General features: G+C 62.0%; 219 protein-coding genes, 2 tRNA genes and 2 rRNA genes. 97 read left to right on the top strand and 126 right to left on the bottom strand.

All coding sequences use genetic code 11. The features are described 5' to 3' along the window. Window positions 1-55 precede the first annotated feature (55 nt). From JVX98_RS27330 to JVX98_RS27320, 3 genes are all read left to right on the top strand, one after another. Entirely contained in the window at window positions 56-355 is a 300-nt protein-coding gene (locus JVX98_RS27330; RefSeq protein WP_043623699.1) for a hypothetical protein, read from the top strand. Window positions 356-392: 37 nt separating this feature from the next. Next, the gene (locus JVX98_RS27325) at window positions 393-1,493 is read left to right on the top strand and encodes a DNA alkylation repair protein (RefSeq protein WP_205238089.1); all 1,101 of its coding nucleotides are present in this window, start codon (window positions 393-395) and stop codon (window positions 1,491-1,493) included. A gap of 294 nt (window positions 1,494-1,787) precedes the next feature. Beyond that, window positions 1,788-3,338: a DEAD/DEAH box helicase gene (locus JVX98_RS27320; protein ID WP_192446980.1), complete on the top strand. Its 1,551-nt coding sequence runs from the start codon at window positions 1,788-1,790 to the stop codon at window positions 3,336-3,338. 146 nt (window positions 3,339-3,484) lie between these two features. Here JVX98_RS27320 and JVX98_RS27315 read toward each other — a convergent pair whose 3' ends face one another. The 3 genes from JVX98_RS27315 to JVX98_RS27305 all read right to left on the bottom strand — a co-directional run bounded on the left by JVX98_RS27315 (window position 3,485) and on the right by JVX98_RS27305 (window position 5,945). Then, entirely contained in the window at window positions 3,485-4,360 is an 876-nt protein-coding gene (locus tag JVX98_RS27315; RefSeq protein ID WP_043623328.1) for a DMT family transporter, read from the bottom strand. A gap of 181 nt (window positions 4,361-4,541) precedes the next feature. Next, window positions 4,542-4,997, bottom strand: a complete 456-nt coding sequence (locus JVX98_RS27310) for a GyrI-like domain-containing protein (RefSeq protein WP_246764962.1) — start codon at window positions 4,995-4,997, stop codon at window positions 4,542-4,544. Between the two features lie 78 nt (window positions 4,998-5,075). Further along, on the bottom strand, window positions 5,076-5,945 hold the full coding sequence (locus JVX98_RS27305) for a LysR family transcriptional regulator (protein WP_205238088.1): 870 nt from the start codon (window positions 5,943-5,945) through the stop codon (window positions 5,076-5,078). 80 nt (window positions 5,946-6,025) lie between these two features. On the opposite strand from JVX98_RS27305, the gene JVX98_RS27300 reads away from it, so the two are divergent. The 4 genes from JVX98_RS27300 to JVX98_RS27285 all read left to right on the top strand — a co-directional run bounded on the left by JVX98_RS27300 (window position 6,026) and on the right by JVX98_RS27285 (window position 10,646). Next, the gene (locus JVX98_RS27300) at window positions 6,026-7,105 is read left to right on the top strand and encodes a YeiH family protein (RefSeq protein ID WP_205238087.1); all 1,080 of its coding nucleotides are present in this window, start codon (window positions 6,026-6,028) and stop codon (window positions 7,103-7,105) included. 234 nt (window positions 7,106-7,339) lie between these two features. Further along, complete coding sequence (locus JVX98_RS27295; RefSeq protein WP_034803477.1) at window positions 7,340-8,734, top strand: circularly permuted type 2 ATP-grasp protein; 1,395 nt, start codon at window positions 7,340-7,342, stop codon at window positions 8,732-8,734. Between the two features lie 3 nt (window positions 8,735-8,737). Continuing rightward, window positions 8,738-9,676 carry an alpha-E domain-containing protein gene (locus JVX98_RS27290; RefSeq protein ID WP_205238086.1) on the top strand — a complete coding sequence of 313 codons (939 nt, stop codon included), beginning with the start codon at window positions 8,738-8,740 and terminating at the stop codon, window positions 9,674-9,676. A 112-nt stretch (window positions 9,677-9,788) separates the two neighbouring features. Further along, window positions 9,789-10,646, top strand: a complete 858-nt coding sequence (locus JVX98_RS27285; protein ID WP_205238085.1) for a transglutaminase family protein — start codon at window positions 9,789-9,791, stop codon at window positions 10,644-10,646. A 52-nt stretch (window positions 10,647-10,698) separates the two neighbouring features. On the opposite strand, the gene JVX98_RS27280 is transcribed toward JVX98_RS27285, so the two are convergent. The 8 genes from JVX98_RS27280 to chvE form a co-directional block, all read right to left on the bottom strand. After that, window positions 10,699-11,367, bottom strand: coding sequence for a hypothetical protein (locus JVX98_RS27280; RefSeq protein ID WP_060518841.1), 669 nt, complete (start codon window positions 11,365-11,367; stop codon window positions 10,699-10,701). A gap of 256 nt (window positions 11,368-11,623) precedes the next feature. Further along, complete coding sequence (locus JVX98_RS27275; RefSeq protein ID WP_205238084.1) at window positions 11,624-12,004, bottom strand: hypothetical protein; 381 nt, start codon at window positions 12,002-12,004, stop codon at window positions 11,624-11,626. A gap of 401 nt (window positions 12,005-12,405) precedes the next feature. Continuing rightward, window positions 12,406-14,151: an L-arabinonate dehydratase gene (gene araD, locus JVX98_RS27270; RefSeq protein ID WP_205238083.1), complete on the bottom strand. Its 1,746-nt coding sequence runs from the start codon at window positions 14,149-14,151 to the stop codon at window positions 12,406-12,408. A gap of 54 nt (window positions 14,152-14,205) precedes the next feature. After that, window positions 14,206-15,639 carry an aldehyde dehydrogenase family protein gene (locus tag JVX98_RS27265; protein ID WP_205238082.1) on the bottom strand — a complete coding sequence of 478 codons (1,434 nt, stop codon included), beginning with the start codon at window positions 15,637-15,639 and terminating at the stop codon, window positions 14,206-14,208. A gap of 66 nt (window positions 15,640-15,705) precedes the next feature. Then, window positions 15,706-16,701, bottom strand: a complete 996-nt coding sequence (gene araD1, locus JVX98_RS27260) for an AraD1 family protein (RefSeq protein WP_205238081.1) — start codon at window positions 16,699-16,701, stop codon at window positions 15,706-15,708. A 168-nt stretch (window positions 16,702-16,869) separates the two neighbouring features. Next, window positions 16,870-18,078: a multiple monosaccharide ABC transporter permease gene (mmsB, locus tag JVX98_RS27255; RefSeq protein WP_205238080.1), complete on the bottom strand. Its 1,209-nt coding sequence runs from the start codon at window positions 18,076-18,078 to the stop codon at window positions 16,870-16,872. Continuing rightward, window positions 18,078-19,613 (bottom strand): multiple monosaccharide ABC transporter ATP-binding protein, encoded by a 1,536-nt coding sequence (gene mmsA / locus JVX98_RS27250; protein WP_192446992.1) that lies wholly within the window; start codon window positions 19,611-19,613, stop codon window positions 18,078-18,080. Before mmsA ends, mmsB begins: the two co-directional genes overlap by 1 nt. 97 nt (window positions 19,614-19,710) lie before the next feature. Continuing rightward, a complete protein-coding gene (gene chvE, locus JVX98_RS27245) occupies window positions 19,711-20,778 on the bottom strand; it encodes a multiple monosaccharide ABC transporter substrate-binding protein (RefSeq protein WP_034793892.1) in 1,068 nt (355 codons plus the stop codon). A 287-nt stretch (window positions 20,779-21,065) separates the two neighbouring features. Between chvE and JVX98_RS27240 the strand changes: the two genes are divergently transcribed. Together JVX98_RS27240 and JVX98_RS27235 are read left to right on the top strand one after the other, a co-directional pair. Next, on the top strand, window positions 21,066-22,037 hold the full coding sequence (locus tag JVX98_RS27240) for a LysR family transcriptional regulator (RefSeq protein ID WP_043611663.1): 972 nt from the start codon (window positions 21,066-21,068) through the stop codon (window positions 22,035-22,037). A gap of 75 nt (window positions 22,038-22,112) precedes the next feature. Further along, window positions 22,113-22,562: a hypothetical protein gene (locus tag JVX98_RS27235; protein WP_205238079.1), complete on the top strand. Its 450-nt coding sequence runs from the start codon at window positions 22,113-22,115 to the stop codon at window positions 22,560-22,562. Between the two features lie 3 nt (window positions 22,563-22,565). On the opposite strand, the gene JVX98_RS27230 is transcribed toward JVX98_RS27235, so the two are convergent. Then, a complete protein-coding gene (locus JVX98_RS27230) occupies window positions 22,566-22,820 on the bottom strand; it encodes a hypothetical protein (protein ID WP_192446995.1) in 255 nt (84 codons plus the stop codon). 336 nt (window positions 22,821-23,156) lie between these two features. On the opposite strand from JVX98_RS27230, the gene iolG reads away from it, so the two are divergent. Further along, a complete protein-coding gene (gene iolG, locus JVX98_RS27225; protein WP_192446996.1) occupies window positions 23,157-24,149 on the top strand; it encodes an inositol 2-dehydrogenase in 993 nt (330 codons plus the stop codon). An 87-nt stretch (window positions 24,150-24,236) separates the two neighbouring features. On the opposite strand, the gene JVX98_RS27220 is transcribed toward iolG, so the two are convergent. Both JVX98_RS27220 and JVX98_RS27215 read right to left on the bottom strand, forming a co-directional pair. Then, entirely contained in the window at window positions 24,237-26,597 is a 2,361-nt protein-coding gene (locus JVX98_RS27220; RefSeq protein ID WP_205238078.1) for an EAL domain-containing protein, read from the bottom strand. 117 nt (window positions 26,598-26,714) lie between these two features. Further along, window positions 26,715-27,941, bottom strand: a complete 1,227-nt coding sequence (locus tag JVX98_RS27215; protein WP_043611672.1) for an ROK family transcriptional regulator — start codon at window positions 27,939-27,941, stop codon at window positions 26,715-26,717. 346 nt (window positions 27,942-28,287) lie between these two features. Between JVX98_RS27215 and xylF the strand changes: the two genes are divergently transcribed. The 3 genes from xylF to JVX98_RS27200 all read left to right on the top strand — a co-directional run bounded on the left by xylF (window position 28,288) and on the right by JVX98_RS27200 (window position 31,676). Then, a complete protein-coding gene (xylF, locus tag JVX98_RS27210; protein WP_043611674.1) occupies window positions 28,288-29,325 on the top strand; it encodes a D-xylose ABC transporter substrate-binding protein in 1,038 nt (345 codons plus the stop codon). A gap of 227 nt (window positions 29,326-29,552) precedes the next feature. Then, entirely contained in the window at window positions 29,553-30,878 is a 1,326-nt protein-coding gene (locus JVX98_RS27205) for a sugar ABC transporter permease (RefSeq protein WP_205238077.1), read from the top strand. A 12-nt stretch (window positions 30,879-30,890) separates the two neighbouring features. Beyond that, a complete protein-coding gene (locus tag JVX98_RS27200) occupies window positions 30,891-31,676 on the top strand; it encodes an ATP-binding cassette domain-containing protein (protein WP_034793927.1) in 786 nt (261 codons plus the stop codon). A 69-nt stretch (window positions 31,677-31,745) separates the two neighbouring features. On the opposite strand, the gene JVX98_RS27195 is transcribed toward JVX98_RS27200, so the two are convergent. After that, window positions 31,746-32,189, bottom strand: coding sequence for a GtrA family protein (locus JVX98_RS27195; protein ID WP_205238076.1), 444 nt, complete (start codon window positions 32,187-32,189; stop codon window positions 31,746-31,748). A 190-nt stretch (window positions 32,190-32,379) separates the two neighbouring features. Between JVX98_RS27195 and JVX98_RS27190 the strand changes: the two genes are divergently transcribed. Genes JVX98_RS27190 through JVX98_RS27180 form a run of 3 tightly spaced genes read left to right on the top strand, consistent with a single transcriptional unit; the run spans window position 32,380 to window position 35,278 of the window. Beyond that, window positions 32,380-32,778 (top strand): hypothetical protein, encoded by a 399-nt coding sequence (locus tag JVX98_RS27190; protein ID WP_205238075.1) that lies wholly within the window; start codon window positions 32,380-32,382, stop codon window positions 32,776-32,778. Continuing rightward, window positions 32,741-34,213 carry a GMC family oxidoreductase N-terminal domain-containing protein gene (locus tag JVX98_RS27185; RefSeq protein ID WP_205238074.1) on the top strand — a complete coding sequence of 491 codons (1,473 nt, stop codon included), beginning with the start codon at window positions 32,741-32,743 and terminating at the stop codon, window positions 34,211-34,213. Before JVX98_RS27190 ends, JVX98_RS27185 begins: the two co-directional genes overlap by 38 nt. 36 nt (window positions 34,214-34,249) lie before the next feature. Continuing rightward, a complete protein-coding gene (locus tag JVX98_RS27180) occupies window positions 34,250-35,278 on the top strand; it encodes an NAD(P)-dependent oxidoreductase (protein ID WP_205238073.1) in 1,029 nt (342 codons plus the stop codon). Here JVX98_RS27180 and JVX98_RS27175 read toward each other — a convergent pair. The 3 genes from JVX98_RS27175 to JVX98_RS27165 are packed head-to-tail and all read right to left on the bottom strand — an operon-like array spanning window position 35,262 to window position 38,629. Then, window positions 35,262-36,005 (bottom strand): HAD family hydrolase, encoded by a 744-nt coding sequence (locus JVX98_RS27175; RefSeq protein ID WP_205238072.1) that lies wholly within the window; start codon window positions 36,003-36,005, stop codon window positions 35,262-35,264. The genes JVX98_RS27180 and JVX98_RS27175 overlap by 17 nt on opposite strands. 26 nt (window positions 36,006-36,031) lie before the next feature. After that, on the bottom strand, window positions 36,032-37,039 hold the full coding sequence (locus JVX98_RS27170; RefSeq protein WP_205238071.1) for a UbiA family prenyltransferase: 1,008 nt from the start codon (window positions 37,037-37,039) through the stop codon (window positions 36,032-36,034). 45 nt (window positions 37,040-37,084) lie between these two features. Then, window positions 37,085-38,629, bottom strand: a complete 1,545-nt coding sequence (locus JVX98_RS27165) for a glycosyltransferase family 39 protein (RefSeq protein ID WP_205238070.1) — start codon at window positions 38,627-38,629, stop codon at window positions 37,085-37,087. 367 nt (window positions 38,630-38,996) lie between these two features. Here JVX98_RS27165 and JVX98_RS27160 point away from each other — a divergent pair. The 7 genes from JVX98_RS27160 (at window position 38,997) to JVX98_RS27130 (ending at window position 45,806) form a co-directional block, all read left to right on the top strand. After that, a tRNA-Arg gene (locus JVX98_RS27160) sits at window positions 38,997-39,073 on the top strand. 279 nt (window positions 39,074-39,352) lie between these two features. Beyond that, entirely contained in the window at window positions 39,353-40,738 is a 1,386-nt protein-coding gene (locus JVX98_RS27155; RefSeq protein WP_205238069.1) for a tyrosine-type recombinase/integrase, read from the top strand. Between the two features lie 129 nt (window positions 40,739-40,867). Next, window positions 40,868-41,518, top strand: coding sequence for a hypothetical protein (locus JVX98_RS27150; RefSeq protein WP_205238068.1), 651 nt, complete (start codon window positions 40,868-40,870; stop codon window positions 41,516-41,518). Between the two features lie 337 nt (window positions 41,519-41,855). Continuing rightward, window positions 41,856-43,871: a flagellin gene (locus tag JVX98_RS27145; protein ID WP_205238067.1), complete on the top strand. Its 2,016-nt coding sequence runs from the start codon at window positions 41,856-41,858 to the stop codon at window positions 43,869-43,871. 50 nt (window positions 43,872-43,921) lie between these two features. After that, on the top strand, window positions 43,922-44,149 hold the full coding sequence (locus tag JVX98_RS27140) for a hypothetical protein (protein ID WP_205238066.1): 228 nt from the start codon (window positions 43,922-43,924) through the stop codon (window positions 44,147-44,149). Window positions 44,150-44,285: 136 nt separating this feature from the next. After that, complete coding sequence (locus JVX98_RS27135; RefSeq protein ID WP_205238065.1) at window positions 44,286-44,732, top strand: hypothetical protein; 447 nt, start codon at window positions 44,286-44,288, stop codon at window positions 44,730-44,732. 354 nt (window positions 44,733-45,086) lie between these two features. Beyond that, window positions 45,087-45,806 carry a DUF2958 domain-containing protein gene (locus JVX98_RS27130; protein WP_205238064.1) on the top strand — a complete coding sequence of 240 codons (720 nt, stop codon included), beginning with the start codon at window positions 45,087-45,089 and terminating at the stop codon, window positions 45,804-45,806. A 45-nt stretch (window positions 45,807-45,851) separates the two neighbouring features. On the opposite strand, the gene JVX98_RS27125 is transcribed toward JVX98_RS27130, so the two are convergent. Beyond that, window positions 45,852-47,186: a hypothetical protein gene (locus JVX98_RS27125; protein WP_205238063.1), complete on the bottom strand. Its 1,335-nt coding sequence runs from the start codon at window positions 47,184-47,186 to the stop codon at window positions 45,852-45,854. 97 nt (window positions 47,187-47,283) lie between these two features. On the opposite strand from JVX98_RS27125, the gene JVX98_RS32735 reads away from it, so the two are divergent. Further along, window positions 47,284-47,559, top strand: a complete 276-nt coding sequence (locus JVX98_RS32735; protein WP_371826538.1) for a DUF6626 family protein — start codon at window positions 47,284-47,286, stop codon at window positions 47,557-47,559. Between the two features lie 72 nt (window positions 47,560-47,631). Continuing rightward, entirely contained in the window at window positions 47,632-48,651 is a 1,020-nt protein-coding gene (locus JVX98_RS27120; protein WP_205238062.1) for an ABC transporter substrate-binding protein, read from the top strand. Window positions 48,652-48,693: 42 nt separating this feature from the next. Here JVX98_RS27120 and JVX98_RS27115 read toward each other — a convergent pair whose 3' ends face one another. Next, window positions 48,694-50,058: a hypothetical protein gene (locus JVX98_RS27115; protein WP_205238061.1), complete on the bottom strand. Its 1,365-nt coding sequence runs from the start codon at window positions 50,056-50,058 to the stop codon at window positions 48,694-48,696. Between the two features lie 100 nt (window positions 50,059-50,158). Here JVX98_RS27115 and JVX98_RS27110 point away from each other — a divergent pair, with 100 nt between their 5' ends. Both JVX98_RS27110 and JVX98_RS27105 read left to right on the top strand, forming a co-directional pair. Next, on the top strand, window positions 50,159-52,975 hold the full coding sequence (locus JVX98_RS27110) for a hypothetical protein (protein WP_205238060.1): 2,817 nt from the start codon (window positions 50,159-50,161) through the stop codon (window positions 52,973-52,975). A gap of 60 nt (window positions 52,976-53,035) precedes the next feature. Further along, a complete protein-coding gene (locus JVX98_RS27105) occupies window positions 53,036-53,647 on the top strand; it encodes an HNH endonuclease (protein WP_205238059.1) in 612 nt (203 codons plus the stop codon). Between the two features lie 45 nt (window positions 53,648-53,692). Here the strand turns inward: JVX98_RS27105 and JVX98_RS27100 are convergent, their stop codons facing one another. Beyond that, window positions 53,693-54,262, bottom strand: coding sequence for a site-specific integrase (locus tag JVX98_RS27100; RefSeq protein WP_205238058.1), 570 nt, complete (start codon window positions 54,260-54,262; stop codon window positions 53,693-53,695). A 186-nt stretch (window positions 54,263-54,448) separates the two neighbouring features. Further along, window positions 54,449-55,243 (bottom strand): ABC transporter permease, encoded by a 795-nt coding sequence (locus tag JVX98_RS27095; RefSeq protein WP_246764961.1) that lies wholly within the window; start codon window positions 55,241-55,243, stop codon window positions 54,449-54,451. A gap of 215 nt (window positions 55,244-55,458) precedes the next feature. Here JVX98_RS27095 and JVX98_RS27090 point away from each other — a divergent pair, with 215 nt between their 5' ends. Next, window positions 55,459-56,064: a hypothetical protein gene (locus tag JVX98_RS27090; protein ID WP_205238057.1), complete on the top strand. Its 606-nt coding sequence runs from the start codon at window positions 55,459-55,461 to the stop codon at window positions 56,062-56,064. A gap of 22 nt (window positions 56,065-56,086) precedes the next feature. Further along, window positions 56,087-56,953, top strand: coding sequence for a hypothetical protein (locus JVX98_RS27085; RefSeq protein ID WP_205238056.1), 867 nt, complete (start codon window positions 56,087-56,089; stop codon window positions 56,951-56,953). 274 nt (window positions 56,954-57,227) lie between these two features. On the opposite strand, the gene JVX98_RS27080 is transcribed toward JVX98_RS27085, so the two are convergent. Beyond that, window positions 57,228-58,154 (bottom strand): hypothetical protein, encoded by a 927-nt coding sequence (locus JVX98_RS27080; protein ID WP_205238055.1) that lies wholly within the window; start codon window positions 58,152-58,154, stop codon window positions 57,228-57,230. Between the two features lie 36 nt (window positions 58,155-58,190). Then, window positions 58,191-59,204: a hypothetical protein gene (locus JVX98_RS27075; protein ID WP_205238054.1), complete on the bottom strand. Its 1,014-nt coding sequence runs from the start codon at window positions 59,202-59,204 to the stop codon at window positions 58,191-58,193. A 67-nt stretch (window positions 59,205-59,271) separates the two neighbouring features. Between JVX98_RS27075 and JVX98_RS27070 the strand changes: the two genes are divergently transcribed. Both JVX98_RS27070 and JVX98_RS27065 read left to right on the top strand, forming a co-directional pair. Then, complete coding sequence (locus JVX98_RS27070) at window positions 59,272-60,306, top strand: DNA cytosine methyltransferase (protein WP_205238053.1); 1,035 nt, start codon at window positions 59,272-59,274, stop codon at window positions 60,304-60,306. Window positions 60,307-60,323: 17 nt separating this feature from the next. Continuing rightward, window positions 60,324-60,752, top strand: coding sequence for a very short patch repair endonuclease (locus JVX98_RS27065; RefSeq protein WP_256442665.1), 429 nt, complete (start codon window positions 60,324-60,326; stop codon window positions 60,750-60,752). A gap of 213 nt (window positions 60,753-60,965) precedes the next feature. Here JVX98_RS27065 and JVX98_RS27060 read toward each other — a convergent pair whose 3' ends face one another. The 5 genes from JVX98_RS27060 to rfbC form a co-directional block, all read right to left on the bottom strand. Next, window positions 60,966-61,502 carry an OmpA family protein gene (locus tag JVX98_RS27060; protein WP_205238052.1) on the bottom strand — a complete coding sequence of 179 codons (537 nt, stop codon included), beginning with the start codon at window positions 61,500-61,502 and terminating at the stop codon, window positions 60,966-60,968. 13 nt (window positions 61,503-61,515) lie between these two features. Beyond that, window positions 61,516-62,193: a L,D-transpeptidase gene (locus JVX98_RS27055; RefSeq protein WP_205238051.1), complete on the bottom strand. Its 678-nt coding sequence runs from the start codon at window positions 62,191-62,193 to the stop codon at window positions 61,516-61,518. 275 nt (window positions 62,194-62,468) lie between these two features. Further along, on the bottom strand, window positions 62,469-62,783 hold the full coding sequence (locus JVX98_RS27050; RefSeq protein ID WP_246764959.1) for a hypothetical protein: 315 nt from the start codon (window positions 62,781-62,783) through the stop codon (window positions 62,469-62,471). 228 nt (window positions 62,784-63,011) lie between these two features. Beyond that, window positions 63,012-63,482 (bottom strand): aminoacyl-tRNA deacylase, encoded by a 471-nt coding sequence (locus tag JVX98_RS27045; RefSeq protein WP_034794215.1) that lies wholly within the window; start codon window positions 63,480-63,482, stop codon window positions 63,012-63,014. Between the two features lie 64 nt (window positions 63,483-63,546). Beyond that, window positions 63,547-64,107 (bottom strand): dTDP-4-dehydrorhamnose 3,5-epimerase, encoded by a 561-nt coding sequence (rfbC, locus tag JVX98_RS27040; protein ID WP_192447010.1) that lies wholly within the window; start codon window positions 64,105-64,107, stop codon window positions 63,547-63,549. A gap of 188 nt (window positions 64,108-64,295) precedes the next feature. Between rfbC and JVX98_RS27035 the strand changes: the two genes are divergently transcribed. The 13 genes from JVX98_RS27035 (at window position 64,296) to JVX98_RS26975 (ending at window position 76,612) form a co-directional block, all read left to right on the top strand. After that, the gene (locus JVX98_RS27035) at window positions 64,296-65,048 is read left to right on the top strand and encodes a cephalosporin hydroxylase family protein (RefSeq protein ID WP_205238049.1); all 753 of its coding nucleotides are present in this window, start codon (window positions 64,296-64,298) and stop codon (window positions 65,046-65,048) included. A 56-nt stretch (window positions 65,049-65,104) separates the two neighbouring features. Beyond that, a complete protein-coding gene (locus JVX98_RS27030; RefSeq protein ID WP_205238048.1) occupies window positions 65,105-65,821 on the top strand; it encodes a WbqC family protein in 717 nt (238 codons plus the stop codon). Continuing rightward, on the top strand, window positions 65,818-66,543 hold the full coding sequence (locus JVX98_RS27025) for a bifunctional 2-polyprenyl-6-hydroxyphenol methylase/3-demethylubiquinol 3-O-methyltransferase UbiG (RefSeq protein ID WP_205238047.1): 726 nt from the start codon (window positions 65,818-65,820) through the stop codon (window positions 66,541-66,543). Before JVX98_RS27030 ends, JVX98_RS27025 begins: the two co-directional genes overlap by 4 nt. Next, a complete protein-coding gene (locus JVX98_RS27020; RefSeq protein WP_205238046.1) occupies window positions 66,540-67,415 on the top strand; it encodes an NAD(P)-dependent oxidoreductase in 876 nt (291 codons plus the stop codon). The genes JVX98_RS27025 and JVX98_RS27020 overlap by 4 nt, the downstream gene beginning before the upstream one ends. Beyond that, window positions 67,415-68,401, top strand: coding sequence for an ATP-grasp domain-containing protein (locus JVX98_RS27015; RefSeq protein WP_205238045.1), 987 nt, complete (start codon window positions 67,415-67,417; stop codon window positions 68,399-68,401). The genes JVX98_RS27020 and JVX98_RS27015 overlap by 1 nt, the downstream gene beginning before the upstream one ends. Then, the gene (locus JVX98_RS27010; RefSeq protein WP_192447015.1) at window positions 68,398-69,111 is read left to right on the top strand and encodes a metallophosphoesterase; all 714 of its coding nucleotides are present in this window, start codon (window positions 68,398-68,400) and stop codon (window positions 69,109-69,111) included. Before JVX98_RS27015 ends, JVX98_RS27010 begins: the two co-directional genes overlap by 4 nt. Window positions 69,112-69,288: 177 nt before the next feature. Beyond that, window positions 69,289-70,146: a phytanoyl-CoA dioxygenase family protein gene (locus tag JVX98_RS27005; RefSeq protein ID WP_192447016.1), complete on the top strand. Its 858-nt coding sequence runs from the start codon at window positions 69,289-69,291 to the stop codon at window positions 70,144-70,146. Next, window positions 70,143-71,294, top strand: coding sequence for a class I SAM-dependent methyltransferase (locus JVX98_RS27000; RefSeq protein WP_205238044.1), 1,152 nt, complete (start codon window positions 70,143-70,145; stop codon window positions 71,292-71,294). The genes JVX98_RS27005 and JVX98_RS27000 overlap by 4 nt, the downstream gene beginning before the upstream one ends. A gap of 107 nt (window positions 71,295-71,401) precedes the next feature. Further along, entirely contained in the window at window positions 71,402-72,511 is a 1,110-nt protein-coding gene (locus JVX98_RS26995; protein ID WP_192447018.1) for a DegT/DnrJ/EryC1/StrS aminotransferase family protein, read from the top strand. A gap of 99 nt (window positions 72,512-72,610) precedes the next feature. Further along, a complete protein-coding gene (rfbF, locus tag JVX98_RS26990) occupies window positions 72,611-73,378 on the top strand; it encodes a glucose-1-phosphate cytidylyltransferase (protein ID WP_192447019.1) in 768 nt (255 codons plus the stop codon). Next, window positions 73,375-74,442, top strand: a complete 1,068-nt coding sequence (gene rfbG, locus JVX98_RS26985; protein ID WP_205238043.1) for a CDP-glucose 4,6-dehydratase — start codon at window positions 73,375-73,377, stop codon at window positions 74,440-74,442. Before rfbF ends, rfbG begins: the two co-directional genes overlap by 4 nt. Window positions 74,443-74,450: 8 nt before the next feature. Continuing rightward, the gene (locus tag JVX98_RS26980; RefSeq protein ID WP_205238042.1) at window positions 74,451-75,683 is read left to right on the top strand and encodes a class I SAM-dependent methyltransferase; all 1,233 of its coding nucleotides are present in this window, start codon (window positions 74,451-74,453) and stop codon (window positions 75,681-75,683) included. 191 nt (window positions 75,684-75,874) lie between these two features. Continuing rightward, a complete protein-coding gene (locus JVX98_RS26975) occupies window positions 75,875-76,612 on the top strand; it encodes a hypothetical protein (RefSeq protein WP_246764958.1) in 738 nt (245 codons plus the stop codon). A 77-nt stretch (window positions 76,613-76,689) separates the two neighbouring features. Here the strand turns inward: JVX98_RS26975 and JVX98_RS26970 are convergent, their stop codons facing one another. From JVX98_RS26970 to JVX98_RS26945, 6 genes are read right to left on the bottom strand one after another with little or no spacing between them, the layout of a single operon-like run. Next, the gene (locus JVX98_RS26970; protein WP_192447022.1) at window positions 76,690-77,457 is read right to left on the bottom strand and encodes an ABC transporter ATP-binding protein; all 768 of its coding nucleotides are present in this window, start codon (window positions 77,455-77,457) and stop codon (window positions 76,690-76,692) included. After that, on the bottom strand, window positions 77,454-78,287 hold the full coding sequence (locus JVX98_RS26965) for an ABC transporter ATP-binding protein (protein ID WP_205238041.1): 834 nt from the start codon (window positions 78,285-78,287) through the stop codon (window positions 77,454-77,456). The genes JVX98_RS26970 and JVX98_RS26965 overlap by 4 nt, the downstream gene beginning before the upstream one ends. Beyond that, window positions 78,284-79,216 carry an ABC transporter permease gene (locus tag JVX98_RS26960; RefSeq protein WP_043611718.1) on the bottom strand — a complete coding sequence of 311 codons (933 nt, stop codon included), beginning with the start codon at window positions 79,214-79,216 and terminating at the stop codon, window positions 78,284-78,286. The genes JVX98_RS26965 and JVX98_RS26960 overlap by 4 nt, the downstream gene beginning before the upstream one ends. Next, entirely contained in the window at window positions 79,213-80,274 is a 1,062-nt protein-coding gene (locus JVX98_RS26955; protein ID WP_205238040.1) for an ABC transporter permease, read from the bottom strand. The genes JVX98_RS26960 and JVX98_RS26955 overlap by 4 nt, the downstream gene beginning before the upstream one ends. A gap of 42 nt (window positions 80,275-80,316) precedes the next feature. Further along, a complete protein-coding gene (locus JVX98_RS26950; protein WP_205238039.1) occupies window positions 80,317-81,957 on the bottom strand; it encodes an ABC transporter substrate-binding protein in 1,641 nt (546 codons plus the stop codon). A 48-nt stretch (window positions 81,958-82,005) separates the two neighbouring features. After that, a complete protein-coding gene (locus JVX98_RS26945) occupies window positions 82,006-83,061 on the bottom strand; it encodes a dipeptidase (RefSeq protein WP_043611724.1) in 1,056 nt (351 codons plus the stop codon). Between the two features lie 340 nt (window positions 83,062-83,401). On the opposite strand from JVX98_RS26945, the gene JVX98_RS26940 reads away from it, so the two are divergent. Next, window positions 83,402-84,676 carry an alpha/beta hydrolase gene (locus JVX98_RS26940; protein ID WP_246765067.1) on the top strand — a complete coding sequence of 425 codons (1,275 nt, stop codon included), beginning with the start codon at window positions 83,402-83,404 and terminating at the stop codon, window positions 84,674-84,676. A gap of 36 nt (window positions 84,677-84,712) precedes the next feature. On the opposite strand, the gene JVX98_RS26935 is transcribed toward JVX98_RS26940, so the two are convergent. The 6 genes from JVX98_RS26935 to JVX98_RS26910 all read right to left on the bottom strand — a co-directional run bounded on the left by JVX98_RS26935 (window position 84,713) and on the right by JVX98_RS26910 (window position 90,893). Next, window positions 84,713-85,756, bottom strand: coding sequence for a Gfo/Idh/MocA family protein (locus JVX98_RS26935; RefSeq protein WP_192447026.1), 1,044 nt, complete (start codon window positions 85,754-85,756; stop codon window positions 84,713-84,715). A gap of 5 nt (window positions 85,757-85,761) precedes the next feature. Continuing rightward, a complete protein-coding gene (locus tag JVX98_RS26930) occupies window positions 85,762-86,553 on the bottom strand; it encodes a ThuA domain-containing protein (RefSeq protein WP_192447027.1) in 792 nt (263 codons plus the stop codon). A 108-nt stretch (window positions 86,554-86,661) separates the two neighbouring features. Next, complete coding sequence (locus tag JVX98_RS26925) at window positions 86,662-87,690, bottom strand: ABC transporter ATP-binding protein (RefSeq protein ID WP_205238038.1); 1,029 nt, start codon at window positions 87,688-87,690, stop codon at window positions 86,662-86,664. 11 nt (window positions 87,691-87,701) lie between these two features. Then, window positions 87,702-88,532, bottom strand: coding sequence for a carbohydrate ABC transporter permease (locus tag JVX98_RS26920; RefSeq protein WP_205238037.1), 831 nt, complete (start codon window positions 88,530-88,532; stop codon window positions 87,702-87,704). After that, on the bottom strand, window positions 88,532-89,515 hold the full coding sequence (locus JVX98_RS26915) for a carbohydrate ABC transporter permease (protein WP_205238036.1): 984 nt from the start codon (window positions 89,513-89,515) through the stop codon (window positions 88,532-88,534). Before JVX98_RS26915 ends, JVX98_RS26920 begins: the two co-directional genes overlap by 1 nt. 115 nt (window positions 89,516-89,630) lie before the next feature. Further along, window positions 89,631-90,893, bottom strand: a complete 1,263-nt coding sequence (locus JVX98_RS26910; protein ID WP_043611732.1) for an ABC transporter substrate-binding protein — start codon at window positions 90,891-90,893, stop codon at window positions 89,631-89,633. Between the two features lie 362 nt (window positions 90,894-91,255). Here JVX98_RS26910 and JVX98_RS26905 point away from each other — a divergent pair, with 362 nt between their 5' ends. Continuing rightward, window positions 91,256-92,278, top strand: coding sequence for a substrate-binding domain-containing protein (locus tag JVX98_RS26905; protein ID WP_043611733.1), 1,023 nt, complete (start codon window positions 91,256-91,258; stop codon window positions 92,276-92,278). A 19-nt stretch (window positions 92,279-92,297) separates the two neighbouring features. Here the strand turns inward: JVX98_RS26905 and JVX98_RS26900 are convergent, their stop codons facing one another. Beyond that, window positions 92,298-92,639: an SMR family transporter gene (locus JVX98_RS26900; RefSeq protein ID WP_192447032.1), complete on the bottom strand. Its 342-nt coding sequence runs from the start codon at window positions 92,637-92,639 to the stop codon at window positions 92,298-92,300. A 120-nt stretch (window positions 92,640-92,759) separates the two neighbouring features. Further along, window positions 92,760-93,320, bottom strand: coding sequence for a TetR/AcrR family transcriptional regulator (locus JVX98_RS26895; protein ID WP_205238035.1), 561 nt, complete (start codon window positions 93,318-93,320; stop codon window positions 92,760-92,762). Between the two features lie 141 nt (window positions 93,321-93,461). Here JVX98_RS26895 and JVX98_RS26890 point away from each other — a divergent pair, with 141 nt between their 5' ends. Together JVX98_RS26890 and JVX98_RS26885 are read left to right on the top strand one after the other, a co-directional pair. Further along, entirely contained in the window at window positions 93,462-93,854 is a 393-nt protein-coding gene (locus tag JVX98_RS26890; RefSeq protein WP_192447034.1) for a globin, read from the top strand. 2 nt (window positions 93,855-93,856) lie between these two features. Continuing rightward, on the top strand, window positions 93,857-94,225 hold the full coding sequence (locus JVX98_RS26885) for a DUF423 domain-containing protein (protein WP_034794246.1): 369 nt from the start codon (window positions 93,857-93,859) through the stop codon (window positions 94,223-94,225). 88 nt (window positions 94,226-94,313) lie between these two features. Here JVX98_RS26885 and JVX98_RS26880 read toward each other — a convergent pair whose 3' ends face one another. The 5 genes from JVX98_RS26880 to JVX98_RS26860 form a co-directional block, all read right to left on the bottom strand. Beyond that, window positions 94,314-94,628 carry an antibiotic biosynthesis monooxygenase gene (locus tag JVX98_RS26880; RefSeq protein ID WP_205238034.1) on the bottom strand — a complete coding sequence of 105 codons (315 nt, stop codon included), beginning with the start codon at window positions 94,626-94,628 and terminating at the stop codon, window positions 94,314-94,316. A gap of 215 nt (window positions 94,629-94,843) precedes the next feature. Continuing rightward, the gene (locus JVX98_RS26875) at window positions 94,844-95,113 is read right to left on the bottom strand and encodes a hypothetical protein (protein WP_205238033.1); all 270 of its coding nucleotides are present in this window, start codon (window positions 95,111-95,113) and stop codon (window positions 94,844-94,846) included. A 28-nt stretch (window positions 95,114-95,141) separates the two neighbouring features. Continuing rightward, window positions 95,142-95,555 (bottom strand): DUF2325 domain-containing protein, encoded by a 414-nt coding sequence (locus JVX98_RS26870; RefSeq protein ID WP_043620688.1) that lies wholly within the window; start codon window positions 95,553-95,555, stop codon window positions 95,142-95,144. Between the two features lie 201 nt (window positions 95,556-95,756). Further along, window positions 95,757-96,662, bottom strand: a complete 906-nt coding sequence (locus tag JVX98_RS26865; protein ID WP_205238032.1) for an energy transducer TonB — start codon at window positions 96,660-96,662, stop codon at window positions 95,757-95,759. A 77-nt stretch (window positions 96,663-96,739) separates the two neighbouring features. Continuing rightward, a complete protein-coding gene (locus JVX98_RS26860; RefSeq protein WP_205239533.1) occupies window positions 96,740-97,177 on the bottom strand; it encodes a hypothetical protein in 438 nt (145 codons plus the stop codon). Window positions 97,178-97,386: 209 nt separating this feature from the next. On the opposite strand from JVX98_RS26860, the gene hemP reads away from it, so the two are divergent. From hemP to JVX98_RS26825, 7 genes are all read left to right on the top strand, one after another. Continuing rightward, the gene (gene hemP / locus JVX98_RS26855; RefSeq protein WP_246764956.1) at window positions 97,387-97,566 is read left to right on the top strand and encodes a hemin uptake protein HemP; all 180 of its coding nucleotides are present in this window, start codon (window positions 97,387-97,389) and stop codon (window positions 97,564-97,566) included. A 10-nt stretch (window positions 97,567-97,576) separates the two neighbouring features. Further along, window positions 97,577-98,638, top strand: a complete 1,062-nt coding sequence (locus JVX98_RS26850; protein WP_205238030.1) for a hemin-degrading factor — start codon at window positions 97,577-97,579, stop codon at window positions 98,636-98,638. Window positions 98,639-98,660: 22 nt separating this feature from the next. After that, window positions 98,661-99,611, top strand: a complete 951-nt coding sequence (locus tag JVX98_RS26845; protein WP_205238029.1) for a hemin ABC transporter substrate-binding protein — start codon at window positions 98,661-98,663, stop codon at window positions 99,609-99,611. Further along, a complete protein-coding gene (locus JVX98_RS26840) occupies window positions 99,598-100,716 on the top strand; it encodes an iron ABC transporter permease (protein WP_192447041.1) in 1,119 nt (372 codons plus the stop codon). Before JVX98_RS26845 ends, JVX98_RS26840 begins: the two co-directional genes overlap by 14 nt. 8 nt (window positions 100,717-100,724) lie before the next feature. Continuing rightward, the gene (locus JVX98_RS26835; RefSeq protein WP_205238028.1) at window positions 100,725-101,516 is read left to right on the top strand and encodes a heme ABC transporter ATP-binding protein; all 792 of its coding nucleotides are present in this window, start codon (window positions 100,725-100,727) and stop codon (window positions 101,514-101,516) included. A gap of 176 nt (window positions 101,517-101,692) precedes the next feature. Further along, window positions 101,693-102,061, top strand: coding sequence for a DUF883 family protein (locus JVX98_RS26830; protein ID WP_192447043.1), 369 nt, complete (start codon window positions 101,693-101,695; stop codon window positions 102,059-102,061). A gap of 76 nt (window positions 102,062-102,137) precedes the next feature. Next, window positions 102,138-102,569: a hypothetical protein gene (locus JVX98_RS26825; RefSeq protein ID WP_205238027.1), complete on the top strand. Its 432-nt coding sequence runs from the start codon at window positions 102,138-102,140 to the stop codon at window positions 102,567-102,569. 112 nt (window positions 102,570-102,681) lie between these two features. Here JVX98_RS26825 and JVX98_RS26820 read toward each other — a convergent pair whose 3' ends face one another. From JVX98_RS26820 to JVX98_RS26810, 3 genes are all read right to left on the bottom strand, one after another. Continuing rightward, a complete protein-coding gene (locus JVX98_RS26820; RefSeq protein WP_205238026.1) occupies window positions 102,682-104,184 on the bottom strand; it encodes a sensor histidine kinase in 1,503 nt (500 codons plus the stop codon). A gap of 198 nt (window positions 104,185-104,382) precedes the next feature. Then, window positions 104,383-104,937, bottom strand: a complete 555-nt coding sequence (locus tag JVX98_RS26815) for an RNA polymerase sigma factor (RefSeq protein WP_043620713.1) — start codon at window positions 104,935-104,937, stop codon at window positions 104,383-104,385. Window positions 104,938-104,945: 8 nt separating this feature from the next. Further along, window positions 104,946-105,140, bottom strand: coding sequence for a NepR family anti-sigma factor (locus JVX98_RS26810; RefSeq protein ID WP_034794063.1), 195 nt, complete (start codon window positions 105,138-105,140; stop codon window positions 104,946-104,948). Between the two features lie 154 nt (window positions 105,141-105,294). Here JVX98_RS26810 and JVX98_RS26805 point away from each other — a divergent pair, with 154 nt between their 5' ends. After that, window positions 105,295-106,089, top strand: a complete 795-nt coding sequence (locus JVX98_RS26805) for a response regulator (protein WP_043620716.1) — start codon at window positions 105,295-105,297, stop codon at window positions 106,087-106,089. Between the two features lie 456 nt (window positions 106,090-106,545). Here the strand turns inward: JVX98_RS26805 and JVX98_RS26800 are convergent, their stop codons facing one another. The 9 genes from JVX98_RS26800 to JVX98_RS26760 all read right to left on the bottom strand — a co-directional run bounded on the left by JVX98_RS26800 (window position 106,546) and on the right by JVX98_RS26760 (window position 116,595). After that, on the bottom strand, window positions 106,546-108,129 hold the full coding sequence (locus JVX98_RS26800; RefSeq protein ID WP_205238025.1) for an FGGY-family carbohydrate kinase: 1,584 nt from the start codon (window positions 108,127-108,129) through the stop codon (window positions 106,546-106,548). Between the two features lie 148 nt (window positions 108,130-108,277). Then, a complete protein-coding gene (locus JVX98_RS26795) occupies window positions 108,278-108,946 on the bottom strand; it encodes an HAD family phosphatase (RefSeq protein WP_205238024.1) in 669 nt (222 codons plus the stop codon). Between the two features lie 6 nt (window positions 108,947-108,952). After that, on the bottom strand, window positions 108,953-110,437 hold the full coding sequence (locus JVX98_RS26790) for a mannitol dehydrogenase family protein (protein WP_205238023.1): 1,485 nt from the start codon (window positions 110,435-110,437) through the stop codon (window positions 108,953-108,955). A 40-nt stretch (window positions 110,438-110,477) separates the two neighbouring features. After that, window positions 110,478-111,251 (bottom strand): L-iditol 2-dehydrogenase, encoded by a 774-nt coding sequence (locus JVX98_RS26785; RefSeq protein WP_205238022.1) that lies wholly within the window; start codon window positions 111,249-111,251, stop codon window positions 110,478-110,480. Further along, a complete protein-coding gene (locus JVX98_RS26780; RefSeq protein WP_034794095.1) occupies window positions 111,248-112,249 on the bottom strand; it encodes an ABC transporter ATP-binding protein in 1,002 nt (333 codons plus the stop codon). The genes JVX98_RS26785 and JVX98_RS26780 overlap by 4 nt, the downstream gene beginning before the upstream one ends. A gap of 11 nt (window positions 112,250-112,260) precedes the next feature. Beyond that, window positions 112,261-113,091: a carbohydrate ABC transporter permease gene (locus JVX98_RS26775; protein WP_205238021.1), complete on the bottom strand. Its 831-nt coding sequence runs from the start codon at window positions 113,089-113,091 to the stop codon at window positions 112,261-112,263. Window positions 113,092-113,096: 5 nt separating this feature from the next. Continuing rightward, entirely contained in the window at window positions 113,097-113,969 is an 873-nt protein-coding gene (locus tag JVX98_RS26770) for a carbohydrate ABC transporter permease (RefSeq protein WP_043620731.1), read from the bottom strand. A 162-nt stretch (window positions 113,970-114,131) separates the two neighbouring features. Further along, the gene (locus JVX98_RS26765; protein ID WP_205238020.1) at window positions 114,132-115,442 is read right to left on the bottom strand and encodes a sugar ABC transporter substrate-binding protein; all 1,311 of its coding nucleotides are present in this window, start codon (window positions 115,440-115,442) and stop codon (window positions 114,132-114,134) included. 199 nt (window positions 115,443-115,641) lie between these two features. Further along, on the bottom strand, window positions 115,642-116,595 hold the full coding sequence (locus JVX98_RS26760; RefSeq protein ID WP_192447050.1) for a sugar-binding transcriptional regulator: 954 nt from the start codon (window positions 116,593-116,595) through the stop codon (window positions 115,642-115,644). Between the two features lie 315 nt (window positions 116,596-116,910). On the opposite strand from JVX98_RS26760, the gene JVX98_RS26755 reads away from it, so the two are divergent. Together JVX98_RS26755 and preA are read left to right on the top strand one after the other, a co-directional pair. Next, the gene (locus JVX98_RS26755; protein ID WP_205238019.1) at window positions 116,911-118,272 is read left to right on the top strand and encodes an NAD(P)-dependent oxidoreductase; all 1,362 of its coding nucleotides are present in this window, start codon (window positions 116,911-116,913) and stop codon (window positions 118,270-118,272) included. Window positions 118,273-118,292: 20 nt separating this feature from the next. Next, window positions 118,293-119,606 (top strand): NAD-dependent dihydropyrimidine dehydrogenase subunit PreA, encoded by a 1,314-nt coding sequence (preA, locus tag JVX98_RS26750; RefSeq protein WP_104668042.1) that lies wholly within the window; start codon window positions 118,293-118,295, stop codon window positions 119,604-119,606. Between the two features lie 76 nt (window positions 119,607-119,682). On the opposite strand, the gene JVX98_RS26745 is transcribed toward preA, so the two are convergent. Further along, window positions 119,683-120,705: an NAD(P)-dependent alcohol dehydrogenase gene (locus tag JVX98_RS26745; RefSeq protein WP_205238018.1), complete on the bottom strand. Its 1,023-nt coding sequence runs from the start codon at window positions 120,703-120,705 to the stop codon at window positions 119,683-119,685. Window positions 120,706-120,811: 106 nt separating this feature from the next. On the opposite strand from JVX98_RS26745, the gene JVX98_RS26740 reads away from it, so the two are divergent. The 3 genes from JVX98_RS26740 (at window position 120,812) to JVX98_RS26730 (ending at window position 124,641) form a co-directional block, all read left to right on the top strand. Further along, complete coding sequence (locus tag JVX98_RS26740) at window positions 120,812-121,711, top strand: LysR family transcriptional regulator (RefSeq protein WP_205238017.1); 900 nt, start codon at window positions 120,812-120,814, stop codon at window positions 121,709-121,711. A gap of 260 nt (window positions 121,712-121,971) precedes the next feature. Further along, window positions 121,972-123,648 carry an adenylate/guanylate cyclase domain-containing protein gene (locus tag JVX98_RS26735; protein ID WP_205238016.1) on the top strand — a complete coding sequence of 559 codons (1,677 nt, stop codon included), beginning with the start codon at window positions 121,972-121,974 and terminating at the stop codon, window positions 123,646-123,648. Window positions 123,649-123,723: 75 nt separating this feature from the next. Continuing rightward, window positions 123,724-124,641, top strand: coding sequence for a DMT family transporter (locus JVX98_RS26730; RefSeq protein ID WP_246764955.1), 918 nt, complete (start codon window positions 123,724-123,726; stop codon window positions 124,639-124,641). 16 nt (window positions 124,642-124,657) lie between these two features. Here JVX98_RS26730 and JVX98_RS26725 read toward each other — a convergent pair whose 3' ends face one another. After that, window positions 124,658-125,311, bottom strand: a complete 654-nt coding sequence (locus JVX98_RS26725) for a TetR family transcriptional regulator C-terminal domain-containing protein (RefSeq protein WP_034794116.1) — start codon at window positions 125,309-125,311, stop codon at window positions 124,658-124,660. 282 nt (window positions 125,312-125,593) lie between these two features. Between JVX98_RS26725 and JVX98_RS26720 the strand changes: the two genes are divergently transcribed. Next, a complete protein-coding gene (locus JVX98_RS26720) occupies window positions 125,594-126,844 on the top strand; it encodes a Zn-dependent hydrolase (protein WP_205238015.1) in 1,251 nt (416 codons plus the stop codon). Between the two features lie 82 nt (window positions 126,845-126,926). Next, on the top strand, window positions 126,927-128,381 hold the full coding sequence (gene hydA, locus JVX98_RS26715) for a dihydropyrimidinase (RefSeq protein ID WP_205238014.1): 1,455 nt from the start codon (window positions 126,927-126,929) through the stop codon (window positions 128,379-128,381). A gap of 93 nt (window positions 128,382-128,474) precedes the next feature. On the opposite strand, the gene JVX98_RS26710 is transcribed toward hydA, so the two are convergent. Further along, entirely contained in the window at window positions 128,475-128,888 is a 414-nt protein-coding gene (locus JVX98_RS26710; RefSeq protein WP_205238013.1) for a cupin domain-containing protein, read from the bottom strand. A gap of 121 nt (window positions 128,889-129,009) precedes the next feature. Between JVX98_RS26710 and JVX98_RS26705 the strand changes: the two genes are divergently transcribed. From JVX98_RS26705 to JVX98_RS26665, 9 genes are all read left to right on the top strand, one after another. Beyond that, window positions 129,010-129,801, top strand: a complete 792-nt coding sequence (locus JVX98_RS26705; protein ID WP_205238012.1) for an ABC transporter ATP-binding protein — start codon at window positions 129,010-129,012, stop codon at window positions 129,799-129,801. Continuing rightward, a complete protein-coding gene (locus JVX98_RS26700; RefSeq protein ID WP_205238011.1) occupies window positions 129,791-130,255 on the top strand; it encodes a GNAT family N-acetyltransferase in 465 nt (154 codons plus the stop codon). The genes JVX98_RS26705 and JVX98_RS26700 overlap by 11 nt, the downstream gene beginning before the upstream one ends. Beyond that, window positions 130,252-130,587, top strand: a complete 336-nt coding sequence (locus JVX98_RS26695; protein WP_205238010.1) for a hypothetical protein — start codon at window positions 130,252-130,254, stop codon at window positions 130,585-130,587. The genes JVX98_RS26700 and JVX98_RS26695 overlap by 4 nt, the downstream gene beginning before the upstream one ends. A gap of 2 nt (window positions 130,588-130,589) precedes the next feature. Continuing rightward, window positions 130,590-131,474 (top strand): ABC transporter permease, encoded by an 885-nt coding sequence (locus JVX98_RS26690; RefSeq protein WP_205238009.1) that lies wholly within the window; start codon window positions 130,590-130,592, stop codon window positions 131,472-131,474. Continuing rightward, the gene (locus JVX98_RS26685; protein WP_192447062.1) at window positions 131,471-132,340 is read left to right on the top strand and encodes an ABC transporter permease; all 870 of its coding nucleotides are present in this window, start codon (window positions 131,471-131,473) and stop codon (window positions 132,338-132,340) included. The genes JVX98_RS26690 and JVX98_RS26685 overlap by 4 nt, the downstream gene beginning before the upstream one ends. A 51-nt stretch (window positions 132,341-132,391) precedes the next feature. Continuing rightward, on the top strand, window positions 132,392-133,384 hold the full coding sequence (locus JVX98_RS26680) for an ABC transporter substrate-binding protein (RefSeq protein WP_043620767.1): 993 nt from the start codon (window positions 132,392-132,394) through the stop codon (window positions 133,382-133,384). Window positions 133,385-133,910: 526 nt separating this feature from the next. Continuing rightward, window positions 133,911-135,098 carry an efflux RND transporter periplasmic adaptor subunit gene (locus tag JVX98_RS26675; protein ID WP_205238008.1) on the top strand — a complete coding sequence of 396 codons (1,188 nt, stop codon included), beginning with the start codon at window positions 133,911-133,913 and terminating at the stop codon, window positions 135,096-135,098. A 14-nt stretch (window positions 135,099-135,112) separates the two neighbouring features. After that, window positions 135,113-138,427 carry an efflux RND transporter permease subunit gene (locus tag JVX98_RS26670; RefSeq protein WP_205238007.1) on the top strand — a complete coding sequence of 1,105 codons (3,315 nt, stop codon included), beginning with the start codon at window positions 135,113-135,115 and terminating at the stop codon, window positions 138,425-138,427. A 159-nt stretch (window positions 138,428-138,586) separates the two neighbouring features. Then, window positions 138,587-139,267, top strand: a complete 681-nt coding sequence (locus JVX98_RS26665) for a Crp/Fnr family transcriptional regulator (protein ID WP_192447065.1) — start codon at window positions 138,587-138,589, stop codon at window positions 139,265-139,267. Window positions 139,268-139,312: 45 nt separating this feature from the next. Here the strand turns inward: JVX98_RS26665 and ureG are convergent, their stop codons facing one another. From ureG to JVX98_RS26595, 14 genes are all read right to left on the bottom strand, one after another. Continuing rightward, window positions 139,313-139,924 carry an urease accessory protein UreG gene (ureG, locus tag JVX98_RS26660; protein ID WP_034794155.1) on the bottom strand — a complete coding sequence of 204 codons (612 nt, stop codon included), beginning with the start codon at window positions 139,922-139,924 and terminating at the stop codon, window positions 139,313-139,315. A gap of 78 nt (window positions 139,925-140,002) precedes the next feature. Further along, window positions 140,003-140,674: an urease accessory protein UreF gene (locus tag JVX98_RS26655; RefSeq protein ID WP_205239531.1), complete on the bottom strand. Its 672-nt coding sequence runs from the start codon at window positions 140,672-140,674 to the stop codon at window positions 140,003-140,005. After that, complete coding sequence (gene ureE, locus JVX98_RS26650) at window positions 140,667-141,140, bottom strand: urease accessory protein UreE (protein ID WP_205238006.1); 474 nt, start codon at window positions 141,138-141,140, stop codon at window positions 140,667-140,669. The genes JVX98_RS26655 and ureE overlap by 8 nt, the downstream gene beginning before the upstream one ends. A 2-nt stretch (window positions 141,141-141,142) precedes the next feature. After that, window positions 141,143-141,439: a putative quinol monooxygenase gene (locus tag JVX98_RS26645; protein WP_192447067.1), complete on the bottom strand. Its 297-nt coding sequence runs from the start codon at window positions 141,437-141,439 to the stop codon at window positions 141,143-141,145. 170 nt (window positions 141,440-141,609) lie between these two features. Continuing rightward, window positions 141,610-142,149: a peroxiredoxin gene (locus tag JVX98_RS26640; protein ID WP_192447068.1), complete on the bottom strand. Its 540-nt coding sequence runs from the start codon at window positions 142,147-142,149 to the stop codon at window positions 141,610-141,612. Window positions 142,150-142,425: 276 nt separating this feature from the next. After that, the gene (locus JVX98_RS26635; RefSeq protein WP_205238005.1) at window positions 142,426-143,097 is read right to left on the bottom strand and encodes a TIGR02117 family protein; all 672 of its coding nucleotides are present in this window, start codon (window positions 143,095-143,097) and stop codon (window positions 142,426-142,428) included. Window positions 143,098-143,115: 18 nt separating this feature from the next. Beyond that, window positions 143,116-144,828, bottom strand: a complete 1,713-nt coding sequence (gene ureC, locus JVX98_RS26630) for an urease subunit alpha (RefSeq protein WP_205238004.1) — start codon at window positions 144,826-144,828, stop codon at window positions 143,116-143,118. 3 nt (window positions 144,829-144,831) lie between these two features. Continuing rightward, entirely contained in the window at window positions 144,832-145,476 is a 645-nt protein-coding gene (locus JVX98_RS26625) for a Urease operon accessory protein (protein ID WP_192447070.1), read from the bottom strand. A 3-nt stretch (window positions 145,477-145,479) separates the two neighbouring features. Then, window positions 145,480-145,890, bottom strand: a complete 411-nt coding sequence (locus JVX98_RS26620) for a lysozyme inhibitor LprI family protein (protein ID WP_205238003.1) — start codon at window positions 145,888-145,890, stop codon at window positions 145,480-145,482. Next, window positions 145,887-146,192, bottom strand: a complete 306-nt coding sequence (locus tag JVX98_RS26615) for an urease subunit beta (RefSeq protein WP_192447072.1) — start codon at window positions 146,190-146,192, stop codon at window positions 145,887-145,889. The genes JVX98_RS26620 and JVX98_RS26615 overlap by 4 nt, the downstream gene beginning before the upstream one ends. Window positions 146,193-146,290: 98 nt before the next feature. After that, window positions 146,291-146,593 carry an urease subunit gamma gene (locus JVX98_RS26610; protein WP_043627336.1) on the bottom strand — a complete coding sequence of 101 codons (303 nt, stop codon included), beginning with the start codon at window positions 146,591-146,593 and terminating at the stop codon, window positions 146,291-146,293. 124 nt (window positions 146,594-146,717) lie between these two features. After that, window positions 146,718-147,551, bottom strand: coding sequence for an urease accessory protein UreD (locus tag JVX98_RS26605; RefSeq protein WP_205238002.1), 834 nt, complete (start codon window positions 147,549-147,551; stop codon window positions 146,718-146,720). Between the two features lie 174 nt (window positions 147,552-147,725). Further along, window positions 147,726-148,700, bottom strand: a complete 975-nt coding sequence (locus tag JVX98_RS26600; RefSeq protein WP_205238001.1) for a D-glycerate dehydrogenase — start codon at window positions 148,698-148,700, stop codon at window positions 147,726-147,728. A gap of 142 nt (window positions 148,701-148,842) precedes the next feature. Continuing rightward, window positions 148,843-149,676, bottom strand: coding sequence for an alpha/beta fold hydrolase (locus tag JVX98_RS26595; RefSeq protein ID WP_371826581.1), 834 nt, complete (start codon window positions 149,674-149,676; stop codon window positions 148,843-148,845). 371 nt (window positions 149,677-150,047) lie between these two features. On the opposite strand from JVX98_RS26595, the gene JVX98_RS26590 reads away from it, so the two are divergent. Then, the gene (locus tag JVX98_RS26590; RefSeq protein ID WP_043626778.1) at window positions 150,048-150,500 is read left to right on the top strand and encodes a MarR family winged helix-turn-helix transcriptional regulator; all 453 of its coding nucleotides are present in this window, start codon (window positions 150,048-150,050) and stop codon (window positions 150,498-150,500) included. Window positions 150,501-150,591: 91 nt separating this feature from the next. Here the strand turns inward: JVX98_RS26590 and JVX98_RS26585 are convergent, their stop codons facing one another. The 11 genes from JVX98_RS26585 to JVX98_RS26535 form a co-directional block, all read right to left on the bottom strand. Next, complete coding sequence (locus tag JVX98_RS26585) at window positions 150,592-151,710, bottom strand: branched-chain amino acid ABC transporter substrate-binding protein (protein WP_043626781.1); 1,119 nt, start codon at window positions 151,708-151,710, stop codon at window positions 150,592-150,594. 114 nt (window positions 151,711-151,824) lie between these two features. After that, entirely contained in the window at window positions 151,825-152,169 is a 345-nt protein-coding gene (locus JVX98_RS26580; RefSeq protein ID WP_192447077.1) for a DUF6867 family protein, read from the bottom strand. 24 nt (window positions 152,170-152,193) lie between these two features. After that, window positions 152,194-152,919, bottom strand: coding sequence for an ABC transporter ATP-binding protein (locus tag JVX98_RS26575; RefSeq protein WP_043626786.1), 726 nt, complete (start codon window positions 152,917-152,919; stop codon window positions 152,194-152,196). After that, entirely contained in the window at window positions 152,919-153,803 is an 885-nt protein-coding gene (locus tag JVX98_RS26570) for an ABC transporter ATP-binding protein (RefSeq protein ID WP_043626789.1), read from the bottom strand. Before JVX98_RS26570 ends, JVX98_RS26575 begins: the two co-directional genes overlap by 1 nt. Then, window positions 153,803-155,188, bottom strand: a complete 1,386-nt coding sequence (livM, locus tag JVX98_RS26565) for a high-affinity branched-chain amino acid ABC transporter permease LivM (protein WP_205237999.1) — start codon at window positions 155,186-155,188, stop codon at window positions 153,803-153,805. Before livM ends, JVX98_RS26570 begins: the two co-directional genes overlap by 1 nt. Window positions 155,189-155,192: 4 nt before the next feature. Continuing rightward, a complete protein-coding gene (locus JVX98_RS26560; protein ID WP_043611301.1) occupies window positions 155,193-156,095 on the bottom strand; it encodes a branched-chain amino acid ABC transporter permease in 903 nt (300 codons plus the stop codon). 288 nt (window positions 156,096-156,383) lie between these two features. After that, window positions 156,384-158,810: an FAD-dependent oxidoreductase gene (locus JVX98_RS26555; protein WP_205237998.1), complete on the bottom strand. Its 2,427-nt coding sequence runs from the start codon at window positions 158,808-158,810 to the stop codon at window positions 156,384-156,386. Between the two features lie 253 nt (window positions 158,811-159,063). After that, window positions 159,064-159,618: a sarcosine oxidase subunit gamma gene (locus tag JVX98_RS26550; RefSeq protein WP_205237997.1), complete on the bottom strand. Its 555-nt coding sequence runs from the start codon at window positions 159,616-159,618 to the stop codon at window positions 159,064-159,066. A gap of 10 nt (window positions 159,619-159,628) precedes the next feature. Next, window positions 159,629-162,586 (bottom strand): sarcosine oxidase subunit alpha family protein, encoded by a 2,958-nt coding sequence (locus JVX98_RS26545; RefSeq protein WP_205237996.1) that lies wholly within the window; start codon window positions 162,584-162,586, stop codon window positions 159,629-159,631. Then, the gene (locus tag JVX98_RS26540; protein WP_205237995.1) at window positions 162,583-162,861 is read right to left on the bottom strand and encodes a sarcosine oxidase subunit delta; all 279 of its coding nucleotides are present in this window, start codon (window positions 162,859-162,861) and stop codon (window positions 162,583-162,585) included. Before JVX98_RS26540 ends, JVX98_RS26545 begins: the two co-directional genes overlap by 4 nt. A gap of 70 nt (window positions 162,862-162,931) precedes the next feature. Beyond that, a complete protein-coding gene (locus JVX98_RS26535; RefSeq protein ID WP_205237994.1) occupies window positions 162,932-164,182 on the bottom strand; it encodes a sarcosine oxidase subunit beta family protein in 1,251 nt (416 codons plus the stop codon). A 214-nt stretch (window positions 164,183-164,396) separates the two neighbouring features. Here JVX98_RS26535 and cysQ point away from each other — a divergent pair, with 214 nt between their 5' ends. Further along, the gene (gene cysQ / locus JVX98_RS26530; RefSeq protein ID WP_205237993.1) at window positions 164,397-165,173 is read left to right on the top strand and encodes a 3'(2'),5'-bisphosphate nucleotidase CysQ; all 777 of its coding nucleotides are present in this window, start codon (window positions 164,397-164,399) and stop codon (window positions 165,171-165,173) included. Window positions 165,174-165,186: 13 nt separating this feature from the next. Here cysQ and JVX98_RS26525 read toward each other — a convergent pair whose 3' ends face one another. Further along, entirely contained in the window at window positions 165,187-165,573 is a 387-nt protein-coding gene (locus tag JVX98_RS26525; RefSeq protein WP_192447217.1) for a response regulator, read from the bottom strand. Between the two features lie 270 nt (window positions 165,574-165,843). Between JVX98_RS26525 and JVX98_RS26520 the strand changes: the two genes are divergently transcribed. Beyond that, window positions 165,844-166,356, top strand: coding sequence for a Dps family protein (locus JVX98_RS26520; RefSeq protein ID WP_192447085.1), 513 nt, complete (start codon window positions 165,844-165,846; stop codon window positions 166,354-166,356). Window positions 166,357-166,419: 63 nt separating this feature from the next. Here the strand turns inward: JVX98_RS26520 and JVX98_RS26515 are convergent, their stop codons facing one another. Beyond that, window positions 166,420-167,175 carry a Crp/Fnr family transcriptional regulator gene (locus JVX98_RS26515; RefSeq protein WP_043611289.1) on the bottom strand — a complete coding sequence of 252 codons (756 nt, stop codon included), beginning with the start codon at window positions 167,173-167,175 and terminating at the stop codon, window positions 166,420-166,422. A 190-nt stretch (window positions 167,176-167,365) separates the two neighbouring features. Here JVX98_RS26515 and JVX98_RS26510 point away from each other — a divergent pair, with 190 nt between their 5' ends. Both JVX98_RS26510 and JVX98_RS26505 read left to right on the top strand, forming a co-directional pair. Continuing rightward, the gene (locus tag JVX98_RS26510; protein ID WP_192447086.1) at window positions 167,366-168,223 is read left to right on the top strand and encodes an SDR family NAD(P)-dependent oxidoreductase; all 858 of its coding nucleotides are present in this window, start codon (window positions 167,366-167,368) and stop codon (window positions 168,221-168,223) included. Window positions 168,224-168,316: 93 nt separating this feature from the next. After that, window positions 168,317-169,873 (top strand): VOC family protein, encoded by a 1,557-nt coding sequence (locus JVX98_RS26505; RefSeq protein ID WP_205237992.1) that lies wholly within the window; start codon window positions 168,317-168,319, stop codon window positions 169,871-169,873. 137 nt (window positions 169,874-170,010) lie between these two features. Here the strand turns inward: JVX98_RS26505 and JVX98_RS26500 are convergent, their stop codons facing one another. The 11 genes from JVX98_RS26500 to speB form a co-directional block, all read right to left on the bottom strand. Further along, window positions 170,011-170,574: an NADPH-dependent FMN reductase gene (locus JVX98_RS26500; RefSeq protein WP_205237991.1), complete on the bottom strand. Its 564-nt coding sequence runs from the start codon at window positions 170,572-170,574 to the stop codon at window positions 170,011-170,013. Between the two features lie 185 nt (window positions 170,575-170,759). Further along, entirely contained in the window at window positions 170,760-171,713 is a 954-nt protein-coding gene (locus JVX98_RS26495; protein WP_205237990.1) for a ring-cleaving dioxygenase, read from the bottom strand. A 159-nt stretch (window positions 171,714-171,872) separates the two neighbouring features. Then, the gene (locus JVX98_RS26490; RefSeq protein ID WP_205237989.1) at window positions 171,873-172,652 is read right to left on the bottom strand and encodes a carbon-nitrogen hydrolase family protein; all 780 of its coding nucleotides are present in this window, start codon (window positions 172,650-172,652) and stop codon (window positions 171,873-171,875) included. After that, a complete protein-coding gene (locus tag JVX98_RS26485; protein ID WP_043611279.1) occupies window positions 172,649-173,449 on the bottom strand; it encodes an ABC transporter permease in 801 nt (266 codons plus the stop codon). Before JVX98_RS26485 ends, JVX98_RS26490 begins: the two co-directional genes overlap by 4 nt. Then, on the bottom strand, window positions 173,446-174,300 hold the full coding sequence (locus JVX98_RS26480) for an ABC transporter permease (RefSeq protein WP_192447091.1): 855 nt from the start codon (window positions 174,298-174,300) through the stop codon (window positions 173,446-173,448). The genes JVX98_RS26485 and JVX98_RS26480 overlap by 4 nt, the downstream gene beginning before the upstream one ends. Further along, window positions 174,297-175,334, bottom strand: coding sequence for an ABC transporter ATP-binding protein (locus JVX98_RS26475; RefSeq protein ID WP_205237988.1), 1,038 nt, complete (start codon window positions 175,332-175,334; stop codon window positions 174,297-174,299). The genes JVX98_RS26480 and JVX98_RS26475 overlap by 4 nt, the downstream gene beginning before the upstream one ends. 118 nt (window positions 175,335-175,452) lie before the next feature. Next, complete coding sequence (locus tag JVX98_RS26470) at window positions 175,453-176,532, bottom strand: PotD/PotF family extracellular solute-binding protein (protein ID WP_205237987.1); 1,080 nt, start codon at window positions 176,530-176,532, stop codon at window positions 175,453-175,455. A 73-nt stretch (window positions 176,533-176,605) separates the two neighbouring features. Then, on the bottom strand, window positions 176,606-177,253 hold the full coding sequence (locus JVX98_RS26465; protein WP_192447094.1) for an amino acid ABC transporter permease: 648 nt from the start codon (window positions 177,251-177,253) through the stop codon (window positions 176,606-176,608). Further along, window positions 177,250-177,918: an amino acid ABC transporter permease gene (locus tag JVX98_RS26460; RefSeq protein WP_034798866.1), complete on the bottom strand. Its 669-nt coding sequence runs from the start codon at window positions 177,916-177,918 to the stop codon at window positions 177,250-177,252. The genes JVX98_RS26465 and JVX98_RS26460 overlap by 4 nt, the downstream gene beginning before the upstream one ends. A gap of 59 nt (window positions 177,919-177,977) precedes the next feature. Beyond that, window positions 177,978-178,772 carry a transporter substrate-binding domain-containing protein gene (locus JVX98_RS26455; protein ID WP_043611273.1) on the bottom strand — a complete coding sequence of 265 codons (795 nt, stop codon included), beginning with the start codon at window positions 178,770-178,772 and terminating at the stop codon, window positions 177,978-177,980. 91 nt (window positions 178,773-178,863) lie between these two features. Further along, window positions 178,864-179,925 carry an agmatinase gene (gene speB, locus JVX98_RS26450; RefSeq protein ID WP_192447096.1) on the bottom strand — a complete coding sequence of 354 codons (1,062 nt, stop codon included), beginning with the start codon at window positions 179,923-179,925 and terminating at the stop codon, window positions 178,864-178,866. A 223-nt stretch (window positions 179,926-180,148) separates the two neighbouring features. Between speB and JVX98_RS26445 the strand changes: the two genes are divergently transcribed. Next, window positions 180,149-181,195 (top strand): LysR substrate-binding domain-containing protein, encoded by a 1,047-nt coding sequence (locus tag JVX98_RS26445; protein ID WP_205237986.1) that lies wholly within the window; start codon window positions 180,149-180,151, stop codon window positions 181,193-181,195. A gap of 16 nt (window positions 181,196-181,211) precedes the next feature. Then, complete coding sequence (locus JVX98_RS26440; RefSeq protein WP_205237985.1) at window positions 181,212-182,390, top strand: aminotransferase; 1,179 nt, start codon at window positions 181,212-181,214, stop codon at window positions 182,388-182,390. 31 nt (window positions 182,391-182,421) lie between these two features. On the opposite strand, the gene JVX98_RS26435 is transcribed toward JVX98_RS26440, so the two are convergent. From JVX98_RS26435 to JVX98_RS26405, 7 genes are all read right to left on the bottom strand, one after another. Further along, the gene (locus JVX98_RS26435; protein WP_371826537.1) at window positions 182,422-183,312 is read right to left on the bottom strand and encodes a DMT family transporter; all 891 of its coding nucleotides are present in this window, start codon (window positions 183,310-183,312) and stop codon (window positions 182,422-182,424) included. Between the two features lie 142 nt (window positions 183,313-183,454). Next, window positions 183,455-184,888 (bottom strand): aldehyde dehydrogenase family protein, encoded by a 1,434-nt coding sequence (locus JVX98_RS26430; protein WP_205237984.1) that lies wholly within the window; start codon window positions 184,886-184,888, stop codon window positions 183,455-183,457. Between the two features lie 16 nt (window positions 184,889-184,904). Then, on the bottom strand, window positions 184,905-185,639 hold the full coding sequence (locus tag JVX98_RS26425; RefSeq protein ID WP_192447100.1) for an MBL fold metallo-hydrolase: 735 nt from the start codon (window positions 185,637-185,639) through the stop codon (window positions 184,905-184,907). Window positions 185,640-185,643: 4 nt separating this feature from the next. Beyond that, window positions 185,644-186,744, bottom strand: a complete 1,101-nt coding sequence (locus JVX98_RS26420) for an ABC transporter ATP-binding protein (protein ID WP_192447101.1) — start codon at window positions 186,742-186,744, stop codon at window positions 185,644-185,646. Beyond that, a complete protein-coding gene (locus JVX98_RS26415) occupies window positions 186,741-187,532 on the bottom strand; it encodes an ABC transporter permease (RefSeq protein WP_205237983.1) in 792 nt (263 codons plus the stop codon). Before JVX98_RS26415 ends, JVX98_RS26420 begins: the two co-directional genes overlap by 4 nt. Window positions 187,533-187,534: 2 nt before the next feature. Further along, on the bottom strand, window positions 187,535-188,416 hold the full coding sequence (locus JVX98_RS26410) for an ABC transporter permease (protein ID WP_205237982.1): 882 nt from the start codon (window positions 188,414-188,416) through the stop codon (window positions 187,535-187,537). A gap of 75 nt (window positions 188,417-188,491) precedes the next feature. Next, window positions 188,492-189,586 carry a PotD/PotF family extracellular solute-binding protein gene (locus JVX98_RS26405; RefSeq protein ID WP_371826580.1) on the bottom strand — a complete coding sequence of 365 codons (1,095 nt, stop codon included), beginning with the start codon at window positions 189,584-189,586 and terminating at the stop codon, window positions 188,492-188,494. Between the two features lie 118 nt (window positions 189,587-189,704). Here JVX98_RS26405 and JVX98_RS26400 point away from each other — a divergent pair, with 118 nt between their 5' ends. Then, entirely contained in the window at window positions 189,705-190,322 is a 618-nt protein-coding gene (locus JVX98_RS26400; protein ID WP_205237980.1) for a TetR/AcrR family transcriptional regulator, read from the top strand. 54 nt (window positions 190,323-190,376) lie between these two features. Beyond that, on the top strand, window positions 190,377-190,769 hold the full coding sequence (locus JVX98_RS26395; RefSeq protein ID WP_192447106.1) for a nuclear transport factor 2 family protein: 393 nt from the start codon (window positions 190,377-190,379) through the stop codon (window positions 190,767-190,769). A gap of 11 nt (window positions 190,770-190,780) precedes the next feature. Here JVX98_RS26395 and JVX98_RS26390 read toward each other — a convergent pair whose 3' ends face one another. The 4 genes from JVX98_RS26390 to JVX98_RS26375 all read right to left on the bottom strand — a co-directional run bounded on the left by JVX98_RS26390 (window position 190,781) and on the right by JVX98_RS26375 (window position 194,963). Further along, window positions 190,781-190,930 (bottom strand): hypothetical protein, encoded by a 150-nt coding sequence (locus JVX98_RS26390; protein ID WP_192447107.1) that lies wholly within the window; start codon window positions 190,928-190,930, stop codon window positions 190,781-190,783. Between the two features lie 139 nt (window positions 190,931-191,069). Continuing rightward, window positions 191,070-191,984 (bottom strand): transglutaminase family protein, encoded by a 915-nt coding sequence (locus JVX98_RS26385; protein WP_205237979.1) that lies wholly within the window; start codon window positions 191,982-191,984, stop codon window positions 191,070-191,072. A gap of 301 nt (window positions 191,985-192,285) precedes the next feature. Beyond that, window positions 192,286-193,599, bottom strand: coding sequence for an FAD-binding oxidoreductase (locus tag JVX98_RS26380; protein WP_210399302.1), 1,314 nt, complete (start codon window positions 193,597-193,599; stop codon window positions 192,286-192,288). After that, a complete protein-coding gene (locus tag JVX98_RS26375) occupies window positions 193,596-194,963 on the bottom strand; it encodes a glutamine synthetase family protein (RefSeq protein WP_192447109.1) in 1,368 nt (455 codons plus the stop codon). Before JVX98_RS26375 ends, JVX98_RS26380 begins: the two co-directional genes overlap by 4 nt. A gap of 189 nt (window positions 194,964-195,152) precedes the next feature. On the opposite strand from JVX98_RS26375, the gene JVX98_RS26370 reads away from it, so the two are divergent. Further along, window positions 195,153-195,845, top strand: coding sequence for a GntR family transcriptional regulator (locus JVX98_RS26370; protein ID WP_043611256.1), 693 nt, complete (start codon window positions 195,153-195,155; stop codon window positions 195,843-195,845). A gap of 317 nt (window positions 195,846-196,162) precedes the next feature. Next, window positions 196,163-197,266: a Xaa-Pro peptidase family protein gene (locus JVX98_RS26365; RefSeq protein WP_205237977.1), complete on the top strand. Its 1,104-nt coding sequence runs from the start codon at window positions 196,163-196,165 to the stop codon at window positions 197,264-197,266. Between the two features lie 59 nt (window positions 197,267-197,325). On the opposite strand, the gene JVX98_RS26360 is transcribed toward JVX98_RS26365, so the two are convergent. After that, window positions 197,326-197,577: a hypothetical protein gene (locus JVX98_RS26360; RefSeq protein WP_192447111.1), complete on the bottom strand. Its 252-nt coding sequence runs from the start codon at window positions 197,575-197,577 to the stop codon at window positions 197,326-197,328. Window positions 197,578-197,723: 146 nt separating this feature from the next. On the opposite strand from JVX98_RS26360, the gene JVX98_RS26355 reads away from it, so the two are divergent. The 12 genes from JVX98_RS26355 to JVX98_RS26300 all read left to right on the top strand — a co-directional run bounded on the left by JVX98_RS26355 (window position 197,724) and on the right by JVX98_RS26300 (window position 209,374). After that, complete coding sequence (locus JVX98_RS26355; RefSeq protein WP_205237976.1) at window positions 197,724-198,440, top strand: FadR/GntR family transcriptional regulator; 717 nt, start codon at window positions 197,724-197,726, stop codon at window positions 198,438-198,440. Further along, window positions 198,437-199,609 (top strand): PLP-dependent transferase, encoded by a 1,173-nt coding sequence (locus tag JVX98_RS26350; protein ID WP_205237975.1) that lies wholly within the window; start codon window positions 198,437-198,439, stop codon window positions 199,607-199,609. The genes JVX98_RS26355 and JVX98_RS26350 overlap by 4 nt, the downstream gene beginning before the upstream one ends. 70 nt (window positions 199,610-199,679) lie before the next feature. Continuing rightward, window positions 199,680-200,942, top strand: a complete 1,263-nt coding sequence (locus JVX98_RS26345; RefSeq protein ID WP_205237974.1) for a sugar ABC transporter substrate-binding protein — start codon at window positions 199,680-199,682, stop codon at window positions 200,940-200,942. A gap of 143 nt (window positions 200,943-201,085) precedes the next feature. Beyond that, entirely contained in the window at window positions 201,086-202,021 is a 936-nt protein-coding gene (locus JVX98_RS26340) for a carbohydrate ABC transporter permease (protein ID WP_192447115.1), read from the top strand. Window positions 202,022-202,025: 4 nt separating this feature from the next. Continuing rightward, entirely contained in the window at window positions 202,026-202,859 is an 834-nt protein-coding gene (locus tag JVX98_RS26335; protein ID WP_205237973.1) for a carbohydrate ABC transporter permease, read from the top strand. An 11-nt stretch (window positions 202,860-202,870) separates the two neighbouring features. After that, window positions 202,871-203,938: an ABC transporter ATP-binding protein gene (locus tag JVX98_RS26330; RefSeq protein ID WP_205237972.1), complete on the top strand. Its 1,068-nt coding sequence runs from the start codon at window positions 202,871-202,873 to the stop codon at window positions 203,936-203,938. A 205-nt stretch (window positions 203,939-204,143) separates the two neighbouring features. After that, the gene (locus JVX98_RS26325; protein WP_043611241.1) at window positions 204,144-204,530 is read left to right on the top strand and encodes a cytochrome c family protein; all 387 of its coding nucleotides are present in this window, start codon (window positions 204,144-204,146) and stop codon (window positions 204,528-204,530) included. Between the two features lie 243 nt (window positions 204,531-204,773). Continuing rightward, entirely contained in the window at window positions 204,774-205,622 is an 849-nt protein-coding gene (locus tag JVX98_RS26320) for a cytochrome c oxidase subunit II (protein ID WP_205237971.1), read from the top strand. 153 nt (window positions 205,623-205,775) lie between these two features. Further along, window positions 205,776-207,554 (top strand): cytochrome c oxidase subunit I, encoded by a 1,779-nt coding sequence (gene ctaD, locus JVX98_RS26315; RefSeq protein WP_205237970.1) that lies wholly within the window; start codon window positions 205,776-205,778, stop codon window positions 207,552-207,554. Further along, on the top strand, window positions 207,551-208,255 hold the full coding sequence (locus JVX98_RS26310; RefSeq protein WP_205237968.1) for a cytochrome c oxidase subunit 3: 705 nt from the start codon (window positions 207,551-207,553) through the stop codon (window positions 208,253-208,255). Before ctaD ends, JVX98_RS26310 begins: the two co-directional genes overlap by 4 nt. Window positions 208,256-208,267: 12 nt before the next feature. Continuing rightward, window positions 208,268-208,990 (top strand): heme-copper oxidase subunit III family protein, encoded by a 723-nt coding sequence (locus tag JVX98_RS26305; protein ID WP_043611232.1) that lies wholly within the window; start codon window positions 208,268-208,270, stop codon window positions 208,988-208,990. 9 nt (window positions 208,991-208,999) lie between these two features. Beyond that, window positions 209,000-209,374, top strand: a complete 375-nt coding sequence (locus JVX98_RS26300) for a cytochrome C oxidase subunit IV family protein (RefSeq protein WP_205237967.1) — start codon at window positions 209,000-209,002, stop codon at window positions 209,372-209,374. A 51-nt stretch (window positions 209,375-209,425) separates the two neighbouring features. Here the strand turns inward: JVX98_RS26300 and JVX98_RS26295 are convergent, their stop codons facing one another. From JVX98_RS26295 to JVX98_RS26265, 7 genes are all read right to left on the bottom strand, one after another. Next, window positions 209,426-210,184 (bottom strand): ATP-binding cassette domain-containing protein, encoded by a 759-nt coding sequence (locus JVX98_RS26295; RefSeq protein ID WP_104668541.1) that lies wholly within the window; start codon window positions 210,182-210,184, stop codon window positions 209,426-209,428. A gap of 11 nt (window positions 210,185-210,195) precedes the next feature. Next, complete coding sequence (locus JVX98_RS26290; RefSeq protein ID WP_205237966.1) at window positions 210,196-211,395, bottom strand: alanine racemase; 1,200 nt, start codon at window positions 211,393-211,395, stop codon at window positions 210,196-210,198. A gap of 11 nt (window positions 211,396-211,406) precedes the next feature. Continuing rightward, a complete protein-coding gene (locus JVX98_RS26285; protein ID WP_205237965.1) occupies window positions 211,407-212,384 on the bottom strand; it encodes an ABC transporter permease in 978 nt (325 codons plus the stop codon). Window positions 212,385-212,514: 130 nt separating this feature from the next. Continuing rightward, window positions 212,515-213,579 carry a substrate-binding domain-containing protein gene (locus JVX98_RS26280; RefSeq protein WP_205237964.1) on the bottom strand — a complete coding sequence of 355 codons (1,065 nt, stop codon included), beginning with the start codon at window positions 213,577-213,579 and terminating at the stop codon, window positions 212,515-212,517. A gap of 75 nt (window positions 213,580-213,654) precedes the next feature. Next, window positions 213,655-214,716, bottom strand: a complete 1,062-nt coding sequence (locus tag JVX98_RS26275; RefSeq protein WP_205237963.1) for a substrate-binding domain-containing protein — start codon at window positions 214,714-214,716, stop codon at window positions 213,655-213,657. A 26-nt stretch (window positions 214,717-214,742) separates the two neighbouring features. Continuing rightward, window positions 214,743-216,002, bottom strand: a complete 1,260-nt coding sequence (locus tag JVX98_RS26270) for a M20 family metallopeptidase (protein WP_192447126.1) — start codon at window positions 216,000-216,002, stop codon at window positions 214,743-214,745. Next, window positions 216,002-217,213: an ROK family transcriptional regulator gene (locus JVX98_RS26265; RefSeq protein ID WP_205237962.1), complete on the bottom strand. Its 1,212-nt coding sequence runs from the start codon at window positions 217,211-217,213 to the stop codon at window positions 216,002-216,004. Before JVX98_RS26265 ends, JVX98_RS26270 begins: the two co-directional genes overlap by 1 nt. A 359-nt stretch (window positions 217,214-217,572) precedes the next feature. On the opposite strand from JVX98_RS26265, the gene JVX98_RS26260 reads away from it, so the two are divergent. Next, window positions 217,573-220,134, top strand: a complete 2,562-nt coding sequence (locus JVX98_RS26260) for an FAD-dependent oxidoreductase (protein ID WP_205237960.1) — start codon at window positions 217,573-217,575, stop codon at window positions 220,132-220,134. Window positions 220,135-220,214: 80 nt separating this feature from the next. On the opposite strand, the gene JVX98_RS26255 is transcribed toward JVX98_RS26260, so the two are convergent. Both JVX98_RS26255 and JVX98_RS26250 read right to left on the bottom strand, forming a co-directional pair. Further along, window positions 220,215-221,144, bottom strand: coding sequence for an aldo/keto reductase family oxidoreductase (locus JVX98_RS26255; RefSeq protein WP_205237958.1), 930 nt, complete (start codon window positions 221,142-221,144; stop codon window positions 220,215-220,217). 241 nt (window positions 221,145-221,385) lie between these two features. Next, window positions 221,386-222,174 carry an SDR family oxidoreductase gene (locus JVX98_RS26250; RefSeq protein ID WP_205237957.1) on the bottom strand — a complete coding sequence of 263 codons (789 nt, stop codon included), beginning with the start codon at window positions 222,172-222,174 and terminating at the stop codon, window positions 221,386-221,388. A 96-nt stretch (window positions 222,175-222,270) separates the two neighbouring features. Between JVX98_RS26250 and JVX98_RS26245 the strand changes: the two genes are divergently transcribed. Then, window positions 222,271-222,864: a TetR/AcrR family transcriptional regulator gene (locus tag JVX98_RS26245; protein ID WP_205237956.1), complete on the top strand. Its 594-nt coding sequence runs from the start codon at window positions 222,271-222,273 to the stop codon at window positions 222,862-222,864. A gap of 285 nt (window positions 222,865-223,149) precedes the next feature. On the opposite strand, the gene JVX98_RS26240 is transcribed toward JVX98_RS26245, so the two are convergent. The 4 genes from JVX98_RS26240 to JVX98_RS26225 all read right to left on the bottom strand — a co-directional run bounded on the left by JVX98_RS26240 (window position 223,150) and on the right by JVX98_RS26225 (window position 227,764). Then, the gene (locus JVX98_RS26240) at window positions 223,150-223,869 is read right to left on the bottom strand and encodes a hypothetical protein (protein WP_205237955.1); all 720 of its coding nucleotides are present in this window, start codon (window positions 223,867-223,869) and stop codon (window positions 223,150-223,152) included. 543 nt (window positions 223,870-224,412) lie between these two features. Continuing rightward, window positions 224,413-224,489: transfer RNA gene (locus tag JVX98_RS26235), tRNA-Met, on the bottom strand. Window positions 224,490-224,705: 216 nt separating this feature from the next. Then, window positions 224,706-224,820 (bottom strand): 5S ribosomal RNA (rrf, locus tag JVX98_RS26230). Window positions 224,821-224,968: 148 nt separating this feature from the next. Then, window positions 224,969-227,764, bottom strand: a 23S ribosomal RNA gene (locus JVX98_RS26225). Window positions 227,765-228,152 lie beyond the last annotated feature (388 nt).

Raw genomic sequence — 228,152 nt, 5'->3', positions numbered from 1 at the left:
AAGGCTGTCAGTTGCCCTGTGTTAAATCAAGCGGCAACTCACAGGGAGCATCCTCATGACCAGCGATCACATCCTCGAACTTGCCGTCTGCATCGTCACCGACAGGCCGGCCGCGACGGCCACGCGCCAGCGCGCCATGCAGGCGGTTTCACGCTATCCGGGCTTCGTCTCCTGGCGCGCGGTCGATTCCTGCGAGACTTCGGGCATGTTCGCCGACCTCGTTGAATGGGAAACGCTGGAGGCTGCGAAATCGGCCGGCGAGCGCGTCCGGGTCGACCCTGAGTTCGCACCTTACGCAGCGACCATCAGCGCGGTAATGCTAGTCCAGCATTTTAGCGGCGGCCAGAGGATCTGACCGGCCCGGAACGAGACGAACAAAGGACTGCCGCGCGATGGCCGAACCACTGAAGAACCTGCTGCACCCCGGTGTCGTCGTCGCCATCGCCGATGCGCTCGGACATAATGCGGGAACCTTCGATCGCAGGAAGTTCATGGCGCTTGCGGGCGACGGCCTGGAGGCGCTGGAGCTGATGCAGCGCTCGCTGCAGATCCGCGACGCGCTCGCCGAGACGCTGCCGCAGGCATTTCCGGAGGCTGCCGCCATCCTCGACGCCTGCCTTCCCCGTGACGACGCCGAGGGCATCAGCGGCTGGTCGCTACTGCCCGTCAGCCAATACGTCGCCTTGCGCGGCCTCGACGAGTTCGACCTTTCGCTATCGCTGCTGCGCGCGCTGACGCCGCATTTCACAGCCGAGTTCGGCATCCGTGTCTTCATCGATCGCGACCAGGAGCGCGCCCTTGCGACGATCCGCGGCTGGACGAAGGACCCCAACCATCACGTCCGTCGATTGGCGAGCGAAGGCACCCGCCCGCGCCTGCCCTGGGCGATGCGGCTGCCGCAGCTCATTCGCGATCCGCAGCCGATCCTGCCGATCCTGACCGCCCTCCTCGACGACCCCGAGGACTATGTGCGCCGCTCGGTTGCCAACAGCCTCAACGACATCGCCAAGGACCATCCGGACCTGGTGGCCGCTTTCGTCGCCGAACATATCGGCGACGCATCGCCGGAGCGCCGCCAGCTTCTCCGCCACGCCTCACGCACGCTCTTGAAGCAGGGCCACGTGGACGCGCTCGGCAATTTCGGTTTTGCGCCCCCGGCCGGCATCAATGCCCGCTTTTCGCTCGATCGTTCGGACATCGTGCTCGGCGAAAGCCTCGGCCTGCGTCTGGCCGTCAGCCATGACGCCGAGACGAGCCAGAAAGTGATGATCGACTACGCCGTGCACCACCGCAAGGCAAACGGCGCAACCTCGCCGAAGGTGTTCAAGTGGACGTCGGCGACGCTTGCCCCCGGCGCCTCGATCGAGATCGAGAAACGCCATGCGATCCGGCCGATCACCACCCGCCGTTATTACCCCGGCACCCACCGGATCGTCATCCTCGTCAACGGCCAGGAAGCGGCGGAAGCGGGCTTCGATCTCGCGCTTGAGTAGATCTCATTTCGCACCTGCGAAAAGATGGACCTTGACTTTTTCGTCCAAACCAACGACATGGTGCCCAGCGTCACCTTCCGGCCGCCGCGTGAGCGCGCCCTCGGCAGACATAGAAAGCCGTGAAGAAGGATAGCGCACATATCACCGCAATAGGCGGCACAGCACAGGCGCTTGACGACTTAATTCAACCCACAAGTTCCCAATTCACGCGGGGTTCTTGACGCCGAACGACACCGGAACAGCAAGAACGCGGTTCCGGCGAATGCGTTTGGCGCCCCCAAAAGGTATATGCATTTGTCCACCTTTAAAGATCTCGGCCTCTCCGAGCACATTCTGGAAACCCTGTCTGCCAACGGCTTCGAAAAGCCGACCCCGATCCAGGCTCAGGCGATCCCGCTGGTGCTGAAGGGCAACGATCTCATCGGTCTCGCCCAGACCGGCACCGGCAAGACGGCCGCCTTCGGCCTGCCGATGATCGAGAAGCTCGTTGCCGAAGGCAAGCGCCCCGATCCGCGCAACATTCGCGCCCTGGTTCTGGCGCCGACCCGCGAACTGGTCAACCAGATCGCCGCCAACCTCAAGCTGTTCGTCAAGAAGTCGCCGCTGAAGATCGGCGTCGTCGTCGGCGGCGTCTCGATCAACAAGCAGACCGAACAACTCGCCCGCGGCGTCGACATCCTGGTCGCAACGCCGGGCCGCCTGCTCGACCTCGTCGCCCGCAAGGCGGTGACGCTGACGCAGGGCCGCTACCTGGTGCTCGACGAAGCCGACCAGATGCTCGACCTCGGCTTCATCCACGACCTGCGCAAGATCTCCAAGCTGGTGCCGAAGAACCGCCAGACGCTGCTCTTCTCGGCCACCATGCCGAAGCAGATCGCCGAGCTTGCTGGCGAGTACCTGACCAACCCGGTCAAGGTCGAAGTCACGCCTCCGGGCAAGGCTGCCGACAAGGTCGAACAATACGTTCACTTCGTTCCCGGCAAGGACCTGAAGACGACCATCCTCAAGAAGACGCTGACAGAGAACCCGGACGGCCTGTCGCTGATCTTCAGCCGCACCAAGCACGGCGCCGAGAAGCTGATGAAGCATCTCGACCACGTCGGCTTCAAGGCCGCCTCGATCCACGGCAACAAGAGCCAGGGCCAGCGCGAGCGCGCGCTCAAGGCCTTCCGTGACGGCGAGATCCGTGTGCTGGTCGCGACCGACGTCGCCGCCCGCGGCATCGATATCCCCGGCGTTACCCACGTTTACAACTACGACCTGCCGGAAGTGCCGGATGCCTATGTTCACCGCATCGGCCGCACCGCGCGCGCCGGCCGCGACGGCATCGCCATCGCCTTCTGCGCGCCGGACGAAATCCGCCTGCTGCGCGACATCGAGAAGCTGATGGGCATCAACATTGCCGTTGCCAGCGGCGAGGCTCCCGCCGACCAGGCGCGTCCGGCCAAGGGCCGCGGCGGCCGAGGCAACAACGGCGCCGGCCACCGCAAGGGCAATGGCGGCGGTCATCACCAGAACGGCGGCCGTCCGCCGCGTCGCGAGCGCCCGGCCGGCGAGCCGGTTGCAGCCACCAGCGGCTTTACCGGCGACGACCTTTTGCGCGACGAGCGCCGCCCGCAGCGCCAGGAGCGCCGCGATCACGGCCATCCGCAGACCGACGGCCGTGGCGAAGGCAACCGCAACCACGAAGGCAAGAAGCACCACGGACGTCCCGGCCAGAAGCAGGGCGACCGTCGTGACCGCAACCAGGGCGGCCGCAACGAAAACCGTGGCGGTGGCGAGCGTCGCGAAGGCGGCCAGGGCCAGCGTCGGGGCAATGGCGGCAATCGCGGCCACCAGGGCTGACCGAGGCGCGCCGCGCCGATCAGGCACGCAAAGCCATCGTAGTACTTAGCAATATGAACGGCGGGTCGCTTCGGCCCGCCGTTTTCGTTTTGGGCTGTTCGCCTGTCGCCATCGCAAAACCGCTGCACGCGCTCGCACGTCGTGCGTCACGCCTGCTTGCGGTTGGTCAGATAGACGCCGGCAACGGCAATGATGGTGCCGATGACCATCGGCAGCGTCAGCGCTTCGCCGAAGAAGAGCCACGCCTGCACGGCGGCGAGCGGCGGCACGAGATAGATCAGCGACGCTGCGCGCGACACCTGCCCGCGACGGATCAGATAAAGCAGCAGCGCGATCGCCCCCATCGAGAGCCCGAGAACCGACCAGGCAAGCGCCAGAACCACCTGGAGGTTCCAGGTCACGTGCAGGTCTTCCAGCATCAGCGCCAACGGGATCGTCACGATCAGCGCGCCGAGATATTGCAGCGCTGCGATGGTGCGGATGTCGCCGCTCTGCAGATGGCGCTTCTGGTAGAGCGTGCCATAGGTGACAGCGCCCATGCCGAGCACGTTGATGATCACAGGCAGAAAGTGTATCGGCGTCGCACCCGTGTCGATCGCCAGCACCTTCGGCAGGACGGCAAGAGCAATGCCGAAGAAGCCGAGCACCAGCCCAAGCTTCTGCTGCACGCTCAGCCGTTCGTCGATGACGAAGGCTGCGGCGACCGCGGTCATGAGCGGCTGAAGGCCGGCGATGATGCCGGAAATGCCGGCCGGCACGCCTTCGCCAATCGCCCACCAGACCGACCCGAGATAGAGCCCGTGAAGGAACATGCCGGACAGGATCGCATGACCGGCCATTTTCCAGGACTTCGGCCACTGCGCGCCGGTGACGACGCAGAAGAGGATGAAGAGCGCGATCGCCAGCGTGTAGCGCAACACGAGAAAGGTCAGCGGATCTGCGTAGACCGCAGCGTATTTCGCCACGACCCAGCCGGTGGACCAGAGCAGAACGAAGATGGCGGGAGCCAGACGGGCGAGCATGGTGAGCCTATCGGAATGACGGCGGCAGGCGGAAAGCATGAGCCGCCCTCGCTGAAGCGCGCCTGGCCGCCGTAACGCTTTGATCTGCCGCTGATTTCGCGCTCAAATCCTCTGATTTAAGCACTCATGCAAGTATCCGCGCCGGTATTGATGGTCAAAGCAATTTTTCTGATGGGAAGCATCAGCCAATCGGAACCATCAGCCTGAGCGAGGATAGCGACAGCGAGACGAAACCGGGATCGTACTCCTCGCGATAGTGCAGCAAGGCGGTATCGATCGCATGGCCTTCGGCCGCGATCCAGTCGAACATTCTCTGGTAATGGGCAAAGACGTCGCCGCTGTCAGGGTGATGCAGGGCCGTAACGAAGCGCATGGCCGGCAGGTCGACATGGCCGGGGTGCACGGTCGTCTCGGCCTTGTCGGAGACATAGCCGACGAGATAGCGAAAGCCATCCGGACGATCGTTCCAGGAGATGCCGACCAATGCCGTATGGTCGCCGGGATGAAGATGCTGGTGATGCCCCTGCATTTCGGCGATCAGCCGGCGCACGGCGCCATCGGCCGCCTCGACGAAGGTTCCCTCCCAGAACGACCCGGAAATGCGCTGTGCGGATCTCTCGACGATTTCGAACGCCATGGTCACCTCTTTGAACGGGCAATCCCGCAAACATTGGCAGGCTTTCGCCGCCATCGCAGGAGAGAAACGGACCTGCTCTCAAAGCAGTTCCACGAAGGCGCGTGCCGCGCGGCTGAACTGCCTCTCGCGATGGGTCAAAAGCTCGAAGCTGCGCTCGGCCAGTTCGAACGGCAGTTCCACCAGCCGGCCGCTATCGACGAAGGGTTGTGCGGCAAGCCGGGAAACGGCTGTGACGAACGGACCGCTTTCGACCGCCGTCAGCACCGCCTCGTTCGAGGGCAGCTCAAGCTCGATCCTGAGCCGATCGACGTCTGCTCCATGATCATTCATCGATTGCAGGAACATTGCCCGCGTGCCGGAGCCTTCCTCGCGCAGCACCCAGCGCGCAGACAGCAGCATTTCCAGATTGACCGCGGCACCGACGAACGCGTGGCCAGGCGCGGCATAGACGGCGATGCGATCGACGGCGACGCGGCGATGGTCGAGCTTGGCGCCATCCACGCGCCCCTCGACGAAGCCGAGCTGCGCCGTCCCCTCCTCCACCGCCTCGGCGACGACAGCCGTGTTGCGCACGGTGAGCTTCACGTCGACCTGGGGATAGTCGTGGGTGAAGCGGGCAAGCCGCGACGGCAGCCAATAGCTCGCAACCGTCTGGCTCGCCGCAATCGACAGTTCGCCACGGCGAAGCTCGGAGAGATCGCGAAGGCAGGCGGTGGCCGCGGCTGCCCGGGCAAGCACCGCTTTTGCCTCCGGCAGGAAGATCTTGCCGGCATCGGTCAGCGTCAGGCCGCGGCCAACGCGATCGAACAACCGGACATCGTGCTGGGTTTCAAGCGCTGCGATCGCCGCACTTGCGGCCGACTGCGTGACGTTCATCGCCTCGGCGGCTTTGGTCATGTGCAGCCGCTCGGCGACCGCGACGAAGATTTTAAGCTGATCGAGTGTCATGGTAGATCAATCTCAAAAATCGATCAGAATGACAAGAATAATCCGTTAGACTGATTCATGGATGAGCGTAGGTTGCGCCCATGTCCAGATCGCATCCCCCATTTCGCTCCCATTTTTCCTCAACCGCCTCCCGCCTGACGTGCATTCTCCCGGGCCTTTTCCTCAGCTGTCTCGTCGCCCTTGCGGCCATCGGCCTCGAATGGATCGAGCGGCGCTGGACCGGCCGCGCCTGGCTGGAAGCCCTCGTTCTCGCGATCCTTCTCGGCGCTATCGTCCGCACCCTCTGGACGCCCGGCGCGCGCTTCCTTTCCGGCATTCACTTCTCGGCGAAGATCCTGCTGGAGACGGCGATCGTGCTGATCGGCGCGATGCTGAGCTTCGACGCGATCGCCAAAAGCGGGCCGACCTTGCTCGTCACCATCGTCGTGATGGTCCTCCTGTCAATTTCCACCGGTTACGTGATCGCGCGATTGCTTGGCCTGCCGAAACGTCTGGCGACTTTGATTGCCTGTGGCAACGCCATCTGCGGCAACTCGGCGATCGCGGCCGTCGCACCGGCAATCGGCGCCCGCGGCGAGGAGGTCGCAGCCGCAATCTCCTTTACCGCCATCCTCGGCATCGCCGTCGTCCTGTCGCTGCCCTTCATCGGCGGCTGGCTCGGCATGACGCCCGAGGGCTACGGCGTCTTTGCCGGCATGACCGTCTATGCCGTGCCACAAGTCCTGGCCGCCGCCAGCCCCTTCAGCCCGCTCTCGGTCCAGGTCGGCACGCTCGTCAAGCTCGTGCGCGTGCTGATGCTCGGCCCCGTCGTCTTCTGCTTCTCGCTGATCGGCAGCCGCGATGAGGAGGCGGAATGCAAAGCGCCCGGACAACGGAAGTCGCGCCTCGCCACGATCCTCCACTTCGTTCCCTGGTTCATCCTGGGTTTCGTGGCTGTCGCCATCGCCCGCAACAGTGGCGCAATCTCCGACACGCTCGCGACCGACGCCGTGACGGTCTCCACCTGGCTGACCGTCATCGCCATGGCCGCCCTCGGCCTTGAGGTCGACATCCGCGCGCTTGCCCATTGCGGGCCGCGTGCAAGCGCTGCCGCCACGCTGTCGCTGCTGGTGCTCTGTGTTCTTGCGGTGCTCGCCATCGTCTGCCTGGGTCTCGGCTAGCTTCGGCGCCCGCGTCCAAATTTAGAGCACGTGCATATTTCTTGCCCACCCGGTCGCAACCGCTTTCGGCGACCGGATGCGGCTGCCTTGCCGTTGTGCAGATTTTCCCGCGAACGGGCGCTTCTGGCGGGGTCAACTTTCTTTTCGGGCGACTGAGCACGCTTCTTGCATTGCAACCAGCCTTGTACTCAAATGGTCAAAAATAAGGGGACCACGCCTTTGGCATTTGACGAAATGATGAATGCGGACAGCAGTCCGCGCCAGCCATATTCGACCTATCATGATTGGTATGCCAGCCAGGACAGAAATCGGCTCATAGCGAAATCCAAGGACGCCGAGAACATCTTCCGGAAAACCGGCATTACCTTCGCGGTTTACGGACACGCAGACAGCTCCGAAAAACTCATCCCCTTCGATCTCATCCCCCGCATCATCTCCGGCCGCGAATGGCGCAAGCTCGCGCAAGGCATCGAACAACGGGTCATCGCACTCAACGCCTTCCTCGACGACATCTACCACAAGCAGGAAATCATCCGCGCCGGCCGCATCCCGCGCGAACTGATCGAGAAGAACGAAGCCTTCCTGCCGCAGATGATCGGCTTCCGGCCGCCGGGCGGCGTCTACACCCACATCGTCGGCACCGACATCGTCAGAACCGGCGAAGACCAGTTCTACGTTCTCGAAGATAACGCGCGTACCCCGTCCGGCGTCAGCTACATGCTGGAAAACCGCGAAACGATGATGCAGATGTTCCCGGAACTCTTCCATCAGAACCGCGTGCGCCCGGTCGAGAACTACCCCTACCTGCTGCGGCAGAGCCTTTCGTCGCTCGCACCTCCCGGCTGCAGCGGCAAGCCGCGCGTCGCGGTGCTGACGCCCGGCATCTACAATTCGGCCTACTACGAACACGCGTTCCTCGCCGACCAGATGGGCGTCGAGCTCGTCGAAGGATCGGACCTGCGGGTGATCGACGGCAAGGTGAAGATGCGCACCACCCGCGGCTACGAGGCGATCGACGTGCTCTACCGCCGCGTCGATGACGACTTCCTCGACCCACTCACCTTCCGACCGGATTCCGCCCTCGGCATCCCCGGCATCATGGACGTCTACCGCGCCGGCAACATCACCATTGCCAACGCGCCCGGCACCGGAATTTCCGACGACAAAGCGATCTATTCCTACATGCCCGAGATCGTCGAGTTCTATACCGGCCGCAAGCCGCTCTTGGAAAACGTCCCGACCTGGCGCTGTTCCGAGCCGCAGAGCCTCAAATACGTGCTCGAGCATCTGGAAGAGCTGGTGGTCAAGGAGGTCCACGGCTCCGGCGGCTACGGCATGCTGGTAGGCCCGACGGCGACCAGGAAGGAACGCGCCGTCTTCGCCGAGAAGCTGAAAGCCCGCCCGACCAATTACATCGCCCAGCCGACGCTTTCCCTTTCCACCGTGCCGATCCTCGTCAACAAGGGCATCGCGCCCCGGCACGTCGACCTTCGCCCTTATGTCCTCGTCTCCGACAAGGTCCAGATCATCCCCGGCGGCCTGACGCGCGTGGCGCTGAAAGCCGGTTCGCTCGTCGTGAATTCCAGCCAGGGTGGCGGGACCAAGGACACCTGGGTGCTGGAGGACTGAGAGATGCTGGGAAGAACTGCAAACGGCCTCTACTGGATGTTCCGCTATATCGAACGCGCCGAAAACAGCGCCCGGCTGATCGATGCCGGCCTGCGCATGGCGCTGACCCGCAGCGAGGCAACGGAGGGCGACTGGGACGGAGTGCTGCAAAGTGCGGGCGTGCGCGAACTTTATGACGAGGTGCACGAGACGCTGACAAGCATCGACGCGATCGACTTCCTGCTGCGCGACCGGGCCAATCCCTCAAGCGTGATGTCCTGCATCGAGGCGGGCCGTCACAATGCCCGCATGGTGCGCACGGCGCTGACGCGCGAAACCTGGGAAGCCACCAACGAGTGCTATCTCGAGATGAGGGCAATGCTGTCGAAGAAGGCGCGCCCGACGGACATGCCGGAGATCATCGACATGATCAAGCGCCGCGCCGGCCTCATCCGTGGCGCCTTCCACGGCACCATGCTTCGAAACGAGATCTTCAATTTCTCGCGCATCGGCACCTTCATCGAACGGGCCGACAACACCGCCCGCATCCTTGACGTGAAGTACTACGTGCTTCTGCCGGCGGTCGCAGCCGTCGGCTCGTCGATGGACAATGTGCAATGGGAATCGATCCTGCGCTCGGTCTCGGCGCATCGCGCCTATGGCTGGGTCTATGACGCCGAACTTCGCCCCGCCAACATCGCCGACTTCCTGATTTCCAACGGCCGCATGCCGCGCTCGCTCGCCTATTGCTACGAGAAGATCGCCAGCAACCTCGGCTATCTCGAGCGGGAGTATGGCGAACGCCATGCCGCCCACGAGACGGCCGACCGGACGCTTGCGTCGCTGCGCAGCCAGTCGATCAAGGACATCATGGATCAGGGGCTGCATGAGTATCTCGAAGACTTCATCAGCCACAACAACCGCCTGGGACAGGAAATCTCCGACGGCTACCGATTCTACTAGAGCAGTTCCAGCGAAAGTGTGACGCCGTTTCGCGTTTGGAATGCGTAAAAACAAGGAAATAGAGCGCTTTCACAACTCCGTTGACCGGAAGCGTTCTAGATCGGAGGATGGCATGCACCTGAAAATCAGCCACACGACCGAATATCACTATGACGAGCCCGTGCAGTATGCCCTGCAGCGCCTGCGGCTGACGCCCCTGACACAGGTGGGCCAGACCGTGCTCGGCTGGGAGACCTTGGTCGATGGCGCTGCGATCGAAGTGAGCTACGACGACCACTTCGGCAACCGTGTGCACCTCGTCAGCGTCGACGGCGACCGCGATACGATCCGTATCACGGCCTCCGGCGAGGTCCACACGGAGGACCGCGCCGGCGTCTTCGGCCCGCACCAGTCCTATGTGCCGCTGTGGCTCTTTGCGCGCGAAACACCGCTTACCAAGGCCGGAAAGCTCATCCGAGAACTCGCAAAATCCGCCGAAGGTGACACCGACCTTGCCCGCATGCATGCGCTGATGGAGACGATCCACGAGGCGGTGACGTACAAACCCGGCGAGACCCATGCGGAAACAACGGCCGAGGATGCGCTGGAAAGCGGCCAGGGCGTCTGCCAGGACCATGCCCATATCCTGATCGCAGCGGCGCGCTCGCTCGATCTACCGGCGCGCTACATCTCGGGCTACCTGATGATGGAGGGGCACCCCGAGCAGACCGCCAGCCACGCCTGGGCCGAGGTGCATCTCAACGGGCTCGGCTGGGTCGGCTTCGATGCAGCCAACAAGATCTGCCCGGATGATCGTTATGTGCGCATCGCCTCCGGCCTCTGCTACCGCGACGCCGCCCCCATCTCCGGGCTGATCCACGGCGAGGCGAAGGAGACGCTGAAGGTGTCGGTCACGGTCGAACAGCAGCAGCAAAGCCAAAGCCAGAATCAAAGCCAGGCCCGGGGCCAGAGCCAAAATCAGAGTCAGTAGGGCCTGAGACGGGGCGGCGAGGACGCCCCGCCGAAGCTGCAGGATGTTGCGACTACCGCGAGGCGCTCGCCTGCAGGATGCGGCAGAGCGAAACCAGCCCGCTGTCATAACCGCCGCCAACGACATCGCGACAGCGTTTGATCAGCTTGACCCGCTCGCCGGCGGGCAGTGCATTGAACGCGGCCATCGAAGCACCCGGTGAAACCGAGCCTCCCGAACCGCCTCCGGTTCCACCGCCAACGCTGCCGCCACCCCCGGAGCTCCCGCCGCCGGATCCCGTTCCAACTCCCACGCCGAGCCCGAGCCCGACGCCGTTGCCGCCGCCTGCGTTGGCCTTGAGACCAGCAGTCAGGCCATTCCGTCCACCGACCGTGGCATTGACCGACGTGTTGAGCCCTTTTCCGCCGCCAAGGCCGACATCGGCATCTGCGTTGATGCCATTGGCGCCGCCGGCGCTCGCCTGCACATCGGCGTTGACGCCTTGCGCACCGCCGATCGAGGCGTTTGCGTTGGCATTGACGCCGTTTGCGCCGCCGAGCGATGCGTCGACATCGGCCTTAAGGCCGTTCGAGCCACCGAGGCCCACATTGGCGTTCAGCCCGCTCGGGCCACCGACGGACACGCCGACGCCAAGACCGTTCGCACTCTGTGAAAATGCCGGCTGGGACAGCGCCACCGTCGCAAGAAGACCGAGCGACAACGCAAATACATTCCTCCGCATGATCGTCCTCCTAACAAGGTCAGGGTCGGAATGGCCCCGACAATGGGGATACGTCGCAGGGTTGCTGCCGGTTGCAGCGGATCAGCCGAAAAGCGAGGGTTTTGCCCGGTGTGGATAACACAGGGCGAAGATGCGGCCGAAGGCGTGTCTTTTCGAAACGATGACTTATGACACGCACATAGGATCACCGCGCCGAAACCGATGCGGCGATCTTGTCTGAGGCTCCGCTCAATCGTAGCCGATCAAAGGAGGTCTATCAGACGCGCGACGCCGTCAGGCTGACCAGCGGCCCGAAAAAGCCGATGATGCGCGTAATGCGCGTCTGGCCGGGATCTAGGAATGCGATGTCCAGACCCTCGGGGAAAGATGATCCGTCGGGCATCACAAACCGCCAGGCGAAGCGTGCGATCCCATGATGAACATCCAGGTCGCTTGTCCGCGTAATGCGCGCTCCCGGATGCCTGGCCTGAATGCCGGCGATATGCGCGAGCAGTTCTTCTGCGCCGACGGCATGAACCGTTGGATCCGTATACGTTGCGCCATCGGCCCAGATCGGTACCAACCACGCCCGCCTCTGCTCGGCGTCCTCCGACGACCAGGCGGCGCAATAGGTATCGATGAGATCTGTCAGCGGCACGCTTCTTCACTCCTCTGGATCATAGGTTCCGGCGCGACGCTCGCTAAGACGACCAAGCCGAGGCGCATGCTCCTTCTCGCCGCAGAAGAGCTGGCGGCTGGGCGGCGGCTGCAAATTTGCTTCGATCGCCGCCGTTCAATGAGCACTGCCGCGGCCGCCCCGTCTGCAGGCACGTACCGTCGCGGGGACAAACTATGACGTCGACGCTGCGACGCCAATACGCACCCAGTGGTAAGTGCTTACCCAGAAGTAAGGAAAGAGGAACAGGCCTGCGGACAAAGGCGGATTGGGGCCGTCGCAGAGCAATAGCGGTGCGACGGTGACCTTTGTACGTCTGATTTGACGCAAACTGTGGCGCACGCAGAAGGACGAGCGAACCGTCCGTTCTTGCGCCGACAGCGTCAGTGGCTGTCGCGGTTCATCGGAATTTCCGCGCCCCGCGGACCGACGAGGAAGTCGAGATCCGCGCCCGTGTCGGCCTGCATCACGCTCTTGACGTAGAGGCCGGCATAACCACCCTTGAGCGGCATCACCGGAGAGACCCAGGCCGCACGACGGCGGGCCAATTCTTCGTCGGAGACGTCGAGATGGATGGTGCGGGCGGGTACGTCGACGGCGATCATGTCGCCGTTTTGAACCAGGGCCAGCGGCCCACCGTCGGCGGCTTCCGGCGCGGTATGCAGGATCACGGTGCCGTAGGCGGTACCGGACATGCGCGCATCCGAGATGCGGATCATGTCGGTAATGCCCTTCTTCAACACCTTCGGCGGCAGGCCCATATTGCCGACCTCGGCCATGCCCGGATAGCCCTTCGGGCCGCAATATTTCAGCACCATCACGCAGGTCTCGTCGATGTCGAGATCCTCGCTGTTGATGCGTGCGTGGTAGTCCTCGATGCTCTCGAACACGACCGCCCGGCCCTTGTGCTGCATCAGGTGCGGCGAAGCGGCGGACGGCTTCAACACGCAGCCCTTCGGCGCCAGGTTGCCGCGCAGCACGGCGATGCCACCTGACTTGGTCAGCGCCTTGTCGCGCGGCACGATCACGTCGTCGTTGTAGTTGACGACATCCTTGACGTCGTTCCAGATCGTGTCACCGGTGACGGTCACAGTATCCTTGTGAAGGAGGCCCATTTCGCCAACGGCCTTGATCACGACCGGCAGGCCGCCGGCATAATAGAACTCCTCCATCAGGTACTTGCCCGACGGCTGCAGGTTGACGATCGTCGGCACGTCGCGGCCGAGGCGATCCCAATCGTCGAGACTGAGGTCGACACCGACACGGCCGGCAAGCGCCAAGAGGTGCAGCACGGCGTTGGTCGAGCCGCCGACAGCGCCGTTGACGCGAATGGCGTTCTCGAAGGCCTGCTTCGTCAGGATATCCGAAGGCTTCAGATCCTCCTTGACCATGTCGACGATGCGGCGGCCGGAGAGCTGGGAGATCACCCGGCGGCGGGCATCGACGGCAGGGATCGCCGCATTGCCGGGCAGGGTCATGCCGAGCGCTTCGGCCATCGAGGCCATCGTCGAGGCCGTGCCCATGGTCATGCAGCTGCCGGCCGAGCGGGCCATGCCCTGCTCCGCGTCCATGAATTCGGCGAGCGACATCTCGCCGGACTTCACCATTTCCGAGAATTGCCAGATTGCCGTGCCGGAGCCGACGTCCTTGCCGCGCCACTTGCCATTCAGCATCGGGCCGCCGGAGACGAGGATAACCGGGATATCGACGCTGGCAGCGCCCATCAACAGGCTCGGCGTGGTCTTGTCGCAGCCGCCAAGCAGCACGACGCCATCGACCGGATTGCCGCGGATCGCTTCTTCGACGTCCATCGCCGCGAGGTTGCGGAACATCATCGCCGTCGGACGCAGCGTGCTTTCGCCGACGGAAAACACCGGAAACTCGACCGGGAAGCCGCCGGCCTCATAGACGCCACGCTTCACCCGCTCGGCAAGGTCACGCAGATGCGCGTTGCACGGCGTCAACTCCGACCAGGTGTTACAGATGCCGATGATCGGACGGCCATCGAAGGTGTCGGCGGGCAGGCCCTGGTTCTTCATCCAGGAGCGGTGCATGATGGCATTCTTGCCGGTGCCGCCGAACCAATCCTGCGAACGCAGCTTGCGCGGCCATTCAGCTTTCTTCTTCATCTCTTCCTTCCTTATGCGGCCCGCGCCGTTCACGCGGACCTGTGACGGCGCGCTTCAGGCGAGCGTGTAGGCCGTCTTGACGGTTGTGTAGAACTCGGCGGCGTAGCGTCCCTGCTCGCGCGATCCGTGCGACGAGCCCTTGCGGCCGCCAAACGGCACATGGAAGTCGACGCCCGCCGTCGGCAGGTTGACCATCACCATGCCCGCTTCCGCATTGCGCTTGAAATGGGTCGCGTGCTTGAGGCTGGTGGTGGCGATGCCCGACGACAGGCCGAAGGGTGTGTCGTTGGCGACAGAGAGCGCTTCGTCGTAGTCCCTGACCCGGATGACCGATGCGACCGGCCCGAAGATCTCTTCGCGGGAAATGCGCATGGCGTTTGTCGCCTCGGTAAACAGCGCCGGCTGCAGGTAGAAGCCGGGCGTGTCGCGTTTCAAGAGCTCGCCGCCGAAGGCAAGCTTGGCGCCTTCCTGCTTTCCGATGGCGATATAGTCGGTGTCCTGGTTGAGCTGGCTCTGGTCGACCACCGGACCGATCTGGGTGCCTGCCTTCAAGGCGTCGTCGATAACAAGCCCCTTCATCCGCTCGCCCATCGCGGCAACGAAACGATCATGAATGCCCTCGGTGACGATGAGGCGGGACGACGCGGTGCAGCGCTGGCCGGTGGAGAAGAAGGCGGAATTGACCGCTGCCTCGACCGCGACATTGAGATCGGCATCGTCGAGCACGACAAAGGGGTTCTTGCCGCCCATCTCCAGCTGGTATTTGCGATTGTGCTCGACCGAAGCCAGTGCGACGCATTTGCCGGTACCGGTCGAGCCGGTAAAGGTGATGGCGTGCACGTCGGGGCTGTCGAGCATCGCCTGGCCGACGACCGAGCCCTTGCCCATGACGAGGTTCAACACGCCCTTCGGCAGGCCGGCGCGGTGCAGGATATCGACGATCGCCCAGGAACTGCCGGGCACCAGCTCGGCCGGCTTGAAGACAACGGTGTTGCCGTAACAAAGCGCCGGCGCGATCTTCCAGGCAGGAATGGCGATCGGGAAATTCCAGGGCGTGATGATGCCGACGACGCCGACCGGTTCTCGGGTGATCTCGACGCCGATATTGGGCCTTGCCGACGGCAGCACTTCGCCCGCCAACCGCAGGCATTCGCCGGCGAAGAAGTCGAAGATCTGGCTGGCGCGCACCGTCTCGCCGATGCCTTCGGCCAATGTCTTGCCTTCCTCGCGCGACAACAGCCTGCCGAGCTCGTCCTTGCGGGCAAGGATCTCGTCGGCGGTTTTTCTCAGGATCGCATGGCGCTCGAGGATGCCGGAGCGCGACCAGGCCGGAAACGCCGCCTTCGCAGCGGCAATCGCCGCCCGCGCATCGTCCGCTGACGCGCGGGCATATTCGCCGACCACGTCGTTGGTGTCGGACGGGTTGATGTTGGCAACCCCGTCACCACCGACCCATTCGCCGGCAATCAGGTTTTGGTGCAATGTCATAGGCTTCGAGCCTCCGTCATGAACGCGAGCGACCGTCCCTCTCGAACGGTCGCGCCTGGAGATCTGTCAGAGCTGACGGATCGCGACTTCTTCGTCTGCCGCGATGGCAAGCGCGTTGCGAAGCGGCAGGCCGAAGCCCGAAGCCTCGATCTCGAACACGTCGCCTTCCTCGGTGCGGATGCCGTCACCGAAGGACAGCGTTGCCGTGCCGAACATGTGCACGTGCACGTCGCCCGGCTGGCGGAACAGGCCATACTTGAAATGGTGATGCTCAAGATTGGCGAAGCTGTGCGACATGTTGGCTTCGCCCGACAGGAACGGCTTTTCCCAGAGCACCTTTCCGCCGCGCAGGATGCGCGACATGCCACGGATATCCTCCGGCGCCACGCCGATGCGGATTTCCGGACCGAAGCTTGCCTGACGCAGCTTCGAATGCGCCAGCCAGAGGTAGTTGACCCGTTCGGTCTTGTGGTCGGAGAACTCGTTGGCAACGGCGAAACCGATACGGAACGGAACGCCCTTGTCAGAGATAACGTAGATGCCGGCCATTTCCGGCTCTTCGCCGCCGTCCTCGGCAAAAGCGGGCGAAACGAGCGCATCACCGGGCGCCACGGCGGACGTGCCGTTGCCCTTGTAGAACCATTCAGGCTGCACGCCGGTCTCGCCTGATTTCGGCTTGCCGCCTTCGAGGCCCATGCGGAACATCTTCATCGAGTCCGTCAACGTTTCCTCGGCTGCCTCGCTTGTCTTCTTGTGCATGGCGTCGCGGGTCGCAGCCGAGCCCAAGTGCGTGAGCCCCGTGCCGGTCAGATGCAAGTGCGCCGGATCCGGATGGGTGATCGGCGGCAGGAAGCGTCCCTCCGCATAGGCCTTGTCGAGGTCGACGGCGGCCCCGAGACCCTTGGCCTCGATCGTCTCCTTCAGGCTGCGCCCGGCATTGGCCGCTTCCATCGCCAGCGCATAGACGCTCGCCGCACCGTTCACCGCATGCGCCGCCTCACCGGGCTGCCGCACCGCCACCGTGATCGATCCGTCTTCGTTCCTGATCTGCGAAATCAGCACGATGCTATCCTTCCTATCGTCTCGGGTCGCTGTGTTCGCCTTCTCGAGGCAAAAGCGTTCCCGTGGGTGGCTCTCGCCACCCAATTCCGGCGGACCAATCCGCCGATCCTGGCAGCCGCGGCTGCCGGTGAATGTTACTGGTTTACGCCGGGTCTTATGGCTTTCCGCTCAACCCTTGTTCTTGTTGTAGACATCGAAGAACACCGCAGCGAGGAGCACGAGGCCCTTGATCAGTTGCTGGTAATCGATGCCGATGCCCATGATCGACATGCCGTTGTTCATCACGCCCATGATGAAGGCGCCGATGACAGCCCCGATGATCTTGCCGACGCCGCCCGACGCCGAGGCGCCGCCGATGAAGCAGGCCGCGATCACGTCGAGCTCGAAGCCGACACCCGCTTTCGGCGTGGCCGAGTTGAGCCGTGCGGTGATGATCATGCCGGCGAGTGCGGCAAGCACGCCCATGTTGACGAAGGTGTAGAAGGTCAGCCGTTCGGTATTGATGCCCGAAAGCTTTGTCGCCTTCACGTTGCCGCCCATCGCATAGATGCGCCGGCCGATCGTCGATCGGGTGGTGATGAAGGTGTAGAGCGCGATCAGCACGGCCATGGCGATCAGCACGTTCGGCAGGCCGCGATAGGTCGCGAGCTGGAAGCCGATGAACAGCGCCACGGCGGCGATGACCGCCATCTGCACGGCGAAGAAGATGAACGGCTCGTTTTCCGTGCCGTGCTGCTCGTTGATCTTGCGGTCGCGAATGCCCGCATAGATCGCGTAGCCGACCAGCGCGATGACGGCGACGAGCGCCACCATGTTCTGGATTGTCTCGGGCGCCGGGTTGAGGAAATAGAGGAAATCCGGAACGAAGCCCGTCGACAGCAGCTGGAATTCCTTCGGGAACGGACCGATCGGGCGGCCGCCGAGCACCACATAGGTGAGCCCGCGAAAAACCAGCATGCCGGCCAGTGTGACGATGAAGGACGGGATCTTCTGGTAGGCAACCCAATAGCCCTGCGCCGCCCCCATGATGCCGCCAACGATCAGACAGGCGGGGATGACGACGATGGCCGGCAGGCCCCATTTGACCAGCATGATCGCCGAAATCGCGCCGATGAAGGCGACGATCGAGCCGACCGACAGGTCGATATGCCCGGCGACGATGATCAGCAGCATGCCGAGCGCCATGATGACGATGAACGAGTTCTGCAGCACCAGGTTGGTGATGTTGACCGGCTTGAACAGGACGCCATTCGTGACGAACTGGAAGAACAGCATGATCACGACGAGCGCGACCAGCAGGCCGTATTCGCGGATGTTGTTCTTGAGGTAGTCCCCGATCGAGGGGTTGTTGTTTTGGGTGCTCGTATCGGCGACCATTAGTGTTTCTCCCCTGAACGCATGATGGCACGCATGATGGATTCCTGACTCGCTTCCGCCTTCGAAAGCTCCGCGACGATGCGGCCTTCGTTCATGACGTAGATGCGATCGCAGGTTCCAAGCAGCTCCGGCATTTCCGATGAGATCATCAGGATGCCCTTACCCTCGGCGGCAAGCTGGTTGATGATGGTGTAGATCTCATACTTCGCGCCGATATCGATGCCGCGTGTCGGCTCGTCGAGAATGAGAACTTCCGGATTGGTGAACAACCATTTGGACAAGACGACCTTCTGCTGGTTGCCGCCCGAAAGGTTGACCGTTTCCTGATAGATCGAGTGCGAGCGGATGCGCAGCTTCGAGCGATAGTCGGAAGCGACCTTCGCTTCCTTGCGATCGTCGATGACGCCGTTTGCGGCCACCGCCTTCAGGTTGGAGAGCGTCGTGTTCTCCTTGATGTTGTTGATCAGCACGAGACCGAGCTGCTTGCGGTCCTCGGTGACATAGGCAAGCCCCGCATCGATCGCCCGCGGAATGGTGCTGACGTCGACGGGCTTGCCGCGCATCTTCACGTCGCCGGTGATCTTGTGGCCCCAGGACTTGCCGAAGAGGCTCATCGCCGTTTCGGTGCGCCCTGCCCCCATCAACCCGGCGATGCCGACGACCTCGCCGGCGCGCACCGTGAAATTGACGTCGTGCAGGAACTGACGATCGCGGTGCTGCTGATGGAAGACGTTCCAGTTCTTAACTTCGAGCAGCGTCTCGCCAATCTTCGGTTCGCGCGGCGGATAGCGGTCTTCCATGGCGCGGCCGACCATACCCTTGATGATCCGGTCTTCGCCGATGTCTTCGCTGTGACAGTCGAGCGTCTCGACCGTGCCGCCATCGCGCAGGATGGTGATCTGGTCGGCGACCTTCCGGATCTCGTTCAGCTTGTGCGAGATGATGATCGAGGTCATGCCCTGCGTGCGAAACTCCATGAGCAGCTTCAAAAGCGCATCGGAGTCGGTTTCGTTGAGCGAGGCGGTCGGCTCGTCGAGGATCAACAGCCGCACCTTCTTCGATAGCGCCTTGGCGATCTCGACCAACTGCTGCTTGCCGACACCGATGTCGGTGATCAGCGTCGCCGGGCTCTCGCTGAGGCCCACCTTCTTCAAGAGTTCCTGGGTGCGGGCAAAGGTCTGCGGCCAGTGGATCACGCCGTTGCTGGCGATCTCGTTGCCGAGGAAGATGTTCTCGGCGATCGAAAGCAGCGGCACCAGCGCCAGTTCCTGGTGGATGATGATGATGCCGAGGTCTTCGCTGTCGGAAATCGTCGAGAAGCGACGGGCTTCGCCGCCATAGTGGATCTCGCCGTCATAGGTGCCGGCGGGATAGACGCCGCTCAGCACCTTCATCAGCGTCGACTTGCCGGCGCCGTTTTCGCCGACGAGTGCGTGGATCTCGCCTTCGCGGACCTTGAAGCTGACATTGTCCAGCGCCTTGACGCCCGGAAACGTCTTGGTGATGCCCCGCATTTCAAGAATGATATTGTCCATGTTCAGTCATTCCAGCGGCAGTCTTCGAGAGAGTACCGGCTCCGTCATCTGGATAGAAGGGCCCGCGCGCATGCACGGGCCCTCACGCTCAAAAAGATCAATTATTGATCTGGTCTTCGGTGTAGTAACCGGAGGAAACCAGCACGTCCTTGATGTTGGACTTGTCGACGGCAACCGGCTTCAAGAGGTAGGACGGAACCACCTTGACGCCGTTGTCATAGGTCTTGGTGTCGTTCACTTCCGGCTCCTTGCCTTCCATGATCGCGTTGACCATGCCGACGGTGACCTTGGCGAGTTCGCGCGTGTCCTTGAAGATCGACGAATACTGTTCGCCGGCAAGGATCGACTTGACCGACGGCAGCTCGGCGTCCTGACCGGTCACGGCAGGCATCGCCATGTCGCCCGAGCCGTAACCGACGCCCTTCAGCGCCGAGATGATGCCGATCGACAGGCCGTCATAAGGCGACAGAACGCCATCGACCTTGGCGTCGGTGTAGTTCGACGACAGCAGGTTTTCCATGCGGGCCTGGGCAACGGCACCGTCCCAACGCAGCGTGCCGACCTGGTCCATGCCCTTCTGGCCGGACTTGACCACGATCTTCTTGCTGTCGATCAGCGGCTGCAGGACCGACATCGCGCCATCGTAGAAGAAGAAGGCGTTGTTATCGTCAGGCGAACCGCCGAACAGTTCGATGTTCTTCGGCTCGGTTGCGCCGTCGAGCTTGAGGCCCTGGACGAGCGAGGTTGCCTGCTGCACGCCAACCTGGAAGTTGTCGAAGGTGGCGTAGTAGTCGACATTGCCCGAGTCGCGGATCAGGCGGTCATAGGCGATGACCTTGACGCCGGCGTCGTGCGCCTTCTGCAGGATGTCGGAGAGCGTCGTGCCGTCGATGGCGCCGATGACGAGAACCTTGGCACCCTTGGTCACCATGTTTTCGATCTGGGCAAGCTGGTTCGGGATGTCGTCGTCAGCGAACTGCAGGTCCGGCGTGTAGCCCGCTTCCTTGAACAGCTTCTCCATGGTCTCGCCGTCGGAAATCCAGCGGGTCGACGTCTTCGTCGGCATGGAAATGCCGACCGTGCCCTTGTCCTGCGCAAATGCCGGTGCAGCGAAGGACGCGATCGAAATCGCGGCGGCTGCGAGAAGCGAAGTCATCAATTTCATCAGTTCTCTCCCAAAAAAGTTGAAGCCGGCAGGCGAGAGCCTTTCCGTCTATGCGCAGCAATCCGCCGCCCGAGATCTTCGTCTCCGGCTGCGGTCAAGGTGAAGGAGAGGCCTCCCCGCCTCGCATGCTCCTACATGCGCTGGCACATAAGCAAAAACTGGAATGAAACCATATAACTGTCAAATACAATATTGCTTTGAATACATACCAAAAATGATATATCGAGCGCAAACAGTGTGATTTTTGAAAATCCCTGAAAACCAAATAAAAAAACGCAGAGGTTGAAATGCGCGATCAGAAACCGAGCACCGCCGGCGAACTCGTCGATTCGACGCTCTTCCGCTCGGGCCTGAAGATCAGCCACCTCCGCCTGATTCTCGCGATCGACGATCACCGCCGTATCAGCGCCGCCGCCGACGCCCTCGGCATCTCGCAACCGGCGGCATCGCGCATGCTCTCGGAAATCGAGACCATGCTGAAGGCGCCGGTGTGCGAACGCGTGGCGCGTGGCGTCCTGTTGACGCCCTATGGCGAAGCGCTGGCGCGGCGCGCGCGCAGTATATTTCTGGAGCTGCGGGAGGCATCGCGCGAGATCAACGAGCTGAAGACCGGCAGCGGCGGTTCGGTCTCGCTCGGCTCTGTCACGGGCCCGGCGCTCAACCTCGCTGTACCCGCCATCCGCCAGGTGATGACCGCCTATCCCGGCATCGAGATCAACGTCCAGATCGAAAACAGCAACGTGCTGGCCAGGGAACTGCTCGCCGCCCGACACGATTTCATCATCGGCCGCATCCCCGACGACCAGCCGCCGCGGCTCTTCAACATGGTGGAGATCGGCTACGAGGAAGTCTGCCTGATCGTGCGCGACGGCCATCCGCTGCTCGACAAGCCCATGGTCGTCGCCGAGGACCTGCCCTCCTATGACTGGGTATTCCAGCCGCCCGGCACGCTTCTGAGGCGCGCGGTCGAAGACAGTTTCGTCGCGGCAGGGGTGCGGTTGCCGGCGACCGTGATCAACACCTCGTCGATCATCCTGACGCTGTCGATCGTGCGCAACACAAACGCAATTGCACCAGTGGCGCTCGACGTCGCCAACCTGATTGCCGGCAACGGCACGCCGGCCGGGGAAATCCGCATCCTGAAGACCGAGATCCCGATCCGCATCAAACCCTATGGGCTGATCACCGCCGAGGGACGCGCGCTGCCGCCGAGCGCCAAGCTGCTCTACGACCTGATCCTCAAGCAAGGCCGCGCCTGACCAGCCCGGGCATGATCACGCTGATCAGCCCGGGATAATCTCCGCCTGCCATTTTGCACGGCGATCGGAGACGTCATGTTTGGAATGTCAGTCTTTCAGTCGGTGCTCGAGCGGCTGAAATCGGAAGAGGATATCGAACCGGAACCGGCCGAAGCGACGCGTGTCGCCACGCCCTATGCCCCGGCATTCGACAACACCTTTGCGGCCGAAAGCGCCCGCTCGGCTGCCTTCGGCGCCGTCGAGCGCGCCTATCTCGATGCGTCTTTCGTGGAGCCGCCGCCTCCACCGGTCATGCCGGATTATCTCAACCGTACGACGCTTGCAGACGTGGCCGAGGAACTGGCGCTTGTCGACGGCGAAACGCAGGTGACGCTCGCGGCAAAACGGCGGGCCTTCGCGGCCCTGAACCATCCGGACCGATTGCCGGCCGCTTTCCGCGCCAATGCCACCGTGCGCATGAAGATCGCCAACATGCTGATCGACGAAGCCGCAAAGCAGATGCGCGCCATCAACCCGGCGCCGTGAACCTCAGCCGGCAGCGTCGCTCCCGTCGCCCTTGCCTTGCCCCTCGTCCCCGGCCTTCTCGACGCCCCTCTCGCTCGGCTTGTAGAAAACCAGAAGCGCTGCCGAGGCATAGGCGGTGACCGCGAGGAAGATCATCCCCCACATCGTCTGCTCGCCCAGGAATTCGACCACTGTCCAGACGCCGCAGAAGCCCACGATCAGCAGGCGGATCCACAGTGGGCGGTAGAAGGGATGGTCCGGGTCGATGAACTTGAGCATTCTGTCCTCTGGTGGCCTTGTCGCGTGCATCCCATTTAGGGGAAAATCGTCGCGGACGGCAAGGCCATGGCCTCCGACTCCCCTTGACGGATACAATAAAAATGGAATAAAAATTCCGAAATAATCCACATCGGAGACTTCGTTCCAAATAAGGAAGTGACCGAGTGGAAACGGAGGCATCAAGGGAGAGGCGCTGGCGTAGCGTTCCAACGCGCGGTCTTTCGTGGCAATTCTCCAACCCATTCGCGGAAGCAGCGTTCCGCGGCGCCTTTGCGCGATGAGCGCCGATCATCACGCCCCTTCCCGGTCGCGAACCGGAATTCGAGAGAAACAGAGATGACAGTCAGATTTGGTCTTCTGGGCGCCGGCCGCATCGGCAAGGTTCACGCGAAAGCCGTCAGCGGCAATCCGGACGCTGTGCTTGTTGCCGTCGCCGATGCCTTCCCCGCCGCCGCCGATGCCATCGCCAAGCAGTATGGCTGCGAGGTCCGCACCATCGAAGCGATGGAAGCGGCCAAGGACATCGACGCCGTCGTCATCTGCACGCCGACCGATACCCATGCCGACCTGATCGAACGCTTCGCCCGCGCCGGCAAGGCAATCTTCTGCGAAAAGCCCGTCGATCTCGACGCCGAGCGCGTCAAGGCCTGCCTCAAGGTCGTGAGCGAGACCAAGGCCAAGCTGATGGTCGGCTTCAACCGCCGCTTCGACCCGCATTTCATGGCCGTGAAGAAGGCGATCGATGCCGGCAAGATCGGCGACGTCGAAATGGTGACGATCACCTCGCGCGATCCGGGCGCCCCGCCCGTCGACTACATCAAGCGTTCGGGCGGCATCTTCCGCGACATGACCATCCATGACTTCGACATGGCCCGCTTCCTGCTCGGCGAAGAGCCGGTCTCGGTCACGGCAACCGCTGCCGTTCTCGTCGACAAGGCGATCGGCGAAGCCGGCGACTATGACAGCGTCTCGGTCATCCTGCAGACGGCGTCCGGCAAGCAGGCGATCATCTCCAATTCCCGACGCGCCACCTACGGCTACGACCAGCGCATCGAAGTGCACGGCTCGAAGGGCGTGGCTTCGGCCGAGAACCAGCGCCCGGTCTCGATCGAGATCGCCAATGGCGACGGCTACACCCGCCCGCCACTGCACGACTTCTTCATGACCCGCTACACCGAAGCCTATGCCAACGAGATCGAGAGCTTTATCGCCGCGATCGAAAAGGGTGCGGAAATCACGCCGTCCGGCAAGGATGGTCTCGCGGCTCTCGCGCTTGCCGATGCGGCTGTAAAGTCCGTCGTCGAAAAGCGCCAGATCAGCGTCGCCTGAGCCTTCGACCGACGACCGATCAAGGAAAAAGGCCGGGCGCCATATGCCCGGCCTTTTTCGTATCCGCACTGCCCGGCCGCGGCCGTTTCAACCGTCGGCGCACGCCGGCACCTTCTCCCAGCGGGCGGTTTCCTGCCCGGTGCTGGGGGCGGCCCCCGGCCTGCCGGAGAGGAAGCCCTGTATCTGCAGGCAGCCCTCCTCCGCAAGGATCTGTCTTTGCCGTTCGGTTTCGACGCCCTCAGTCACGACCGCAAGCCTGAGGCTGTGGCCAAGCGCGATGATCGCCCGGACGATCGCCTGTGCCGACGGGTCCTTTTCCAGCGCCGCAGTGAAGCTGCAATCGATCTTCAGCTTGTCGAAGGGGAAGGTCTGCAGGTTGCTGAGCGACGAATGGCCGGTGCCGAAATCGTCCATGACGATCCGCACGCCAAGCACCCGCAGGCGCACCAGAACCGCCAGCACGTCCTCGCGATTGTGCATCAACGCCGCCTCGGTGATCTCGAGCTCGAGCCGCCAGGGATCAAGGCCGGTGCGGCGCAGGATGTTCGCAACCTGGTCAAAAAGATTGGGCAACAGGAATTGCACGGGCGAAATGTTGACGGAAATCGGCAGGGGTTCGTTCCACTTCGCCGCCTCCGTGCAGGCCTGCTCCAGCACCCATTCACCGATCTGGATGATCGAGCCGCTCTCCTCGGCGATGGGGATGAAAATATCCGGGCCAATCAGCCCGCGCTGCGGATGCTCCCAGCGCAGAAGCGCCTCATAGCCGATGGCCCTGTCGCTTTGGACCTCGACCAACGGCTGGTATTCGAGGAAGAACTGCCGGCGAAGCACCGCATGGCGCAGGTCGTTTTCGATCTGGCGGCGGGTGCGGACTGCCTCGTCCATCTCCCGGTCGAAGAAGCAGGCGATGCCCTTGCCGCTCTGCTTGGCGCGGTAAAGCGCCGTGTCGGCATTGTTGCGCAACTGATCCGCCGTCTGCCCGTCGGCCGGAAAGATCGCAGCCCCGATGCTGACGCCGACGGCTGTCGGGTCGCGATTGGTGTCCATTTCGGCGGCAAACAGCGCCAGGATCCGGTCCGTCAGCTGCCGCACCGCCTCCGGCTCCCTGCCGCCCACCTGGATGATCGCAAACTCGTCGCCGCCGAGCCGGGCGATCGTATCCTGCTCGCCGACGGCAGCCCGCAGGATGTCGGCGACCTTCATCAGGATGCGATCGCCCTCGCCATGGCCGAAGATATCGTTGACCGCCTTGAAGCGGTCGAGGTCGAGGCAGAGGATCGCCAGTTCCTCGTTTCTCGCAGCAGCCGCCGCCAGCGTCTGGCCCAGCCTGCGGTCGAAGAAGGCGCGGTTCGGCAGGTCCGTCAGCGCGTCATGATGGGCGAGATGTTCGATCGTGCGCTCGGCTTCCTTACGCGCCCGCAGGTCGCGCACGAAGATCACGTCGCATTCCCGGCCGCGATACTCGATCGTCCGGCACATGAACTCCACCGGAATGGTGCGGCCTTCGGCGTTCAGAAGATCGATTTCGCCCGGACCGTCGCCGTGCCTGTGGGCGTCCAATCCCTCTTCGCCAAAGACGAAGATGTCCGCCGGAGACCGCCCGGAGAGCTCCGACAGATTGCGGCCCGTCAGTGCTGCGAAGCGTTCGTTGGCGTCCACGATCACGCCGTCGAAGACGATCGCCATGCCTTCAAGCGATGCATTGGCGAGCCCGCGCAGATCCGTCAGGTGCCGGTCGAGAAAGAGCGCGCCGAAGGCGAGCACGATCAATGTGGTCGAAGCGGCGATGACGCCGCCCGCAAGCCAGGCTGGATGGATGGTCTGGGCAACGGCGACATCGGCCTCGGGCACCAGCGTGATGCCGCTCATCGAGGTGAAATGCAGCGCGCAGATGCCGACGACCAGAAGCAGCGACGCGACGACCATGCGCCGCACGCCACGTAAGAGCTGAAAGGCGTGGAGCGCGGCCCCGGCCAGCATCGTCCCGGCGAGCACGGCGGAGACCGTCGTTTCGGGATCGTAAGAAATATGCCCTTGGATCTCGATCGCCCGCATGCCGGTAAAGTGCATCGCCGCGATGCCGGCGCCGAGCAGCAGGCCGCCGCAGCTCATCGAAAGATGCGAGCGCCCGCCAAGACCGATCGCAAAGGCGAGCCAAGACGCTGCGATCGCCACGGCCACCGAGAGGAGCGTGCCCCAGGCGCCATAGGCGACGGGAACGCCGCCATCATAGGCGAGCATGGCGATGAAATGGGTGGACCAGACGCCGATACCGCAGGCAAAGCCGCTGGCCGCGATCCACAAACCGCGTTGGCTGCCTTCGCTTCGCTGAGCGCGCAACAGGAGCAGCATCGTCGCGACGCTGCCTGCCAGGCAGACGATCGCGGCAACCAGGATGAGGCGCCAGTCATGATCGTCGCGTATGCATGCAATCACTGAAAACATAATCGTCTCCCGCGTCAGGCTCACCTTGACAACGAGTCGCTAAATAACTGTAAATTGTATCGCTGCAATTGTTCACCTTCGACACAACCCCAAAAATGGTTGCGCCGAAAGTTCGTCTCAACCGTGCATCGCGGATGCGCCGACGCTGGCGGTGTCGCCATCGATCGCGCCGAGCGCCCGTGCCAGGTGCCCCTCGAAAACCAGGCGCTGCTCGTCGGCAACGACCGTGATTTCCGGCGCCCCCTGAAGCCGGATCTGCATCGATTGGGCCAGCCCCTCCTCGATCCCCGGCAGCATCAGATCGAAGTAGCGGAGGCCCGGTCCGGTGACATGGACGGGCATGCGCTCATAGAGGCTCAACATGCGCGAGATGCCGTTGCCGAGCGCGATGCCCGCCTGGCGAAAGGCGTAGCCGGCCATGCGGTGACCCTGCCGTGCGCTGGCTGCAATCTTGTCGAGTTCCGTTACCGGAACGAACTTGGCGGGAATGGTATCGGCCGGCACTTCGAAGGCCGCGCGCAGGATGCCGTAGAAGCCGGCCGCCGCCTCTATGCAGCCATAGGCGCCGCAGCGGCAAAGCCCCGCCGACGGCATGTGCAGCATATGGCCGAAATTCGGCGCGCTGACATCCATCTCGCCGCTCTGGCTCTTGCGCGCGACCCCGAGCCCTATGCTGTGCCCGAGCGAGATCGCCGCAAGCGCCCTGAAGCCGCTCTCCGGTTTGCGCTCGGCCTGCGCGGCAAGTGCCTGCGCGACCAGAAGGGTTTCGTTGCTGAGCATCACCTTCGCCCGCCAGTCCGGCGCGAGCAGCGCGGCGAAATCGAGCTCCTCCCGCCCGAACACCGGCGACCACAAGAGCCGCGCGGACGCGCCGTCGACCAGGCCCTTGCTGCTGATCGAGACGGCCAGCACCTGGCTGCGCTCCAGTCTCGACCGTTGCAACAGGCGCTCGAGCGCATCGACGAACGCCCGGGCGAAAGGGGCGGTACCGCGCTCGTCGTGGTTTCGGGTCTCGTCGAAGCGGTCGAGCAACGTGCCGCCGTAATCGACCAGCGAATATTGCACGATGTCGGACGAGATCCGGACGACGATCAGATGGCCGTGATCGCGGCGTGGCGTGAACAGCACCCGTGGACGCCCGCGCCCGCCCTGGACCTGCTGCTCGGCCTTGGCGAGCACGCCGGCCTTTTCCAGCTCCGCCGTGATCGCCGAAACGGTCGCCGAGGCAAGCCCGGTCTCGGAAGAGATCTCCGTATGGGAGAGATTGCCGGAGCGCCGGAGCGCCGCAAGGACCAACGCGCTGTTTTGCTGACGCACGAGCTCAGTGCTGGACTTGGTCAGCATGAGACGTCCCTGTCAGTGGCGGATCCTTCGAACACATGCCCCTCCCAAAGCATCTGTTGACCGGCAAGACAAGGCGCCGAACACCTTGTCGACAGCCTTGTGGCACCGATTTTCGGGACGGTCGAGAAACATCGGACACGACCGCTCGCGGAGCACCTTGTTGATGCCGCAACCGCCGCTTTCACGCCGTGTTGACAGCCTCAAAAATCCATGACATTCATTTTCTCGACTGTCGAGAAAATAATTCCGCACGGTGTAGCGGCACGATCTACGACAGCGTCTAAGGCTGGCAGAGGATGGTGCGGGAGGTTCGCACGCTCGGCCGGCCCTCACTCGGGAGGATGAAATGAAATCCGTTTTGAAGCTGATGGCAGGCGTTGCCGTCATCGTTTCCCTGCATTCCGTTGCCCAGGCAAAGGACCTGGTCGTCGGCGTTTCCTGGTCCAACTTCCAGGAAGAGCGCTGGAAAACCGACGAAGCCGCCATCAAGGCAGCCCTCGAAGCCTCGGGCGACAAGTACATCTCCGCTGACGCACAGTCGTCCGCCGCCAAGCAGCTGACCGACATCGAGTCGCTGATCGCCCAGGGCGCCAATGCACTGATCGTGCTTGCCCAGGACAGCGACGCCATCGGCCCGGCGATCGAAAAGGCCGCTGCCGAAGGCATTCCGGTCGTCGGCTACGACCGCCTGATCGAAAACCCGGCGGCCTTCTACATCACCTTCGACAACAAGGAAGTGGGCCGCATGCAGGCCCGTGAAGTGTTCAAGGTGAAACCGGAAGGCAACTACGTCTTCATCAAGGGCTCGTCTTCCGACCCGAACGCCGACTTCCTCTTCTCCGGACAGATGGAAGTGCTGAAGGAAGCCGTCGACGCCGGCAAGATCAAGAATGTCGGCGAAGCCTATACCGACGGCTGGAAGCCTGAAAACGCCCAGAAGAACATGGAGCAGTTCCTGACCGCCAACGACAACAAGGTCGATGCGGTCGTCGCCTCCAACGACGGCACCGCGGGCGGCGCAATCGCTGCCCTCGACGCTCAAGGGTTGGCTGGCTCCGTTCCGGTCTCCGGCCAGGACGCAGACAAGGCGGCCCTGAACCGCGTTGCGCTCGGCACGCAGACCGTTTCGGTCTGGAAGGACTCGCGCGAACTCGGCAAGCGCGCCGCAGAAGTCGCCGTCGAACTTGCCGGCGGCAAGAAGATGGAAGAAGTCTCTGGCGTCACCACCTTCAACGGCGGCCCGAAGGGCGTCGCCATGCAGTCGGTCTTCCTGGCTCCCCTGCCGATCACCAAGGACAACCTGAACGTCGTCATCGACGCGGGCTGGATCTCCAAGGCTGAGGCCTGCCAGGGCGTCAAGGGCGACGTCGCGGCCTGCAAATAAGCCGCACCAGCAGAACTGAGCGCTGACAAAAGACAAGCGCCGCAACGCAACCCGTTGCGGCGCTTGCGCAAGGTGCGGACGCGGCGGACAATACCGCTTCCGCGACCGCAATAATCAGCACGCAGGCTCGGTTTCTGCCGTCGCACCGGACTTGTCGCGTCCATTTCGGGCTCTTGGTGCCTCTGACGCGATGACATCAACAACATAAGTGGGGGGAAGGCACGTCCATGGCCGACATCACACAAGGCAACACAAAGGGCGCACAGACAAATCGCGCCCGTACAGCGGACGAGAACCCGGTAAAACGTTTCTTCCGCGCCACCGAGATCGACACCCGGCTGCTCGGCATGGTCGGCGCGCTCGTCATCATCTGGGTCGGCTTCCAGATCATGACCGGCGGGCTGTTCCTGACGCCACGCAACCTTTGGAACCTGACGGTTCAGACCTCCTCTGTCGCCGTGATGGCGACCGGCATGGTGCTGATAATCGTCACCCGCAACATCGACCTCTCCGTCGGCTCCGTGCTCGGCTTCTGCGGCATGGTCATGGGGGTCATGCAGGCAAAGTTCCTGCCGCAATATCTCGGCCTCGAACACCCGGCCATCTGGATCATCACCCTTCTGAGCGGCATCGCCGTCGGTGCCGCCATCGGCGCGCTGCAGGGCTCGATCGTCGCCTTCCTCAATGTGCCCGCCTTCATCGTCACGCTCGGCGGCCTGCTCGTCTGGCGCGGCGCGACCTGGTTCGTCACCAGCGGCCAGACGGTCGCACCGATGAACGCCACCTTCCGCCTGATGGGCGGCGGCACAGAGGGCTCGATCGGCGCAACGGCCAGCTGGATCGTCGGCATCCTCGCCTGCATCGCCATCGTTGCCGCCATCCTCAATTCGCGCAAGCAGCGCAAGCGCTTCCGCTTCCCGCTGCGACCGGTCTGGGCAGAGTACTTCCTGGCGATCCTCGGCTGCATCCTGGTGCTCGGCGCGATCGCGGTTGCCAACAGCTACTATTGGCCGACCAACATCGCCCGCAAATATGCCGACGCTAACGGCATCGCCTGGCCGGACGGCGGCCTTATGATCTCGCACGGCATCGCCATACCGGTGTTGATGGCGATCGCCGTCGGCATCGTCATGACCTTCATCGCCACCCGCCTGCGTTTCGGCCGCTATGTCTTTGCGCTCGGCGGCAACCCCGAGGCGGCCGAACTCGCTGGCATCAAGACCCGCTGGGTCACCGTCAAGATCTTCACGCTGATGGGCATCCTCTGCGCCATCGCCGCGGCAATCTCGACCGCCCGCCTCAATGCTGCGACCAACGCCCAGGGCGAACTCGACGAGCTCTATACGATCGCCGCAGCCGTCATCGGCGGCACATCGCTTGCCGGCGGCGTCGGCACGATCGCCGGTGCCATGATCGGTGCGCTCGTCATGCAATCCCTGCAGTCGGGCATGGTGCTCTTGGGGATCGACAGTCCGTTCCAGCGCATCGTCGTCGGCGTGGTCCTCGTCGTCGCCGTCTGGCTCGACACCGTCTACCGCGCCCGCGCCAAGTAAGGAGTACGATCCATGAAAGACCAACGCACTCCGCTTGTGGAAATGAAGAACATTTCCATCTCCTTCGGCGGCATCCACGCGGTGGACAACGCCTCCGTCGATCTCTACCCCGGCGAAGTCGTGGCCCTGCTCGGCCACAACGGCGCCGGCAAGTCGACCCTGATCAAGATCCTTTCGGGCGCCTACAAGCGCGATGCCGGCGAGATCCTGATCAATGGCGAGGCCGCCGACATCAACAACCCGCGCGACGCCAAGAAATACGGCATCGAGACGATCTACCAGACGCTCGCCGTCGCCGATAACGTCGACGCCGCCGCCAACCTCTATCTCGGCCGTGAACTGCGCACGCCGTGGGGCACGCTTGACGACGTGGCGATGGAGGCCAAGGCCCGCGAAGTCATGGGGCGCCTCAATCCTAACTTCCAGCGCTTCAAGGAACCGGTGAAGGCGCTTTCCGGCGGCCAGCGGCAGTCGGTGGCGATCGCCCGCGCGATCCTCTTCGACGCCCGCATCCTGATCATGGACGAGCCGACGGCAGCCCTTGGGCCGCAGGAGACCGCCCAGGTCGGCGATCTCATCAAGCAGCTGAAGCGCGAAGGCATCGGCATCTTCCTGATCAGCCACGACATCCACGACGTCTTCGACCTCGCCGACCGCGTGTCGGTCATGAAGAACGGCCAGGTCGTCGGCCAGGCCCGAACCGAGGACGTCACCAAGGACGAGGTGCTCGGCATGATCATCATGGGCAAGGTACCGCCCAAGGCGATCCCCGGCCCCGGCGCCATGCAGGTGGCGTAGGCCAAGCGGTCGGCTTCATCCCGCAAAACCACGCTCTCAACGACGCCGCGCCCCCGGGGCGCGGCGTTTCTATTTGCCCGATGAGGCTCGCCCCGCCGCACGGGCCGGCTCCGTGGCGCCCGCTTCGCCAGCGCTGCCAGTGCGAAAAATCAGCGTCCGGCTCAGCGCATAGTTCACCGAAAAGACCAGGAGCAGCGCCAGCGCCTGGGCAACGACATAGTGTATGACGGCCGATAGCAGCAGGAAGGCGACCGCGTTTATTCCGGCGCCGAAAGTCGACACCGCCAAGAACTTCGGCAACGCCTTGAGGTGCGGTGCGTCGGATCGGAAGGTGAAACGCCGCTGGAGGAAATAGTTGACGACGACGGCAAAGTAGAAGGCGATGGTGGACGCGAAGACCGGTTCGAGCCGCGCCGTCTCGACCAGGACGGCGAGCGTGGCCACCTGCAGGCTCGCCGCGATGCAGCCGCAGGCGAAATAGCGAACAAAGGTCATATCCAGAAGGCGTCTCATCCGGTGCCTTTCGCATCGAGCGACGTCCAGCGACTGGCACATAGGTGGTCGCCGCCTGGCCGAGAAACGTTTTAGTAGCTTTTGCTCATAAGAGCAGCTAGAAATACAGGCAGTAAAGAGCAGACAACCGTATTCATCAAAACAGCATCAGGCGCCTTTCGAGGCGGCTGCTTGATAACGGGGCTCGGGCATGCCGCATCATTTTCAGCAGGCCATCCTGGCGCTGGGCGAGACGATTGCCCATGAACGTGGCGCTACCGATGACAGCCGAGGCGCCCTGGGCGTCCGTGCGGCAGAGTTCCTGCTGAAAGTTCATCGTCAGATGCCCGACTATCTGCGCCCGCCCTTCCATAGTCTCGTGCTTCTTTTCAATGCCTGGCCGCTGCTGCGCAGAGGCAAGTTCTTTCATCAGCTTTCGCTCGACGATCGGCTGACCGAACTCGACAAATGGCGGCAATCCCGCCTCGAGTTCCGGCGGCGTTTCGTCGAGTTCCACATGTCATTGGCATTATTCTGTATTTACTCAGACCTTTACGGCCAGGACTACCAGCATGAACCTATCGCAACCGGAGCGCCGGCTGGCCCCTGAGAGGCTCGCCCCCGACATCATCGTCATCGGCTCCGGCCCGGGCGGCGCGGTGACCGCCACCCGCTGCGCGGAAGCGGGCAAGTCCGTGCTGATGATCGAAGAAGGCCCGCATCTGGCGCTTGAGTCTGCGCCGCATTTCTCCCGCGAGGAAATCCTTCAGAAGTACCGCAACGCCGGCATCAACATCGGCTTCGGCGCTACCAAGATCGCCTATGTCGAGGGCTGCTGTGTCGGCGGTGGCAGCGAGATCAACCGCGGCCTCTACCACCGCACGCCGCAGGCGGTGCTCGACCGCTGGAGCCGCGACTATCGGGTCGAGGCGCTGACACTCGAAGATCTCACTCCGCATTTCGACGCCTGCGAGGCGGTCGCCCGGGTCGAATACCTGCCTGGCCCTGCGCCGCAGCTGTCGACGCGGCTCGATGAGGGCGCGCAGCGGCTCGGCTGGTCCTCCCTCGAAGTGCCACGCCTCTATGCCTACACCGCCGCCGGGCTTGGCGGATCTCCGGGCCGCAAGCAATCCATGTCGGCAACTTTCGTGCCGCGCTTCCTCGACGCCGGCGGCATGCTGTTGGCCGATACCTGCGCGACAAAGCTTACCCATGCGAACGGGCAGTGGACCGTGCATGCGCGCAGCAAGGGGGCGGCGGGCACGCGCCAGATCGAGCTGAAGGCAAAAACCGTCATCGTTGCCGGCGGCGCGGTGCAGACCCCGTGGCTGCTGCGCCGCTCCGGCATCACCCGCCACGTCGGCGACAGCCTGCGCTTCCATCCGATGCTGAAGGTGGTGGCGGTCTTCCCCGACGAGCTCAACACCCCTGGCGAACTCGAGCCCGTCCACCAGATCAAGGAATTCGACCCCCGCTTCAGCATGGGCTGCTCGATGAGCAAGCGGCCGGCCCTGGCGCTCGCCATGGCGGCGCATCCGGAGATGATCGACGCGGTCGACCGGGACTGGCGGCGCATGGCGATCTACTACGTGCAGAGCACCGGCGGATCCGGCAAGGTAAGATCCCTGCCCGGTTTTCGCGATCCCCTGGTGCGGGTCGGCCTTCAGCCCTCGGACCTGAAGGAATTGGCCGTCGGCCTCGCACGCCTCGCGGAGGTTCTCTTTGCTGCCGGCGCCCTTGCTGTCTATCCGAGCATTCCGGGCTATCCCGTGCTGAAATCGCTGGCCGATATCGCCAAGCTTCCCGAAACGCTTCCTCCCAAGCAGGCAAACGCCACCGCACTTCACCTCTTCTCCTCCTGCCCGATGGGCGAGGATGCCGAAAAATGCGCGGCGAGTTCGTTCGGGCGCGTGCATGGCGCCAGCAATCTCTACATCGCCGACGCTTCGCTTCTGTGCGGGCCGACGGTCGTCAATCCGCAAGGAACGGTGATGGCCGTCGCGCATCGCAACATCACACGCGCGCTCGAGGATCGGGCGATCTGATCGAACAATTCCCGCAGACAGGGGCTGGAGGGACACATGCGACATCTCATTACCGGCGGATCGGGCTTCATCGGCAACCTCGCAGCACGACGGTTGCGCGAACACGGCGACGAGGTGCGGGTGCTCGACATCTGGGAGGATCGCTCCCGCCCGGCGGATATCGAGTTCGTCAGTTGCTCCGTGCTCGACCGCGACGGCGTGCGCGCCGCCATGCGCGACGTCGATGTCGTTCACCACAATGCGGCACTGGTGGCGCAGACGGACGCGGGGCGCGACTACTGGAACGTCAATGTCGAGGGGACCCGCATCGTCTGCGAGGAAGCCGCAAAAGCGGGCGTCCGATCGCTGATCCATGTCAGTTCGACCGCCGCCTACGGCATCCCGCCTTCCGGCCCGATTACCGCGGCGACCCCGCTTCGTCCGGTGGAGCCCTATGGCAAATCGAAGCGCGCCGGCGAAGAGGTAGCCGAGGCCATCTGCGCGGCCGCCGATATGACCCTGATCACCATCCGCCCCCGGGCGACCCTTGGCGGCGGTCGCCTCGGCATCTTCCAGATCCTCTTCGAGTGGATCAGCGAAAACCGCGCCGTCTATGTCATCGGCTCCGGCAACATCAAGTTCCAGTTCGTCCACGCCCATGATCTCATGGATTTCTACATGCTGGCGCTCAAGGCCGGCCGGAGCGGCACCTACAATGTCGGCACCGACCGCTTCGGCACGCTGCGTCACGACCTGGAAGCCCTGATCCGCTATGCCGGCAGCACTTCGAAGGTCCGGAGCCTGCCGACTGCCGCCACCATCAATACGCTCCGGGCGCTGCATTGGCTGAGGGTCTCGCCGCTGGTGCCCTGGCACTACCTGACCTACCACAAGGAATGCTACTTCGACGTCGAGCCTCTGCTTGCCATGGGCTGGCGGCCGAAATACTCCAACGAAGCCATGCTGCAGGAGAGCTACGACTGGTATCGGCAGAGCGCGAAGGTCGCCTCCGCCGTTACCGCAAAGAGCCCGCACCGCGCGCCCCTCAAACAGGGCGCGCTCTGGCTGCTCAAGATGATATCGTGAGCGAGCGGGGCGCTGGAGCCGGCGCGCCCATCGGCAGCGGCTCCGTCACCGGCCAGAAGATCTCGTCGTCATAACCGCGAAACGTATCGACGCCGGCGATCGGCCTTGCGCTGCGGATGAGGGCCCGCATGCCGTGGCTCTGCGCCACGGCCCAGTCGCGCTCCACCCGGTCGCCGATCATTATTGCCTGCTCCGCCGGCACCTGCGCACGATCAAGCACATGGGCGAGACCGGCCGGATGCGGCTTCAGAACGCCGACGTCGGGATCCATGGCGGAGACGACGATGCTGGCGCCAAGGCCAAGCGCCTTCAGTTTCTCCGATGCCGGATAATCGGACAAAACGGCAATCGTCTTTCCCTGGGCTGCAAGGCCGGCAAACACCCGTTCGACACCGTAGCACCGGCAAGCCGGAAGGAGTTCGAGCGGACGCCGTTCGATCCATTCCTCGACGGTATTCCTGACGGCCTCCGGCGACCGCCCGCACCGCTCCGCGGTCAGTTCGTATTGCCGCTCGGCCACATTGGTCGCCAACGCATCGCCCAATTCCTCCCGGCAGTCGCGAAAGGCGCGCAGGATGCGGATGGTGCCAAGGCTGCGCCTGCGCGCCGCATCCGCAACCAGCCGAAGCAGCATTAGCGCCCGCAGCCGCCGCTGGTCGTACAGCGTCCCGTCGAGATCGAACACCACGAGGCGCAACCGATCCCAATGCACGGCTCCGTTTGGCAAGGCTCCGTTCGGCAACGTCGAGCCGGTCATTGCAGCGACGATATCGGCACGAGGAACGAGGCGGCCATGAAGTCCAGCATCGGCACGTTGACGAAACTCGCAAACAGGAAGACGACGACGGTCAAGGTTAGCATGACGTCCAGCCGGCGCGAATGAAACAGCCGCTCCGGCCGCTGCACCACCGACCCCGGGCGGGTGGCAAGCCAGAGGTAAACGGCAAAGAGGCCGCTGATGAACGGAAAGACGAGGATGTATTCCACCCGGTATTTCACCAGAAAGACCCCCAGCAAAAACGCCGTCATCATCGCGTAGACGAAGCAGGAAACGGTCAGGCTCTCCTCCGTGTAGTACTCGAACGACCGCCGATACCTCTTCAGGACGGCAATGCCCGCATTGGCGGCGATGTCGCGATACTCACCGAGCCGCTTGGCCGCCATCAGGAAGGCGCCCGCCATCCAATAGGCGGCAAGCACGCTGATGGGGGGCAAGGTCACCTGGTCGACGATTGCCCAGCCGAGCAGGAAGCGGATCGGATTGTTGAGGCATTCCGTCAGCACATCGAGATAGGGCTTGTCCTTCGCCCGGATCGGCTCGACGTTGTAGACAATGCCCGAAATCAGGAAGAGCACCGATGTGACGAAGAACAGCTTGCCGATGACGGCGGCCAGCAGCAAGCCGCCAATGGCCAGAAGCAGATACTCGCCATAGACGATGCCCGGTCGCATCTCGACGACCACCGCCCGACGCTTCGACTTCGTCGGATGCGCCGCGTCCCGCTCCCGGTCGAGCCATTCGTTGATCACATAGTTCGAGGATGCGATGCACACGGCGCTCAAGAGCCCGACCGGGATATTGACGATCAGGCTTGAAAGATCCGGCTTGGTGAGCGCCAGAGCGAGGATCAGTCCGGGAAGGATGAAGACATGTTTGGTGACGTGGTCAAACCGGGCAAGCGACAGGTAGTCGCCCGCTTGTCCTTGCGGCTGACCACCGAGCGTGCCGACGCGTGTCGTGTTTTCCTGGTTTGCGGGCATGTCCCTCTCCTTGATTAGAGACCGCGCACTCCTGCTTCTGCGCGCCTATTGCGCGCTGATGTCCGACGCCTGATAGATACGGCCGTCCCTTTCGGAGCGGACAAGCTTCAGCTTGGCGAGCTTGACGAGCTCCTTCTCCGTAACCAGGTAAAACCGCCAGTCGATCGCGTCGACGAAGACGACATAGGCATTCTTCTGCGCCATATCCTCGCGAAACTGCTCAAGCTGCCGGTCGAGCGGACCGGCATCGCTTTCAAGGCCGGTGCGCCGTTCGCTATGGGAGGGTATCCAGTCCGTCGAGCGGCGCGTCAGGAAATTGAGCGGGTCGCAGGCATTGGTGAAGATGACCGCATCGGCCGGCAGCGCCCTGACGGCGCGCACGATCGGCGACGACTTCCAGGCCGTGCTCTGAAACCCCACCCCTTCGCGGAAGGCCTCCGCCGTCTGGGCGGTGCTGCGCAATCCGTGGATGGCCAGAAGGCAGAGCAGGATCAGCGCCAGCGAACGCCGGACGACCGGTGCGGCATCGACGCGACCGCAATAGTCGGCCGCTGCAATCACCAGAACGAAGATGATGGCGACATAGAAGGGAAGCGAGTAGCGGGTGTTGAGCTGCAGGTTCGCCTCCACATGTACGGCGAGCACGACGAACAGCAGATAGAAATATCCAAACAGGCCGAAGATGAGCGTCGTCAGATCGCGGTCGTCCGGCCGGCGGTCGGGCCAGTTTCGCTTGAGCGTCTGCACCAGGACAACCGTCGCCGCGACAAGCGCGAGAAGCAGCACCGGGATGCGGATCACCTGCGGCACCTGGCTCGGCAGGAGAAAGCTCGCCAGAAGCGACAGCCCGCCTAGCCAGCGATCGGCATCGGCATTGCCATAGAACCAGAGCGCGCGGCCGACCGACCGGCCGACAAGCAGCTTGCTGACGATCACCCAGGCGAGAAAGATACCAGCGCTGCCAACAAACAGGAGGACGACGTCGAGGAGCCTTTGGCGAAGGGACCGCGCCGAATTGTAGAAGAGCGCGATGGTGGCAAAAGCCGCCCCGACAGGCGGCGCCACGAAGCGAGCGAGCATGGCAAGCCCAACGCAGGCGGACGAGCCAAGCAAGGGGCTCCGTCCCTCGCCCCGCATATAGCGCATGAAGAAACGGATGCCGAGAAATGTCAGCGCCAAGAACAGGGCCTCCGACATCGCGATCGTGCTCGTCCAGAGGAACGTCGGATTGACGATGATCAAAAGCGTTCCGACGGTCACGAAGAACGGTTGATCCGGCAGCGCCGTCCTGAACAGCGAAAAGACGAGCCAGGTATTGAGAAGATAAAGCAGAAAGGCGATGCCGAGGGCGACATGCTCGAGCGCAAATCCAAGGGATCCCCCGGCACCCAGCATCCACGCGTAAAGCGGCGCGTCATAGGGCGTGCTGACGATCTGCATGTAACGCGTCGAATCCGGAAGGATGCCGATACCGTTCCAGGTGTTCAGCACGAAAAGCACGGCTGCGAGCGCAACCAGACACAACAATACGGGATCGGAGCGCAGCCTCTCCAACGCCGGTTCGCCGGTCGTGAGATATCGGTTGACCAAAATCTGCCCCCTCGCCTGAAGCAATTACGCGAGCACTGGGTACTGGAGCACTTGGTTACTGGAACACTTGCCTACTTGAGCACTGGTATCTTAATTTAGAATTATCTTTAATTTCGAATCTATAACGCGCCGCCCCTCGTCGCAAGGACGTTCGCCTGACCAATTCTAGCTACACCGGGTGGGTGATCCCGTCAGATGGATTGGCGATCCCCCGGGCGCCATTGCCCAAAGCGATGCGCCGCGACCACAACGCCAGCACAGGATGGCTGTTTCTACCACAATCTCTTGCAATGGCCATTGAAGCGACGCGCAAGCTAGGCTAAGAACCGCTCACAGCCTGCTTCGGCGGCCCTGCCGCCAAACGGATGCACCCGTAGCTCAGCTGGATAGAGTGTTGGATTCCGATTCCAAAGGTCACAGGTTCGAATCCTGTCGGGTGCGCCACTAACTACATTGAAATCATTGATTTTTCAGTCTTTGCTTGTCCTCGCGCGCGCTGGAAATAAGCTAGCTCAGTCCTAGCTCAGTAGCGCATGCACTTCGGAATTCCTCAATGATTTCAACGTAGCCTGCGAGGGCTCGGGCGCGCACCTAGCACACTTCCAACGCAGTGCGCCGACCAAAGCAACTCGAAAGGTGCCCCACGTTATGCTGCAATCCCCCGCTCCCACGAAAAAGACCCCGTTCACGCTTTTCCAGCGAGAAGGTACTCGAAACTGGTCGATGCGGTATTCGATCGGCGGCAAACAATACAAGAAAACCCTCGGCACCGCTGACGAAGAGCAGGCGCTGCAACGAGCCTATGAAATCTGGCACGAGCAGAGTTTCCGCAACAAACAGGGCTTATCGCTGGACAGCCATCCATTCTCGGAAGTGGCGGAAGAATTCATCGAGAAAGTCGTGGCCGAAGCCGAGCGGGACGAACGCAGCAAATATCATCCGATCTATTGGCCGCCGATCATTCGCCGTTTTCCTGTCGGCTATTTCGGCGACCGCCCCATCGAAACAATCACAACAGCGGACATCGAGCGTTATCTGGAATGGCGCAAGACCTACTGGACCACAGGTCCGGGCTTACAGGTTCAGAAAATTCGATGCGAGCGGGAAGACGGTCGTATTTTCATTCGGCCCGCACCCCGCAAGGTCGCCGCGCTGAGCACGATCAAGGGCGAGATGGTCATTATCCGCGAGATATTCGAGCAGGCAGCCAAATGGGGTTATTGCAAGCCGATCGTCATTCCGGCCGTCAAAGCAAGAAAGAAGCCTGATACGCGCCGACCGGGCTTCTCACCGGAAGAATATGAACGGCTCCTCAACAAGAGCCTTGAACGGATCAGCGAACCACAACAATCGGTGAAGCTGATCAAAGCGAAGGATGGACGTGTTTGGACCCAAAGCACCCTCACCGACCGCGTGCGTTCGGATCGTGTTCGCCTGCATGCCTACATCGAGTTCATGGCCAGTTCAGGTCTGCGCCCCACGGAAGCGAAGAACCTGAAGTGGGGCAACATTCTCCGTTATAGGGAAACGAAAGACCTGGCGTTGTTTAAGCAGGACGCGCGTCTGCAAGTGCATGGGAAAAGCAAGCACGGTGACGCTGTGCCTCTGCATGGGGCAATTCAAGCACTCCATATGCTGTGGAATGTTTTCGTCAGCGAGGTTGGCCGAGAGCCAAACGATGACGATCCCGTGTTTGCCGATGCGAAGGGAGAAGCCATATTGTCGTTCAAGCGCGGCTTGAGCGGGTTACTCAAGGCGGCAGACTTGGAGCGCGATCACAGAGGGGTCAAGCGCACTTCCTATTCGTTACGGCACTTCTACATCTCGCAGATGCTTGCGAACAATGTCTCCGTCCACCACATCGCACGAAACACCCGAACCTCGATCACGATGATCGACAAGCACTATGCTCAGGTGAATACCGAGCAGATCAAAGACTTTCTGCGCCCCGGCGAAGAGGATTTGCCGACCGAACCGATGCTGTTGGACGATGAGACTTATGGCGAAATCGCGCTGCTGGAAAAACGATTGGCCGAATTGAAGGCTGGCGAGACGAGTGAGCGGACAGCTGAGAAGTTGTCGCGGGCATATGGCGCACAGCGCAGATAGCATTTGAAACGGTGGCTCCAGATATGAAACGGTTGCCGTCGCCTCCAGCCTTGCCTAGAGCTAGAAGCTCTTACCCATCTGGCGATGTCAAGCGAACGCACCACATCCATATTCTTGAGGAGCTGGGACTTGAGCAACAAGCGCTTCGAAATGGAGAAACTGGCCCGTCAGTTTTTTCGGGATAACAAGAAAGTGATTGGTCTCATCGCGGATCGCGGCGCCGACACGGGGTTCGAGCCTGCGGTTCGCCGATTGTTTGGTGACAATCCCACGCGCGGAAAATCGATCAGAATCGGCAACCGCTGGTTCGTCTACACTGGGCTCAAGAAGAACCTTGTAAGCTTTCTGCCCATGCGATGGCACGAGGAACTAGACAAAGGGCGGGTCACCTGGCCCGGTTGCCAAAACTGGTGGGCGGGCTATCCGCTGATTGCCTGGGTTGAAGTACGGGCAAGCGACGACGGAAGCAACGGACACCTCAAGCTGAATGCCGAAGTTGGCCCGATCTCACATCATCGAGCGCGCAAGGGTATCATCGAGGTGATCGCGGCTGCAGCAGATGCGAAAGCACTGGAACGCGTCCATTTCCCGGTCGGCGCAGCCGACGAAGGACGCCTCTATTCGCGTTTCTTGCGAGGGAATTCCACCCCCGTGAACGACATCCGTGACACCGACGAAATCGAGGGGAAATTTGTTCGGCTCGTTGCCGACTTCGAGACCGAGTTCGAACTCATCGCGACCCTCATACCGCAGTTCGTGCGCTTCGACGATACGATGTAGCCGATGGCGGTATTGGACAGTTCGGCGGCACAGCTAGGATCCTCTACGCAGATGCCCAGGTGTTAAAGATTTGTTTCCGGGCGTCATCGCCGTTAACCTTTTGTTAACCTGACCTGTTGCAAAAACGTTAACGAAAGTGCTCGGCTTGATTGCGAATTGAGCGTCCCGCCGAACGACCCTGAGCCAGCGAGCAGTCTCGTCTTTCAGGGTGACGGTCTCGCCATGATGGCGGGCACCCCTGTGGTTAACCGTTAGAAGTGTTCCCATCATTGCTAGCCCTTTGCGCCGGACTGGCCTCGACGTCCGGTGGCTAGCCTGTGCTTACGGGCCTTTTGACATGACCAGCATTTTGACGAATACGGCGGCCGCGTTGCAAACCCTTCGCAGTGTCGGCAGCCAGCTTTCACAGACCCAGGACCAAATCAGTTCCGGCCTGCGGGTGCAGACGGCAGCGGACAACGCAGCCTATTGGTCCATCTCCACTACCATGCGCTCCGACAACCAGGCCATTTCCGCAGTTGCCGATGCCCTTGGCCTTGGAGCGGCGAAGGTTGATGTTACCTATGCCGGCATGCAGTCCGTCGTCGATGTCCTGTCTGAATTCAAGTCCAAGCTTGTCGCGGCCAAGGAACCGGGAGTCGACAAGTCCAAGATCCAGAAGGAGCTCGATCAACTGAAGCAACAGCTCGTGTCCGTAGCCACGTCTGCAAGCTTCAACGGCATCAACTGGCTCAAAACGGAATCACCGCAAAATCTCTTCGAAATATCATCGCTGCCTGCCGATATCGTCTCCTCCTTTGTCCGTTTTCCCGATGGCTCGATAAAAGTCGGCACGACGCAGGTCGAAATCGCCGATGTCAGCCTCTTCAACGCCGGTGGCGGCGGCGCATTACAGGGCGATCCGCGCGCACTGGGCGATATCGGCGGCTTCCGCCCAGCCTTGCTTGAGGATGTGGGGCTGCTGGGAGCTCAGACACGGCAGCTGACCGGTCTGCCGATCACACTCACGAGCGGCGATACAATAACGTTGGACATCAATGTCGATGGCGCAGTCTCCCGGACGCTCGTCATCAACAAGTCCCTCATCGATTCGGTACTCGGTGTCACCACCGGCTCAATCGGCAGTGCCTCCGACTATCGAGCCGTTCTGACGCAAGCCCTGGTCGCCGCCGGGATCGATAGCAACGTCACCGTCTCTACCGCTGGTTCCAATCTACAATTCCGCAGCGAGGAGACTTCCGGCAGCACGGAAGCCAGCGTTACGGTCGGGAGCGTTGCCCGTATCCCGAATGGAGCAACGGGATTTGTCTCCTCCACTACGCAGACATGGCAGACGACGGGTTTACCAGTCACTCTTGCCGCAGGCGAAGCCATCAGCCTTCGTATCGATGTGGATGGAGCGATTTCTCAGACACTGACGATCAGCGAAGCCTTGATCAACGCGGCGCTTGGAGTCTCCAACGGCACGATCAACAATGCGGCCGCCTATGCGACGGTCCTGACGCAGGCGTTTACCGCTGCCGGGATCAACGGGAACGTCGGTGTAACGCCAATCGGCTCCAGCCTGCGCTTTCAGACCTCTGGAGTATCGAGCGGGGCAAGCGTCGGGGTCAGCGGCGTCACCCGTTCACCGGCCGGGGCAACTGGACTTGCCAGCGCACCTACCACAACGGCAGGTGTCGCAAGTGCCAGCATCGGCGATTATGCCAAGACACAGTTTGCATTCACATCGCCTTTCAGAATCTACCGCGATGTCGCATTTGAGTTCGAGTTGAAGGTGAACAATACTGTCCAGCAGATTAGCATCGACCGCAGTCTGGTCGATGCCACGCTCGGCACCACGGATGGTCTCATCAACACTGCCTCACAGATGGCGCAGGTTCTCAACGCCGCAATGGCAAGCCGCGGGGTCAAAGTCACTGCCATTGCAGGCAATATTGTTCTGGATATCGACCCGAACATCCATCCCGAGAAAGGCACGCGATCGATCATTGCCATCAGCGATGTCAGCGACAACATCGGCCCTGTTGCCAATTTTGATGTTGTCGATGTCGATATCACCGACCCCGCCAGTAACCTCGATAACTATCTGACCGGCGTCGATATCATGCTGCAGAAGGTAATCTCCAATGCAAGCACGCTCGGATCGGTCAAGATGCGCATCGACATGCAGGAGGGTTTTGCTGAGACGCTTATGGATACCATCAGCAAGGGTGTAGGTCGTTTGGTCGATGCAGATATGAACGAAGCGTCAACACGGATCAAAGCCCTGCAAGCGCAACAACAGCTTGCAATTCAGTCTCTCCAGATCGCGAACGCAAATGCTGAAAATGTGTTGCAACTCTTCCGATGATCGTACTCCGGCCCGTTCACAATGGCGGATATTGTTGGTGAACTGAGGCCATGAGGCAAAGCGCAATTATCTTCGTACGAGCCATGATCGAGGCAGGTAGCAACATCCAGGCAATCGGTCAGAGCCACTACGTTCTGTCCGATCCGGTTAATCTGGAGGACGAGACCGCGCGGAAGCGCATCAATGAAATGGCCGAGCGATTTGGCCCACGAGACCATCTCAAAGCTCAGATCATCGAATATCTTCACGAACTCGGACGCGTGATCGAGGTCGAGTAAGCGCGAGCGGACCCCCTTGTCAGGAGCAACAAGTGTGCTTGTCCCCCGGATAGTGGGCCCAACTCTCTGCTCGCCCTTTTGGTAGACGGCTGTATTCGGGAAACAACGGCAACGATGTTTCGGAAAGGATCACAGCATGTCTCACCTCAAAGCTCTCAAGCTCACCTCCGCAGTTCCGGTTCGCGCAACCGTCGATCCGGTACAGCGGGCGCGGGAGAAGATGGTCGCGACGCTCGCCGAGCAAAAGCAAATGGCCGAGGCAAAGATCGCCGGTGAGCATTTCGCTCCCACCCATAGGGTTCGTCGCAAGAACGCAGACGGGCAGCATGTCGAGGTCGAGGCGCTGAAGCGCGTGCGCCAGGGCTGGTTCACCGATGGCAACGGCAAGGTGTTTTTCGCAATCCGTTATGCCGGCAAGCCCATCGAATTCGCCAAGGACAAGAACGCGATCGAGTCCGGCGAACTTTCTGCCCTGCCGAAGATCATCGACACGCTGATCGAGGCGGTGCGCGCCGGTGAGCTTGATGCGCAGTTGACGGCCGCTGCCGTCGAGCGCGGCAAAATGCTGCGCAAGTCCGCATAAACAGCGCAGTTTTTTCGCTGCAAGCATCCGAAGGGCATGGGATCATTGATCCCATGCCCTTCATGCATTCCGGCAAGACCGCAGCGCTATCAAAGAGCGCCACGGACGCGCGTTCGAATGCGCGCGCAGTGTGGCACTGTTTTCGATGCGGGTCGCTTTCCTTGATACTTCTATGCTTCTGGACGATGCATGCTGCTACCCGATACAAGCTCGGAATCCGACGCGCTATTACTACCCTGCTGCTGATATTTGAACTCGCCCTTTGCGCCATCTGGAACTTTGTTTCCGCAGAATTCAAGCGGGGACGAGATGCAGGCTTCTTTAAGTGACGAACACGGCGAGAGACCCACGCAGGTGCAAATCGATCTCGCCATGCTGTTCCTGACGGAGCTGCAGGTGGGATCCGAACGGCTCTATAAGATCAAACGCAAGGGCACATCGCTGAACTTGCGCTACGAGATCGACGGCGAGATACACCGGCGCAGCTACCTGTCGGGACTGTCATGGCGAGCGATTTTGCTGTTTGCCCTGACGGAGGGAAAGGCCGTAACTGTGCACGAGATGGACCAGCCGGGCCGATACCGAAAGCTGTTCCCGAACACCCTGCTTCGTCGACTTCATTGGTATGCAAGGCCCAATGCGAATTTCCCGCCGGTCGCACGGTTTTACGATCCGAATGGCAAAGCAGTCATGTTGCTGACCCGGAGCCGCGTTTGCGGCCATGCCGTCGATGCTCTACACAATTTGGCGCATAGTGGGCCGGTGTTTCAGCCACTATGGATTTCCGACATCATGGCACTACGGCCCATGCTCGGCCTCGATCTTGTGCGTGACGAGACATTCTCGGCCGCGATGCCGATAAGCGCATATCTGGAAGCCGCCGCGATGATGGGCCGCATTGTCGAAGAACCTGAGTTTCCCGGCTTGTCGCTGACCGGAAATCCCCGTCGGCTCGTGACCCCGCCGTCATCAAAGGCGGGCCGTAGCATCTTTGACCAAGCAAGCCGGGAAAATCCGGCACTGGAGAAACTGCGCGATCGCACGATCTATGCGGACTATTCGCTAACGATCTAGGATAGGAAAGTTCGTTGAGCGAACTTTTCAATGCGTCGCAGGAACTCAATGATCGCCACTGGCTCGATCCAAGACGCCAATGCTACGCAGACGCTCGGCAAGGCTGAGGACGTTTCCGGCGTATCTGGAAGACTTTGCGGCAGCTTTGGCGTCGTGCCCCAGGACTTCAAGAGTGGCTGGAAGCATCGGTCGCCATTTCGGAACATCCACAGTTATCCAGTTAGTATCCAGTAGTAGATTATTATACCTTACGCTACCTGACACACATTCAACACGAGCATTAATATCGAACAAAACATCAAGGCTCACATCGCATGAGTCATCTGCATTGACATCGCTCTCCGTTTCACTGCACTCATCTGAGACATTTTCATCGAACTGACTGCACAATGACCGATCAAACGAACTTTCAATGTCGTCGTCCTCTTGGTTGACTGCCAAGGCAATATCGGTCCCCGCATCCACGTCCTTTTTCCCTAGGACAAAGCGAAGCGACTGAAAACCAGATCGCTCCAGATACAACCACTCCACATAAGCCCGGATGTCGTCGGCAGGCCACCAGTCTCTCACTCCTGAAGGGTCTTTTTCTGCCGTGATGAAGTCCAGCGGATCAAGCTGTTGTGGGTCGTTTTCGATGCGGAATTTCAGCGAGTACCGCGTCACGTTCTGAAGGTTTTTTGCGGCCGATCGATACGTGTGGAACGGTCGCACATCAACCTGATAAGGGGCGTGGTGGCCATCATTGCGCAGGGCCTTCGCGATCTCTTTCTCAGTCAGGCGGCCCTTTTGTACGATCGCGTGCAGGTGTGGGAGCCACACGGTTTCGTCGTCTGCGCCGATCAATGGAAATTCCAAGCTGTTTAGCGCAAGCTTTGTTTTGCGACCGGCGCACTGAAAATCTCCGATAGTCGTGCGTCCCATTTCCCAGAAGCCGACGAACTGAAAGTCATCCCAGCGGCTATCGAGGCTCCGTTGACGAACGATAAAGTTGCGGAGACGCCGCTTCTCCTTCTCGATTACTCCATGCACATCAGCCAGGTCCGTGCGTGCCGGAAGTAGGATCGTCACGAAAGCGATATCATCGTTGTTTGCATCGAGAAAAGTTTCACGGATCGCTTGGCGCGTTTGCCTGCCTCTCTCGCGCATGAAGCAGCGCGGGCAAAGAGGGATGCCGCAGTAGAACATGTTGTTGTTGCTGCTGATTTCGCCGCAACGTATCATTCTCGCCATCAGGACATGATCCGGGCCGAGCGCGTTCATTACAACCTGCCGCTGCTCTTCATTCTTTGGAGAGAGCCAGCGAAGCTCCTTCCGTTGCCACCAGTTAAATTGCTTCGTGCGCATCATCGCCGCACGCAACTCCTCCATAGCCTTGGTCATGAGAATCTCCTTCTAAAATAACGTGCTATTTATTCAGCACTCATTTTAGCGCCGCACATCCTTGGAAATAAATATTTAAATCAAGGAGATAGGCAGAATGAAAATCAAAGACATATATGAGACGATGTGCGCCAGCGGACTTACCAAGTCACAAATGGAATTCTCGCGAATATGGCTTGGGCGCAGCCCTCGCTATTATTCGCATCTTGTCGCGGTCGACCGAGAGCCTGGACTCGCCACACTCTGCGGTATCGCGTGGCGGCTAGAACGAATGTCAGTCCGAGGCAACGCGCAACTGCTACAATTCAAGCAGAAGCTTGCCAGCGAGATTGAGCGCAGGACGATAACGGATATCCGCCGGCGTAGGCTTTAACGTTTAGCCAATGGCCACCAATTAAAAGTTCCTGAGTACAAGCTCTACAACTTTCCGTATCAGGAACTTTCAATGAACGCCCATTCCAACTCCGGCAACGCAGCGATGGTAGCTCTGGTGGCAATTACCGCAATCTCCGTTGCCTCCCCCGCCTACTCGCTAGATAAAGTCCGCTTCGGCACCGACTGGCTCGCCGAGGCAGATCATGGTGGCTTCTATCAGGCCGTCGCTGATGGCACCTATGCCCGCTATGGTCTAGATGTCGAAATTCTGCAGGGTGGGCCAGGAGCGCAGAACCGCGCTTTGCTGTTGACGAGCAGGCTCGACTTCTATCTGGGAACCCAACAGGAACAGCTTATCGGCATTGAACAGGGCATCCCCCTTGTCGATGTCGCAGCGTTCTATCAGAAGAACGCGCAGGTCATTTTGGCGCACCCCGACAGCGGCATTGAGAAGTTCGAGGACCTTGCCAAGCTCGAAACAATCTTCATGACACAAGGCGGCTTTGGCGCGTATTTCGAATGGATGAAGGCCAATTTCGACGGCTTCCGCGACGAGCAATTCCGGCCGTACAATTTCAGCCCGGCGCCGTTTCTCGCTAACAAACAATCAGCCCAGCAGGGGCTGATCACCTCGGAGCCCTATGAGGTTCAAAAGCAAGCCGGCACGGAGCCGAAGATTTTCCTTCTCGCCGACAGCGGCTACAAGCCCTACGCGACGACGATTACCGTCCAACAAAACCTCATCGACACGAACCCCGACCTCGTACAGCGGTTCGTAAATGCCTCGATCGAGGGCTGGTACAATTATCTGTACGGGGACAACGCGGCCGCCAACGCGTTGATCAAGACGACCAATCCCGAGATGACCGATGGCCAGATCGAATATGCCATCGCCAAGATGAAACAATACGGGATAGTGGATAGCGGCGATGCGCTGGACAAGGGTATCGGCTGCCTGACCGCCGAGCGCTACAAATGGCTTGTCGATGAACTGGTAAAGGTGAAGCTGCTCAAGGCCGATACCGACTACACCAAGGCCTTCGACACGCGCTTTTCCTGCAAGGGCGTTGGGTTGAACCTGAAAGGATGAGTTTTTAGCATGGTGCCGGATATACATCCGGCATCATCTCGCTCAGCCCCTCACCTCAGCGAAGACGTCCAGCAGAGGAGCACATTCTCGCAGCAAATCCCTTGCCGCAATCTCGTTTTGCGAAACAAGCTCCTCGAACATCGTCTCGATTGCGACCTTCGCCGCGCGCACATGCACCGGCACATCATCATCAAGCGGGTTCTCATCGAAGCTGCGATTGAGCGCTTCGAAGGCTTTCACGAAAACCTCGACGTTGTGATTCATCAAGACCCAGACACCGTCTGTTGTGACGCGCAATCGACCGTCCTGCATCTCGCAGATTTCGGAAACGGTCACCTTTGAACCGATGGCCGTCGCGACAGGGAGCGGCGTGAAGCTCAATGCGGGTGAACCGCTCCGCGCTATCGTGATGTTTTTGGCGACGTCGCGGGCCAATTCGTCGAGGGTGCGGCTATCATCGGCGCTCGCATGTTCCGCGAAGGATATTGGGCTGAGCGCGCAACCATGCTTGTCGAAGCGGAACGACGTGTACATGTTGAAATTCGCTGCCGCCAAAAACGGGCTCGACGTGTCGAAGGAAACGCCGATGTCGGGATTGATCCGGCGCAGGCCGCGAAGGATGGTTGTGAACAGGTAGGCCGGTTCAAGCGTCGAAATACCGAGAAAGTGTATCCATCTGGCCTTCTGCAACAGTCCGTCGTCGTACATGTCGAGCAGGCGGGCCATGCTCATGGAAAACGCGCTCTGATGCGTTCCGGCAAACGCCCAGCCTTCGAGCCCATAGCCCTTCACCGCATCGTACCAGACCTTGCTTTCACGCTCGGTGCGCCCCTGGATCACGTTGAGCAGGTTGGTGGCGCCGGGTCTGCGGTGCGTTGAGAAATAGTTTAGATTTATCAGAGACTGCTGGAGGCAGGCGTTGTAATCGACGGACAATCCATTGCCTGCCGCCATCGCTTGCAGATTGTGGCCCTGAGCAATCAGGCGGCTGGCATGTGCCGCGACGTTTCCGCTTCCGATGCCGCCGGTCGGAAAATCCAGGGTCATGGCAAAATCCGCATTCCCCTCAAGCCAGCGCAACATTCGCTCGCACGTCTCGTCTCCCGCAAACGCGATGGTGCCCTGCTGAATTTGAAAGCCGCCGCTGTCGCCGATAATAGTGGTTCTGTTGCGATCGCGCGCGCTGACCGAACTTGCCTGTTTCGCGGCGCTGTCGCTTTTGGCCGCCTGTCCCGCGCTGTAGAGCGCATAGGGGTAGTGGAAAAGGCCGCTTGCCGGATCGAGAAAATTCAGGTCGCTCTCTCGAAACGAGAAATCGCGTTTAAGATGCACCGAGTGCCCAAGCTTTGCAAAGTTCGCACTGATGGCGGGCATGTAGACGGCGTGCGCGGACTTCGTGGAAAGCATTGAATAACCTTAAGGACCCTGTCTGTCCGACCCGCTGTAATTTCTTAAGACCTGCACGGCTTGATTGCGGGACACTTGATGAAATCATTGCGAGCATCCAATGGGCAAAGCCGTTAAGAAAGAGCCAATCGTTTCCGCGCTTGAGCAGTATCGGAATGCGTTTGAGGATGTCGTTGCGAGTGCTGCCGCATTCGACAAGCACGAAAGCCAGGGCCAAAAGCTGCTCTTTACCGCCTTGGAGCGGATGTTTGCCTTCGGTGAGAACATCCGTCAGGATCGGCAGGCATTCGAGGCGTTTCTGGAACGTTATGGCAAGACCTTGAACAAGGTCACCAGGGCCAATCCCTACAATGCTCTGGTCGAGCTGGCCTTTTCCAAGAACCGCAGCAAGAGCTGGCGCAGCGAGCTTGCCAACGTGCTGCTCTACGCCTCGGAGACGATCGGCGCCGAACCGTTCATAGACTGGCTTGAACGGGATGGTGGCATCTCCGGGCGATATGCTGAGGCCGTAAAACATTTTGCGCGCCCTGCGGCTGGAAAAGCGGCGAGCTTGAAGTCGTCTCGGCTTGCGATGATCACCAGCGAACTGAAACAGTCGCGCGTCGTGGCGACGGCTTTGCCGGGGGTGATCCTTACGAGCGGCTTTCACCGCTCCCTGTTGTTTTCCGAAGGCGGCCAGACCTTTCTTGTCCATATCCGCGATGAGGACGACCAGAATACTATCGACAAATACCTGCTCGAACTCGCCAGCAACAGAAACCCCGATGAACATCCGCTTGCCAGCCGGCCGCTCTACCCGCTGTTCCGAGCCCTGGACATGATCGCCGGAACGTGCAAGCCATCCAGCAGCGGCGCACTCCAGTTTGTCGCGATCTGGAACGAAGCGGGCGATGAGACTCCGGTCACGAAACTGCGCTTCCTGTCGGACGCCTATAGCTTCACGAATGCCACCGTCACGCTTGCGTATGCCCTCCCGGAACTGGAAGGCAGAGGGCAATTTATCCTTGCGCTCTCCGATGCCGAAACCTTCCGGCAGCTTTTCCAGCATGATTGCCAATGGCGCGTATCGGCCGACGATCAGGGAATTTGCATTGTTGACGATGCGAAGTCGCAAATACAGCTCAAACTCCATCCGGTCGCGAACTATCTCGGTGCGAAGCTGCGACAAGGCAGGAAACTTGGTCGTAGAACCCGGCATTTCCTTGCGACCTGCGAGGGTATGAAGGCTTCGGCGAGTAACCTCGACATGGCGGCCGCCTTGTTCAAGAAGGCCAACCGCGCAGGGCTTACCGCCGATCCGGCGCCAAGACGTCTGCAGTGGCTATCGGAGGGGGTAACGCCAGAAGTCGGCTTCACCGGCGCACAAAGCTATTCCGGATTGGCCTATCCCTTTTTGACTTTCACCGCGCCGGCGGCCGCGATCGATCCGCAGATGGAGCTTTCGCTGGCCGACATTGCCGCGCTCTGGAAAACTGCATCCGCGTATGGAGAAGACCTGGCTGGATACATCGCTGACAGCGATGTCGCAGATGCGGCCTTTTGCATCGACCATACCTTTGACGGTGGCGATCACTTCGAATACGTCTCGCCGATGGTCCTTGGCGTTTCCATGGCTCGAACCCAAGTCTGTCAGGATTTCCGGGCAAATCCGCCCCCTGCGCCCCCATCATCCGCATCGCCTCCATCCGGTCCTCGGATTACCGGCTCAAGTGGAAGTGCGGCCAACACTCGAAAGCCCGACAAGAAAGCTGCAGTTTCAGCATCCACAAATATTCAGCCCGTCGACCCCGACGATGCCTGCCCCTCCCATTACAGCAAAACGTTGCAGGACAATTGGCGCAGCAAAAGGCTGAAAGGGGTCGCTTGGCCGGCGATCATATACAAAAGCGGCAATGTGTTCGGCGCTTACATCAACAGCTTTGTGCCGGACGATGCTGAGAAACGTCTGTGCCGCCACTACGATCTGGAATGGCAACTGCGCTGGTGGCGACGGATGACAGACATCCCGGTCACCGTGATTGCGTCGGGTTGGAGCGACGATGAAGTCGCCAGCCATGGCGAGCTAAACCGGATCGCGGAGAACGGTGGCCGGATCATTCGGGCTCCGGCGCGCGAGATTATCGACAATCGCCGCCATAGCCTTCAGGAATTCTACGATAGCGATCATGACTGGGGCATCATCATGGATGACGATGCCAGCCTGCACCATGGCGACAGTCACAACAGCGGAGCCTCGTTCTTTTCCGAGATGGCGGCAAATGATCCGGCAGCATATGAGACGATAGACGTGTTTTCGCCGTTCACAGGGAAAATGCCGTCGCATAACGTCGTCTGGCGCGAGAATCCCCAGCTCTTCAAGGAAAATCACGTCTTCGATCCCTATTACGACCTGAAAGGGAGCATGTACATTGTGCGCAACTTCCCCAAACTCGGTCGCCCGGAGATACTGCCGCCCGCTTCGTTCCGACTGCACGGCGAAGATACGCTGTTCGGGGTTGAAGCAATCAGCAAGGGCGCGTCGGTCTATCGCTGCAACAACATCGTCTTGCGTGAGCTGCGATCAGGCGGGACGCTATTTCCAAACCGTGCAGCCAACATGAAAATAGGCAACACCCGGATTGCGGAGATGTACGCCGACAAAGGCTTGAGCATGGCCGGCAAGCACTTGCTGGATCGGTCCGAGATGCTGCGCATGGCGGGACGAGCCGAAGACAAGCATCTCAGTCGCAAAGCCGCGCTAGAAAGTTCGCTGACCGAACTTTTACTATGCCGGAATGGGTGCGGTCAAAGCAGATCGACTGCCGCATTCATCTTCTCGTCGCGATCGGTGAAGCGTCGCGTTGTCGTCAGATTGCGGTGGCCGGTCAGCGCGCGGCCGATTGCGAACGGCAATTCAGGACACACAGCAGCGAGATAACTCATAGACATCGGATTCTCGATAAGTTTCGCGTTCCGCATAAGCAAATGGAGAGAACAAATGGCCGCTACGGCTGCGACTGTTGAAATGGCAATGAGAGAGCATGATAAGCTCGGTCTGCAGGGCTTTCTCGACAAATACGCAAGCGGTTTTCCGCCGCACAAGCTCTACCTTCGACATGGATCGCAGCTTTATCCTCTAAAGGCCTTGTGGGCCGCGTCCTGTCGCCCCCAGATTCACAGCGGCAACTTCAATCCTCAAACAGCATACTCCGGGTTCGAGGCCCTCGGCTTTACTGACTTCGTGAACACCGATGAGGATGAAGACGTCGCTCCCACGGTAGATTCGGCGGAAGAAGGTGAGCGTCACGTCCGTGAAATCAATGTCATTTGGCGAGACAAGGCGCTGGTTTCGAAGGCAAAAAAGTACCACGGCTATGTTTGTATGGGGTGCGGGTTTGATTTCGAAGCATTCTACGGCCCGCTCGGGCGCCAATACATCGAATGCCATCATATCGACCCGTTGTCTGGCCGTGACGGCAAGAATACGCCCACGACAATTGACGAACTGGCGATGCTTTGCTCCAACTGCCACCGTATGGTGCACCGGAAACAGCCGTGTCTGACGATAGCGGAACTGAAGTCCCAAATATCTGAAAACGGAAGAGGATGATTGGCGCCCAACGAGGGCTGACTTGCCGCCAACGGCATTGCAAGGTCAAAGCAGATCGACTGCCGCTTTCATCATCTCGTCATGAACGTCGATATAGCGTTGCGTGGTGGTCAAGTTGCGGTGCCCAGCCAGCGTCATGATAACCTTCGGGCTGACGCCGGAATGCGCAAGTCGGGTGATGAACCAGCGGCGACCGCTATGCGAGGTTGCACCATCAAGACCGGCGCTCCGGTAAAGCTCGCCCATCAACTGACAGAGGGTGTTCGCGGAAAACGCCGTGCGCTTCTGCGTCAATAGCAGCGGTGCATCGGCGACCCGGCTCTCGGGCCAGTCCGCTCGATGACGCTCGATCTCCCGCCGTAGCTTCTCATTCAGGAAGACCACTCGGGCATGACCGCCCTTCGTGATCTCGGCCCGTAGCCGCAGTTGCTCGCGCACCTTGCCCTCGCCGTCAATTACGTCGCGCATGGTCAGCGCAGCAATCTCACCGACGCGCAACCCTGCGAGATGCGAGAGCATCAGCGCCAGCCTATTGCGCCCTGCGTGCTTCATTTGCGCTACCACAGCCAGCAGCCGTTTGAATTCTGCATCGGTTAAAACGCGCGCTTGCTTCATCAGAACCTCACAAAAACCAGCATTTCCTTGCCGTTCGTTATGTTGCCGATGGGCAGGAAGGGCGAGCGCCAGCTTGAAGCGAGGAATTGCTCTGCGGAATCAAGGCGTCAGCGGCATCGAGAGCGAAAACCTTAGAAAATGTGCGTTTCGTTAGGTTTCTATCAGAGGCGCTGGATGCAGCGAATTTCAATGCCTACTGGTTGCCTCGCTCTCGTGCCAATGGCGAAGAGCAAGCCATGACAGAACGGAAGTCGCGGCGAAAACTACCGCTCCGAGGCAAGCGAGCAGAACCAATGTCGCGAAGACGCGCGGCGTGTTAAGTCGGCTTTGCGCCTCCAACAACCGGAAAGCCAGACCGGCATTGTTCCCGGCCTGCCCGACTGAAAACTCCCCGACAACGGCCCCGACAAGCGCAAGCCCCCCGCCGATTTTCAGGCCTGCCAAGAAGTGAGGCAGAGCAGACGGAATTCTCAGATAGCGGATGGTTTGCCATCGGGACGCGCCATAGGTGCGAAGCAGATCAAGGTGGTGGCGTTCAGCGCTTTTCAATCCTTGTAGCGTGTTCAGCATTACCGGGAAGAAGGCGACGACAAACGCGCATATCAATTGCGCGATAGTGGGTGTCGGCACGTATATCAGGATCAGCGGCGCAATCGCGATAATCGGCGTCACCTGAAGGGTCACAGTGACAGGATAGAAAATCGCCTCGATCCAGCGCGCCTGCGCCAGCAGTGTAGCAATGCCGCCGCCGCCGACTAGCGCGAGTAGAAGGGCAAGCAGTGTCGTCTTTGTCGTCAGCCAAAGCGCCGGCCCCAATATCGACCAATCGGTTACAAGAGTCGCGGCGACTGCATCCGGCCCCGGAAGGATGTACGGTGGAACCCCTGACAGTTCCACGTAAGCGGCCCAGCCCGTTATGATTGCAAAGCAGCCCACCATTGGAGCAACAATTCGAAGAGCCAACTCTGCCGGTAAAATCATGAAAGGACCCAATTTGGATGAGCGCCAATCACCCATCGCTGAACGCTGAATTTCACCGGAGAGTGGCACGGCCCGTTTCGCGCGACTCGCGATTCAAGATGGCCGTAGCACCCAAATGGCGCATCGCAAATAACGGAAAATCCGCAGTGATCACAATCACTTCTTAACGGCGCACGCATTAGGAATCTGCACCATATTGTTGTTTGGAGCACTTAATGACCTTAGAATTTCTTGGGAACCAGATTGCCTTTTTCGATCGACCTGTACCCCTTCTGACAAAGGAGCGCTTCTTTCCGGACCACTACGATTTAGAGACCGGAATATTCTTACGACCAGCTCCACCCGTCACTGCCGGAAATTACGACCACACTGGGAAGTATGTAGAAAAATTTGCCAGACAACTTCATTTCACAACGCTCGATCAATTCTCCAGCGGCGGCAGAGCTCTCATCGGCTTTGATGTGTGCGCTGACTTCACAAAACCAGAGCCAACGATATATCTGCGTCATGGAAATAATATTATTGGATCATATGAAGAAAAATTACTCTACATTATTGATGAATATAGGGGTATGCGCCTCAGTACGATCTTAGTTATCGCCAAAATGGCGGCGCGGAATGGCCCGGCTAATCCTGACCGGTCAGTTTCTCCGGACGGCGCGCGCGCTCTGACCAGTGCCTACAATTGGCTGGCTGCGCGCGGCTATATCGAGCATCCAGAGGAAACCCCAGCCGCCACAGCAAATTCGCCTGCGGATGAAGCAACGACTATGCAAAACAATTCTTGGCGTCAGAAATTGCGACGTTTGATTCAATTGTAAGCATCATAGAAATGAGCTTTGAATGGATACTAGCAGCGGAAACATCGTGTACGTTATCGGCGCTGGCTTTTCAGCGGGGTTAGGCTTTCCTACAATCAACAGTCTCTTACCAAATATATGGCCGAGACTACAGCGTGCAGGCACGGCCGCGGAACTTTGCGACATCATTCGCTTTCATCATCCAGATTTCGACCCTGATAAAGCCGACACGTTTGTCAATGTGGAACGCTTGCTCTCAGAAATGAAGGCTAACGAACAGTTGTTCGAATACAGCCGGCCAGCGTCAGGCGGCTTTACAAAAGAAGAACTCACTGCTCGCAGACAGCGGTTCTTGCTCGAGATGGCCAAATGGTTTCACGGACTAAAAGAAGATGCGATCCGGTCTCCTCCGATTTGGCTCACGGCACTCGCCGAACAAATCAAGCGTGAGAAGGCACAAATTATATCGTTCAATTGGGACCTCGTGCTGGACGAGCTTCTCTTTGGGTCCACCCTCGACCGTCGAGACTATGGATTTGGAGCCCGGAAGCCGGGGCCGCGTTTGATCAAGCCACATGGTTCGCTGAATTGGTTCGAGTATTCGACTGGGCGACACTTGAACGCCGACAAGAAAGTTCTGCTTACTGGCGAAGGTGAAAGGGCGATCTATGCTTTCAAACCTTATCGAGCACCACATTCGACCCGTCGCGAGTATATGCCGCTTATCATTCCGCCAGTTTTCAACAAGGAGTTTGCGGGGCGCCACTTTCAGACTCTTTGGAGGAAATCAGTCTCAATTTTGAGCAGCGCTTCAGACGTTCGCTTTCTCGGATATTCCCTTGCGGATGCTGATTTTCACGCACGATTCATCTTAAGATGTGGCTTTTACAATCAGGAGCACGGAGCCTAAAGAAAGGGAGGACGACGCCGTTCGCCTACGGGCAGGGCCAACGTAACAGTTGTTGACCCAAGCGACCAAGCTCATGCCAGAATTCAAAGCGCCATCGGCTGGCCCTGCGTGTTTTCAAAGAGCACGGTCGAAGATTGGATAGACAGCTCCGTCACACTCTGACGCAACGCTGATGATAACTGATCATCATTTCCTCAAAGCACTGATCGCCTGCGGAGCCAAATCAGCCGGCCAGTGCGTAGCAGAGTGGCGAAAGCGCAAGACGAACTCTCCCTCAAAGCGCAAGCAGTAGGCGGCTGTAGTTGTCAGGATCGAAAACATCGAGATCGCCGTCATCGCCCGAATGGGTCCAAGAGCCGTACAAATCATCCATCAGGCCATCAGTTGCCATAACCTCCAACGTGGATACGGTGCTCCAGCCGCGGACGTACTTATTGAACCTGTAGCGATCCAGAGTGTCGTTTACGTCAGCATCAGCAAGGCTATAGAGCGAGGCCCATGCGTGATCGGACACCGCTGGTACCGGAATATTGTCCGATGCGTACTTCTTGAGCGCCGCCTGAAAACATTCGGTATTCAGCGATGCGAGCTCTGCAATCAATCGAGCAAAATCAGTAACCGGTGCGGGATCCAATGACGGCCGCCCAACAAAATCCGGCCCTGATAATGGAAATCTATATGAAAAAAGCTCTCTCTGCGCTCGAAGCTCACCCAGCCGCGCACGCCAAAGGGATCGCCGCACAGGATCAAGAGCCCGCATATAGTCAGCTGTGCGGTTAAGTATGTTCTCGTGCGTCATCTCCACCGTCTTTCGTCCATCCCATTTCACATGGGGAGATGTCAGCAGATATGCACGACACGCATTGAGAACGGCATAGTAATTGAAGTAAGGAACTCCCATCAAAAGATTGCGATCGTAGGCGAAATTCGCTGATCCCGCGAGTATTGAGGCAGAAGTCACGAGCTTAATTGCAAGATAATGGCGCAACACCCAAAGGCTATTATCTTCGGGTGTAATTTTCCTGGCGATCGGGGCGAACAAGCGCCGCGTTGTCGAGCAATACTGCATTATCTGCTCGGAGGTGGCCTCCAGTGGAAGCTCTTTATATGCATAACAGTACTCCGAGCCCGTTGCGCGCATGATGTCGTCAACTCCAGCAACACAGCCCGCCTTCAACAATAACTTCCGGCTTGCTTCCAACGATTACGCCCCCTTGTTGACTATCATTAGCCCGCTTCAACCATCTTTCTCTACGTTTTTCGGCGTCGCCAAATACTGACGAACCTGTTCGAGCGTAAGGCAGGGAATTTGAGAGTGAACAAATCGGTGGCAATTCGCGCAAACCATCAGGAGGTCGCTTGAACGAGTGATGCTGTCAGGCTGCAACTCCGCAATGGGCGTCTTGTGATGCGCCTCAATGCAGCGTTCCGAAGTTGCCCCATAGGTCGCTACGGGATCGAAGCCACACGCCTCACAGAAGAGCCGCCCGCCGTGCTTACTTTTGAAATCACGCTTCGCCAAAATGGGAGCGTTCCCAGATCGCTCCTTGTAGGTGTGGCTGCGCGTGAGCAAGCGCCCTTCAATTCCAACGATGTTGTCTTCGAGTTCGCTCGGTGGCAGGTTCTGAAGCCGTTCGAGCTCGATGGCAGAGCCCGCATTCGTCATTCCGAAAATGGTGGCCTGCCTAGTGATGACATCATCGGCAAGATCGCGAATTGCTTTCGTGTTGACGCACTTAGCCACGGCGGCGCCGTGTGCAGATATGGCGTCGGCAAGCTGCGGATGACGAACTAGTATTTCGTCGATTTCGGCGAGGTCTTTCCCCAGAGCCTCAAGCCTGTCCTGCAAATTTATTGTGAAGTCCGTGTGGTGTATCGAGACATATAGCGGCGCCAACGTCGCTGTGATCCCGTCGTCGGTTATGATGTCGAAGTGCATTTCGTCCATCACGAATGACTTGTTTTCGAGAGGAAACGCAACCGTGTGCGACAGGTCCTCACGGCCGGGCTCGGGTAGCCGGCAGACAGCCATTACAAGTTGCGGAAGATGAAGCTTCTGCCGATTGTTCGCATCAAACTTCCGAAGCCGAGGCTTCCCTTGCACTTTGGCTCCACGTACCTCGGCAGGCATGTTTACGCCAAGAGCTTCGAAAAGCACATCAATTTTACGATCTTCAAGCGAGCCTGAAGGGACGTACTCAAACTCTCCACGGCCACCGGACGAACGCCAGCGGATACCACAAGTTGCCATTCCCAGCAGGCCTTTAGAAAACTGATTCGATAGCTATAATCTACCAGCGTCGTTTGATTCGCCACACATGCGTGCATTGACGACCAAACGTTTTAATGCTTTATACGGGACGTTCCCGTTTCGTTCCAAGGGTGATGTTCTGACCTACTCAGTTGCTTCTTTTTTCTCGGGCATCGGCGGTCTTGATCTTGGTCTGGAACGCGCGGGTTTTCGCATCAACTTTCACTGCGAGGTAAAGCCGTTTTGCCGGGAGATACTGAGCCAGCATTGGCCGGATTTACCGATTGATTCAGACATAAGGAAACTCGATGACGCAAAAATCCCTAAAGCTGACGTTTGGGCGGCAGGATTCCCATGCCAAGACCTCTCGCTTGCAAGAATGGGGCCGCGATCGGGGCTTCGAGGGAGCCAGTCTGGACTCTTTCACGAATTTATGCGCCTCGTTAGAGGACGCACTCCACGAGCAATTATCCTCGAAAACGTTCACGGCCTTCTCTCTAGCCACGGAGGACGCGACTTCGCCATCGTACTCCAAGCGTTGGACGAACTCGGGTATGGCGTGGCGTGGCGTGTGCTTAACAGTAAAGACTTCGGAGTCCCCCAGCAGCGCCGTCGCGTCTACATTGTTGCCATGCATCGAGACGAACGCAGTCCCGGACAAGTACTTTTTGAGCCCGAATGCGGCGACTGGAATTTTGCGAAGGGTAGACAGGATGAAAAGAAATCTGCCTCCCTCTTTCAGACAATCATTGGAGATCCTAGCAAAGGACCCCTCGTAAAAAGCGTCGCCCATTGTATCTATGCGGAGTCGGCTCGGCATACCGGAACCGATTGGTCGCGAAATTATGTCTGGTATCCTGAAGGACGCGTCAGACGGTTCACACCCAATGAAGTTGAACGCGTTCAGGGCTTCCCGGATGATTGGACCCGACCAAGGGACTTCAATGAAAAGCAAGCAGATAAAATCGACAGTCTTAGGTATCATGCAGTGGGTAACGCTGTAACGCCGCCGGTGGCCCAATGGGTTGGCGAACGGCTTATGAAGGTCATGCGTGAGCAGGAGCAGACGGTACTCAGGTCGTCATTGGTCGCAGCCGAGTAGCCGCTTTTGGCTGAGAAATGGTGGACTCGCTTTCGCCCGAAAAGAGAAGCGCAAACATGGCGCGCATTCGAGCTCGGGATACCAAGCCCGAGTGGACCGTGCGTAGACTGCTGCATTCGCTGGGCTATCGCTACAGATTGCACCGGCGGGACTTACCGGGCCATCCCGACATAGTATTTTCTTCTCGGAGGAAGATTATCTTCGTGCACGGCTGCTTTTGGCACCAGCACGATCCGAAAATCTGTCGTGCAGGCCGACTCCCAAAATCCAACCTGGGATATTGGGAGGCAAAACTCTTGAGAAACGTCGAGCGCGACGACAGAAATCTTGCGCTTCTCAATAGCCAAGGCTGGGACGTGAAAACGGTATGGGAGTGTGAAACTAAAGATATCGAACTGCTAAGAAAATCTTTGGTCGACTTTATCGAAGGGCTAGCGCAGTCTTAGCGCAGCGCTCCACTGCTATCTACAATTTCAAATAGCTACAACCCCATTCTCTCAATTCCGATTCCAAAGGTCACAGGTTCGAATCCTGTCGGGTGCGCCATTTAAGTTTCAGCCAGACTGTTCGCCTTTAAACGAGCTGACCCGCAAAGCGCTCATCCGCCTGTGCACAATGGTTCTCGCCATCGAGCTGCGCTTTAACCGACAGCGCCGAGCTCAAGTCGCGTCGCGTTCCATCCTGAGATTGGAGACAACGCGGCGGTTTTGGACCTTGCAGGAGCGCTCGGTGCAGTCGCGGACTTCGCGGTCGTTGCCGTAGCCTTTGGCCCACATGCGGTTCGGATCGACGCCCTTGGAGGCAAGATAAGCCATCACCGCATCGGCACGTTTCTGCGACAGTGTGGCCATCTTGGACGCGGAGCCGCTGTCGTCGGAGAAGCCCTGCAGCTTGACCAGCCAGCGCGGGTTGCTGTTGAGCCAGACCGCCTGAATGTCGAGCGTCGCCTTGGCGACGCTGTCGAGTGTGGAAGAATCCTGGGTGAAGTAGGTCCGGCGGCCGACATTGAGGATAAAGTCCTCCTCGGTGCCGACGGATACGGTTTCGAAGCCGGGGGCCGGATCGTCGGTTTTTCCGGTCATCGGCACGGCTGCTGGCTCTTCGACCGCGGCGATTTCGGTGGTGTTGCAGGAAGCAAGCGTCAAGAGAATGGCGGCCGCCGACAGCAGCCTCGTCAATCCGGTCATAGCGGGCATCGGGTGATATTCCTCATTCGACCGGATTTGCGACCGGGCTTGCTTGGCTGACCTCGGGGGCCTTGTCGGCGATATGCGGCAGCACCTGCACCGCCGTGCCGATCGGGCAACGCTGGTAGAGGTCGATCGCATCCTCGTTGAACATGCGGATGCAGCCGCTGGAGGCATCCTTGCCGATGCTGCCCGGCTCCAGCGTACCGTGGAAGCGGTAGCCGGTGTCGACGCCGTCGCGCAGCAGATACATGGCGCGGGGTCCAAGCGGATTTTTCGGCGAACCGCCTTCGACGAACTCAGGCAGTTCGGGGTGACGCTCACGCATCTCCGGCGGCGGCGTCCAGCGCGGCCAGAGCGATTTGCGGTCGATGGTCGCGCGGCCGTACCACTTGAAGCCCTCTTTCCCGACACCGACGCCATAGCGGATGGCCGTCTTGTTCTCCATGATTAGGTAGAGAAAGTGGTGCCTGGTATCGACGACGACGGTGCCGATCGGCTCGCTGCTGAAATACTTGACGACCTGGCGCTGCCATTTCCTGTCGATATTGGCGAAATTGGTGCTCCGGTACGTGACGCCGTTATCGACGGCCGGGCCGGAAAAATAGGATGTCGCCTTTGCGAGTGCCGGGCTCTGAAGCGCGTTCGCGCCAAGCAGCGCCAAACCACCAAGCATAGTTTCCCTGCGGGTCCACACCATCGGCAATATCCCCCGAAAGCCAATTAGCGAGGCTGCAGTAAATCAGATTTTTGAACTGCTACAACAGAAAATTCTCAAGCATCGATTCTTTCATGACGGCCACCCAATAGATCGGCTCTTCTCACTGTGGACGCCAACAGGGCAGGTAGGAGACACCATCAAAGCTCACAGCAGATGAGCTTCCCTTCGCCTCACCGCCACAAGGCGACGCTGCGCCGGGCGCATCTCAAGCACCGGGCGAGCATCGGCCGCGATCGCCGACAACACAAGGCAGATTACTTGATATCGCGTGCCTGCCCTGAGGCTCGCAGCTCCGCGAGCGTCGTTCCAAGGCAGCTTCCGCCGGCATCGGAGCCAACCGCCTTGGCCTCGCCATGCAGCGTGATCGTGCCGGCGAAGTTGTCCGAGGCCATGTAGGTCGCGGTGCTGTCCTCCGTCATCTTGGACAGATAGAAGGCGTGCTGCGTGCCCTTGTATTCGCAGGCGACGGCAAACGGAAATTGATCAAACAGGACGCCTTCGGCATGTGCCGAAGAGCCGAAGGCCTGAACGCTGGCCGCAACCAGCAGTACTGCCAGAGACTTGGACATATTCGCAGAGCGTATGCGCACCATCGATCCCCCAACCCAGCTAGATAAAGGTGTCCGGCGAGCGCGATGGTGCCGCCAAGCGTGCGCTTCGACAAGCCTGACTGGCCAAAATCGGGTACAGCAACTCTCTACCACCGGTTGGCGGCCCCTTCCCGCTTCAAGCGGATGGTGCCACGGATTGGCGGCCAGCGGCACGCCAGCGCAAGTGAGCGCGTTCCGACCGACCCGTCACGCCGGATGGCTGAAGCGGGCGATCTGTGCGCCCCGCATCAGGTTGCGGAAATTCGCGCCGCTCATATGCACCAGCGTCCTGTGATCGCCGCCCTCGAAATAGACGTCGCTCACATCGCCGAGGCTTTCGTCGAGCAGAACCGGAACGTCATAGGCCGAACCGACCGGTGGCACGGCGCCGATGTCGCAATCGGCGAAGAGATTGCAGACTTCCTCTTCCGACGCTAGGCCGAGGCGGCGGTCCATCACGTCCTGCAGGGTCGAGAGTTCGACCCGGTGCGTGCTTGGCACGACGGCGAGCACGTAGCCCATTTCGTGGTGAACCACCACGGACTTGGCAAGCCGGCTGCCCGGCACATGCGCGGCTCGTGCCGTCTGGCTGGTGGTCGCGGTGCGGTGATGGTCAACGGTGTCGTAGGCGACACCCGAACCGTCGATATAGTCCTGAAGTTTTCTGGCGATCGTCATCGTCGACACCCCTTCTCTCTCGTGGTGGCGCGGAGAGGTCATTGTCCTCCCATCCCTCACGAAGTCAACGACGTGCGGCGGCGATCCTGTTCGGCAGCAAGGGGAGCGCCTGGTCGCGCGGCGACATCTGCGAGACCGGCAAGGGCCAGTCGATCGCGAGCCTCGGATCGAGCGGGTTGAGCCCGCCTTCGGCCTCGGGCGCATAGGGCTTGTCGTGCAGATAGATCAGCTCGCAATCCTCGGTCAGCGTCTGGAACCCATGGGCGAAACCGCCGGGGATCATCATCGAGCGACCGTTGTCCGCGCTCAGCACTTCGCCGTGCCATTGCAGATAGGTCGGAGAATCCGGTCGCAGGTCGACCGCCACATCGAAGACCGCGCCGGAAAGGCAAGAGACGAATTTAGCCTCGTCATGCGGCGCATGCTGGAAGTGCAGGCCACGGATCGTGCCTGCTGCCTGCGTCAGGGTGTGGTTGATCTGCGCGATCTTTCCATCGCCGCCGAAATCGGCCAGCGCCTCGCGACAGAAGAAGCGCGAGAAGAAACCGCGATCGTCGCCCCTGCGTTGCCGCTCGACGACGATGAGACCCGCTATGGATGTAGAAATTCGATCGAATCGCGACATGGTTCCTTCCGCCAGAACCAAGCTCTACCCGTCTTTTCGCCCTTAAGAAACCGGCCTTGACCGTATTTGCAATTGCCGACATGAAAGCGTTCACAGGAAGCGTTACGAATCGGTGAAAGCGCCATTTATCGCGATTCGCGGTCGAGGCGTATCCGTAGGTTGTATCCGAAAAAGGGTGTCAGGCAGCAATGGCAGTGGAAGACGATCGTCTCGCATTCGAAGCCCACAAGACGGAAATGGCGCTCGCGCTCGGCAAGGACGAGGACGCCTTCCAGCAGTCGCTCGACACCCTGGTAACGCTCGACAAATACGACTACTCCTATCTTTGGTCCTTCATGGGCGTGCCGATCATCCAGATGCCGGCCGATGTGATGGCGACCCAGGAAGTCATCTGGAACACCAAGCCCGACATCATCATCGAAACGGGCGTCGCGCGCGGCGGCTCGGTGATCTTCATGGCGGCGATGCTGCAGCTGATCGGCAAGGGCAAAGTCATTGGCGTCGATATCGACATCCGCGCCCATAACCGCGACTCCATCGAAAAGCACCCGATGTCCTCGCGCATTGTGTTGATCGAAGGCCCGTCGACGACGGCGGAAACACTGGCCAAGGTCAAGGCGGAAATCCCCGAGGGCGCCTCGGTGATGGTCGTGCTCGACAGCGACCACAGCCGCGACCATGTGCTGGATGAATTGCGCACCTACGGACCGCTGGTGACCCAAGGCCAATACATCGTCGTCGCGGATACGTTGCTCGGCTACGGCGAGGCTCCGAAGACGCCGACGAAACGTTCCAAGATTTGGCATCCGGGCGACGAACCCTATGCGGCGCTGACCGCCTACCTCAAAGAAACCGACCGCTTCGAGACCGACGACGTTATCAACGGGAAGCTGGTGCTTTCCAGCTCGCCCGGAGGCTATCTGCGCTGCATCAACAAGTAGGGCCGCCCGCAAGAACACCCTGGCGCTGCTCTCCAACTCTCGATCGCGAGCACCGGATGACTCGAAACATTGTCATCTCACAATCCATGTACTTTCCCTGGGTTGGGATGCTGGAGCAGATCAGGCTGGCGGACGTATTCGTCCACTATGACGATGTGCAGTTCTCGCGCGGCAGCTTCACCAACCGCGTGCAGATCAAGACTCAGAACGGCATCCGCTGGCTGAGCGTGCCTTTGAAAGACCTTCGTCTCGGACAGCGGATAGATGAGGTGCTGATCGACGATCGCACCGATTGGCGCAGAAGCCATCGCGACATGCTGCGGCAGGCCTATGGGAAGGCGCCATTCCTCAAGGACATGCTGGACCTGGTCGATGACGTGTTTGCCAAGGACGCGCCAACGATTGCTGATATCGCGCGCAATTCCATGCTCGCGCTTGCAAGCTACTTCAAGCTGGACCGGCCGGCGTTCATTTCATCGGACGCGCTCACCATTGGCGGGGCGAGCAGCGAGAGAGTGTACGACATCACCGCGCATCTTGAAGGCACGACGTACATTACCGGCCATGGCGCCCGGAACTATCTCGATCACGACCTCTTCGGGCAGAACGGCATTTCCGTTCATTACATGAACTACGAACGAACACCCTATCCGCAGATGCACGGAGACTTCACACCCTATGTGACCGCATTGGACCTCGTTGCCAATTGCGGAACCCAAGGCGCAACTTTCGTGCATTCCGGAACCGTCGATTGGAAGGAGTTTACCCAGTGAAAGCCGAGAACCTGGACAATGTGACGTCGGAATATCTTCCAAACGCGGTCACATCGATCGAGAACAATCTCATTCTCAACTGGTATCCGCAGCGCATGGTCGAGCGCTTCGGCCGATGCCAGTCGCTGCTCGACCTCGGGATCGGCCACGGCTACACCCCTCACCTCTTCAGCAAGGTGTGTGACCGGCACGTTATCGTTGAAGGCTCACAACTCGTCATCGATCTCTTCAGGAAAAACAGCCCGGACTTCTCCGGCGAGATCGTCTTTTCCTATTTCGAAGATTTCGAAACGGACGAGCGCTTCGACGTCATCATCATGGGCTTCGTTCTCGAGCATGTCGACGATCCCGCCTTTGTCCTTGACCGATTCCGCCGCTTTCTCAAGCCCAATGGCCGACTGTTTGCCGCCGTTCCCAACGCCAAGTCCATGAACAGACGATTGGGCGTGGAGCTTGGCAAGATCGACGACATCTACAGCCTGAATGCCAACGACCTGGCGCTCGGCCACAAACGCCAATATTGCCGCGATACGTTCCGCGCAGAGATCGAAAATCAGGGCTTCCGCGTTGTGCACGAGGAAGGCATCTATCTGAAGCCGCTGCCGCTGCCGGTGTTGCAGACGCTGCCCGATTTCGAAGCCAACCTGCAGGCCATGCTCAAGGTCGGCATCGAGTTCCCCGATCTTTGCGTCGGCCTGCTGATGGAAGCGGAACTGGCATGAAGACTGCTGCCGTCATCGGCGCGCGTTCGATGCTGGGAGCCCAGCTTGTCGCGCGCCTGCAGCACCGAGGCGTCCAAACCATAAGTGTTGGAAGGACGGAGACGGACGACATCGCCTTCGACCTCGCGGCAGGACCGGCTAAGGTATCGGACAACCTGACGGCCGACGTCCTCTTCCATTGCGCTGCGAGCTTCGCCGCCGATGATCCATCGGGCGTGCAGCAAAACTTTGCCGCAAATGCGTCAAGCGCCGTTCACGTCGCCGAACTCGCAAGATCGCTGCACGTACGTGCCGTCGTCTATGCCGGATCGCTTTCCTCCGACGAGACGCTGGATGCGGCACCGTTGACGTCCTACGGCCTCAGCAAGAAAATAGCAGAACAGATCCTGGAATGGAGTTCGCAGAAGCTTGGTTTTCGCTTTTGCAGCCTTCGGTTTTCGCAGCTCTATGACATAGAGGGCCGTTGCTGCCTCCATCAGCCGTGGATGGGACGCATCGTCGCCTACGCGTCCCGAGGGCTCGACATCCGCATGCCCGCGTCCCACGGCACGCGCAACTTTCTACACGTGAGAGATGCGGCCAACATGATGATCCGGGCCGCTGAAACGAAGACGTCAGGCATCTGCAACGCAGTCCACCCGGAAGCCATGACCTGCGACGCGATCGCTGCAGTCGCCTACGAGACGTTCGGGCTCGGGGGCAGCGTCGTGATTGCGGCGGAGAAAGCGCCCTTCCGCAGGGTAAACTTTCCGGATGGTGGGGAAACATTGTCCAAACTGGGGATGCCGCCGCTTATCGCGATGCGCGACGGAATTGGCATGATCCGGTCGGCAGGCACCGCCGAAGCGTTCGGCCCGATGGATGTGAATTGATGTACGACGACGCAAAGCAAGCCGTGACGGTCGTGGTGACCGCAGTCGGAGCCATCATAGGCCAGGGCATCGTCGCATCGCTGCGCATGCTCGATAGGCCGGTCCGGATCATAGGCATCGACCGTGACGCCAATGGCATCGGCCGACACTTCTGCGACCACTTTGTCGCAAAGCCGTCCTGTGACGAGACGTCTCCCGAATATCTCGAATTCTGGCTGGAACTGCTGCGGCGAGAAAACGTCGCGCTGGTGCTTCCGGGTCTGGAACTCGATGTCCTCTTTTTCAGCGAACACCGGGCGCTCTTCGAGACCACGGACGCGCGAATTGTCCTGAATAGTTCCGCGCTGATCGACCTCGGACAGGACAAGTGGGACATGGGCGAGGCGCTGCTGCAAGCGGGCTTCCCCGCCATTCCGAGCACGCTCAGCCGCAGCCTCGACGATTGCACGCGCGAGCTCGGCCCCTTGCCGCTGCTCCTGAAGCCGCGTCGCGGCAACGGCTCCCGGGGCATCGCATTGCTGAAGGACGCGGCCGATTTCGACTATTGGACGCAAAAGAGCCCGGATGACTTCCTGGTGCAGAAATACGTCGGCAGCAATGACCAGGAGTACACCGTCGGCGCCTTCGGTTTCGGCGACGGCACGACGCTGTCGCCGATCACCTTCAAGCGTAGGCTCTCCGTCGCCGGCAACACCCAATATGCCGAAGTGGTCGATGAGCCTCTGCTGACCGAGGCCGTGCGCAGGCTATCGCGACACTTCAAGCCACTCGGGCCGACGAACTACCAGTTCCGACTGGAGGGAACGATCCCCTACCTCTTGGAGATCAACCCACGCTTTTCGAGCAGCACGTCATTGCGCGCGGCCTTCGGCTACAACGAAGCGGCGATGGCGCTGGATTATTATCTGCACGGGAAGGAGCCCGCGGAACCGGAGGTCAAATCCGGTCGAGCCTGGCGCTACTCCGAAGACCTGGTCGTCCTGTGATCGCGGTCATTTCCGACATCCATAGCAATCTCCCTGCCCTGGAAGCGGTCCTTGCCCGCATCGACGAACTCGGATGCGGATCGATCCTGTCGCTGGGTGACGTCGTCGGATACTACGCCCAGCCGGGCGACTGCATCGACGTGCTGAAGGCACGCGGCATTACCAACCTCATGGGCAATCACGATTATTACATCGTCAGCGGAGAGGGTTGCCCGCGCTCGAAGATGGTGAATGACATCATCGAGTACCAACGGGGCATCATCTCGGAGGACCAGCGGTCATGGCTCGCGGGCTCGCGATCCCACGTCATTGACGGATCGACATATTTCGTCCACGGAAGCTGGCAGGACCCGATCGACGAATACCTCTACAAGGTCTCGGAAGCGCAGTTTCCCGACGGATGCGAACGGCTTTTTGCCGGACATACTCATGTGCAGGCCCGCCTGGAGATCGGCGGCAAGGTCTTCTGCAATCCGGGCTCGGTCGGCCAGCCGCGCGATGGCGACCCCCGGGCAGCCTTTGCCCTCTTGTCGTCAGACGGCACCATCGAACTGCACCGTGTCGCTTACGATATCGACCGGACCGCGTACCACATGCGGCAGGCCGGTTTCCCTCCTCGCCACTATGAAAACCTCTATATCGGCGCGCAGATTGGTGGACGCATCGACAAGATCGTCGTGGCAGACGCGGCTGGTGACTTGCCTGCTTGAGGGCAAGCGATGCTTAAGGAGGCGTCCGCCACGGCGGGGCACCGCCACAGCCCGGCGAAAGCTTCACCCACTAGGTTCCATGCTGGACCTCATCGCGCGCACCGGTCCCGATGCGCCGAGCACTTTACCGACGACCGTCTCACGGCAGGAATTCCTGAAGGAGGAAGCAGGCGTATCATGAAAAACGGCACCATCATTTCCGAAAGCGCGCGCCAGGAATTCGCAGCTAAGGGCTACCACGTCGTGCCCGGCTTCTACGACGCCCAGTCGCAGATCGAGCCGATCCAGGAAGGCATCCGCCAGATCCTTGAGCTGATCTGCAAGAAATACGGCGTCGATGCACCGACAGGCACCGCGCACGAGGCGATGACTATCGCCTATCGCAAGCTGATTGCGGTCAATCGCTCCTGGGGCGGTGAAGTCTATGATGCTGTGAAGCAGATTCCCGCCTTCATGCGGCTCGTGAGCTCCGCCGCCAACGACGAGGTTTTCAAGGCGCTTCGACCGGAAAGCGTCCCGGGTCTCGCTGCCGGAGGATATGGCATCCGCATCGACAACCCCGGTGAAGAAAAGTTCCGCGCCCAGTGGCATCAGGAATTTCCCGGCCAGTTGCGCAGCGTCGACGGCATCGTCTTCTGGACACCGCTTTTGCCGGTCACAGCCGACATGGGGCCGGTTCAGATCGCCGAGGGCTCGCAGGCCGAAGGGTTCGTTCCGGTCTATGAAGATGATGCCGGCCTCGGTAAGACCGGCGCCTATTCGCTCTTCCTGCACAAGGGCGAAGAGCGTCTGGCTCGCTACAAGCACGTGGCTCCGCTGAGCAAGCCCGGCGACCTGATCCTCATGGATTTCCTGACACTGCACCAGTCCGGTCACAATGTTTCAGAGACGCCGCGCTGGAGCATCCAGTTCCGCTACTTCAACTACGCCGAGCCGGTCGGCATCCGCATCGGCTGGAAGGGCTCGTTCGCGGCAGGCGTCAACTATGCCGAAGTGCTGCCGGAACTGGTCGCACCCCAGGGAGAACTCGCATGACCACCTGCCGAGTTTGCGGCACCCACATCGGCGCCCCATCCTATGAAGCGCCGGCACCGGCGCTGACTTCGGGCACGACCCTGCTCGACGTGCCTACGCGTGTCTTCGTGTGCGGAACCTGCGGGCACGCGCAAAGCGACGACATCCCGGACATTCAGGCCTTTTATGACACGGAATACCGGATCTCGTTGAGCAGCGAGAACCACGACCAGATCTTTTCGGTCGCAGCCGATGGCACGATCACCTATCGTACCGACCATCAGGCTGCCCTGTCGCTGCGACTGCTGGACCTGCCTGAGGGCGCGAGCATCCTCGACTACGGCGCCGCCAAGGCTGACACGCTTCGCAAGATGACCGCCGCCCGCAAGGATTTGCGTCCGCACGTCTTCGAAGTCAGTTCCGACTATGCGCCCGCCTGGCAGGGTTGGGTGCCGGAGGCGGCACAAGCCACCTATTCGGTACCCGAGGCCTGGCAGGGTACGTTTGACGCCGTCATGAGTCATTTCGTCATCGAGCACGTAGCCGACCCCGTGGGCTTCCTGCGCACGGTGCGCGACCTGATGCGACCGGGCGGCATTTTCCTGTTCTCCGTGCCCGACGTCGCCGGCAACCCGGGAGACATGGCAGTCGCTGATCATCTCAACCATTTCAGCGCGGCGTCGATCGAACACGCCGTGGCGAGCGCCGGTTTCGACGTGCAGACCGTCGACAGCACCTCGTTCCCCGGCGCATTCTTCGTCGTTGCAAGGCGCGCCGAGGCGCCGATCGAAAAAGCCGCGCCGTCGGCTGAAGCTGCCGACGCGGCCAAACGGGCGCGCGACATCTGCGCCTTCTGGAACCAGGCAGCCGAAACCCTGAAGGACGGCGTCGAGCGCTATGGCAAGCGCAAGGTCGCGATCTATGGCGCCGGTTTCTATGGAAGCTGGATCTACGGTCGCATCGGCGAGGCGGTCGATGTCGTGGCATTCCTCGACCGCAACGAAAACATGAAGGGCGCCACGCTTTTTGGGGTCCCGGTCCTTCCGCCGGAGGAACTGCCGCAGGAAGCCGAAGCGTTGTTCATCGGCCTCAATCCGTTGAAGGCCCGCGCCGCGATCGCCGCGCAGCCTTGGCTGAAGCGAACCGGGCTTGACCACGTCTGGCTCTGACGAGAGCCGATGGTAAAACGGTCGACGCCGGGGGACGGATACTTTCAACACCCGCCCGGCTTCCAGACCTCGACGAACGTCCCAGTTATGACCAAACGGCGCTCCCCATGAAACCCCGCATCCTCTACACCAAACCCTCGATCACGGACCGTGAAGTGGCCTATGCGGCCGATGCGGCGGCCAATGGCTGGGGCGAGCGCTGCTACGACTATATCAACCGCTTCGAGGCGGCCTTTGCCGCGCATCTCGGCACGACGCACGCGATCTCGACATCGAGCTGCACCGGCGCACTGCATATGGGCCTTGCCGCACTCGGCGTCGGACCCGGCGACGAAGTGATCCTTGCGGACACCAACTGGACGGCGTCTGCCGCACCGATCGTTCACCTCGGCGCGAAACCGGTCTTCGTCGACGTGCTTGCCGACAGCTGGTGCATCGATCCGGAAAAGGCGGAAGCAGCGATCACGCCAAGGACCAAGGCGATCATCGCCGTCCATATCTACGGCAATCTCTGCGACATGGACCGCCTGCTTGAGATCGGCGTCCGGCACAACATCCCCGTCGTCGAGGATGCCGCAGAGGCGCTCGGATCCGAGTGGCATGGCCGCAAGGCCGGATCGCTCGGCGCCTTTGGCGCCTTCTCCTTCCACGGCACCAAGACCGTGACGACGGGCGAAGGCGGCATGTTCGTCACCAGCGACGAGACGCTCTATGAAAAGGTGCTGACGCTCTCCAATCACGGCCGCGCGCGGGGGCAGAAAAAGCAGTTCTGGCCGGACGAGATCGGCTTCAAATACAAGATGTCGAACCTGCAGGCCGCCATCGGCCTGGCACAGATCGAGCGTGTCGGCGAGCTCGTCGATCGCAAGCGCGAGATCTTCTACGCCTATCGCGAGCAACTTGCTGGCGTGAACGCCATTGCCATGAACCCGGAGCCGGAGGGAACGAAGAACGGTTTCTGGATGCCGACCGTCGTCTTTGCGCCGGAAACCTGCGTCACCCGAGACGCTCTGCAGGGTGCCTTTGCGGCCGAGAACATCGACGCCCGCGTCTTCTTCTGGCCGCTGAGTTCGTTGCCGCCCTTTGACGAGGCGCCGGCAAACACCGTGGCCTATGACCTGCCCGGCCGTGCGATCAATCTGCCGAGCTATCACGACATGACATCCGACGAGATCGGCCGCGTGGTCGAGGTCCTGCGCGGCTGCCTCGCCGCCTGAATTCGGGCGCGCGCAGACCACCTCCGCGCAAGGTCGCCGGGATATTAGGACTTTGCAATGCGCCATGCCGAGTGGCCGGCGCAAATACGGGGCGGTCGCATGAAAATCGTCATTCTCGCCGGTGGCTACGGCACGCGGATCTCGGAGGAGAGCCATCTCCGGCCAAAACCGATGATCGAAATCGGCGGACGGCCGATCCTGTGGCACATCATGAAGATCTACAGCCACTACGGCTTCTCGGATTTCGTCATCTGCCTCGGCTATCGCGGCTACATGATCAAGGAATATTTCGCCAACTACGTGCTGCATTCCTCAGACGTCACCTATTGCATGGCGACGGGCGAAACCCTGTTCCACTCGAACAAGGCCGAGCCCTGGCGCGTGACGCTCGTCGACACCGGAACGGACTCCATGACCGGCGGACGCCTGAAACGCGTGGCCGACCATCTCGGCGATACGTTCTGCCTTACCTATGGTGACGGCGTTGCCGACATCGACATCAAGGCGCTGACCGAATTCCACCGCCATCACGGCCGCCAAGCGACGGTCACGAGCGTGGTTCCGCCCGGCCGCTATGGCGCGCTCGCCGTCAGCGACGGACGGGTCAGAAGCTTCATCGAAAAGCCGGCAGGCGACAACGGTCACATCAATGGCGGCTTCTTCGTCCTCAACCGCTCGGTGCTCGATCGCATCGAAGGCGATCAGACGCCGTTCGAAGCGGGGCCTCTGGAAGGCCTCGCCGCAGACGGCCAGTTGATGGCCTTCGAGCACACCGGCTTCTGGCGGCCGATGGATACGCTGCGCGACAAGAACCAGCTCGAAGAGCTCTGGCAGAGCGGAACGGCGCCCTGGAAAGTCTGGGCATGAGCAGACTTGCAGACCCGTCCTTCTGGGCCGGAAAGCGGGTAATGCTGACGGGTCACTCCGGCTTCAAGGGAAGCTGGGCCCGCCTGTGGCTGACGCGGATGGGCGCAGAGGTGACCGGCTACAGTCTGTCGCCGGCGACCAGTCCCTCGCTGCACGCGCTGCTCGGATCTGAAAGGGCCACGAACGAACATTTCTCTGACATCCGCGACGGCGACACGCTCGCATCTGCCGTACGCGCCTGCGACCCGCAGATCGTCCTTCACATGGCAGCCCAGCCTTTGGTTCGCGAGAGCTACCGGACGCCGGTCGAAACCTTCGACATCAACGTCATGGGCACGGTGCGCCTGCTGGAAGCGGCACGCGCGGCCCCTGCCCTCAAGACCGTTCTGGTCGTCACCACGGACAAGGTTTACCGCAACGACGAAAGCGGCCGGCACTTTCCGGAAGATGCCGTGCTCGGCGGCCATGATCCCTATTCCGGTTCGAAAGCCGCCTGCGAGCTGGTCGTTTCGACCTGGCGGGATTCCTATCTGCGTGAACGCGGCATAAGGGTGGCGACCGCCCGTGGCGGCAACGTGCTTGGCGGCGGCGATTTTTCCGCCGACCGGCTGGTTCCGGATATCGTTCGCGCTGCCCTTTCGGGCGAGACGCTGGATATTCGCAGCCCGATGGCGACGCGGCCCTGGCAGCACGTTCTCGACTGCCTCAACGGATACTTCGTCTATGCCGAGGCGCTTCATGGCGGCGAGACCGATGTGGCCGCGCTGAATTTCGGCCCGGCTCCAGACGAGCGACAGATCCCGGTTCGGGACGTTGCCGCCGCGATCCAGACCGCAATGGGCTTGCCTGCACAATGGCGCGACACCTCATCCGAGGACCAGCCGCACGAGATGAAGACGCTCGGGCTCGACCCGGCGCTCGCCGCACGCACGCTGCCATGGGCAACACGCCTATCCCAGGACGAGGCGATCGCCTGGACCGCGCAATGGTACGACGGCTGGCGCCGCGGCGCCGACGCCCGTGACCTGACACTCAGCCAAATCGACGCATTCATGAGAGGCTAACGACTTCGATGTCCCACAACTGCCGTTTCTGCTCGACACCGCTCAAGACCGTCGTTGCCGACCTGGGTTCGACGCCCTGGTCCAATTCCTTTCTCGAACCGACGCAGGAAGCCATCGCCCGCGAGCGCTCGTTCCCGCTGAAGGCGATGGTCTGCTCCGAGTGCCTGCTGGTGCAGACGACGGAAAACGTGCCGGCCGACGAGATTTTCACCGACGGCTACGCCTATCTCTCCTCCTTCTCGACAAGTTGGCTCGAACACGCGCGCCGCTATGCCGAGAGCATGACCGAACGCTTCGCGCTCAACGACAATTCGCAGGTGGTCGAGATCGCCTCGAATGACGGCTATCTGCTGCAGTATTTCGTCGCCAAGGGCATCCCGGCGCTCGGCATCGAGCCGGCCGCCAATGCGGCGCGACTGGCCGAGGAGCGGCAGGTGCCGACCGAGGTCGCCTTCTTCGGACGGGAGACGGCAACGGAACTCGTCAAGCGCGGCATTCGCGCCGACCTCACGGCGGCCAACAACGTGCTCGCCCATGTTCCCGATATCGCCGACTTCGTCGGCGGCTTCGCCATCCTGCTGAAGCCCGATGGCGTTGCGACGTTCGAGTTCCCGCATCTGCTGCGTCTGATGGAAGGCGTGCAGTTCGACACGATCTACCACGAGCACTATTCCTATCTGTCCCTGGCGGCCGTCGAGCGTATCTTCGAAAGCTCCGGCCTCAAGGTCTTCGACGTCGAGGAACTGCCGACCCATGGCGGCTCTCTGCGCGTCTATGCGCAGCTGAGATCCGGCGTACGCGAGACCACCCTGGAGCTCGAGCGGTTGCGGGCGACCGAGGCGCTTGCCGGGCTGATGCGGATGGAGACCTACACGGCATTCGACGACCGCATTGCCGCCGTCTGCAAGGATTTTCAGAACTTCCTGGCAAACGCCAAGGCAGAGGGAAAAACCGTAGCCGCCTATGGCGCTGCGGCGAAAGGCAACACCTTCCTTAATGTCTGCGGCCTGTCGCCCAGCGAGATCGCCTTCGCCGTCGATCGCAACGACCTGAAGCAGGGCAAGCTCCTGCCCGGCACCCATATTCCAGTGCACGCGCCGACGGTGATCGAGGATGCGAAGCCGGACTATCTCGTCATCCTGCCCTGGAACCTGAAGACCGAAATCGTCGCAGACAACGAGGCAATTCGCGACTGGGGCGGCCGCTTCGTCGTCGCCATTCCGAAGCTGAGCGTCTTCTAAATCTAGACACCGGGACGTGTGGACAGTTCTCAACCAGACCGCGTTGAGCCACCCGAAATCGACTTTATTGATCGCCTTAGGTCGCTTTGCCGTAAATTCGGTGACTTTGCCGTAAATTCGGCACGATCTAAGTGAACGTCAGGGGTGGCGTGGGTATTGACGGTTGAAAAAAATGCACCCAAGGAGGTGCTATGTCCACGATTGACCTATGCCTTGTCGCCACCCGGCGCCCGGACCTGCTTGCCCAAACGCTGGCGAGTTTCCGGGACAAAATTTTTTCCAGGCTCGACCTGCGCGGCGCCTATCTCAATCTCGATCCGGTTTTCGGGTCGGAAGAGGATCATCGCGCCTGCGTCGAGATTTTCCGCAACCATTTCCCCGACGGAACCGTTTTCCAGCCCGAGAGCCCGGGCTTTTGCGCGGCCGTCGCGAAGCTCTGGTCGGCCACCAGCGCCGACTACGTCTTCCATCTGGAGGACGACTGGATCTCGCTGCGGGACATGGGTGAGGAACTGCTGACGCCGTTCGCCGATCCGGCGATCAGCCAGGTCTCGTTCCATACGGCAGACCAGAACTGGGATATCCGCCGCAAGGGCCATTTCCACCGGCGCAACGAATACGCGTATCTGTTCGGGATCAAGATCCCGCTGTTTCGCACGTTCCCGAAATTCACGACGTCGCCGTCGATCCTTCGCGGCGACTTCGCGCGCCAATGCGCCGGTCTGATGGACCTCTCGCGCGATCCGGAGAAGCAGTTCTATTCGGGCGTCAACCCGGCGATGGAGGCCTATGTCGCCAGCCGCCGCAACTATATCTTCTCGCCCGAGTCGCAGCCGGTCATCAAAGATATGGGCCGCGAATGGCGCGAGCAGCGCCGCATCCAGAAGGTGATCACCGACTCGACCTCGGTTTGGCGGCAAAGCGCTTAACGCGCCGGGCCCGGGCACCGGGTGCTTCGAAACAAAGCGATACAAGCGGGACAATAGCCCCGCTTGTATCCATACCGTCACGCGGTCGCGGCAGCGTCCTTGCGCTGAAAGCCCTTGCTCGCGACCATGAGGCTGCGCGTATAGTCCTCACCGATACGCCCGGCGACGAGGTCCGCTGAGGACAGGCGCTCGACCACGCGTCCACCCTGCATCACCGCCAGCCGGTCACACATATGGGTGACGACGCCGAGGTCATGGCTGACCATGATGAAGGTCAGCTTATGGTCGCGCCGGACCTGTTCGAGCAGGTTCAACACTTCCGCCTGCACCGAAGCGTCGAGCGCCGAGGTCGGCTCGTCGAGCAGCAGGATCGAGGGTTCGAGGATCAACGCGCGAGCGATCGCAACGCGCTGGCGCTGGCCGCCCGAAAGCTGGTGCGGATAACGGAAACGGAAACCCGACCCGAGACCGACCTCGTCCAGCGCCTTCAGGATGCGGCGCTCGCCGTCGGCAACGCCGTGGACCGCCAGCGGTTCCAGCAATTGCCGGTCGATCGTCTGACGCGGGTGCAGCGAGCCGTAAGGATCCTGAAACACCATCTGCACGGCGCGGTAGAAGGCCTTGTCGCGTTTTGCCCCCTGCAGGACACGATCATGCACGCGAATGGTGCCGCCCGTCACCGGCGCGAGACCGGCGATCGCCCGAAGCAAGGTCGACTTGCCAGATCCGGACTCGCCGACCAGCCCGAAGGATTCGCCGGGTGCGATCTCGACGCTGACGTCGTTCAGCGCCTTGAACTCGTCATAGGTGACGGAAAGGTTCGAAACGGAAACGGCAGAGGTCATTGGGCCCACTCCGGCTTGCGGTCGAGAACCGGCAGCGGATGACGATCGGATCCGATCGCCGGCATGCAGTTCAGCAAACCTTGGGTATAGGGATGCTTGGCATTGGCAAGCTCGGATGCGGCCAATTCTTCGACGATCCGGCCGGCATACATGACGATCACCCGGTCGCAGAAGGACGAGACCAGGCGCAGGTCGTGCGACACGAAGATCAGGCCCATGCCACGCTCGGCCACCAGCTTGTCGAGGATGCCGAGCACTTCGAGCTGCACCGTCACGTCGAGCGCCGAGGTCGGCTCGTCGGCGATCAGCAGTTCCGGCCCGGCAACAAGCATCATCGCGATCATCGCGCGCTGGCCCATGCCGCCCGAAACCTCGTGCGGATAGAGATCGTAGACACGCTTCGGATCGCGGATCTGCACCGCGGCCAGCATGTCGAGTGCCCTCTCCCGGGCTTCGCCGCGGCCGACGTTCTCGTGCTGCCTCAGTGTCTCGACGATCTGCCGGCCGATGCTCATCACCGGGTTCAGCGAGTACTTTGGGTCCTGCAGGATCATGGCAATGCGCTTGCCTCTCAGATCCCTCCGAACCTTCGGTGATGCGGCGAGCAGGTCGATGCCGTCAAAGTTCAACTGCTTTGCCGTCACCTGCGCATGACCCGGCGTCAGCCCCATGATCGCCCGGCCGGTCTGCGACTTGCCGGAGCCGCTTTCGCCGACGATGCCGAGGCGTTCGCGGCCGAGCGTGAAGGAGACGCCACGCACAGCCTCGACGAGGCCAGTGCGGGTCGGGAACGAGACCTTGAGGTCTTCAACGGTCAGAAGCGCACTCATTGGCCGCTCTCCCGCGGGTCAAGCGCATCGCGCAGGCCGTCACCGAGCAGGTTGAAGCCGAGGCTGACGATCAGGATGGCGATGCCGGGCATCGTTGCCACCCACCACTGGTCGAGGATGAAGCGGCGGCCAGACGCGATCATCGCACCCCATTCCGGCAACGGCGGTTGAGCGCCGAGGCCAAGGAAGCCCAAGCCCGCAGCCGTCAGGATGATGCCGGCCATGTCGAGCGTGACGCGCACGATCAGCGACGACATGCACATCGGCATCACATGGCGGAAGACGATGCGGATCGGCGACGCGCCCATGAGTTGCACGGCGGCGATGTAATCGGAGTTGCGCACCGTCAGCGTCTCGGCGCGGGCGATACGCGCATAGGGCGGCCAGGAGGTGATGGCAATCGCGATGACGGCGTTCTCGATGCCCGGACCAAGGGCCGCAACGAAGGCGAGCGCCAGAACCAGCTTCGGGAAGGCGAGGAAGATATCGGTGATTCGCATCAGCACCGCATCGACCCAGCCGCCGGCATAACCGGCGACCGCGCCGACGATGAGCCCGACAGGTGCCGCGATGATCGCGACGAGAAGCACGACGGCCAGCGTCAGCCGCGAGCCGTGGATCAGCCGCGAGAGAATATCGCGGCCGAGATCGTCGGTGCCGAGCAGATAGCCCGGAGTTCCCGGCGGCAGCAGACGGGCGTTGGCGAGATCGCCGATATAGGGCGAATGCGGCGCCAGGAGATCGGCGAAGGCGGCAACGAAGACCAGCGCCAGCAGGATGAGCAAGCCGAGAACGGCGAGCTTGTTGGCGGCAAAGCGCTGCCACGTCATGTAGGCGCGGCCGAGCCGCGCCTGGGTGCGCGACTGCGGGCGATCGGACAGCAGCCATTCGCGACGCGTCATCGGACGGGTTTCAGTAACGGTGCTCATCGCTGGCGCGTCCTCGGGTCGAGCGTCCGGTAGAGAAGATCGGACAGGAGATTGATGCCGATGAAGACCGAACCGATGATGATGGTGCCACCAAGCACGGCGTTCATGTCGGCATTCTGCAGCGAGTTGGTGATGTAGAGACCGAGGCCCGGCCAGGCGAAGACGGTTTCGGTCAAGACCGAGCCTTCGAGCAGGCCTGCGTAGGAAAGTGCAATCACGGTTACGAGGGGCACGGCCGCGTTCCGGAGCGCATGACCCCAGATGATCCGGGTCTCCGACAGGCCCTTGGCGCGCGCCGCGACGATGTACTCCTGCTGCAACTCGTTGAGCATGAAGCTGCGCGTCATGCGGCTGATATAGGCCAGCGAGAAATAGCCGAGCAGCGAGGCCGGCAGGATGATGTGGCGGAACACGTCCCACAGCACATCCCATTGCCGCTGCCAGAGCGCATCGAACAGATAGAAGCCCGTGATCGGCGTGAACGTGTATTCGAACACGATATCGATACGGCCGGGATAGGCGACCCACTTCAGCCGCGCGTAGAACACCAGCAACGACAGAAGCGCCAGCCAGAAGATCGGCACGGAATAGCCGACGAGGCCGATGACGCGCACGATCTGGTCGGCGATGCTGCCGCGCTTGACGGCCGCAAGCACGCCGAGCGGAACGCCGAACAGGGCACCGATGAGGGTGCCGAGCGTCGCGAGTTCCATGGTCGCCGGGAAGACGCGACGAATGTCGGTCATGACCGGATTGGTCGTCAGCACCGAAATGCCGAAGTCACCGGTCAGCGCCTGGCGGACATAGATGAAGAATTGTTGGTAGAGGGGCAGATTGAGCCCCATCGCCTCGCGCGTCCTTTCGACGACATGCGTCGGCGCCCGGTCGCCGAGAACGGCCAGAACCGGGTCGATCGGAATTACCCGGCCGATGAAAAAGGTGACGGCCAGAAGGCCGAGATAGGTGGTGACGACAATGACAAGAAAGCGCAGCACCGCTGCCACGATCTTACCGGGACGGGCGCGTTTGCGCCCGTCCAATGTCCCTGTTCCGCTCATGCTCAAGGGAACGATCCTTTCGGTTTATTCCTTCGAGACGGCTTATTCTTTGGTGATGCCGGCGACGAAGTTGGTGTCGAAGCTCGGACCGAGCTTCAGGCCCTTGACGTTGCCGCGGTAGCCGGCGACTTCGGTCTGCTGGAAGATGATGACGAACGGGCTTTCGCCCAGCACCGTCTTCTGCAGTTCCTTGTAGGTCTCCGCGCGCTTGGCGCTGTCGCGCTCGAGCAGAGCGTCCTTGGTCTTCTTCGTCAGCTCCGGAACGTCCCAGGCATTGCGCCAGGCAAGGGTCTTGTTCTTGCCTTCGTCGGAGTTGTCAGGGTTGCTGGTGAAGGTTTCGGCGTTCGAGTTCGGGTCGAAATAGTCCATGCCCCACTGACCGATATACATGTCGTGGTTACGGGCACGATACTTCGTCAGCGTCTGCTTGCCGTCGCCCGGGATGATCTCGAGCTTCACGCCGGCCTGGCCGAGGGTCTGCTGGAAGGACTCGGCAATGCCGGTGACCGGCTGGCCGTTGCGAACGTCCATGGTGACGGTGAAGCCGTCAGCGAGACCGGCCTTGGCCAGCAGTTCCTTCGCCTTGGCGACGTCGAGCTTGTAGGGGTTCTCGTCGAGCGCACCCAGAACGCCCTTCGGCAGGAAGCTCTGGTGGATCTCGCCGATGCCCTTGATCAGCGTCGAGCCGATGGCATCGTAGTCGACCAAGTACTTGAACGCTTCGCGCACTTCGGGCTTGGCGAGGTTCGCGTTCTTCTGGTTGAGGCTGATGTAGTAGACCGTGCCCTTCGGCGCGTTCGTCGTGGCAAGGTCGCCATTCTTTGAAATGGCGTCGAAATCGCCCGGCTCGAGGTTGCGCGCCACGTCGATATCGCCCGCTTCAAGCGCCAGGCGCTGGCCCGAGCTTTCTTTCATGTGGCGATAGATGACGCGGGCGAGCTTGGCCTGTTCGCCATAGAAGTTGTCATTGCGCTCGAGTACGATGACTTCGTTGGCGCGCCATTCGCGCAGCTTGAACGGGCCGGAACCGGCATAGCCGGTCTTCAGCCATTCGTTGCCGAAGTCGTTGTCGTACTTGTATTCGTCCGTCGGCGTGACCGGCTTGACGTTTTCGAGAACGAGCTTCTTATCGAGCACAGCGCCCACGGTTGCCGTCAGGCAGTTCAAGACGAAGCTCGGCGCATAGGCCTGATCGACGGTGAAGACGAAGGTCTGCTCGTCCGTTGCCTTGGCCTTTTCCGTCACATTGTCGCCGGTGAGGCCAAACTGGGTGAGGATGAAGGCCGGGCTCTTGTCGAGCTTCACGGCGCGCTCGAACGACCAGGCGACGTCTTCAGCGGTTACCGGGTTGCCGGAAGCGAACTTCAGGCCGGGCTTCAGCTTGAACGTATAGGTCAGACCGTCGTCGGACACGGTCCAGCTGTCGGCGAGGTCGCCGACGACCTTGGTCGTGTCGTTGATGTCGAGGCGCACCAGCATGCTGTAGGTGTTGCCGGTGATTTCGGCCGCGGTCAGCTCGAAGGCTTCGCCCGGATCCATGGTAATGACGTCGTCGATCGCAAAGGCTTCGACCAGCGTGTCCTTCGGCGTTTCCGCGAAGGCCGGTGCGGTTGCAGCCATCACCATGGCCAGCGCCGCAGAAGCCGTCAGAAGACGAAGACGTCCATTGAGCTTGTGCATCATGTTTGCAGTTCCCTCGTTTGCGCCCTTTTGGGCCCCTTCTTCATGGGTTCAGGCGGCCTCGTGCCAAGCCTGCCCCAGAACTCTCCACCAGTTCTCCCGGCATATCTTTGCCAGTTCGGCATCACCATATCCGGCGCTTCTGAGCGCTGCAACGAGCGCCTGGCTGCCGGCCGCATCAGCGATCCCCTCGGGGATCGTCGCCCCGTCGAAGTCCGAGCCGAGTGCGACACACTCGACGCCCATGCGTTCGACGAGATAATCGACATGGCGCACCATGTCGGAAAGCGGCGTTGCGGCATTCTCCTGTCCGTCGGCGCGCAGCATCGTCGTCGCATAGTTGAGCCCCACGAGGCCCTTGCTTTCGCGGATGGCGTCGAGCTGCTTGTCGGTGAGATTGCGCGCGACCGGGGTCAGCGCATGCGCATTGGAATGGCTGGCGACCAGCGGCTGGTCGGTGGTCTTCGCCACGTCCCAGAAGCCCTTTTCGGTGATGTGTGCAAGATCGATCAGAATGCCCAGACGGTTGCAGGCGCGCACGAGCTCGAAGCCCGCATCCGTCAGCCCGGGTGCCGTGTCCGGAGACATCGGATAGGAGAACGGCACGCCATGGCCAAAGACGTTGTGGCGGCTCCAGACGGGCCCAAGCGAACGCAGGCCCGCGGCATAGAAGGTTTCAAGCGCGGAAAGATCGGCACCGATCGCCTCGCAGCCTTCCATGTGCAGGACCGAGGCAAAGACGCCGGCTTCGACCGCCCCGCGGATTTCGGCGGTCGACCGGCAGAGCTTCCACGCCCCGGCCCGGTCGAGGCGCACGGCGATATCGGCGAGCTCCATGGCGATCGCCAGCGACGGCAGGTGTTCGAGCGGTGCCGAAAGCGGTGTTTCGTAGTGACCGCTCTCGTTCGGCGGCTGCAGGACGAGATCACCCGAGGGCACGTAGATTGCCGAGAGGCCACCGACGAGGCCGCCCGCCTTGGCGCGCGGCGCATCGATATGGCCCTGGTCGATGCCGTCGACGAATTCGCGTACCGGGTCCTGGCCCTTCCGCGCGTTCTGCCACAGACGCAGAAGCACGTCGTTATGGCCATCGAAAACCGCCTGCATTCCTGAATTTCCTTATCATTTCAGGGAGATCGGACGGGCCGCTCGGGTCACGTCCAGGGGAAAGTCGAAACGATGCTAGTGAAAGCCCAATGCCTTTTCAATGAATATAAGGGGGTTTTACCCAGGCCTGCCTGTAGCGAAATGTTGCATGATTGCCGCATCGCCGCCGGCAAACGCAGCCCTCACAGGCGCTTGGGGTCGGTCGAGGGGTGAAAATCGGCCGTTTCTCATGCATGGAGACAACCGGTCCGGATGTTTCGGGCCGGTTGCGCCGCATGATGCGGAACTGGGGGGTTGGTTGCTGCGTCCGTTTTCTACTTCGAAGAGGCACTGGAGCCGCATCGCCGCAACACTTCTGCTGGCAGCAACGCTTGCGGCGTGCGCCGGCCGCCCGGTTGGTGTGCTCGTGCCTTCGGGCACGACGGGCGGCGCCTCGCAGGTCGACCTGATGGTGGCGACGACACGCGCGCCGACCGCAGAGCCGGGCGTGCTTTTCAGCGGCGAACGGTCGGTACAGCTTTCTCTAACGGAAATCGTTGTCTCCATTCCGCCCGAGAAGAACCGCGAAATCGGCCAGGTGCAGTGGCCGAAGAAGCTGCCGGCCAATCCGGAGCGTGATTTCTCGACCGTCAGCGTAACCCCGCTCAACGAGGGCAACGACGTTCAGAGTTGGTTGAAGGGCAATCTGCCGAAGACGCGGCGCGTGCTGATCTTCGTGCACGGCTTTAACAACCGCTACGAGGACGCCGTCTACCGCTTTGCCCAGATCGTGCATGACAGCGGCACCGACGTTGCGCCTGTCATCTTCACCTGGCCCTCGCGCGCCAGCATCTTCGACTACAATTACGACAAGGAAAGCACCAACTATTCGCGCGACGCGCTGGAGGAACTTCTCAAGCGCGCCGCGAGCAATCCCTCGGTTGGCGAAATCACCGTCATGGCCCACTCGATGGGCTCGTGGCTAACCGTCGAGGCGCTGCGCCAGATGGCGATCCGTGACGGACGCATCGCCCCCAAGATCACCGACGTCATTCTCGCGTCACCCGATCTCGACGTCGACGTCTTCGGCCAACAGCTCCGCTCCATGGGCGAAAAGCGGCCGAAGTTCACGCTGTTCGTGTCGCGCGACGACCGGGCGCTGAACCTGTCGCGGCGCATTTCCGGCAATGTCGATCGCCTCGGACAGATCGATCCGACCGCCGAGCCCTACCGCACGCAACTGGAACTGGCCGGCATCAGCGTTATCGACCTGACCGCGCTCAAGGGCGGCGACAAGCTGAACCACGGCAAGTTCGCTGAAAGCCCTGAGGTCGTGCGGCTGCTCGGCAACCGCCTGATCGCCGGCCAGACCGTAACCGATTCCGATGTCGGCCTCGGCGAGCGCCTTGGCGCCGTCACGCTCGGCGCCACCCAGACGGTCGGCAGTGCGGCAAGCCTTGCGGTCTCGACGCCGATCATGATTTTCGACCCCAACACCCGCAGAAACTACGACGCGCAGGTGCGGCGGCTCGGCCAGTCGATGGAAAACACCGTCGGCTCGGCGGTGACGCCCTGGGTAGGGCCGCAAAGCGGGGGAGTTGCCAAGAGCACCACCCCCGACCGTCACTCTCGTTAGAGCACCCCGCGTTCACACGAACGCGCAAAGGACGCTTTAGACAGCAAGCTCGCGCCGCCCGGCTTCCGTCTCCATGGCCAGGTCGAGGACCTTCTGCAGGTTCGCGGCATGGCGGAACCCGGGCTCTTCGGTCTTGCCCTTGCGAACGGCAGCCACGAAGCGCTCGTAGTTCGTCGGCACGGTGCCGGCGTCGACATCGCGCCATGTTGCAGTTTCGACATCGGCGCCGAGGCAGGCGCGCAGCGTCGATCCGTCAGGCGTGTGCACCACTTCGAGCGCGCCCTTGTCACCGTGCAGCCTGAGCCGGAGCTCGTTCAGATGCCCGGTCGCCCACCGGCTGGCATGGACGACGCCCATGGCGCCGTTGCCGAACTCGGCCGTCATGACAAAGCTGTCATTGGCGTCGAGGTCATACTCGCCGATGCGGTTGCCGGGCGCCTTGTCGAAGGTCTTCAGCCGCGCGAAGATCCGGGCGGCATCCGTGCCCGCGCCATAGCCGGCAAAATCGAGGATATGGATGCCGACATCACCGAGCACGCCGTTCGAGCCGTGCTTGGTCGAAAGCCGCCACAGCCATTGCGATTCCGTCGCCCAGTCGCCCCAGGCCTTGGAAACAAGCCAGCTCTGCAGGTAAGACGCCTCGAGGTGCCGCAGCTTGCCGACATCGCCGGCAAGCACCATGGCGCGTGCCTTCTGCAGCGGTGCGACGTTGCGGTAGGTGAGATTGACCATCGTCACCAGGCCGGAACGCTCGGCCGCTTCGGCCATCTCCGACGCCTTGGCATAGTTCTCCGCCAGAGGTTTTTCGCAGAGCACATGCTTGCCGGCAGCGATCAGCGCCAGCGTCGTCGGGTGATGCGCCTTGTCCGGCGTCACGTTCGTTGCTGCATCGAACTTGCCCCAGGCGATCGCCTCGTCGAGCGAGGTGAAGGTCTCGGCAATGCCGTGCTTGTCAGCAAAAGCCTTGGCCCGTGCGGGATCGACGTCAACAGCGCCGACCATCTCGACGCCTTCGATCTTGGCAAAGGCCTGGGCATGGCTGTTCGCCATGCCACCGGTTCCTACAATGAGAAGACGCATGATGCTCACCTGTATCCCGCTTCGCCGGCCTGGTGCAGCCGTGGACCGCGCTCGACGATCGGCTCCAACGCCTTTTCGACCGGTACGTTCGGCGCATCGTGGATCGCCGTGTAGCGGTTGTCGGCGTTGTAGGCCCACTTCACCGAATTGCGCAGCACCTTCTGCACATTGGCGTCGTGATAGGTCGGGTAGGTCTCGTGGCCCGGACGGAAATAGAAGATGTTGCCGGCGCCGCGACGCCAGGTGAGGCCCGAGCGGAACACTTCGCCGCCGGCAAACCACGAGATGAACACGGTTTCGAGCGGCTCCGGCACCGAGAATTGCTCGCCATACATCTCTTCGTTTTCAAGCACAAAGTTCTCGTCGATGCCTTCGGCGATCGGATGACGCGGATTGATCGCCCAGACGCGTTCACGCTCGCCGGCCTCGCGCCACTTCAGCGCGCAGGGCGTGCCCATCAGCCGCTTGAAGATCTTGGAGAAATGGCCGGAGTGGAGCACGATCAAGCCCATGCCTTCCCAGACCCGCTTGGCAACGCGCTCGACAATCTCGTCGCTGACGGCGCCGTGGTCCTTGTGGCCCCACCAAATAAGCACGTCGGTGTTGGCGAGACGCTCGACACTCAGCCCGTGTTCCGGCTCCTGCAGCGTCGCCGTCGTCGCCTCGATCGCGCCTTCGGTGTTGAGCGCCGCCGCAATCGTGTTGTGCATCCCGTTCGGATAGATGCTGCGGACGATCTCGTTGGTCTGTTCGTGAATATTCTCGCCCCAAACAACTGTTCTGATAGGCACGGTCATTCTCCTTGCGTGTTCGCCCGTTGCGGGCCTGTCGTCTTACGATAGATGGGGCCGCCGGGAATTGGCGACCCCGAAGCTTTGGGTGTCTTCAGCTTGATCGGGTCCTGGTCAGGCAGCCCCTTTCATGGGCACGCGGCCGAGAGCCTGCCCCGACGCATCGAAGCGGTGGATGTTGCCGCCGAGCGGCGAGATGTGAATTGTCTCGCCAGGCCGGTGGTGCGAGGTGCCGCCCTCCCGGACGATGACCGGTTCGCCGGCGCCGATATCGAGATAGATGTAGCTATCGGAGCCCAGCATTTCGGAATGCACCACCGTTCCTGTCCACCGGCCATCAGCCGCCTTGATCTCCAGATGCTCGGCCCGGATGCCGATCGTGTGGGCATCGTAGGGTGCTGCGAGCGCGCCGGAGAGAAAGTTCATCTTCGGCGAACCGATGAAGCCGGCGACGAAGACCGAGTTCGGGCTCTCGTAGAGTTCGAGCGGCGTGCCGATCTGTTCGACCAGCCCATCCCGCAGCACGCAAATGCGATCCGCCAATGTCATCGCTTCGACCTGGTCGTGGGTGACATAGATCATCGTCGTCTTGTGCATGCTGCGATGCAGCTTGGCGATCTCGATGCGGGTGGCAACGCGCAGCGCCGCATCGAGATTGGAGAGCGGCTCGTCGAAGAGAAAGACCTTGGGATCGCGCACGATCGCCCGGCCGATCGCCACGCGCTGGCGCTGGCCGCCCGAGAGCTGCCTGGGTAGCCGCTGCAGATAGGGCGTCAGCTGCAGCATCTCAGCCGCTGCCTCGACGCGCTTCTTGCACTGGTCCTTGTCCTTGCCGGCAAGCTGCATGCCGAAGGACATGTTCTCGAACACGGTCATGTGCGGGTAAAGCGCATAGGACTGGAACACCATCGCGATGCCGCGCTTCGACGGCGTCAGCTGGTTGACCACCTGCCCGTCGAAGGACAGCGTACCGGATGAGATGTCTTCGAGCCCGGCGATCAGCCGCAGCAGCGTGGACTTGCCGCAGCCGGAAGGCCCGACGAAGACCATGAACTCGCCGGCCCGGATGTCCATGCTGACGCCCTTGATCACCTCGAAGGCGCCGAAGGACTTGCGGATGTTGCGCAATTGAAGTTCTGCCATGGTTTTCCCCCTTATCCTTTGACGCCGCCGGCGGTGAGTCCGGAGATGATCCGCCGCTGGAAGATCAGCACCAGGACCACCAGAGGCACGGTGACGATGATCGATGCGGCCATGATGTTGCCCCACGGGATTTCGTACTGGCTGTTGCCCGAGAGCAGCGCGATCGCGACCGGCACGGTGCGCTGGCTGTCGGATGACGTGAAGGTCAGCGCGAACAGGAACTCGTTCCAGGCGGCGATGAAGGCGAGCAGCCCCGTCGTCACCAGCGCCGGCCACATCAGCGGCATGAACACGCGGGTGATGATCACCCACGGCGTGGCGCCATCGACGATCGCCGCTTCCTCGATCTCGATCGGCAGGTCACGCATGAAGGTGGTGAGCACCCAGACCGTGAAGGGCAGGGTGAAGATCATGTAGGAAAAGATCAGGGCCAACGGCGTGTTGAAGATCCCGACCGCTCGGATCAGTTCGAAGAGGCCCGCAAGCACCGCGATCTGCGGGAACATCGACACCGACAGGATCGTCAGAAGCAGCAGCGCGCGTCCACGAAACCGCACCCGCGCCAAGGCGTAAGCGGCGGTGACCGCAAGCAGCAGCGAGACGCAGACCACGATCGTTGCGACCATCAGCGAGTTGGCAAGGTTGCGCAGGAAGCCGCTGCTGGTGACGATGCCCGCATAGTTGTCAAAAGAGATCTCGGTCGGCCAGTAGTCGACCCGGAACAGCGCCGTTCCGGATTTGAAGCTCGTCAGCACCGCATAGTAGAACGGGAAGACGGCGATGATGATGATGGCGGCAACAAGGGCGTAGAACGCCGTGCGCTTGGCAAGGGTGGCAACCATCAGCGTTCTCCCTCCAGATTGACGCGGCCGAACCACATGTAGGCGACGGTGATCGCCGCGATGATCAGGAACAGCATCGTCGAGGCAGCGGCGCCATAGGCGAACTTGTCGAAGTCGAACAGGTTTTCGCGGGCCAGTACCGACATCGTCTTGGTCTGGGCGTTGTTGGGCGTCAGCACATAGATGAGATCGAAGATGCGCAGCGCATCGAGCATGCGGAAGATCACCGCAACCATCAGCGCCGGACGGATCAAGGGCAGCGTCAGCCGCCAGAATACCTTGAGCGGATGCACGCCATCGATTTTCGCCGCTTCGTAGATATCGGAAGGCACCATCTGCAGTCCGGCGAGAATGAGCAGCGCCATGAAGGGCGTCGTCTTCCAGACGTCGACGATCAAGACGGCGATCATCGCGGTCTCGGGATTGGCGGTCCAGGCGATCTTCTGGCTGATCAGGCCGAGGCCGAGCAGAAGATCGTTGAGGATGCCGAACTGGTCGTTGAGCATCCAGGCCCACATCTTGGCGGAGACGATCGTCGGGATCGCCCAGGGGATCAGGATCGCCGCGCGCACCAGTCCACGGCCCGGGAAGTTTGCGTTCAGCACCAGCGCAACGGCAAGACCGAGCACCGTCTCGATGGTGACCGAGAGCGCTGAAAACTTCAGCGTGTTCCAGACGGCGTTCCACCAGGCGGGATCGGCAAGCAGGCCGTTATAGACCGTGCGCCCGCTCTTCAGCGTGATCCAGGAAAGGTAATTCTTGAAGCCGACGAACTCGGCGCCTTCGAGATTGGTCAGCGACGCATTGGTGAAGCTGAAATAGACGGTGCGGATCAGCGGCCAGCCGGCGACGAGTGCCAGCACCAGAAGCGTTGGTGCGAGAAAGATCCAGGCCGAGCGGATGCGCTCGGCATTGAGGTCGGAGCGGATGCCCGCCTGCTGCCCGAAAGCGGAAGGCGGGTCTGCGACGGAAAGGTCGGTCATGTCTGTACTCACCTTTGCCATTCGGCGCGCGGCCGAGCGATTGGTCGGAGAGGAATGGCGGTGGCTCGGTGGAGCGAAGGGAGGCCTACAAGCACTCCCTTCGCCCCCGGGAGGATCACCAGTTGTCGCCCTTCATCTCGGTGAGTTCGACTTCGAGCAGTTCGAGATTTTCTGCGGCCGTACCGTTGCCGGAGAGCGAGTTGTGCACCGCGTTCCAGAACTTGGCGGAAACCTCGTTGTATTTGACCTTGGTAACGGCGGACGGGCGCGGCACCGCGCTTTCGAAGATCGGCTTCCAGGCCGGCATGAACGGCTGGGCCTTGGCGACATCCGCGTCGTCGTAGAGTGCTGCAACCGTCGGCAGGTTGGAAAGCTCGATTGCCCGGCGCTTCTGCACCTCGGCCGACGACAGGAACTTGGCGAGCGCAATCGCAGCTTCCTGGTCGTCGGAATATTTGGAGACGGCGACGTTCCAGCCGCCAAGCGTCGACGACGGCTGGTCGCCATCGGTGGCCGTCGGCAGCGGTGCGACGGCGAACTTGCCCTTCACCGCGCTGTCGTCGCCGTTGCCGAGTGCATAGGCATAGGGCCAGTTGCGCATGAAGACGGAGTTGCCGGTCTGCCAGACGCCGCGCGATTCCTCCTCCTGGTAGGCAAGCACGCCCTGCGGCGAGATCGTGCCGACCCATCCCTTGATGCGGTCGATCGCTGCAGCCGCCTTCTCGTTGTTGATCGAGATCGTGCCATCCGGCTCGACGATCTGGCCACCGCCCGACGATTTGACCCATTCGAGTGCATTGCAGGTCAGGCCTTCATAGGCATTGCCCTGGAAGACATAGCCCCAGAGATCGGCCTGGCCAGCGGCCCGCTCCTTCTCCTGGATTTCCTTGGCGGTCGCCGCCAGCTCGTCCCAGGTCTTCGGCGGCGTCTTGCCGTATTTTTCGAGCAGATCCTTGCGATAGAACAGTGCCGGCGCGTCGGTGAAAACCGGCAAGGCCACGAGGCGACCGTTCACCGTCTGCGAGGCGATGATCGACGGAAAGTGCTGTCCGACGACGTCCTTTGCAGCTTCCGTCAGATCGACGAACTGGTCGGCCAGTTGCGGCGCCCAGACGACATCGGTCTGGTAGACGTCGACATCCTTGTTTCCGGCGGCAAGCCACAGCCGGTACTGGCTGAACTGCTCGCTGCTCGATGGCGGCATGGTGACCAGGCTCACCTTATGCCCGGTCTGCTTCTCGAAAATGTCCAGCTGTTCGCGAATGAAATGGACGTTCTTGCCGGTCGTGTTGGCGGCGAGCGAAAGCTCGGCGGCGCCAGCCGTCCCGGCTACAACGATTGCGGCACAAAAACTCAGCACATTGAGCGTGGTTGTCATTGGGTCGACTCCTCCTGTTCCCCCTCCACCGCACGAAAGCTCCTCGGCAAATTCGAAAGCGGTTTGGATCAGAAAAAGTTGGCAGAAGATGGAAAAACTGTCAATCCACACACTTAGAAAAGTCATTCAAACGTGGACAAACCCTAAATATTCGTTATTTTTCATATAAATAGCGAAAGAAGACAAAATTCTTCTGTCTCTCACGGCACCCCGTAAAATCAAAGGGGATTCGCATTAATTGAAAACGCTTTGGTAAAACTGACATCCTTTGACGGCACCCGACGTCGCCGACAAACCGATTGTTACGGTCAGCGAAGGTGTATATTTCTGGGACCGGGCCAGGCTGAGGAAACGCATATCGAATGAAGCTGAGGGAGTTCGCACAACAACTGGGCCTTTCGCCGACAACGGTCAGCCGAGCGCTGAGCGGTTACCCCGAAGTCAGCGAAAAGACGCGCAAGCGCGTGGCCGAAGAGGCAACCCGCCTCGGCTATCGCCCGAACATCAACGCGGTGCGGCTCGCCACCGGCCGCGCTGGCGCGATCGGCGTCGTCATGGGCCGCTCCGGCGAGTTCCATTTCTCCGAATTCATGGGGGGCCTTGCCGAACGGCTCGGCACCGAGGATATCGACATTCTCGTCAGCCCGATGGACGACAAGAACCCCACGGGCGAAATCCAGCTCTATAGCCGGCTTGCCGTCAGCGGCCGCGTCGACGCCGTGATCGTGCACTCGCCCGAACCGAATGACGAGCGCATCGCCCTGCTCCACAAGCTCGGCATGCCCTTCCTGGTGCACGGCCGCTCCGATATCGACGTGCCGCACGCCTGGCTCGACATCGACAACGAGGGCGCGATCCGCCGCGCGACCTCGCACCTCATCGATCTCGGCCACCGCCGCATCGCCATGATCAACGGCCGGCAGGGCCGCACGTTCTCGCTTCACCGCGACAAGGGGTATCGCGACGCGCTTCAGGCGCGCGGCATACCCTTCGATCCGCGCCTCGTCGCCCATGGTAACTTCACCGACGAACTCGGTTTCCGCTTCGCGCGCTCGTTCCTGGAACAGACGCCCCGCCCGACCGCCTTCGTCGCCGGCTCGATGATGACGGCACTCGGCATCTACCGCGCGGCACGATCCATGGGCCTGGAGATCGGCCGCGAGGTCTCGGTCATCGCCCATGACGACGTCTTCCCTTACCTCACGGCGGACAACATGGTGCCGTCGCTTTCGGCGACGCGCTCTTCGATGCGCGCGGCCGGCGCCCGCTCGGCCGACCTCGTGCTGCAGCTTCTCTCAGGCCGGCCGACCGAAGAGGTTCACGAACTCTGGCCGGTCGAACTGATCCTCAGGGAATCGACTGCGCCCCCTCCGCCGGACAAATGACCTCCGGCGGCTGGCCACGTCAGTGGAAGGTCGACTTGGAAAAGAGGTTGAGGACAAGCACGCCGGCGATGATCAGGCCGAGACCGAGGATGGCCGCCAGATCGAGCTTCTGCCCGAAGGCGAAATAGCCGACGAGCGAAATCAGGACGATGCCAAGACCGCTCCAGACCGCGTAGGCGATGCCGACGGGGATGAAGCGCAGCGTGTAGGACAGGAAGAAGAAGGCGATCGCGTAGCAGACCACCATCATCACCGTCGGCCCCAGCCGCGTAAAGTGCTGCGCTGCCTGCATCGCCGAGGTGCCGAGCACCTCGAAAACGATCGCTGCAACCAGGACGGTATAGAGCATAGCGGGGTTCATCGGGGACTCCATTCCGGACCAGAGCAGTTCCAGGAAAAGTGCAAAGCGGTTTTCCGTCCGGAACTGCGTGATTTCAAAGACTTAGATCACTTCAGTGTTTCGATAAAACGATGAAGTGATCTATTGCGCCGAAAGCGCCTTGAGATTTTCAACAAGACCGATCCGTGCCTCGGCATCGAGATCGTGGCTCTGCATCAGATCCGCGAGCCACACACCGTCGCAGGCAAAGCGCGCAAGAACGCAGCTGACCGAGCCGTCCGTTTCCGCAAACTCCGCCGATCGCCGGCTGACCCAGTCGCGCCAGCGGCTCTTCAGATGCGGCTCGGCAATCAGCGCGATCGTCAGCATGCGCCAACCCGGCACCTCGGTCGCGGGATCGAGCGCGAAGCAGACGTCGATGTAGGCGCGGGTAAAGCGCCCCTTCTCTGCCGGGTCGCGCGCCATCGCCGCCTCGATCTCACGATCGAACCGCGTCACCAGATCGTCGAACAGCCCGTCGAGAAGCGCGAGCTTGTTCGGAAAGTGGTGCAGCAGCCCGCCCTTGCTGACCCCGGCCGCCTGCGACACGGCGTCGAGCGTGATGCCGGCCACCCCCTGCTCGTGCGAAAGGCGTGCGGCAACCTCCAGCAATTGCTGACGCACCTGTTCCGGCTGTTTCTTGCGGCGATGAGCTTCGGTCATATCCGCATAAAGATACCGTCTGGACGGTTTGTCAAGAGAAGCGATGTTCGACCGCGATGAAACGCCGCAAATCCGCGGCCTGAAAATCGTTGTTCGCCCGGTCGCCGCGCGCTAGGACCGACAGAACGAAGGACGCAGACCATGGCGGAACCGGAAACCACGACCCTCTATGAAGCCATCGGCGGCGACCCGACGGTTCGCGCGCTGACGCGCCGCTTCTACGAGCTGATGGACACGCTGCCGGAAGCGGCGCGCTGCCGCGCCGTGCATCCGCCCGACCTCTCCGGCAGCGAAGAGAAGTTCTACGAGTACCTGACCGGCTGGCTCGGCGGACCGCCGATCTACGTCGAAAAGCGTGGCCATCCGATGCTGCGCCGCCGCCATTTCGTCGCCGAGATCGGGCCGCAAGAGCGGGACGAGTGGCTGCTCTGCTTCACCCGGGCGCTTGAGGAAACCATCGAGCATCCAAAACTCAGGCAGATCATCCTCGACCCGATCACCCGTCTCGCCCTTCACATGCAAAACAAGGAATGACCATGTCGCACAGCGGATTTCGCGCAACGACGCTATTTGTTGCCGGCTTGATGGGCCTGACCGGCGTTGTCAGCGCGGCCGCCGCTTCGCATGGCGACGACCCGCGGCTGCTTGCCGGCATTTCGGCGATGTGCCTCGCCCACGCCCCGGCATTGGTGGCGCTTTACGCAGCCTGGCCACACTTTCGAACGGCAGCCGTTGCCGCACTCCTGATCGCGGCCGGCACGGCGCTGTTCTCCGCCGACCTTGCCATGCGCCATGTTGCGGGCCACGGCCTCTTCCCGATGTCCGCTCCGCTTGGCGGCACGACGATCATGGCAGGCTGGCTCGCCGTTTCGCTCGGCGCCTTCCTGCCGAAAAAAACGGCCTGACACAAAAACAATTCGCCTGCCGGAGAGATCCATCCGGGAGGCGAATGACACGCGAAATCAGGATCATATCTCCGCGCTAGCGCGCGGATCAGGCGCCTTCGACGGACGAAAAACCCTCGAACTTCGGCGGACCGAGATACATCGCCTTGTTCTCACCGGCATTCTTGTGCGCCGCGCGGAAGTTGTCCGACTTCGTCCAGGCGGAAAACGAATCCCTGTCCTTCCAGACCGAGTTCGAGACGAAGAGCGTGTAGCCCTCCTCCGGCACGCTGTCGCCGCGCAAGAGGTGGAAGGAAACGAAACCGGGCATTTCCGAAAGGCTGGAATCCCGCCCCTTCCACACTGCCTCAAAAGCCTCTTCATGGCCGATGGCGATACGGAAACGGTTCATGGCAACAAACATCGTGGTCTCCTCGGCCCTTTCACCGGAACGGTGAAAGGATCTCAATCTTTGAACGGACGCACCCCGGACGGAAAACCGCTTCGCACTTTTCCTGGAATTGCTTCCTAGCTTACGCAATCCCGAACGGAAAACCGCTTCGCACTTTTCCTGGAATTGCTTCCTAGCTTACGCAACTCCGGACGGAAAACCGCTTCGCACTTTTCCTGGAATTGCTTTTAGGCACTTTCCTTCTTGCGGGCGGCGTCGTTGGCGGCCCGGGGAAAGGCGAGGATAGCTCCTTCCTTCGGCTCCGCAAGCCCGAGCGGGTCGCGCACCGGCGGGCGGGCCTGCCAGGTGGGGAACTCCGCGACGTTGGCATTCTCTTCCACCATGCGCGCCCGTCGCGTCAGGATCTCGTAGAGTTCAGGCACCAGGCCGTCGCCCTGCTGGGCGGCCAGCTTGTGCAAGCCGATCATCATCGCGAGGTCGGGACGTTCTTCGTTCATTGCAAATTCTCGTCTGGTCTTGGGAGGATTACCGCTCGTTGCGGCTGGTGGTCAGGTCCTGAAGCGCGCGCTCCAGGCTCGACTTCGAGCCGTTACGCAGCGGCACGAAGGCCTTGCCCCACTTCTTGCAGCCGGTCTTCACGCGAAGACATGCGTCGTGGCTGATGCAGTCGATCGGGCAGAAGACACAGTCGACGGACGGCAACACGCGGTCGATGCGCGATACGGCCTCGCGCAGGCCGCCATCGTGGTGCAGCAGTTCGGCGCCGAAGGAGCTGGCGATTTCGCGCAAGTGCGCCACCTGGCAATCACGGCCGCCGACATAGAGGAAGCTGCGCCCTTCGAGCGTCGCCTTGCCGGCCTCCTGGCGGGGCTCGACCGGTTCCGAACCGGAGCGACCCTTGCCGTTCTTCGCCGCATTCTGGTGACGCTTGCCGCGCATGCAATCTTCTCCGCCTTGTCGCGCGACGGGGCCCTCGTCAGGCAGCCGGTCGCATCGGGAAATCCTCTCGACACACACCTTTCGGCTGCGTGACGAGGGCAACCTATTAAACTTGATAAACAGAGTAAAGTATAAACATGAGTTTTCTAATCATATTTTTTCTTACAGCTTCTGCGCGAATTCTGCCACAAGGGGAGAAGATCAGCGGACGCTTGCAACCATCGGCACGATGAAGGATTTGGAGCTTGGCGATCCGGCCGGAAACGCCGGGAATGGCGCAGCACGGCGGACCGCATCGATGGCAGCCTCATCGATCGCCGACGAGCCGGAACTGCTCGCGAGGCTGACGCCCGTCAGGTTTCCATTCGACGTCAGCGTGAAGCGAACGGTCGCCGTGCCGGATACACCGTCGCGTCGTGCGGCGGCCGGAACCTTGAACCGGCGCGTGATCCGCTTGCGGATCTTGCCGCCGTAATTCTCCATGTTGGCGTTGCCGACCTCGGACGCGCGGCTGTTGCCATTTGCTGCGGACGAACTGCCGTTCTCCTGGCCGTCCTGCTTGCCCTTGACCTGGTTCTGCGCCTGCTCCCCCTGGTCGCCCGCTTTCTTGCGGGTCACCTTCTTCTTTTTCACCGGCTCCTTCTTCGGCTCCGGTTTTTCGACCTTTTCCTTCTGCGGCTCCTCGGGCTTTTCTTCCGGCACGACGGTCTCGACCGGCGCGACGCTCGCCGTCACCACCGCCTCGGCAACCTGCAGGGTAGGCATTTCCTCGGCCGGCAGGATCACGTCCGCCTCGGTCGCCGTCAGATCGTGGGGCTGCTCCGCGGCGATCTCCTGCGTGGGGGCGACATCCTCGACCGGCTGGATCTCGGCGGGCTGAACCTCCTCGGGCAGATCTTCCGTGGGCTCGACGACATCGGACACTTCGCCCGATTGCAGCGTTTCCTCGAAAGCATCGCCAAGGAGCGCCACTTCGACGCTTTCGCCGCCCTGGATCAGATCCAGTTGCGTCTCGGGCGGGTTGCCACCAAACAGCGTCGCGAGCACGACGCCATGTGTTGCAAGCGATAAGACGGCGGCCCCGGTCCAGATGACGATACGCTTCATTTCAGCCTTACCTTCGTCGCACTAGGGCGACGCAAACCTCATGCTCGGATTGCCGGACGCGCTCAGCCCCGTCCCGCTCACCCCTTGAGTTCGACCGCCGACTTGGAGCCGGTCTTGATACCGCTCATGCACGCGCCCGGCTGAACGCCGTCGCCGACACAGGCCGGCGCATCGTTGATCAGCAGGCTCTTCACCGCATCACAATTGGTGCCGGGCAGATCGAACTGGCGAACCTTTGTCTTGCCGGCGGGAAGATCGCGGAAATCGAGCACGGCCATGCGCTCGACCAGCCCCTTCTGATCGAAGATCACAAACTCGAAGGAAACCTTGCTCAACGACTGCGCAAATTCGTTGCCGGCAACGAAGGTGAGCTTGCAACCCTTTTGCGACGGCGCCACCTCGTTGAGCTCGATCGTCAGCCCGCCTGCCGCTGCGGTCTCCTGCGCCTTGGCGGCGGTTGCGGCAACGAGAGCCGCAAGAGCAACGGAAACAATCGGAAGGCTGGAAAACTTCATGACGACACCACTCCAAAGGATCGAGCACACCACCGAACGCCGGCCGCACGCCCTTGTCCACAAGCCGGCAGCAACTAACTTGAGTTTATAAGTCCGGTATTGCGTCCATAAATAAATATGAGTAATGAAGTCAAGATAGTAATCGAATTGCACGGCGGGAAATGCGGGGAAATCAGCGCGGCCTGCCCACTCGAAACGGCCGAAACACAGTGACCAACGACAACAATCTCGCACGCCCCTCGGAGCTTCCGGTGCCGACCGGACGGGCGCAAAGGATCATCGAAAGTCGCGAGCTCTTCGGCACGGAAAACGAGATCCTCATTTCCCACGACGGCGCGATCTACCGCATGAAGATCACCCGTCAAGGCAAGCTGATCCTGAACAAATAGGCAGATGAAAATGACCGAGAGCCTTCGCCCCACTCCTTCCGAAATCCGCGCGTACCGCGCCGAAAACCCGAAGATGCGCGAGCGTGACATCGCAGCCCAGCTCGGCGTTTCCGAAGCCGCGCTGGTTGCTGCCGAATGTGGGCTGACGGCCGTGCGCATCGATGCCGACGCCAACCGCTTCCTGTCGCGCGTCGAGGAACTCGGCGAAGTCATGGCGCTGACCCGCAACGAGAGCGCCGTTCACGAAAAGATCGGCGTCTACGAGAAGATCACCACCGGCGAGATGGCGAGCATCGTGCTTGGCGAGCAGATCGACCTTCGCGTTTTCCCGAGCGCCTGGGCACACGCCTTCGCCGTGACGAAGAAGGACGACAAGGGCGAAGTCCGCAAGAGCCTGCAGTTCTTCGACAAGTGGGGCAACGCCGTGCACAAGGTGCACCTGCGCGCCGCATCGAACGACGCGGCCTATGAAAAGATCGTCGCGGATTTCCGCCTCGACGACCAGACGCAGGAGTTTGTCGCCGACACCAGCGTTCAGCCGAGCGACGACAAGCCGGAAACCGTCGTCGACGTCGTCGAATTGCGTGACCGCTGGACGAAGATGACGGACACCCACCAGTTCCACGGCATTCTGCGCAAGCTGAAGATCGGTCGCCGCCAGGCGCTGAGCAACATCGGCGACGATTTCGCCTGGCAGCTCGATCCGCAGAGCGTCGAAGCGATGATGCAGGCGAGCGCCGAAGTCGAACTGCCGATCATGTGCTTTGTCGGCAACCGCGGCATGATCCAGATCCATTCCGGCCCGATCGCCAAGATCGCGACCATGGGCCCCTGGCTCAACATCATGGATCCGACCTTCCACCTGCACCTGCGCACCGACCACATCGCCGAGCTTTGGGCCGTGCGCAAGCCGACGGCCGACGGCCATGTCACCTCGATCGAGGCGCTCGACGCCAAGGGCGAGATGATCATCCAGTTCTTCGGCAAGCGCAAAGAGGGCCTGGCGGAGCGTCCGGAATGGCGCTCGATCGCCGAGGGCCTGCCGCGCCTCGATACGACGGTCGCCGCCTGAGCGAGAGAATAGGATACGCAAGATGATCAACGGTCTCGACTTCCGTCGCCTTCGCCGCTCGGGCCTGGCGCTCGGCGCCTTCGCCCTTTCGGCGACATTCCTGCTGCCGGCGGTGGCACCCGATGCCCCCGCCTTCATCCGGGCGGCCATGGCCGAGGACGCGCCGAAGGCCGACGTCTCGCGCGTCGTTTCGGTCGGCGGCGCCGTCACCGAGATCATCTATGCGCTCGGCGAAGAAGGCCGTCTCGTCGGGCGTGATTCCACCAGCACCTATCCGGAAGCGGCAAAGTCGCTTCCGGACGTCGGCTATATGCGCCAGCTCGCGCCCGAAGGCATCATCGCCGTCAACCCGAGCGCCATCGTCGCCGTCGAAGGTAGCGGCCCGCCGGAGGCGCTGGCCGTGCTGAAGGAGGCCAACATTGCCTTCACCAGCGTGCCCGAGACCTTCGACAAGGCCGGCATTCCCGCCAAGATCCGCGCCGTTGGCGCCTTCCTCGGCGTCGAGGACAAGGCCGAAACGCTCGCCAAGAGCGTCGAAGCCGATCTCGATGCGGCCGTGGCCGAGGGCTCCGCACGTGCAGACAGCGAGCGCAAGCGCGTGCTCTTCATCCTGAGCACCCAGGGCGGCAAAGTCATGGCCTCCGGTCAGGGTACCGCCGCCAACGGCATCATCGAACTTGCCGGCGCGGTGAACGCCGTCGGCACCTTCCCCGGCTACAAGGCGCTCACCGACGAAGCAATCGTCGAAGCCAAGCCCGACGTCATCCTGATGATGGATCGCGGTGGCGAACACTCCGCCAAGGCGGAAGAGCTCTTCGCCATACCGGCATTGAGCCTGACCCCTGCGGCCAAGAACAAGGCGCTCGTGCGCATGGACGGCCTGCACCTGCTCGGCTTCGGCCCGCGCACGGCAAGCGCCGTTCGCGAACTGAATGCCGCCATCTACGGGAAGAAGGCCAATGCCTCGCAGTGAGGCATTGGACCGCGGCATGCGCCTGACCGGATTGGCCGCCGATATCCGCGACGAATGGCGTGCGGGCAATCGCTCGCGGCTCGCCCGGCTTCTCGTCGTCGCCCTCGCGGTAGTCGCCATCGCCACCTTCGTCGGCTCGATCATGACCGGTGCGGCCGACGCGTCGCTCGCCAATGTCTGGCGCTGGCTGATCGGCGAAGCCGATCAGGCCTTGAGCATCCGCGACCGCATCATCATTCTCGATATCCGGCTGCCGCGCGCCGTGCTCGGCATGCTCGTCGGTGCGTCGCTTGCGGTTTCCGGCGTGGTCATGCAGGGACTGTTCCGCAACCCCTTGGCCGATCCCGGCCTCGTCGGCGTTTCCTCGGGCGCAAGCCTTGGCGCCGTGCTGCTTATCGTGCTTGGCACCGCCACCTTCGGGCCGCTGTTTGCCCTGTTCGGCTTCTACGCGCTGCCCGTGGCTGCCTTCTTCGGTGGCCTCGTCACGACGCTTCTGCTCTACCGCATAGCCACGCGTGGCGGACAGACCTCGATCGCCACCCTGCTTCTGGCCGGCATCGCGCTTGGCGCGCTGACTGGCGCCGTCACCGGCGTGCTGGTGTTCATGGCAGACGACAAGCAGTTGCGCGACCTCACCTTCTGGGGCCTCGGGTCGCTTGCCGGTGCCAACTGGACGAAGATCCTGGCATCGGCGCCGATCATCCTGCTTTCGCTCGCCGTCACGCCGTTTCTTGCCCGCGGCCTCAACGCGATCACGCTTGGCGAGGCAGCCGCCTTCCACATGGGCATTCCCGTCCAGCGGCTGAAGAACGTCGCGATCGTCAGTGTTGCTGCGGCGACCGGCGCGTCGGTTGCCGTCAGCGGCGGCATTGGCTTCGTCGGCATCGTCGTGCCGCATCTGCTGCGCCTCGTCATCGGTCCCGATCACCGCTACCTCCTGCCAGCCTCGGCTCTGCTCGGCGGCACGCTTCTGATCCTCGCCGACATGATCGCGCGCACCATCGTTTCCCCGGCGGAGTTGCCGATCGGCATCGTCACCGCCTTTATCGGCGCACCGTTCTTCCTCTGGATCCTGCTGCGCGGCCGTTCGAACATGGGATTGTGAGCAAAGCCATGATCAACGTTTCCAATCTCTCCGTCCGCCTCGGCGGGCGACCGGTCCTCCACGGCGTTTCGCTTGACGCACGACCTGGCGCGCTGACGGCGATCGTCGGCCCGAACGGCTGCGGCAAGACCACGACGCTGAAGGCCATTTCCGGAGAGCTTGCGCCAGCGGGCGGGACGATCCGCATCAACGGCCGTGACCTGCGCGGCCTAAAACCTTGGGAGCTCGCGTCGATGCGTGGCGTGCTACCGCAATCGACCGTCATCTCCTTCCCGTTCACGGTGCGCGAAGTCGTCCGGCTCGGACTTGCCGCAGGCGCAAACGCCGACGCGGCGCTGCACGACCGGATCGCTGCGGAAGCGCTCGAAGCGGTCGATCTCGGTGGTTTTGCCGGGCGCTTCTACCAGGAACTGTCCGGTGGCGAGCAACAGCGCGTGCAGCTTGCCCGCGTGCTTTGCCAGATTTCCGAACCCGTTGCAGATGACGAGCCGCGTTATCTCTTGCTCGACGAGCCCGTTTCCAGCCTCGATATCCGCCACCAGCTCGGCATCATGCAGCTCGCACGCAACTTTTGCGAACGCGGCGGCGGTGTGGTCGCCGTCATGCACGACCTCAATCTCACCGCCATGTTCGCCGACCATATGGTGATGATGAAGGCCGGCAAGGTCCGCGCCAGCGGCGCGCCTGCCGAGGTGCTGACGGACGAGACGATGGAAGCGGTCTTCGGCTGCCGCATGCGGGTGGGCGTGGCGCCGCCCGCACCCGTGCCTTTCGTGCTGCCGCAGACCGCATCGCTCTGACGCAAGCGCACGCCCGGATTCTTCCGAGAGCCAACACCAAGATTTATCGAAACAATTTCCGCACTTGCGCGTTGTCTTCCCGAAGCGCCGGCGCAGGCCTGCAATTGTGCCCGCCGGTTTGATCAGGAAGCGCCGACCGTTCGCGGCCGGCGCATGTGTGAAAGGGAGTATTCGTCATGGCGTCAGGCCTCTTCTCCGGTTCGAGCTCGCGTTCGACAAAAAGCAACGGCAAGCTCGCCGACATCTCCATCGAGGAACAACTGGGCGAACTGCGCAATGATGTGGCGACCCTCGTCGCCCTCTTGGCCGATCGCGGATCGAGCGCTTCCCAGCAGGCCCGCAGCAAGGCGCAGGACGCCCGCGAGCAGGCCGAAGCCGGTCTCAGCGAACTGTTGGCAAGCGGTGAAGATCTGCTGGCCGAGCTTCGCGATCGCTACGCCGGCACCGAAAAGCAGGTTCGGCACGCTGTGCGCGAACATCCCGTTGCAACCCTCGGCGCCGCCGCCCTGATCGGTCTGGCGATCGCCGCGCTTCTTCGTCGTTGACGACGATGCGAGCCGTTAAGGCGGATGGGTTGCACCCATCCGCTAAGATCGAGGGGAAGATGACCGGGGGCAATTCATGGGACCATTGACGGCAGCCCTGACCGCGCTGATGAGCGCCGATATCGGCGCGGCCACTGCGCGCGTGAAACGCAACGCGATCCTGTGGGGCATCATGGGATTGCTGCTTGGCACGGCCTATGTCTTCGGCCTCGCGGCCACATTCCTGTATCTCAGCGAAGTGTACAGTCCGGTCACTGCCTCCGTCGCGATCGCGATCGCGTTTTTCGTGACCGCGCTGGTGCTGTTCGGCATCATGGCGATGCTGCAAGGTCGCGACCGCCGCCTGGCCGAAGAACGTCGCCGCCGCAGACAAGTGCAAACCAACCTGACACTGCTTGCCGCCGCGGGCATCCTGCGCAAACAGCCGCTGCTGGCTGTCGCTACGGCTCTTGCGATCGGGGCACTGGTCGGAACCGGCAAACGGCGCGAGCGGCGACGCGACGACTGACGATCAAGCACGGGCTTCCCAGCCCGTTGCGAACTTTCCCCGCTCCGAAGACCGCTGGTGTCTGGCCCGAGAACCTTGCGCGCTTGCGTCAATCCCGGTTGCGATCAACGCGTTAAAGCGGCAGGCGGATAAGCGCGGTAACGCCGGCTGGCAGATACTCCACCTTGACCGAGCTGCCCAAGACCTTGTCGAGGCTGCGCTCGATCAGGATCGAGCCGAAGCCGCGCCGCTTCGGCTCGCGCACCGGCGGCCCGCCGACTTCGGTCCAGGTGAGATGCAGAACGCTGTCGCCATCCTCGATCATGTTGCGTGCCGTCAGAACCACCTTCCCCTTCGGCACCGAAAGCGACCCGTATTTGACGGCATTGGTGGCAAGCTCGTGCAGAACCAGGCCGAGGCCGACCGCCTGGTCAGGCCCGAGCGATATCTCGTCCTTGTGGATCTCGATCTGCTCGGCATAGCAATTGACATGCGGCAGCAGCTGCTTGGCGATGAGGTCGGCAAGCCGGATCGTGCCCCATTCGTGATCGGAAAGCAGCCCGTGTGCTTCGGAGATCGCCTGCAAACGGCCGGCAAAGGCGGTCATGAATTCCGCCGGATCGCTCGTCTGGCGCAATGTCTGGCGGGCAAGCGACTGCAGCATCGCGAGCGTGTTTTTGACCCGATGATTGAGCTCCTTCAGCAACAGCCGGGTGCGCTGTACCGACGCCTGCTGGTCGGTGACATCGATCGTGACGCCGATGAACGTCAACGGATTGCCCTTGCTGTCGCGATCGTGCACCCGGCCGCGCCCGAGCAGCCAGCGGCCGGTGTCGCCGACGCGGAACATGCCGTCGTACTCGTCATCGGCCTTCATCGCCTGGCGCAGCTTTGAAAAGGTTGCGCCGCGATCGTCGATATGGATCGCACCGAAGATTTCGCGAGCGCCGACGAAACTGTCGGCCGGCAGGCCGAACATGCGTTTCATCGCGCTGTTGCCGGCAATGGCCCCGGAGCGGATATCCCACAACCAGCTGCCGATGTTCGCCGCTTCGAGCGCCATGGCGTGGCGCTGCTCCTCGCGTGACAGCGCCGCCTCTTTCAGCGCGCGCCGGCGCGCTTCGTCCTTGATCTTGAAGAGGGAAGCGGCCAGCCCGGCGAGCCGGCTCAGCTGGTCCATCAGCGCCTGCGGCACGTCGGCGCGCGGCTTGTCGTCGAGAACGCAGACCGTGCCGACGGCCTGCCCGTCGAGCATGATCGGCGCGCCGGCATAAAATCGCAGGAACGGCGGCCCTACGACCCGCGAACGTCGCATGAACCGCGGATCAGTCGACGCGTCGAGCACGACGAGACTGGCGTCGGCTTCGGCCGCCACCTGCACGCAAAAGGACTCCTCCGACGACGCCCGGCTCTCCGTGGTTCCGACGGCCGCTTTGAACCACTGCCATTCGCGGTCGATCAAGGTCACCAGCGCAATCGGCGCGTCGAAGAGACTGGCCGCAATTTCAACGATGCCGTCGAAGTCCCGATCCGGCACCGCCATGTCGGGCACGGTCGCGTGCAAGACGCTCAGACGTTCAGGTGCGTCGAGCAGCGTCATGACGGGCGGGTCTGTCCTTTCAGTCCTCATGCGCATTCGGTCTCAATTCCCAATCTGAGCGGCTTGGGGAGCCCTTGCAGGCTGCACCCGCATCTCGCTCGGTTCTGGGCATATCGACCCAAAATCGTCATGATTTGCGCTCTGCCTCCACCACCCGCCTGCCCCCTCGGGCACAGGCGTCAGTGAAAGCAGGACACCGCCGCTTTTGCAACGGTGTCCGGCTCGAAACTTTCTTCAGGAAACAAAGGCGCGCGACGTGATCGGGGCCGACGTCTCGTCGGGGCCGTAGTCGTTTTCGCCCTTCACCTGAAGAATGTCCTGCAAGCGCTGGCGCGCGCGGTTGACACGGCTCTTGATCGTTCCGAGCGCGCAGCCGCAGATCGTGGCCGCTTCCTCGTAGGAAAAGCCGGAAGCGCCCACGAGGATGATCGCTTCACGCTGGTCGGGCGGCAACATCTCCAGCGCCTTGCGGAAATCCTGCAGGTCCAGCGAGCCGTATTGTTCAGGATGATGGGCGAGAGACTCGGTGAAATGCCCGTCGCTGTCCTGAACCTCGCGTCCGCGCTTGCGCATCTGGCTATAGAGTTCGTTGCGCAGGATGGTGAAGAGCCAGGCCTTCATGTTGGTGCCCATCTCGAAGTGATCCTGCTTCGCCCAGGCCTTCATGATGGTATCCTGGACCAGGTCGTCGGCGCGATCGTGGCGGCCGATCAACGACATGGCGAAGGCGCGAAGGCTCGGCAACGCGGCCAGCATCTCACGTTTGAAATCATTATTTTCGGATGACATTCCGGTAATCACTCCCTGCCCTGCAGCGCCGATTGCTGCTCGGCCGCGTCGAGTTTTTCCAGAAGATCGAGAAAACGCGCGGGTATCGCCTCTTCCTGCACGGACTGATAGAGCGCCTTCAGCTTCGCTGCAATTTGCGCATTTGGATCTTCTGTCCATAAGGTCGTGCCGGTGGTCCGCCCTGCCCCTGTTTTATGTTTCATTTTCAAACTGTCGCCTTCAACTGTCCGTAATCGCCAAAACTGTCCATAGCCGCCATAACGCCGCTGAAAATTGAAATGTTCCCTCGCGGAACCTTTTTTTACGAAGAGCGTTCTCGCAACGTCACCGTAAAACGATTTTCGAGGGAGTTCCTCTATGACATTGTCCACGCGGATCGCACCGCTCCTGCCGTACCTGCGCCGCTATTCACGCGCGCTGACCGGCTCGCAGACATCAGGCGACGCCTATGTGGCCGCCGTTCTCGAAGCGCTGATCGCCGACACGTCGATTTTCCCCGAAGCAAGCAATGACCGCGTTGGCCTGTTCCGCCTGTTCACCTCGCTCTTCGGCTCTTCGTCCGTGCTCGTCCCGGAACCGGTCTCACCCTTTGCCTGGGAGCAGCGCGCATCGATCAATCTGGCAACCGTCTCGCCTCTTGCCCGCCAGGCATTCCTACTGGTCTCGGTCGAAGGCTTCCGGCCCGAGGAAGCGGCCGAAGTTCTCGACGTCAGCACCGACAAGGTCGGCGGCCTGCTCGATCGCGCTTCGCAGGAAATCTCGCGCCAGGTTGCGACCGACATCATGATCATCGAGGACGAACCGTTGATCGCCATCGACATCGAACAGATGGTCGAAAGCCTCGGCCATCGCGTCACCGGCATCGCCCGCACGCGTGACGAAGCAATCGCACTCTACAAGAAGACACGGCCCAGCATGGTGCTTGCCGATATCCAGCTTGCCGACGGCAGCTCCGGCATCGACGCGGTCAACGACATCCTGAAGACGAGCGCCATTCCGGTGATCTTCATCACCGCCTTCCCGGAGCGGCTCCTGACCGGCGAACGGCCGGAACCGACCTTCCTGGTCACCAAGCCGTTCAATCCGGACATGGTCAAGGCGCTGATCAGCCAGGCTCTGTTCTTCAACGAATCCACCAAGGCGGCGGCCTGAGCGCGACTGCATGTTTCCCTCGACTGTAACGTCGAGGGGGCATGCAGCCAATCAAGATCCTGCAGCGGCTCCGCGTCTTCCGACGTGTGGCCGCTGCAGGTCGTTTCGGGAGTTGGTTCGGCAAGATTGTCGGAACGTCCCGACGAGAAATCTCTGACCTGACATCGGCAATTTCATCTCTGGACCTGCGCCGTGACCGGCGGCTTGTTGCCGTCGCGCGTCACCACATGCTGTCAGATTTCTCGCAAGAAACAGCCCCCTGAAAACACAACAGCCAGTGCCGAGGGAAGGCACTGGCTGGTATGTGCAACTCACTCGGGGAGTGTGAGTTGTAGGCCGGCGGTCTGCCTCCGGCGCCGCATTGGGGGCTATGAGCGCCACCGTCCGGTCAACAACAAAATGCGCGACACGGAAAAAGGTTCCACGGCCCCGCAACAAGCTTTTGGGCTGCAGCCGTCACGCCATCTTGTCGAGTTCGTCACGGTGGCGATAGAGCGCCAGGAAGCGGCGATAGTCGCGATCGTAGCCGTCGCGAACCGCCGTGTTCGGCAGGCGCTCGTGCCCACCTGACGCCATTTCGGCGCCGGCTGCGGCGAGATCCGCATGCATGCCGCCGGCAACCGCCGCCGCCATCGCCGTTCCGAGTAGGACGGCATCCGGGGCTTCCGGCGCCACAACCCGGCAGCCGGTGACGTCGCAATAGAGTTCCATGAGCAGAGCGTTGCGGACATGGCCGCCGGTGACGTGCAGCGTGTCGAGCTGGTAACCGACCTCCCGCATCATCTCCAGGATGTGGCGGATGCCGAGCGCGATCGCGACGCAGGTGCGCCAGTAGAGACGGCAGAGCGCGTCGAAGGAGGAATCGAGCGGCAGGCCGCTGATGACGCCGAGGCCGTGCGGGTCGGCGAGCGGCGAGCGGTTGCCGTGAAAATCGGGCAGCACATGCAGCCGCTCGGCAAAGGCGACGCCCTGTTCGGCGCGCAGTTCCTGCACCCGGGCGATGATCCGGCCATGGGTTTCGGCGGTCGGTTCAAGGCCTCCGCCATGCAGGCGCACGATATGGTCGAGCAGCGCGCCGGTCGCCGACTGACCGCCCTCGATCAGCCAGGCGCCGGGCAGTACCGCTTCGTAATAGGGGCCCCACATGCCGAAACCCGGCTTCATGTCCTTGGAAAAGGCGACGATGCAGCTCGACGTGCCGGCAATCAGGGCCAGCTGTTTTTCGAGCTTCTCCGGCTTGCCGATGAAGCCGCCGACGACGCCGAGCGCGCCGGCATAGGCATCGATCATGCCGGGCGCCACCTGGCAGGCCTCGTCGAGGCCAAGCTCGGCAGCGGCTGCAGCGCTCAGATGGCCGACGGAGCTTCCGATCGGCAGGGTTTCTTCCGGCAGCCCGCCGCGTTCGCTGAGATCCTCGAGCCCGATCTTTGCAAGATAGTCCGGCTGCCAGCCGCGCTTCTCATGCGCCAGGTAATTCCATTTGGCCGTCAGCGTGCAGCGCGAGCGCGCAGCACTGCCGGTCGCCCGCCAGGAAAGATAGTCGGCAAGATCGAAGAAGAAGCCGGCTTTCTGCCATTGCTGCGGCAGGTTGCGCTTCAGCCACATGAGCTTCGGCATCTCCATTTCCGGCGACATCACGCGGCCGGAGAAGTCGAGCACCGGATGGCCGGTCGCCGTGCAGAAATCGGCTTCGGCGAGCGCCCGGTGGTCGAGCCAGACGATCGTGTCCCAGCGCGCCTCGCCCTTGCGGTTGACCGAAAGCGGCTTGCCCTCACGGTCGCGCACCACCAGCGAGCAGGTGGCGTCGAAGCCGATCGCCGCAATATCCTCCGCAGCGATCCCGGCCTTTTCCTTCGCCGCTTTGACGGCGCCGCAGACGGCGCGCCAGATATCTTCGGAATCGTGCTCGGCGTGGTTTTCTTCCGGCCGGTTCATGGCGATCGGCAGGTCCGCACGCGCAAGCAGCCTGCCCTTGCCGTCAAAAATACCCGCGCGCGCACTGCCGGTACCGACATCGACCGCAACGACGAATTCACGCATCAAAGAAAGTCCCCGCCCCCAAGATCACGCTGATTTAGGATCTGCCAGACCCCATCACAACCGTGATCGATTGTCATGAAGGAGAGCGGACGTGCGGGCGGAAAACCGCGCACATGTTCCTCGTCCCGCTCCCGTTTCGTCCCTGCTGCTACCGGCCGACAAACTGTAACAATTCGCCCATGTCGTCAAACAGCACGTCAGGACTGAGAGCGGCAAGACTCTGTCGATGCTTGTCGGTACGCGCATGGCTGCCTCCGGCAAAGGCGAAGACCCGCATGCCCGCCGCCTTCGCCGCTTCGATCCCGGCCGGGCTGTCCTCGATGACGACACAGTCGTGGGGTTCGAAACCCATCTGGCGGCTCGCGTGGAGAAAGAGATCCGGCGCCGGCTTGCCGTGTTTCACCATGGTGGCGGAGAAGAGGTTGGGCTCGAAGAGATCGATGAGCCCGGTGACGGTCAGCGACAGGCGGATGCGCTCGGGCTGGCTGGACGAGGCGACGCAACAGGCGCCCTTCAGGCCTTCGACGGCGCCCCGGATGCCGGCGATCGGCTGCAGCTCGGTGCGAAAGCGGTCGTAAAGGCGAAGGCGCATGCCTTCGAGAAACGCATCGTCCGTCGCAAGCCCGTATTCGTCATGCAGGGTTGCCGACATGCTTTTGAGGCTGCGTCCGAGAAAGCGTTCGGTCGCCTCCTCGGTGGTCATCGAGACGCCGGCGGCCGAGAGCACGTCCACCAGCACCTCCAGCGAGATCGGCTCGCTATCGACGAGCACCCCGTCGCAATCGAAGATCACCAACCCCGACGCCGCATCCGCCATCGCACTTCATCCCTCAAGCTTGCCGTCCAGATAAAGCTGGAGCGTAGCGCGCGTACCCTTTTCCCAGAGGGTTTTCAATGCATGGGCGAAACGACGGCGGAAGAGATCGGAGCGCGCGACGTCGCCGAAGATGTCGCCAAGCGCCAGGAAGGCCATGGGATCGTCCTTGGCGGCAAGCGCCGCCCTGTTCAGCCGGTCGGCGCTCTGGTCGTTGAAGGCGATCGTCTTGCCGCTGTCCGACGTGCCGGCGAAATATCGGCACCAGAGTGCAGAGACGAGCGATAGCCCGACGACATCCTCGCCGCGCGCCAGCCGATCGGCGGTCGAGGGCAGGATGAATTTCGGCTGCCGGTTGGAGCCGTCCTGCGCCAGCCGCGGGATCGTGTCGCCGATCTTCGGATTGGAAAAACGCGTCTCGATCAGCTTGTAGTAATCGCCGAGATCGGTGTTCGGCACTGGCGGAATGACCGGGATGATCTCGTCATGCTCGAGCTTTGCAAGGAAGGCGCGGATCAGCGGCTCCTCCATCGCCTCGTGGACGAAATGAATGTCGAGAAGAGCGGCGGGGTAAGCGATCGCCGCATGGCCGCCATTGAGGATGCGGATCTTCATGTGCTCGTAGGGCGCGACATCAGGCACGAACTGGACGCCGACCTTCTCCAGCGCCGGGCGACCGAGCGGGAAATGATCCTCGAGCACCCACTGCTTGAACTCCTCGCAAAACACCGGCCAGGCGTCCTCGATGCCGTAGTCGTCGGCGACGATGCCGATCTCGCGCGCGCCGGTTGCCGGCGTGATGCGGTCGACCATGCCGTTCGGGAAGGCGACGTTGGCGTCGATCCAGTCGGCGAAGGCCGGATCATGGAGGCGGGCAAGTCCCGAAACCGCCGCATGGGTAACCTCGCCATTGCCCGGAATGTTGTCGCAGGACATTACCGTGAACGGCGGCACGTTCCTGTCGCGACGCGCCTTCAGGCCGGCGACGATCAGTCCGAACACGGTCTTCGGAGCGGCCGGGTTCTGCGCATCGGCGACGATGTCCGGATGGGTCGGGTTGAACACGCCCGAGGCCGGATCGATGAAGTAGCCGCCTTCGGTGATCGTCAAGGAGACGATGCGGATCGAGGGATCGGCGAGCCTGGCAACGATCCCGGCGACGTCACCCGGTTCCAGATAGTCGATCATCGCCCCGGTCACATGGGCGCCTGTGCGGTTGTTGTCCTGCTCGACGATGGTCGTCAGGAAATCCTGCGCGGCAAGCTTGGCGCGCATCGTCGCGTCCGAGGGAAGGACGCCGGCGCCGATGATGGCCCAATCCCTGTCGAAGCCAGCGTTGAAGAGATCATCGAGATAGACGGCCTGGTGCGCCCGGTGGAAGTTGCCGACGCCGAAATGCACGATGCCCGCCGTCAGTTGCGAGCGGTCGTAGGCAGGCACGCCGGCTTTGGCCTTGATCGTGTCGAGGGCGGCAGTTGAGAGTTTGGTCGTCATGATCCCGTATCCTTTCGAGGCTTCTCCGGCTGACACCGGTTCAGCTCATCCAGTTGCCGCCGTCGACGTTGTAGGTCTGCGAGACGACGTAGTCGCTCTCGGCTGACGCGAGGAAGATCGCCATGCCCGTCAGGTCCTGGGCCGTTCCCATGCGGCCGAAGGGCACCTCGGCGCCGACGAGCTTCTTCTTTTCGCCGCGCGGGCGGTTCTCGTATTTGGCAAACAGCGCATCGACGCCGTCCCAGTGTTCGCCATCGACCACGCCGGGCGCGATCGCGTTGACGTTGATGCCGTGATTGATGAGGTTGAGGCCGGCCGACTGGGTGAGGCTGATGACCGCCGCCTTGGTGGCGCAATAGATAGCGACCAGCGCCTCGCCGCGGCGTCCGGCCTGGCTCGCCATGTTGATGATCTTGCCGCCGCGCCCTTGCGCGATCATCTGCTTTGCGGCCGCCTGCATGGTGAAAAGCGTTCCAGCGACATTGATCGAAAACAGCCGGTCGTAGCTCTCGCGGGTGATCTCGACGATCGGCGCGAGGTCGAAGAGCGCGGCATTGTTGACGAGAATGTCGAGCCCGCCCGTTTCCTTGACGACCGCGGCGATTGCCGCGTCGATCGACGCCTGGCTGGTGACGTCCATCTCGACCGCATAGGCGCCGGCACCGATTTCGGAGGCCGTCTGCCGCGCACGCTCAATGTTGATGTCGGCGATCGCGACCGTAGCGCCCTCGCGGATATAGGCCTCCGCAAAGGCACGACCGATCCCCCGCGCAGACCCGGTGATCAGCGCGCTCTTTCCTTCAAGACGTTTCATCGAACTGCCAGCCCCTTTTCATCGAACCTGTGGACGCGCTGCGGATCGGGCGTCAGGAAGACGCGGTCGCCGTGGGTCACCGCGAAGTCACCGCTGACGCGTGCCGTCACCGTGCCGACATTGTCGACATTGACATGCAGGAAGGTGTCGGAGCCGAGATGTTCGGCGACACCGACCGTGCCCTGCCAGGTTCCGCTTTCCTTTGAAAGCGCCAGATGTTCGGGACGAATGCCCATCGTATGCGCCTGATAGGCGGAAGCCGCCGCACCGCTGACGATGTTCATGCGTGGCGAGCCGATGAAGCCGGCGACGAAGAGATTGTCCGGCTTGTGGTAGAGATCGAGCGGCGAGCCGACCTGCTCGATGCGACCACGATTGAGCACCACGATCTTGTCGGCCATGGTCATGGCCTCCACCTGGTCGTGGGTGACGTAGATCATCGTCGTCTTGAGGTCCTGATGCAGCTGGCTGATTTCCAGCCGCATGTTGACGCGCAGCGCCGCGTCGAGGTTCGACAGCGGCTCGTCGAAGAGAAACGCCTTCGGCTGGCGCACGATCGCCCGGCCGATGGCGACACGCTGGCGCTGGCCGCCGGAAAGCTGCCGCGGCTTGCGGTCGAGATAGTCGGTGAGGTTCAGCACGCGGGCTGCATCGGACACCTTCTTGTCGATGACGGCCTTGTCCTCGCCCGCCATCTTCAGCGGAAAGGCGATGTTGGAACGCACGCTCATATGCGGGTAGAGCGCGTAGGACTGGAACACCATCGAGAGGCCCCGCTGAGCCGGCGGCAGCTCGGTGGCGTTCTTGCCGTCGATGACGATATCCCCGTCGCTGACGTCTTCCAGGCCGGCGATCAACCTGAGCAATGTCGACTTCCCGCAACCGGACGGGCCGACGAAGACGACGAACTCGCCATTGTTGATGTCGAGGTCGATCGAGGGGATGACGGCATGGGCGCCGAAGACCTTCGAAACCTTGCTGAGTGTAATACTTCCCATTGTCGTATCCCTTATTTGACCGCGCCGAAGGTGAGGCCGCGCACGAGCTGCTTCTGCGAGAACCAGCCGAGTATGAGGATGGGGGCGATCGCCATGGTCGAGGCGGCCGAAAGCTTGGCGTAGAACAGGCCTTCCGGGCTCGAATAGGAGGCGATGAACGCCGTCAGCGGCGCCGCCTTTGCGGCGCTGAGGTTCAGCGTCCAGAACGCCTCGTTCCAGGCGAGGATGATGTTGAGCAGAAGCGTCGAGGCGATGCCGGGGATCGCCATCGGCGTCAGCACATAGATGATCTCCTTGGAGAGCGAGGCGCCGTCCATGCGGGCCGCTTCGAGGATCTCGCCGGGGATCTCCTTGAAGTAGGTGTAGAGCATCCAGATGATGATCGGCAGGTTGATCAGCGTCAGCACGATCACCAGGCCAGTGCGGGTGTCGAGCAGGCCGGTGATGCGGAACAACAGATACATCGGCACCAGCACGCCGACCGACGGCATCATCTTGGTGGAGAGCATCCACATGAGCACGTCCTTGGTTCGCTTGGTCGGCGAGAACGCCATCGCCCAGGCGGACGGGATGGCGATGATCAGGCCGATCAGCGTCGAGCCGAAGGAGACGACGACCGAGTTCATGAAGTGCAGGAAGTAGTTCGAGCGGCTCTGCACCTCGTGATAGTTCTCCGTCGTCCAGTCGAAGAAGAATAGCGACGGCGGCGAAGCGATCGCCTCGGCCTCGGTCTTGAAGCTCGTCAGGAACGTCCAGAGGATCGGGAAGAAGATCAGGATGCCGATCGTCCAGGCGACGACGGTGACGACGATCTTTCTTTGGGTGGAGACGTTGCGTGCCATGGTTCTCAAGCCTCCAGCGTCTTGCCGATCATGCGCATCAGGAAGAATGCGACGATGTTGGCGAGGATGACCGCGATGATGCCGCCAGCCGAAGCACCACCCACGTCGAACTGCAGCAGAGCCTGCGCATAGACAAGGAAGGTCAGGTTGGTGCTCTGCGTGCCCGGGCCGCCATTGGTGGTGACCAGGATTTCGGCGAAGACCGAGAGCAGGAAGATCGTCTGGATGAGGATGACGACCGTGATCGCGCGGGAAAGATGCGGCAGCACCAGGTAGATGAAGCGGCTCCAGGCGCCGGCACCGTCCATCTGAGCGGCTTCCTTCTGCTCCTCATCGAGCGACTGCAGTGCCGTCAGAAGGATGAGGGTCGCAAACGGCAACCATTGCCAGGCGACGATCAGGATCACCGACATCAGGGGCGCATTGGCGAGGAAGTCGAAGGGCTGCAGCCCGAAGAGCTTGGCGATCCAGGCAAAGAGCCCGTTGACCGGGTTCATGAACATGTTCTTCCAGACGAGCGCTGCCACCGTCGGCATGATCAGGAACGGCGCAATGACGAGGATGCGCACGATCCCCTGCCCGAACATCGGCTGGTCGAGCAGAAGCGCCAGTGCGATGCCGCCGACGACGGTGATGAACAAGACGCCAAGCACGATCGCCAGCGTGTTGAAGATCGCCTGGAAGAAAGCGGGATCGGTCAGGAAGTATTTGTAGTTCGTGAAGCCGGTGAACTCTTCCATGCCCGGCATCAAAAGATTGTAGCGCAGGAACGAGAAATAGATCGTCATGGCCAGGGGAACGATCATCCAGGCCAGAAGCAGAAGCACCGAAGGCGCGATCATCAGCCGCGCGGCGGAGCGTGTGTGCAAGGTCGCCATGGCGTCCCCCAAATGATGGAATTCAACGCGTGTTCGAGAGCTCGGACCGGGCGCGCGTGGGCTCACCGCGCGCGCCGCGGAAAGTCCTCCAGGAGAGCTGCCCGGAGGAGAATTACCGGGGCGCCGGCCATTTGCGGCCAGCACCCCGGGCCCTTGGGAGCCTCACTTGATGTAGCCAGCCTTGGTCATCTCACGCTCGGTGAGCTGCTGGGCGCTGGCAAGCGCCTGGTCGACGCTCATCTGTCCGGCAAGCGCTGCCGAGAACTGCTGGCCGACCGCCGTGCCGAGACCCTGGAATTCCGGGATCGCCACGAACTGCACGCCGACATAGGGAACCGGCTTGACCGCCGGGTTCTTCGGATCGGCCGCGTTGATCGAGTCGAGCGTCATCTTCGCGAACGGTGCCGCCTTCAGGTACTCGGGGTTGGCGTAGAGCGAGGTGCGCGTGCCCGGAGGAACGTTCGCCCAGCCTTCCTTGTCGGCGACGAGCTTCAGATAGTCCTTGCCGGTTGCCCAGGAGATGAACTTTTCGGCCGAGGCGACCTTCTGCGAGCCCGCGGGGATGGCGAGGTTCCAGGCCCAGAGCCAGTTGCCGCGCTTGCCAAGACCGGTGTCGGGAGCCAGCGCAAAGCCGACCTTGTCGGCAACGGTCGATTCCTTCGGGTTGGTGACGAAGGACGCAGCCACCGTCGCGTCGATCCACATGCCGCACTTGCCGGTCTGGAACAGCGACAGGTTCTCGTTGAAGCCGTTCGAGGATGCGCCGGGCGGTCCGGCGTCGTTCATCAGCTTGACGTAGAAGTCGAGCGCGTTCTTCCATTCGGGCTGGTCGAACTGCGGCTTCCAGTTTTCGTCGAACCAGCGGGCGCCGAAGGCGTTGGCCGTCGCCGTCAGGAAGGCCATGTTCTCGCCCCAGCCGGCCTTGCCGCGCAGGCAGATGCCGTAGACTTCGGCGTTCTTGTCGGTGATCTTGCGCGCCGCGTCGGCGATGAAGTCCCAGGTCGGTGCGTCGGGCATCGTCAGCCCCGCCTTCTCGAACAGGTCCTTGCGATACATCACCATCGAACTTTCGCCGTAGAAGGGTGCCGCATAGAGCTTGCCGTCGATGGTGAGGCCCGAGCGGATGGCCGGCAACAGGTCGTCGACATCATAGTCGGCGCCGAGATTGTCGAGCGGCAACAGCCAGCCCTGCTTCGCCCAGATCGGCACTTCATAGGTGCCGATCGTCATGATGTCGTACTGGCCGCCCTTGGTGGCGATATCGGTCGTCACGCGCTGGCGCAGCACGTTTTCCTCAAGCGTTACCCACTCGAGCTGAATGTCCGGATTCTTGGACGTGAAATCTTCCGTCAGCTTTTGCATCCGGATCATGTCGCCGTTGTTCACGGTCGCGATCGTCAGGGTTTCTGCTTGGGCCAGACCCGACAGTGCGACTGCCGAGCACGTGCCCAGCAGGAAAGTTCTCAAGTTCATCGACTTCCTCCCAGAAGAAATTGAGCATTTGCCTCGCTCATGGGCAATTACTCACTTCTCCTGACAAAATGTCAATGTGCAATCGTTGCTGCGCCGCACACGAGAACATTAGAAGATTGTTTTGACTGCCGATTTTTTCGTTACGCACATGCGAAAGGCCGGCGCATTGGCCGGCCTTTTCAAACGTTTCGCATTACGCTCAAGCGTTGAGCAGATAGCTCGCCGTCGCCTCATCGGTGATAAGGCCGTTGATGATGCCGCCCTTTACCGCCGCCCTCAGCGCCTCATATTTGCGCCGGCCCTTGGCAAGGCCGATGACCGAGGCCTTGTCGCGCGGCGGCAAGGGAACGGAGGCAACGCGCTCGTTGAAGCTGCCCGAGAGCAACGCGCCGTCATGATCGAACATCCAGCCGCAGATCTCGCCCGCAGCACCCGCCTTGGTGAGGCCGGCCATCTCCTCTTGCGCCAGAAACCCGTCCTGGCAGAGCGGCGCATCGGGCCCGAGTTCGCCGACACCGACGAAGGCGACATTGGCCTCGGCGCCGAGCCTGAGCGCCACCTGCACCAGGCTCTGGCTGTGCAGCACCTCGCGCTCCTCGGCCGAAGCGGCGAGCACCGGCAGCGGCATCGGAAAATGCCGCGCCTTGACCGCATCGGCCATGCTGAAGATGACGTTGTAATAGGCGGCCGAACCGTCGAGGCCGATATTGCCGGTGAGCGACACGATGCGGTGCTGCGGACATTCCATCGGCGGCAACTGGTCGACGGCCGCCTTCAGCGTGCGTCCGGTACCGATCGCCAGCACCTGCGGCTCGGGCAATTTCAGCCAGCGCTCGATCTCGGCGGCGCCTGCCTCCGCGATGCCGACGGTCGTCGAGGTCGAACCCGGATCGCTCGGCACCACTTCCACATGTTTCAGCCCGTATTTGTCGCGAAGACCTGCCGCGGCTTCCAGACATGCGGCGATCGGATGATCGAGCCGGACCTTGATCAGCCGCTCGGACATGGCGAGCGAAACCAGTCGCTGCGCCGACTGGCGCGAGATCCCCATGACAGTCGCGATCTCGTCCTGGGTTCGGCCAGCGACATAGTATAGCCAGCCAGCCCGGGCAGCATCGTCAAGCCTGTTGTTCGCCTCGCCCCTGCGCGCCATCGCTGTTCTCCGTTCCCCCCCGCGATCACGATACTTTCGGATCCTGTCGATCCAAAAGTATCATGATCGACCCTCATAAGCAGAGCGGGGTGCAGGCGGAAAACCGCGCACACTTTTCCTCACCCCGCTCTGATTTGCTGCCACTATTTGCCTGTGCCTGTCAAACATCGGCCAAGAACAAGGGTTTGGTGGTTCTATCGCAAAGCCCCGGACCGCAAGGCTTTCCGCTCATTTCTGCCCCAAATTTTTACCGTTTGATAAAAAAATAAAGCGTGTTACCGTTCCATCATCCTGAGAAAACATTGGGAGCCAAAAATGGGAACGACACAATCTGGGATCCTCGGCGGCCGCCTGCCGCTCGGGGAGTACGAGAGCAATTTCTCCGACCTGCATCCGCCGCTCGACAAGCACGAGGCCCTCGTCGCTTCCGACCGCTGTTATTTCTGTCATGACGCGCCGTGTATGACGGCCTGTCCCACCTCCATCGATATCCCGCTGTTCATTCGGCAGATATCGACGGGCAACCCGATCGGATCGGCCAAGACGATCTTCGATCAGAACATCCTGGGCGGCATGTGCGCCCGCGTCTGTCCCACCGAAACGCTCTGCGAACAGGCCTGCGTTCGCAACACCGCCGAGGAGCGCCCGGTCGAGATCGGCCGCCTGCAGCGCTATGCGACCGACGTGGCGATGAAGGAAAACAAGCAGTTCTACACCCGCGCGGAAAGCTCCGGCCGCAAGGTGGCCGTCGTCGGCGCCGGCCCGGCCGGCCTTGCTGCCGCCCATCGTCTGGCCGTCAAGGGCCACGACGTCGTGATCTACGATGCCCGCCCGAAGTCCGGCGGTCTCAACGAGTACGGCATTGCCGCCTACAAGTCGGTCGATGACTTCGCCCAGAAGGAAGTCGACTACGTGCTGGCGATCGGCGGCATCGAAGTGCGCCATGGGCAGGCACTCGGCCGCGACTTCACCCTTGCCGACCTTTCGGAGCAATATGACGGCGTCTTCCTCGGCCTCGGCCTTGCCGGCGTCAACGCGTTGCGCCTCGAAGGTGAAAATGCCGAAGGCGTTGACGACGCCGTCGACTTCATCGCAGCCCTTCGCCAATCGAAGATCAAGGCTGACATTGCGGTCGGGCGCCGCGTCGTCGTTCTCGGCGGCGGCATGACCGCCATCGACGCTGCGGTGCAAGCCAAGTTGCTCGGCGCCGAAGAGGTGACGATCTGCTACCGCCGCGGCAAGGAGCACATGAACGCCTCCGAGTTCGAACAGGACCTGGCGGCCTCCAAGGGCGTCACCATCCGCCACTGGCTGCAGCCCAAGCGCATCGCCGAGAAGGACGGCAAGGTCGCCGGCATCGAGCTGGAATACACCACGCTCGAAGACGGAAAGCTGACGGCGACCGGCGAAACCGGTATCATTGCCGCCGACCAGATCTTCAAGGCGATCGGCCAGAGCTTCCTCGGCGCAGGCCTCGGCGCGCTGCAGCTCGAAGGCGGCCGGATCGTTGTGGACGCCGAAGGACGCACGTCGCTCCCCAACGTTTGGGCCGGCGGCGACTGCGTGCTCGGCGGTGAAGACCTCACGGTCTCGGCCGTCGCCATGGGCCGCGACGCGGCTGAATCGATCAATCGGGCCTTCGCCGCGGCTCAGCCGCGCGCGAGCGCAGTTGCCTAAGGGATCGGGAGGAGAAACCAATGGCTGATCTTCGCAACAATTTCGTCGGCATCAAATCCCCGAACCCGTTCTGGCTGGCATCCGCGCCGCCGACGGACAAGGCCTACAACGTCGAGCGCGCCTTCAAGGCGGGCTGGGGCGGCGTCGTCTGGAAGACGCTCGGTGAGGAAGGCCCGCCGGTCGTCAACGTCAACGGACCGCGCTACGGCGCGATCTGGGGCGCCGACCGCCGGCTGCTGGGCTTGAACAACATCGAGCTCATCACCGACCGCGACCTCTATGTGAACCTGCGCGAAATGAAGCAGGTGAAGATGAACTGGCCGGATCGCGCCCTGATCGCTTCGATCATGGTGCCCTGCGAGGAAGAGGCGTGGAAGGCGATCCTGCCGCTGGTCGAGGAAACCGGCGCCGACGGCATCGAGCTCAACTTCGGCTGTCCGCACGGCATGTCCGAGCGCGGCATGGGTGCTGCGGTCGGCCAGGTGCCGGAATACATCGAGATGGTCGTGCGCTGGTGCAAGCAATACACGCGCATGCCCGTCATCACCAAGCTGACGCCCAACATCACCGACATCCGCAAGCCGGCGCGTGCCGCCAAGGCCGGCGGCACGGACGCCGTGTCGCTGATCAACACGATCAACTCGATCGTCTCGGTCGATCTCGACAACTTCGCGCCGAACCCGACGGTCGGCGGCAAGGGCACCCACGGCGGCTATTGCGGCCCGGCGGTCAAGCCGATCGCGCTCAACATGGTCGCCGAGATCGCCCGCGATCCGGAAACCTACGGCCTGCCGATCTCCGGCATCGGCGGCATCACCACCTGGCGGGATGCGGCCGAGTTCCTGGCGCTGGGTGCCGGCAATGTTCAGGTCTGCACCGCAGCCATGACCTACGGCTTCAAGATCGTCCAGGAAATGATCTCGGGCCTTTCGGACTGGATGGACGCCAAGGGTCACCGCAACCTCGACGACATCACCGGGCGCGCGGTCCCGAACGTCACCGACTGGCAGTACCTGAACCTCAACTATATCGCCAAGGCGAAGATCGACCAGGATGCCTGCATCAAGTGCGGTCGCTGCCACATCGCCTGCGAGGATACCTCGCACCAGGCGATCACGCAGTTCGTCAACGGCGTACGCCACTTCGAGGTGATGGAAGACGAGTGCGTCGGCTGCAACCTCTGCGTCAATGTCTGTCCGGTCGAAAACTGCATCACCATGGAAGAGCTGCCGGTCGGCACGATCGATCAGCGTACCGGCAAGCCGGTTGATCCGAACTACGCAAACTGGACCACGCACCCGAACAACCCGATGGCCCGCCAGGCCGCGGAATAACGATACCCGAGCGGGTTTGCCCGCACCGCATCGAACGAAGCCGCCGGACCTCCAGCCGGCGGCTTCGTCGTTCAACTCAGACCTCAACGACCACCTTGCCGAACGGACCGCGATCGAGATGCGCGAGCGCGTCCGGCAATTCGGAGAACCGGTAGCGGGCATCGATCACCGGCTTGATCCCAGTCCGGTCGATGGCGCCGACCAGATCTTCCAGCGCCCGGCGATGGGCGACGCCGATGCCCTGGATAACAGGCGATTTCAGAAGAACCGGGGTCACCGGCGCAGAGATCTCGGCGCCCTCGAATACCCCGATCACCGAAATCCTTCCCTGCACGGCCACAGCCTGCAGCGACTTGCCGAGATTGGCGCCACCGGCGATCTCCAAAATATGGTCGGCGCCGCGATCGCCGGTGATCTCGAGAACACGCTCCGCCCAATCCTCTCTCACGCGATTGATGCCGTGGTCGGCGCCCAGAGCAAGCGCGCGCTCGAGCTTTTCGTCGCTCGCCGACGTGATGATAACCTCGGCGCCATGTGCCTTTGCGATCTGCAGGCCGAACAGCGATACGCCGCCGGTGCCCTGCACGACGACGCGGTCGCCCGCCTTCGGATGCCCCTTCTCGACCAGTGCGAACCAGGCCGTCACCCCGGCACAGGGCAAGGTGCTCGCCTCGCCGTCGTCAAGGCTTTCAGGTGCCTTCACGAACCAGTCCTCCGGAAAGGCGACATATTGCGAAGCGACACCCGGATTGAGGCCACCGAGCGCGAAGGAGGTGGGGTGACGGGCCGTGCCCGGCTTCTGGCCGTCGATCCAGGTGGGATCGAAGACGGAGATGACCCGATCACCCGGCTGGAAGCGGGTGACGCCCCGGCCGACCGCTTCGACTACGCCCGCCATGTCGGAGCCCGGCACGAAGGGGAAGGAAAGCGGCATGCCCATGCCGTTTTCCAGGACCAGCTTGTCGCGGAAATTGAGCGACAGGGCGGTCGTGCGAACAAGCACCTCGCCCGGCCCGGCTTCCGGAACGCGCCCTTCGGTAAGCTTCAGGTTGGCGGCGCCGAACCTGTCGATAGTCCATTCCTTCATCAGTCTTGCCATGGTCTTTCCTTTCATCGGTTCGATCAGATGAAGAAACCATAGCGTTGAAATTATCTCTCCAGTTGCGATATGATTTCGACATATTGGTTCCCCGAAGGATACAAATATGAGCGACCTCAATGGTGTCTCGGTGTTCGTGGAAGCGGCTGACGCCGGTGGGTTTTCCGCCGCTGCCGAAAGGCTCAATCTGTCGCGCTCCGCGGTCGGCAAGACGGTTGCCAAACTCGAACAGCGGTTGGGCGTCCGCCTCTTCCACCGCACCACGCGCACCCAGAGCCTCACCGACGAGGGCCAGCTTTTCTACGAAAACTGCCTGCGGGCGCTTAGTGAAATCCGGGCCGGCGAAGCGCTGCTGGAATCCGGCAAGCAGGAGATCCAGGGCCGCCTGCGCCTGTCGATGCCGGTGCATTTCGGACGCCAGTGCATCATGCCGCTGCTGTCGGAACTGCTGCGGACACACCCGCGCCTGGAGTTCGACCTCAATTTCAGCGACCGCAACGTCGATCTCGTCGAGGACGGCTTCGACCTTGCTATCCGCACCGGTCCGCTGCGCAGCGAACCGGACCTGATGACGCGAAAGATCGTCGATCAGCGCATGACCGTCTGCGCCTCGCCGGCCTATCTCGAGGCAAACGGTACGCCGGAAACGATCGACGACCTGATGTCCCATCAGGCGATCCTCTATCGGCGCAGCGGTCAGCCGCACGCCTGGTCCTTTCCGGGAAAGGGGACGCAGGTGCGAACCGTCACGCCGCCATCGCGGCTGCGGCTCGACGACCTGACGTCGATCGCCGATGCGGCAGCCGGCGGCTTCGGCATCGCCTGGCTGCCCTGCTGGCTCGTTCGCAACGCCATCGCCTCTGGCTCGCTGGTGCGGATACTCACGGATACGCCGGCGCTGTCCTACGGCACCTACGTCGTCTGGCCGAAGACCCAGTACATGCCGTCAAAGCTGCGTCTGCTCATCGACACGCTGGTCGCACGCCTGCCGCCGATGATGGAATGAGGCGGCATTGCGTTGGACGGGCGGGCAAGACGACCGAAGCGGGTGGCCAACAGAGCTGAATAGCCTTCCCGGCCGATAACGAACAGGACACGAAAACGAAACAGATTGTGTAAAAATGGTAAGTTGTCGGCTCGCACGATCTGGATAATAAGGGAGAACTCATACGGGGCGCGCCGCGGGCTCGATCAGGGCCGTAGCGCTGTCTCCGACGGTTTTGACACTGCAGCCGGACGGCGCTCCGGCAGAGCCGGACTTTTTGCTTGACGATCATTTCGGCCAACCGACGCAAGCGAATTCACCTCGTCTCCGGGGCCATCCTCGGTACGTTCGTCCTGGCGCATTTCTTCAACCATTCGCTCGGCCTGATCTCCATCGAGGCGATGGAAACCGCCCGCAGGGGCTTCAATCTCATCTGGCACAGCCTGCCCGGCACGGTGCTGCTCTATGGCGCCCTGCTTTTGCACTTCGTCATGGCGCTCGAAAGCATCTACCGCCGGCAGACGCTCAGAATGCCGACGCGCGAGGCGCTGAAGATCGTCTTCGGCCTCAGCCTGCCCTTCCTGCTGATCGGCCATGTCACCGCCGCGCGCGTTGAGCCTCTCTTCACAGGGATCGACGCCGACTATCCGGACATGCTCCGCACGCTCTGGTCGAATTCGTTCAACGCCATCAGGCAGTCGGTCGCCCTGCTGCTCGTCTGGGGCCACGGCTGCCTCGGAGCCTGGTTCTGGATGCGCGGCCGGCCCTGGTTTGCACGCTACGAAATCCTGCTCTACACGGTCGCGATCCTCGTGCCGATCTTCGCGTTGCTCGGCTTCGTCAGCGGCGCCCGCTCCATGGAGGACGGTTACGCCGAACATGGCGGCTATGGCGACCGTTCCTATTCGAAGCCTCAATTCGACCTGACGCTCCTCGAGGATATTCGGCTCGGCCTCTATTTCGGCTTCGGCGGCCTGATCGCCGGCACCTTCCTGCTGCGGGCCATACCGAAGGGCGGGCGCATTCGTGTCCGCTACCCCGACGGCCGGGTCGCCACCGTCAATCTCGGCTTCAGCGTGCTGGAAGCAAGCCGCGCCGCCGGGATCCCGCATGTCTCGGTCTGCGGCGGCCGTGGCCGATGCTCGACCTGCCGCGTGCGCATCATCCAGGGCCTTGAAGACCAGCCACAGCCCGAGGATGCCGAGCTTGCGACCCTCAAGCGGATCGGCGCCCCCGACAATGTCCGCCTCGCCTGCCAGTTCCGCCCGGTGCACAATGTGACGGTCGTGCCGATCCTCGACAGCGACAGCCTCGGCATCAAGAGGCAAATCGGGCGCGAGGGCGGCGAAGGCCGTGAGCGGCGCATCGCCGTGCTCTTCTGCGACCTGCGCGGCTTCACCAGCATTGCCGAACACAAGCTGCCTTTCGACACCGTGTTCCTGCTCAACCGCTACTTCGAGATGGTGGGCGAAGCGGTCGAGGATTCCGGTGGCGTCATCGACAAGTTCATCGGCGACGGCGCTTTGGCGATCTTCGGCCTGAAGAGCACCTATACCGAGGCCTGCCGTCAGTCGCTTGCCGCCGCCGTGCGCATATCCAAGGGCCTCGAAACGCTGAACCAGACCTTCCGCGGCGAACTCGACGAGCCGCTGCGCATCGCCATGGGACTGCACGCAGGCCCGGCGATCATCGGCGAGATCGGCTACGGCCAGGCGACATCGCTGACGGCGGTCGGCGATACCATCAACACGGCGAGCCGGCTGGAGGGCCTCGCCAAGGAACATGACGTGCAACTGGCCGTCTCGGCCGAACTCGTCAACCGTGCGGGTCTGGTGATCGAAGGACACGAGCGACTGGACATCGGCCTGCGCGGCCGGCAGGCGACGCTCGAAACCTGGATCGTCGAGGACGCCGTGCGCATCTCCGAGGCCTTGCAGCCAGCCCCGTCAAACGCGTAGTCTGGGGTGCTCGCGTCTTTCAGGCGCGCCGAGCCCCCGCCCTCATGCTCCCCGGTACAGCGAATGAAACAGGACGTGTCCCCGAAAACGGTTCATCAGGTTCACGCGAAAGGCATCGAGAAGCTGAGGGCGCATCTGGCGATGATGACCTTTGCCATCCTGATCGCCGGCTCCTTCTCCTTCGGCGGGCTTGCCACCCAGCATATGGGTGCTGGCCCCCTGACTCTCTGGCGCTACCTGCTGACAGTCGTCGTGCTTGGCCTGATGACCTTCGGCTATGCCCGCGTTCCCTTCCATTTCCCCAAGCAATGGTGGCGCTTCCTCATCCTCGGCGGGCTGATCGCCGTCTACATGCTGACGATGTTCAAGGCGCTGGAATTCACCAACCCGGTGTCGACCGGCGCCGTGTTCACGCTGATGCCGCTCTTGAGCGCAGGCTTTGCCTATCTGCTGCTCGGCCAGCGCACGCGCCCGGGCGTGCTTGCGGGCCTCATCATCGCCGCCCTCGGCGCCGTCTGGGTGATCTTCCGGGCCAACATCCAGGCGATCCTTGCCTTCGATATCGGCCAGGGCGAGCTGATCTTCTTCGTCGGCGTCGTCTGCCATGCGGTCTATGTGCCGCTGATCCGCAAGTTCGGCCGCGAGGAAAGCCCTTTCGCCTTCGGCTTCTGGGTGGCGGTCTTCACCGTGCCCTGGCTGCTGGTGCCCGGCGGCGTCGGCCTCGTCACCACCGACTTTGCCGCGCTTCCGGCAATCGTCTGGATGGCCGTGCTCTATCTTGCCGTGGTCACGACCGCGATCACCTTCCTGCTCTTGCAATACGCCTCCATGCGGCTGCCGGCATCGAAGGTGCTTGGTTACGGCTACCTGACGCCCAGCTTCATCATCCTGCTCGAAGGTCTGCTCGGCCATGGCTGGACCAGCCTGCCGGTGCTTGCCGGGGCGCTGACCACCGCCTGCGGCCTGCTGTTGATGGCGCTCTTGCCGGATTGAAAATCCGTGTGGCGGCTCAGGCCGCCGGCTGTTCGCTCACCTGCAGTCCGTCGACGAAGAGCCGTTCGAGGAAGCGTGCCGCATCCTCGAAGCGCCCGTCGCCGGCATTGCCCTGGCCGAGCACGGCGCGCACCTGCACGTCAAAGTCGGCGTAATGCTGGGTGGTCGACCAGATCGCGAAGATCAGGTGATAGGGATCGCATTTGGCGATCTTGCCGGCCTTGGCCCAGGCGCGGATCACCTCGGCCTTCTCGTCGACCAGCGACTTCAAGGGCCCTTTGAGCTCGTCCTCGATATGCGGCGCGCCCTGCAGCACCTCGTTGGCGAAGAGCCGGCTTTCGCGCGGATAGTCGCGGGCCATTTCGAGCTTGCGCCGGATATAGCTGCGGATCTCGGCGACCGGGTTCCCCTCGGCGTTGAACTCCCGCAAGGGGTCGAGCCAGGTGTCGAGCACGCGGTCGATCAGCGCCCGGTGCATCGCCTCCTTGGTGCGGAAATAATAGAGCAGATTGGGCTTCGACATGCCCGCCACTTCGGCGATCTGGTCGACGGTCGAGCCGCGAAAACCGTTGGCGGAAAAGACTTCGAGCGCCGCCTCGAGAATGCGCTCTTCCTTCTCCCCCTGTATCCGGGTCCGCCTCTGGGTCCTGGCCGCTCTCGGTAATACCATCTGTCCCCCTGGCCATGCCTGCGCGCCTCGTCGCGCAGGAACCGGCTGCCCAATTTCTGGCCTCGCCATCTTCTTGGGCAACAACTTCGTTTTTTTGTTTTTCCGGCTTGAGTGCCGCAACGGAAGTTGTAATGTTTACCAACCGGTCAAATTATCAGCCAGTTCACTGCCAAAGGCAACGGCTGATCGAAGGGCACCAGAAAAAACCAAGCCTGGATTTGACCACGGGAACATAAGGGCGCGCCGATCAAGGCAAAGCCCTGAAAAGATGAGGAGACCGCCGTGGCTGCACCTGGCGAGAACATGCGCGTCAACGCCGACCGCCTGTGGGATTCACTTATGGAAATGGCCAAGATCGGCCCTGGCGTCGCGGGCGGCAACAACCGCCAGACGCTCACCGACGAGGACGCCGAAGGGCGCCGGCTGTTCCAGTCCTGGTGCGAAAAGGCCGGCCTCACCATGGGCGTCGACACCATGGGCAACATGTTCTTCACCCGTCCCGGCACCGACCCGGACGCCCTGCCCGTCTATGTCGGCTCGCATCTCGACACCCAGCCGACGGGCGGCAAGTATGATGGTGTGCTCGGCGTGCTCTCCGGCCTCGAAGTCGTGCGCTCGATGAACGATCTCGGCATCAAGACCAAGCACCCGATCGTCGTCACCAACTGGACCAACGAGGAAGGCGCGCGTTTCGCACCCGCCATGCTCGCGTCGGGCGTCTTTGCCGGCGTTCATACGCAGTACTTCGCCTATAGCCGCAAGGATCCGGAAGGAAAGACATTCGGCGACGAATTGAAGCGCATCGGCTGGGTCGGCGACGAAGAGGTCGGCGCCCGCAAGATGCACGCCTATTTCGAATACCATATCGAGCAGGGCCCGATCCTCGAGGCCGAAGGCAAGGACATCGGCGTCGTCACCCACTGTCAGGGCCTGTGGTGGCTGGAATTCACACTGACCGGCCGCGAAGCGCACACGGGCTCCACCCCGATGAACATGCGCGTCAATGCGGGCCTTGCCATGGCCCGCATCCTGGAAATGGTCCAAGGCGTCGCCATGGAAAATCAGCCGGGCGCCGTCGGTGGCGTCGGCCAGGTGTTCTTCTCGCCCAATTCGCGCAACGTGTTGCCCGGCAAGGTGGTCTTCACCGTCGACATCCGATCGCCCGACAAGGCCAAGCTTGACCGCATGCGCGCGAAGATCGAGGCGGAAGCGCCCAAGATCACAGACGCACTCGGCGTCGGCTGTTCCATCGAGGCGATTGGCCATTTCGAGCCGGTGACCTTCGACCCGAAACTCGTCACCGCCGTGCGGAGTGCTGCTGAACGCCTCGGCTACAGCCACATGAACCTCATCTCGGGCGCTGGACACGACGCCTGCTGGGCGGCCAAGGTCGCGCCGACGACGATGATCATGTGCCCCTGCGTCGGTGGCCTCAGCCACAACGAGGCGGAGGACATCTCCAGGGAATGGGCAGGCGCTGGCGCCGACGTCCTTTTCCACGCCGTCGTCGAAACGGCAGAAATCGTCGAATGAGTTTGCGGGCGGGACGAAAGTTCCGCCCTTTTTCGTGGCGGCCGGATGGCCACCGGAAGTGCAATCGCGAGGATCAAGAACCATGAGCACTGTCATCAAGGGTGGAACCATCGTCACGGCCGACCTGACCTACAAGGCGGACGTCAAGATCGAGGGCGGCAGGATCGTCGAGATCGGCGCAGATCTCTCAGGCAACGAGACGCTGGATGCCAGCGGCTGCTACATCATGCCGGGCGGCATCGACCCGCACACCCATCTCGAAATGCCCTTCATGGGCACCTATTCCTCGGATGATTTCGAAAGCGGCACGCGCGCGGCCCTTGCCGGCGGCACGACCATGGTGGTCGATTTCGCGCTGCCCTCGCCCAACCAATCGCTGCTCGAAGCGCTCACCATGTGGGACAACAAGTCCACCCGTGCAAACTGCGACTACTCCTTCCACATGGCGATCACCTGGTGGAGCGAGCAGGTCTTCAACGAGATGGAGACCATCGTCAAGGACAAGGGCATCAACACCTTCAAGCATTTCATGGCCTATAAGGGCGCGCTGATGGTGGACGACGACGAGATGTTCTCGTCCTTCCAGCGCTGCGCCGCACTCGGTGCTTTGCCCCTGGTGCACGCCGAAAACGGCGACGTCGTCGCGCAACTCCAGGCAAAGCTTCTGGCCGAAGGCAACAACGGACCGGAAGCGCATGCCTATTCCCGCCCTGCCGAAGTCGAGGGCGAAGCGACCAACCGCGCGATCATGATCGCTGACATGGCAGGCTGCCCGGTCTACATCGTACATACGTCCTGCGAACAGGCGCATGAAGCCATCCGCCGGGCCCGCTCCAAGGGCATGCGCGTCTTCGGCGAGCCGCTGATCCAGCACCTGACGCTCGACGAGACCGAATACTTGAACAAGGACTGGGACCATGCGGCCCGCCGCGTGATGTCGCCGCCCTTCCGCAACAAGCTGCACCAGGACTCGCTTTGGGCCGGTCTCGCCTCGGGCTCGCTGCAGGTGGTGGCAACGGACCATTGCGCCTTCACCTCCGAGCAAAAGCGCTTCGGCGTCGGCGATTTCACCAAGATCCCGAACGGCACCGGCGGCCTTGAAGACCGCATGCCGATGCTCTGGACCCATGGCGTCAATACCGGCCGCATCACCATGAACGAGTTCGTGGCGGTGACCTCGACCAACATCGCCAAGATCCTCAACATCTACCCGAAGAAGGGCGCGATCCTCGTCGGTGCCGATGCCGACCTCGTCGTCTGGGATCCGAAGCGCACCAAGACGATCTCCGCCAAGAGCCAGCAGTCGGCGATCGATTACAACGTCTTCGAGGGCAAGGAGGTGAAGGGCCTGCCGCGCTTTACCCTCAGCCGCGGCGTCGTCGCGATCGAGGAAAGCACGATCAAGACCCGCGAGGGCCACGGCGAATTCGTCCGCCGCGATCCCTTCCCGGCCGTCAGCTCGGCCCTTTCGACCTGGAAGGAAGTCACTGCCCCCCGCGCCGTCCAGCGCACCGGCATTCCGGCCACGGGCGTCTGAGGCCTCATGTTTCGCGGCTTGCACGTCTTCGCGCCGCTCTGTCCCACCGGACATGTCCCGCCACCTTGGCGGGGCGCTTCGGCCTGGGAGCCGTCAGCCGGACACGAGGTGATCGAGCTCGGGCAGCAGCACGAGGCTTTCGCGCTGGTTCGGGTCCGTGCGCGCGATGACGGCCGAACAGGGTTCGTTCGAGCGGTTCTCCGGCAGGTGCGGCATGCCGGCGGGGATGTAGACCATCTCGCCGGCCCGAGCGACGACGTGCTCCTCAAGCCTCTCGCCAAACCAGGTCCAGGCCTCTCCGGAAAGCACGTAGATCGCCGTCTCGTGGCTCTCGTGCAGATGCGCCTTGGCACGCGCGCCGGGCGGGATCGTCACGATATGCATGCAGAGCCCGGTCGCCCCGACGGTCTCCGCCGCAATGCCCTCGAAATAGTTGAGCCCCTGCTGGCCGGCCACGGCGCCTTCAGGACGAACCACGCGACAGCCCGGATTGGATGATCGAGACATGAGCGTTCTCCAGAATTCCCTGAAAAACCAGCAACAAACGGCTTCGCACCCAAATCCGCGATTGCATGTTGCCGGTCCGGATAGCAGTCTGACACAGACCAGCCAGAATGAGTATTCGCCGATGACGTCCAATACCGCATCCGTGGTTTCGGCCCGGGACCTCTGCCTGACTTTCGACACCGCCGATGGCCCCGTCCATGCGCTGACCGGCGTCAACCTGGATGTCGCCAAAGGTGACTTCGTTTCCTTCATCGGTCCTTCCGGTTGCGGCAAGACGACCTTCCTGCGCGTGATCGCCGATCTCGAAAAAGCGACCTCCGGCACGATCAGCGTCAACGGCATGAGCCCGGAAGACGCGCGCAAAGAACGCGCCTATGGCTATGTCTTCCAGGCGGCCGCGCTCTATCCCTGGCGCACGATCGAAAACAACATCGCACTGCCGCTGGAGATCATGGGCTATTCGAAGGAAGAGAAGAGGGCGCGCATCGAGCGCACGCTGGACCTCGTCAACCTCACGGGCTTCGGCAAGAAATACCCCTGGCAGCTCTCCGGCGGCATGCAGCAGCGCGCCTCGATCGCCCGCGCACTCGCCTTCGACGCCGACCTGCTTTTGATGGACGAGCCCTTCGGCGCGCTCGACGAGATCGTGCGCGACCACCTCAACGAACAGCTCTTGAAGCTCTGGGCCCGCACCAACAAGACGATCTGTTTCGTCACCCATTCGATCCCCGAGGCCGTCTACCTCTCCACCAAGATCGTGGTGATGAGCCCCCGCCCCGGTCGCGTCACCGATGTGATCGAATCGCCGCTGCCGCGCGAACGGCCGCTCGGCATTCGCGAAACGCCGGAGTTCCTCGAAATCGCCCATCGCGTTCGCGAAGGCCTGCGCGCGGGACACAGCTATGACGAATAGCATAGGCATCCGCCGGGCCGAACGGACCGACATGGCCGCCTGCGCCGGCATTCTCAATCGCTGGATCGACGCGACGGCCTGGATGCCGCGGGTGCACGAGCATGCCGATGTCGAACGTTATTACGCCGAAACCGTCTTTGCCGAACGCACCGTGTTCCTGGCCGAGGAGGATGGCGAGATCGCCGGCTTCCTTTCCCTCTCCGACGACCGCCACGTCACTGCGCTCTATATCGACGAGCGGCACCGTGGCGCCGGCATTGGCGCTCGGCTGATCGACACCGCGAAGGCGATGTCACCGGACGAGTTGAGCCTTTGGACCTTCGAAAACAACCGTGATGCCCAGCGCTTCTACGAGCACCAGGGCTTCGAGGCTGTGCGGCGGACCGACGGCGACAACGAGGAGCAACTGCCGGATATACTCTATCGCTGGCGCGGCAGGGAGGTGCGGGCATGAACCTTGCCTTTGGCCTCTGGATGCTGCTCGCAACGACGATCTTCCTCGGCGGCGCCACGGCCTCGCGCGCCTATGTCTCCACCAACCACCTCGGAATGCTCTTCCTGGCACTCGGGCTCTACGTGGTCGGCAACATCATCATGGTGAAGCTCATGCGCGAGGGCGGCCTCGGCCTCGCAATCTCGCTGTCGGCGATCGTGCAGCTCGTGATGGTCAATGTCATCGCCTTCACGGTGTTCGGCGAACGACTGAGCCTCACACAGGCCGCCGGCGTGCTTCTCGGCATCGTCGCCATGGGCCTGATGTTGTTGCCCGCAAGCGGAAAGGCGTGACGATGCAGGAACCAAGTTTCATCAGGGACAAGTTGGTGCCGGTCGGCACCGTCGTCCTGCTGCTGATCGCCATCTGGTATGTCGCGGTCGTCTTCCTCAACGCGCCGTTCGAGCGTGATACGGCAGCCCGCGCCGGCACCGAGATCAGCTTTTCCGACATCGTGCGCAACACCATGGCGCAGGAACGTCCGGTCTTGCCGGCGCCGCACCAGGTGGTCGCCGAGATCTGGGACACGACCTTCAACAAGGCGATCACCTCCAAGCGCAGCCTCGTCTACCACGCCTGGATCACGCTCTCGGCGACCCTGCTCGGCTTCGGCATCGGCGCCGCGCTCGGCATCCTCCTGGCAGTTGGCATCGTCCACAACCGCGCGATGGACCGCTCGCTGATGCCCTGGGTGATCGCCAGCCAAACGATCCCGATCCTCGCCATCGCGCCGATGATCATCGTCGTCTTGAACGCTATCGGCATTTCCGGGCTGTTGCCGAAGGCGCTGATCTCGACTTATCTCTCCTTCTTCCCTGTCGTCGTCGGCATGGTGAAGGGCCTGCGCAGCCCCGAGACGATCCAGCTCGACCTGATGCACACCTACAATGCCTCCTCAGCCCAGACCTTCTGGAAGTTGCGCTGGCCATCGTCGATGCCCTATCTCTTCACTTCGCTGAAGGTCGCCGTCGCCATTTCGCTGGTCGGTGCCATCGTCGGCGAACTGCCGACCGGTGCTGTCGCCGGCCTCGGCGCCCGGCTGCTCGCCGGCTCCTACTACGGCCAGACGGTCCAGATCTGGGCGGCGCTGTTCATGGCGGCGGCTCTTGCAGCCGTTCTCGTCATGATCGTCGGCTTCGCCCATACCGCCGTCCTCAAGCGCATGGGAGCCAAGCCATGAACCTTCCCGTCCTTGCCGCTGCGATCATCTTCTGGCTCGCCGCCTGGGCCTTCAACGAATGGCTGGTGCGCCAGAACTTCCAGAGCGCGGCCGCAAACAGCGCCGCCCGCTTCGCCGTGCCGGTGATCTTCGGCATCACCATCCTGGTTCTCTGGGAAGGCATCGTCCGCGGCTTCCAGGTTCCCTCGGTGCTGCTGCCGGCGCCCTCGATGATCTGGCAAAAGCTGATCAACTCGCTGCCGACGCTTGGCGCCGATTTCCGTCAGACCTTCCTGAAGGCGGTCTTGACCGGCTATGCGCTCGGCTGCGGTCTCGGCTTTGCCGTCGCGATCCTGATCGACCGTTCGCCCTTCCTGCAGAAGGGCCTCCTGCCGCTCGGCAATTTCGTGTCGGCGCTTCCGGTGATCGGCGTCGCCCCGATCATGGTCATGTGGTTCGGCTTCGACTGGCAGTCGAAGGTTGCCGTCGTCGTCATCATGACCTTCTTCCCGATGCTGGTGAACACGGTCGCCGGCCTTGCCGCCGCCAGCCACATGGAACGCGACCTGATGCGCACCTACGCTGCCTCCTGGTGGCAGACGCTGGTCAAATTGCGCCTGCCGGCCGCCTGGCCGTTCATCTTCACTGCGCTCAAGATCAATTCGACGCTGGCGCTGATCGGCGCCATCGTCGCCGAGTTCTTCGGGACCCCCATCGTCGGCATGGGGTTCCGGATTTCCACGGAAGTGGGACGCATGAATGTCGACATGGTCTGGGCCGAGATCGCCGTTGCGGCGGTCGCCGGTTCCGCCTTCTACGGGGTGGTCGCACTCATCGAGCGCGCCGTCACCTTCTGGCATCCCTCCATCCGCGGAGGGCGCGCCTGAGCCTGCTTGAAGAACTTAAATAAAACGAAGTAAAAACAAGAGGGAACTGACATGAACAAAAGACTTGCATCGCTTCTCGCCGCAGGCGTCTTTTCGCTCGCAGCGTTCCAGGCTGAAGCTGCCGAGAAGGTGACGCTGCAGCTGAAGTGGGTGACCCAGGCGCAGTTTGCCGGCTACTACGTCGCAAAGGACAAGGGCTTCTACGAAGAAGAAGGCCTCGACGTCGACATCAAGCCCGGCGGTCCGGACATCGCACCGGCCCAGGTGATCGCTGGCGGCGGCGCCGACGTCATCGTCGACTGGATGCCGTCGGCTCTTGCGACCCGCGAAAAGGGCGTCGCACTCGTCAACATCGCCCAGCCGTTCAAGAAGTCGGGCATGATGCTGACCTGCCTGAAGGAAACCGGTGTCACCAGCCCCGACAAGTTCAAGGGCCAGACGTTGGGTGTCTGGTTCTTCGGCAACGAGTATCCGTTCCTCTCCTGGATGTCGCACCTGAAGATCCCGACCGACGGCGGGCCGAACGGCGTCACCGTGCTGAAGCAGGGCTTCAACGTCGACCCGCTGATCCAGAAGCAGGCCGCCTGCATCTCGACCATGACCTACAACGAGTACTGGCAGGTCATCGACGCCGGCATCAAGCCGGACGACCTGGTGACCTTCAAGTATGAAGACCAGGGCGTGGCGACGCTTGAAGACGGCCTTTACGTGCTTGAGGACAAGCTCAAGGATCCGGCCTTCAAGGATAAGATGGTCAAGTTCGTCCGTGCCTCGATGAAGGGCTGGAAATACGCAGAGCAGAACCCGGACGAAGCCGCCGATATCGTTCTTGAGAACGACTCCACCGGCGCCCAGACGGAGAAGCACCAGAAGCGCATGATGAGCGAAGTGGCGAAGCTCACAGCCGGTTCCAACGGTTCGCTCGACGAGGCAGACTACAAACGCACCGTCCAGTCGCTGCTTTCGGGCGGTTCCGATCCCGTGATTTCCAAGGAGCCTGAGGGCGCCTGGACCCACGAGATCACCGACGCCGCGCTGAAATAGGACCTGTTTCCACAAAGCAAAAGAGGGTCGCACGGCTCAGTATCGTGCGGCCCTCTTCCGTTTTCTTAGCGGTCGTTCGCATCCGCCAAGTTGCTGCCGGGTACCGGGCGTGGGGGGTGGTAACGCGGCGAGCAACGGCGCTACCTTTGCTTGCCACTGTCAAGATCGTGTCAAGATCGCAACCATAACCGCAGAACGAACTAAATATTGAGGCACCATCGCTTCGTGCACTCTTGTAAGCGTGCAAGGCCGAGATTACATAGGCGACGATGTTTGTTGGAGGCAGGCATGATGGAGGACGTCTTTTTTCCAGTGCCATGCCTGCGGTAACCGGTCCCAGTTCCGCCCGCGTCTACGGTCTGATACCGTGCACGCGGAGCGCGAAGTGAGGAGAAGCGCAGTCCTCTGTCCCCGTGCAATCGACGGGGCGCGATGTCGGCGCGATAAAATCGCCTGATTGCCCGTGGATCCTGCCTCGAGCGGTGATCCGCTCGATGTTGTTTCCATTGCCGGGACTGTAAAGCCGATGGCTCAAAAAGTATTGCCTGTTCTCAGCGTGTGCGCTGCGATGACACTTGGTTCGCTTTCCTTCGCCCGGGCGGAGGAAGCAGCGCAACCGAAACCAGCGCCGAGCCTGCCCTCCATCGTCGTGACGACGGCGGTCGACCAGTCGATCAGCGACCGGGTGGTTGCGACCGGCACCATCCAGGCCGTCGAGCAGGTCTATGTCGCCCCGATGGTTGACGGCCTCTCCATCCGCACGCTCAATGTCGATGTCGGCGACACGGTCGAAGCCGGCAGCGTTCTCGTGGTCTTGAACGACGACGCGCTTCGTCTGCAAAAAAGCGAACTCGAAGCCTCGCTTGCCAAGGCCGAAGCCGGGCTTGCCCAGTTGAACGCCCAGCTCAGCGAAACCAAGGCCAACAACGACGAGGCCAAGCGCGTCAGCGAACGCGCCGCCGAACTCTCCAAGAACGGCACCGTTTCGACAGCCGAGGCCGATCGCGTCCGTGCACTCGCGATCGCGACGCATGCCCGTGTGCTTTCGGCCGAGCAGGCCGTGGCCGTCGCCAGTGCCGACATCAAGGTCGCCGAAGCACAGATCGACGACATCGATCTGCGCCTCGCGCGGACCGAGGTCAAGGCGCCGGTCGCCGGTGTGATTTCCGCCAAGAACGCCAAGGTCGGCGCGATCGCCACCGGCAACAGCGAACCGCTCTTTGCCATGATCCGCGATGGTGCGATCGAGATGAAGGCCGATGTCGCCGAAGCCGATATCATCAAGCTCGCCGTCGGTCAGCCGGCCGTCGTGACACTCGCCGGCGGCAACACCAAGGTCGAGGGCAAGATCCGCCTGATCGCACCGACGGTCGATCCGGTTAGTCGCCTCGGCACCGTTTTCATCAGCCTGGTGGATACCGAGAAGGCACGCTCCGGCATGTATGCGAGCGCGCTGATCACCGCCGAGCAGAAGCAGGCGGTCGTCTTGCCGCAAACGGCCGTTACCAATGAGAACGGCCGCACGATCGTCCGGAAGGTGGAAGACGGTGTCATCCGCATCCTGCCGGTCAAGACGGGGATTTCCGACGGCAAGTTCATCGAAGTCGTCGATGGCGTGAAGGCCGGAGACGATGTCGTGGCGAGAGCCGGCGCCTATGTCCGCGACGGCGACCGTATCAACCCCGTCAAGTCCGCCGAACCAGCGACCAACTGACAGGAACAGTGACCATGAACTTCTCAGCCTGGTCCATACGCAATCCGATCGCACCGATCCTTGCCTTTTTTGTGCTGATGGTGCTCGGCTATCAGTCTTTCAATAGCCTGCCTATCACCCGCTTCCCCAACATCGACGTGCCGATCGTCTCGATCAGCGTGGCCCAGAGCGGTGCCTCGCCAGCCGAGCTTGAAACGCAGGTCACCAAGGAAATCGAGGACGCGGTCGCCAGCGTCACCGGTGTCGACCATATCCAGTCGACGATCAACGACGGCACATCGACCACCGCCGTGATCTTCCGCATGGAAGTGCCGACAACCCAGGCTGTGCAGGACGTGAAGGATGCGATCGACCGTATCCGCAGCGACCTGCCGACCTCGATCGAAGAGCCGATCGTCTCCAAGGTCGATGTCGAAGGCCAGGCGATCCAGACCTTCTCCGTCTCGGCGCCCGGCATGTCGCTGGAAGAGCTTTCCTGGTTCGTCGATGACGTCATCAAGCGCGAAATCCAGGGCAAGAGCGGGATTGGCCGCGTCGACCGCTACGGCGGCGCCGACCGGGAAGTGCGTGTCGAACTCAACGAAGACAAGCTGAATTCGCTCGGCATCACCGCCGCCGACGTCAATGGCCAGCTGCGCCGCATGAACATGGACCTCGGCTCCGGCCGCGGTCAGGTGGGCGGCAGCGAGCAGGCGATCCGCACGCTCGGCGACGCCCGCAATGTCGACCAACTCGCCAACACGATGATCTCGGTCCCGAGCGGCCGTTTCGTGCGCCTGTCCGATCTGGGCACGGTGACCGACACCTATGAGGAGCCACGCTCCTTCTCGCGCTTCAACGGCACCCCCGGCGTGACCTTCGCAGTTTTCCGCGCCAAAGGTGCCTCGGAAGTCAGCGTCGCCGAAACGGTCGCCAATTCGCTCGAGAAAATCCGCGCGTCGAACCCGGATGTCACCATCGAGATGGTCGACGATTCCGTCTACTTTACCTACGGCAACTACGAAGCCGCGCTGCACACGCTGATGGAAGGCGCGCTGCTCGCCGTCATCGTCGTCATGCTGTTCCTGCGCAACTGGCGCGCCACGCTGATCTGCGCCGTCGCCCTGCCGTTGTCGGCCGTTCCAACCTTCTGGGTCATGGAACTGCTCGGCTTCTCGCTCAATCTCGTCAGCTTCCTCGCACTGACACTTGCAACCGGCATCCTTGTCGACGACGCCATCGTCGAGATCGAGAATATCGAGCGGCATATCCATATGGGCAAGTCGCCCTACAGGGCGGCGATCGAAGCGGCGGATGAAATCGGCCTCGCGGTGATCGCAACCACGTTCACGATCATCGCGGTTTTCATCCCGGTGTCGTTCATGCCGGGGATTGTTGGCCAGTACTTCATCCAGTTTGGCCTAACCGTCGCCGTCTCGGTCTTCTTCTCGCTGCTGGTTGCACGCCTGATTACGCCGGTCATGGCCGCCTATATGATGCGTCCGTCCAAACTTGACGGGCATCATGCCGAAGACGGAACCCTGATGCGCGGCTACACGCGTCTGGTTCATGCGACGACGAAACGCTGGTACATGCGCTACCTGACTGTGCTCATCGCGATCGGGGTGACCGTGGCCTCCGTGGCCGCCTTGTTCATGTTCGTGCCCGGCGGGTTCCTGCCTCCGGACGACACGTCGCGAGTCAGCCTGTCGGTCGAACTGGCGCCTGACGCTATGCTGGAAGACACCGACCGGACGACCGCGCAGATCTACGAAAGGGTCAAGGACCTGGACGGCGTGGAAAGCGTGTTCGTGCTTGGCGGTGCCTCGCCCAAGGGTGACCTGGAATTGCGCCGGGCCACCGTGACGGTGCTGCTCGAAAAGCGCGACCACTCGCTCCTCAACAAGGTGGTCAACGACGTCTTCGGCAAACTGCCGGTCGTCGGCCAGTACCTGCCGAAGTTGCCGCCATCGGGCCGCATCATTCCGCAGTCGCAGATCGAGAAGGAAATCTTTGCCCGCGTTCGCGATTTGCCGGATGTCCGGGTGATCAAGCTCAACGACCGCGGCGAGCGGGAACTGTCGTTCAATCTGCTCTCCAACAACGAGGCCGATCTCGACAAAGCCGTCGGCATTCTGGAAGGAAAGCTGCGCAGCGATCCGTTGCTGGCCAATGTCAGCCCGGACGGCGCCCTTCCGCGTCCCGAGTTGCAGATCCGTCCGCGCGACGAGCAGATGTCGCGCCTCGGCATCACCACGGCACAGATCTCCGAAGTGATCCGCGTCGCCACCATCGGCGATATCGACGCTGCATTGACGAAGATCGCCCTTGACGGCCGGCTGATCCCGATCCGCGTGCAGATCAACCGCGACTTCCGCACGGATATCGCCGCGATCCGCAATCTGAAGATCCAGACCGCTTCGGGCTTGACGGTACCGTTGTCGAGCGTCGCCGACATCAACTATTCCGAAGGCCCGAGCTCGATCAAACGTTACGACCGCAACCGTGTCGTGGCGCTCGGCGCGGATCTTCCGATCGGCGTGGCGCTCAATACCGCCTCTGCGCGCTTCCTGCAGATTGCCGACGAAGCCAAGATGCCGTCCACGGTTCAACTGCTGAAGAGCGGTGACGCAGAGGTCGAAGAGGAAATGCAGCAAAGTTTCGTCAATGCGATGCTGCTCGGCCTGATGCTGGTGCTGGTGGTGCTGATCCTCCTGTTCAAGGATGTGATCCAGCCGTTCACCATCCTGTTCTCGCTGCCGCTTGCGATGGGCGGTGTCGCAGCCGGCTTGATCCTGACCCAGAACTCGCTGTCGATGCCGGTGCTGATCGGCATCCTGATGCTGATGGGCATCGTCACCAAGAACGCGATCCTGCTCGTCGACTTCGGTATCGAGATGATGCATCACGGCATGGACCGGACGCAGGCGATGATCGAAGCGGGCCGCAAGCGCGCCCGCCCGATCATCATGACATCGATCGCCATGTCGGCGGGCATGCTGCCCTCCGCGCTTGGCGTCGGCGAAGGCGGCTCGTTCCGCGCCCCGATGGCGATCGCCGTGATCGGCGGCATCATCGTCTCGACGGTTCTCAGCCTCGTCGTGGTACCATCGTTCTTCCTGATTATGGACGACCTGTCGCGCCTGCTCGCCTGGGCTTTGGGACGCTTCGTCGGCAAGAAGGATGAGGAAAACCTGCCGCTCGACCGCGAAGCCCTCACGGGCCTCGTGCACGAACAAGGCAAGACGATCGAGGGCCTGGAAGACCGGCTGAAGACCCTGGAAACGGACCAGACCAAGGCACGGTCCGGCGGCAAGGTCATCAATCATCCGGCGCTCGCAGCCGAGTAAATCGTCACCGGCGTGGCCCCCCACCCTGGGCTGCCACAATTCCAAAGCAAGCCCGCGCCCTGCAAGCGCGGGCTTTTTGTTGTTTCTATTTGATCGAGGTCAAACCACGATCCGCAAAGCTCATTACCCTGACACCGGATTTTACTCAGGACGGGTACGATGAAGACGTTGCGATTGAACTCGAACGACAGAGCGGTGCTGCTCGGCTCCTGCTTTTTCGAAAAGCTGCCGGCGGCGGCATCGAGCGCCATTCTCGATGATGTCGTGGTTTCCACCCACGAGGAGCACGACATACTGTTTGGCCAGGGCGAGGCGCTGGACCATGTATTCTTCGTGCTTTCCGGCCTGGTGCGGCTTTACCGGCTGGGCAAGGATGGTCGCGAAGCGGATATCGCCGTCTTCCCGAAGGGCGAGCTTTTCGGCGAAAGCGCCATGTTCCTTGGCAACCGCGCCACCGCCAACGCCCAGGCGGTCGAGACGACGATGCTCGCGCGCATCGACAGCCGCAGGCTTCGCAAGCTGGCCGAACAGTCACCCGAGATCGCCGACGCGCTGATGCAGCTTCTGTGCCGACACGCGCAAATGGCCGAGGATTGCCTGGCCGAAGATCGGCTGCTGACGGCGCCGCAGCGGGTCGCAAGCTACATTCTCGGCAATTGCCCCGACGGCATCACCAACTTTTCCTTCCGCCTGCCCTTCCAGAAGAATGTGCTGGCCGGCAAGCTGGGCCTGGCGCCCGAGGCACTCTCGCGCGCCTTCTCGGCCCTTCGCCGCTCCGGCGTCACCGTCAAGGGCCGCGTCATCGAGATCCACGACCGGCAGGCGCTGGAGCGCTTCTGACGCACTGACAAGCTCAGGCGCCAGAAGCAACAAAAGCGCACGGCGTCAAAGCCCGCCGTGCAGCGTCAGGAAATCGACGATCCGGTTGATGCCGTCGCCGCGCTTCATGTCGGTAAAGACGAAGGGCTTTTCCGCCCGCATGCGCGTCGCATCCCGCTGCATCACGTCGAGATCGGCGCCGACGTAAGGGGCGAGATCCTTCTTGTTGATGACCAGAAGGTCGGACTTGGTAATGCCCGGCCCGCCCTTGCGCGGGATCTCTTCGCCCTGGCAGACCGAAATGACATAGATCGTCAGGTCGGCGAGATCGGGCGAAAAGGTCGCCGCGAGATTGTCACCGCCGGATTCGATGAAGACGACATCGAGGTCGGGAATGCGGCGGTTGAGATCGGCGATCGCCTGCAGATTGATCGTGGCGTCCTCGCGGATCGCCGTATGCGGGCACCCGCCGGTCTCCACCCCGACGATGCGATCGGACGGCAGCGCCTGCATGCGCACCAGCGCCTCGGCATCTTCCTTGGTGTAGATGTCGTTGGTGACGACGGCGACGGAGTACTTCTCCCGCATCGCCTTGCAGAGCTTGTCGGTCAGCGCCGTCTTGCCCGAGCCCACCGGCCCGCCGATGCCGACGCGAAGGGGACCGTTCTTCGATGCCATCTGGATGTCCTTTCAAGGTGGGAGCAATTCCGGGAAAGCGTGAGGCAGTTTCCGTCCGAAATCGCGCAGTTCTATGGGTTACGAACGGAAGAGCCGCGAATGCAGGCTCTCGTGTCTGAGCGCCGAAATATCCGCTGTTATCGTGGCCGAGCCGAGATCCTCCAGCGAGGCGCCGGCCGCCTTGACGGCAGTCGTGGCGATGGCCGGTTCGAGTGCTGCGATGACGCCGACGCCATCGCGCTGGCCGATTACGCCGCAGCGGATCGCCACGGAAACGGCGTTCGAGACCGAGGCGTTGAGGTAGGCGGCAAGCGCCGGCTCGAGGCCCGTTTCATGGGCGCCGGCAACGGCACCGACGGCGACCGGATAGGCGACACTCTGTGGCAGCGCATGGAGAACCGGATGTGGCCACGACCGCGCTGCCGCGACGAACGCCTGACCCTGCAGCATCGTTTCCATATGGCGCTCGCGGCTCCCCGCCAGGGCTTCGGCAAGCTCTGCCGCGGCAGCCAGACGGGCATGGTCGTTCACGGCGCAATAGCTCTCGGCCAGAAGCAGCGCGTCGTTCCAGCCGGAGCCCTGAGAGACGACGGTCTCAAGCCAGATGCGAAGCGCGCCGTCGTCGGTCACCAGACGGTCGTGAACGGCCTGCTCGAGCCCGCTGGAATAGGAAAAGGCGCCGACCGGAAAGGCCGGCGACATCCATGTCACGAGGCGAAGCAGCGCTTGAGTGTCGACCCGCTCAGTCATGGTGGTGGTGGCTATGGCCATGGTTGTGGCCGCCGGAATGGTAGGCGCCGCGCAGCGGATGGAAAGGCAACGAGATCTCGCTCACCGCCGCGCCCAGGCCTTCGAGCATCTGGCGGATCACCGGATCGCGGGCAATCAGGATGCGGTTTTCTTCGAACTGTGCCGGCAAATGGCGATTGCCGAGATGCCAGGCAAGCTCGATCAGATGCATCGCGTCGCGTGGGCGAATTTCATAGAGCGCTTCCGGTGCCGCGACGATGCGGATATGGCCGCCCCCCTCGAGCACCAGGAGGTCGCCGTCGGCGAGCATCACCGCTTCCTTGAGATCCAGCATCACCACATCGTCGTTTTCGAGATGCAGCAATTTGCGGCGCAGATGCCGCGCGTCATGCGTCAATGTCACGCTATGAAGCGGCACAATTTCGGCAGGGCCGGGCGAGAGAACCTCTGTCGAACGATAGGGCATCGTCAGAGAACCTCGACCTTTTCCGGCGTCACGAGCTCGATGCGCGCCTCGACCAGCAGATCGGCCATCGCCGCCTGAAAAGCCTTCAGATGCGGTTCCTCGAAATGCGCGTCGACGGCTGCCTTGTCCTTCCAGGTCTCGACAAACACCAGCACATCGGGTTCGGCCGGTTTGCGATAGAGATCATAGGTGATGCAGCCGGCTTCGCGCCGCGTGGCCTCGATCAGCGGTGCTGCAAGCGACACCACCTCATCCCCCTTGCCCGGGTGCGCGGTCAGGTAGGCGATAATGTAAACCATTGAACCCTCGATATCTTTTCTGTCGGCTACTTTAGCAAGAAAAAGCACTGGCGCCAGCGGCGAGCACGGCTTTTCACACGCCTGCGGCGACTGGGACCGCGCAAGAAAAAGCCCGAAGACCGGATCCGATCTTCGGGCTCTTTCCAATCAGGAACGGTAGACCGCTACCATCAGGCGGCGAGCTTCTGGGACTTCAGCGTCTCCAGAATGTTCTGCGGCGAGGACACGCCATAGGGGTCGCTGTCGCAGTTGTCGGAATAGCCTTCTTCCTCGAACCACTGCTCGACAACGCCGTTGTTGACGACGGCAGCGTAGCGCCAGGAGCGCATGCCGAAGCCGAGGTTGTCCTTGGCAACGAGCATGCCCATCTTGCGAGTGAACTCGCCGGAACCATCCGGGATCAGCTTGACGTTTTCGAGGCTCTGGGACTTGCCCCAGGCGTTCATGACGAAAGCATCGTTGACCGAGATGCAGTAGATCTCGTCAATGCCTTCGGCGCGGAAATCGACCGTCAGCTTTTCGAAGTCGGGCAATTGGAAAGTCGAGCAGGTCGGCGTGAACGCGCCCGGCAGCGAGAACAGCACGACGCGCTTGCCGGCGAAGTAATCGTCGGAGGACACGTCCTCCCAGCGGAACGGGTTCGAGCCGCCAACGGCCTCGTCGCGAACGCGGGTGCGGAACGTTACAGCGGGTACTTTTCTGCCAAGCATCGTCATCTCCTTTGGACCACGATGATCTGGGTCGGCTCGACCAAAATCATCTACGTGATCGTCTCTTGTAAGTTAGAGCGGGATACATGCGGGAAACCGCAAACCGCTCTGGCGCAGCTCTCGGTCGGCAGGTCTTGGGAGGATTGCTGGCAACCGAGGAAGGTCAACCGTCTTCCTATCGGATCTTGCGCTGCGGCGCAGCACGAAAGGCCCCAATTCACATGCAAGCATGGCAGCCATGCGATGGCCGCATGGCTCCAATCGGCCCGTCATTGCTCAGTTATGGAGCCGCAGCGACAACCCAAGACTTGGCGGAACGGGGTTCCACAGGCCCGTCCTCAAGCCTGCCTCTCGCAACGCCCGCGCCGTCCATGTGTTGCAGCCCAAGAGCGCGTTGAAGCTGCCGCCAGCCTCGAAGAAGCGGTCGTTGCCATTGTAGGAAAAACCTTCGACCGGAACGACGGCTCCGGCCTCGCGGGTGAAGCTCTCGGCCACAAATTCGAGCAGCCGATCGTATCCCGCTTCGTTCAGCTCGAAGCCGGAGACAGCCGCCTGCGGCTCGACGATCCGGCCGGCGATATCCACATGCATGACCGAGCGGTCGAGTGTCAGTGCCTTGAACACCGGCCCGGCCTTCAGCTCCGACCAGGCCGGCGTTTCCAGATAGAAGGAGCGCCCGCCCCAACCGAAGATCAGCCATTCGGCCTGCGGATGCGCAAGCGGTACGCCGGCCGCCTCGACAAACCCGAACCGCGCCCGGGTCTCGTCCGTCAGGGGTATGGCGATGTCCGTGTGGATCGGGCCGGAAAGCAGAAGGATGCGGGTGCCCTCGGTTCCGGTCGCAGACACGGCAACCGGCAGGAGCGGCCGCGGCAGCAGGGTTCCTGTGACGACGGCAAGCACCGCCGCCAGCAAGCCGAGGAAAGCCCATTTCAGGCCACGCTTCATTCCCTGTCCCTGCCTGCTCTAGAACAGGAAGTAGCGCTGTGCCATCGGCAGGACCGTCGCCGGCTCGCAGGTCAGAAGTTCGCCGTCGGCGCGCACCTCGTAGGTCTCCGGGTCCACCTCGATATGGGGCAGCAGGTTGTTGTGGATCATCGACGCCTTGCCGATGCCGCCGCGGGTGTTGCGGACCGCCACGAGCTGCTTGGCGACGCCGAGCTTGGCGGCAAGGCCGGCATCGAGCGAGGCCTGCGACACGAAAGTGACGGAGGAGCTGGTGCGGTTCTTGCCATAGGCGGCAAACATCGGCCGGTAGTGCACCGGTTGCGGCGTCGGAATGGAGGCGTTCGGATCGCCCATCGGCGCCATCGCGATCGAGCCGCCCAGCAGCACGAAGTCGGGCTTCACGCCGAAGAAGGCCGGGTTCCAGAGGACGAGATCGGCGCGCTTGCCAACCTCGATCGAGCCGATCTCATGGCTGAGGCCGTGGGCGATCGCCGGATTGATCGTGTATTTGGCGATATAGCGCTTCACCCGGAAATTGTCGTTGTCGCCGGTTTCCTGCGGCAGCGGGCCACGCTGGCGCTTCATCTTGTCGGCGGTTTGCCAGGTGCGGATCGCCACCTCGCCGACGCGGCCCATCGCCTGGCTGTCGGACGAGATGATCGAGAAGGCGCCAATGTCGTGCAGGATGTCCTCGGCGGCGATCGTTTCCTTGCGGATGCGGCTCTCGGCGAAAGCGATGTCCTCGGGGATCGACGGCGACAGGTGGTGGCAGACCATCAGCATGTCGAGATGCTCGGCGAGCGTATTCTTGGTGTAGGGCCGCGTCGGGTTGGTCGAGGACGGAATGACGTTCGGCTGGCCGCAGATCTTGATGATATCGGGCGCGTGGCCGCCGCCCGCCCCTTCCGTGTGAAAGGCGTGGATGGTGCGGCCCTTGATCGCCGCGATGGTATCCTCAACGAAGCCGCTCTCGTTCAGCGTGTCGGTATGGATCATCACCTGCACGTCGTATTCGTCGGCAACGCCGAGGCAGCAATCAATCGCCGCCGGCGTCGAGCCCCAGTCCTCATGCAGCTTCAGCGAGGTGGCGCCGGCAAGCACCATTTCCACCAGCGCGCCCGGCCGCGACGCATTGCCCTTGCCGGCAAAGGCGATGTTCATCGGGAAGCCGTCGGCCGCCTCGATCATGCGGGCGAGATGCCAGGGACCGGAGGTGCAGGTGGTCGCAAGCGTGCCATGCCCCGGCCCGGCGCCGCCACCAAGCATGGTGGTCAGCCCGCTCACCAGTGCTTCCTCGATCTGCTGCGGGCAGATGTAGTGGATGTGGCTGTCCATGCCGCCGGCGGTGATGATCTTGCCTTCGCCCGCAATGACCTCCGTGCCGGGACCGACGATGACGGTGACGCCCGGTTGCGTGTCCGGGTTGCCGGCCTTGCCGATGCCGGCGATGCGTCCGTCCTTGAGGCCGATATCCGCCTTGACGATGCCCCAGTGGTCGACGATCAGCGCGTTGGTGATAACAGTATCGACGGCGCCCTCGGCGCGCGTCATCTGGCTTTGCCCCATGCCGTCGCGAATGACCTTGCCGCCGCCGAACTTCACCTCCTCGCCATAGGTGGTGAAATCCTTCTCCACCTCGACGAAGAGTTCGGTATCGGCGAGCCGCACCTTGTCGCCGACCGTCGGGCCGAACATGTTGGCATAGGCCGCGCGCGACATCTTGTAAGGCATGGTTCAGGCTCCTTGGGACGAAGAAGAAACGGGATGGAGGCGGCGAAGACGGCCGCCGGCCGCAAGCGCATCGACATGGCGACGCTCGGCGGCAAAGGGATGCCATTCCCAGCCGACATGACCGAAGCCGGCAAGAACGACATCGTCGTCAGGCGTCGCAAGATGCGCGAGGATATCGGCAATCACGATCATCCCGCTCGACGGAACGACGTAAGGGCCTGGCGAAAAGCCGGCGAGATCCTGCTCCACCTGCTCGTGCACGTCGACCGGAACAACGCGAAAGCCGCGGTTGGTCGAGCGGGCGAAGCTCTCGAAACCGACTGTGTAATCGTCGCAGAAATCGTCGAGGTCCGGATGCGTTTCCGCAAGCCCGGCGCGCATCGCGGCAAACTTCGCGCCGGAGCGAACGCACCAGATCTCCCGCGCCTGGCGCACCGTGGCGTTCGTCTTCCAGCGGCCACCGCCGAGCATGGAAATCCCCGGACGCCCGGTGTTGCAGACGGCGACGATATCGGTCCTGTGGCCGCCGGAGCCGACAGAGCGGCAATCGTTGAAGCGCACGACGAGATCGGCATTATCGATCGTGGCGCCGGCGCCGTCAGGCACCTCGCCATTGCCCACGATCATGATGACGCGGCGACCCTGCAATGATCAGTTCCCTTGGGTTTCGAGAAATTCGTTGAGTTCGGCGGTGCGCTTCTGCGTGAGCTGGGCAAGGCAGCCCGAAACCAGCATCGGCTCCGCCTGGCCGCCACGGGCCTGGAAGCCGGCGAACTCGCACTGGCCGTCGCGATAGCCGATCCAGGCGCGCTGCGCCGTCTTCAGCGCCTCGACCGCGCCGATATCGGCGCCTTCCAGCTCCTTGTCGACATTCTGCGCCGCCGTCATCGCCTGCCGGTAGACTGCATTCAATTCCGCGTCGGCCGCTTCATATTCCCGGTAGGCGCAGTCATTCAGATCCGGCTGAGTAATCGCATTCGCACTATCCACGTCCGGCTCGTCCTCGGCGAACGCCGGCGCAGCAAGCACCAGAAGCAGCCCGAGAACCGGCAGCGCCCTCATAGCTTGCCCATCACCTGCTGGCGGAAGCCATAGACCTCGCGTTTGCCGGAAAGCGGTATCAGCGTCACCTGGCGCGTCTGGCCCGGCTCGAACCGCACGGCCGTGCCGGCGGGAATGTCGAGCCGGCGACCGTAGGCGGCCTTGCGGTCGAACTGCAGTCCCGCATTGGTTTCGGCGAAGTGATAGTGGCTGCCGACCTGGATCGGGCGGTCGCCGGTATTGGCGACTTCGATCGTCGTCGTATCGAGGCCGACATTGAGCTCGATCTCTCCGGCGGCCGCGATGATTTCTCCTGGGATCATGGTCTTCTCCTCAAGCCGCCCTCGGCCGGCCGCATGCTTTTATCCCGCATTCAGGCTTCAGGCGCCCTGCGCCCGCAAGCCAGGCACGCGCCCTGCGCCTAGCGGATCGGCTCGTGCACGGTGACGAGCTTGGTTCCGTCCGGAAACGTCGCCTCGATCTGGATGTCATGGATCATCTCAGCGATGCCCTCCATCACCTGCTCGCGCGTCAGCACCTGCGCACCCGCCTCCATCAGTTCGGCGACCGAGCGCCCGTCGCGCGCGCCCTCGACGACGAAATCGGTGATCAGCGCGATCGCTTCCGGGTGGTTGAGTTTCACGCCGCGCTCCAGGCGCCTGCGGGCAACCATGGCCGCCATCGAAATCAGCAGTTTGTCTTTCTCGCGCGGGGTAAGATTCATGCGTCGCCACCGGTTGTTCGTGAAGCAATTCCCTGGGAAATCTGCGAAGCGGTCTTCCGCCAGGAATTACAAAGTTTCAATGCGTTAGATCGTTTCACTGTTTCAAATAAAAATGTGAAACGCGCTAGAGTACCCAGACTTTCGGCACAGTCTTCTGCTTGCGCAAGTGCGAAATAACCGGGATGAGGATTTTTCTGAGCGCGAAGCCATCCGGCGCCACGAAACGGGCAACCAGCTTGTCGCGGCCATGGACCTGAAAATGGCTGATGCCGACGCCCGCTGCGCCATCGACGAGCGACCGAAGACGCGGCAGTTGGAGTTCGCAGTCCGGACCGACATAGAGCAGCGTGGCAAAGGCAGCCGCACCATCGAGCACCGCCTTGCGCTGGGCGAGACTGGCGACTTCTCCTGATAGGGCGAGATTGTCCGCATGCAGCAGTTTGCCCTCGCTACGGATACGCCAGCGATCGCGGAAGAGCCCGGTTTCAACTGCCTCGCCCATTGCCTTGCGGCCGAGCAGCACCGCTTCGACCGCGAGAAACGTCGAGTCTGAGGCAAGTTCCACCTCCAGCGAGCGCGAGAGCGAGGCCCGGTCGAAGAGGATCGTCTCTTGCGGCAGCCAGTCGACGCGAGCGCCGGCGGCAACCTCGATGCGGGTCGCCACTTCGACGGTATCGGCGCTCGCCTTGTAGATCTTCTCGCAGGCCTGCGTCGTCACCGTCACCTCGGTTTCGGCCCCTGCCGCGACCTCCCAGATCATCCGGTCGCCGCCGGTAAGCCCGCCGGAAGAATTGATGAGCACTGCCTCCATCGAGGTGTCGAAGGTCTTCGGCAGGCGGATCTTGGCGCAGCCTTCCTGGTAGAGTTCGGCAATGCGGCTGTGGCCGAGCGCCGCCTTGGCGACCAGCCGTCCCTTGCCCCAGGCCCGCTGCGGGGCGATGCGTGCTGCCTTGTCCATCTCAGACCGCTAAGCGGCGTCCTTCATTCCAGGCGCAGGGCCCATTGAACCCACCGCCTTATCTTGGCGCTATCGTCCGCATCGCGGCACGACAAGTCAAGTTATTGTTTTGCAAAGAAAATCGTCAGCATGCTGCATTTCCATGCAGGCTCTGCGCAGAAAACGGGCAGCCGCCTACGCCACGCGATCCGGCGGTTCGCGCCTGTCGAAAAACGCCGTGATATTGTCGACCACCTTCATGCCCATGGCGACGCGCGTCTCCTCCGTTGCACTGCCGAGATGTGGAAGCAGAACGACATTTTCGAGCCCGCGCAGACGTTCCGGCACGTTCGGTTCCGCCTCGAAGACATCGAGGCCGGCGCCGCGAATGACACCGTCTTCGAGCGCCGCAATCAGCGCCCGCTCGTCGATCACATCACCCCGCGCCGTGTTGACGAGGTAGGCGCTTTTCTTCATCAGGGCCAGGCGTTCGGCATTGATCAGGTGCCGGTTTTCGCCGCCGCCGGGGCAATGCAGCGACACGAAGTCCGCCACCTTCAGCACGTCCTCGACCGTGTCGAGCTGGCGGGCGCCATAACGGCTGGCCTCGGCAGGGTCGATGCGTGAGCGATTGTAGAAAACGACATCCATGTCGAAGCCGAAGTGGCAGCGCTTGGCCATCGCCTTGCCGATGCGGCCGAACCCGATGATGCCGAGCGTCTTGCCGGTGACTTTGCCGCCAATCATGTGGGTCGGGCGCCAGCCGGTCCATTCGCCGGCCCTCACCTGCCGCTCGCCCTCGCCTGCCCGCCGCGCGACCGCAAGCAGCATCGTCATGGCGATGTCGGCGGTGCAGTCGGTCAGCACACCCGGCGTGTTGGTGACGACGATGTCGGCAGCCTTGGCGGCCGCAACGTCGATGTGATTGTAGCCGACGCCGTAGTTTCCGAGGATCTTCGCGCGGAGACCGCCGCCGGCAAAGAGGTCGGCCGGAAGCCGGTCAGAGACCGTCGGTAGAACTGCGTCATAGGTCCGTAGCGCTTCGGCCAGTTCTGCAGCTGTCAGCGGCACGTCCCCTTCGTTCAAGGTGACGTCGAAGCGCTCGGCAAGCACGTGCTCCACCGCTGCCGGCCAACGACGGGTGACGAGAATGCGGGGTTTCGAGCTCATGCCTGCCTCCGGATCAGAATCGCTGCGAGATAGTGCACGAAACGGCGCGACGCGACAGCTATCTCGACAAGCGAAACACCTATCACAAAAAGCAAAAAAGAGGCGCCGTTGCCGGCGCCTCTCATCGTGATTTTAACCGCCATCAGGCCTTGGCGAAGGCGAGCAGGTCGGCGTTGAGCTGGTCCTTGTGCGTGTCGGTGATGCCGTGCGGTGCGCCGGCATAGACCTTGAGCTCCGCATGCGGCACCAGCGTCTTCGAGGCTCTCGCCGCCGCATCGATCGGCACGATCTGGTCGTCGTCGCCATGGATGATCAGCGTCGGCACATCGAACTTCTTCAGGTCCTCGGTAAAGTCGGTCTGCGAGAAGGCGACGATCGAGTCATAGGTATTCTTGTGGCCGGCCATCATGCCCTGCAGCCAGAAACTGTCGATCATGCCTTGAGAGGCGACAGCCCCCGGCCGGTTGAAGCCGAAGAACGGACCGGACGCGATGTCGCGGTAGAGCTTCGAGCGATCCTTGAGACTTGCCGCCTGCAGGCCGTCAAACACCTCCTTCGGCCGACCACCAGGATTTTTGTCGGTCTTGACCATCAGCGGCGGCACCGCCGAAATCAGGCCGGCCTTGGCGACCCGGCTCGTACCATGGCGGCCGATATAGCGGCTGATCTCGCCGCCGCCGGTCGAAAACCCGGCGAGGAAGATGCCCTTCAGATCGAGCGCGTTGATCAGGTCCGCGAGATCGTCGGCATAGTGATCCATGTCGTTGCCGTCCCAGGGCTGCGACGAGCGGCCATGGCCACGGCGGTCATGGGTGACGACGCGGAAGCCGTTGGCGGCAAGGTGAAAGGCCTGCGCTTCCCAGCTGTCCGACGACAGTGGCCAACCGTGACTGAGCACGACGACCGGGCCATCCTTCGGACCCCAGTCCTTGTAATAGATCTCGACGCCATCGCGGGTGATGATGCGGCTGCCCATGGTGTTTGCTCCCTTCGTGCCGGACGCATCGGCGGTTGATGCGGTGTTGGATGCGGCCTTGGCCGGCGTGTTGATGCCATTGACCGCGGCTGCCGTGGCGGCAGCGCCAAAGGCGGCCGAGAGAACGCTGCGGCGGGAGATGCTGTTGGCTTCGGTCTTGCTGATTGCCTTGCTCATGGAACGCTCCTTCTTCCCCGCGGTCGTGCCGCGCTACAGTTAAGTTTCTAGCGATTAAATCGCGCACGATTTATATACGTTTATATCGCCATCGATTAGATCGTGCACAACATTTATATTGCGACCGCACCACTGTCAATGCCTTGCGATTATATCGTGAACGATTTATTTTGAACGCATGACAGGAGAAAGCGATGACTGACACCAACTCCAAGAACGACGAGGCGATGCTGGCGCTCGACAGCTTCCTCTGTTTTGCGGTCTATTCTGCAAACCACGCCTTCACGCGCATCTACAAGCCGCTGCTGGAGGAACTTGATCTCACCTACCCGCAATATCTGGTGATGGTGCTGTTGTGGGAGAAAGACGACCAGACGGTCGGCAGCCTCGGTGAACGGCTCTTCCTGGAATCGAGCACTTTGACGCCGATGCTGAAGCGCCTGGAGGCCGCCGGCTACATCGCCCGTGTGCGCGACAAGGCGGACGAGCGGCAGGTCCGGGTGCAATTGACCGACATGGGCAAGGCCTTGCGGCAAAAGGCAGTGGAAGTGCCGCGCGGTCTCACCGAAGCGACCAAGCTCGGCGCCGACGATCTCGAGCGACTGCGCGCAGAGGTCTCCTCACTCAGAGACACGCTGCTGAAATAGCCGACCGCTGCGCCGACACCTCACTAAAAAGAAAAGCCCGGCGATCGCTCGCCGGGCCCCAACCAGTCAGACACAAGGTCCGAAATCAGAACTACTCGTTCTGGAAGTAGTTGTACTTGCCGTCGTCACCCTTCTTCCAGGTGTACATGACGTAGTCCGGACGCGTGATGTCGCCCTTTTCGTCATAGCCGAGTTCGCCGATTGCGGTCTTGAACGGACCCTTTGCCTTGATGGCTTCGGCAACTGCCTGCGGGTCGTTGCCGCCGGAAGCCTTGGCAGCTTCGGCGATGACCTGGAGAGCGGCGTAGGCGTAGAGCGTGTAGGCTTCCGGTTCGAAGCCGGCAGCGCGGAACTTCTCGACGAGGTCCTTGGCAGCCGGGTTCTTGCGCGGATCGGGAGCGAACGTCATCAGCGTGCCGTCAACGGCGTCGCCGGCGATCGAAGCCAGTTCGTTCGAAACGATACCATCGCCCGACATCAGGGTAGCTTTGAGGCCCTGGTCCTTCATCTGGCGCATGATCAGGCCGGCTTCGGTGTGCAGACCGCCGTAGTAAACGATCGAAACGCCAGCTTCCTTCATCTTGGCAATGAGCGCCGAGAAGTCCTTGTCGCCGGTGTTGATGCCTTCATAGAGGGCTTCGGTGAGGCCGGCTTCGTTCATCGACTTCTTGGTTTCGTCGGCAAGGCCCTGACCATAGGGGGTCTTGTCGTGAATGACGGCGATCTTCGCGTCCTTGAAGTTTGCGGCGAGGTAGGCACCGGCAACTGCACCCTGCTGGTCGTCACGGCCGCAGGTACGGAACGTGTTCCAGAGACCGCGCTCGGTGAACTGCGGGTTGGTGGAGGCCGGCGTTACCTGCAGGATGCCGTTTTCGGCGTAAACTTCAGAAGCCGGGATGGACACGCCCGAGTTGAAGTGACCGACAACGAACTTCACACCGTCAGCAACGAACTTGTTGGCGACCGAAACGCCCTGCTTGGCGTCCGAAACGTCGTCGCCGAGCACAACCTTGATCTGTTCCCCATTGATACCGCCGGCAGCGTTGATGTCAGCGGCGGCCTGCTCTGCACCTTTCTGGAGCTGTGCACCGAAAGCGGCGTTCGGGCCAGTCAGCGGGCCGGCGACACCAACGAGAATATCAGCCCAGGCGCTGCCGCTGAAGGCAACCATAGCCGTCAGCGCGACCGCCGACAGAAGAGACTTTTTCATCTTGTTACTCCCAATTATTCGAGCGGGTCTCGTTACCAACCTGCGCAATGCCCACCATAGTTGCGCCGGTGTTTCTTTCGCACCGGCCGCGGCGGCCGGCGCGCGCTGTTCCCTTTATTTGGCTTTCCAGGAGAAAGGCGAAGCCTTCTCATAGAGCCAATAGTAGTTATTGGTCATTTGCTTGGTCCGGTAGTATCGGAAACCTGCGGTAGCAAACAACAAAAGCACGATCGTGTCCACGATATAGTAGTGCAGGCTGAACATCGTGCCCTCGAACAGAGCGTGATGGACGAACCGGATGCCAACCCCCAGCAACGCCACGTAGAGAAGGAGGCGCGGAAGCTCCTCCCAGCCTTCGGCGACGCTCTTGCCGGTGCGCCAGGCCGTCCAGCCGCCAAGGACGCAGCTTATGAACAGAAACTGCCAGACCGACGCTTCTTCGTAGAGAATTCCCTGCATGTCACTTGCTCCAGATGCGGCCCGTCAATGACGGCCGCCTTCGAGATAGGCCGCGCGCACTTCCGGATTGGCGAGCAGTTCCTTGCCGGAACCGCTCATCGTCACCCGGCCGTTGACCATCACGTAGCCGCGGTCGGAAAGCTTGAGCGCGCCGAAGGCGTTCTGTTCCACGAGGAAGACGGTCAGGCCTTCCTCCTTGTTGAGTTTCTTGATCGCTTCGAAGATGCCCTTGACGATCAGCGGCGCAAGACCGAGCGACGGCTCGTCGAGAAGCAACAACTTCGGACGGGCCATCAGCGCGCGGCCGATCGACAGCATTTGCTGCTCACCGCCCGAAAGCGTGCCGCCGCGCTGCGCCTGGCGCTCCTTCAGGCGCGGGAAAAGCGCGAACACCTTTTCCACGTCCTGGTCAAAGTGCTTCAGGTTGTCGAGGCTGGCGCCCATCTGCAGGTTTTCAAACACCGTCATGCGCGGGAAGATGCGTCGACCCTCGGGCGACTGCGCGATGCGCAGCCGGGCGATCTCGTGCGTCGGCATGCGGGTGATGTCCTGGCCTTCGAAGAAGACCGAACCGGTACGCGCCTGCGGGCTGCCGCAGATGGTCATCATCAGCGTCGACTTGCCGGCACCGTTGGCACCGATCAGGCAGACGATTTCACCGCGGTGAACTTCGACATCGACCCCGCTGAGCGCGCGGATGTTGCCGTAGTAGGTCTCGACGGCTTTGACTTGGAGAAGAGGCGCCGTCATCAGTTGGTGCCCCCCTGCCCGCCTTCGATTTCCTCGATTTGTTCGATCACCTCTTCAACCTCTTCATCCTCGACACCCAGATAGGCCGCAATGACCCTCGGATCGTTCTTCACGAAATCCGGGGTGCCGTCGGAAATCTTCTGTCCGTACTCCAGGACCACCACGTGGTCGGAGATCTCCATGACCACGGACATGTCGTGTTCGATCAGCAGGATCGACGTGCCGGTATCGGCGCGAATGCTTTTCAGCAGTTCGTTGAGCGCCAGAGACTCGCGCGGATTGAGACCGGCGGCCGGCTCGTCCAGGCAAAGCAGTTCCGGACCCGTGCACATGGCGCGGGCAATCTCGAGACGGCGCTGGGCGCCGTAGGAGAGGTCACCGGCCGGATCGTCCGCACGGTCGATCAGCGACGCCTTTTCCAGCCAGTGCTTGGCAAGGTCGATCGCCTCGCGCGATGCCTGGCGGTAGGCCGGGAAACCGAGCAGGCCGAGGAACGTGTAGCCGGATGCCTGCATCAGCTTGTTGTGCTGCGCGACGAGCAGGTTTTCGAGCACCGTCAGACCGGAGAACATCCGGATATTCTGGAAGGTACGCGCCACCTTGGCGAGCTTGGTGATCTCGAAGTCCGGCAGACGTTCCAGCAGGTATTCCTTGCCGGCCTTCTGCTTCATCGTGATCATGCCCATCGTCGGCTTGTAGAAGCCGGTGATGCAGTTGAACACCGTTGTCTTGCCCGCTCCGTTCGGGCCGATCAGCGCGGTGATGTCACCGCGATAGGCTTCGAAGGAGAAGTCGTTGATGGCCATGAGACCGCCGAAGCGCATCGACAGGTGCTCAACCTTGAGAATGGGGTCTTTTGTCATTGTCGTCGTCTCGCGGGCCATCAACCGTGCCCTTCCTTGGTGAAGCTGCCGGAGACTGCCTTGCGTTCATGCAAGAAGGCTGTCGGTTCGCGTGATCCGACGAAGCCGCGCGGCTTCCAGACCATGACGACGACCATGGCCAGGCCAAAGATCAGCATACGGTAGAGTTCAGGTGTGAAGTCCGGTCCGAAGACCATCTTCAGGAAGGAGAGTTCACGCAGGATTTCGGTGCCGCCGATCATCACGGCCGCAGCGACAGCGATGCCGGTGAGCGAGCCCATGCCGCCGAGAACCACGATCGCGAGAATGACCGCAGATTCCAGGAAGACGAAAGATTCAGGCGATACGAAGCCCTGGCGCACGGCGAAGAACGAGCCGGCGATACCGCCGAACATGGCGCCCGTCGCAAAGGCGGTAAGCTTGGTCGTCACGGTGTTGATGCCGAGCGAGCGGCAGGCGATCTCGTCCTCGCGCAGCGCTTCCCAGGCGCGGCCGATCGGCATGCGACGCAGCCGGATCGTCACGTAAGCCGTGAGCAAGGCAAGCGCCAGGATCAGATAGAACAAGAAGATTTTGTAATAGGCCGAGGACATCGGCAGGCCCATCATCGCGGCAAAGCCATCCTTCGAGGCATCGAACTTGATGCCGAACAGCGTTGCCTTGGCGATGCCGGAGACGCCGAAGGTACCCTTCGTCACTTCCGTCCAGTTGATCAGCACCAATCGGATGATTTCACCGAAGGCGAGCGTGACGATCGCCAGATAGTCGCCGCGCAGACGCAGAACCGGGAAGCCGAGGATCATGCCCCAGAAGGCGGCAAGGATGCCGGCGACCGGAAGAAGAACCCAGAACGACAGCCCGAAATAGGTCGACAGCAGGGCGTAGGAATAGGCCCCGACCGCGTAGAAGGCGACATAACCCAGGTCCAGCAGGCCGGCGAGGCCGACGACGATGTTCAGCCCCCAGGCCAGCATCACGTAGATCAGGATCTGGATGCCGAAATTGTCGACCCACTTGAGCGAGCCCTGGATGCCGAAGATCGCGACGACGAGCGGCGGATAGACGAGCAGGAACGCGATCGCGAGCTTGGAGAAGTGGCGGGTGAAGAAGGTCTCCTCCTTCACCGCATCCTCGGCTTCGGCCTTGGCGGCCTTGCGCCGAGCCATAGCCGGTTGGACATAGGCGACCATCAGGAAGCGGCCGACGGCAGCGACGATCACGAAGATCGCCAGCAGGCCCCAGCGCTGGTTGAGGATCAGCTCGTTGCGGATGTTCTGGTCGGATTTGAGACCGACGAACAGCACGAAAAGACCGAGCGAAATCAGGCCCGCGAAGACAGCCTCGCGCAGGGCCCGCGCCGTCACGTCAGTGCCGGCGCTTGCAGTCGTAGAAGCAATGTTTGCCATGGAATTATACCTTCTCGACTTCCGGTCGTCCGAGAATGCCAGACGGCTTGAAGATCAGGACGATTGCGAGAATGGAGAAGGTCGCGACGTCCTTGTAGTCGATGGTGAAATAGGCTGACCAGAGGGACTCGATGAGCCCGATCAACAGTCCGCCGAGAACGGCGCCCGGCAGCGATCCGATGCCGCCGAGAACGGCCGCGGTGAACGCTTTGACGCCAGGCACGAAACCGTCGGTGAAGACGACGACGCCATAATACATCAGATACATCGTGCCGGCGACGGCAGCGAGTGCTGCACCCATGATGAAGGTCACCGAGATGGTGCGGTCGACGTCAACACCGAGCAGCGCCGCCATCTTGCGGTCCTGTTCGGTCGCGCGCTGGGCGCGGCCGAGCGGCGTCTTGTTGACGATGTACCAGAAGATCGAAAGCAGAGCCGCCGTGATGACGATGATGATGATCTGCTTCAGCGAGATGGTGATGCCGAAGACCTCGTAGACCGAGGAGACCAGCGGCGGGATCGGCTTGTTGCGCGGACCCTGCGTCACCTGGATGAAGTTCGACAGCGCAATCGACATGCCGATTGCGGTGATCAGCGGCGCAAGCCGGAACGAACCGCGCAGCGGCCGATAGGCCACCTTCTCGATCGTCCAGTTCCAGAGACCTGCGGTCAACATGCCGACGACCATCATCAGCAGGAGAGCAAGTACAACCGGGACGCCCCCGATAAATGTTGTGAGAATAAGAAAGACAATCAAAGCAGCAAAGCCGCCGAGCATGAAAATATCGCCGTGGGCGAAGTTGATCATGCCAATGATGCCGTAGACCATGGTATAACCAATAGCGATCATACCATAAATAGACCCAAGAGTCAGCCCGTTGACGAGCTGCTGGACGAAATACTCCATCAATCTTCCCCTGGACCAGATCCATAACGGTCCGGTCTCTTGTTTTTTGAGCTCATTGTTGAGCGCTGTGTTTGCTCGATTCCATACCTCTTTCAAACGAAAAGGAAAGCTAAAAAACGCGACTTCATCAAAAACTTCCTCGATAAAATCGATTTGACGCTTTTACAGCCAGAAAAATCAAAATTTCCGCAGCTTTCGCCCGCGAAATCATCAACTTTAGTCGTAAAAGCGTCGGGTATTCTATGAAGCTTCGACGCTCGATTTCGGTTCGCACTCCACCCCGATTGCTCAGGCGCGCATACGCTGACCGTTCGAATCGAACAGCGGATGCGGCTGAAGACGGGCCGGCAGGATCTCCCCCAGGAGTTCGATCGACCAGCCATCGCTGCGGTCGGCGATTTCCTTCGGCACGTAGCCCATGGCGACCGAAACGCCACTTGCATGCGCATAGCCGCCCGATGTCACCCAGCCACGCACGACGCCATCGAGGTAGATCGGCTCGTCGCCGATGACATCAGCGTCCTTCGCCTCGAGCAGGAAGGTTCTCAGACGTAGCGCGCCACCATCCGCCTTCTCCTTCACGGCCGCCGCCTTGCCGATGAAATCGGCATCCTTGCCAGTCGCGACAAACCGTCCAAGCCCGGCTTCGACCGGGCCATAGAGCGGACGATACTCGCGCGCCCAGCTGCCGAAGGATTTCTCGACGCGCAGTGCATTCAGAGCCCTTAAGCCGAACAGACGGATGTCGGACGTGGCGCCCTTCTCCATCAGCAACTCGAAGAGATAGCGCTGGTACTCCGGCTTCATCCAGATCTCGTAGCCGAGATCGCCCGTATAGCTGACCCGGCCGACGATCGCAGGCGCCATACCGAGGTCCATGCGGCGGATATCCATGAACGGGAACGCCGCATCGGAGACGTCGAGATGGGTAAGGCTCGCGAGCACATCGCGGGCCTTTGGCCCGGCGATCGACAGGCCGACCAGCTCCAGCTTCAACGCCTTGAGCGAAACCGCACCGTCCGCAGGCAGATGCGCCTCGAACCAGCGCATGTGGTAGTCCTCGGCGATGCCGGAGCCGACGAGCAGGAAATCCCCCTCGCCGAGCTTGGCAAGGGTGAAGTCGCCGATCAGCTTGCCGTCCTCCTTCAGCATCGGTGCCAATGTCATGCGCCCCACCTCAGGGATGCGGCAGGCCAGCATGCGGTCGAGCCAGGCTTCAGCGCCTTTGCCGGTGATCGCATATTTGGCAAAGCCCGATGTCTCCATCAGGCCGACGCCTTCGCGCACGGCCCGGGCCTCCGCGCCCACGGTCTCGAAGTCGGTCGAGCGCCGCCAGGAGAAGGCGTCCTTGACGCCTTCGGGTGCAAACCACAGCGGCGTTTCAAGCCCGTAGGACGCGCCGAAGACGGCGCCGGCCGCCTTCAGCCGGTCGTAGATCGGCGTCGTCAGCAGCGGCCTTGCCGCCGGCAGCTCCTCGTTCGGATAACGGATCGAGAAGCGACGCGAGTAGTTCTCGCGCACCTTGGCATTGGTATAGGCAAGCGTGGCGAAATCGCCGTAGCGCGAAACGTCCATGGCAAAGACGTCGAAGCCGGGGTCGCCATGGATCATCCAGTTGGCGAGCGCCAGCCCGACGCCGCCGCCCTGGCTGAAGCCGGCCATGACGGCGCAGGCTGACCAGAAGTTCCTCAAGCCTCGCACCGGGCCGACCAGCGGGTTTCCGTCCGGCGAGAAGGTGAAGGGGCCGTTGATGATTTTCCTGATGCCGGCCTTGTTGAAGGCCGGGAAATGCCGGAAGCCCACTTCGAGCTCCGGCGAAATGCGGTCGATATCCTCGGCCAGCAGCTCATGGCCGAAATCCCAGGGCGTCGAGATCGGCGACCAGGGGCGGCACGCCTTTTCATAGGTGCCCATCAGCATGCCGTTTCGCTCCTGGCGGAGATAAATCTCGCCGTCGAAATCGACGCAGTGCATCAGCTCCTTGCCGCGCGTCTGGTTGAACTCGATGACCTCGGGCATGTCCTCGGTGATGAGATACATGTGCTCCATCGCAAGCACCGGCAGTTCCAGGCCCACCATGCGCCCCACCTCCCGGGCCCAGAGGCCGGCGGCGTTGACGACGTGTTCGGCGATGATCTCGCCCTGGTTGGTGATCACCCGCCAGGAACCGTCTTCCCGCTGCACCAGATCCTCGACCTTGGTGTGCAGGTAGATCTCCGCACCGTTCCTCTTCGCCGATTTGGCATAGGCGTGCGTCGTGCCATAGGGATCGAGGTGCCCCTCGACCGGATCGAACACCGCGCCGACGAACTGGTCGGGATCGAGCAGCGGCATCAGGTCGTGCGCTTCCTTGGGCGTCAAAAGCTCCGCTTCGAGCCCCATGTAGCGGCCCTTGGCAAGGATGGACTTCATCCAGTCGAAGCGTTCCTTGGTGGCGGCGAGCATCATGCCCGAGGTCATGTGCAGGCCGACATCCTGGCCGGAATATTCCTCGATCTCCTTGTAGAGCTCGACCGTATATTTCTGCAGCTTGGCGACGTTGGGGTCGCCGTTGATCGTGTGCATGCCGCCGGCCGCATGCCAGGTGGAGCCGGAAGTAAGTTCCGATCGCTCGAGCAGCACGGCATCGGTCCAGCCGAATTTCGTCAGGTGATAGAGCACCGAACACCCGACGACACCGCCTCCGATAACGACGACCTTGGCATGGCTTTTCATGCGTACACTCCGTCTCCCCATGCTCCTGCCGGAGACATGGCCAAATTGTCAGGAAGAAACTCAGGCACGGCGACCGCTTGCTTCAGGCACAGAAGCGCAAGCGGCTGACGATGAAAGCCTAGTCAGAAAGACGGCGCCGATAAAGACACGGCTGCGAAGGACGCTTGTCCATTTCCGCCGTTTGCTGGCGGATGGGCGACCCGTTTGCGGCATTTCATGCCGCATTTGATTGCGGCCTCTTGAAGGGGCCGGTTCAGTCCGAGAAGGCGGCGGTAAGATCGAAGGCCCGCCCCATCTTCATCAGGTCTTCGAACAGCGATTCCGCGTAGCTCCGCGGCACGATCAGCTCGAACGTGTCCTCGTCCGTCCGGGCGAGATTGACCGGGATGTGACCGCAAAGCGCATTGGCGCTGCCGCCAACCGTGAAGGCTGCGGCATGAAGGTCGAGGCCGATACCTTTGGCGAGGATGCTGCGCACGTTCGGGCCGGCGATCCGGAAGACGACGCGCCCGTCGCTTTGGTCGACGACATAGGCACTGCCGTCGCAAAGCGCTTCGAGCCGACGTACAAGCCCGCTCGGCGCTTCCACCTCGGAGACGACAAGCCACTCCCCCGGGCCCAAGAATCGCATGGACAAGTCGGACTGTGCGGCAATCGCCTGACGCACGGTCTCCTCGCGGCCGGCGCGTGCGAGAACCGTTGCCATCGTGCGCCAATGCCCGACCATCAGGTGGTCTGCCGCCGGCGACGTCGGCGCCGAGCGCAGTTTCTGCTCCAGTGCGTGGCGGTTGTTGTAGTCGCGAACCATCACCGCCTCCTCAGGCCTTCAGCTTTGCATTTTGCGGATCGACAAAGACCGGGTCGCAGACTTCGGCGACGATCTCCTGATCGCGCAGCTTGTCGAACACGACGACCTTCTCGCCATAGCGTTCGCGCCCGGATTTCAGGAAGGCGAGCGCGATGGCGTGGCCCATGACCGGCGAGAAACCGGCCGAGCTCACCCAACCCTGGTCGTTCAGCGTCGAGGGCTTTGTCCCTTCCTTCAGAAGATGCGCTCCAGCCCGCATGTCCTTGTCGGCGTCGACGGGTTTCAGGCCGACGAGCTGCATGCGATCCGCCGCCGTCAGCCCGTAGCGGGTCGACAGGCGCTTTCCGATGAAGTCGGTCTTCTGCATCGAGAGCATACGGCCGAGCCCCGCATCATCAGGCGTCACGCGTCCGTCGAATTCGGCATGCGTCAGCAGACCCTTTTCGAGCCGCAGGACATTCAAGGCTTCGACGCCATAGGCACAGATTTCATGCGGCCGGCCAGCCTCCATGATCTGGTCGGCCACCGCCTCGCCATAGCCTGCCGGCACCGCCAGTTCGAAAGCCAGCTCCCCGGAGAAGGAAATGCGGAAGAGCCGCGCCGACACGCCGCTTTTCAGGGCGATCTTGCGGGCGGACAGGAACGGAAACGCGCCGTCGGAAATGTCGCCATCGACGATCTGCTGCAGCACCGCGCGCGCCTTTGGACCGGCGATCGCCATCTGCGCCCATTGGTCGGTCGACGAGGTGAAGCGGACTTCGAGTTCCGGCCAGAGCGCCTGGGCGCAATATTCCATATGCGCCATGACGGGACCGGCCATCGCCGTCGTCGTGGTGACGAAGAAATGCTCCTCGTCGAAGCGGCTGACGGTGCCGTCGTCGAAGACGAAACCGTCTTCGCGCAGCATCAGGCCGTAACGCGCCTTGCCGATCGGCAGCTTCAGGACCGGGTTGCAATAAAGCCGGTTAAGAAACTCCGCAGCGTCGGGACCGAAGACCTCGATCTTGCCGAGGGTCGAGACGTCGCAGAGGCCCACATTGGCCCGCACATTCAAGACTTCGCGATCGACGCTGTCGCGCCAGGTCTTCTCGCCGGCGCGCGGGAACCAGGCGGACCGGTGCCAGAGCCCCGCCTCGACGAAGGTCGCGCCGTTTTTCATCGCCCAGCCGTGCAGCGGCGACTTGCGCGCCGGTGCCGCATGTTCGTCGCGCGCCGTGCCGGCAAGCGCACCGAAGGAGACAGGCGTGTAGAACGGCCTGAAAGTGGTTGTGCCGACCTCGGCCGGGCTGACGCCGCGCATGCCGGCGAGAATGCCGACGGCATTGATGTTGGAAAGCTTGCCCTGGTCGGTCGCCATGCCGCTGGTCGTGTAGCGCTTGGCGTGCTCCACGTGGCCGAACCCTTCGCGCAGCGCCAGGCCGAGATCCCCAGCATGCACGTCGTTCTGGAAATCGACAAAGGCCTTCGACTTGGCGCCCGGCACGTACCAGAGCGCTGCGAAGGAGGCCGCTTCCTCGCCATCGACGACGGGTCCTGCGGCCGAACTGGCGCTGAAGCCGAGGTCGGCGGCAATCGCCGCGGCCTTCTCCGCACCATCGAACAGGCAGCCGGCGAGCGTATAGATGCCGTTGGCCGCACCCACGGGACGCAGGCTGCGGCCGACGTCAGGCGCGACAAAGGCCTTCAGCTCCTCCGACCAGACCGGTCTTGCGCCGCGCTGGCAGGCCAGATGCACAATCGGGCTCCAGCCGCCGGACATGCCCAGCGCATCGCAGGCGATCAGTTCCTCGTAGCCGGAGCGTTCGACGACGACGCCCTTGAGACGTTGCCGGCCCTTGGTGTCGACGATCGAGGCCGAGCGGATGACCCTGATGCCGTCGGGCGCCTGATCGGCTGCCTCAGCGCGGGCATCGACGATCGCCGTGATCGCGACGCCCTTGGCCGCAAGCGTCCGTGCTGTCCGGTAACCGGCGCTGCCGCTGGTAAAGATCGCGACTTGTTTGCCGGCGGCGACGCCGTAGCGCTCGGCATAGGTGGTCATGGCGCCCGCCATCATCACACCCGGGCGATCGTTGCCGCCGAACACCAGCGGCCGTTCCTCGGCACCGGTTGCCATCAGCGCGCGCTTGGCAACGATGCGCCAGACGCGCTCGCTCACAAGCTTCGACGATGGTTCGGCGACGTGTTTCTGCACGCGCTCGACCGCGCCGAAGACGTTGTCGTCGTACCAGCCGAAGACCGTGGTGCGCGAAAGCAGCGTGACGTTGGGCAGCGATTGCAGTTCGGCGACGATGCGGTCGGCAAAGACCGATGCCGGCGCGCCGTCGATGGTTTCGCTGGCGGAGAGCAACGAACCGCCGAGCCGGAAATCTTCATCGGCGACGATGACCCGGAGGCCGGCGCGGCCGGCGGTCAACGCCGCCATCAGGCCGGCTGGACCGGCACCGACGATCAGCAGGTCGCAGAACGCCCAGGACTTCTCGTAGCTCTCGGGATCGCGCTCCAGCACCGCCCGGCCGAGGCCCGCAGCGCGGCGGATGAAGGGTTCGTAGACCCGTTCCCAGGCCTGCTTCGGCCACATGAAGGTCTTGTAGTAGAAGCCGGCGCCGAGGAACGGCGAAAGCACGCCGTTGACGGCCCCGACATCGAAGCCGAGCGACGGCCAGCGGTTCTGGCTTTTGGCAGTCAGCCCACCATAGAGCTCGGCAACGGTCGCCTTGGTATTGGCATCGGTGCGCGCACCAGAGCCGAGAGTGACGAGCGCATTGGGCTCGGAAGGCCCGGCGCTGACGATGCCGCGCGGCCGATGATACTTGAAGCTTCGACCGACAAGCAGCTGGTCGTTGGCAAGAAGTGCGGAGGCCAGCGTGTCGCCGGCAAATCCACGCAGCGGCCGACCGTCGAAGGTGAAGCTAAGCGTCTTGCTGCGATCGACGATGCCGCCGGAGGAAAAACGATAGCCGGTCATCGCGCCGCCCTCCGCGCAAACTCGGCCGCGTCGACGACGGAATAGACCTCGTGGGTCTCCGTATCGCGCTCGACTACCAGGAAGCGGCGACAGCCGGCGATGTGATGCCAATGCTCCAATGTGCGCCCACGCGGGTTGGCGCGCACATAGACGTAATCGTGCCAGGCCTCGTCCGAATCCATCGGCTCGGGACGCCCGCGCGAGGCGTCGCCGCGGATCGCGAATTCTTCCTTCGGTCGGACCCCGCAATGCGGGCAGGTAATCAGGCTTGCCATCGTCTTCCGTGTCCTGAAGCCGCGCTCCGGCTTCCTGTTCATTCCATACGGGCCAGCGGGCCGCGTGCTGTCAGTGAAGGTTGGGCTGCGGGCCGGCGCCGGCCTCGTCGACGGCATAGCCGCGGGCGAACCGGTCGAGCCTCAAGGCACGCGCCACCGGATGGGTGTCGTTCTTGGCGATCAGGTGGGCGAAGCAGTAGCCGGAAGCCGGCGTTGCCTTGAAGCCACCGTAGCACCAGCCGCAGTTCAGGTAGAGATTGTCGATCGAGGTGCGGTCGATGATCGGCGAGCCGTCCATGCTCATGTCCATGACACCGCCCCAGGCGCGCAGCACCCTCACGCGCGACAGGCCGGGGATCATCGTCACCCCCTCCTCCATCACGTGCTCGGCCGTCGCCAGATTGCCGCGCTGGGCATAGGACGAGTAGCCGTCGATCTCGGCGCCAAAGACGAGCCCGCCCTTGTCCGACTGCGAGATGTAGAAGTGGCCGCCGCCATAGACGATCACGTGATCGATACAGGGCTTCAGCCCCTCGGTCACGAAGGCCTGCAAGACATGGCTTTCGAGCGGCAGCTTCAGATCGGCCATCTCGCCGACGCGCGAGGTGTTGCCGGCGGCCGCCAGCGCCAGCTTGCCGCAGCCGATGAAGCCCTTGGTGGTTTCGACACCGGTGACGACACCGTTTTCGCGACGAATGCCAGTCACTTCGCAATGCTCGATGATGTCGACACCATGCTGGTCGGCGCCGCGGGCATAGCCCCAGGCAACGGCATCATGCCGCGCCGTGCCGGCACGCCGCTGCAGCAGGCCACCGAGGATCGGATAGCGGGCGTGATCGTAGTTGAGGAAGGGGATCGTCTTCTTCAGCTGCTCGCGCTCGATGAGTTCCGCCGCCACGCCTTCCATCCACATGGCGTTGCCGCGCCTGACATAGGCGTCGCGCTGGGCGTCGCTGTGATAGAGCATGATGACGCCGCGTTGCGACAGCATCACATTGTAGTTGAGATCCTGCTCCAGCCCTTCCCAGAGCTTCATCGAGAATTCGTAGAACGGCTCGTTGCCGGGCAGCATGTAGTTGGAACGCACGATCGTGGTGTTGCGGCCGACATTGCCGGAACCGAGGTAGCCCTTCTCCAGCACCGCGACGTTCTTCACGCCGAATTCCTTGGCGAGGTAATAGGCGGTCGAAAGACCGTGCCCGCCGCCGCCGACGATGATCACGTCATAGTGGGATTTCGGCTGCGGCTGGCGCCAATGCGGTTTCCAGTTCAGGTTTCCGGAAAGGGCGTTCCTGACAAGCGAGAAGGCGGAATAACGCATGAAAGCATCCAGTTCAGTTGCGCCGGCACATTTGCACAGCCGCAAGGCGGAAGCAAAGACGCAAAGCCTCTCGCAGGTGCAAAAAACTTGAGACAGCCTGCCCTGCAGATCGGCTGCGGCCACGCGTAAAGAGCCGCCTGCCATGTCAAAAGCATGGCTATATTCTTCCTCTCAATATGCTATGGGCCTGATGACGGACCGAAAGACAGGGCGAATGCTGGAGATACTGCAACAATCGGCGATAGCGGCGGGTCGGGCCATTCTCGACATCTACAATGCCGGGCCGGAGGTCACCCACAAGCCCGACTGCTCGCCGGTCACCGATGCCGATACGACGGCCGAACGCATCATCCTGGCGGATCTCGCCGCAGCCTTTCCGGACATTCCCGTGGTCGCCGAGGAAGCGGTGTCCGCCGGTTTCGTGCCGGAGACGTCCGGCACGTCGTTCTTTCTTGTCGATCCGCTCGACGGCACCAAGGAATTCATCAGCCGCAACGACGACTTCACCGTCAACATCGCCTTGATCGAAAACGGCGCGCCGGTCGCGGGCGTCGTTTATGCGCCGGCGCTTGGCATCCTCTATGCAGCGCACCACGGCAAGGCGGTAAAGTCGGTTATCGACGGCAGCTTTCGCCTGACCGAGGAAACGATCATCGGCTGCCGCAGCTGCGGAGATCGCATGGTGGGGCTCGCTAGCCGCTGGCACAACAGCGCCGAGACGATCGACTACCTCGAAAAACACGGCATCGCCGACTACCGGACCGTCGGCTCGTCCTTGAAATTCTGCCTGCTCGCCGAGGGTTTGGCCGACGTCTATCCGCGCTTCAGCCGGACGATGGAATGGGACACCGCCGCGGGCGACGCGATCCTTCGAGCGGCCGGCGGCGAAACGTTGACGATGGACGGCACGCCGCTCACCTACGGCAAGCGCAACCAGAAGGACGACAGCGACTTCGCCAATCCCTGGTTCGTGTCGCGCGGCAAGCCTTGACCGGACTGGATACCTAAACGTTTCTTGGCTGGATCGCGGCGGCGATCAGCTGGCCGATCGATTTCTCGTTGAACGGTTTGTCGATCCGCGGAACATGCCTGAGATAGGTCGGGAAATGCTCGGCGTCGCCGTAGCCGCTGGTGAAGCCGAACGGCATGCCGCGGGCAAGCATGGCATCGGCAACCACGAAACTCGTGTGATCGCCAAGGTTGACGTCGAGGATCGCGAAATCGAAGGCCTGGAGCGTCAGCAGCTCCAATGCCTGGTTCGCATTTCCGGCGATCGTAACCTGCAGGATCCCGAGCGAGGCGAGGATTTCCTCGACGTCCATGGCGATGATGAAGTTGTCCTCGAGAACGAGGACCGTCCGGACGGACGGCGGAAGCTCGGCCATGTCAATGCACTCCATTTTTCACGTACAGCGACGGCAGTCATCGTCGCTGCAGGCGCATTTCCAGGCGGAATGCCGTCCGGAGTCCCGGAACCTCCACTGAGGCAACGGCAACGACTGAGCTTAGGCCCCAATGGCCCGACCTCGCATTTAAAAAAGACATGTGAAGCGTCGAGACGGGATCGGGAACAACCCTTTCGTCGCGGCGTTCAACTCATGCGACGTGGCCCCCGGCCGCAAACCGCTCGACATTTCCGAAGACAGAACTGGAGCAGGAGAATGAAACAGACTGCCGCCGTGCTGAAACCCGAGGTCAGGGACGAAGAATTCGACATCGGCCTGACGAAAGCCTATCGCCAGCAGATGGCGACGGCGCTTTCCGATATCCTCGCCGATACCTACAAGCTGGTCATCAAGAGCCACATCTACCACTGGAACGTGGTCGGGCCCCTGTTCAAGCCACTGCACGAACTGACCGAAGAGCACTACAACGCGCTGTTCAAGGCAACCGACATCATTGCCGAGCGCATCCGCGCCCTTGGGCACCTCGCGCCGGCAAAGCTTGCCGAAGCAAAAACCTTTGCCCCCAGCGCCGCCTCGGTCAACCACACGACGGCGGCGGAGATGGTGGCCGACCTTATCACCGATCACGAAGCCGCGGCGCGGCGCATACGCGACGCCGGCACCAAGGCCGACGAGAACAGCGACCTCGTCACGACGGACATGCTGACCGATCGTCTCGATTTCCACGAAAAGGCGTTGTGGATGCTGCGGGCGATCATCGCCGCCTGACAGGCGCGCACTTTGAAGTCGATGCGGCCAAAGCGCCGCATCGATCGCATATGACGGGGCGCGTCAGATGAACGGCCGCTTCGGCTCGCGCAGCCCTTCCCAGCCGGAAATCGCCAGAAGCCCATCGATATCGCGGACATTGCAGCCCTTCTCCGCCCAGCGGATCAGGCCGCGTTCGGCGAGCTTCTTCAGCGTCTTGTTGGTGTGAACGATCGAAAGGCCGAGCGTGTCGGCCACGTGCTGCTGGCTGATCGGAATGGCGACGCGGCTGTTGCTGAAGAGATCGAGCACCTCCGCCCGCTGATAGAGGAAGGCGATGAGATAGGCGGCTCGCTCCAGCGCGGATCGGCGGCCGATGCTCAAGAGGTTTTCGTCCAGAATGCGCTCCTCGCGCGCCGCGATCCAGGTGAGATCATAGGCAAGCTCGGGGTAGTTCTCGAACAGACGGTTGAGCTTGCCGCGCTCGAAGACGCAAAGGGTAACGGGCGACAGTGCTTCGATCGAATGCTGCATCTCACCCATCAGGCTGCCCTGCAGGCCGATCAGGTCGCCGGGCATCACATAATTGAGGATCTGGCGGCGACCGTCATCGAGCATCTTGTAGCGGAAGCCCCAGCCGGAAAGCACGGTGAAGAGGTGGGCGCTGTGCGCGCCTTCGACAAGAATCGTCGCGCCGCCGTCGACTGCCAGTTCACCGGTCTTGAACTGCGAAACGAAGGCCAGTTCTTCGCCGGTAAAGGCGCGAAAATGATCGAGCTTGCGCAAGGGACAGCTTTCGCAAGGGGTGCGCTTTTCGTTGCGGGCTGTCATTTCGTTCATCGTTCCATCCACCACATGCGTTCGCTCGGGCGTTGGCGCCCAAAACTTCAAGTAGCGCCGGCATCGCAGGTGGCAAGATACAACCCTGAAAACACTTGGTTTTCCGAAGCGTCCCCGCCGACATGCTCATGGACAGCCTGCTCTTGGCGCCCTATCTCTTGGCACTCGACCCCGCCACAGGAGCTTCGCCATGTCCCATCCTGCCTTCGCCCCCGGCAATGTCGCCGTCGTTACCGGTGCTGCGTCCGGCATCGGCCTTGCCGCCGCCCGGCACTTCGCGACGCTCGGCATGCGCGTCGTGCTCACCGACCTCGCAGGCGAGAAACTGGATAAGGCTGCCAGCGACGTCGCAGCCGCCGCCCCGGGCGGGGCGCAGCACGTCACGGCGATTGCAACCGACGTTTCGCGGCTCGACGCGCTCGAAGCACTCGAACGGGAGGTGCATCGGCAACTCGGCGACGTGCATGTGCTCATGAACAATGCCGGCATCCAGCCCGGCAGCGCGATCCTTGGCCCCCTGGCCGCCTGGGAGGCGACGCTCGGTGTCAATCTCTGGGGCGTGATCAACGGTTCGCGCGTCTTTGCATCCCGGATGATCGCCCATGGCAAGGCGGCCGTCATCATCAACACCGGCTCGAAACAGGGCATCACCACGCCGCCAGGTGACCCGGCCTACAACGTCTCCAAGGCGGGCGTGAAGGTCTTTACCGAGGCGCTGGAGCACGAACTGCGCAACACGGCCGGAAGCCAGGTCCATGCGCACCTGCTGATCCCCGGTTTCGTCTACACAGGGCTGACGGCTGGCGGCCGCACGGAAAAACCGGCCGGCGCCTGGACGTCGGAACAGACGGTCGACTTCATGATGGAGAGCCTGGCGCGCGGCGATTTCTACATTCTCTGCCCGGATAACGACGTGCCCCGCGCCACCGACGAACGGCGCATCCTCTGGGCCGCCGGCGACATCGTCGAGAACCGGCCGCCGCTGTCGCGCTGGCATCCGAAATACGGAGAGGCTTTCAAGGCGTTCCTCGACAAGGATCGCGATTGATCCTCCTGCGTTGACACTGCGTTCTCGGCGACGCTTCTGGTGCTCGCGGGGCACATCGTGTTTTGTGGGACGACGATCATGAGGGACTAAAGAATGACGAGCGGCATCCACCACATCACCCTGATTGCCCGGAAAGTCCAGGCAAACGTCGACTTCTATGTCGGCTTCCTCGGCATGCGCCTCGTTAAGCGGACGGGCGGCTATGAGGACGCCAACCAGCTGCACCTCTTCTACGGCGACGCCGAGGGGTCGCCGGGTTCGCTCGTGACCTTCCTGATGTGGGAGGACGGCGGTCGCGGTCGTGTCGGCCATGGCCAGCCGAGCGAGATCGCCTTTGCCATCCGGCCTGAAAGCATCGGCTTTTGGCTGACCCGCGCGCTGCAGTTCAACATCGCCACATCAGGGCCGGCGCAGGAATTCGGCGAGCCGGTGCTGCGGCTCAAGGATCCGGACGGTGTCATCGTCAAGCTCGTCGGCACCGAGGCGGTTTCGGGTGCACCCCCCTGGAGTACGCGCGATATCCCCGCTGAAGACGCGATCCGCCGCCTGCGCGGCGCCACGATCCTCACCGAAAAGCCGGAGGAATCCGTTCGCTTCCTGACGTCCCATTTCGGCTACACGGAAACCGGCGCAACCGATGCGATCCGGCGGCTCACCTCCACCTCCGGCGATACCATCGACGTGCGCAATGCGACCGGTTTCTGGACGTCGGCGCCCGGAACCGGAACGATCGATCACATCGCTTTTCGCGCTCCCGACCGCTCGGCCGTCGAGCGGGTGCACGACGACCTGAAGCGCGACGGTGCCGGCGCAATCAACGCGCATGACCGCAAATATTTCTATTCGCTCTACGTCCGCGAACCCGGTGGGTCGCTCTACGAGCTGGCCAGCGACGTTCCCGGCTTCACCGTCGACGAACCCAAGGAAACGCTCGGCACCGAGCTTTTCGTGCCCGCGCATTTCAGCGCCGCGCGCGAAGAAATGCTGCTCGCCATGCCGCAGTTCGCGCTGCCGGGAGAACCGCGGCTGACTGAGCGCGACCTGCCCTTCGTGCACCGCTTCTATCACCCTGACGTGCTCGATGACCGCACCTTCATGCTGCTGCACGGGAGCGGCGCCAACGAGACCCAGCTCCTCTACCTCGCGCATAAGGTCGACCGTGAAGCGACGCTCGTCGGCATTCGTGGCCGATCGAACGAGGAAGGAACGCCGCGCTGGTTCCGCCGCTATTCACCGACCACCTTCGACCAGAAGGATGTGCGCTCGGAAGCCGAAGCCTTCGCTGCCTTCGTCGAAGGCGCGCGCGACGGCTACCGCATCGATCTCGAGAAGACCGTCTTCATCGGCTACTCCAACGGCGCCAACCTGCTGGTGGCGCTGATGCTCCTGCATCCGGGACTCATCCGAAATGTCGTGCTGATGCGCTCGATGCTCGTGCTTGACGACGTGCCGCCGCCGGATCTTTCGGGTACGAAGGTGCTGCTCTTGACCGGCAAGCACGACAGCTATGGCGACTTCGCTCCACGCCTCAAGAAAGAACTCGCCCGCACTGGTACGGACCTGACCTCGGTCGAACTCGATATGGGTCACGAGATCGGTGCGCCGGATATCGAGGCTATCCAGCGATGGCTGCAGGACAAGGGACTCTAAGGGTTCCTCAGGCCATTCGGCGAACGCTTTCGGAAAGCGAAAAACTTTCGCTCCCTCATGCTCGGGCTTTGCCCGAGCATTCGTACCCACCGGTATCCGCGATGGCGAGGAAGCCCCAGCGCCAGAGTATTCGCAGCCTACCGCGCTCCCTCTGCGCCGGCAAAATCGGCAAATGCCTTGACGAAGGCGACGAGCCGGTCGCGAGCATCGGCATCGGTCAGCGTCCCCGCCTCATCGAAAAGCGTATCCGCCTTGGGCAGCATCAGCCGCTTGCCGGACCAGAGTTCGGCGCCGAGCGTGCGCATGATCGGCAGCCAGGCGTTCTGGCTGAGGATGGTGCCGAAATTGCCGGGCGAGCTACCGGCAAGCGCGAAGGGCCGGCCGCGAAACACCTTGGCGATATCGGCGGAAGGCCGGCTCATCCAGTCGATCGCGTTCTTGAACACGCCGGGGATGGAGTTGTTGTATTCCGGCGTGAACAGGATGACGCCGTCGGCGGCCATCACCTTCTGCTTCAGCACCGTCACGGCATCAGGAATGCCGCTCTCCTTTTCGACATCGCCGTCATAGAGCGGGATCCCGTGCAGCGTCGCGGCGTCGAACGCGACACCGTCAGGCAGATTTTCCGCAGCCGCGCGCATCAGGCCGGTGTTGAACGACGCCTTGCGCAGGCTCCCGGAAATTCCGAGGATTTTCGTCATGGGATCTGGTCCTTCCTACTCCAAGTCCGTGCGGGCGCGCCTCGAATAGCGAGGCGGCATGCGATCGATAGAGATAACGCAACAGCGGTGATGATGGGTCCGCACGAAACCGATGTCCAACGGGATCAGGGGGATAGAGACAAAAAAGCCGGGACGAACCCCGGCTTTTCGATCGGATCAGACCGTTAGACGAGCGGCTTCAGCCGTGCCTCGATCTGGGCGCGCTTCGACTCAAGGAACGGTGGCAGCGACAGGCTTTCGCCAAGCGTCTCCATCGGTTCGTCGACGGCGAAACCGGGACCGTCGGTGGCGATCTCAAAGAGAACGCCATTCGGCTCGCGGAAGTAGAGCGAACGGAAGTAGTAGCGCTCGACCTCGCCGCTCGACGGCAGGCGGAAGCCGTTGAGCCGTTCCGTCCACTCCGTCAGCGCCGCATTGTCAGGCGCCCGGAAAGCGACGTGATGCACGGCACCGGCGCCCTGCCGGGCAATCGGCAGACCCGGCTGAACCGCGACATGCAGTTCGGCCGCAGGACCGCCCTCCCCCATGGTGAAGACATGAACCTCGCCTTCGCCATCCGGCGACGCATAGGTCCGGGCCTTGCTCATGTTCATCACATGCGTGAGGACGAGCTCGGTGTTGGTTATGTCCGGCACGCTGATGGTGATCGGTCCGAGCCCCTTGATCTGGTGCCCGGCCGGAACCGGGCTCTTTTCCCAGGGGTGCGAGGGCTGATGCTCGCCGTCCTCGACCAACCGGAAACGCTGGCCTTCTCCATCCTCGAAATCAAGCGAGGTGCGACCGTCGATCGCGACGACATCACCTGCCGTGACCTTGAGTTGGTCGAAGCGGTCCTTCCACCAGCTAACGGTTTCGGCGCTACCGACCCGAAGGCCCGTGCGCGAGATGCTGTGCGTGCCGCGCCCTTGCGGCCCGACCGGCCAGTCGAAGAACGTCAGGTCCGTTCCGGGCGTTGCGCGCCCGTCGGCATAGAAGAGGTGGTAGGCAGTTGTGTCGTCCTGGTTGACGGTCTTTTTGACCAGCCGCAGCCCCAGCACTTCGGTGTAGAAGCGCAGGTTTTCCGGTGCGTTGGCGGTGATCGCCGTCAGGTGATGGATCCCAGTCAGTTGCAAGCTCATGATTGCCTCCAATGCGTTGGCATTGCTGTTGAGCACCATATGGGATGTCCTATCGTTTCCGACAGTGGACCAATAGAGAACAGAACGTTCTCCTCAGGTGAACAACAAACGACCCGTCAGCGCTGTCGTCGTTGAGACGCAACTGCAATCGGCGCCCGCTCAGCGACGATTGAGATCGCCGAGATAGGTGTTTTCAAGTCGGGAGATTGCGTAGGTCTTGGGGTCGATGTCGACGAGGAGCACGGCCTCCTGCCCCGATCCCGCTTTGGCGAGCAGCTGCCCGTCGGGTGCTGCAATGCGCGACAGCCCGGCAAAGGAGAACAGCGGGTCCGAACCACAATGGTTGACGTAGGCGACGAACACCTGGTTCTCGAAGGCGCGCGTCTGAATCATGTGCTCGGCGATGAAATCGCCGGACCAACCCGCCGGCAGCGCCGTCGGCACCAGAACGGCTTGCGCCCCGGCAAGCGCCAGGCGCCGGACGTTTTCCGGAAACTCGACATCGTAGCAGATCAGCATGCCGCAGGTGACGCCACGATGTGTGAAGAGCCGCGTCGACGGCTCCGGCGCGCGGAAGATCGAACGCTCATAGTCGCCGTAGAGGTGAGACTTGCGGTAGACGACCGGTGCGGCATCGCCATCGACATAGACGGCGCTGTTATAGACGTCGCTGCCGTCGCGCTCGGCAAAGCCAGCGATGAGCGCAATGCCGGTTTCCGCCGAGATCGCCTTGAGGCGTTGAACGATCGCACCGTCAGCCGCTTCGGCAAGCGCCGTCAGCGCTTCTCCGGCGCCATAGCCGGTGACGCCGAGCTCGGGCGTCAAAAGCAGTGTCGCCCCTTGGGCCGCGGCTTCCGCCGCGGCACGGGCAATGCGGTCGAGATTGGCGGCGACGTCACCCGCCGCCGATTGCATCTGGAGGGCAGCGAGCTTCATCATTTTCCATCCGACGACATGGCGCCCAGCAGCTTCGGCAGGTCGCCGAAACGGGCGACGAGGCTGAAGATCACCGCGGCGGTCGTGACGAAGAGAACCGTCACCGAGGCCATGGTCGGCGTATAGCCGTAGCGCAGCGCATTGAAGATCTTGATCGGCAGCGTCTCCACCGTGAAGCCGACCGTCATGTAGGCAACGATATACTCGTTGAGCGACAGCACGAAGGCGAAAGCGTAGCCCGATACGATATAGGGCAGGATCAGCGGCAGCACGACGGTGCGGAAGATCGTGCGTTCATCGGCGCCCATGGTCGAGGCAGCCTCGACGAGAGAACGATCGATCGAGGTAAAGCCGAGCGACAGCGTGACCAGCGGCAGCGTCACGAAGAAGATCGCGTGGCTGACGACGGCCGTCCAGGGCTGGCCATAGAAACCGACGGTCGCCCAGAAGGTGAGCATGCCGAGCGCGGTGATGACCGGCGGTAGCGTGAACGGTGCCACGCCCAGGAGCTGGAAGATGTTCGCCCAGGGGGCTATGCGCCGCCACAGGAACCAGGAGAGCGGCAGCGCAATCGCAACCGCAAGCGCTGCCGAAAGCACTGCCAGCGTCACCGAGGCGAAGAGCGCATTGCGCCATTCCGGATTGAGGAAGATCTCACCGTACCAGGAGAGCGAAAAGCCCTGTGGCGGAAAGGCGAGCGTCTGCTTCTCGTTCACCGAAACGCCGGCAACGACGATCAGCGGCAGCGACAGGAACAGGCCGATCAGGAAGAAGTAGGCCTTGCGGAAGATCGAGGTCATGCCGCTTCTCCCTTGCGTCCGGCAATCACGGTGAGCGCCACCAGCCCGAGCGTGACGAGCACGAGGAAGACGGCCATGGCAGCGGCGAACGGCATGTTGGACTGGTAGATCGCCTGGTCGGTGATCAGCACCGACAGCGTCCAATGCTGCGGCCGGCCGAGAAGCTGCGGCAACAGATAGGAGCCGAGCGCGAAGATGAACACCATGATCAACGTGGCCGTAATGGTGTTGCGCAGCGCCGGCACGACCACGGTGAAGAAGGCTTTGAGAGGCGAGGCCCCAAGCGTTCTGGCAGCCTCGGTTAAGGTGGGGTCGAGACGCACGAGCGCCGGAAAGAGCACCAGAACCGTATAGGGGAATGCCTGGTAGACCATGCCGGTCAGAACCGCGCCGAAGCTCGGCGTCAACGCCTTGGCCTCCGCCATGACCCCGAGCGCGACGAGAATGTTGGTGATCCCGGCAGTGCGCGAAAACAGCGTCGACCAGGCAAAGCCGATGATGACTTCCGAGAGCGACAGGATCGACAGGAGCGCCACCAGCCACACGACCTGTACCTTCCGCGCCATGCGCGTCAGCATGTAGGTGAAGGGCAAGGCGAGCACGACGCAGCAGATCGCCACGATGACGGCGAGCATCAGCGAAAAGCCGAGCACGCCGCCGAAAAAGACCGAGAGGAAGCGGGCGTAATTGTCGAAGACGAAGGCCGGCGTATAGAAGCCGCCCTGCTGGCGCTGGAAGAAGCTGACGGCGATCATCGTGCCGAAGGGTACGACGAAGAAGATTGTCAGCATGGCCGCCGGAAAGAGGAGCGGCAGGTAGTCGCCAAGGGTTTGGGGCGGTTCGCGTCTCATTTCTTCAGCACCACGCAGACATCCGGAGTGAGCGCGATGCCGACCTCCTGGCCGACGGAAACGTCGGGCCGGGCGCGCGGCGTCGAGACGGCGACGATCTGGTGGCCGGCGATATCGACGAAGGTTTCGATCGTGCCGCCGAGGTCACGCACGAAGGTGACCTTGCCGGTGAGTGCGCCGGCGCCGGGCGCGGTCAGTTGCACGTCTTCCGGCCGCACCGACAGCGTGCCCTTGGCGGCACCGTTCGGGAGCGCGAGGCCGGGGATCGCCTGGCCGAGCACCACGGCACGGCCGGAACTGTCGCCCTGAACGTCGAGCAGGTTGGTCTGGCCGATGAAGTCGGCGACGAAGCTGTCGGCGGGGCGGCGATAGATTTCGATCGGCGACGCGGCCTGGCGGATCTCGCCGCCGCTCATGACGACGACGGTGTCGGCCATGGTCATCGCTTCGCGCTGGTCGTGGGTAACGACGATGGTGGTGATGCCCAGCTTCTGCTGCAACTGGCGCAGTTCTACCTGCATCGCCTCGCGCAGCTTCGCGTCGAGTGCCGAAAGCGGTTCGTCGAGCAGGAACAGTTTCGGCGAGATCGACAGGGCGCGGGCAATCGCCACGCGCTGGCGCTGGCCGCCGGACAGTTTGCCGACCGGCCGGTCGGCATAGCCGGAGAGATGGATCATCGACAGGAGTTCGTCGACGCGCTTCTTCTGGTCTTCTTTTGCCGCACCGCGGATGCGCAAGGGATAGGCGATGTTCTCGCCGACGGTCAGGTGCGGAAACAGTGCCAGCGACTGGAACACCATGCCGAGATTGCGCTTGTGCGTCGGCACCCGGGTGATGTCCTCGCCGTCGAGCCGGATCGCCCCGCCGGTCGGCAGATCGAGACCGGCGATCATGCGCAGCAGCGTGGTCTTGCCGCAGCCTGATGGTCCGAGCATGCAGACGAAGGTGCCATGCGGCACGGTCAGGTCGACATTGTTGACGGCCCTGAAGGCTCCGAATTCCTTGACGACGTTTTGAAGGGCAAGTCCGGACATTGTTTCTCCGCGGGAAAGGCCCCTCCGCCTCATGGGAGGGGTTCAGGCGGGGAGCGGCTGAAGGCCCCTCCCCGTCGTTACGCTTTGGCGCTCCCCGGCAAGCGGAGAGCAGTCGGGATCAGCCGACGATCAGCTCGGTCCACTTCTGGTTCAGCCAATCCGACTTGGTCTGGTAGAGATCGTAGCGCGGAATGATCGGCTCGATATCCGACGAAACGGCTGCGAATTCCTTATCGGTCAGATCCGTGACCTCGCGCTTGACGGTCGGCGACGTTCCGACTTTCCGCGACAACGTCGCCTGGATCGAGGGCTGGCACATGTAGTCGATGAAGATATGGGCTTCCTCCGACTTCTGCGAGGCGCGCGACAGCGCCCAGCAACCGGAATCCTGGATGCCGCCTTCCTTCGGGAAGGTGGAACGGACCGGATGGCCGTCGGCAGCCGCAAGGCCGGTCACGTCGTGATAGTACTGGCCCATCGGGATTTCGCCCGACTTCAGCGACTGCTCGAACTGCGCTTCGTCGCGGTACCAGAGGCGAACGTTCGGCTTGACTTCGGCCAGCTTGTCGAAGGCCTTTAGCAGACCCTCTTCCGTGTCGAGCGCATTGGTGCCGCCCATGAAGGTCTTGGCCGTCACTTCGAGCAGGAACGAGTTGGAAACGAGCGCCAGCAGGCCGAGCTTGTCGGCATTTGCCGGATCCCAGAAGGCTGACCAGGAAGTCGGCGCTTCCTTGTAGACGTCGGTGTTGGTGACGAGCGTGATGTACCAGGAAACGGCACCGATGCCGGCGATGCGGCCATCCGGATACTTGTTGACGAAGCGATCGAGCAGGTTCGACGCGTTCTTCATCTTGGCGGTGTCGAGCGGGGTCCAGAGTTCGGTGGACTGTCCCTTCAGCATCGCCACCTGCGACATCATCGAGACGTCAGCCGGAGCCTGGCCGGCGCGGGCGGCCTGTTCGAGCTGGACGAGCCAGGCTTCACCGGTCGGCTCGGCGATCGATTCGACGGCAATACCGGTTGCCTTGGTGAATTCCGGGAAGATGTTCTTGTCGAACGAGGTTTTGAAATAGCCGCCATAGACGCCAACCTTCAGCGACTTGTCCTGCGCGCGCAGGACCGACGGCATCGCCAGCATGGAGGCACCGGCAAGGCCGGCTCCGAGCAGCGTGCGGCGCTTGATGGAAGTGGTGATCATTCGCGTTCTCCTTTGTTTCGGCGGTGATCCGCCTTGTTCCCTGTTCTGTTTGATTTCTTGCACATTTTCAGTCTCAGTGCGCGGCTGTTTTGCGCTCCAGCATGCGCGAATATTGTGTCAGCGGATAACACAACACGAAGAAGATCACCGCGACCAGCCCATAGACCGTGAAAGGTTCGAAGGTTGCATTATTGATCGCATTCGCGGTTCTGAGAAGCTCCTCGAAGCCGATGATCGAGGTAAGCGCCGTGCTCTTGATCAACTGCACGAGAAAGCCGACGGCCGCCGGCCGGGTGATCGCGAAGGCCTGCGGCAGGATGACGAGCCGCAACTCCTGCAGACGATGGAGCCCGAGGCTCGCACCGGCGTCCCATTGACCGCGCGGCAACGCTTCCACCCCGCCGCGCCAGATTTCGGCGAGATAGGCGCTGGCATAGAAGGTGAGCCCAAGGGCGGCGGCTGTCCACGGCTCGATGCGGAAACCAAGCATCGGCAGGCCGAAGAACATCAGGAACAGCTGCATCAGGAGCGGCGTGCCCTGGAAAAGCGCGATGTAGCCGGAGCCGAAGCGCCGCGCCCAGCGGCGCTCGGAGATCCGTGCGGCGAGGATAGCAAGCCCGACCGCGGCCCCGCCGGCAAAGGCGACGGCCGACAGAAGCACCGTCCAGCGGGTGGCGAAGATCAGGTTGCGCAGGATGTCCCAGAAGGTGAACTCGATCATGACACGCCCGCTCCAAGCACGCGGCGACCGCCGGCGACGAACAGCCGTCGAAGCGCCATCGACAGGCCGAGATAGATCAGCGTGACGACGAAATAGGTCTCGAACGAACGGAAAGTGCGCGCCTGCAGAAGGTCCGCCTCATGCGCCAACTCGCGCACCGCGATCTGCGAGACGACGGCCGATTCCAGCATCATGATGATGACTTGGCTGGTCAGCGCCGGAAAAATCACCTTCAGCGCCTGCGGCAGGATGATCTTGACGAAGACCTGACGCGGCTTCAGCCCGAGCGCAAACGCCGCCTCGCTCTGCCCCTTCGGCACCGCATCGAGACCCGCACCGACGATCTCGGTCGTATAGGCCGCCATGTTGAGCGTCATGGCGACGATGGCCGCAACGATCGGGTCGAGCCGGATGCCGAGGCTCGGCAGGCCGAAATAGATGAAGAACAGCTGCACCAGGAACGGCGTGTTCCTGACGACTTCGACGTAGACGGCCACCGCCTTGCGCAAGACGCCATAGCGGCTGCGGCGGGCGGCGGCGAAGAGAATGCTGATCAGGATGCCGAGCACCGTGGTGCAGGCGATCAGGAACACGGTCATGGCCGCGCCATGGGCGATCGCGCCCGCGGCGTCCTTGAGCCAACCGAAGCTGAGGCCGTAGCCCATCGTCGCAACCTTTCCTCAAGCGGGCCGCGAGGGGATCGCCCCCGCGGCCACGGAGCTTGTTAGTCCTTGAGGTTGTCGGGGTTGAGCGGCGTCTTCAGCCAGGCCTCTGAGCTCGCGTTCAACTTGCCGTCCGAGAGCATTTTGGCAACGGAGTCGTTGACCGCCTTCTTCAGGCCATCCTCGCTCTTGTTGAGGCCGATATGCGACGGCGAGGTCAAGAGCTGGAACTTCTGTTCCGGCTTCAGCGCCTCCTGACGGGCCAGCACCTGGGCGCCGACGTCGTTGCCGACGACCATCAGCTGCGTCTGGCCGGAAATGAAGGCCTGGATAACAGCGTTGTAGTTGTCGAAGCGCTGGATGTCGGCACTGGCCGGCGCTGCCTCGGTGAGCGAGGTGTCTTCGAGCGTGCCACGGTTGACGGCAATGGTCTTCTCGGCGAGGTCTTCCTTGCCGGCGACCTTGAGTTCGGCCGGGCCGATGACGGCGATGTAGTAAGGCGCGTAGGCCGCGGCAAAATCGATCACTTCGGCGCGCTCCTTGGAGAAGCCGACGCTCATCAGGATGTCGACGCGCTTGTCGTTGAGATAGGGAATGCGGTTCTGGCCGGTGACGCTGACCAGGTTGAGCTTGACGCCGAGGTCATCGGCGATCTGCTGCGCCACGTCGACATCGTAGCCCTTGATGCTCATGTCGGCGCTTGCCGAGGAGAACGGCGGGAAGTCGGAGAAGATGCCGACATTGATCTGGCCGGCGGACTTGATATCGGCGAGCGCATCGGCCTTGGCGATGCCGGCGGCGGCCCCAAGCATCAGGGCGGCGGCGAAGGCTGTCTTCAGTTTGGTATGGATCGTCATGGTAATTCCCCTACCCGGAAGCTTTGTGATTGTGCAGTCTGGGGTCGGCCGCCGTTTCCGGTCCGGCAGCCGACGAACCCTTAGTCTGGCCTCAGGCGGACTTGCCGGTGATCGCCGGGCTGAAGACCATGAGGCTCAGGATTTCGAACAGCACCTGCGCACCCGCATGGGCCGTGTTGGTGGTCGAGTCATACTGCGGCGCCACTTCGACGACGTCGCCGCCGACGAGGTTGATACCCTTGAGACCGCGGATCAATTCCAACACTTCGCGGGTCGTCAGACCGCCGACCTCCGGCGTGCCGGTGCCCGGCGCGAAGGACGGATCGAGGCTGTCGATGTCGAAGGACAGATAGGTCGGCCCGTCGCCGACGATCTTCTTCGCCCTCTCGATGATCGCGGGAATGCCAAGGCCAGTCACTTCCTCCGCGTGGATCACGGTCATGCCGGACTCGTAGGAGAACTCCCAGAGATATTCGGCCGAGCCGCGGATGCCGATCTGCACGACGCGCGTCGGGTCGAGCACGCCGTCGAGCACGGCGTTGCGGAATGGGCCACCGTGGTGGAATTTGGTGAGGTCGTAGGCGCCGCCGGTGTCGCAATGGGCATCGATATGGATCATGCCGACCGGGCGCTTCTTGCCAACCGCCTTCAGGATCGGGTGGGTAATCGAGTGGTCGCCGCCAACCGACAGCGGCAGAACGCCGGCATCGACGATCTGGTTGATGCGCTTCTCGATGTCGTCATGGCTGAGTTCCAGCCGGTAGCGGCTCTGGAACGGCACATCGCCAATGTCGGCAACCCGCAGTTCCTGCACCGGCGTGCAGCCGAGCACGTGGTTATAGGGGCCGATGCGCTCGATCGTTCGCAGCGCCCGCGGTCCGAAGCGCGAGCCCGGACGGTTGGTGACGCCGAGATCCATGGGAATGCCGACGATCGCCACCTGCAGATTGCCGAAATCCGGGTTTTCCGCGTCAACCGGCATATGCGGCGCCGTCAGGAAGGTCGGGATGCCGGAATAGGGTGCAAGCCGCGTGCCGCTCTTGTTGAAGATCTTGTCGGCGACCTTGCGGAAGGTCGGATCGAACAGTTCGCCGCCGTGGCTCTCGCCGTATTTCGCCTTCAGTTCGGCAAGCTTGTTGTCGTTCCAGGCCATAGGTTCAATCCTCCGTCTTCCATAGCCTGAGGCATGCGCGCAGAGGCGCCACAGAGATTTGTCCGTGGAAGGGCCGGCTCGTCCGGCGCGTTCATGTTCCCCAGGCGTTTTCGCCTTTGTTGATGAATATTAGGCGGCAATTCCCCTAGAAAATCAATTGACATTGTTATAGCGTTTCGTGTGAGAAAAATTCACATGACATCAACCGCCGGAACGCCTCGATTTGTCCAGCCGCCTGCCACCCCTGAACCCCTTGCGCGCCTTCGAAGCGACGGCGCGGCGGGGCTCCGTTTCGGCGGCCGCGCGTGAACTCAACGTCACCCACGGTGCCATCAGCCACCAGATCCGGGCGCTCGAACTCTCGGTCAAGGCGGCGCTGTTCGAACGCGGCGGCAAGCGGCTGAAACTGACACCACAGGGCGCGCTGCTGCTGCCGGCGGTCACCCACGCCTTTGCCGAAATCGCCGCGGCAACGGCGGCGATGACACGGCCGACGACGAGTGGGGAGCTGCGCATCACCTGCGTCCCGGCGCTGTTGTCCTTCTGGCTGATCCCGCGGCTGCACCTCTTTACAGAGCAGTATCCGGACGTGCGCCTGACGTTGATCGCCTCCAACGACGAGGCCTATCTGCATTCGCCCGATGTCGACGTCTGCCTGATCTACGGCGACGGCAACTGGTCCGGTGCCTGGGCCAAGCTCTGGAGCCGCCTCGAACTCTTCCCCGTCGTCAGCCCGACGCTGCTCAACATGCGGCCTTTGCGCTCGGTGCGGGACCTGCGCGACCACGTGATGCTGCATGGCGACGACGGGCGCGAATGGAACACCTGGCTGGCGGCAGCCGACGCCAGCGACCTGCAGCGCGGACGGCAGCATTTCATGAGTGACGCACGGCTTTCGACCGAGGCCGCACTGCACAACCAGGGCGTCGCGCTCGGCGATACGATTACCGCCGGCAGCCTGATCGCGCGCGGCGAACTGATCGCCCCTTTCGACCTGACAGTGCCCGCCAACGACGCCTTCTTCGTCGCCTGCCGCAACGAGGTGCTGGCGGCACCGATCGTGCGCATATTCATCGACTGGATGTTCGAAACGCTCGAAAGCGACCCGATGCCGGAACTGCAGACATCGGCGCGCACGATTATTCGCAGCCGCACCTCGAAATCCGAACCGACTGATCGTAAATCGGAGAAGAACGGTTTTCAGCCGGTTTCGGCGCCGAGCCATGCTCGCCGCACCGATCGTCCGCAGAAACGCAAAGCCAAGGCCTAACCCACAGGAAGCCCCCATGCCGCATTTAAACCCGCTCGTCGAAAAGCTCTCGCCGCCGCCCGTGCCTTCGGTGCTGGCCTGGGCGAAATCCTACGACGGCTCCCGTGGCCCGCTGATCGACCTGTCGCAGGCCGTACCCGGCTATCCCGCGCATCCGGATATGCTGGCCTGGCTCGGTGAGGCCGCAGCCTCAACCGCCTATACCGGATACGGCGCGATCGAGGGCGAAGCTGTGCTGCTTGACGCCTATGCGGCCCATGTTGCCGAGCTCTATGGTGCTTCGGTCACGGCCGACAACATCCACATCACCTCGGGCTGTAACCAGGCCTTCATCTGCACTGCGATGGCGATTGCCGGCGCGGGCGACACGATCCTGATGACCAACCCCTATTACTTCAACCAGGAAACGACGCTGTCGATGCTCGGCATCAATGTCGAACTCGTGCCCTGCGACGCCGGTGCCGGCTTCCTGCCGGAGGTCGATGCGATCGCCGCAGCGCTTCACCCCGGCATTCGCGCGCTTGCGCTCGTTTCGCCCAACAACCCGACCGGCGCTGTCTATCCGCCGGAGTTGCTCGCCCGTATCCATGAGGCCTGCCGCGCCAAGGGCGTCTGGCTGATCCTCGACGAGACCTATCGCGACTTCCTGCCGGATGCGTCCGCAGCACCTCATGGCCTGCTGGCTACCGAAGGCTGGCAGGATAGCTTCATCGGCCTCTACAGCTTCTCGAAATCCTTCTGCATTCCGGGTCACCGCCTGGGCGCGATCACCGCCGGCCCCGCCGTCGTCGAACAGGTGACGAAGATCATGGACAACCTGCAGATCTGCGCGCCGCGCTCGGCCCAGGCTGCGGTCGCCAAAGCGATCCCGGCGCTTGCCGACTGGCGCGAGGGCAACCGCGCCGAGATCGCGGCCCGTGCCGATGCACTGCGCGATGTGATGAGCCGCCTGCCGAAGTGGAAGCTGCAGGCGGTCGGCGCCTACTTCGCCTATGTCCGCCACCCCTACCCGGATATCGACTCGCAGTTCATCGCCGAGAAGTTGGCCAAGCTCGCCGGCGTCGCCTGCCTGCCCGGCGACTATTTCGGCGAGGGCCAGGAAAATTACCTGCGCTTCGCCTTCGCCAACGCGGATGCCGACACGATCCGCCAGCTCGAAGAGCGGCTGGCGAATTTTTCGCCACCGGGCCTCTGAGATTTCGAGTTAAACGTCAAGTCGCGCGGCGCTACCCGCGTCGCGCGATCAGGATACCGACAAGCACGATTGCCCCGCCGATCGCCTGCATCAGACTGACGGGCTCCGCAAGCAGGACCCAGGCGAGGATCGCCGCCACGACCGGCTGGAGCAGAAGCGTCAACGACGAAAAAGCGGGCGGCAGATAGGCGAGTGCATAGGTGATCGCCACCTGCCCGCCGGCATGGCTGACGAAGGCCAGCCCGAACAACATTGCCCAGCCGAACGCCGTCGGCGGCAACAGCGTCGGCTCGAACAGGATGGCCATCGGCAGCATGCAGATCGCGGCCGAAGCCGTGCTCCAGATCATGATGCGTACGGTGCTGAAGAGACTGCGCAGCTGTCCGATCGCCAGGATGTAGCCGGCATAAAACATCGCCGCGACGACGGCGACGCCATCGCCGAGCAGATTGCCATCACCCAGCGCCATAGGTCCGCCCTTGAGGGTGATCACACCGGCGACTGCCGTCACCAGCCCTACCGCAAAGACAACGCTGATCCGCGCCCGGAACAAGAGCCAACTGGCAAGCGTCACGAAGACAGGCGCGAGATTGGCAAGCAACGTCGCATTGGCAACCGATGTCTTGGTCAGCGCATAGTGCCAGGCACCGAGATCGATCGCCAGGAACACGCCGGGCAGGATTAGAAGCGCATATTCCGAGAGCTTTTCCGGCCGCCGCCCGCCAGCACCCTCGGGGCGGAACCAGGTCCAGGCGAGAAGCGGGATCAGGGCCAGCGCCACGCGCCAGAAGGCAGTCGCCATCGGCCCCACTTCCGACAGCCGCACGAAGATCGGCGAGCCACCGATTGCAGCGCCGCCGATGAGAAGGGCAGCCATGGCAACGCGGTTATGGGATTGGGAAGCTTGGGTCACGGGAGGCATCCGGAAAGGCGCGGTCTGAGGCGGGAAGCCGACGAGCTACCAGATGCGGACGGCCGGTGACAGCCCTGTCAGCGCAGAAGCCTGAAGAAAAACGGCCGCCGCAGATTGCGACGGCCGTCGTTCAAACCGTGTGGCACTGTTTTCAGGCAGCGTCAGGAACGTGGACAGTCTTCACTTCGAGGAAGTCCTCGAGACCGAAGATGCCGCCTTCACGACCGTTGCCCGACTGCTTGTAGCCTCCGAACGGGCTGCCATAGCGGTGCGGACCGCCATTGATATGCACCATGCCGGCGCGCAGGCGGGCGGCGACCCGCTCGGCCCGCTCCGGGTTGCCAGTCTGGACATAGGCAGCAAGGCCGTAATTGGTGTCGTTGGCAACGGCGATCGCTTCCTCCTCGGTGTCGAAGGGGATGATCGCAAGCACCGGACCGAACACCTCCTCGCGGGCGATGCGCATGTCGTTGTTGACGTCGGCAAAGATCGTCGGCTTGACGAAGTAGCCGGTCTCGAAGCCCTCCGGCTTGCCGGCGCCGCCGACGATGAGGCGCGCGCCTTCGGCAATGCCGGCCTCGATCAGCGCCTGCACCCGGCCGAACTGGATGTGGCTGACGAGCGGACCGATGTGGCCGCCTTCCTGGGTGGGGTCGCCGACCGTCGCCTCGCGGCCGACGCGCTTGGCGATCTCGACCACCTGGTCGTAAACGCTGCGCTCCACCAGCATGCGGGTCGGCGCGTCGCAGGACTGGCCGGAATTGTTGAAGCATTCGAGCACGCTGCCCGTAACGCGGTCTTCGAGATCGGCATCGGCAAAGACGATGTTCGGCGACTTGCCACCGAGTTCCAGCGTCACGCGCTTGACGGTCTCGGCCGCATCCTTGCTGACGGCGATGCCGGCGCGGGTCGAGCCGGTAAACGACATCATGTCGATATCAGGATGCTTCGACAGCGCCGCACCGGCATTGATGCCGTCACCGTTTACGAGGTTGAAGACGCCGGCCGGGAAGCCCGCCTCATGCACCATTTCGGCATAAAGCATGGCGTTGAGCGGAGTGAACTCGCTCGGCTTCAACACGCAGGTGGAACCGGTCGCGAGCGCCGGCACCACCTTCAGCGCGATCTGGTTGATTGGCCAGTTCCAGGGCGTAATCAGCCCGCAAACGCCGATCGGCTCGCGCAGGATCACGTCGCCATTCGGCAGCCGGTCGCGGGTCTTCAGGCGCTTTAGCGCATCGATGAAGCCCTGAAGGTGGCCGACGCCGACATCGGCCTGCTGTTCGCGGGTCATGGTCTTCGGCGCGCCAAGTTCCATGGTGATGGTGTCGACCATCTCGTCATAGCGGCGCTTGTAGACGGCAAGCAGCTTTTCAAGCAGCGCCAGGCGTTCTTCGACGCTCGTCCGGCTGTAGGTGGCAAAGGCCTTCTTGGCGGCGGCCACGGCCCGGTCGATGTCCGCGGCCGTGCCCATCGAGATCACCGCAACCGGCTTTTCCGTCGCCGGGTTCAGCACCTCGAGATCGTTGGCGACGATGGGGTCCACCCAGGCGCCGTTGATGTAGAACTTGCGTTTGTCGAGCATTCGCTCCTCCTTCCCGTCAGTTTGTCTTTTGTTTTTCAGCAAGCCAGTTCCGGATCAGCATGCGGTAGCGCTCGCCGGAAAAGCTCGGAAAATGTCCGCCGTGAACGATACGCGCGGGTATCTTCAGCAGCCGTTCCATCGACGCCAGGTAGTCGTCGGCATTGGAATGATAGGTGTCCTCGATCAGCGGACCGTCATAGAGAATGTCGCCCGAGAACATGATACCGGTCTTCGCCTCATAGAGCGCGATACCGCCGGGCGAATGGCCGGGTGTATGGATCACCTCGAAGACCCGGTCACCGAGATCGATATGGTCGCCGTCTTCGAGCAGCCGCGTCGCCGGCGCCGCCTTCACCGCGTAGGTGGTCGAGAGATAGGGCTCGGGTGGCAGCGCATCGAAGATCTCGTCGGCCACATAGGGGTCGGCGAGCGTGTTCTTGCGGGTGGGATGCGCCAGAAGATCGGCTTCAGCGGAGTGCACACAACGGCAGTCGAACTCGTGATGGCAGCCGATATGGTCGAAATGGGTGTGGCTGGCGACGGCATCCAAGGCGCGTTCGGTGACGAGCGGCACCCACTGCCGGAGCGACACGACGCCCATGCCGCTATCGACGAGCATGTCACGGTCGCGGCCGCGCACATGCCAGATGTTGCAGCGGTAGAATTCCTGGATATAGGGCTCGTCGATGGCGGTCACGTCGTCGTCGAGCCGTCTCACCCGGTACCAGTTCTCAGCGGAAATTCTCTGCATCGTGCTACGCGTGTCCACCTGTGGCGGGCAAGGCTACGACGTCGGCGGCGCGCACGGCAAGCGGCACAATCTCGCCTTCGCGCACGCTTGCCGATTGCGGCAGATGCGCAACCAGTGCTCTCGTATCGGCCGCGCAAGGCTGCAGGTGGCAGCGGTAATGCGTGCCGAAGAAGGCGCTGCCGGCGACGCGCGCTTCGCCGAGCGCCACTGTCGGTCCCTCTGCCTTGTCGTCGGCGCGGAAATGTTCCGGCCGGATCGTCAGGGTGATGCGGTCGCCGGCCTTCGGTGACGAAGCGGTGAAATTGCCGGCCGGCAGCGCCAGGCTGCCGAGCGGCGTTTCGACATGGGCGGAGCTGGCATCGGCCGCAGCCACACGGCCCGAAACGAAATTGACCTCGCCCATGAAGCCCGCCGAAAACAGCGAGCGCGGGCGCATATAGATTTCCGATGGCGGGCCGAAATCCTCGATCCGCCCCTGGTTCATCACCACGATGCGGTCGGCGATCGCCATCGCCTCCTCCTGGTCGTGGGTGACATGCACGAATGTGGTGCCGACCCGCTTCTGGATCGCCTTCAGCTCGTCCTGCATCTGGCGACGGAGCTTTAGGTCGAGCGCGCCGAGCGGCTCGTCGAGCAGAAGCACATCCGGATCGACGGCAAGCGCCCGGGCGAGCGCCACGCGCTGGCGCTGGCCGCCGGATAATTCGTGCGGACGCTTCCCGGCAGAGGCCTTTAGCCCGACCAGATCAAGGAAACCCAGCGCCTTCTTGTCACGCTCGGCCTTGGCAAGACCGCGCATCCGGAGCCCAAAGCCGACATTGTCGACCAGGCGCATATGCGGAAACAGCGCATAGTCCTGGAACATCGTTGTCGTCGGGCGCTTCGCCGGCGCCACATAGGTCATGTCCTGGCCGGCGATGGTCACGCGGCCGGCACTCGGCGACTGAAAGCCGCCGAGGATCGAGAGCAGCGTGGTCTTGCCGCAACCCGAAGGCCCGAGCAGCACGATGAATTCGCCGGCGCGGATATCCAGCGACACGTTGTCCAGCGCCGTGAAGGCGCCGAAGATCTTGCTGACGTTTTCGATCGAGACGGAAGCGGTCATTGTTTTTTCGTCCTTCCGAACAGGGAAAGCTCAAGGATGAGAAGCACGGCGACGGAGGCGAGAAACACCAGCGAGCCGATGGCATTGGTCTTGGGGTTGAGGCCGGAGCGCAGCAGGCTCCAGATCTCGACCGGCAGCGTCACGTCGAAGCGCGACAGCAAGAAGGCGATGATGAACTCGTCCCAGCTGAAGGTGATCGAGAGGAAGAAGGCGGCGAGGATCGAGGGCATCAGCATCGGCGCCGTTACCAGCGCCATCACCTTGAAATCATTGGCGCCGAGGTCACGCGCCGCCCGCTCGATATTGATGTGGTGATCGCCCATGGAGGCGTAGATGATGGCAAAGCAGAGCGGCAGGTTGATCACCACATGACCGATGCCGACGGTCATCAGCGACAGCGGAATGTGCAGCGCGTTCATCAGCGAAAGCAGACCGAGCGCGATGATCAGGTAGCTGACCGTCATCGGTGCGATGAGCAGGCCCCGTTGCAGCGCCGAGCCCGGCAGCTTGTAGCGCGCAAGCGCGTAAGCCGCGAGAAAGCCGAGCAGCACGGAGACGACCGAGGAGACGAGCGCCACCACCATCGAATTGCCGAGCGCCGCCATCAGCTTGCGGTCGGCGAAAACAGCCCCGTACCATTGCAGCGAAAAGCCGTTGAACGGCGGCACCGGGAGGCGGCCGTCCTGGAAGGAAAACAGCACCAGCACGGCAACCGGCAGGAAAATGAAGGCGTAGACGAGGACGAGATAGGTCCAGGAGAGCACGCTTGCAAAGATCCGGCGCAGCATCGTCAGGCCCTCTCGATCTTCAGCCAGCGGGCGCAGGCGAGATAGGCGACGGTGACGGCCAGCATCAGGACGATCGACAGCGCCGCCGCCATCGGGAAATCCGCCCGGCGTCCGAGCTGCAGCATGATGATCTGCGGCAGCACCAGCTCGTTGTTGCCGCCAAGGATCTGCGGCGTGACGTAGTCACCGATGCAGAGCACGAAGGTGAGGAATGCGCCGGTCATGATACCGGGCAGCGTCAAGGGCAGTACCACATGCCAGAAGGTCTGGAAGGCATTGGCGCCAAGGTCCGCTGCGGCGCGGCGGTAGTTCGGCGACAGCTGGATCAGGTTGGAATAGATCGTCAGCGTCAGGAGCATGACGAAGAAATGCACGAAGCCGATCACCGTCGCCGTGCGCGTGCTCGCCAGCTCCAGCGGCTCGGAGATCAGGCCGATGGTCATGAACATCTGGTTGATCACGCCGTTCTTCGACAAGACCAGCAGCCAGGAATAGGAGCGCACCACGTAGGAGGTCCAGAACGGCAGGATCGCCAGGATCAGCGCCATGCGCTGCAGCCGCTTCGGCACGCGCTCGGCGATGATCCAGGCGAGCGGATAGGCAAGCAGCACCGAGATTACCGTGACGATGACCGTGATCTCAAGCGAGTTGACGAGCCCTCGGAACAGGGCGTTCTCGGAGAAGAAGCGGATGTAGTTGTCGAAGTTCCAGGCATGGACGATGTCCCGCCCCTCGCGCCTCCAGAGGCTCATCGCCGCCATGAAGGCGAAGGGCACGACGAAGAAGGCGACGGTCCACAACAGCGCTGGAGCAACGAAGCCCCAGGCCTTTCGGCGGTCGGCGTCTTCAAGCGCTGTCGCTGATGTCAAAGCGGTGTCTGCCATTACCGTCCCAGATCTAAGGATTTCCGGCGAGCAAAGAAAAATGGCAAGCGCGACACGACGCGCCCGCTGTTGTCGTTACTGCTGCAGCATCTCCGTCCAGGCATCCTGGAACTTCTGGTCGAGTTCGGCCGAGGGGATCGGATAGAGCTGCGTCTTCTTCAGGTATTCGGCCTGCTGGTCGAAGCGAAGTGCTGCCTTCTGCTTGTCGGTCAGATGCTCGCCTGCCTTGGCATTGGCCGGCATCGCCCAGTAGCAGGAGGACGTCGCAAGCCGCGCCTGGCCCTCGGGGCTGACGATGTACTGAACGAACTTCAGCGCCAGATCCTGCTTGGTCGAATCCTTCATCACGCCGATCGACTGCGCCCAGCGCACCGCACCCTGTTCGGGGATGGTCCAGTCGAGACTCGGCTTGTCGGCCGAAAGAACTGCGGTGATCCATTCGCCGCCACCGACGAGGATGTCGACTTCGCCGGTCGCAAGTGCGGTCTGCGAGGAGACGACGTCGCTCACCTGCTTGGAAACCGCGCGCATCGCTGCGAGCTTCTCCTTGATCGCCGGCATGTCCGCGTCGCTCAGATCGGCAGTCTTCTTGCCGAGGCCAAGCCCGACGAGACCGATCATCGGCAGGTAGTAGTCGTAGAGCGCGATGCGACCCTTGTACTTGTCCGACCAGATGATCGACAGGTCCTGCATGTCCTTCGGGTCGACCTTGGTCTTGTCGTAGGAAATCGTGTTGTAGCCGAACTTCTCGGTGACGGCGTAGGTCTTGCCGTCCTTCATGTTGTTCGCCTCCATGCGCACTTCCGGGAAGATATCCGCGGTCGGCAGCGCATCAGCCGGCATTTCGGCGAGCAGATCGAGATCGATGGCGCGATGCACATCGACACCGTCGATCACGAGCACGTCCCAGTCGCCCGGCTGCGACTGGTCGAGGATCGAGAGCCCTGCCCCGGTGCCCTCATAGACCTTGACGTTGACTTTGACGTCGTTGGCCTTCTCGAACGGTTCGAGAAGCGCCGGATCGGTGTGGTCGCACCAGACGAGCGCATTGAGCTCTTCCTGGGCAAAGACCGGCGCGGGGGCCGCGACCGTCGACAGAGCGGCGATCGCGATTGCGGCCGTGGAGGAGAAAAAACGGCGCAGGCGCGCACCGTCACGAACTGACTTCATCATGCTGTTGCCCTCTTGTTTTGACGCTCGTTTCGGCGTCTTCAAAAAAAGATTGAATGAATTCATTTTTTAAGTCAATCTCAATTTTGAACCAATTCATAATTCGGGGAAACATCGGATGACGGGACTGCGCGCACGGCAAAAAGCCGACAGAAACAGGCGTATTCTCGACGCCGCCAGCGCGCTCTTTCGCGAAGTGGGCTACGACAGCGCGCGTATCGAGGTCATTGCCGAGCGCGCCGAAATTTCGGTCGGAACCTTCTACAATTACTACGAAAACAAGGGCGACATCCTGCTTGCCACCGTCTCGATGGAAGTCGAGGAGGTGCTCGCCGCCGGGCGTGCGATCGTCGACAACCCGCCGGCATCGGTCATGGGCGCGCTGGATGCGCTGATCGGCGAATATTACGACCACTCGCTCTACTATCTGAGCAAGGAGATGTGGCGAACGGCGATGGCGATCTCCATCCAACAGCCGGAAAGCCCGTTCAGCAAACGCTATACAGAGCTCGATCGCAGGCTGTGCGATCAGGTCTCAACCCTGATCCTCAGATTGAAGGCCAAGGGCGTGGTCGCGATCGATGTCGACGCGGAGGCTGTCGGAGAGATGCTCTTCCACAATCTCAATACGATGTTCACCGAATTCGCCAAGCGCGAGACGATGTCGCTGGACGACCTTAAGGCCCGCGTTTCTCGCCAGAACCGACCGCTTGCAACACTCATCACGACGCGCTGATCATCACAAGAACACGACCCGAGCGCATCAGCTTGCGGGCAAAGAGGGAACATCATGAACGATCTTGAACAGGCGGTGCTTCAGGCCGCCGACCGGCTGGTCTCTGCCTTTGCAAGGCACGATCGGGAGGCCTATTTTTCAGCCTTCGCGCCTGACGCCACCTTCATTTTTCACACGCTCGATCGGCCGCTGTTAAGCCGCGCGGCCTATGAGGCGGAATGGTCACAATGGGAGGAACGGGATGGTTTTCGCGTGCGCGCCTGCCGGTCGAGTGAGCGGCACGTCCAGGCCGTAGGCGATGTCGCGGTCTTCACCCATCGCGTCGAGACGGAACTGGAGTTCAACGGCGAGCCGGCCAGGGCGGACGAGCGGGAGACGATCGTTTTCCGGCGGGGATCGTCAGGCAATTGGATCGCCGTGCACGAGCATCTGTCGCGCCAGAGCTGAAAAGAGAAAAGTCAGAAAGCACCAACGACGACGGCGCTGACGAAGGAAAAGGCTGCGGCGATGGCAATCGCGTGCGGGACCAGATGGACGAACGACCGGCGCGCAGGTGCGGAGGCATAAAGTGCGTATCGGGATTGGATCATCGGCCTCGATGCGTTCATCGCGTCTCTCCGTCGTTTCATCCGCAGGTTCTTGCCCGCCTTCTCTCTTGTTCTCCTATATTCTCGATTGAGTTTATAGATATTATTTTTCTGAAATGGCGCGATCCGTGAAAAATCGGTCCGGCCCCGCAAACAATCGTCAGTGCCGGTTGCGGTCGCGGTCCTGGAGATGTTTGGACCAGGTCTTGCTGAACCATGGCGTCAGCAGCGAGACGTCCGAGCCTCGGTGCGAACGCGTCAGCGCGCTGTCGGTCTCCACACAGGTCCAGACGGTGAAGCCCGTCAGCTCATGTTTGCCGAAGGTCTGGATCAGCGGAATATCGGCCGCATCACGGCCCCGGGCAACCGCAATGCGCCCTGCCCGCCGCTGGTTGTTCTTGGCGTCGAAGGTGTGCCAGCTGTCGCCGAGGAAGACCTCGAACCAGGCATTGAAGTCCATCGGCGCCGGATTTTCACTCCTAGGGATGTCGGCCATGTAGCCGTTCACGTAACGCGCCGGCATGTTCATGCAGCGGCAGAACGCGATCGCCAGATGAGCATAGTCGCGGCTGACGCCAACGCGATCTTCATGGGCTTCGAGCGCTGTGCGCATGGTCTGCGCATAACCATAGCTGAAGACGAGGCGTTCATGCACGTAGTCGCAAATCGCCTGTACCCGCTCCCACCCTGCCGGCACGTGGCCGAACAGCCGCCACGCGACCGCGCCAAGCCGGTCCGTCTCGCAGTAGCGGCTCGCCGCGAGATAAGGCAGCCACGAAGCCGGCAGGCTTTCGACCGGCACCGCATCCGCCAGCGGGTCCGTGGCGTCGAGCCTGCCGTCATCCTCGATCACGGCATCGTAGGAAAGCTTGAAGTCGCCTTCCGGCACCGTCATCCGCAAACAGGTATTGCCGTGGGGATCGGTGATCTGCTCCATCTTGACGATTGGCGAGGAGACCGGCCCATGTTCCCGGCGCAGTGTCGAGCGCCGCTCCGGCACGACTGACAGATAGGTCATCATCGGGGTCGGCTGCGGGCAGCGAATGCCAATTTCATAGCCAAAGCGCACGAACATCTCGAAATCCCCCAGGACATCAATCGGGAGCGAGGAGCCCCCTGGTTGCCGCCCGCGGAACCCTGCGGGCACGCCTTGGTTTCGGTTTGCACACGACAGCTTCGCCGAAGGGCGCCGGCCGCATGCCGGAGATGCAGGAGGCAGCCCCCTATGGGGCGTGCCGATGCCGTAGAGAACGATAGTACCGCATCGGGATGCGAGGGCGGAATCACATTTCGTCCACGAACCCATCACGGACCGCAACGCGGCGCTCCGTGCGACGAGAACGCAAACGGGAGTGGATTGTTCCGCCGCGGGCTTTCTATAGCCCGACGGCGTCCTTGAACTGGTACCACCAGGAGCCGATCGTCGAATATTGCGCGCGGAACATGCGCCCGCCGGGGAATGGGTACCAGGGCAGTTTCTCAAAGACATCATAGCGCGTCGTGTCGCCGTCGATCGCCTCGGCGAGCGTGCGTCCGAAGAGATGCGAACCGGTGACGCCGTGGCCGCTGTAGCCATGGGCGAAATAGGTATTGCTGCCGATCCGGCCCATCTGCGGCACGCGGGTGAAGGAGAGCGCGAAGTTGCCGCTCCAGGCATAGTCGATCTTCACGCCCTTCAATTGCGGAAACACCTTTTCGAGGTTGGGCTTGAGCTTGGCGACAACGTCGGCCGGATCGGTACCGCCGTAGACGGTGCCGCCGCCGAAGATCATGCGTTTATCGGCGGAGAGCCGGAAATAATCGAGAATGTAGCGCACGTCCTCGACGCACATGTCGCTCGGGATGAGCGAATGGGCGCGTTCTTCGCCAAGCGGCGCCGTGGTGATCATCTGGGTCGAGACCGGCATGACGCGCGAGACGAGCTTCGGCACCGCATCGCCGAGATAGGCATTGCCGCAGAGCACGACGATACGCGCCGACACCTGCCCGCCTTCGGTATAGACGGTGGGCCTTGCCGCTTCATGATCAACGCGCGTTACTGGCGACTGTTCGTAGATCGTGCCGCCGATGCTTTCGAAGGCACGCGCCTCACCGAGCACGAGATTGAGCGGATGCATGTGGCCGCCGGTGGTATCCAGCATGCCGCCGCAATAGGCGTCGGACTTAACGAGCTTGCTGAGCGCCTCACGGTCGAGAAGCTGGTGATCGTCCATGCCGTATTTGCGCCAGAGCGCCTGCTTGGCTTCGAGCTCCTTCATATGCGCCGGCGTATAGGCGGCGTAGATGTTGCCCGGCTTCAGGTCGCATTCGATCTGGTACTGGCTGACGAGACGACGGATGATCTTCCCGCCCTCCTGCACCAGCCCGCCGATGAAACGCGCCGCATCGTCGCCATAGCGGCGCCGGATGGTCGACAAGCTGGCGTTGAGGCCGTTGACCACCTGACCGCCATTGCGGCCCGAAGCACCCCAGCCGACCTGAGCCCCTTCGATGACGACGACCTTGTAGCCTTTTTCAGCCAGGTGGATCGCCGTCGACAGACCGGAATAGCCGGCGCCGACGACGCAGACGTCGGTCTCGACGCGGCCCTGCAGCCGGACCGGCGTGCGGATGATGTTGCGGGAGGCGGCATAATAGCTGGTGGGGTAGCTGCCGTCGCCGGCATAGGATTTCTGTTTCGAAAGCATCAGACGATTTCCAGATAGGCGCTGAATTCGTAGTCCGTGACCTGCTCGGCAAAGCCTGCGATCTCCTGGCGTTTGCAGGCGATCAGCATCGAGCGCAGCACGGGATCGAAGATTTCGGCGGCAATCGGCCCTGCCTCGAAGCTGTCGACCGCCTGCCCCCATTCGGAGGGAATTTTGGGCAATTTCTCCGTTGCATAAGCGCGTCCTGAAACTGGCGCCGGCGGCTTCCACTTGTTGCGGATGCCGACCAAGGCGGCGCCGAGGATCGCGGCAATGACGAGATAGGGATTGGCATCCGCGCCGGCGACCCGATGTTCGATGCGGCGCGCATAGGGATTACCGCCGGGAATGCGGATCGCCGAGGTGCGGTTCTCATACCCCCAGCAGACAGCGGTCGGCGCATGCGTGTCGGGCCGCAGCCGCCGGTAGGAATTGAAGTGCGGCGCAAAGAGCAGCGTCGTCTCGGCCATGCCGCGCAAGAGACCGGCAACGGCATTCTTGAGGATTGGAGACCCCTCGTCGCTGCCGTCGTTGAAGACGTTGTTGCCCTCCTCGTCGAGCAGGCTGAAATGGACATGCATGCCGTTGCCCGAGCGGGTGCCATAGGGCTTGGCCATGAAGGTCGCAGCAAGACCATGCTTGCGCGCCACGCCCTTGACGATTCGCTTGAAGAAGATCGCGTCGTCGGCCGCCTTCAGCGGGTCGTCCGTGTGAAGCAGGTTGATCTCGAACTGCCCGATGCCGTTTTCGGCGATCGCCGCATCCGCCGGCACGTTCTGCCGGGCGCATTCCTTGTAGACGTCGGAGAAGAACTCGCCGAAGTCGTCGAGCTCGTCGATCGACAGGATCGCATCGGAATCGAGCCGTTTGCCGGTATAGGGCGAGATCGGCGGCACCGCGCTGTCGGGCTCCGGATCGATCAGGTAGAATTCCAGTTCGGTCGCGACGACGGGGCGAAGGCCGAGTTCCTTGTATTCCCGCACGACCGCTGCCAGGGCCTGGCGCGGATCGGCAAGAAACGGCTTGCCGTCCTCGAGCTGCAGCCAGAGCGGCACAAGCGCGCTCGGCCGCGAAGTCCAGTTGACCGGCAGCGCGCCGCGGCCGGTGACGCCGCAGATGCCGTCCCGGTCGCCGCTCGCAAACACCTGCTCGCTGTTGATGATGTCCTCGCCCCATACATCGACGCCGACGATCGAGAGCGGCATGCGGATGCCGCCGCCGAGAACCTTGCCCGCCTGCTCCACCGGCACGCGTTTGCCCCGCATGATGCCGTTGAGATCGCAGACAACCGCCTGGATGCTTTCAATCGGCCCGTTCTGCTCGAGCCATGCCTTGAATGCGCTGGGATCTTCCGCGTCGAGCGACATATCGCAAATCTCTTTTTGTGATCACATTTTCAGAAAGTTGACATAATTCAGGAATTGGAGTCAAGCATCGGCGGTGCTATCAGGCATTTGACATAGAGCGGGGGGCGGAAAAGTGTATGCAGGCGTTTGCCAAACGCCGCTCTCGCCGATGAGAAAGCCGTCGCAATTCGGGCAAAAGGACATGCGCACTTGAAACCCCTTGTCTTACCGCCGCTGGTGCGTCCCGATGGCATGACGACGCACGACTATGCCTTTCACCGGCTGCGCCAGGCGATCATGGTCGGCGCGTTCCGACCCGGCACTTCCGTCACGATCCGCGGCCTGGCCGAGGCGCTTGAAAGCAGCCCCACTCCGGTGCGCGAGGCCTTGCGACAACTCACCTCGATCGGCGCGCTGCAGTTCCTCGAAAACCGTCGCATCGTCGTACCGCACATCACCCCTGCCCGGTTCGAAGAACTGATCTCGTTGCGCATCGCGCTCGAAAGCCATGCCGCCCGCCGGGCCGTCGCCCATCTCTCCGAACGCCAGATCGAGAAGATCATGGCGATCGACGACAGCATCGAGACGGAGATCCGTCGGGGTGACAAGGTGGCGGCGCTGATCGCCAACCAGGCGTTTCACCGGATGATCTACACGGCCAATCCCGACGCGGTCGCCATGCCGCTGATCGAGAGTGTCTGGCTGCAGCTCGGCCCGATCCTCGGGATCGCCATGGAACACGTGACCGAACTCTACGTCGTCGACCGCCACCGCGAGGCGATCGAGGCGCTGAGGCGCCGCGATGAGAACGCTGCTGCCGACGCAATCGCTGCCGACATCCGCGAGGGTATCGGCGGCTTCGACCAGCAGGCGGTCGCGCGGTTGCTGCGCTTGGCCGCCTGAGATCACTGCCGTCAAAATTTTAGTGTGACTAAAATTCCGTATTGACAACGTTCAATCACGGCACCAAAGTCGTGCAAATACAGACGCATAGTGACGGGAAGCGAGCTTCCCGGCTTCATGTCCGTGCATTCGAGGGGGAGGAGTCCGCTTGAAGAGCCAAAGACCCAAATCCCGCCGCAAGACAGGCGCGGGCCTCAAGCATTCCCCATAGCCGACTTTGCGCCGTTCTCCGGCGCTCCTTTCACCCATCACAGTCGACCACAGCCGCCTGACCGGTTGGCGGCATCTGATTTTCTCAAGCCAGAATTGGAAACACCATGAAAGAACTCACCAAGAGCCGTTTTGCAGCGCTCCGCCGCACGATGGCCGAAAGCAATGTCGGCCTCGTCGCGCTGGCCCCGGGATCGCACATGGATTGGCTGATCGGCTACCATCCGCATCCCGACGAACGTCCGTGCCTGCTTCTCATCGGCCCGGAAAAGGAAGCGTTCCTGATGCCGGCGCTGAATGCCGAAGGCACGCGCGAGCACACCGATATCGCCTTCCACAACTGGGCCGACGACATTGGCCCGAGCGACGCCCTGACCGCAGCGCTTACCGATGTCGGCGCCGCAAAGCCCGGCCGCGTCGTGCTCGACGAAACCATGCGCGCCGATTTCGCGCTGCTGCTGATCGATGCGCTGCCCGCCGATACCGCCCGCGAATTCACCCCGGCAACGCTCGGCGCGCTGCGCATGCGCAAGGACAAGAGCGAATACGCGCTTCTGAAGATGAACGCCGGCATCGCCGACCGCGCCATGCAGGCGGCGTTTTCCAAGATCCGTCCGGGCATGACGGAGAAGGAACTGGCCGCCGACATCCGCGCGCACTTCGCCTCGGAAGGTGCTGCACCCGCCTTCTGGATCGTCGGCGCCGGCGGCAATGGCGCCTTCCCGCATCATTCGGCGAGCGAACGGGTGATCGAGGAAGGCGACGCCGTCGTCATCGACATCGGCGGCCGCAAACAGGGCTTCCCGAGCGACATTACCCGCATGGCGATCGTCGGCCGCGCGCCCGAAGGCTACGGGCAGATCCACACGATCGTCGAAAGAGCCGTCCAGGCGGCCCTGAAGGCGGCTCGCCCGGGCGTTCTCGCCAAAGAGGTCGATGCTGCCGCCCGTAAAGTGATCTCGGACGCCGGCTACGGCGAGTACTTCGTCCACCGCACCGGCCACGGCATGGGCATCGACGGCCACGAGCCGCCCTACATCACCGCGACCTCGGAAACCGTGCTGGAAGAAGGTATGGTCTTCTCCATCGAGCCCGGCATCTATCTGCCCGGTCGCTTCGGCATCCGCCTCGAGGATATCGTCATCCTGCGCGAGGATGGGCCGGAGGTTCTTTCCTCGCTTCCCCGCGACGTTCACGTCGCGAAGGTCTGATCAAAGTTGCGGCGCCCCAGGGCGCCGCTTCTCTCTGCGCACTTCGCCGAGCCTTACGGCTATTGAACCGGCCGCTTGCGCGGCTTCGCCGGCTCGCTCCCCTTCTTGCCAGGTTGCTTCTTGTAGACGGGCTGCTGCTGCTCGACCGGCGGCCAGATCCAGTAATAACCATAGGGCTTGCGCTGGATCCCCTCGTAATACTCGCCCTTCCGCGTCCGCATCTGCGCCTCGGCATCCCCCGCAGCCGTCGCCATGACGAAGAATGCGCCGAGCACGGCTGCGACCACGAACTGATATTCCGATTTCATCATCACCAGAGCTCCTTGCCTCCCTTGTCTACGCCTGAGGCGGGCGGGGTCAACCGCTGTGCGTCTATCAGTTCTTGCTTGACGACCCCAACCAGCTTGATCATATTGGTGAGATGTCAGACCAATTTGGCCTCTGGGGAGGGAGCCGAATGAATGAACCGGCAAGAGCGGCACTGATGCCCCTGCCCCCGGCCGACCGGGCCCAGCAGGTGATTGCCGCGTTGGCTGACTACATCGAACAATCGGGCCTCAAACCCGGCGAGCGCCTGCCGGCCGAGCGCGAACTGATGACGGCGCTGGCGGTCGGCCGCTCGACCATCCGCGAAGTCATCCGCCACTTCCAGGCACTCGGCGTCGTCGAGGCACGCAAGGGCAGCGGCACCTATCTCTTGCGCACGATCTCCGGCGCCACCGTCCATATGCCGCTCACGCTCGACGCCGCGCATCTGCGTGACGTGCTGTTGATGACGCTCGAAGTGCGCCGCGGCATCGAGGTCGAGGCCAACATGGTCGCCGCGCGCCGGCGCACCGAAGACGACCTGAAGATCATCGAAATCAAGCTCAACGAGATGGAGCGCGTGCATATCGCCAAGGGTACGTCGGGGCCGGAAGACCTCGCCTTTCACCTGGCGATCTACGACGCCACCCACAATCCGCTGTTTCGCCAGCTGCTCGAACAGATGCGCGAGGCCTTCGAGCGCTTCTGGGACCATCCTTTCGACCGAACGGACTTCGCCCGTCGCTCCTTCCCGTTCCACCGCACCCTCTTCAACGCGATCGCCGCTCAGGACCCTGAGACGGCGCGCGAAGAAACGCTGAAAATCCTCGCGATCGTCGAGGAAGACATCAAGGAAATGTCCAAATGACCAACGGCCTCGATCCGTTCGACCACGCCTCGCTGATCGTCGCGCATGACGAAGGCCACGCCTTCGACGCCGTCGTGCCGCCGATCGTGCAGACTTCGCTTTTCACCTTCAAGGACTATGACGACATGGTCGCCTCCTACCGGGGCGAGCGCGTGCGGCCGATCTATACCCGGGGCCTCAACCCGACCGTGCGCATGTTCGAGGAGATGCTGGCGAAACTCGAAGGCGGCGAGGACGCGATCGGCTTTGCGAGCGGCATGTCGGCGATTTCGTCGACCGTGCTCTCCTTCGTCGAACCCGGTGACCGCATCGTCGCTGTCAATCATGTCTATCCCGACGCCTTCCGCCTATTCGGCACGCACCTGAAGCGCATGAAGATCGAGGTGACCTATGTCGACGGCCGCGACGAGGAAGCGGTCGCCAAGGCGCTTCCCGGCGCCAAGCTCTTCTATATGGAAAGCCCGACGAGCTGGGTGATGGACACCCACGACGTTGCGTCGCTGGCCCGCCTCGCCAAGGACCAGGGCATCATCACCGCGATCGACAACAGCTGGGCAAGCCCGATCTTCCAGCAGCCGATCTCGCTCGGCGTCGACCTCGTCATCCACTCGGCTTCCAAGTATCTCGGCGGTCACTCTGATGTCGTCGCCGGCGTCGTCACCGGATCGAAGGAACTGATCGGCCGCATCCGCTCGGAAGCCTATCCCTATCTCGGTGGCAAGCTCTCGCCCTTCGACGCCTGGCTCCTGATCCGTGGCCTGCGCACCCTGCCGATCCGCATGAAGTCGCACGAACGCTCGGCGCTTGAAGTCGCGCGGCGGCTGCAGGCCCATCCGCTGGTTGAAAAAGTCTGCCACCCCGGGCTCGGCAACACCCTGCCGCCCGGGCTCTCGGGCACATCCGGCCTCTTCTCCTTCATCTTCCGCGAGGGTGTCGATGTCCGGCGCTTCGCCGATCATCTCGAACTCTTCAAGCTCGGCGTTTCCTGGGGCGGACACGAAAGCCTCATCGTTCCGGGCGAAGTCGTGCTGTCGCAGAAAGCCCAGCCGAATTCCGCGGCCGCCTTCGGCATCTCGCCGCGGTCGGTACGGCTGCATGTCGGCCTGGAGGGAACGGAGGCCCTCTGGAGCGATCTCGAAGCGGCGCTCGCCGTCGCTTCGACTGACTGACAGGGGCGGGATCAAGATCCCGCTTCTCCCACTTTGAAGCAGAACCAACGAAGAAAAGAGGGAACATAAAATGAAAAAACTGATCACTGCCACGCTTCTCGCCACCCTGATGGCCGGAAGCGCACTCGCCGACACCAAACTGAAACTGGTCGAAGTCATCACCAGCCCGGAGCGCACCGAGACGCTGAAGTCGATCGTCGCCAAGTTCGAGGCCGCCAACCCCGGCACGACGGTCGAGATCATCTCGCTGCCCTGGGGCGAAGCCTTCCAGAAGTTTGCGACCATGGTTTCGGCCGGCGAACTGCCTGACGTCATGGAAATGCCCGACACCTGGCTGTCGCTCTATGCCAACAACGGCATGCTCGAAAGCCTTGAGCCCTACCTCGCCAAGTGGGAGCACACGGGCGGGCTGACGGAGCGCGCGCTCGAACTCGGCCGCGACATCAACGATACCGCCTACATGCTGCCCTACGGCTTCTATCTGCGCGCGATGTTCTACAACAAAAAGCTGCTCTCGGAAGCCGGCGTCAGCGAACCGCCGAAGACGATGGACGATTTCGTCAAGGCATCCGAAGCCGTCTCCAAGCTGCCGGGCAAATCCGGCTACTGCCTGCGCGGCGGCCCGGGTGGCCTCAACGGCTGGGTGATGTTCGGCGCGACGATGGCCGGCAGCAACACGTTCTTCAACGAGGACGGCACCTCGACCATGAACAGCGAAGGCTGGGTCAAGGGCCTGACCTGGGTGATCGACCTCTACAAGAAGGGGCTGGCACCGAAGGACAGCGTCAACTGGGGCTTCAACGAAATCGTCGCCGGCTTCTACAGCGGCACCTGCGCCTTCCTCGACCAGGATCCGGATGCGCTGATCGCCATTGCCGAGCGCATGAAGTCCGAAGACTTCGGCGTCACCACCATGCCGAAGGGCCCGAGCGGCAAGGCGTTTACCACCATCGGCTTTGCCGGCTGGTCGATGCTGTCCGCCAGCCAGAACAAGGACCTCTCCTGGAAGCTGATCGAGACGCTCGAAGGGCCGGAAGGCAACATCGAGTGGAACAAGCGTACCGGTGCGCTGCCGGTACACAAGTCGGCCGAGAAGGACCCCTTCTATGCCAGCGCTCAGTTCAAGGGCTGGTTCGACGAACTCGCCGACAAGGACGTCGTCCTGACGGTCATGCCGACCTACCTCGAGGAATTCGCCTTCTTCAAGGATTCGCTCGCCATCAAGACGACCCAGGAAGCCCTGCTCGGCGACATCACGCCGGAACAGCTCGCCAACCAGTGGGCAGAATACCTGACCAAGGCGCAGCAGAAGTTCCTTGCCAGCAAGAAGTAAGCCTTCGGCCGGCGGCGGCTTTCCGCCGCCGGCCTTTTGATCTCGCGCGGAACAAAATGGGCGCGGACTCCGCCCTTTCCGCTCCGACCTAGAATCGAGGCACGCCCGAAAAACCGGCGGCCGCACAGGGGAAATTTCGATCGATGGCCTATGTCGCCCGCCAAAGCGGCCTGCCGGCAAGCAGGACGCCGCTGAAGAAGCGCATCGCCGATGGCGCCGCACCCTATCTTTATAGCGCGCCGGCGCTGATCCTGATCGTCACCGTGATGCTGGTGCCGCTGGTGCTCGGCGTCTCCTACGCCTTTCGCGATATCCAGCTCTTGAACCCGTTCTCCGGCGCCTATATCGGCCTCGATCACTTCCGGGCGCTGTCCGAGGATCAGGCCTTCTACCGGGCGCTGCGCAATACGCTGTGGTGGACCGGCGCCTCTGTGTTCTTCCAGTTCGTCTTCGGCCTGATTCTGGCCCTGCTGCTCGATAAACCTTTCTATGGCCGCGGCCTCGCCCAGGCTCTCGTCTTTCTGCCCTGGGCCGTGCCGAGCTTCCTTGCCGGCCTCAACTGGGCCTGGCTGTTCAATCCGGTCGTCGGTCCCCTGCCGCACTGGTTCTACGCGCTCGGCCTCATGAGCGAGCCACACAACATCCTGTCCGACCCGCAGCTTGCCATGTGGGGGCCGATCGTCGCCAATGTCTGGTGGGGCATACCCTTCTTCGCCATCACGCTGCTTGCCGCCCTCCAGGCGATCCCGCGCGACCTCTATGAGGCCGCAAGCATCGACGGCGCCGGCCCGCTCCAGCGATTCCTGTCGATCACGCTCCCCTTCCTGGCGCCGACGATCGCCATCACCATTCTGTTGCGCACCGTCTGGATCTCCAACTTCGCCGACCTGATCATCGTCATGACCAATGGCGGACCGGCCGACCGCACCCAGATCGTCGCCAGCTATATCTTCACCCAGGCCTTCAAGCGGCTGGATTTCGGTTACGCCTCGGCGATCGCGCTCGTGCTTCTGGCGCTGCTGCTCGCCTATTCGATGCTGATCGTCATCCTGCGCCAATGGCTGCTGAGCAAGGATTGAACCGATGCGCGCCAAAACGCTTTTCCTCACCATCGCGCACCGGCTGGCAATCCTTGCCTATATCGCGTTTGCGCTCTTCCCGCTCTATTGGCTGTTGAAGGTCGCGGTCACGCCGAACGACCTGCTCTACTCCGAAGGCATTCGGATGTGGCCGTCGCGCGCCAGCCTCGAGCACTTCGACTTCGTGCTCCGCCACAGCGCCTTTCCTGTCTTCTTCAAGAACAGCCTGATCGTCTCGGGCTCGACTGCCGTCATCGTCACCATTCTTGCCTCGCTCTCGGGCTATGCCCTGTCGCGCTTCAATTTCCGCGGCAAATACTGGCTGGTGGCGCTGATGCTTCTGACGCAGATGTTCCCGCTGGTGATGCTGGTCGCGCCGATCTTCAAGATCCTCTCGCCGATGGGTCTGACCAACAGCCTGACCGGCCTCGTCATCGTCTACACCGCCTTCAACGTGCCCTTCGCCACCTTCCTGATGCAGTCGTTCTTCGACGGCATTCCGAAGGATCTTGAGGAGGCGGCGATGATCGACGGCGCAACACAGTTCGTCGCCTTCCGCCAGATCATCCTGCCGCTGACGCTACCCGGCATCGCCGCCACGCTCGGCTTCGTCTTCACCGCCGCCTGGAGCGAGCTGCTGTTCTCGCTGATGCTGATCTCCGGCAACGACCAGGCGACCTTCCCCGTTGGACTTTTGTCCTTCGTGTCGAAGTTCTCCGTCGACTTCGGGCAGATGATGGCCGCCGGCGTGCTCGCGCTCATCCCCGCCTGCCTCTTCTTCCTGCTTATTCAACGTTATCTCGTCCAGGGCCTCACGGCCGGCGCGGTCAAAGGCTGAGGATTGCTCTCATGGCTTCCATCGATATCGCCAATATCCAGAAATCCTACGGCATCCACCCGGTCCTGCACGACGTCGATCTCAAGATCGGCGACGGCGAGTTCGTCGTGCTCGTCGGCCCGTCCGGCTGCGGCAAGTCCACGCTTCTGCGCATGATCGCCGGGCTTGAGAGCGTCACTTCGGGCGAGATCCGCATTGCCGGCAAGCGCGTCAACGAGCTGGCGCCGAAGGACCGAGACATCGCCATGGTGTTTCAGTCCTACGCCCTCTACCCGCACATGTCGGTCGCCAAGAATATGAGCTACAGCCTGAGGCTCCGGAAGACAGCCAAGGAGAAGATCGCAAGCGTCGTCTCGGGTGCGGCCACCAAGCTCGGGCTCGATCCGCTGCTCGAACGCCGTCCGCGCGCGCTCTCGGGCGGCCAGCGCCAGCGCGTCGCCATGGGCCGCGCCATCGTTCGCGAACCCAAGGCGTTTCTCTTCGACGAGCCGCTGTCGAACCTCGATGCCCGCCTGCGTGAACAGATGCGCGCCGAAATCAAGAAGCTGCACAAGGACCTCGGCGCCACCTCTATCTACGTCACCCATGACCAGATCGAGGCCATGACGCTCGCCGACCGCATCGTCGCCATGAACGGCGGCTTCGTGCAGCAGGTCGGCAGCCCGCTCGACCTCTACGACCGGCCGGCCAATCTCTTCGTCGCCGGCTTCATCGGCTCGCCCGGCATGAACTTCTTCGAGGGCACCTACCGAAACGGCACCGCTCCCCGCTTCGAAACAGATGGTGGCATCGTCATCCCGGCTCAGCCGCATCCTGCCCTCGCCGACGGCGGCAAGGCGACGCTCGGCATCCGGCCGGAACATGTGGAGATCGGCGTCGAAGGCCCGGATGCGCTGAAGGCCAATGTCGACCTGGTCGAGCCGACCGGCTTCGGCATCATCCTGCACCTTTCCTTCGGCCGCGCCGGCTTCAAGGCCTTTACCAACGACCGCCGGTTCCTCAACGTTTCCGGCTCGCTGCCCGTGCGCCTGCCCGTCGAACGGCTGCACTTCTTCGATGCCGACGGCAATCGCGTCTGATTGCCGGCACCGGCCATGGTGAAAATTTAGGCGGCGTCGGCGAACTGGCCGGCTCCGCCGGTTGACTTCCTGAGGACGAGGCGTACCGTTTCGGTGTCGCAAGTATCAACCGCCGTGGCGCCAACTTAAGAGAAGCAAGCACCGCCAAAACGACAGATTGACGATAGCCTTCCTTGCCTGCGCCCGGCGATTTTGAGGAAGTGTCATGCGAATTCTTGTTGTTGCCCTTGCCTTTTCGACAACCTTGCTCTGTCCGCTCGCCGCCCTCGCGCAAGAGGGGGATGCCACGGCCGGAGCCACGGTCTTCAAAAAATGCGCCGTATGCCATATCGTCGACAGCGATACCAACAAGGTCGGACCCTCACTCAACCATGTCCTGGGGCGAACCGCCGGCACCCATCCCAACTTCAGCTACTCCACGGCTATGGTCGATGCCGGTAAGGGTGGCCTGGTCTGGGACGAGACGACGTTGCGCGACTATCTGCACAATCCCAAGGCCAAGGTGAAGGGCACGAAAATGGCCTTCGTCGGGCTGAAGGACGACACGGACATCTCCAATCTTCTCGCCTATCTCAAGCAGTATTCGCAGTAGGCTGAAAAGACGAAACGCAACTGCCGCTCGCCACGTAGGCGACGAATTGCGACTATTGGACGTTCGTGCAATAATTGCATCTACAGCACCTCGCGCCTGACCAGACGCAGAGAGGTCGCTGTAGAACTTTGAATTCCTGCATGTTTTCATCCCTGGATCGGCGACGACCAAGGAAAACGTGCAGCAGAGATCTACGGATTGCGTCTTCATGCCCACAGCCGCCAGCGGCGAGGAGGGACAGAAATGGCCGTGGTCGTTATTCTGGTTTTACTGGCCGTCGGATCGGTATTGTTTCATCTGTTGAGCCCGTGGTGGTGGACACCGATCGCGTCCAACTGGAGTTACATCGACAATACGCTGATCATCACCTTCTGGATTACCGGCGTCGTCTTCGTCGCCGTGGTTCTTTTCATGGCCTATTGCGTGCTCCGCTTTCGCCATCGCCCGGGAAACCGGGCGGCCTATGAACCGGAAAACCGCAAGCTCGAAGGGTGGCTTGCCGGCGGCACGACGCTCGGCGTCGCCGCCATGCTCACGCCCGGCCTTTTCGTCTGGCACCAGTTCGTGACCGTTCCTGACGGAGCCGCCCAGGTTGAGGTCGTCGGCCAGCAGTGGCTGTGGAGCTTCCGGCTCCCCGGCGCCGACGGCAAGCTTGGGACCTCCGAGACCCGCGACATAACGCCGGAGAACTCGCTCGGCCTCAACCGCAACGATCCGGCAGCGCTTGACGACGTGGTCATCGAGGGCGGTGAATTGCATCTGGAAGTCGGTAAACCGGTCAAGATGCTGCTGCGCTCCGTGGATGTGCTGCATGATTTCTACGTGCCGGAGTTTCGCGCCAAGATGGACATGGTGCCCGGCATGGTCACCTATTTCTGGCTGACGCCCACCCGCACGGGCACGTTCGAGGTGCTCTGCGCCGAGCTTTGCGGCGTCGGTCACCCGCAGATGCGCGGCACCGTCGTCGTCGACAGTGCGGAGGACTATCAGGCCTGGCTTTCGCAGCAGCAAACCTTCTCGCAGCTGCAGGCACAAGCACGAGTGCAGACGAAGGAAACGGCGCAGGCATTAAATGCCGCCCCGGCGCAATAGAGGCGCCCCGACGGCCAAACGGGATGAGGAAAAGTGCTCACGGTATCCGCCCGCATCCCGCTCGTGAGGAGACGCAATTCCATTGTTGGACGTGCGGAATTGCAGGTTCAAGGCGTTGGATCGAGATGATCCGGTGTTGGGAGGTTCTCGCAGATGGTCGATATCCGGTCAGGCACGGGCGAACCGATTGGCCCCGCGGAAGTGGAGGACGTGGAGCTCTATCATCCCCATAGCTGGTGGACGCGCTACGTCTTCAGCCAGGATGCCAAGATCATCGCCGTGCAATATGCCTCCACCGCCATCGCCATCGGCATGGTCGCCCTGGTGCTCTCCTGGCTGATGCGACTGCAGCTCGGCTTTCCCGGCGCCTTCGCCTTCATCGATGCCGAGCGCTACTACCAGTTCATCACCATGCACGGCATGATCATGGTGATCTATCTGCTCACTGCGCTGTTTCTCGGCGGCTTCGGCAACTACTTGATCCCGCTGATGCTCGGCGCGCGCGACATGGTCTTTCCCTATGCCAACATGCTGAGCTACTGGCTCTATCTGCTCGCCGTCCTCGTGCTCGTCGCCAGCTTCTTTGCGCCGGGCGGGCCGACCGGCGCCGGCTGGACGCTCTATCCGCCCCAGGCGGTTCTGTCCGGAACGCCCGGCGGCAAGGACTGGGGCATCATATTGATGCTGTCCTCGCTCATCCTCTTCGTCATTGGCTTCACCATGGGCGGGCTCAACTACGTGGTCACCGTGCTCCAGGGGCGCACGCGCGGCATGACGCTGATGCGCATGCCGCTCACCGTCTGGGGCATCTTCACCGCGACGGTGATGGCGCTGCTCGCCTTCCCCGCCCTCTTCGTCGCCTGCGTCATGATGCTGTTCGACCGGGTGCTCGGCACCAGCTTCTTCATGCCGGCGATCGTCGAGATGGGCGAACAGCTGCAGCATGGCGGCGGCAGTCCGATCATGTTCCAGCACCTCTTCTGGTTCTTTGGCCATCCGGAGGTCTACATCGTGGCGCTTCCCGCCTTCGGCATCGTCTCCGATCTCATCAGCACCCACGCCCGCAAGAACATCTTCGGCTACCGCATGATGGTCTGGGCGATCGTGATCATCGGCGCGCTCTCCTTCATCGTCTGGGCGCACCACATGTATGTCAGCGGCATGAACCCCTATTTCGGCTTCTTCTTCGCAACGACCACGCTGATCATTGCCGTGCCAACGGCGATCAAGGTCTACAATTGGGTCCTGACGCTCTGGCGTGGCGACATACACCTGACGTTGCCAATGCTCTTTGCGCTCGCCTTCATCGTCACCTTCGTCAATGGCGGGCTGACCGGTCTGTTCCTCGGCAACGTCGTCGTCGACGTGCCGCTCTCCGACACGATGTTCGTCGTCGCCCACTTCCACATGGTCATGGGTGTCGCGCCGATCATGGTGATCTTCGGGGCGATCTATCACTGGTATCCGAAGATCACCGGCCGCATGCTCAATCAGGCCATGGGGCAGATCCATTTCTGGGTCACCTTCGTCGGCGCCTATCTGATCTTCTTCCCGATGCACTATCTCGGGCTGATCGGTGTTCCGCGCCGCTATTACGAGATGGGCGAGACTGCCTTCGTGCCGGCGTCCGCCCACACGCTCAACGAGTTCATCACCATCATGGCGCTGATCGTCGGTGCCGCCCAGATCGTCTTCCTCTTCAACCTCATCTGGAGCATCCGCCATGGCCGCGAGGCCGGCGGCAATCCCTGGCGGGCAACGACGCTCGAATGGCAGACGCCGGAAACGCCGCCGCGCCACGGTAACTGGGGCAAGGAGCTGCCGGTCGTCTACCGTTGGCCCTATGACTACAGCGTGCCGGGAGCCGCGGAAGATTTCATTCCGCAAACTGAGCCGGGTCCGGTAGGCCACGCGCCGGAGGGTGCCTCATGAACGTCACCCTCGTCTTCCTGGCGGTGGTCTTCGCGATCACCGCCTGGTGGCTCAGCCGGCAGCGGCTGTTCTCGAAACCCTGGCTGGAGGTCGGCCACGCCCACGATCCGCGCCCACTCGGCAGGCCTTCGATCCCGCCAGCAAAAATCGGTCTCGGCGTCTTCCTTGCCGTCGTCGCAGCGCTCTTCTCCCTCTTCATCAGCGCCTACTTCATGCGCATGGCCTCCACCGACTGGTGGTCGACGCCGATGCCGAAGATCCTGTGGCTGAACACCGCCATCCTCGCACTCGGCAGCCTGCTTCTGCATGCGGCCCGCGTCACTGCCGAACAGCATCGTGACGAGGCGAGCCGCACGGCGATGATCGCAGCGCTTGCCGCCGGTCTCGCCTTCCTCGCCGGCCAGGTCTTCGCCTGGCGCGAACTTACGGACGCCGGCTTCCTGCTCGCCGACAATCCGGCCAACAGCTTCTTCTACATGATCTCGGGCATGCATGGCCTGCACATTCTCGGCGGCCTGTTCGCCCTGACCCGGGTCATCGTCAAGACGCGCGCCGGCCCGATGGGCGAAAAGGCCGTGCTGTCGATCACGCTCTGCGCCACCTACTGGCATTTCATGCTGGCCGTATGGCTGGTGCTCTACGCGCTCTTTTCCGGCTGGGCCAACGACTTCGTCGAGCTCTGCCGATCCCTCTTGACCTGAAGGAGCCAAGGCATGTCCGCCGAGACACATTCGCCTGTCCGAGAGCCGCTCCACCGCCCGGCGGGACTTGCCGGCTTTGCCGCAGACTGGGCGTCGGACCAGCGGACGTTCAAGAACGTCTCCTGGGGCAAGGCGATGATGTGGATCTTCCTCTTGAGCGACACCTTCGTCTTCGGCTGTTTCCTCATCGCCTACATGTCGGCGCGCATGTCGACGGCCGTGCCCTGGCCCAATCCGAGCGAGGTCTTCGCGCTGCACATCGGCGGCTCGGACGTGCCGCTGATCCTGATTGCCATCATGACCTTTGTGCTGATCACCTCGAGCGGCACAATGGCCATGGCCGTCAATTTCGGCTACCGGCGCGATCGCAAGAAGACCGCACTTCTCATGCTACTGACCGCCCTTTTCGGCGCCACCTTCGTCGGGATGCAGGCATTCGAGTGGACGAAGCTGATCACCGAGGGTGTGCGCCCGTGGGGCAACCCTTGGGGTGCTGCCCAATTCGGCTCGACCTTTTTCATGATCACCGGGTTCCACGGCACCCACGTCACGATCGGCGTCATTTTCCTCTTGATCATCGCCCGCAAGGTCTGGCGCGGCGATTTCGAAACCGAACGGCGCGGATTCTTCACGAGCCGCAAGGGACACTACGAGATCGTCGAGATCACCGGCCTCTACTGGCACTTCGTCGACCTCGTCTGGGTCTTCATCTTCGCGTTCTTCTATCTTTGGTGAGGCATGGCCATGACAGAAACGACTGTTCACACCCACGCGGCACCGGCAACAAAGGCGGAAAGCCACGTCCAAACGCACCAGCAGCACCCGATCGGGCTCTATCTGGTCGTCTGGTTGCTGCTCTTCATGCTCAGCACCTTTTCCTACCTCGTCGATTACGTCGGGCTGCAGGGCTATCTCAGGTGGTCGCTGATCCTGATCTTCATGGTGCTGAAGGCGGGGCTGATCGTGGCGATCTTCATGCACATGGCCTGGGAGCGGCTAGCGCTGATCTACGCCATCCTGCTGCCGCCGCTTTTGGTGCTGGTCTTCGTGGCGCTGATGGTGTCGGAATCGCACTACGTGCTCTTCACTCGCCTCACCTTCTTCGGCGCGGCGCCGTGAGCATGAAAGCCGCGCCGCCCGAGCAGGCGGCGGCGCTGGCTGTCTTGTGACTCAGTGTTGCTGAAGCCCGGTGATCATCGCGATGATCTCGTTCTTGTCGGTCTTCGCCGTCTCGCGAATGCCGATCTGCTTGCCGCGACGCAGGACGCAGATGCGATCCGACAGCTTGAAGACCTGATCGAGGCTGTGGCTGATGATCAGCACGCCGATGTTGCGGCTTTTCAGCGATTCCACGATCTCCTCGACCTTTGCTGTTTCGGCGACACCGAGCGCTGCCGTCGGTTCGTCGAGAAGAATAAGCTTGCTCGCCCAATGGGTGGCGCGGGCAATGGCGACGCCCTGGCGCTGCCCGCCCGAGAGGTCGCGGATGGTCGCATGGGCCGAGGGGATGCGGACATCCAGCTCCTTCACCAGCGTCTCCGTCTCGGAAATCATCCGGCGACGGTCGAGCAGGCCGAAACGGTTTACCGGCTCGCGGCCGAGAAACATGTTCATGTAGACCGTCTGCTGGTCGGCAAGTGCCAGATCCTGATAGACGACCTCGATGCCATGGGCGCGCGCCATCGTGGCGTTCGACATCGCCACCGTCTGGTTCTCGATGGTGATCGTTCCCGAGGTCGGCGTGTAGACGCCGGAGATGATCTTGATCAGCGTCGACTTGCCGGCGCCGTTGTCCCCGACGAGCGCGACGATCTCGCCCGGACGGACCTCCAGCGAGAAATTCTCGATCGCGGTGACGCCGCCGAAAGTCTTGCGGATGTCCTTCAGCTTCAGGACCGGCTCTGCTGCAGCACTAACGTTCGCGTTCATGATGTCGCCCCTCATACCGGCCAGGCTGCGGTTTCGCCGAAACCGTTTTCGATCGTTTCCACCTTCGGCGCGCCCTTGGAGATGCCCGACACGCCGACGACATAGGCGCGCGTGACAAAGGCCTGGCCGCGGAAGCCGAACACCGCCGTATCGCCGGGCTTGGGCGCAGTCGGTCCACTGGCGTCGATCATCGCATAATAGTCGATCGCCGAGGGCGGTGGCACTTCGACGCTTCGAAGCGCCGATGCAACCGTAGTCGGCTCAGTCGATACGATCGCCTTGACGTCGTAATCCGGGAAGATCGGGTCGATGTAGAAACCGCCGCCGAAGCAATAGGCCTTGCCGCCCGAGAGATGGGAGACCTCGGTGAGATAGAGCACCGCCGGCAGTTCCGGCAGGTCTTCCATCACGTGCAGCGCCGTGGTGCCATGCAGGCCGTTGCCCGGCTCGCATTGCGTCGCACCCGCTTCGGCAAGGGCCGGCAGCATGACGCTGGAGGTCGTGCCCGGTGCATTCACCTCTATCCCTGTGCGCCCGGCCTTGGCCAGCGCCTCGGCCGCTTTCGAGAGTGTTGCCAGGTTGTGCGTCGGCTTCACCTTGCGGCTTTCATGATCGAAGAGCAGCGCCGGAAAGGTGGTGATGCCGGCAAAACGGCCACCGGCGAGACCGTCCAGGCGATCGGCAACCGCAGCAACGTCGCTGGCATCGAACCCGCCTTCATGGCCGCGGTAGAAGGTGTCGCCTTCCGCCCTGATGCGGGCGAGCAGATCCTGCCGATAGCCGGCGGCATGTGCGCCGGCTGCCGCTTCTGCAGCCTTCTCGGCGTTGAAGACCGTCCAGTAATCGGGCCGGAAAGTCTTCGCCGCGGCAGCCGCCTCATGGCGCGCGACCTGCTGCAGGTGGCCGAGATGGCCGACCTTCAAGCCTGCCCTGTGGGTGGCGCGGGCGCAGGCCATGTCGACAGCAACCGAACGGTCGATGCCACCACGCTTGACCGCGTCGCAGAAGGAACTGGAGCGACCAACCTGCTTGGTCATGGCAAAGATCTTCAGGCCGAGGCGACGGGCTTCGTTGCTCATGATCGCCGCATTGGCCTCGACCGTGTCGAGGTCGAGTACATAGGCGTTTGCCGGGAGCTTGCCCTGCTGGTGCAGGGCCATCGCCGCTTCGATGAATGCCGGGTTGCGGCGGCGCAAAACGTCGAGAAACATGAAATCCTCCTTCAGCGGGACTTTTCGCGCAGCGACACGGCGACCGCGGCGAGGATGATAAGACCGCGAACGATCATCTGGTCGGAAACGGAAAGGCCCATCAGGATCAGGCCATTGTTGAGCATACCCATCATCAGCGAGCCGACGAGCGCACCAATGATCGTACCCTTGCCGCCGTTAAGCAGCGTGCCGCCGACGATGACGGCGGCAATCACCGTCATCAGATCGGTCTCACCGAGCGTATACTTGGCCGCCTGAAGCCGGCCGGCGTAGAGCAGGCCGGCAAGCCCCGCTAGACCGCCGCTGATGACAAGCACGGCGAGCCGGATGCGCGGCACGCTGATGCCCGAGACGCTCGCCGCACGGCTGTTGTCGCCGGTCGCCAGCACGTGGGCACCGAAGCGGGTTTCGCGGTAGATGATGTGGCCGCAGACGACCGCGACGATCGTCCACCAGATCAATGAGGGAACACCGAGGAACGAGCCCGAGCCGAAGAAGCCGGTAAAGGTGCTGTCGGTTACGGGGATCGAGCGCAGGTTCGTCATCGAGCGGGAGACGCCTGCGAAAAGCCCGAGCGTTGCCAGCGTCACCAGGAACGACGGCAGTTTGACATAGGCGACCAGTGCGCCGTTCAGGAGCCCGACCAGCACGCCGGCGCCGATACCGGCGACGACGCCGGCCACCAGGCCGTATTCGTTGATCGTCACCGCCGCCGCCAGCGCCGAGACGGCAACGGTCGAGCCGATCGACAGATCGATCTCGCCGGCCGACATGACGAAGACGAGGCCGATCGCCATGATCGTCACCGGTGCCGTCTGCAGCATGATGTTCGACAGGTTGCGAACGGTCAGAAAGCCGCTGTCCCGAAGCACTATGGCGAAGAACAGAAAGATCGCCAGGAAGCCGAGATAGACGACGTATTGCTGCAGGTTGAGGCGGCTGACGAGGCTGGCCGGCTGGCTGCTCGCGCTGGAATGGGCACTGGACATTATTCTTCCTCCGAAGGCAGGGGGAATGCTCCCCCTGCACTACGACGCCGCACGTCCGGTCAGACGCGCAAAGGTCGCCGTAGCACTATGAGAAGCTGCATGTTTCCCACATGCAGCGGGCATCATTTCATCACTTCATCGCATCCGCGATCGTCGCGGGCACATCCTTGTTCAGAGACTTTTTCCAGCCATCAGCGACCGTCGCCTTGGTGACTGCAAGCGAGTCGACGACCAGGAAGGGCTCGGCCTTCTGGCCGACCAGAGAGCCGGCCGCGGCGCGCGCTGCGGTGACGCCGATATTGTAGGCTTCGTCGGCGACGAGCGCTGCGATGTTCCCGCCCTTGACCATGTCGAGTGCTGCCGGTTCGTTGAGGTCGAGCGTCACGATCTTGGTGTGGCTGTTGCCGGCGCCGCGCAACGTCGACAGCACGCTCAGTGCCGGCTCCGCCCAGGTCACATAGATGCCGTCGAGATCCGGGTTCTGGGTGATCATGCCTTGCGCGATTTCCTCGCTGCGGGCGGGATCCGCCATGCCGGCCTCGGCAACGATCTTCATGTCAGGATAGTCCTGCTCGATCGTCGACTTGAAGGCGCCGTCGCGCTGGTTGGTCACGTAGAAATCGGCGTCGTGATAGATGTAGCCGAGCTTGCCCTTGCCGCCGAGCGCATCCGCCATGGCGATGGCAGCCTTGTTGCCCATCTGGAACAGGTCGTCCGAGACGATCGTCACATAGTCCTTGCCGTGTTCGTAACCGGCCGGCGAATTGTCGACGAAGGCGAGCTTCACACCCGCGGTGCGCGCCGGATCGTAGACCACGGCAGCCGTTGCCGGATCGACCGGCAGCGACAGGATGATCGAGGGCTTCTTGGCAAGCACCGTCTCGACATCCGCCTTCTGACGGGCGGCATCGAAGCCGGCATCGGTCTGTGCGACCACCTCGACGCCGAGGCGCTTGAATTCGTCCTGAGCGCCGCTATTGACCGCATTGGTGTATTCGCTCATCTCGTGCCAGACGAGCGCTGCAGTAAACTTGCCGTCCTTGATCTGTTGTTCCTGCTCCGCCGTCAGCGTCAGGCTGCTCGCGGGCGTCGGCGCCTCGCCATGCGGCCCTGTGGTCTTGCCGTCAGCGGCAAAGCCGGATGTTGCGGCAAATACCGTCGCCAGCAACGCGAAATGTATTACTGCCCTGTGCATCTCTGCCTCCCTTTGGGATGGTGCCGCCGGAAACGTCCTCTCTCCCGGCGGCCATCGGATTATTTCGCGGCCTGATTACTTGGCCGCGTCGAGCACCGACTGCGGCGCATCTCGGTTGAGCGACTGCTTCCAGCCGTCCGCGACGTTTTCCTTGGTGACGGTCAGCGCCGGAGCAACGACGAAGGCCGGCGTCTGCTGCCCGAGCAGCGACTTCAGGCCGGTCGCAGCCATGGCGCGTCCAAGCTCATAGGCCTTGTCGGCGACGAGCGCCGTCACGTTGCCACCCTTGACCATGTCGAGTGCCACCGGTTCGGCAAGATCGAGCGTGACGATCTTGGTCTTGGTATTGCCGCTCGAGCGCAGGGCGGATAGCACGCCGTCGGCAGGCTCGGCCCAAGTCACGTAGATGCCGTCGAGATCAGGATTCTGCAGCAGCATCGCGCTTGCCAGTTCCTCGGCACGTGCCGGGTCGGAGATGCCCTGCTCGGCAACGATTTTGATATCCGGATAGTCCTTCTCGATCGTCGACTTGAAGGCCTGGTCGCGCTGGTTCGTCACATAGTAGCTGGCGTCATGGAAGATGTAGCCGACCTTGCCCTTGCCGCCGATCGCCTTTGCCAGCGCATCGGCCGCCTGCTTGCCCATCTGGAAGAGATCGTCGGTGACGATCGAGGCATAGTCCGTGCCCTGCTTGTAGCCGCTCGGCAGGTTGGAGAGGAACACCAGCTTGCTGCCATCGGTGACGGCCTGGCGGAAGGCTTCGGCCGAGGTGACCGGATCGAGCGGCAGCGCCAAGATGACGTTCGGCTTGGCGGCAAGCGCGGTCTCGATGTCGCTACGCTGGCGGGCGGCGTCGAAGCCGGCATCCGTCGTCACCGCGATCTCGACGCCGGCACGGGCAAACTCGTCCTTGGCACCGGCCGAAACGGCATTGGTGAAATCGGACGAAGTGTGCCACAGCAGCGCTGCCTTGTAGCCCTTGCCCTTGAGCGCGCCGATATCGGCATCGCTCAAGGCGACATCGGCACTCGGCGTCGCGGTCTCGCCGGACGGACCGACCGTCTGGGCGGAAGCGGCGTTTGCGGCAAGCACGAAACCGCTGACGAGCGCAGCAGCCATCAATTTCTTCAAGATCATTTTCGTTCTCCCTCTTGTTTGGCAGTTCAGTCCATGACGCCGCAGTAGCGCGCCATGAAGGCGGCAAATCCGACGATCCCGGCGAGGTATTCCTCCACCTCGACCCGTTCCTCGTAGGTATGGCAATTGCGGATGTCGCCGGGCGCGCAGTAGACGGCAGGCACGCCCAAGCGGTTGACGAAGAACGGCGATTCCGACCAGAAGGGGGCACCCTCGATCACCCCGCGTCCGGCCATGGCTTCCGCCATGGCGGTCGACAGCGCACCGACTTCGCCGGCCGTTTCGTCGATTTCAGCCGCCGTGCCGCCAAGCGCGTGATCGCGACCGGCCGGATAGGAAAACTCAACCGTGATTTCCGGATCGGTGATCGCCGAGCGCACCGCAGCCTCAATTTCGGCTGCCGCCGTGTCCAGCGATTCCCCCGGCAGGAGCTTGCGGATCAGCGACAGGGTGCAGCGCTCGGGCACGGCGATGTAGCCGCCGCCGGCAAGGCCGGTGATCAGCAGGAAACTACGGCCGATCAGCTTGTGCTCGGCCCGTGCGGCAACCTCATCGGAGTGTTTCCAGAGTGCCGACATCGCCGCATGGCTGGCGCGCAGCGCGTCCTTGCCGAGCTCGGGCACGCCGAAATAGGCGGATTTTCCTGTAATCGTGATGTCGGTGATGAAGAAGCCGATCTGCGCCGGATAGACGGACAGCCGGGTCGGCTCGACATAGACGACGAAATCCGGCCGTGCGATCTCGCCGGTTTCTATGCGGCCGACCAGATCCTTGATGCCGGCCGACACGCCGGTGCCCGGTTGGCCGCTTTCCTCGTCGCCGATGAAGGCAAAGGCCACATCGCCGACGAGACCCACGCCAGCCTTGTCGAGCAGCGAGAGCGCCGCCAGCGACGCGCAGATGCCGGCCTTCAGGTCGCCCGAACCACGGCCCCAGACCGCGCCGTCGATGATCGGTGCGGCGAAGGGATCCTCGCGCTCGGTACCGGCCCAATGTTCGCGCCAGCCGTCGACATGCACGGTATCCGTATGGCCGATAAACAGCAGGCGTGGCCCCTTGCCACGACCCTTGCGCTCCGCCCAGACGTTCGGCCGCCCCGGCAAAAACTCCGCCGTTTTCAAGCCTTCAAGGCCAAGGCGCTGCATCGTTTCGGCCAGAAAGGCGACGAAATTCGCCTCGTTGCCAGTAATGCTCTCACGCCCGATCGCGCCACGAAAAAGATCGATCGCCGCGTCGCGGTCAAGCACCGCGCGCAAACGTTCGACCAGACCGTCATTCATCGTCATCACATCGCCTCCCGAAGCGCGTTGACGTTTGCCCGCGGCAGCGAAATCCGGCCATCGGGCGCATCGACCCCGAAAAGGGTATTGTGCAACTGACCGAGCCCGATCGCCGCCGCCCCGATGATTGCGGCACGCGCGCCGAGTTCACCCGTTTCGACATTGACCGGATAGGGGAAGCACTGCGGCAGGAAGGATTTCACCCGCTGGAGCATTTCCGGCCGGAGCCCGATCGAGCCGCCGAGAATGACCTTCTGCGGGTTGGCGATGGCAGCGATCGCCGCAACGCCGGCTGCCAAGTACCGCGCCGTGTCGTCCAACACCGTCAGCGCTGCCGCATCGCCGGCTTCCGCCTTGGCAAAGATGGTGGGCACGGTGACCGTGTTGCCCGAAAGTGCTGCGTAGCGCTCCGCCATGCCATGCGAGGCAACGGCGCGCTCGAAGGCGCCGGTGCGCAGCGATTCCGCCTCGAACGGATCGGCGCCGAGCGGCAGGAAACCCATTTCGCCGGCGGCATTGCTGACGCCGCGCACCAGATGGCCGCCGACCATCAGGCCGCTGCCAACGCCGGTGCCCAGCGCCACATAGGCGAGGTTGTCGATCCCCTGCCCCTGCCCCAGCCAGTTCTCGCCGAGAACCGCGAGATTGACGTCGTTCTCGAGCATCGCGCCGAAGCCGAGCACCTCCTCGAAGGCGCCGACGACATCCATCGTGTCGAAGCCGGCGATATTCGGCGCAAGCAGCACACGGCCGGTCTCGCTGCAGGGCGCGCCGGGAACGCCGACCACCGCAAGCCGGATCTTGTCGCGAGCGATCTTCTGGCGGTCTGCCGCATCAAAGGCCATGGCGGCAATTTGCTCCACGACGAAGCGGCCGCCACGCGGATCGGTCGGCGCCGTATCTTCGGCAAAGATCTGGCAGGCGAGATCGGTGATCGCCACGCGCACTTTCGTGCCGCCGAGGTCGACGGCGATGATGAAGGCGGCATCGCACACCAGTTCGTAGGTGACGGCGGTGCGCCCGACATGGCCGCTGGTGCGCCCCGTCTCCTGCACCCAGCCCTCTTCCTCGAGGCCGCGAACGATCTCGGAAATGGTCTGCTTGGAAAGGCCGGTCTGCTTCGAGATCGACGCACGCGAAATTGGCCCGCCCTGGACGATCGCCTCCATGACGGAGCGCTGGGAGAACTTCCGGGAGATGCGCAAGCTGTCGTTCACGGGGACCTCTTTTAATTCGTTCTGTTACCGAACTTATTAAGATCAGGCATCGCTGTCAATCTTGCCCGATAGGATTATCTTTCATGGCGAACGGCGCGGTCTGCGGAGAAACAGGGCAACGGCGATGACGCATTCGGATGCGTCGCCATTTGCGATATGCTAGATGAAAACAGATTGGCGCTGAGGGGCGCTTTTTCTCACGAAATCAGTGGCATGACCGTCTCGACAGCTCTCGTTCCGCGATCCGCAAAATGCCCGGCTCTGGTCGTGCAGTTTGATGAGAATGTCGTAGACAGGCTCTGGTCGAGGCAGATCAGGCCCTAAAATCCGGCATCCAATCCAAACTAGGGTCGCAATCAATGGCAGAGTTTCCGCAAAAGGCGAAAGTCGTAATCATCGGGCTGGGGGGCATCGTCGGCGCCTCGATCGCGCACCACCTGATCGAGCGCGGCTGGGACGACATCGTCGGCATCGACAAGTCGGGCGTGCCGACCGATATCGGCTCGACCGCACACGCCTCGGACTTCTGCTACACCACCAGCCACGATTATCTGTCCGTCTGGACGACGCAGTATTCGATCGATTTCTTCGAGAAGATGGGCCACTACGCCCGCATCGGCGGCCTGGAAGTGGCCCGCACCGGCGACAATGTCTGGATGGAAGAGATCAAGCGCAAGCTGTCCTCCGCCAAGGCCTTCGGCACCCGCGCCCACTATGTTTCGCCAGCTGAAATCAAGGCGATGTTCCCGCTGATCGAGGAAGATCAGGTGATGGGCGGCATGTTCGATCCGGATGCCGGCCTCGTCATTCCGCGCTCGCAGACGGTTGCCGGCAAGCTCGTCGATGCGGCGGAAAAGTCGGGCAAGCTGCAGGTCTTCGGCAACACGCCGGCAAAATCGCTGATCGTCGAAAACGGCCGTATTAAGGGCGTCGTCACCCATCGCGGCACGATCATGGCCGACCACGTCATCGTCTGCGCCGGCATCTGGGGCCGCCTGATCGCCGAAATGGTCGGCGAGGACCTGCCGGTCATGCCGGTCGACCACCCGCTCACCTTCTTCGGCCCGTACAACGAATTCGAAGGCACCGGCAAGGAGATCGGCTTCCCGCTTCTGCGCGACCAGGGCAACTCGGCCTATATGCGCGACACTGGCGACCCGAAGACCACCGAGGGCGGCCAGATCGAGTGGGGCTATTACGAGACCACCAATCCCCGCCTCTGCCATCCGCGCAACATTCTTGAAAAGCACGAGGCGCGGCTGTCGCCCTCGCAGCGTGACCTTGAGATGGAACAGATCATCGAGCCGCTCGAGCGCGCCATGGAACTGACGCCGATCCTCGGCGAGCTCGGCTATAACGAGAGCCATTCCTTCAACGGTCTGCTGCAGGTTTCGGCCGCCGGCGGTCCCTCTTGCGGCGAGAGCCAGAAGGTGCGCGGCCTGTGGTATTGCGTCGCCATCTGGGTCAAGGACGGCCCCGGCTACGGCAAGCTGATCGCCGACTGGATGACCGACGGCCGCACCGAGATCGACCACGCCTCGATCGACTATTCCCGTTTCTATCCGCATCAACTCGAGGAAAAATTCATCGAGGGCCGCTGCTTCGAGGCGGCGCAGAAGATCTATTACCCCGCCGTGCACACGCGCGAGCCCTATGCCACCGGCCGCAATGTCAAGCGCTCGCCCTTCTACGAGCGCGAAAAGGAGCTCGGCGGCTACTTCATGGAACTCGGCGGCTGGGAGCGCGCCCATGGCTACGCCGCCAACGAGCATCTGCTCGAAAAATACGGCGACCGCGTTCCGGTGCGCGAAAACGAATGGGACAGCCGCCATTTCTGGCGTGTTTCCAACGCCGAACATCTGGCGATGAGCGAGGATTGCGGCATCGTCAACCTCTCGCACTTCCATATGGTCGACATCGAAGGTCCTGACCACGTGGAGCTGCTGGAATGGCTCTGCGCCGCCAAGATCGGCGGCGACGCCAATATCGGCAAGGGCATCTACACCCACTTCCTCGACGACGAGGGCATGGTGCGGGCCGACTTCACCGTCTTCCGCATGGCCGACCGCGGCCGTCTCGTGAACGGCGCCGACGCCGGCCCGCGCGACTTCCAGTACATGCGCCGTGTCGCCGAGGACCGTGGTCTCGACGTCACCATCACCGATGTGTCGGAGAAGTTCATCACCATCGGCATCTGGGGGCCGAATGCCCGCGAGAACCTGAAGAAGGTGGTTGCCGATCCGGCAGGCCTCGACATCGAGAACTTCGCCTTCGCCGCCATCAAGCCGATCGAGATCGCCGGCAAACATGTGACCGCCTTCCGCATCTCCTATGTCGGTGAGCAGGGCTGGGAACTGCACATGAAGTACGAGGACGGTCTGGCCGTCTGGGATGCGCTGCGCTCAACCGGCGTCATGGCCTTTGGCGTCGAAACCTATGCCAACTCGCGCCGCATGGAAAAAAGCCTGCGCCTGCAGAACGCCGATCTGCTGACCCAGTACAACCTCATCGAGGCCGACCTTGCCCGTCCGAAGGTCAAGGACGTCGACTTCCGCGGCAAGGCAAAGCACCTGGAATATAAGGCGCGCGAGCACCAGCCGGCCATGCTCTGCACGCTTGTCATGACAGAGAACACCGACAGGAACGGCGTGAAGCGCTATCCGGTCGGCACGCTGCCGGTCATCGATCCGGAAACCGGCAAGGTTCTCATCGACGAGCTTGGCCGCCGTTCCTACACCACCTCGATCGCCTTCGGCCCGACGATCGGCAAGAACATCGCGCTTGCCTATCTGCCGTGGTCCCATTGCCAGGTCGGCCGGAAGCTCAATGTCGAATATTTTGCCGAAACCTACCCGGTCGAGGTCGTCGGCATCGGCTACAAGCCGCTCTACGACCCGGAAAACCTGAAGCCGCGCAGCTGATCGAGCGGCATCAGTCACCAAAAAACGCAAAAGGCCCGCTTGGATCCGAGCGGGCCTTTTGCGTGGCGACCAGGATTGTGTCAGGGCAGCACGTGTCCTGCCGCGGTAAAGAGACGATACCAGTCCTCTCGCGATAGCGTGATGTCAGCGCCGGGCGCGATATCGGCCAGCCGCTCCGGACTTGTCGTTCCAAGCACCACCTGAATGTTGGCCGGATGGCGGGCGATCCAGGCATAGGCGATGGCCGATGGCGAAACACCGTACTTGGCGGCGAGCTCGTCGAGCACCCGGTTAAGTTCCGGAAAGTTCTTTTCGTCGCCAACGAAGACACCGCCGAAGAACCCCTGCTGGAACGGCGACCAGGCCTGCAGCGTCATGCGGTTGATGCGCGAATAGACGACCACTTCGCCATCGCGATCGATCGATTGCTCGAGACCTGCCATATTGGCGGCGATCCCGAAGGCGACCGAAGGCGCATGCGCAATGCTGAGCTGGATCTGGTTGGCGACGAGCGGCTGACGGACGGCGGTCTTCAGAAGATCGATCTGCCGCGGTGTGTGGTTGGAGACACCGAAATGCCGGACCTTGCCGGCCGCCTGTAATGTGTCGAAGGCCTCCGCCACCTCCTCCGGCTCCACCAGCGCATCCGGCCGATGCAGCAAGAGAAGATCGAGATAGTCGGTCTTCAGTGCCGCCAGCGATCGATCGACCGACTGCAGAATATGTTCCTTGGAGAAATCGAAATAGCCGCGGCGGATCCCGCACTTGCTCTGGATGACGATCTGCTCGCGCTCTGCCGGCTTCAGCCGCAACGCATCGCCGAAACGGCGCTCGCAAGCATGCAGCTCGCCACCATAGATATCGGCATGGTCGAAGACGTTGATCCCGACGTCCCTTGCCTTGCCATAGAGCCGGTTTATGGCGTCATCGCTGAGATCGACAATCCGCATCAGGCCGAGAACGGCAGAGGAAACGGAAAGGTCGGTTGGTCCCAGATTGAATCTTTTCATCGGCTCGCACCATCAACATCGTTTCGAGGGAGGATTTTCGCAAAGGTGCGGCGCGGCCGACCTTGCGAAATCTTTGATCCTCAATCTCTAAGCAGCCCAAGGGCGCTTGGCAAACGCCTTTGGGACAAACCCTGGCGACGATGCGGCTGCTGTACCCAAGCGGAAAAGGTCCGGGCATCGAACATCCCAACAGACGCGGGGTTCCGAGCGAACGTCGAACGCCCGCCCCCACCTGGACCGGTCAGGCCGCGGACCGATAGCGCTCGGCCGGCAACGACTGGGCAAAATTGGGCAGCATTGCCTGCCGTGCCGTATCGAGCGTGTTCCACTGGTCGGCATCGGGAAGCGGCGGGATAGTCACTAGTTCGCGCCGGTCGTAGCCGATCAGCGCCGCATCGACGAGATCGCCGACCTCCATCACGCCTGAAAGCGTGTCGACATCGACGCCGGCATGATCCCAGATCTCGGTGCGTGTCGCCGCCGGCAGCACCGCCTGAACGTAGACCCCTTTGGTGGCGAGCTCGACATTCAAGCCTTGAGAGAGGAACAGCACGAAGGCCTTGGTCGCGCCGTAGACGGTCGCGCCCATTTCCGGCGCAAGCCCGACGACCGACGCGATGTTGATGATCGCCCCTTCGCCCCTCTCCGCAAAACCCGGTGCTGCCGCATGCGCCAGCCGGGTGACGGCCGTGACGTTGAGCGCAATCAGCTTTGCGATGTCTTCGTTCTGCTGTTGCAGAAAGCCGCGCGGGATGGACGTTCCCGCATTGTTGACCAGCACGCCGATGCTGCGGTCGTCGCGTAACCTTTGTTCGATCCTGGCGAGATCCTGCTCGTCGGTCAGGTCTGCCGGCACCACATCCACCGCCACGCCGGTTTCGTTCTTGAGGCGCTCAGCGAGAGCGTCAAGGCGCCCTGCATTGCGCGCGACCAGAACGAGATCATGACCGCGGCGGGCAAAGCGCTCCGCATAGACGGCACCAATACCGGTGGAGGCACCGGTTACAAGGACTACAGGCTTGCTGCTCATCGATCGTGCTCCTTAGCTTATTCATGATACTCATCATGTATTTGTATATATGATTGTCATCATGTATATTGTCAATCGAAATTTCAGGAGACGATGATGCGCGTGAGCCGGAAGCAGGTCGAAGAGAACAAGAAGACGATCCTGGAGGCGGCCGGACAGCTGTTTCGGGAGCGCGGCTTTGAGGCCGTCACCGTTACCGATGTCATGAAGGCGGCGGGCCTCACCCATGGCGGCTTCTACGGCTACTTCAAGTCGAAAGAGGATCTGATCGCGCAGACATTGGCCGGGCTGCAGGGAGAAACCGAGCCGCTGACGGTGGATCTCGCATCCGTCGCCCGACGTTACCTCACGCCCGAGCATCGGGACGATTTTGGCCGCGGCTGCCCGCTTGCAGCTCTCGCATCGGAGGTGAGCCGCCAACCGGCGGCTGCACGGTCGGAGATGACAGGCGCCTTGAAGCGCCAGTTCGCTCGGTTCGGCAAGGTCGCGCCGGGGACGGATGAGCATGAGAAGCGCCGCGCGGCGATCGGCAGTTCTGCAGCCATGATCGGCGCGCTTATCCTGGCGCGCATGACCGACGACCCCGACCTGTCGACGGAAATCCTCGATGAGACGCGCGCATGGCTTTCCGGCCGCGATCACGGGGAACTGGCAAGCCAGGATCTCTTCGAAGGAGAGACCGGCGCTTAGATCTGAACCATGCCGCGGAAAATGCGCCGCGGTTTGTGGTCACGTTACGCGGCTAGTTTAGGTATTGGAGCGCGGGCGACAAAGTGCTTGGCAGATCCTCTAACGTGTGGAATTCGATCGCTGGTCACTCCGCCGGAACGATAGTCCGGCGAGACACAGGCATCGTTGATGAGGGGGGCGTGAACCCGAAGACAAACCGTCAAGGCGCTTTCTCGGACCAGGCACAGCGAGGTTTGCAGCCAGGCACGCCCATCGCAAATGCGGAGGCGATGCTTTATCGCGCCGTCACTGGGGCTCCCGCCAGCCGAATTTCTTCGTCCAATGGCCGTTCCATTCATTCGCCGACTGTTGCGTTCGCTGGTAAATCCGCTCGGCCTCCTCCTCCGCTTTCAAGGCCTCCGCCAGCGCCGCATCACCCTTCGCATTGGCGCGCGCCTTTTGCGCGATGTCGAGACCGATCCGCGCTTCTTCCCGCGCATCCGCCAGGAACTGACCGGTGCTGTGGCCGTCGGCATCGGCGACGTGGTGCAACTGATCCGGTCCGATCTTCAAATCGTAGCCAAGCACGATTTCGGATTCCGCAAACCGGCTGCGATTGCTGCGTACGGTCGCCGTCAGCGCCATGGCGATGGCCTCCTCATGCAAGAGGCCTGGATTGTTGAGCAGCTCCGCTTCGACCCGGCCTGCAAAAGCCTCGCCCTGCTCGTTGAGAATCGCCTTCAACGTTGCCTTCACATTGGGATCGCTGGACCGGAAACGGTCGGAGTTCACCAATTCTAGGGCCTTCCCGACAAAAGCGTCGGCCCTCGCCTTCAGCTCCAGCATGCTGTTGTTGATTGCACCCTGCGCCTGCGTCGTTGCTCGGCCAGGCTCCGCTGAAACGCCGTTCGCGGCCTTGAGTATGCTGTTCGCGCTGTCGGCAGAACCAGTTTTCTCCTCGGCCTCGGTGGCTGTCCGCCTGAGGATTTCCAAGGCAACATTGCTTGTTGGCGATATGGTGGTCACGGGTGGATCTCTGCGGCGAAGGCCGTGCTCCTGCACCGGCCTGCCAAATGGGTGCGCACAGCCTCATGCTATCGCGGCAATCAAGGATGACAGCAACTATCGATTGCATATCTTAATAAACGGGTAACGCCAATCATCGAGGCAGACCACGCAGCAGCCTCGCCCACTCTCCGAAGCGAACCGGACAAATGCGCTCCGATTTGAGCGCCTCGAACGAGGCTTCTCCTCGCCGAACACTGCGACAAAGGCGCTGCCCCTCCTCCGGTGAGCGAGCCAAGCCTATGTGCTACGCGTCGGGTCGTTATGTGTCGGCGTTGGGGCGCAATAGATCGGTTGCGTTGGGCGCTCAGGCCTCGTGCCTGCTCTCTCTGCTTGCGCGCTGTCATCCTCGGCGAAAGCGCCCGGACCGTATTACGGCGCCCTCCCCTTCGAGCTTGCGCCTTCGGCTTGCGCCTGCAATGGCCTGTCTTGGTCTTTGCCGCTGTGCCTTAGAACGCGGAAAGCCCGCCGGATTTCTCCTGGCGGGCTTTAGGTTATGAGATTTGGTTGCGGGGGCAGGATTTGAACCTGCGGCCTTCAGGTTATGAGCCTGACGAGCTACCGGGCTGCTCCACCCCGCGCCATCGCGGTAAATCCCTTTGGGATTTATCCGCTCATTGCGGGTTTTGCCGAAGGCAAAATCCCGTTTAACCGGTCCGGGTTTTGCGTGCGCAAAATCCCGTTGGTTTGTCTGATCTTACTTACGCAAAAAGGCCGCTTGTTGGCGGCCCTTGTGTTTCGGCAGGGCCGAAGAGTGTGTCGAGAAGATTTCCGGCGTTTTATCTTGCGTTTTGCAGACCTGGCAGCGACCTACTCTCCCGCGTCTTAAGACGAAGTACCATCGGCGCTGGGGCGTTTCACGGCCGTGTTCGGAATGGGAACGGGTGCAGCCACCCCGCCAGAACCACCAGGTCGGCAAAGCGCAAGATTTGAGCTTGCGGGCTCAAACCGGATGAGAAGCTGGTGAGTTCGGGTTTAAGCGAACTCGTTTTGTTTTGAACACGTCGTTCATCTCGGCGAATGCTTTGCAATCGCCTTGTGATGAACACAAGCAATGGGAACGATCAAGCCAATCGAACGATTAGTACTGGTAAGCTTCATGCGTTGCCGCACTTCCACACCCAGCCTATCAACGTGGTCGTCTTCCACGGTTCTCAAGGGAATACTCGTTTTCAGGTTGGTTTCCCGCTTAGATGCCTTCAGCGGTTATCCATTCCATATATAGCTACCCTGCTATGCCCTTGGCAGGACAACAGGTCCACCAGAGATATGTCCATCCCGGTCCTCTCGTACTAGGGACAGATCCTGTCAATATTCCTACACCCACGGCAGATAGGGACCGAACTGTCTCACGACGTTCTGAACCCAGCTCACGTACCGCTTTAATTGGCGAACAGCCAAACCCTTGGGACCTGCTCCAGCCCCAGGATGCGATGAGCCGACATCGAGGTGCCAAACAACCCCGTCGATATGGACTCTTGGGGGTCATCAGCCTGTTATCCCCGGCGTACCTTTTATCCGTTGAGCGATGGCCCTTCCACGCGGGACCACCGGATCACTATGACCGACTTTCGTCTCTGCTCGACTTGTCAGTCTCGCAGTCAGGCGGGCTTATGCCATTGCACTCGACGACCGATTTCCGACCGGTCTGAGCCCACCATCGCGCGCCTCCGTTACTCTTTCGGAGGCGACCGCCCCAGTCAAACTACCCACCATACACTGTCCCGGATCCGGATAACGGACCGCGGTTAGACATCCATGACGATAAGGGTGGTATTTCAAGGATGGCTCCACAAGAACTGGCGTCCCTGCTTCAAAGCCTACCACCTATCCTACACATGCCGACACGAATGCCAGTGTAAAGCTATAGTAAAGGTGCACGGGGTCTTTCCGTCTGACCGCAGGAACCCCGCATCTTCACGGGGAATTCAATTTCACTGAGTCTATGCTGGAGACAGCGGGGAAGTCGTTACGCCATTCGTGCAGGTCGGAACTTACCCGACAAGGAATTTCGCTACCTTAGGACCGTTATAGTTACGGCCGCCGTTTACTGGGGCTTCGATTCAGAGCTTGCACCCCTCCTCTTAACCTTCCAGCACCGGGCAGGCGTCAGACCCTATACGTCGTCTTGCGACTTCGCAGAGCCCTGTGTTTTTGATAAACAGTCGCTACCCCCTGGTCTGTGCCACCCCATCTGACTTGCGTCAAAAAGGGTCACGCTTCTTCCGAAGTTACGCGTGCAATTTGCCGAGTTCCTTCAGCATAGTTCTCTCAAGCGCCTTGGTATACTCTACCTGACCACCTGTGTCGGTTTCGGGTACGGTCTATACGGTGGAGCTATTTCCTGGAACCGCGTCCCCGCCCAGACAATCCAATAAGTCTGAACAAGTTAAGCAATCCGTCACTACCACCAGGCCCACGAATATTAACGTGGTTCCCATCGACTACGCGTGTCCGCCTCGTCTTAGGGGCCGGCTAACCCTGCTCAGATTAACTTTAAGCAGGAACCCTTGGTCTTTCGGCGAGAGGGTCTCTCACCCTCTTTATCGTTACTCATGTCAACATTCGCACTTCCGATACCTCCAGGACCCCTCACGGGTATCCCTTCACAGGCTTACGGAACGCTCCGCTACCACACGTCTTGCGACGTATCCTCAGCTTCGGTGCATGGCTTTAGCCCCGTTACATTTTCGGCGCAAAGACCCTTATTTAGACCAGTGAGCTGTTACGCTTTCTTTAAATGATGGCTGCTTCTAAGCCAACATCCTGGTTGTTTTGGGATCCTCACATCCTTTCCCACTTAGCCATGACTTGGGGACCTTAGCTGGAGGTCAGGGTTGTTGCCCTTTTCACGACGGACGTTAGCACCCGCCGTGTGTCTGCCGACTAGTACTCCTCGGTATTCGGAGTTTGGTTAGGATCAGTAAGACGGTGAGTCCCCATAGCCCATCCAGTGCTCTACCCCCGAGGGTATTCGGTCGACGCTCTACCTAAATAGATTTCGCGGAGAACCAGCTATTTCCGAGTTTGATTGGCCTTTCACCCCTAACCACAAGTCATCCCAATCTATTGCAACAGATGCGGGTTCGGTCCTCCAGTTGGTGTTACCCAACCTTCAACCTGCTCATGGCTAGATCACTCGGTTTCGGGTCTAATGCGACGAACTGAACGCCCTGTTCAGACTCGCTTTCGCTGCGCCTTCACCTATCGGCTTAAGCTTGCTCGTCACACTAAGTCGTTGACCCATTATACAAAAGGTACGCTGTCACCCTTGCGGGCTCCAACTGTTTGTAGGCATCCGGTTTCAGGTTCTATTTCACTCCCCTTGTCGGGGTGCTTTTCACCTTTCCCTCACGGTACTTGTTCGCTATCGGTCATGCACGAGTACTTAGGCTTGGAGAGTGGTCTCCCCATGTTCAGACAGGATTTCACGTGTCCCGCCTTACTCAAGGACAATGAGTGTTCTACGTGTAAGGGGCTATCACCCTCTACGGCCGACCTTTCCATGTCGTTCCACTTTATTCCTCATTGCCACTGGCCTGGTCCGCGTTCGCTCGCCACTACTTGCGGAGTCTCGGTTGATGTCCTTTCCTGCAGGTACTTAGATGTTTCAGTTCCCTGCGTTCGCTTCTTACCCCTATGTATTCAGGATAAGATACCTTTAAACAATACTTGGAAACCTAAGCCGTACTTGCGCACGACTTAAATTTTCCAAGCATTTAAGGTGGGTTCCCCCATTCGGAGATCCATGGATCAAAGCTTATTCGCAGCTCCCCACGGCTTATCGCAGCGTATCACGTCCTTCATCGCCTGTGCATGCCAAGGCATCCACCAAATGCCCTTTTGACACTTGATCGTTCTCATTGCCAATGCTCATCCATTAGCCGCCGTCCCGAAGGGACGCGGCAGATAGGGTTACCTTTTACAACCCAATCCTTCTGAGATGCCATCGACGTGTTCGATACGGTCGCTTTATTGGAACCACGCCGAGCGGTTCACTTGCGCCATATCTTAAGACCAGCTTCTCGAGATCTGTCCGGTGATGCGCGGTCAGGCAACACCAATCCAACATGAACACCAGAAGGGCACTCTTACGAGCACCCAAACAATGACCATGCCTCTAGGACAAGGCTTCCTTCCTACCTCCAGACCCTCCACCACATCCGGTCGGCTAGACCATCCATGGGTTCTCAGGGGCTGGGCTCGGACGTCCCGAATGATCATAGATCATTCAAAACACCTGG

It is taken from the genome of Ensifer sp. PDNC004, assembly GCF_016919405.1.
GTDB lineage: Bacteria > Pseudomonadota > Alphaproteobacteria > Rhizobiales > Rhizobiaceae > Ensifer.
Note: the sequence above shows the minus strand (reverse complement) of the source record. Positions and strands in the feature narration are given on the sequence as shown.

Coding starts and splice junctions, on each gene's coding strand:
- JVX98_RS26290 (WP_205237966.1), bottom strand. CDS start 211,395: ATGTTTCTCGACGTTTTGCGCCGCCGCAACCCGGCATTCATCGAAGCG.
- JVX98_RS26325 (WP_043611241.1), top strand. CDS start 204,144: ATGCGAATTCTTGTTGTTGCCCTTGCCTTTTCGACAACCTTGCTCTGT.
- JVX98_RS26905 (WP_043611733.1), top strand. CDS start 91,256: ATGAAGCTGAGGGAGTTCGCACAACAACTGGGCCTTTCGCCGACAACG.
- JVX98_RS27100 (WP_205238058.1), bottom strand. CDS start 54,262: ATGAAGCAAGCGCGCGTTTTAACCGATGCAGAATTCAAACGGCTGCTG.
- JVX98_RS26710 (WP_205238013.1), bottom strand. CDS start 128,888: ATGTCTCGATCATCCAATCCGGGCTGTCGCGTGGTTCGTCCTGAAGGC.
- JVX98_RS26645 (WP_192447067.1), bottom strand. CDS start 141,439: ATGGTTTACATTATCGCCTACCTGACCGCGCACCCGGGCAAGGGGGAT.
- JVX98_RS26460 (WP_034798866.1), bottom strand. CDS start 177,918: ATGGGCTACGGCCTCAGCTTCGGTTGGCTCAAGGACGCCGCGGGCGCG.
- ureG (WP_034794155.1), bottom strand. CDS start 139,924: ATGGCATCGAAGAACGGTCCCCTTCGCGTCGGCATCGGCGGGCCGGTG.
- JVX98_RS27315 (WP_043623328.1), bottom strand. CDS start 4,360: ATGCTCGCCCGTCTGGCTCCCGCCATCTTCGTTCTGCTCTGGTCCACC.
- JVX98_RS26805 (WP_043620716.1), top strand. CDS start 105,295: ATGACATTGTCCACGCGGATCGCACCGCTCCTGCCGTACCTGCGCCGC.
- ureC (WP_205238004.1), bottom strand. CDS start 144,828: ATGCCTTACAAGATGTCGCGCGCGGCCTATGCCAACATGTTCGGCCCG.
- JVX98_RS26740 (WP_205238017.1), top strand. CDS start 120,812: ATGAGCGACCTCAATGGTGTCTCGGTGTTCGTGGAAGCGGCTGACGCC.
- JVX98_RS27310 (WP_246764962.1), bottom strand. CDS start 4,997: ATGGCGTTCGAAATCGTCGAGAGATCCGCACAGCGCATTTCCGGGTCG.
- JVX98_RS26470 (WP_205237987.1), bottom strand. CDS start 176,532: ATGATCACCACTTCCATCAAGCGCCGCACGCTGCTCGGAGCCGGCCTT.
- JVX98_RS26910 (WP_043611732.1), bottom strand. CDS start 90,893: ATGACAACCACGCTCAATGTGCTGAGTTTTTGTGCCGCAATCGTTGTA.
- JVX98_RS26775 (WP_205238021.1), bottom strand. CDS start 113,091: ATGGCACGCAACGTCTCCACCCAAAGAAAGATCGTCGTCACCGTCGTC.
- JVX98_RS26465 (WP_192447094.1), bottom strand. CDS start 177,253: ATGATCGAGTTCACCTTCTGGGACATCCTGCGCAACCTGATCTTCGCC.
- JVX98_RS26895 (WP_205238035.1), bottom strand. CDS start 93,320: ATGACCGAAGCTCATCGCCGCAAGAAACAGCCGGAACAGGTGCGTCAG.
- JVX98_RS26685 (WP_192447062.1), top strand. CDS start 131,471: ATGAACCTTCCCGTCCTTGCCGCTGCGATCATCTTCTGGCTCGCCGCC.
- JVX98_RS27190 (WP_205238075.1), top strand. CDS start 32,380: ATGCCGCATCATTTTCAGCAGGCCATCCTGGCGCTGGGCGAGACGATT.
- rfbF (WP_192447019.1), top strand. CDS start 72,611: ATGAAAATCGTCATTCTCGCCGGTGGCTACGGCACGCGGATCTCGGAG.
- JVX98_RS26665 (WP_192447065.1), top strand. CDS start 138,587: ATGAAGACGTTGCGATTGAACTCGAACGACAGAGCGGTGCTGCTCGGC.
- JVX98_RS27215 (WP_043611672.1), bottom strand. CDS start 27,941: ATGCTGACCAAGTCCAGCACTGAGCTCGTGCGTCAGCAAAACAGCGCG.
- JVX98_RS26610 (WP_043627336.1), bottom strand. CDS start 146,593: ATGAATCTTACCCCGCGCGAGAAAGACAAACTGCTGATTTCGATGGCG.
- JVX98_RS26655 (WP_205239531.1), bottom strand. CDS start 140,674: ATGACTGAGCGGGTCGACACTCAAGCGCTGCTTCGCCTCGTGACATGG.
- JVX98_RS26560 (WP_043611301.1), bottom strand. CDS start 156,095: ATGGAGTATTTCGTCCAGCAGCTCGTCAACGGGCTGACTCTTGGGTCT.
- JVX98_RS27105 (WP_205238059.1), top strand. CDS start 53,036: ATGGCCGCTACGGCTGCGACTGTTGAAATGGCAATGAGAGAGCATGAT.
- JVX98_RS26820 (WP_205238026.1), bottom strand. CDS start 104,184: ATGCGCATGAGGACTGAAAGGACAGACCCGCCCGTCATGACGCTGCTC.
- JVX98_RS26725 (WP_034794116.1), bottom strand. CDS start 125,311: ATGGTATTACCGAGAGCGGCCAGGACCCAGAGGCGGACCCGGATACAG.
- JVX98_RS32735 (WP_371826538.1), top strand. CDS start 47,284: ATGAAAATCAAAGACATATATGAGACGATGTGCGCCAGCGGACTTACC.
- JVX98_RS26795 (WP_205238024.1), bottom strand. CDS start 108,946: ATGGCGGATGCGGCGTCGGGGTTGGTGATCTTCGATTGCGACGGGGTG.
- JVX98_RS26965 (WP_205238041.1), bottom strand. CDS start 78,287: ATGAGTGCGCTTCTGACCGTTGAAGACCTCAAGGTCTCGTTCCCGACC.
- JVX98_RS26400 (WP_205237980.1), top strand. CDS start 189,705: ATGACGGGACTGCGCGCACGGCAAAAAGCCGACAGAAACAGGCGTATT.
- JVX98_RS26540 (WP_205237995.1), bottom strand. CDS start 162,861: ATGGCAAGCCTGATTACCTGCCCGCATTGCGGGGTCCGACCGAAGGAA.
- JVX98_RS27065 (WP_256442665.1), top strand. CDS start 60,324: ATGGTGGACTCGCTTTCGCCCGAAAAGAGAAGCGCAAACATGGCGCGC.
- JVX98_RS26920 (WP_205238037.1), bottom strand. CDS start 88,532: ATGGTTGCCACCCTTGCCAAGCGCACGGCGTTCTACGCCCTTGTTGCC.
- JVX98_RS26770 (WP_043620731.1), bottom strand. CDS start 113,969: ATGGCGACCTTGCACACACGCTCCGCCGCGCGGCTGATGATCGCGCCT.
- JVX98_RS26410 (WP_205237982.1), bottom strand. CDS start 188,416: ATGGCAGACACCGCTTTGACATCAGCGACAGCGCTTGAAGACGCCGAC.
- JVX98_RS26595 (WP_371826581.1), bottom strand. CDS start 149,676: ATGGGCAGCCGCATCATCACCCGCGATGGCGTCGAGATCTATTACAAG.
- rfbC (WP_192447010.1), bottom strand. CDS start 64,107: ATGTCGCGATTCGATCGAATTTCTACATCCATAGCGGGTCTCATCGTC.
- JVX98_RS26620 (WP_205238003.1), bottom strand. CDS start 145,890: ATGAGGGCGCTGCCGGTTCTCGGGCTGCTTCTGGTGCTTGCTGCGCCG.
- JVX98_RS26615 (WP_192447072.1), bottom strand. CDS start 146,192: ATGATCCCAGGAGAAATCATCGCGGCCGCCGGAGAGATCGAGCTCAAT.
- JVX98_RS27045 (WP_034794215.1), bottom strand. CDS start 63,482: ATGACGATCGCCAGAAAACTTCAGGACTATATCGACGGTTCGGGTGTC.
- JVX98_RS26790 (WP_205238023.1), bottom strand. CDS start 110,437: ATGACGACCAAACTCTCAACTGCCGCCCTCGACACGATCAAGGCCAAA.
- JVX98_RS26440 (WP_205237985.1), top strand. CDS start 181,212: ATGCCGCATTTAAACCCGCTCGTCGAAAAGCTCTCGCCGCCGCCCGTG.
- JVX98_RS26455 (WP_043611273.1), bottom strand. CDS start 178,772: ATGACGATCCATACCAAACTGAAGACAGCCTTCGCCGCCGCCCTGATG.
- JVX98_RS26375 (WP_192447109.1), bottom strand. CDS start 194,963: ATGTCGCTCGACGCGGAAGATCCCAGCGCATTCAAGGCATGGCTCGAG.
- JVX98_RS27055 (WP_205238051.1), bottom strand. CDS start 62,193: ATGGTGTGGACCCGCAGGGAAACTATGCTTGGTGGTTTGGCGCTGCTT.
- JVX98_RS26365 (WP_205237977.1), top strand. CDS start 196,163: ATGAAAGAACTCACCAAGAGCCGTTTTGCAGCGCTCCGCCGCACGATG.
- JVX98_RS27265 (WP_205238082.1), bottom strand. CDS start 15,639: ATGACATTGCACCAAAACCTGATTGCCGGCGAATGGGTCGGTGGTGAC.
- JVX98_RS26480 (WP_192447091.1), bottom strand. CDS start 174,300: ATGAGACGCGAACCGCCCCAAACCCTTGGCGACTACCTGCCGCTCCTC.
- JVX98_RS26935 (WP_192447026.1), bottom strand. CDS start 85,756: ATGCGTCTTCTCATTGTAGGAACCGGTGGCATGGCGAACAGCCATGCC.
- JVX98_RS26545 (WP_205237996.1), bottom strand. CDS start 162,586: ATGACCGGCTATCGTTTTTCCTCCGGCGGCATCGTCGATCGCAGCAAG.
- JVX98_RS26745 (WP_205238018.1), bottom strand. CDS start 120,705: ATGGCAAGACTGATGAAGGAATGGACTATCGACAGGTTCGGCGCCGCC.
- JVX98_RS26815 (WP_043620713.1), bottom strand. CDS start 104,937: ATGTCATCCGAAAATAATGATTTCAAACGTGAGATGCTGGCCGCGTTG.
- JVX98_RS27240 (WP_043611663.1), top strand. CDS start 21,066: ATGCGCGATCAGAAACCGAGCACCGCCGGCGAACTCGTCGATTCGACG.
- JVX98_RS27145 (WP_205238067.1), top strand. CDS start 41,856: ATGACCAGCATTTTGACGAATACGGCGGCCGCGTTGCAAACCCTTCGC.
- JVX98_RS26395 (WP_192447106.1), top strand. CDS start 190,377: ATGAACGATCTTGAACAGGCGGTGCTTCAGGCCGCCGACCGGCTGGTC.
- JVX98_RS27120 (WP_205238062.1), top strand. CDS start 47,632: ATGAACGCCCATTCCAACTCCGGCAACGCAGCGATGGTAGCTCTGGTG.
- JVX98_RS27325 (WP_205238089.1), top strand. CDS start 393: ATGGCCGAACCACTGAAGAACCTGCTGCACCCCGGTGTCGTCGTCGCC.
- JVX98_RS26995 (WP_192447018.1), top strand. CDS start 71,402: ATGAAACCCCGCATCCTCTACACCAAACCCTCGATCACGGACCGTGAA.
- JVX98_RS26700 (WP_205238011.1), top strand. CDS start 129,791: ATGACGAATAGCATAGGCATCCGCCGGGCCGAACGGACCGACATGGCC.
- JVX98_RS26925 (WP_205238038.1), bottom strand. CDS start 87,690: ATGGCAGAACTTCAATTGCGCAACATCCGCAAGTCCTTCGGCGCCTTC.
- JVX98_RS26870 (WP_043620688.1), bottom strand. CDS start 95,555: ATGCGCGGCAAGCGTCACCAGAATGCGGCGAAGAACGGCAAGGGTCGC.
- JVX98_RS26960 (WP_043611718.1), bottom strand. CDS start 79,216: ATGAGCACCGTTACTGAAACCCGTCCGATGACGCGTCGCGAATGGCTG.
- JVX98_RS27230 (WP_192446995.1), bottom strand. CDS start 22,820: ATGCTCAAGTTCATCGACCCGGACCATCCCTTCTACCGCCCACTGTGG.
- cysQ (WP_205237993.1), top strand. CDS start 164,397: ATGCTGGAGATACTGCAACAATCGGCGATAGCGGCGGGTCGGGCCATT.
- ureE (WP_205238006.1), bottom strand. CDS start 141,140: ATGCCCTATCGTTCGACAGAGGTTCTCTCGCCCGGCCCTGCCGAAATT.
- JVX98_RS26810 (WP_034794063.1), bottom strand. CDS start 105,140: ATGAAACATAAAACAGGGGCAGGGCGGACCACCGGCACGACCTTATGG.
- JVX98_RS26765 (WP_205238020.1), bottom strand. CDS start 115,442: ATGAACTTGAGAACTTTCCTGCTGGGCACGTGCTCGGCAGTCGCACTG.
- JVX98_RS26490 (WP_205237989.1), bottom strand. CDS start 172,652: ATGATGAAGCTCGCTGCCCTCCAGATGCAATCGGCGGCGGGTGACGTC.
- JVX98_RS26285 (WP_205237965.1), bottom strand. CDS start 212,384: ATGTCCAGTGCCCATTCCAGCGCGAGCAGCCAGCCGGCCAGCCTCGTC.
- JVX98_RS26280 (WP_205237964.1), bottom strand. CDS start 213,579: ATGCACAGGGCAGTAATACATTTCGCGTTGCTGGCGACGGTATTTGCC.
- JVX98_RS27290 (WP_205238086.1), top strand. CDS start 8,738: ATGCTGGGAAGAACTGCAAACGGCCTCTACTGGATGTTCCGCTATATC.
- JVX98_RS27030 (WP_205238048.1), top strand. CDS start 65,105: ATGACTCGAAACATTGTCATCTCACAATCCATGTACTTTCCCTGGGTT.
- JVX98_RS27090 (WP_205238057.1), top strand. CDS start 55,459: ATGACCTTAGAATTTCTTGGGAACCAGATTGCCTTTTTCGATCGACCT.
- JVX98_RS27035 (WP_205238049.1), top strand. CDS start 64,296: ATGGCAGTGGAAGACGATCGTCTCGCATTCGAAGCCCACAAGACGGAA.
- JVX98_RS26475 (WP_205237988.1), bottom strand. CDS start 175,334: ATGTCCGGACTTGCCCTTCAAAACGTCGTCAAGGAATTCGGAGCCTTC.
- JVX98_RS26570 (WP_043626789.1), bottom strand. CDS start 153,803: ATGGCCCGCGAGACGACGACAATGACAAAAGACCCCATTCTCAAGGTT.
- JVX98_RS26915 (WP_205238036.1), bottom strand. CDS start 89,515: ATGACCGACCTTTCCGTCGCAGACCCGCCTTCCGCTTTCGGGCAGCAG.
- JVX98_RS27070 (WP_205238053.1), top strand. CDS start 59,272: ATGCGTGCATTGACGACCAAACGTTTTAATGCTTTATACGGGACGTTC.
- JVX98_RS26695 (WP_205238010.1), top strand. CDS start 130,252: ATGAACCTTGCCTTTGGCCTCTGGATGCTGCTCGCAACGACGATCTTC.
- JVX98_RS26260 (WP_205237960.1), top strand. CDS start 217,573: ATGGCAGAGTTTCCGCAAAAGGCGAAAGTCGTAATCATCGGGCTGGGG.
- JVX98_RS27135 (WP_205238065.1), top strand. CDS start 44,286: ATGTCTCACCTCAAAGCTCTCAAGCTCACCTCCGCAGTTCCGGTTCGC.
- JVX98_RS26345 (WP_205237974.1), top strand. CDS start 199,680: ATGAAAAAACTGATCACTGCCACGCTTCTCGCCACCCTGATGGCCGGA.
- JVX98_RS26945 (WP_043611724.1), bottom strand. CDS start 83,061: ATGCAGGCGGTTTTCGATGGCCATAACGACGTGCTTCTGCGTCTGTGG.
- JVX98_RS26435 (WP_371826537.1), bottom strand. CDS start 183,312: ATGCCTCCCGTGACCCAAGCTTCCCAATCCCATAACCGCGTTGCCATG.
- JVX98_RS26675 (WP_205238008.1), top strand. CDS start 133,911: ATGGCTCAAAAAGTATTGCCTGTTCTCAGCGTGTGCGCTGCGATGACA.
- JVX98_RS26635 (WP_205238005.1), bottom strand. CDS start 143,097: ATGAAGCGTGGCCTGAAATGGGCTTTCCTCGGCTTGCTGGCGGCGGTG.
- JVX98_RS26950 (WP_205238039.1), bottom strand. CDS start 81,957: ATGATGCACAAGCTCAATGGACGTCTTCGTCTTCTGACGGCTTCTGCG.
- JVX98_RS26305 (WP_043611232.1), top strand. CDS start 208,268: ATGTCCGCCGAGACACATTCGCCTGTCCGAGAGCCGCTCCACCGCCCG.
- JVX98_RS26865 (WP_205238032.1), bottom strand. CDS start 96,662: ATGAAGCGTATCGTCATCTGGACCGGGGCCGCCGTCTTATCGCTTGCA.
- JVX98_RS26415 (WP_205237983.1), bottom strand. CDS start 187,532: ATGCTGCGCCGGATCTTTGCAAGCGTGCTCTCCTGGACCTATCTCGTC.
- JVX98_RS27020 (WP_205238046.1), top strand. CDS start 66,540: ATGAAGACTGCTGCCGTCATCGGCGCGCGTTCGATGCTGGGAGCCCAG.
- JVX98_RS27125 (WP_205238063.1), bottom strand. CDS start 47,186: ATGACCAAGGCTATGGAGGAGTTGCGTGCGGCGATGATGCGCACGAAG.
- JVX98_RS26585 (WP_043626781.1), bottom strand. CDS start 151,710: ATGAAAAAGTCTCTTCTGTCGGCGGTCGCGCTGACGGCTATGGTTGCC.
- hydA (WP_205238014.1), top strand. CDS start 126,927: ATGAGCACTGTCATCAAGGGTGGAACCATCGTCACGGCCGACCTGACC.
- JVX98_RS27195 (WP_205238076.1), bottom strand. CDS start 32,189: ATGAGACGCCTTCTGGATATGACCTTTGTTCGCTATTTCGCCTGCGGC.
- JVX98_RS26605 (WP_205238002.1), bottom strand. CDS start 147,551: ATGGACAAGGCAGCACGCATCGCCCCGCAGCGGGCCTGGGGCAAGGGA.
- ctaD (WP_205237970.1), top strand. CDS start 205,776: ATGGTCGATATCCGGTCAGGCACGGGCGAACCGATTGGCCCCGCGGAA.
- JVX98_RS27180 (WP_205238073.1), top strand. CDS start 34,250: ATGCGACATCTCATTACCGGCGGATCGGGCTTCATCGGCAACCTCGCA.
- JVX98_RS26880 (WP_205238034.1), bottom strand. CDS start 94,628: ATGTTTGTTGCCATGAACCGTTTCCGTATCGCCATCGGCCATGAAGAG.
- JVX98_RS27140 (WP_205238066.1), top strand. CDS start 43,922: ATGAGGCAAAGCGCAATTATCTTCGTACGAGCCATGATCGAGGCAGGT.
- JVX98_RS27005 (WP_192447016.1), top strand. CDS start 69,289: ATGAAAAACGGCACCATCATTTCCGAAAGCGCGCGCCAGGAATTCGCA.
- JVX98_RS26970 (WP_192447022.1), bottom strand. CDS start 77,457: ATGACCTCTGCCGTTTCCGTTTCGAACCTTTCCGTCACCTATGACGAG.
- JVX98_RS26335 (WP_205237973.1), top strand. CDS start 202,026: ATGCGCGCCAAAACGCTTTTCCTCACCATCGCGCACCGGCTGGCAATC.
- chvE (WP_034793892.1), bottom strand. CDS start 20,778: ATGAAATTGATGACTTCGCTTCTCGCAGCCGCCGCGATTTCGATCGCG.
- JVX98_RS26980 (WP_205238042.1), top strand. CDS start 74,451: ATGTCCCACAACTGCCGTTTCTGCTCGACACCGCTCAAGACCGTCGTT.
- JVX98_RS26885 (WP_034794246.1), top strand. CDS start 93,857: ATGTCGCACAGCGGATTTCGCGCAACGACGCTATTTGTTGCCGGCTTG.
- JVX98_RS26975 (WP_246764958.1), top strand. CDS start 75,875: ATGTCCACGATTGACCTATGCCTTGTCGCCACCCGGCGCCCGGACCTG.
- JVX98_RS26330 (WP_205237972.1), top strand. CDS start 202,871: ATGGCTTCCATCGATATCGCCAATATCCAGAAATCCTACGGCATCCAC.
- JVX98_RS27095 (WP_246764961.1), bottom strand. CDS start 55,243: ATGATTTTACCGGCAGAGTTGGCTCTTCGAATTGTTGCTCCAATGGTG.
- JVX98_RS26840 (WP_192447041.1), top strand. CDS start 99,598: ATGCCTCGCAGTGAGGCATTGGACCGCGGCATGCGCCTGACCGGATTG.
- JVX98_RS26760 (WP_192447050.1), bottom strand. CDS start 116,595: ATGGCGCGCAGGGGCGAGGCGAACAACAGGCTTGACGATGCTGCCCGG.
- JVX98_RS26485 (WP_043611279.1), bottom strand. CDS start 173,449: ATGACCTCGATCTTCCGCAAGGCCTACTTCTTCCTGATCGGCCTGTTC.
- araD (WP_205238083.1), bottom strand. CDS start 14,151: ATGAAGAAGAAAGCTGAATGGCCGCGCAAGCTGCGTTCGCAGGATTGG.
- JVX98_RS27300 (WP_205238087.1), top strand. CDS start 6,026: ATGTCCAGATCGCATCCCCCATTTCGCTCCCATTTTTCCTCAACCGCC.
- JVX98_RS26930 (WP_192447027.1), bottom strand. CDS start 86,553: ATGACCGTGCCTATCAGAACAGTTGTTTGGGGCGAGAATATTCACGAA.
- JVX98_RS27295 (WP_034803477.1), top strand. CDS start 7,340: ATGATGAATGCGGACAGCAGTCCGCGCCAGCCATATTCGACCTATCAT.
- JVX98_RS26515 (WP_043611289.1), bottom strand. CDS start 167,175: ATGAACGAAATGACAGCCCGCAACGAAAAGCGCACCCCTTGCGAAAGC.
- JVX98_RS26640 (WP_192447068.1), bottom strand. CDS start 142,149: ATGCTTGGCAGAAAAGTACCCGCTGTAACGTTCCGCACCCGCGTTCGC.
- JVX98_RS26510 (WP_192447086.1), top strand. CDS start 167,366: ATGTCCCATCCTGCCTTCGCCCCCGGCAATGTCGCCGTCGTTACCGGT.
- JVX98_RS26420 (WP_192447101.1), bottom strand. CDS start 186,744: ATGACCGCTTCCGTCTCGATCGAAAACGTCAGCAAGATCTTCGGCGCC.
- JVX98_RS26360 (WP_192447111.1), bottom strand. CDS start 197,577: ATGATGAAATCGGAATATCAGTTCGTGGTCGCAGCCGTGCTCGGCGCA.
- rfbG (WP_205238043.1), top strand. CDS start 73,375: ATGAGCAGACTTGCAGACCCGTCCTTCTGGGCCGGAAAGCGGGTAATG.
- JVX98_RS27085 (WP_205238056.1), top strand. CDS start 56,087: ATGGATACTAGCAGCGGAAACATCGTGTACGTTATCGGCGCTGGCTTT.
- JVX98_RS27075 (WP_205238054.1), bottom strand. CDS start 59,204: ATGGCAACTTGTGGTATCCGCTGGCGTTCGTCCGGTGGCCGTGGAGAG.
- JVX98_RS26270 (WP_192447126.1), bottom strand. CDS start 216,002: ATGACGATGAATGACGGTCTGGTCGAACGTTTGCGCGCGGTGCTTGAC.
- JVX98_RS26890 (WP_192447034.1), top strand. CDS start 93,462: ATGGCGGAACCGGAAACCACGACCCTCTATGAAGCCATCGGCGGCGAC.
- JVX98_RS26825 (WP_205238027.1), top strand. CDS start 102,138: ATGGGACCATTGACGGCAGCCCTGACCGCGCTGATGAGCGCCGATATC.
- JVX98_RS26830 (WP_192447043.1), top strand. CDS start 101,693: ATGGCGTCAGGCCTCTTCTCCGGTTCGAGCTCGCGTTCGACAAAAAGC.
- JVX98_RS27015 (WP_205238045.1), top strand. CDS start 67,415: ATGTACGACGACGCAAAGCAAGCCGTGACGGTCGTGGTGACCGCAGTC.
- JVX98_RS26705 (WP_205238012.1), top strand. CDS start 129,010: ATGACGTCCAATACCGCATCCGTGGTTTCGGCCCGGGACCTCTGCCTG.
- JVX98_RS27185 (WP_205238074.1), top strand. CDS start 32,741: ATGAACCTATCGCAACCGGAGCGCCGGCTGGCCCCTGAGAGGCTCGCC.
- JVX98_RS26405 (WP_371826580.1), bottom strand. CDS start 189,586: ATGAAGTCAGTTCGTGACGGTGCGCGCCTGCGCCGTTTTTTCTCCTCC.
- JVX98_RS26385 (WP_205237979.1), bottom strand. CDS start 191,984: ATGTTCGTGCGCTTTGGCTATGAAATTGGCATTCGCTGCCCGCAGCCG.
- JVX98_RS26580 (WP_192447077.1), bottom strand. CDS start 152,169: ATGCAGGGAATTCTCTACGAAGAAGCGTCGGTCTGGCAGTTTCTGTTC.
- JVX98_RS27000 (WP_205238044.1), top strand. CDS start 70,143: ATGACCACCTGCCGAGTTTGCGGCACCCACATCGGCGCCCCATCCTAT.
- JVX98_RS27060 (WP_205238052.1), bottom strand. CDS start 61,502: ATGCCCGCTATGACCGGATTGACGAGGCTGCTGTCGGCGGCCGCCATT.
- JVX98_RS27050 (WP_246764959.1), bottom strand. CDS start 62,783: ATGTCCAAGTCTCTGGCAGTACTGCTGGTTGCGGCCAGCGTTCAGGCC.
- JVX98_RS26340 (WP_192447115.1), top strand. CDS start 201,086: ATGGCCTATGTCGCCCGCCAAAGCGGCCTGCCGGCAAGCAGGACGCCG.
- JVX98_RS26275 (WP_205237963.1), bottom strand. CDS start 214,716: ATGATCTTGAAGAAATTGATGGCTGCTGCGCTCGTCAGCGGTTTCGTG.
- JVX98_RS26550 (WP_205237997.1), bottom strand. CDS start 159,618: ATGGTTCGCGACTACAACAACCGCCACGCACTGGAGCAGAAACTGCGC.
- speB (WP_192447096.1), bottom strand. CDS start 179,925: ATGGCCTGGAACGACAACAAGCTTGCCGAACTGAAGGCGAAATACGGC.
- JVX98_RS26780 (WP_034794095.1), bottom strand. CDS start 112,249: ATGGGAAGTATTACACTCAGCAAGGTTTCGAAGGTCTTCGGCGCCCAT.
- iolG (WP_192446996.1), top strand. CDS start 23,157: ATGACAGTCAGATTTGGTCTTCTGGGCGCCGGCCGCATCGGCAAGGTT.
- JVX98_RS26575 (WP_043626786.1), bottom strand. CDS start 152,919: ATGACGGCGCCTCTTCTCCAAGTCAAAGCCGTCGAGACCTACTACGGC.
- JVX98_RS26500 (WP_205237991.1), bottom strand. CDS start 170,574: ATGACGAAAATCCTCGGAATTTCCGGGAGCCTGCGCAAGGCGTCGTTC.
- JVX98_RS26505 (WP_205237992.1), top strand. CDS start 168,317: ATGACGAGCGGCATCCACCACATCACCCTGATTGCCCGGAAAGTCCAG.
- JVX98_RS26845 (WP_205238029.1), top strand. CDS start 98,661: ATGATCAACGGTCTCGACTTCCGTCGCCTTCGCCGCTCGGGCCTGGCG.
- JVX98_RS26295 (WP_104668541.1), bottom strand. CDS start 210,184: ATGAACGCGAACGTTAGTGCTGCAGCAGAGCCGGTCCTGAAGCTGAAG.
- livM (WP_205237999.1), bottom strand. CDS start 155,188: ATGGCAAACATTGCTTCTACGACTGCAAGCGCCGGCACTGACGTGACG.
- xylF (WP_043611674.1), top strand. CDS start 28,288: ATGAAATCCGTTTTGAAGCTGATGGCAGGCGTTGCCGTCATCGTTTCC.
- JVX98_RS27305 (WP_205238088.1), bottom strand. CDS start 5,945: ATGACACTCGATCAGCTTAAAATCTTCGTCGCGGTCGCCGAGCGGCTG.
- JVX98_RS26590 (WP_043626778.1), top strand. CDS start 150,048: ATGACTGACACCAACTCCAAGAACGACGAGGCGATGCTGGCGCTCGAC.
- JVX98_RS27220 (WP_205238078.1), bottom strand. CDS start 26,597: ATGTTTTCAGTGATTGCATGCATACGCGACGATCATGACTGGCGCCTC.
- JVX98_RS26430 (WP_205237984.1), bottom strand. CDS start 184,888: ATGCTCGACAAACGCAAGTTCTACATCAACGGCGCCTGGGTGGACCCC.
- JVX98_RS26690 (WP_205238009.1), top strand. CDS start 130,590: ATGCAGGAACCAAGTTTCATCAGGGACAAGTTGGTGCCGGTCGGCACC.
- JVX98_RS26350 (WP_205237975.1), top strand. CDS start 198,437: ATGACCAACGGCCTCGATCCGTTCGACCACGCCTCGCTGATCGTCGCG.
- JVX98_RS27155 (WP_205238069.1), top strand. CDS start 39,353: ATGCGGTATTCGATCGGCGGCAAACAATACAAGAAAACCCTCGGCACC.
- JVX98_RS26520 (WP_192447085.1), top strand. CDS start 165,844: ATGAAACAGACTGCCGCCGTGCTGAAACCCGAGGTCAGGGACGAAGAA.
- JVX98_RS26600 (WP_205238001.1), bottom strand. CDS start 148,700: ATGAGCTCGAAACCCCGCATTCTCGTCACCCGTCGTTGGCCGGCAGCG.
- JVX98_RS27170 (WP_205238071.1), bottom strand. CDS start 37,039: ATGCCCGCAAACCAGGAAAACACGACACGCGTCGGCACGCTCGGTGGT.
- JVX98_RS26245 (WP_205237956.1), top strand. CDS start 222,271: ATGCGCGTGAGCCGGAAGCAGGTCGAAGAGAACAAGAAGACGATCCTG.
- JVX98_RS27285 (WP_205238085.1), top strand. CDS start 9,789: ATGCACCTGAAAATCAGCCACACGACCGAATATCACTATGACGAGCCC.
- JVX98_RS26835 (WP_205238028.1), top strand. CDS start 100,725: ATGATCAACGTTTCCAATCTCTCCGTCCGCCTCGGCGGGCGACCGGTC.
- JVX98_RS27280 (WP_060518841.1), bottom strand. CDS start 11,367: ATGCGGAGGAATGTATTTGCGTTGTCGCTCGGTCTTCTTGCGACGGTG.
- JVX98_RS26860 (WP_205239533.1), bottom strand. CDS start 97,177: ATGAAGTTTTCCAGCCTTCCGATTGTTTCCGTTGCTCTTGCGGCTCTC.
- JVX98_RS26495 (WP_205237990.1), bottom strand. CDS start 171,713: ATGAGCTTGCAACTGACTGGGATCCATCACCTGACGGCGATCACCGCC.
- JVX98_RS26255 (WP_205237958.1), bottom strand. CDS start 221,144: ATGAAAAGATTCAATCTGGGACCAACCGACCTTTCCGTTTCCTCTGCC.
- JVX98_RS26390 (WP_192447107.1), bottom strand. CDS start 190,930: ATGAACGCATCGAGGCCGATGATCCAATCCCGATACGCACTTTATGCC.
- JVX98_RS26320 (WP_205237971.1), top strand. CDS start 204,774: ATGGCCGTGGTCGTTATTCTGGTTTTACTGGCCGTCGGATCGGTATTG.
- JVX98_RS26355 (WP_205237976.1), top strand. CDS start 197,724: ATGAATGAACCGGCAAGAGCGGCACTGATGCCCCTGCCCCCGGCCGAC.
- JVX98_RS26900 (WP_192447032.1), bottom strand. CDS start 92,639: ATGAACCCCGCTATGCTCTATACCGTCCTGGTTGCAGCGATCGTTTTC.
- JVX98_RS26955 (WP_205238040.1), bottom strand. CDS start 80,274: ATGAGCGGAACAGGGACATTGGACGGGCGCAAACGCGCCCGTCCCGGT.
- JVX98_RS26875 (WP_205238033.1), bottom strand. CDS start 95,113: ATGAACGAAGAACGTCCCGACCTCGCGATGATGATCGGCTTGCACAAG.
- JVX98_RS26535 (WP_205237994.1), bottom strand. CDS start 164,182: ATGCGTTATTCCGCCTTCTCGCTTGTCAGGAACGCCCTTTCCGGAAAC.
- JVX98_RS27110 (WP_205238060.1), top strand. CDS start 50,159: ATGGGCAAAGCCGTTAAGAAAGAGCCAATCGTTTCCGCGCTTGAGCAG.
- mmsA (WP_192446992.1), bottom strand. CDS start 19,613: ATGGACAATATCATTCTTGAAATGCGGGGCATCACCAAGACGTTTCCG.
- preA (WP_104668042.1), top strand. CDS start 118,293: ATGGCTGATCTTCGCAACAATTTCGTCGGCATCAAATCCCCGAACCCG.
- JVX98_RS26850 (WP_205238030.1), top strand. CDS start 97,577: ATGACCGAGAGCCTTCGCCCCACTCCTTCCGAAATCCGCGCGTACCGC.
- JVX98_RS27330 (WP_043623699.1), top strand. CDS start 56: ATGACCAGCGATCACATCCTCGAACTTGCCGTCTGCATCGTCACCGAC.
- JVX98_RS26785 (WP_205238022.1), bottom strand. CDS start 111,251: ATGAAACGTCTTGAAGGAAAGAGCGCGCTGATCACCGGGTCTGCGCGG.
- JVX98_RS26755 (WP_205238019.1), top strand. CDS start 116,911: ATGGGAACGACACAATCTGGGATCCTCGGCGGCCGCCTGCCGCTCGGG.
- JVX98_RS26680 (WP_043620767.1), top strand. CDS start 132,392: ATGAACAAAAGACTTGCATCGCTTCTCGCCGCAGGCGTCTTTTCGCTC.
- JVX98_RS26670 (WP_205238007.1), top strand. CDS start 135,113: ATGAACTTCTCAGCCTGGTCCATACGCAATCCGATCGCACCGATCCTT.
- JVX98_RS26425 (WP_192447100.1), bottom strand. CDS start 185,639: ATGCAGAGAATTTCCGCTGAGAACTGGTACCGGGTGAGACGGCTCGAC.
- JVX98_RS26555 (WP_205237998.1), bottom strand. CDS start 158,810: ATGAAAAGCCATGCCAAGGTCGTCGTTATCGGAGGCGGTGTCGTCGGG.
- JVX98_RS26300 (WP_205237967.1), top strand. CDS start 209,000: ATGACAGAAACGACTGTTCACACCCACGCGGCACCGGCAACAAAGGCG.
- JVX98_RS27235 (WP_205238079.1), top strand. CDS start 22,113: ATGTTTGGAATGTCAGTCTTTCAGTCGGTGCTCGAGCGGCTGAAATCG.
- JVX98_RS26800 (WP_205238025.1), bottom strand. CDS start 108,129: ATGCGTGAATTCGTCGTTGCGGTCGATGTCGGTACCGGCAGTGCGCGC.
- mmsB (WP_205238080.1), bottom strand. CDS start 18,078: ATGGTCGCCGATACGAGCACCCAAAACAACAACCCCTCGATCGGGGAC.
- JVX98_RS27115 (WP_205238061.1), bottom strand. CDS start 50,058: ATGCTTTCCACGAAGTCCGCGCACGCCGTCTACATGCCCGCCATCAGT.
- JVX98_RS27205 (WP_205238077.1), top strand. CDS start 29,553: ATGGCCGACATCACACAAGGCAACACAAAGGGCGCACAGACAAATCGC.
- JVX98_RS26250 (WP_205237957.1), bottom strand. CDS start 222,174: ATGAGCAGCAAGCCTGTAGTCCTTGTAACCGGTGCCTCCACCGGTATT.
- JVX98_RS26310 (WP_205237968.1), top strand. CDS start 207,551: ATGAACGTCACCCTCGTCTTCCTGGCGGTGGTCTTCGCGATCACCGCC.
- JVX98_RS27200 (WP_034793927.1), top strand. CDS start 30,891: ATGAAAGACCAACGCACTCCGCTTGTGGAAATGAAGAACATTTCCATC.